Annotated in this window: 217 protein-coding genes, 2 tRNA genes, 1 other RNA gene and 3 pseudogenes (1 of these 223 cut by a window edge); 93 read left to right on the plus strand and 130 right to left on the minus strand. The window is 63.6% G+C overall.

Annotated elements, in window-relative coordinates; all coding sequences use genetic code 11:
- On the minus strand, positions 1–81 hold the beginning of the coding sequence (locus NKG98_RS17125) for a BsuPI-related putative proteinase inhibitor (RefSeq protein WP_254767345.1). The gene continues 252 nt to the left of window position 1, outside the view; only the first 81 of its 333 coding nucleotides appear in the window; the start codon lies at positions 79–81; its stop codon lies off the left edge, out of view.
- Positions 82–278: 197 nt separating this feature from the next.
- Positions 279–1,421 carry a S8 family peptidase gene (locus NKG98_RS17130; protein ID WP_425504357.1) on the minus strand — a complete coding sequence of 381 codons (1,143 nt, stop codon included), beginning with the start codon at positions 1,419–1,421 and terminating at the stop codon, positions 279–281.
- 235 nt (positions 1,422–1,656) lie between these two features.
- Between NKG98_RS17130 and NKG98_RS17135 the strand changes: the two genes are divergently transcribed.
- Both NKG98_RS17135 and NKG98_RS17140 read left to right on the plus strand, forming a co-directional pair.
- The gene (locus tag NKG98_RS17135) at positions 1,657–2,415 is read left to right on the plus strand and encodes a DUF2797 domain-containing protein (RefSeq protein WP_254767347.1); all 759 of its coding nucleotides are present in this window, start codon (positions 1,657–1,659) and stop codon (positions 2,413–2,415) included.
- 41 nt (positions 2,416–2,456) lie between these two features.
- Positions 2,457–2,837, plus strand: coding sequence for a hypothetical protein (locus tag NKG98_RS17140; RefSeq protein ID WP_254767348.1), 381 nt, complete (start codon positions 2,457–2,459; stop codon positions 2,835–2,837).
- Position 2,838: 1 nt separating this feature from the next.
- Here NKG98_RS17140 and NKG98_RS17145 read toward each other — a convergent pair whose 3' ends face one another.
- From NKG98_RS17145 to NKG98_RS17160, 4 genes are all read right to left on the minus strand, one after another.
- On the minus strand, positions 2,839–3,981 hold the full coding sequence (locus NKG98_RS17145) for a glycosyltransferase (RefSeq protein WP_254767349.1): 1,143 nt from the start codon (positions 3,979–3,981) through the stop codon (positions 2,839–2,841).
- A 43-nt stretch (positions 3,982–4,024) separates the two neighbouring features.
- Entirely contained in the window at positions 4,025–4,894 is an 870-nt protein-coding gene (locus NKG98_RS17150; RefSeq protein WP_254769493.1) for a phosphatase PAP2 family protein, read from the minus strand.
- A 5-nt stretch (positions 4,895–4,899) separates the two neighbouring features.
- Positions 4,900–6,663 (minus strand): ABC transporter substrate-binding protein, encoded by a 1,764-nt coding sequence (locus NKG98_RS17155; protein WP_254767350.1) that lies wholly within the window; start codon positions 6,661–6,663, stop codon positions 4,900–4,902.
- 90 nt (positions 6,664–6,753) lie between these two features.
- A complete protein-coding gene (locus NKG98_RS17160; RefSeq protein WP_254767351.1) occupies positions 6,754–7,824 on the minus strand; it encodes a glycosyltransferase family 4 protein in 1,071 nt (356 codons plus the stop codon).
- Between the two features lie 98 nt (positions 7,825–7,922).
- Here NKG98_RS17160 and NKG98_RS17165 point away from each other — a divergent pair, with 98 nt between their 5' ends.
- Together NKG98_RS17165 and NKG98_RS17170 are read left to right on the plus strand one after the other, a co-directional pair.
- On the plus strand, positions 7,923–8,201 hold the full coding sequence (locus NKG98_RS17165) for a ribonuclease P protein component 4 (RefSeq protein ID WP_254767352.1): 279 nt from the start codon (positions 7,923–7,925) through the stop codon (positions 8,199–8,201).
- A gap of 52 nt (positions 8,202–8,253) precedes the next feature.
- The gene (locus NKG98_RS17170) at positions 8,254–8,502 is read left to right on the plus strand and encodes a YhbY family RNA-binding protein (RefSeq protein ID WP_254767353.1); all 249 of its coding nucleotides are present in this window, start codon (positions 8,254–8,256) and stop codon (positions 8,500–8,502) included.
- A gap of 110 nt (positions 8,503–8,612) precedes the next feature.
- Here the strand turns inward: NKG98_RS17170 and ffs are convergent.
- An RNA gene (gene ffs / locus NKG98_RS17175) (signal recognition particle sRNA) lies at positions 8,613–8,924 on the minus strand.
- A gap of 118 nt (positions 8,925–9,042) precedes the next feature.
- On the opposite strand from ffs, the gene NKG98_RS17180 reads away from it, so the two are divergent.
- Positions 9,043–10,185: an AI-2E family transporter gene (locus tag NKG98_RS17180; RefSeq protein ID WP_254767354.1), complete on the plus strand. Its 1,143-nt coding sequence runs from the start codon at positions 9,043–9,045 to the stop codon at positions 10,183–10,185.
- Between the two features lie 115 nt (positions 10,186–10,300).
- Here NKG98_RS17180 and NKG98_RS17185 read toward each other — a convergent pair whose 3' ends face one another.
- Positions 10,301–10,672, minus strand: a complete 372-nt coding sequence (locus NKG98_RS17185; RefSeq protein WP_254767355.1) for an Hsp20/alpha crystallin family protein — start codon at positions 10,670–10,672, stop codon at positions 10,301–10,303.
- 104 nt (positions 10,673–10,776) lie between these two features.
- A complete protein-coding gene (locus NKG98_RS17190) occupies positions 10,777–11,196 on the minus strand; it encodes a DUF7548 family protein (RefSeq protein ID WP_254767356.1) in 420 nt (139 codons plus the stop codon).
- A gap of 138 nt (positions 11,197–11,334) precedes the next feature.
- On the opposite strand from NKG98_RS17190, the gene NKG98_RS17195 reads away from it, so the two are divergent.
- From NKG98_RS17195 to NKG98_RS17205, 3 genes are all read left to right on the plus strand, one after another.
- Positions 11,335–11,664, plus strand: a complete 330-nt coding sequence (locus NKG98_RS17195; protein ID WP_254767357.1) for a DUF5798 family protein — start codon at positions 11,335–11,337, stop codon at positions 11,662–11,664.
- Positions 11,665–11,763: 99 nt separating this feature from the next.
- The gene (locus NKG98_RS17200) at positions 11,764–12,744 is read left to right on the plus strand and encodes a PLP-dependent cysteine synthase family protein (RefSeq protein ID WP_254767358.1); all 981 of its coding nucleotides are present in this window, start codon (positions 11,764–11,766) and stop codon (positions 12,742–12,744) included.
- Between the two features lie 178 nt (positions 12,745–12,922).
- Positions 12,923–14,236: a dicarboxylate/amino acid:cation symporter gene (locus NKG98_RS17205; RefSeq protein WP_254767359.1), complete on the plus strand. Its 1,314-nt coding sequence runs from the start codon at positions 12,923–12,925 to the stop codon at positions 14,234–14,236.
- Positions 14,237–14,287: 51 nt separating this feature from the next.
- Here the strand turns inward: NKG98_RS17205 and NKG98_RS17210 are convergent, their stop codons facing one another.
- The 3 genes from NKG98_RS17210 to NKG98_RS17225 form a co-directional block, all read right to left on the minus strand.
- Positions 14,288–14,698: a CoA-binding protein gene (locus tag NKG98_RS17210; protein ID WP_254767360.1), complete on the minus strand. Its 411-nt coding sequence runs from the start codon at positions 14,696–14,698 to the stop codon at positions 14,288–14,290.
- Positions 14,699–15,145: 447 nt separating this feature from the next.
- A complete protein-coding gene (locus tag NKG98_RS17220) occupies positions 15,146–15,997 on the minus strand; it encodes a geranylgeranylglycerol-phosphate geranylgeranyltransferase (protein WP_254767361.1) in 852 nt (283 codons plus the stop codon).
- Positions 15,998–16,074: 77 nt separating this feature from the next.
- Entirely contained in the window at positions 16,075–16,260 is a 186-nt protein-coding gene (locus NKG98_RS17225; RefSeq protein ID WP_254767362.1) for a DUF7511 domain-containing protein, read from the minus strand.
- A gap of 132 nt (positions 16,261–16,392) precedes the next feature.
- Between NKG98_RS17225 and NKG98_RS17230 the strand changes: the two genes are divergently transcribed.
- The 3 genes from NKG98_RS17230 to NKG98_RS17240 all read left to right on the plus strand — a co-directional run bounded on the left by NKG98_RS17230 (position 16,393) and on the right by NKG98_RS17240 (position 18,574).
- Positions 16,393–16,467, plus strand: a tRNA-Arg gene (locus NKG98_RS17230).
- Positions 16,468–17,133: 666 nt separating this feature from the next.
- Positions 17,134–17,478, plus strand: coding sequence for a hypothetical protein (locus NKG98_RS17235; protein WP_254767363.1), 345 nt, complete (start codon positions 17,134–17,136; stop codon positions 17,476–17,478).
- Entirely contained in the window at positions 17,471–18,574 is a 1,104-nt protein-coding gene (locus NKG98_RS17240; protein ID WP_254767364.1) for a tyrosine-type recombinase/integrase, read from the plus strand. The genes NKG98_RS17235 and NKG98_RS17240 overlap by 8 nt, the downstream gene beginning before the upstream one ends.
- Positions 18,575–18,767: 193 nt before the next feature.
- Here the strand turns inward: NKG98_RS17240 and NKG98_RS17245 are convergent, their stop codons facing one another.
- Together NKG98_RS17245 and NKG98_RS17250 are read right to left on the minus strand one after the other, a co-directional pair.
- Positions 18,768–19,055, minus strand: a complete 288-nt coding sequence (locus tag NKG98_RS17245) for a hypothetical protein (protein WP_254767365.1) — start codon at positions 19,053–19,055, stop codon at positions 18,768–18,770.
- A gap of 92 nt (positions 19,056–19,147) precedes the next feature.
- Positions 19,148–19,816 carry a hypothetical protein gene (locus NKG98_RS17250; RefSeq protein WP_254767366.1) on the minus strand — a complete coding sequence of 223 codons (669 nt, stop codon included), beginning with the start codon at positions 19,814–19,816 and terminating at the stop codon, positions 19,148–19,150.
- Between the two features lie 1,792 nt (positions 19,817–21,608).
- Here NKG98_RS17250 and NKG98_RS19140 point away from each other — a divergent pair.
- Positions 21,609–21,917: a DUF7344 domain-containing protein gene (locus tag NKG98_RS19140; RefSeq protein WP_425504415.1), complete on the plus strand. Its 309-nt coding sequence runs from the start codon at positions 21,609–21,611 to the stop codon at positions 21,915–21,917.
- A 78-nt stretch (positions 21,918–21,995) separates the two neighbouring features.
- Here NKG98_RS19140 and NKG98_RS17260 read toward each other — a convergent pair whose 3' ends face one another.
- Complete coding sequence (locus NKG98_RS17260; protein WP_254767368.1) at positions 21,996–22,415, minus strand: hypothetical protein; 420 nt, start codon at positions 22,413–22,415, stop codon at positions 21,996–21,998.
- 234 nt (positions 22,416–22,649) lie between these two features.
- Between NKG98_RS17260 and NKG98_RS17265 the strand changes: the two genes are divergently transcribed.
- A complete protein-coding gene (locus NKG98_RS17265; protein WP_254767369.1) occupies positions 22,650–23,312 on the plus strand; it encodes a hypothetical protein in 663 nt (220 codons plus the stop codon).
- A 51-nt stretch (positions 23,313–23,363) separates the two neighbouring features.
- On the opposite strand, the gene NKG98_RS17270 is transcribed toward NKG98_RS17265, so the two are convergent.
- From NKG98_RS17270 to NKG98_RS17300, 7 genes are all read right to left on the minus strand, one after another.
- Positions 23,364–26,270 (minus strand): helicase-related protein, encoded by a 2,907-nt coding sequence (locus NKG98_RS17270; protein ID WP_254767370.1) that lies wholly within the window; start codon positions 26,268–26,270, stop codon positions 23,364–23,366.
- Positions 26,271–26,317: 47 nt separating this feature from the next.
- The gene (locus NKG98_RS17275; protein ID WP_254767371.1) at positions 26,318–26,743 is read right to left on the minus strand and encodes a group I intron-associated PD-(D/E)XK endonuclease; all 426 of its coding nucleotides are present in this window, start codon (positions 26,741–26,743) and stop codon (positions 26,318–26,320) included.
- 87 nt (positions 26,744–26,830) lie between these two features.
- Positions 26,831–29,011, minus strand: coding sequence for a BREX-5 system phosphatase PglZ (gene pglZ, locus NKG98_RS17280; RefSeq protein ID WP_254767372.1), 2,181 nt, complete (start codon positions 29,009–29,011; stop codon positions 26,831–26,833).
- Positions 29,012–29,013: 2 nt separating this feature from the next.
- The gene (pglX, locus tag NKG98_RS17285; RefSeq protein WP_254767373.1) at positions 29,014–33,213 is read right to left on the minus strand and encodes a BREX-5 system adenine-specific DNA-methyltransferase PglX; all 4,200 of its coding nucleotides are present in this window, start codon (positions 33,211–33,213) and stop codon (positions 29,014–29,016) included.
- Positions 33,214–33,295: 82 nt separating this feature from the next.
- Positions 33,296–33,940, minus strand: a complete 645-nt coding sequence (locus NKG98_RS17290) for an SLATT domain-containing protein (protein WP_254767374.1) — start codon at positions 33,938–33,940, stop codon at positions 33,296–33,298.
- A gap of 14 nt (positions 33,941–33,954) precedes the next feature.
- Positions 33,955–35,031: a CBASS oligonucleotide cyclase gene (locus NKG98_RS17295; protein WP_254767375.1), complete on the minus strand. Its 1,077-nt coding sequence runs from the start codon at positions 35,029–35,031 to the stop codon at positions 33,955–33,957.
- Entirely contained in the window at positions 35,024–35,740 is a 717-nt protein-coding gene (locus NKG98_RS17300) for a hypothetical protein (RefSeq protein WP_254767376.1), read from the minus strand. The genes NKG98_RS17295 and NKG98_RS17300 overlap by 8 nt, the downstream gene beginning before the upstream one ends.
- 240 nt (positions 35,741–35,980) lie before the next feature.
- Between NKG98_RS17300 and NKG98_RS17305 the strand changes: the two genes are divergently transcribed.
- Positions 35,981–36,925 (plus strand): HFX_2341 family transcriptional regulator domain-containing protein, encoded by a 945-nt coding sequence (locus NKG98_RS17305; RefSeq protein WP_254767377.1) that lies wholly within the window; start codon positions 35,981–35,983, stop codon positions 36,923–36,925.
- Positions 36,926–37,736: 811 nt separating this feature from the next.
- Here the strand turns inward: NKG98_RS17305 and NKG98_RS17310 are convergent.
- The 4 genes from NKG98_RS17310 to NKG98_RS17325 are packed head-to-tail and all read right to left on the minus strand — an operon-like array spanning position 37,737 to position 46,823.
- On the minus strand, positions 37,737–41,573 hold the full coding sequence (locus NKG98_RS17310; protein ID WP_254767378.1) for a hypothetical protein: 3,837 nt from the start codon (positions 41,571–41,573) through the stop codon (positions 37,737–37,739).
- The gene (locus tag NKG98_RS17315) at positions 41,570–42,190 is read right to left on the minus strand and encodes a BREX protein BrxB domain-containing protein (protein WP_254767379.1); all 621 of its coding nucleotides are present in this window, start codon (positions 42,188–42,190) and stop codon (positions 41,570–41,572) included. Before NKG98_RS17315 ends, NKG98_RS17310 begins: the two co-directional genes overlap by 4 nt.
- The gene (locus NKG98_RS17320) at positions 42,187–45,984 is read right to left on the minus strand and encodes a hypothetical protein (protein WP_254767380.1); all 3,798 of its coding nucleotides are present in this window, start codon (positions 45,982–45,984) and stop codon (positions 42,187–42,189) included. Before NKG98_RS17320 ends, NKG98_RS17315 begins: the two co-directional genes overlap by 4 nt.
- Positions 45,984–46,823, minus strand: a complete 840-nt coding sequence (locus tag NKG98_RS17325) for a DUF1819 family protein (protein ID WP_254767381.1) — start codon at positions 46,821–46,823, stop codon at positions 45,984–45,986. Before NKG98_RS17325 ends, NKG98_RS17320 begins: the two co-directional genes overlap by 1 nt.
- Positions 46,824–46,950: 127 nt before the next feature.
- Here NKG98_RS17325 and NKG98_RS17330 point away from each other — a divergent pair, with 127 nt between their 5' ends.
- The 4 genes from NKG98_RS17330 (at position 46,951) to NKG98_RS17345 (ending at position 51,497) form a co-directional block, all read left to right on the plus strand.
- Positions 46,951–47,436 carry a DUF8009 family protein gene (locus NKG98_RS17330; RefSeq protein ID WP_254767382.1) on the plus strand — a complete coding sequence of 162 codons (486 nt, stop codon included), beginning with the start codon at positions 46,951–46,953 and terminating at the stop codon, positions 47,434–47,436.
- 66 nt (positions 47,437–47,502) lie between these two features.
- Entirely contained in the window at positions 47,503–48,252 is a 750-nt protein-coding gene (locus tag NKG98_RS17335; RefSeq protein WP_254767383.1) for a hypothetical protein, read from the plus strand.
- Positions 48,249–50,507: a DEAD/DEAH box helicase gene (locus NKG98_RS17340; protein WP_254767384.1), complete on the plus strand. Its 2,259-nt coding sequence runs from the start codon at positions 48,249–48,251 to the stop codon at positions 50,505–50,507. The genes NKG98_RS17335 and NKG98_RS17340 overlap by 4 nt, the downstream gene beginning before the upstream one ends.
- Before the next feature lie 78 nt (positions 50,508–50,585).
- Positions 50,586–51,497 (plus strand): hypothetical protein, encoded by a 912-nt coding sequence (locus NKG98_RS17345; RefSeq protein ID WP_254767385.1) that lies wholly within the window; start codon positions 50,586–50,588, stop codon positions 51,495–51,497.
- Between the two features lie 986 nt (positions 51,498–52,483).
- Here the strand turns inward: NKG98_RS17345 and NKG98_RS17350 are convergent.
- Together NKG98_RS17350 and NKG98_RS17355 are read right to left on the minus strand one after the other, a co-directional pair.
- Complete coding sequence (locus tag NKG98_RS17350) at positions 52,484–55,363, minus strand: UvrD-helicase domain-containing protein (protein ID WP_254767386.1); 2,880 nt, start codon at positions 55,361–55,363, stop codon at positions 52,484–52,486.
- Positions 55,356–57,941 (minus strand): PD-(D/E)XK nuclease family protein, encoded by a 2,586-nt coding sequence (locus NKG98_RS17355; RefSeq protein WP_254767387.1) that lies wholly within the window; start codon positions 57,939–57,941, stop codon positions 55,356–55,358. The genes NKG98_RS17350 and NKG98_RS17355 overlap by 8 nt, the downstream gene beginning before the upstream one ends.
- Positions 57,942–58,057: 116 nt before the next feature.
- On the opposite strand from NKG98_RS17355, the gene NKG98_RS17360 reads away from it, so the two are divergent.
- From NKG98_RS17360 to NKG98_RS17370, 3 genes are all read left to right on the plus strand, one after another.
- Complete coding sequence (locus tag NKG98_RS17360; protein WP_254767388.1) at positions 58,058–64,030, plus strand: sacsin N-terminal ATP-binding-like domain-containing protein; 5,973 nt, start codon at positions 58,058–58,060, stop codon at positions 64,028–64,030.
- A gap of 450 nt (positions 64,031–64,480) precedes the next feature.
- On the plus strand, positions 64,481–64,729 hold the full coding sequence (locus tag NKG98_RS17365) for a hypothetical protein (protein ID WP_254767389.1): 249 nt from the start codon (positions 64,481–64,483) through the stop codon (positions 64,727–64,729).
- A 497-nt stretch (positions 64,730–65,226) separates the two neighbouring features.
- The gene (locus NKG98_RS17370; protein WP_254767390.1) at positions 65,227–65,703 is read left to right on the plus strand and encodes a hypothetical protein; all 477 of its coding nucleotides are present in this window, start codon (positions 65,227–65,229) and stop codon (positions 65,701–65,703) included.
- A 42-nt stretch (positions 65,704–65,745) separates the two neighbouring features.
- Here the strand turns inward: NKG98_RS17370 and NKG98_RS17375 are convergent, their stop codons facing one another.
- Together NKG98_RS17375 and NKG98_RS17380 are read right to left on the minus strand one after the other, a co-directional pair.
- On the minus strand, positions 65,746–66,045 hold the full coding sequence (locus NKG98_RS17375; protein WP_254767391.1) for a hypothetical protein: 300 nt from the start codon (positions 66,043–66,045) through the stop codon (positions 65,746–65,748).
- 58 nt (positions 66,046–66,103) lie between these two features.
- Positions 66,104–67,489 carry a hypothetical protein gene (locus NKG98_RS17380; RefSeq protein WP_254767392.1) on the minus strand — a complete coding sequence of 462 codons (1,386 nt, stop codon included), beginning with the start codon at positions 67,487–67,489 and terminating at the stop codon, positions 66,104–66,106.
- Positions 67,490–67,868: 379 nt separating this feature from the next.
- On the opposite strand from NKG98_RS17380, the gene NKG98_RS17385 reads away from it, so the two are divergent.
- Entirely contained in the window at positions 67,869–72,590 is a 4,722-nt protein-coding gene (locus NKG98_RS17385) for a homing endonuclease associated repeat-containing protein (protein ID WP_254767393.1), read from the plus strand.
- 77 nt (positions 72,591–72,667) lie between these two features.
- Here the strand turns inward: NKG98_RS17385 and NKG98_RS17390 are convergent, their stop codons facing one another.
- From NKG98_RS17390 to NKG98_RS17460, 15 genes are all read right to left on the minus strand, one after another.
- Complete coding sequence (locus NKG98_RS17390; protein WP_254767394.1) at positions 72,668–73,711, minus strand: HNH endonuclease; 1,044 nt, start codon at positions 73,709–73,711, stop codon at positions 72,668–72,670.
- A gap of 99 nt (positions 73,712–73,810) precedes the next feature.
- Positions 73,811–74,284 carry a hypothetical protein gene (locus NKG98_RS17395; protein WP_254767395.1) on the minus strand — a complete coding sequence of 158 codons (474 nt, stop codon included), beginning with the start codon at positions 74,282–74,284 and terminating at the stop codon, positions 73,811–73,813.
- A 717-nt stretch (positions 74,285–75,001) separates the two neighbouring features.
- Positions 75,002–76,015: a tyrosine-type recombinase/integrase gene (locus NKG98_RS17400; RefSeq protein WP_254767396.1), complete on the minus strand. Its 1,014-nt coding sequence runs from the start codon at positions 76,013–76,015 to the stop codon at positions 75,002–75,004.
- 118 nt (positions 76,016–76,133) lie between these two features.
- Entirely contained in the window at positions 76,134–76,361 is a 228-nt protein-coding gene (locus NKG98_RS17405; protein WP_254767397.1) for a hypothetical protein, read from the minus strand.
- Positions 76,362–76,661: 300 nt separating this feature from the next.
- Entirely contained in the window at positions 76,662–77,249 is a 588-nt protein-coding gene (locus NKG98_RS17410) for a DUF998 domain-containing protein (protein WP_425504416.1), read from the minus strand.
- Positions 77,250–77,503: 254 nt separating this feature from the next.
- Positions 77,504–78,352, minus strand: coding sequence for a HEAT repeat domain-containing protein (locus NKG98_RS17415; RefSeq protein ID WP_254767399.1), 849 nt, complete (start codon positions 78,350–78,352; stop codon positions 77,504–77,506).
- Complete coding sequence (locus NKG98_RS17420) at positions 78,349–79,221, minus strand: DUF8068 family protein (RefSeq protein ID WP_254767400.1); 873 nt, start codon at positions 79,219–79,221, stop codon at positions 78,349–78,351. The genes NKG98_RS17415 and NKG98_RS17420 overlap by 4 nt, the downstream gene beginning before the upstream one ends.
- A complete protein-coding gene (locus NKG98_RS17425; protein ID WP_254767401.1) occupies positions 79,218–79,883 on the minus strand; it encodes a molecular chaperone TorD family protein in 666 nt (221 codons plus the stop codon). Before NKG98_RS17425 ends, NKG98_RS17420 begins: the two co-directional genes overlap by 4 nt.
- A complete protein-coding gene (locus NKG98_RS17430) occupies positions 79,880–80,707 on the minus strand; it encodes an ethylbenzene dehydrogenase-related protein (protein WP_254767402.1) in 828 nt (275 codons plus the stop codon). The genes NKG98_RS17425 and NKG98_RS17430 overlap by 4 nt, the downstream gene beginning before the upstream one ends.
- Positions 80,700–81,740 (minus strand): 4Fe-4S dicluster domain-containing protein, encoded by a 1,041-nt coding sequence (locus NKG98_RS17435; protein ID WP_254767403.1) that lies wholly within the window; start codon positions 81,738–81,740, stop codon positions 80,700–80,702. The genes NKG98_RS17430 and NKG98_RS17435 overlap by 8 nt, the downstream gene beginning before the upstream one ends.
- A complete protein-coding gene (locus NKG98_RS17440) occupies positions 81,737–84,661 on the minus strand; it encodes a molybdopterin-dependent oxidoreductase (RefSeq protein WP_304612846.1) in 2,925 nt (974 codons plus the stop codon). Before NKG98_RS17440 ends, NKG98_RS17435 begins: the two co-directional genes overlap by 4 nt.
- The gene (locus tag NKG98_RS17445) at positions 84,658–84,891 is read right to left on the minus strand and encodes a DUF8120 family protein (protein WP_254767404.1); all 234 of its coding nucleotides are present in this window, start codon (positions 84,889–84,891) and stop codon (positions 84,658–84,660) included. Before NKG98_RS17445 ends, NKG98_RS17440 begins: the two co-directional genes overlap by 4 nt.
- On the minus strand, positions 84,884–86,344 hold the full coding sequence (locus NKG98_RS17450) for a cytochrome b (protein ID WP_254767405.1): 1,461 nt from the start codon (positions 86,342–86,344) through the stop codon (positions 84,884–84,886). Before NKG98_RS17450 ends, NKG98_RS17445 begins: the two co-directional genes overlap by 8 nt.
- Before the next feature lies 1 nt (position 86,345).
- Positions 86,346–86,972: a Rieske (2Fe-2S) protein gene (locus tag NKG98_RS17455; RefSeq protein WP_254767406.1), complete on the minus strand. Its 627-nt coding sequence runs from the start codon at positions 86,970–86,972 to the stop codon at positions 86,346–86,348.
- Complete coding sequence (locus NKG98_RS17460) at positions 86,969–87,556, minus strand: hypothetical protein (protein ID WP_254767407.1); 588 nt, start codon at positions 87,554–87,556, stop codon at positions 86,969–86,971. Before NKG98_RS17460 ends, NKG98_RS17455 begins: the two co-directional genes overlap by 4 nt.
- 324 nt (positions 87,557–87,880) lie before the next feature.
- Between NKG98_RS17460 and NKG98_RS17465 the strand changes: the two genes are divergently transcribed.
- On the plus strand, positions 87,881–88,546 hold the full coding sequence (locus tag NKG98_RS17465; RefSeq protein ID WP_254767408.1) for a helix-turn-helix domain-containing protein: 666 nt from the start codon (positions 87,881–87,883) through the stop codon (positions 88,544–88,546).
- On the opposite strand, the gene NKG98_RS17470 is transcribed toward NKG98_RS17465, so the two are convergent.
- Positions 88,543–91,218 carry a GAF domain-containing protein gene (locus NKG98_RS17470; RefSeq protein WP_254767409.1) on the minus strand — a complete coding sequence of 892 codons (2,676 nt, stop codon included), beginning with the start codon at positions 91,216–91,218 and terminating at the stop codon, positions 88,543–88,545. The genes NKG98_RS17465 and NKG98_RS17470 overlap by 4 nt on opposite strands.
- Positions 91,219–91,407: 189 nt before the next feature.
- Here NKG98_RS17470 and NKG98_RS17475 point away from each other — a divergent pair.
- The 3 genes and pseudogenes from NKG98_RS17475 to NKG98_RS17485 form a co-directional block, all read left to right on the plus strand.
- Positions 91,408–91,620: pseudogene (locus NKG98_RS17475) on the plus strand (biotin/lipoyl-containing protein); the annotation flags it as partial.
- 171 nt (positions 91,621–91,791) lie between these two features.
- Entirely contained in the window at positions 91,792–93,234 is a 1,443-nt protein-coding gene (lpdA, locus tag NKG98_RS17480) for a dihydrolipoyl dehydrogenase (protein WP_254769494.1), read from the plus strand.
- Positions 93,235–93,336: 102 nt separating this feature from the next.
- Positions 93,337–93,735 carry an OsmC family protein gene (locus tag NKG98_RS17485; protein WP_254767410.1) on the plus strand — a complete coding sequence of 133 codons (399 nt, stop codon included), beginning with the start codon at positions 93,337–93,339 and terminating at the stop codon, positions 93,733–93,735.
- A 119-nt stretch (positions 93,736–93,854) separates the two neighbouring features.
- Here NKG98_RS17485 and NKG98_RS17490 read toward each other — a convergent pair whose 3' ends face one another.
- Positions 93,855–94,556 (minus strand): ZIP family metal transporter, encoded by a 702-nt coding sequence (locus tag NKG98_RS17490; protein ID WP_425504417.1) that lies wholly within the window; start codon positions 94,554–94,556, stop codon positions 93,855–93,857.
- Between the two features lie 326 nt (positions 94,557–94,882).
- Between NKG98_RS17490 and NKG98_RS17495 the strand changes: the two genes are divergently transcribed.
- The 4 genes from NKG98_RS17495 (at position 94,883) to NKG98_RS17510 (ending at position 99,884) form a co-directional block, all read left to right on the plus strand.
- Positions 94,883–95,152 (plus strand): hypothetical protein, encoded by a 270-nt coding sequence (locus tag NKG98_RS17495; protein WP_254767412.1) that lies wholly within the window; start codon positions 94,883–94,885, stop codon positions 95,150–95,152.
- Positions 95,149–95,895, plus strand: a complete 747-nt coding sequence (locus tag NKG98_RS17500) for a lipoate--protein ligase family protein (RefSeq protein WP_254767413.1) — start codon at positions 95,149–95,151, stop codon at positions 95,893–95,895. The genes NKG98_RS17495 and NKG98_RS17500 overlap by 4 nt, the downstream gene beginning before the upstream one ends.
- Before the next feature lie 66 nt (positions 95,896–95,961).
- On the plus strand, positions 95,962–98,631 hold the full coding sequence (locus NKG98_RS17505) for a PAS domain-containing sensor histidine kinase (RefSeq protein ID WP_254767414.1): 2,670 nt from the start codon (positions 95,962–95,964) through the stop codon (positions 98,629–98,631).
- A 974-nt stretch (positions 98,632–99,605) separates the two neighbouring features.
- Positions 99,606–99,884 carry a hypothetical protein gene (locus tag NKG98_RS17510; RefSeq protein ID WP_254767415.1) on the plus strand — a complete coding sequence of 93 codons (279 nt, stop codon included), beginning with the start codon at positions 99,606–99,608 and terminating at the stop codon, positions 99,882–99,884.
- Positions 99,885–99,949: 65 nt separating this feature from the next.
- Here NKG98_RS17510 and NKG98_RS17515 read toward each other — a convergent pair whose 3' ends face one another.
- Positions 99,950–100,978: an LLM class flavin-dependent oxidoreductase gene (locus tag NKG98_RS17515; protein WP_254767416.1), complete on the minus strand. Its 1,029-nt coding sequence runs from the start codon at positions 100,976–100,978 to the stop codon at positions 99,950–99,952.
- 188 nt (positions 100,979–101,166) lie between these two features.
- On the opposite strand from NKG98_RS17515, the gene NKG98_RS17520 reads away from it, so the two are divergent.
- The gene (locus NKG98_RS17520; protein ID WP_254767417.1) at positions 101,167–101,763 is read left to right on the plus strand and encodes a hypothetical protein; all 597 of its coding nucleotides are present in this window, start codon (positions 101,167–101,169) and stop codon (positions 101,761–101,763) included.
- A 101-nt stretch (positions 101,764–101,864) separates the two neighbouring features.
- On the opposite strand, the gene NKG98_RS17525 is transcribed toward NKG98_RS17520, so the two are convergent.
- Entirely contained in the window at positions 101,865–103,022 is a 1,158-nt protein-coding gene (locus tag NKG98_RS17525; protein WP_254767418.1) for an MFS transporter, read from the minus strand.
- Positions 103,023–103,232: 210 nt separating this feature from the next.
- On the opposite strand from NKG98_RS17525, the gene NKG98_RS17530 reads away from it, so the two are divergent.
- On the plus strand, positions 103,233–103,727 hold the full coding sequence (locus NKG98_RS17530; RefSeq protein WP_254767419.1) for a hypothetical protein: 495 nt from the start codon (positions 103,233–103,235) through the stop codon (positions 103,725–103,727).
- 35 nt (positions 103,728–103,762) lie between these two features.
- Here the strand turns inward: NKG98_RS17530 and NKG98_RS17535 are convergent, their stop codons facing one another.
- Together NKG98_RS17535 and NKG98_RS17540 are read right to left on the minus strand one after the other, a co-directional pair.
- The gene (locus NKG98_RS17535) at positions 103,763–105,787 is read right to left on the minus strand and encodes a cation:proton antiporter (RefSeq protein ID WP_254767420.1); all 2,025 of its coding nucleotides are present in this window, start codon (positions 105,785–105,787) and stop codon (positions 103,763–103,765) included.
- 59 nt (positions 105,788–105,846) lie between these two features.
- Complete coding sequence (locus tag NKG98_RS17540; protein ID WP_254767421.1) at positions 105,847–106,893, minus strand: DMT family transporter; 1,047 nt, start codon at positions 106,891–106,893, stop codon at positions 105,847–105,849.
- Between the two features lie 271 nt (positions 106,894–107,164).
- On the opposite strand from NKG98_RS17540, the gene NKG98_RS17545 reads away from it, so the two are divergent.
- Both NKG98_RS17545 and NKG98_RS17550 read left to right on the plus strand, forming a co-directional pair.
- A complete protein-coding gene (locus NKG98_RS17545) occupies positions 107,165–108,559 on the plus strand; it encodes an FAD-binding oxidoreductase (protein WP_254767422.1) in 1,395 nt (464 codons plus the stop codon).
- 123 nt (positions 108,560–108,682) lie between these two features.
- Positions 108,683–110,086, plus strand: a complete 1,404-nt coding sequence (locus tag NKG98_RS17550; protein ID WP_254767423.1) for an FAD-dependent oxidoreductase — start codon at positions 108,683–108,685, stop codon at positions 110,084–110,086.
- A 48-nt stretch (positions 110,087–110,134) separates the two neighbouring features.
- On the opposite strand, the gene NKG98_RS17555 is transcribed toward NKG98_RS17550, so the two are convergent.
- The 4 genes from NKG98_RS17555 to tsaA all read right to left on the minus strand — a co-directional run bounded on the left by NKG98_RS17555 (position 110,135) and on the right by tsaA (position 113,690).
- Positions 110,135–110,461 carry a HalOD1 output domain-containing protein gene (locus tag NKG98_RS17555; RefSeq protein ID WP_254767424.1) on the minus strand — a complete coding sequence of 109 codons (327 nt, stop codon included), beginning with the start codon at positions 110,459–110,461 and terminating at the stop codon, positions 110,135–110,137.
- Between the two features lie 46 nt (positions 110,462–110,507).
- Complete coding sequence (locus tag NKG98_RS17560) at positions 110,508–111,632, minus strand: bacterio-opsin activator domain-containing protein (RefSeq protein ID WP_254769495.1); 1,125 nt, start codon at positions 111,630–111,632, stop codon at positions 110,508–110,510.
- A 256-nt stretch (positions 111,633–111,888) separates the two neighbouring features.
- Positions 111,889–112,854 carry an acetamidase/formamidase family protein gene (locus tag NKG98_RS17565; protein ID WP_254767425.1) on the minus strand — a complete coding sequence of 322 codons (966 nt, stop codon included), beginning with the start codon at positions 112,852–112,854 and terminating at the stop codon, positions 111,889–111,891.
- 347 nt (positions 112,855–113,201) lie between these two features.
- On the minus strand, positions 113,202–113,690 hold the full coding sequence (gene tsaA, locus NKG98_RS17570; protein WP_254767426.1) for a tRNA (N6-threonylcarbamoyladenosine(37)-N6)-methyltransferase TrmO: 489 nt from the start codon (positions 113,688–113,690) through the stop codon (positions 113,202–113,204).
- Between the two features lie 180 nt (positions 113,691–113,870).
- Here tsaA and NKG98_RS17575 point away from each other — a divergent pair, with 180 nt between their 5' ends.
- On the plus strand, positions 113,871–114,236 hold the full coding sequence (locus NKG98_RS17575) for a hypothetical protein (RefSeq protein WP_254767427.1): 366 nt from the start codon (positions 113,871–113,873) through the stop codon (positions 114,234–114,236).
- Between the two features lie 34 nt (positions 114,237–114,270).
- On the opposite strand, the gene NKG98_RS17580 is transcribed toward NKG98_RS17575, so the two are convergent.
- The 3 genes from NKG98_RS17580 to NKG98_RS17590 all read right to left on the minus strand — a co-directional run bounded on the left by NKG98_RS17580 (position 114,271) and on the right by NKG98_RS17590 (position 116,511).
- Positions 114,271–114,429 carry a hypothetical protein gene (locus NKG98_RS17580; RefSeq protein WP_254767428.1) on the minus strand — a complete coding sequence of 53 codons (159 nt, stop codon included), beginning with the start codon at positions 114,427–114,429 and terminating at the stop codon, positions 114,271–114,273.
- Between the two features lie 80 nt (positions 114,430–114,509).
- The gene (locus tag NKG98_RS17585; RefSeq protein ID WP_254767429.1) at positions 114,510–116,045 is read right to left on the minus strand and encodes a uracil-xanthine permease family protein; all 1,536 of its coding nucleotides are present in this window, start codon (positions 116,043–116,045) and stop codon (positions 114,510–114,512) included.
- 85 nt (positions 116,046–116,130) lie between these two features.
- Positions 116,131–116,511, minus strand: coding sequence for a universal stress protein (locus NKG98_RS17590; protein WP_254767430.1), 381 nt, complete (start codon positions 116,509–116,511; stop codon positions 116,131–116,133).
- Positions 116,512–116,745: 234 nt separating this feature from the next.
- On the opposite strand from NKG98_RS17590, the gene NKG98_RS17595 reads away from it, so the two are divergent.
- The 7 genes from NKG98_RS17595 to NKG98_RS17625 all read left to right on the plus strand — a co-directional run bounded on the left by NKG98_RS17595 (position 116,746) and on the right by NKG98_RS17625 (position 121,221).
- Positions 116,746–117,627, plus strand: coding sequence for a hypothetical protein (locus tag NKG98_RS17595; protein WP_254767431.1), 882 nt, complete (start codon positions 116,746–116,748; stop codon positions 117,625–117,627).
- Positions 117,624–118,091, plus strand: coding sequence for a hypothetical protein (locus NKG98_RS17600; RefSeq protein WP_254767432.1), 468 nt, complete (start codon positions 117,624–117,626; stop codon positions 118,089–118,091). The genes NKG98_RS17595 and NKG98_RS17600 overlap by 4 nt, the downstream gene beginning before the upstream one ends.
- 39 nt (positions 118,092–118,130) lie before the next feature.
- Positions 118,131–118,790: a hypothetical protein gene (locus NKG98_RS17605; protein ID WP_254767433.1), complete on the plus strand. Its 660-nt coding sequence runs from the start codon at positions 118,131–118,133 to the stop codon at positions 118,788–118,790.
- Positions 118,791–118,815: 25 nt separating this feature from the next.
- Positions 118,816–119,673, plus strand: a complete 858-nt coding sequence (locus NKG98_RS17610) for a hypothetical protein (protein ID WP_254767434.1) — start codon at positions 118,816–118,818, stop codon at positions 119,671–119,673.
- Positions 119,674–119,760: 87 nt separating this feature from the next.
- The gene (locus NKG98_RS17615) at positions 119,761–120,234 is read left to right on the plus strand and encodes a type III secretion system chaperone family protein (protein WP_254767435.1); all 474 of its coding nucleotides are present in this window, start codon (positions 119,761–119,763) and stop codon (positions 120,232–120,234) included.
- Between the two features lie 49 nt (positions 120,235–120,283).
- Positions 120,284–120,733, plus strand: a complete 450-nt coding sequence (locus NKG98_RS17620) for a universal stress protein (RefSeq protein WP_254767436.1) — start codon at positions 120,284–120,286, stop codon at positions 120,731–120,733.
- 41 nt (positions 120,734–120,774) lie between these two features.
- Positions 120,775–121,221 carry a universal stress protein gene (locus NKG98_RS17625; protein ID WP_254767437.1) on the plus strand — a complete coding sequence of 149 codons (447 nt, stop codon included), beginning with the start codon at positions 120,775–120,777 and terminating at the stop codon, positions 121,219–121,221.
- A 13-nt stretch (positions 121,222–121,234) separates the two neighbouring features.
- On the opposite strand, the gene NKG98_RS17630 is transcribed toward NKG98_RS17625, so the two are convergent.
- From NKG98_RS17630 to NKG98_RS17645, 4 genes are all read right to left on the minus strand, one after another.
- Positions 121,235–121,669 (minus strand): universal stress protein, encoded by a 435-nt coding sequence (locus tag NKG98_RS17630; RefSeq protein ID WP_254767438.1) that lies wholly within the window; start codon positions 121,667–121,669, stop codon positions 121,235–121,237.
- Between the two features lie 48 nt (positions 121,670–121,717).
- Complete coding sequence (locus NKG98_RS17635; protein WP_254767439.1) at positions 121,718–122,002, minus strand: hypothetical protein; 285 nt, start codon at positions 122,000–122,002, stop codon at positions 121,718–121,720.
- Positions 122,003–122,080: 78 nt separating this feature from the next.
- Entirely contained in the window at positions 122,081–122,731 is a 651-nt protein-coding gene (locus NKG98_RS17640) for a PH domain-containing protein (RefSeq protein ID WP_254767440.1), read from the minus strand.
- 1 nt (position 122,732) lies between these two features.
- A complete protein-coding gene (locus tag NKG98_RS17645) occupies positions 122,733–123,068 on the minus strand; it encodes a hypothetical protein (protein WP_254767441.1) in 336 nt (111 codons plus the stop codon).
- Between the two features lie 151 nt (positions 123,069–123,219).
- Here NKG98_RS17645 and NKG98_RS17650 point away from each other — a divergent pair, with 151 nt between their 5' ends.
- Both NKG98_RS17650 and NKG98_RS17655 read left to right on the plus strand, forming a co-directional pair.
- On the plus strand, positions 123,220–124,095 hold the full coding sequence (locus tag NKG98_RS17650; protein ID WP_254767442.1) for a CbiX/SirB N-terminal domain-containing protein: 876 nt from the start codon (positions 123,220–123,222) through the stop codon (positions 124,093–124,095).
- Between the two features lie 3 nt (positions 124,096–124,098).
- Positions 124,099–125,238, plus strand: a complete 1,140-nt coding sequence (locus NKG98_RS17655) for a DR2241 family protein (protein ID WP_254767443.1) — start codon at positions 124,099–124,101, stop codon at positions 125,236–125,238.
- Between the two features lie 66 nt (positions 125,239–125,304).
- Here the strand turns inward: NKG98_RS17655 and NKG98_RS17660 are convergent, their stop codons facing one another.
- The 4 genes from NKG98_RS17660 to NKG98_RS17675 form a co-directional block, all read right to left on the minus strand.
- On the minus strand, positions 125,305–125,547 hold the full coding sequence (locus NKG98_RS17660; protein WP_254767444.1) for a hypothetical protein: 243 nt from the start codon (positions 125,545–125,547) through the stop codon (positions 125,305–125,307).
- An 84-nt stretch (positions 125,548–125,631) separates the two neighbouring features.
- Positions 125,632–126,201 (minus strand): DUF7524 family protein, encoded by a 570-nt coding sequence (locus tag NKG98_RS17665; RefSeq protein WP_254767445.1) that lies wholly within the window; start codon positions 126,199–126,201, stop codon positions 125,632–125,634.
- A gap of 9 nt (positions 126,202–126,210) precedes the next feature.
- Complete coding sequence (locus NKG98_RS17670; RefSeq protein ID WP_254767446.1) at positions 126,211–126,405, minus strand: methytransferase partner Trm112; 195 nt, start codon at positions 126,403–126,405, stop codon at positions 126,211–126,213.
- A 54-nt stretch (positions 126,406–126,459) separates the two neighbouring features.
- On the minus strand, positions 126,460–127,821 hold the full coding sequence (locus NKG98_RS17675) for an adenylosuccinate synthase (RefSeq protein ID WP_254767447.1): 1,362 nt from the start codon (positions 127,819–127,821) through the stop codon (positions 126,460–126,462).
- Between the two features lie 356 nt (positions 127,822–128,177).
- On the opposite strand from NKG98_RS17675, the gene NKG98_RS17680 reads away from it, so the two are divergent.
- Positions 128,178–128,483 carry a hypothetical protein gene (locus NKG98_RS17680; RefSeq protein ID WP_254767448.1) on the plus strand — a complete coding sequence of 102 codons (306 nt, stop codon included), beginning with the start codon at positions 128,178–128,180 and terminating at the stop codon, positions 128,481–128,483.
- 11 nt (positions 128,484–128,494) lie between these two features.
- Here the strand turns inward: NKG98_RS17680 and NKG98_RS17685 are convergent, their stop codons facing one another.
- Both NKG98_RS17685 and NKG98_RS17690 read right to left on the minus strand, forming a co-directional pair.
- Positions 128,495–130,840 carry a DUF7527 domain-containing protein gene (locus tag NKG98_RS17685; protein WP_254767449.1) on the minus strand — a complete coding sequence of 782 codons (2,346 nt, stop codon included), beginning with the start codon at positions 130,838–130,840 and terminating at the stop codon, positions 128,495–128,497.
- 37 nt (positions 130,841–130,877) lie between these two features.
- Positions 130,878–131,156, minus strand: a complete 279-nt coding sequence (locus NKG98_RS17690; RefSeq protein ID WP_254767450.1) for a UPF0058 family protein — start codon at positions 131,154–131,156, stop codon at positions 130,878–130,880.
- A gap of 151 nt (positions 131,157–131,307) precedes the next feature.
- Between NKG98_RS17690 and NKG98_RS17695 the strand changes: the two genes are divergently transcribed.
- Complete coding sequence (locus NKG98_RS17695) at positions 131,308–131,658, plus strand: VOC family protein (RefSeq protein WP_254767451.1); 351 nt, start codon at positions 131,308–131,310, stop codon at positions 131,656–131,658.
- A gap of 2 nt (positions 131,659–131,660) precedes the next feature.
- On the opposite strand, the gene NKG98_RS17700 is transcribed toward NKG98_RS17695, so the two are convergent.
- Entirely contained in the window at positions 131,661–132,857 is a 1,197-nt protein-coding gene (locus tag NKG98_RS17700) for an ABC transporter ATP-binding protein (RefSeq protein ID WP_254767452.1), read from the minus strand.
- A 94-nt stretch (positions 132,858–132,951) separates the two neighbouring features.
- Positions 132,952–133,422, minus strand: coding sequence for a DUF5793 family protein (locus NKG98_RS17705; protein ID WP_254767453.1), 471 nt, complete (start codon positions 133,420–133,422; stop codon positions 132,952–132,954).
- A 149-nt stretch (positions 133,423–133,571) separates the two neighbouring features.
- On the opposite strand from NKG98_RS17705, the gene NKG98_RS17710 reads away from it, so the two are divergent.
- The 3 genes from NKG98_RS17710 to NKG98_RS17720 all read left to right on the plus strand — a co-directional run bounded on the left by NKG98_RS17710 (position 133,572) and on the right by NKG98_RS17720 (position 135,754).
- The gene (locus NKG98_RS17710) at positions 133,572–134,249 is read left to right on the plus strand and encodes a class I SAM-dependent methyltransferase (RefSeq protein ID WP_254767454.1); all 678 of its coding nucleotides are present in this window, start codon (positions 133,572–133,574) and stop codon (positions 134,247–134,249) included.
- Between the two features lie 28 nt (positions 134,250–134,277).
- Positions 134,278–135,075, plus strand: a complete 798-nt coding sequence (locus tag NKG98_RS17715; RefSeq protein WP_254767455.1) for a ZIP family metal transporter — start codon at positions 134,278–134,280, stop codon at positions 135,073–135,075.
- Between the two features lie 88 nt (positions 135,076–135,163).
- Positions 135,164–135,754, plus strand: coding sequence for a nitrous oxide reductase accessory protein NosL (locus tag NKG98_RS17720; protein ID WP_254767456.1), 591 nt, complete (start codon positions 135,164–135,166; stop codon positions 135,752–135,754).
- A gap of 11 nt (positions 135,755–135,765) precedes the next feature.
- Here the strand turns inward: NKG98_RS17720 and NKG98_RS17725 are convergent, their stop codons facing one another.
- The 4 genes from NKG98_RS17725 to NKG98_RS17740 form a co-directional block, all read right to left on the minus strand.
- The gene (locus NKG98_RS17725; protein WP_254767457.1) at positions 135,766–136,650 is read right to left on the minus strand and encodes an ABC transporter permease; all 885 of its coding nucleotides are present in this window, start codon (positions 136,648–136,650) and stop codon (positions 135,766–135,768) included.
- Positions 136,647–137,384 (minus strand): ABC transporter ATP-binding protein, encoded by a 738-nt coding sequence (locus NKG98_RS17730; RefSeq protein WP_254767458.1) that lies wholly within the window; start codon positions 137,382–137,384, stop codon positions 136,647–136,649. Before NKG98_RS17730 ends, NKG98_RS17725 begins: the two co-directional genes overlap by 4 nt.
- Positions 137,381–139,291, minus strand: coding sequence for a NosD domain-containing protein (locus tag NKG98_RS17735; protein ID WP_254769496.1), 1,911 nt, complete (start codon positions 139,289–139,291; stop codon positions 137,381–137,383). Before NKG98_RS17735 ends, NKG98_RS17730 begins: the two co-directional genes overlap by 4 nt.
- 124 nt (positions 139,292–139,415) lie before the next feature.
- Positions 139,416–139,943, minus strand: coding sequence for a winged helix-turn-helix transcriptional regulator (locus tag NKG98_RS17740; RefSeq protein WP_254767459.1), 528 nt, complete (start codon positions 139,941–139,943; stop codon positions 139,416–139,418).
- A 197-nt stretch (positions 139,944–140,140) separates the two neighbouring features.
- Here NKG98_RS17740 and NKG98_RS17745 point away from each other — a divergent pair, with 197 nt between their 5' ends.
- From NKG98_RS17745 to NKG98_RS17755, 3 genes are all read left to right on the plus strand, one after another.
- The gene (locus tag NKG98_RS17745) at positions 140,141–140,503 is read left to right on the plus strand and encodes a DUF7471 family protein (protein ID WP_254767460.1); all 363 of its coding nucleotides are present in this window, start codon (positions 140,141–140,143) and stop codon (positions 140,501–140,503) included.
- Between the two features lie 89 nt (positions 140,504–140,592).
- Positions 140,593–140,663 (plus strand) — tRNA-Gly (locus tag NKG98_RS17750).
- A gap of 185 nt (positions 140,664–140,848) precedes the next feature.
- Positions 140,849–141,970 (plus strand): tyrosine-type recombinase/integrase, encoded by a 1,122-nt coding sequence (locus tag NKG98_RS17755; protein WP_254767461.1) that lies wholly within the window; start codon positions 140,849–140,851, stop codon positions 141,968–141,970.
- 634 nt (positions 141,971–142,604) lie between these two features.
- Here the strand turns inward: NKG98_RS17755 and NKG98_RS17760 are convergent.
- Positions 142,605–143,141: a hypothetical protein gene (locus tag NKG98_RS17760; RefSeq protein ID WP_254767462.1), complete on the minus strand. Its 537-nt coding sequence runs from the start codon at positions 143,139–143,141 to the stop codon at positions 142,605–142,607.
- A gap of 302 nt (positions 143,142–143,443) precedes the next feature.
- A complete protein-coding gene (locus NKG98_RS17765) occupies positions 143,444–144,160 on the minus strand; it encodes a DUF2270 domain-containing protein (RefSeq protein ID WP_254767463.1) in 717 nt (238 codons plus the stop codon).
- A 425-nt stretch (positions 144,161–144,585) separates the two neighbouring features.
- On the opposite strand from NKG98_RS17765, the gene sp36 reads away from it, so the two are divergent.
- The gene (gene sp36 / locus NKG98_RS17770; protein ID WP_254767464.1) at positions 144,586–144,795 is read left to right on the plus strand and encodes a Sp36 family protein; all 210 of its coding nucleotides are present in this window, start codon (positions 144,586–144,588) and stop codon (positions 144,793–144,795) included.
- Complete coding sequence (locus NKG98_RS17775) at positions 144,788–145,804, plus strand: DUF7972 family membrane protein (RefSeq protein WP_254767465.1); 1,017 nt, start codon at positions 144,788–144,790, stop codon at positions 145,802–145,804. The genes sp36 and NKG98_RS17775 overlap by 8 nt, the downstream gene beginning before the upstream one ends.
- A gap of 413 nt (positions 145,805–146,217) precedes the next feature.
- On the opposite strand, the gene NKG98_RS19145 is transcribed toward NKG98_RS17775, so the two are convergent.
- The 7 genes from NKG98_RS19145 to NKG98_RS17800 form a co-directional block, all read right to left on the minus strand.
- The gene (locus NKG98_RS19145; RefSeq protein WP_425504360.1) at positions 146,218–146,595 is read right to left on the minus strand and encodes a DUF7344 domain-containing protein; all 378 of its coding nucleotides are present in this window, start codon (positions 146,593–146,595) and stop codon (positions 146,218–146,220) included.
- A gap of 337 nt (positions 146,596–146,932) precedes the next feature.
- Positions 146,933–147,139 (minus strand): hypothetical protein, encoded by a 207-nt coding sequence (locus tag NKG98_RS19150; RefSeq protein WP_425504361.1) that lies wholly within the window; start codon positions 147,137–147,139, stop codon positions 146,933–146,935.
- Positions 147,140–147,434: 295 nt separating this feature from the next.
- Positions 147,435–149,486 (minus strand): type IV secretory system conjugative DNA transfer family protein, encoded by a 2,052-nt coding sequence (locus tag NKG98_RS17780; RefSeq protein ID WP_254767466.1) that lies wholly within the window; start codon positions 149,484–149,486, stop codon positions 147,435–147,437.
- 126 nt (positions 149,487–149,612) lie between these two features.
- Entirely contained in the window at positions 149,613–150,593 is a 981-nt protein-coding gene (locus NKG98_RS17785; RefSeq protein WP_254767467.1) for a DUF8128 domain-containing protein, read from the minus strand.
- Positions 150,590–153,010: a type IV secretory system conjugative DNA transfer family protein gene (locus NKG98_RS17790; protein ID WP_254767468.1), complete on the minus strand. Its 2,421-nt coding sequence runs from the start codon at positions 153,008–153,010 to the stop codon at positions 150,590–150,592. Before NKG98_RS17790 ends, NKG98_RS17785 begins: the two co-directional genes overlap by 4 nt.
- The gene (locus NKG98_RS17795) at positions 153,007–154,128 is read right to left on the minus strand and encodes a hypothetical protein (protein WP_254767469.1); all 1,122 of its coding nucleotides are present in this window, start codon (positions 154,126–154,128) and stop codon (positions 153,007–153,009) included. Before NKG98_RS17795 ends, NKG98_RS17790 begins: the two co-directional genes overlap by 4 nt.
- Entirely contained in the window at positions 154,125–154,442 is a 318-nt protein-coding gene (locus tag NKG98_RS17800) for a hypothetical protein (protein ID WP_254767470.1), read from the minus strand. Before NKG98_RS17800 ends, NKG98_RS17795 begins: the two co-directional genes overlap by 4 nt.
- Positions 154,443–154,795: 353 nt before the next feature.
- Here NKG98_RS17800 and NKG98_RS17805 point away from each other — a divergent pair, with 353 nt between their 5' ends.
- The 3 genes from NKG98_RS17805 (at position 154,796) to NKG98_RS17815 (ending at position 158,977) form a co-directional block, all read left to right on the plus strand.
- A complete protein-coding gene (locus NKG98_RS17805; RefSeq protein ID WP_254767471.1) occupies positions 154,796–155,722 on the plus strand; it encodes a hypothetical protein in 927 nt (308 codons plus the stop codon).
- A 131-nt stretch (positions 155,723–155,853) separates the two neighbouring features.
- Entirely contained in the window at positions 155,854–156,822 is a 969-nt protein-coding gene (locus NKG98_RS17810; protein ID WP_254767472.1) for a DUF932 domain-containing protein, read from the plus strand.
- Positions 156,823–157,303: 481 nt separating this feature from the next.
- Positions 157,304–158,977, plus strand: a complete 1,674-nt coding sequence (locus NKG98_RS17815; RefSeq protein ID WP_254767473.1) for a hypothetical protein — start codon at positions 157,304–157,306, stop codon at positions 158,975–158,977.
- A 184-nt stretch (positions 158,978–159,161) separates the two neighbouring features.
- Here NKG98_RS17815 and NKG98_RS17820 read toward each other — a convergent pair.
- The 4 genes and pseudogenes from NKG98_RS17820 to NKG98_RS17835 all read right to left on the minus strand — a co-directional run.
- A pseudogene (locus NKG98_RS17820) lies at positions 159,162–159,553 on the minus strand (succinylglutamate desuccinylase/aspartoacylase family protein); the annotation flags it as partial.
- On the minus strand, positions 159,550–160,167 hold the full coding sequence (locus tag NKG98_RS17825) for a methyltransferase family protein (RefSeq protein WP_254767474.1): 618 nt from the start codon (positions 160,165–160,167) through the stop codon (positions 159,550–159,552). The pseudogene NKG98_RS17820 and the gene NKG98_RS17825, both read right to left, overlap by 4 nt.
- 15 nt (positions 160,168–160,182) lie before the next feature.
- Positions 160,183–162,498, minus strand: a complete 2,316-nt coding sequence (locus tag NKG98_RS17830; RefSeq protein ID WP_425504362.1) for a heavy metal translocating P-type ATPase — start codon at positions 162,496–162,498, stop codon at positions 160,183–160,185.
- Between the two features lie 123 nt (positions 162,499–162,621).
- Positions 162,622–162,819, minus strand: coding sequence for a heavy-metal-associated domain-containing protein (locus NKG98_RS17835; RefSeq protein ID WP_254767475.1), 198 nt, complete (start codon positions 162,817–162,819; stop codon positions 162,622–162,624).
- A gap of 133 nt (positions 162,820–162,952) precedes the next feature.
- On the opposite strand from NKG98_RS17835, the gene NKG98_RS17840 reads away from it, so the two are divergent.
- The 3 genes from NKG98_RS17840 to NKG98_RS17850 all read left to right on the plus strand — a co-directional run bounded on the left by NKG98_RS17840 (position 162,953) and on the right by NKG98_RS17850 (position 166,947).
- On the plus strand, positions 162,953–163,543 hold the full coding sequence (locus NKG98_RS17840; RefSeq protein ID WP_254767476.1) for an AsnC family transcriptional regulator: 591 nt from the start codon (positions 162,953–162,955) through the stop codon (positions 163,541–163,543).
- 96 nt (positions 163,544–163,639) lie between these two features.
- Complete coding sequence (locus NKG98_RS17845; protein WP_254767477.1) at positions 163,640–166,264, plus strand: heavy metal translocating P-type ATPase; 2,625 nt, start codon at positions 163,640–163,642, stop codon at positions 166,262–166,264.
- 257 nt (positions 166,265–166,521) lie between these two features.
- Entirely contained in the window at positions 166,522–166,947 is a 426-nt protein-coding gene (locus NKG98_RS17850; RefSeq protein ID WP_254767478.1) for a hypothetical protein, read from the plus strand.
- A 59-nt stretch (positions 166,948–167,006) separates the two neighbouring features.
- Here the strand turns inward: NKG98_RS17850 and NKG98_RS17855 are convergent, their stop codons facing one another.
- From NKG98_RS17855 to NKG98_RS17870, 4 genes and pseudogenes are all read right to left on the minus strand, one after another.
- Entirely contained in the window at positions 167,007–167,561 is a 555-nt protein-coding gene (locus NKG98_RS17855; protein WP_254767479.1) for a DoxX family protein, read from the minus strand.
- A 158-nt stretch (positions 167,562–167,719) separates the two neighbouring features.
- Positions 167,720–168,433 (minus strand): annotated as a pseudogene (locus NKG98_RS17860) (aconitate hydratase); the annotation flags it as partial.
- Positions 168,393–168,944 (minus strand): SRPBCC family protein, encoded by a 552-nt coding sequence (locus NKG98_RS17865; RefSeq protein WP_254767480.1) that lies wholly within the window; start codon positions 168,942–168,944, stop codon positions 168,393–168,395. The gene NKG98_RS17865 and the pseudogene NKG98_RS17860, both read right to left, overlap by 41 nt.
- 16 nt (positions 168,945–168,960) lie before the next feature.
- Positions 168,961–169,224: a hypothetical protein gene (locus NKG98_RS17870; RefSeq protein WP_254767481.1), complete on the minus strand. Its 264-nt coding sequence runs from the start codon at positions 169,222–169,224 to the stop codon at positions 168,961–168,963.
- A 344-nt stretch (positions 169,225–169,568) separates the two neighbouring features.
- Here NKG98_RS17870 and NKG98_RS17875 point away from each other — a divergent pair, with 344 nt between their 5' ends.
- The 12 genes from NKG98_RS17875 to NKG98_RS17930 all read left to right on the plus strand — a co-directional run bounded on the left by NKG98_RS17875 (position 169,569) and on the right by NKG98_RS17930 (position 176,897).
- Positions 169,569–170,972 (plus strand): permease, encoded by a 1,404-nt coding sequence (locus tag NKG98_RS17875; protein ID WP_254767482.1) that lies wholly within the window; start codon positions 169,569–169,571, stop codon positions 170,970–170,972.
- 132 nt (positions 170,973–171,104) lie between these two features.
- The gene (locus NKG98_RS17880) at positions 171,105–171,698 is read left to right on the plus strand and encodes a DUF7343 domain-containing protein (RefSeq protein WP_254767483.1); all 594 of its coding nucleotides are present in this window, start codon (positions 171,105–171,107) and stop codon (positions 171,696–171,698) included.
- 226 nt (positions 171,699–171,924) lie between these two features.
- A complete protein-coding gene (locus NKG98_RS17885) occupies positions 171,925–172,218 on the plus strand; it encodes a hypothetical protein (protein WP_254767484.1) in 294 nt (97 codons plus the stop codon).
- A 57-nt stretch (positions 172,219–172,275) separates the two neighbouring features.
- Positions 172,276–172,632, plus strand: coding sequence for an SHOCT domain-containing protein (locus NKG98_RS17890; RefSeq protein WP_254767485.1), 357 nt, complete (start codon positions 172,276–172,278; stop codon positions 172,630–172,632).
- Between the two features lie 95 nt (positions 172,633–172,727).
- The gene (locus NKG98_RS17895; protein WP_254767486.1) at positions 172,728–173,144 is read left to right on the plus strand and encodes a DUF302 domain-containing protein; all 417 of its coding nucleotides are present in this window, start codon (positions 172,728–172,730) and stop codon (positions 173,142–173,144) included.
- Positions 173,145–173,150: 6 nt separating this feature from the next.
- On the plus strand, positions 173,151–173,495 hold the full coding sequence (locus NKG98_RS17900; RefSeq protein ID WP_254767487.1) for an SHOCT domain-containing protein: 345 nt from the start codon (positions 173,151–173,153) through the stop codon (positions 173,493–173,495).
- A gap of 175 nt (positions 173,496–173,670) precedes the next feature.
- Positions 173,671–173,979, plus strand: coding sequence for a thioredoxin family protein (locus tag NKG98_RS17905; RefSeq protein WP_254767488.1), 309 nt, complete (start codon positions 173,671–173,673; stop codon positions 173,977–173,979).
- A 68-nt stretch (positions 173,980–174,047) separates the two neighbouring features.
- Positions 174,048–174,455, plus strand: coding sequence for a plastocyanin/azurin family copper-binding protein (locus tag NKG98_RS17910; protein ID WP_254767489.1), 408 nt, complete (start codon positions 174,048–174,050; stop codon positions 174,453–174,455).
- A gap of 288 nt (positions 174,456–174,743) precedes the next feature.
- Complete coding sequence (locus NKG98_RS17915; RefSeq protein WP_254767490.1) at positions 174,744–175,004, plus strand: hypothetical protein; 261 nt, start codon at positions 174,744–174,746, stop codon at positions 175,002–175,004.
- 580 nt (positions 175,005–175,584) lie between these two features.
- On the plus strand, positions 175,585–175,806 hold the full coding sequence (locus NKG98_RS17920; protein ID WP_254767491.1) for a hypothetical protein: 222 nt from the start codon (positions 175,585–175,587) through the stop codon (positions 175,804–175,806).
- A gap of 125 nt (positions 175,807–175,931) precedes the next feature.
- On the plus strand, positions 175,932–176,300 hold the full coding sequence (locus NKG98_RS17925) for an SHOCT domain-containing protein (RefSeq protein ID WP_254767492.1): 369 nt from the start codon (positions 175,932–175,934) through the stop codon (positions 176,298–176,300).
- Positions 176,301–176,309: 9 nt separating this feature from the next.
- Positions 176,310–176,897, plus strand: a complete 588-nt coding sequence (locus tag NKG98_RS17930; RefSeq protein WP_254767493.1) for a cupredoxin domain-containing protein — start codon at positions 176,310–176,312, stop codon at positions 176,895–176,897.
- Positions 176,898–176,925: 28 nt separating this feature from the next.
- Here NKG98_RS17930 and phaC read toward each other — a convergent pair whose 3' ends face one another.
- From phaC to NKG98_RS17965, 7 genes are all read right to left on the minus strand, one after another.
- On the minus strand, positions 176,926–178,275 hold the full coding sequence (phaC, locus tag NKG98_RS17935) for a class III poly(R)-hydroxyalkanoic acid synthase subunit PhaC (RefSeq protein ID WP_254767494.1): 1,350 nt from the start codon (positions 178,273–178,275) through the stop codon (positions 176,926–176,928).
- 26 nt (positions 178,276–178,301) lie between these two features.
- Positions 178,302–178,934: a MaoC family dehydratase gene (locus NKG98_RS17940; protein WP_254767495.1), complete on the minus strand. Its 633-nt coding sequence runs from the start codon at positions 178,932–178,934 to the stop codon at positions 178,302–178,304.
- Positions 178,935–179,202: 268 nt separating this feature from the next.
- Positions 179,203–179,496, minus strand: coding sequence for a DUF3006 family protein (locus NKG98_RS17945; protein ID WP_254767496.1), 294 nt, complete (start codon positions 179,494–179,496; stop codon positions 179,203–179,205).
- The gene (locus NKG98_RS17950; RefSeq protein WP_254767497.1) at positions 179,493–180,488 is read right to left on the minus strand and encodes a ComEC/Rec2 family competence protein; all 996 of its coding nucleotides are present in this window, start codon (positions 180,486–180,488) and stop codon (positions 179,493–179,495) included. The genes NKG98_RS17945 and NKG98_RS17950 overlap by 4 nt, the downstream gene beginning before the upstream one ends.
- A 51-nt stretch (positions 180,489–180,539) precedes the next feature.
- Complete coding sequence (locus NKG98_RS17955; protein ID WP_254767498.1) at positions 180,540–181,253, minus strand: DICT sensory domain-containing protein; 714 nt, start codon at positions 181,251–181,253, stop codon at positions 180,540–180,542.
- Positions 181,250–181,663 (minus strand): DUF7344 domain-containing protein, encoded by a 414-nt coding sequence (locus NKG98_RS17960; RefSeq protein WP_254767499.1) that lies wholly within the window; start codon positions 181,661–181,663, stop codon positions 181,250–181,252. The genes NKG98_RS17955 and NKG98_RS17960 overlap by 4 nt, the downstream gene beginning before the upstream one ends.
- A gap of 78 nt (positions 181,664–181,741) precedes the next feature.
- The gene (locus NKG98_RS17965) at positions 181,742–182,281 is read right to left on the minus strand and encodes a hypothetical protein (RefSeq protein WP_254767500.1); all 540 of its coding nucleotides are present in this window, start codon (positions 182,279–182,281) and stop codon (positions 181,742–181,744) included.
- A 93-nt stretch (positions 182,282–182,374) separates the two neighbouring features.
- Here NKG98_RS17965 and NKG98_RS17970 point away from each other — a divergent pair, with 93 nt between their 5' ends.
- Entirely contained in the window at positions 182,375–182,911 is a 537-nt protein-coding gene (locus NKG98_RS17970) for a GNAT family N-acetyltransferase (RefSeq protein WP_254767501.1), read from the plus strand.
- A 55-nt stretch (positions 182,912–182,966) separates the two neighbouring features.
- The gene (gene fen / locus NKG98_RS17975) at positions 182,967–183,944 is read left to right on the plus strand and encodes a flap endonuclease-1 (protein ID WP_254767502.1); all 978 of its coding nucleotides are present in this window, start codon (positions 182,967–182,969) and stop codon (positions 183,942–183,944) included.
- Positions 183,945–183,952: 8 nt separating this feature from the next.
- On the opposite strand, the gene NKG98_RS17980 is transcribed toward fen, so the two are convergent.
- Genes NKG98_RS17980 through NKG98_RS17990 form a run of 3 tightly spaced genes read right to left on the minus strand, consistent with a single transcriptional unit; the run spans position 183,953 to position 186,125 of the window.
- Positions 183,953–184,792: an ABC transporter permease gene (locus NKG98_RS17980; protein ID WP_254769498.1), complete on the minus strand. Its 840-nt coding sequence runs from the start codon at positions 184,790–184,792 to the stop codon at positions 183,953–183,955.
- A gap of 2 nt (positions 184,793–184,794) precedes the next feature.
- A complete protein-coding gene (locus NKG98_RS17985; RefSeq protein ID WP_254767503.1) occupies positions 184,795–185,874 on the minus strand; it encodes an ABC transporter ATP-binding protein in 1,080 nt (359 codons plus the stop codon).
- 38 nt (positions 185,875–185,912) lie between these two features.
- Positions 185,913–186,125 carry a winged helix-turn-helix transcriptional regulator gene (locus tag NKG98_RS17990; RefSeq protein ID WP_254767504.1) on the minus strand — a complete coding sequence of 71 codons (213 nt, stop codon included), beginning with the start codon at positions 186,123–186,125 and terminating at the stop codon, positions 185,913–185,915.
- Positions 186,126–186,317: 192 nt separating this feature from the next.
- Between NKG98_RS17990 and NKG98_RS17995 the strand changes: the two genes are divergently transcribed.
- Together NKG98_RS17995 and NKG98_RS18000 are read left to right on the plus strand one after the other, a co-directional pair.
- Positions 186,318–187,154 (plus strand): NmrA family NAD(P)-binding protein, encoded by an 837-nt coding sequence (locus NKG98_RS17995; protein ID WP_254767505.1) that lies wholly within the window; start codon positions 186,318–186,320, stop codon positions 187,152–187,154.
- A gap of 72 nt (positions 187,155–187,226) precedes the next feature.
- Positions 187,227–187,982 carry a zinc metalloprotease gene (locus NKG98_RS18000; RefSeq protein ID WP_254767506.1) on the plus strand — a complete coding sequence of 252 codons (756 nt, stop codon included), beginning with the start codon at positions 187,227–187,229 and terminating at the stop codon, positions 187,980–187,982.
- Positions 187,983–187,988: 6 nt separating this feature from the next.
- Here the strand turns inward: NKG98_RS18000 and NKG98_RS18005 are convergent, their stop codons facing one another.
- The 4 genes from NKG98_RS18005 to NKG98_RS18020 all read right to left on the minus strand — a co-directional run bounded on the left by NKG98_RS18005 (position 187,989) and on the right by NKG98_RS18020 (position 193,987).
- Positions 187,989–189,137, minus strand: a complete 1,149-nt coding sequence (locus NKG98_RS18005; RefSeq protein WP_254767507.1) for an NAD(P)/FAD-dependent oxidoreductase — start codon at positions 189,135–189,137, stop codon at positions 187,989–187,991.
- Between the two features lie 48 nt (positions 189,138–189,185).
- A complete protein-coding gene (locus NKG98_RS18010; RefSeq protein ID WP_254767508.1) occupies positions 189,186–192,530 on the minus strand; it encodes a PAS domain-containing protein in 3,345 nt (1,114 codons plus the stop codon).
- An 84-nt stretch (positions 192,531–192,614) separates the two neighbouring features.
- Entirely contained in the window at positions 192,615–193,592 is a 978-nt protein-coding gene (gene mvaD / locus NKG98_RS18015) for a phosphomevalonate decarboxylase MvaD (RefSeq protein WP_254767509.1), read from the minus strand.
- Between the two features lie 65 nt (positions 193,593–193,657).
- Positions 193,658–193,987, minus strand: a complete 330-nt coding sequence (locus tag NKG98_RS18020) for a hypothetical protein (protein ID WP_254767510.1) — start codon at positions 193,985–193,987, stop codon at positions 193,658–193,660.
- A gap of 172 nt (positions 193,988–194,159) precedes the next feature.
- Here NKG98_RS18020 and nth point away from each other — a divergent pair, with 172 nt between their 5' ends.
- Both nth and NKG98_RS18030 read left to right on the plus strand, forming a co-directional pair.
- On the plus strand, positions 194,160–194,843 hold the full coding sequence (gene nth, locus NKG98_RS18025; protein ID WP_254767511.1) for an endonuclease III: 684 nt from the start codon (positions 194,160–194,162) through the stop codon (positions 194,841–194,843).
- A 58-nt stretch (positions 194,844–194,901) separates the two neighbouring features.
- Positions 194,902–195,129, plus strand: coding sequence for a hypothetical protein (locus NKG98_RS18030; protein ID WP_254767512.1), 228 nt, complete (start codon positions 194,902–194,904; stop codon positions 195,127–195,129).
- Here NKG98_RS18030 and NKG98_RS18035 read toward each other — a convergent pair.
- A complete protein-coding gene (locus tag NKG98_RS18035; RefSeq protein WP_254767513.1) occupies positions 195,126–195,608 on the minus strand; it encodes a DUF7321 family protein in 483 nt (160 codons plus the stop codon). The genes NKG98_RS18030 and NKG98_RS18035 overlap by 4 nt on opposite strands.
- Before the next feature lie 151 nt (positions 195,609–195,759).
- On the opposite strand from NKG98_RS18035, the gene NKG98_RS18040 reads away from it, so the two are divergent.
- The 8 genes from NKG98_RS18040 (at position 195,760) to NKG98_RS18075 (ending at position 200,890) form a co-directional block, all read left to right on the plus strand.
- Positions 195,760–196,575 (plus strand): DUF7319 domain-containing protein, encoded by an 816-nt coding sequence (locus NKG98_RS18040; protein WP_254767514.1) that lies wholly within the window; start codon positions 195,760–195,762, stop codon positions 196,573–196,575.
- Between the two features lie 121 nt (positions 196,576–196,696).
- Positions 196,697–197,362 (plus strand): plastocyanin/azurin family copper-binding protein, encoded by a 666-nt coding sequence (locus NKG98_RS18045; RefSeq protein WP_304612847.1) that lies wholly within the window; start codon positions 196,697–196,699, stop codon positions 197,360–197,362.
- Position 197,363: 1 nt separating this feature from the next.
- Positions 197,364–197,774, plus strand: a complete 411-nt coding sequence (locus NKG98_RS18050) for a DUF7318 family protein (RefSeq protein ID WP_254767516.1) — start codon at positions 197,364–197,366, stop codon at positions 197,772–197,774.
- Entirely contained in the window at positions 197,774–198,628 is an 855-nt protein-coding gene (locus NKG98_RS18055; protein ID WP_254767517.1) for a Rieske 2Fe-2S domain-containing protein, read from the plus strand. Before NKG98_RS18050 ends, NKG98_RS18055 begins: the two co-directional genes overlap by 1 nt.
- 1 nt (position 198,629) lies before the next feature.
- Positions 198,630–199,424: a cytochrome b gene (locus tag NKG98_RS18060; protein ID WP_254767518.1), complete on the plus strand. Its 795-nt coding sequence runs from the start codon at positions 198,630–198,632 to the stop codon at positions 199,422–199,424.
- Positions 199,425–199,429: 5 nt separating this feature from the next.
- Entirely contained in the window at positions 199,430–200,236 is an 807-nt protein-coding gene (locus tag NKG98_RS18065; RefSeq protein ID WP_254767519.1) for a cytochrome b family protein, read from the plus strand.
- 2 nt (positions 200,237–200,238) lie between these two features.
- On the plus strand, positions 200,239–200,637 hold the full coding sequence (locus NKG98_RS18070) for a DUF7315 family membrane protein (protein ID WP_254767520.1): 399 nt from the start codon (positions 200,239–200,241) through the stop codon (positions 200,635–200,637).
- Positions 200,630–200,890: a DUF7314 family protein gene (locus NKG98_RS18075; RefSeq protein ID WP_254767521.1), complete on the plus strand. Its 261-nt coding sequence runs from the start codon at positions 200,630–200,632 to the stop codon at positions 200,888–200,890. The genes NKG98_RS18070 and NKG98_RS18075 overlap by 8 nt, the downstream gene beginning before the upstream one ends.
- Here NKG98_RS18075 and NKG98_RS18080 read toward each other — a convergent pair.
- From NKG98_RS18080 to NKG98_RS18090, 3 genes are read right to left on the minus strand one after another with little or no spacing between them, the layout of a single operon-like run.
- A complete protein-coding gene (locus NKG98_RS18080) occupies positions 200,887–201,342 on the minus strand; it encodes a DUF7313 family protein (protein WP_254767522.1) in 456 nt (151 codons plus the stop codon). The genes NKG98_RS18075 and NKG98_RS18080 overlap by 4 nt on opposite strands.
- A 60-nt stretch (positions 201,343–201,402) precedes the next feature.
- Complete coding sequence (locus tag NKG98_RS18085) at positions 201,403–202,194, minus strand: NAD(+)/NADH kinase (protein ID WP_254767523.1); 792 nt, start codon at positions 202,192–202,194, stop codon at positions 201,403–201,405.
- A gap of 50 nt (positions 202,195–202,244) precedes the next feature.
- Entirely contained in the window at positions 202,245–203,555 is a 1,311-nt protein-coding gene (locus NKG98_RS18090; protein ID WP_254767524.1) for a M28 family peptidase, read from the minus strand.
- A gap of 206 nt (positions 203,556–203,761) precedes the next feature.
- Between NKG98_RS18090 and pdhA the strand changes: the two genes are divergently transcribed.
- Positions 203,762–204,829: a pyruvate dehydrogenase (acetyl-transferring) E1 component subunit alpha gene (pdhA, locus tag NKG98_RS18095; protein ID WP_254767525.1), complete on the plus strand. Its 1,068-nt coding sequence runs from the start codon at positions 203,762–203,764 to the stop codon at positions 204,827–204,829.
- A gap of 81 nt (positions 204,830–204,910) precedes the next feature.
- Here the strand turns inward: pdhA and NKG98_RS18100 are convergent, their stop codons facing one another.
- Positions 204,911–205,165 (minus strand): MTH865 family protein, encoded by a 255-nt coding sequence (locus NKG98_RS18100; RefSeq protein ID WP_254767526.1) that lies wholly within the window; start codon positions 205,163–205,165, stop codon positions 204,911–204,913.
- A 112-nt stretch (positions 205,166–205,277) separates the two neighbouring features.
- Between NKG98_RS18100 and NKG98_RS18105 the strand changes: the two genes are divergently transcribed.
- The 4 genes from NKG98_RS18105 (at position 205,278) to NKG98_RS18120 (ending at position 207,481) form a co-directional block, all read left to right on the plus strand.
- Positions 205,278–206,342 (plus strand): polyprenyl synthetase family protein, encoded by a 1,065-nt coding sequence (locus NKG98_RS18105; protein ID WP_254767527.1) that lies wholly within the window; start codon positions 205,278–205,280, stop codon positions 206,340–206,342.
- Between the two features lie 61 nt (positions 206,343–206,403).
- Positions 206,404–206,769, plus strand: coding sequence for a DUF7541 family protein (locus tag NKG98_RS18110; RefSeq protein ID WP_254767528.1), 366 nt, complete (start codon positions 206,404–206,406; stop codon positions 206,767–206,769).
- Between the two features lie 42 nt (positions 206,770–206,811).
- Positions 206,812–207,063 carry a DUF6684 family protein gene (locus NKG98_RS18115; protein ID WP_254767529.1) on the plus strand — a complete coding sequence of 84 codons (252 nt, stop codon included), beginning with the start codon at positions 206,812–206,814 and terminating at the stop codon, positions 207,061–207,063.
- A 148-nt stretch (positions 207,064–207,211) separates the two neighbouring features.
- On the plus strand, positions 207,212–207,481 hold the full coding sequence (locus NKG98_RS18120; RefSeq protein WP_254767530.1) for a DUF7520 family protein: 270 nt from the start codon (positions 207,212–207,214) through the stop codon (positions 207,479–207,481).
- A gap of 15 nt (positions 207,482–207,496) precedes the next feature.
- Here the strand turns inward: NKG98_RS18120 and NKG98_RS18125 are convergent, their stop codons facing one another.
- The 19 genes from NKG98_RS18125 to NKG98_RS18215 form a co-directional block, all read right to left on the minus strand.
- The gene (locus NKG98_RS18125) at positions 207,497–207,703 is read right to left on the minus strand and encodes a DUF8149 family protein (RefSeq protein WP_254767531.1); all 207 of its coding nucleotides are present in this window, start codon (positions 207,701–207,703) and stop codon (positions 207,497–207,499) included.
- 70 nt (positions 207,704–207,773) lie between these two features.
- Complete coding sequence (locus NKG98_RS18130) at positions 207,774–209,474, minus strand: methylmalonyl-CoA mutase family protein (protein ID WP_254767532.1); 1,701 nt, start codon at positions 209,472–209,474, stop codon at positions 207,774–207,776.
- A 52-nt stretch (positions 209,475–209,526) separates the two neighbouring features.
- Positions 209,527–210,264, minus strand: coding sequence for an SDR family oxidoreductase (locus tag NKG98_RS18135; protein WP_254767533.1), 738 nt, complete (start codon positions 210,262–210,264; stop codon positions 209,527–209,529).
- A gap of 84 nt (positions 210,265–210,348) precedes the next feature.
- Positions 210,349–211,158 (minus strand): CBS domain-containing protein, encoded by an 810-nt coding sequence (locus NKG98_RS18140; protein WP_254767534.1) that lies wholly within the window; start codon positions 211,156–211,158, stop codon positions 210,349–210,351.
- Positions 211,159–211,204: 46 nt separating this feature from the next.
- Positions 211,205–212,713 (minus strand): DHH family phosphoesterase, encoded by a 1,509-nt coding sequence (locus NKG98_RS18145; protein WP_254767535.1) that lies wholly within the window; start codon positions 212,711–212,713, stop codon positions 211,205–211,207.
- Between the two features lie 38 nt (positions 212,714–212,751).
- Positions 212,752–214,266, minus strand: a complete 1,515-nt coding sequence (locus NKG98_RS18150) for an NADH-quinone oxidoreductase subunit N (protein WP_254767536.1) — start codon at positions 214,264–214,266, stop codon at positions 212,752–212,754.
- Positions 214,266–215,801 (minus strand): complex I subunit 4 family protein, encoded by a 1,536-nt coding sequence (locus NKG98_RS18155; protein ID WP_254767537.1) that lies wholly within the window; start codon positions 215,799–215,801, stop codon positions 214,266–214,268. Before NKG98_RS18155 ends, NKG98_RS18150 begins: the two co-directional genes overlap by 1 nt.
- Positions 215,798–217,834 (minus strand): NADH-quinone oxidoreductase subunit L, encoded by a 2,037-nt coding sequence (gene nuoL, locus NKG98_RS18160; protein WP_254767538.1) that lies wholly within the window; start codon positions 217,832–217,834, stop codon positions 215,798–215,800. Before nuoL ends, NKG98_RS18155 begins: the two co-directional genes overlap by 4 nt.
- A 1-nt stretch (position 217,835) precedes the next feature.
- Positions 217,836–218,144, minus strand: a complete 309-nt coding sequence (nuoK, locus tag NKG98_RS18165; protein WP_256558439.1) for an NADH-quinone oxidoreductase subunit NuoK — start codon at positions 218,142–218,144, stop codon at positions 217,836–217,838.
- The gene (locus NKG98_RS18170) at positions 218,141–218,554 is read right to left on the minus strand and encodes a hypothetical protein (protein ID WP_254767539.1); all 414 of its coding nucleotides are present in this window, start codon (positions 218,552–218,554) and stop codon (positions 218,141–218,143) included. The genes nuoK and NKG98_RS18170 overlap by 4 nt, the downstream gene beginning before the upstream one ends.
- Positions 218,551–218,814: an NADH-quinone oxidoreductase subunit J gene (locus tag NKG98_RS18175; RefSeq protein WP_254767540.1), complete on the minus strand. Its 264-nt coding sequence runs from the start codon at positions 218,812–218,814 to the stop codon at positions 218,551–218,553. Before NKG98_RS18175 ends, NKG98_RS18170 begins: the two co-directional genes overlap by 4 nt.
- A gap of 61 nt (positions 218,815–218,875) precedes the next feature.
- Positions 218,876–219,337 carry a NuoI/complex I 23 kDa subunit family protein gene (locus tag NKG98_RS18180; RefSeq protein WP_254767541.1) on the minus strand — a complete coding sequence of 154 codons (462 nt, stop codon included), beginning with the start codon at positions 219,335–219,337 and terminating at the stop codon, positions 218,876–218,878.
- Positions 219,334–220,434 carry a complex I subunit 1/NuoH family protein gene (locus tag NKG98_RS18185; RefSeq protein WP_254767542.1) on the minus strand — a complete coding sequence of 367 codons (1,101 nt, stop codon included), beginning with the start codon at positions 220,432–220,434 and terminating at the stop codon, positions 219,334–219,336. Before NKG98_RS18185 ends, NKG98_RS18180 begins: the two co-directional genes overlap by 4 nt.
- Positions 220,431–222,086, minus strand: coding sequence for an NADH-quinone oxidoreductase subunit D (locus NKG98_RS18190; protein ID WP_254767543.1), 1,656 nt, complete (start codon positions 222,084–222,086; stop codon positions 220,431–220,433). Before NKG98_RS18190 ends, NKG98_RS18185 begins: the two co-directional genes overlap by 4 nt.
- Complete coding sequence (locus tag NKG98_RS18195) at positions 222,083–222,790, minus strand: NADH-quinone oxidoreductase subunit B (RefSeq protein WP_254767544.1); 708 nt, start codon at positions 222,788–222,790, stop codon at positions 222,083–222,085. The genes NKG98_RS18190 and NKG98_RS18195 overlap by 4 nt, the downstream gene beginning before the upstream one ends.
- A complete protein-coding gene (locus NKG98_RS18200) occupies positions 222,787–223,200 on the minus strand; it encodes an NADH-quinone oxidoreductase subunit A (protein WP_254767545.1) in 414 nt (137 codons plus the stop codon). The genes NKG98_RS18195 and NKG98_RS18200 overlap by 4 nt, the downstream gene beginning before the upstream one ends.
- A 214-nt stretch (positions 223,201–223,414) precedes the next feature.
- A complete protein-coding gene (locus NKG98_RS18205; RefSeq protein ID WP_254767546.1) occupies positions 223,415–224,050 on the minus strand; it encodes an AIR carboxylase family protein in 636 nt (211 codons plus the stop codon).
- Positions 224,051–224,100: 50 nt separating this feature from the next.
- Positions 224,101–224,412 (minus strand): hypothetical protein, encoded by a 312-nt coding sequence (locus NKG98_RS18210; protein ID WP_254767547.1) that lies wholly within the window; start codon positions 224,410–224,412, stop codon positions 224,101–224,103.
- Between the two features lie 104 nt (positions 224,413–224,516).
- A complete protein-coding gene (locus NKG98_RS18215; protein WP_254767548.1) occupies positions 224,517–225,725 on the minus strand; it encodes a 5-(carboxyamino)imidazole ribonucleotide synthase in 1,209 nt (402 codons plus the stop codon).
- 265 nt (positions 225,726–225,990) lie between these two features.
- Here NKG98_RS18215 and ribH point away from each other — a divergent pair, with 265 nt between their 5' ends.
- A complete protein-coding gene (gene ribH / locus NKG98_RS18220) occupies positions 225,991–226,401 on the plus strand; it encodes a 6,7-dimethyl-8-ribityllumazine synthase (protein WP_254767549.1) in 411 nt (136 codons plus the stop codon).
- Between the two features lie 35 nt (positions 226,402–226,436).
- Entirely contained in the window at positions 226,437–227,585 is a 1,149-nt protein-coding gene (locus NKG98_RS18225; RefSeq protein WP_254767550.1) for a pyridoxal phosphate-dependent aminotransferase, read from the plus strand.
- A 28-nt stretch (positions 227,586–227,613) separates the two neighbouring features.
- Here the strand turns inward: NKG98_RS18225 and NKG98_RS18230 are convergent, their stop codons facing one another.
- Positions 227,614–228,045, minus strand: a complete 432-nt coding sequence (locus NKG98_RS18230; RefSeq protein WP_254767551.1) for an FAD synthase family protein — start codon at positions 228,043–228,045, stop codon at positions 227,614–227,616.
- Between the last annotated feature and the right edge of the window lie 23 nt (positions 228,046–228,068).

Consider the following 228,068-nt stretch of genomic DNA (forward strand, 5'->3'; position numbering starts at 1 on the left):
GTCGCCGACGTTGGTAACCGAAAACTGCAGTCGGGGGGCGTCGCCGTCGACAGTCGCGTCGAGCGTTCCCTCGAGGGGCATGGCCCGACGTTCGCGGTGCGGTCGTATATATCACCCGCCGCCGGGCCGCCGAAAACGTCACCACGGCGGGAGGCGGGTACGCGACCGGCGCGAGGGGGGTACCGCGCCGGTCGATGCCTCGCCGCAAACTACGGTTATTTCCAACGACAATTAAAGGTTGGGATCGCCTGCCCGTCGGACGGGTGACTCGCGGCGGATTAACTCGAGAGACCGAGCGCCGCGGCGACGTCGAGCAGGCCGCTGCCCTGTTCGTTGTCCGCGAGACCGATGTCTTCGGCCGTGTCCGTCAGTTGCTGGCGCGCTTCGGTGTTCGTGTAGCCGTTGGCCATCAGCTGACCGCCCGCACCGGAGACGTGCGGACACGCCATCGAGGTGCCCGAGAGCGTGTCGTAGCCGCCGGGGATCGTCGAGTAGACGTCCTCGCCCGGCGCGGCGATCTCGACTTCGGGGCCGGTCGAGGAGAAAGACGCCAGCGAGTCGTCCTCGCTCGTCGCGCTGACGGCGACGAACTCCTCGTAGGCCGCGGGATAGCCGACACAGTCCGTACACGGGCCGTCGTTACCCGCGGCGGCCACGAGCAACACGCCGTTGTTGTAGGCGTACTGGCCGGCGTCTTTGAGCGTCTGTGACCCGGAACTCGCGCCGAGGCTGAGGCTGGCGACGTCCCAGCCCTGGTCTGCGACGTACTCGATGCCCGCCGCGATGTCGGAGAACGACCCGCTGCCGCGCTTGTCGAGGACCTTGACCGCGTGCAGCGTCGCCTCGGTCGAGACGCCGACGACACCTTCGCTGTTGTCGACGGCGTCGGCGGTCCCCGCACAGTGGGTGCCGTGTTCGTTGTCGTCGTCCCAGGGCTCTCTGCAGATGCTCGGACCGCCCTTGCACTCCACGAACGCCGTGCCCGAACCCAGGTTGGCCTGCAGGTCCGGGTGGTCGGAGTCGATGCCCGTGTCGAGAATCGCGATGTCGGCGCCGGCCCCCGTCTCGCCGTTGCTGTGGGCCACGTCCGCGTCGACGCGGTCGATGCCCCACGGCGTCGTCTGCGCCAGTGCGTGCATCGTGCCGTTCTCCTCGACGTAGCGGACGTTCGGGTTCCGCCGGAGGCCGTCGATCGAGCGCTTCGCCGCCCGGATCGTCAGCGCGTCGAACGCGAACTCGCGGACGACCTCCGAGGCGGCCTCGATGGCCGCGGCCCGGCCGCTGTCGGCGGCGAACCCGACGTTCACCTCGACCGTCTCGTCCGGGTCGGCGGCCGCCAGACCGACGACCGCGTTCCCGGCGACGGCGCCGACGGTCGCTTTCAGCACGCTACGTCTGCTCGGTGTGGGGTTCTCTGACATCCCAGCCAACGGTGATAGCTAAAAACAATTAAACATTTTTGCTGTGTGTTGATATCATCGGATAGTCAAGATTTCGTGACTATCTACCGGATTTCGACCACGGATCGTGAGCGCTCGAATAACGTAGCTGACAATTGGGTTTTCGACCGGTCGCTCCCCGGCGAAAGCGCGCCCCGGCAGCCGACCCCTCGGCCGGAACGGTACGCCTATCCCGCCGCCCCGCGTACCCCGGCGCGTGCAGATCGTCGGCTACGAACCCAGCGGAACCGGCTCGTCGCTGCTGTTGAGCGACGGCGACGGCGGCGAGGTCGTCCGCCGCCGGCTCGACCCGGGCGAGGCGCTCTCCTACGCGCTGGGGACGCGCCGCTGTGCCGGCGCGCTCGACGGCGACGTCCATCACGCGTGCGACCGCTCGGCGGCGCCGTACTGCGAGTACCACGCGAGCACGTGGGTCTGCGCGCGGTGTACCGGCACCTGTCTGAAAGACGAGATGGACTGCTACGAGGACCACGCCGTCTACCTCGCCGCGTTCGCGCCGGAGACGTTCAAGGTGGGCGTCACCCGCGCCTGGCGGCTTGAGACCCGCCTGCGCGAGCAGGGCGCCGACCGCGCCGCACACGTCCACACCGTCTCGAACGGCCGGATCGCCCGCGAGATCGAGGCCGACGTCGCGACGCGGCTGGTCGACCGCGTCCGGACCGACGCGAAGGTTGGCGCGCTCGCGGCCGACGTCGACCGCGACGCCTGGGAGTCCGTGCTCGCGGAGTTCGACGTGATCGACCGCTACGCGTTCGACTACGGGCTGGACCTCGACTCGCGGCCGGTAGGCGAGACGCTCGCGACCGGCACCGTCGTCGGCGTCAAGGGCCGCCTGCTCGTCCTCGAACGCGGGGGGACCACCTACGCGGTCGACATGCGCGACCTCGTCGGCTACGAACTCGCGGCCGGATCGTCGAGCCGACGGCTGCAGTCGTCGCTGACCTCCTTCGAATAGTCATAACAACCCTTTTCCGGCACCGGGGTGAAGCCGGTGACATGGCAGACGAGAACGACCCCGACGCCGGCGAGAACGGCGAGGCGGGCGAGAACGGCGACGAGGCCGAGGAGAAGTCCTTCCGCGAGCGGGTCGAGGAGATCCGCGAGCGGCGCGCTGAGGAGGCCGAGGAGGGCGAGGCCCCCGAGAGCCCGTTCGGCGGCGGCGGTGGCGGCCCCGGCGGGATGGGCGGCAACCCGTTCGCCCAGATGATGGGCGGCATGATGGGCGGCGGTCCGGGCGGTCCGGGCGGTCCGGGCGGCGCCCGCGGCGAGAGCGTCGGCAACGAGGAACTCGTCCGCGAGGTCCGTCAACTCCGCGACGAACTGCGCGACCAGACCCGCGCGCTCAACCGCATCGCCGACGCGCTCGAAGACGAGTAACTCACGGTTCTTCGACGGCCGCGCGCTCGCGGTCACACACCGCCTCGTAGAGCCGCTGCGCCCGGTCGAGCGAGCGGTCGAGGCCGAGGCGTTCCCGGGCGGCGAGACAGCCCCGTTCGAGCGCGCCGCGTTCGGCGAGGGTCCGCCGGATCGCCGCCCGGAACGCGCCGACGTCGCCGGGCCGGTAGCGGTAGCCCGTCGCCCCCTCGTCGACGGTCTCGGCGAGCGCGCCGGCGTCGACGGCGACGACGGGAGTGCCACAGGCGATCGATTCGAGCGCCACGAGCCCCTGGGTCTCGACCGGACTCGGGTGGGCGAAGGCGTCGAGCGCGGCGTACAGTTCCGGCAGTTCGGATCGGTCGCGAAAGCCGAGAAAGCGGGCGTCGACCCCGAGGCCGGCCGCCCGCCGTTCGAGGCGGTCGCGGGCCGGCCCGTCGCCGCCGAGGACGAGCGTGACGTCGTCGAGGCCGGCGACCGCCTCCAGTAACTCCCCGAGGTTCTTCTCGTGGCCGTGTCGCCCCGTGTAGCCGACGACGGGCGCGTCGAGGCCGTAGCGCTCGCGGAACGCCGTCGCGTCGACGGGCCGGAAGCGTTCGAGGTCGACGCCGTTCGAGACGACGCGGACGGGTGCGTCGAGGGCGACCCGCTCGCGGAGGTGACGGCGGGTCGTCCGCGTCGGCGCGAGCACGAGGTCGGCGCGGCCGTAGAACCACCGCTCGTAGGCGTCGGTAGCCCGGCCCAGCGCGGCGGCGAGGCGGTCGGTCGGCGCGAGGTAGCGGACGTACGCCGGCGCGGGCGTGTGGTAGGTGGCGACCAGCGGCGCGCCCGCCCGCCGGGCGAGGCGCAGCGCCGCGAGGCCGACCGCGAAGGGGGTGTGAGCGTGGACGACGTCGACCGCGTCCGCGTCGGCCGCGACCGCGTCCGGGAGCCGCGGCCCGCCCAGCCGGTAGCCGTCGTAGAACGGCAGGGCGACGCTGCCGACGGGGTGTTCGAACCGGTCGGGGTCGTGGTCGCCGGCGGGGAAGACGACGTCCATCCGGCCGCCACGGCGGAGCCAGCGGTCGCGCCACGCCCTGACCGCGTAGGTCACGCCGTTGACCGTCGGGAGGTACGTGTCCGTGAACGCGACGACGCGCTCGACCATCGTCGTGGGCCACCCCGGCCGGTCAGTTAAGTAATCGGCCCGATCACTCTTCCCGCCGGCGGAACGGCGACCGCTCCGAGAGGCCGTCGGGGACGCTCACGCGGTCGTCGACGGCGTCCCAGACCGACCAGCGCCCCACCAGCCGGGTCGCGAGGGCGACGGAGACGTACGCGAGGCCGACGCCCGCGACCACGTCGATCGCCCAGTGGATGCCGAGGTACATCGTCGAGACGGCGACGCTGATCGCGAGGGCGGCGGCGACCGGCAGCCACGCCGGGTAGACCCGCCGCGTGCGGTAGGCGAGGGCGGCGACGGTAAACGAGAGCGAGGCGTGCAGCGACGGGAAGACGTTCGTGTTGCGGTTGACCTCGCGCGTGACGAGTTGGTACTCCGGGAAGGTGTCGTACAGCAAGGCGTCGACGAGTTCGGGCATCACGTTGCGCGGCCCGTAGGCGATCACGAAGACGTACAGCACGAGGCCGAGGGCGTAGTTGAGCGTGTACGCGGCCAGCAACTCGCGCAGCGGCCGGGTGTTCGACAGCGCGGCGTAGGCGACGACGGGGAAGACGAGCAGGAAGACGTAGCCGTAGATGTAGACGTACGAGAAGTACGCCGTCACCGCGGGCGTCGCCCGCGCCTGCAGCCAGACGACGAACGCGCCCTCGACCTCGTAGATCCACCACGTCAGGTTCCAGTCGAGCATCCAGGAGACCTCCGGGACGGCGGTGCGGGCGATGCCGTTGAACAGCAACACCGCGACGAGGACGGCCGTGATCGGGGCGGCGTCGCGGACGCGGGTGCGCCACTCGGCGGCCGTCCGGGCCAGCCGCTCGCGGCCGACGACGGCGGCGGTGGCGACGGCCAGTCCGAGGCCGATGACGACCGCGAGGCGGAGGAGCGTGCGTTCGAGCACCGACATCACTCCCTCACCACCAGTTCGTCGCCGTCGTAGACGAAGCCGGCGTTCTCGAAGGCGGCTCGCGCCGCCCCGACGTCGAGGTCGCCGTCGGTCCCGAAGAACGGCACTTCGGGGTCCCGGCCGTCCCACGCGAGGCCCTCGGGCACCCACTCGCCTCCGGCCGTCGCGTCCAGCGGCGTCGCGATCGGCGTCGCGTACCCCTCGAACACCGTCTCCGCGAGCCACGCCTTGTCGAGCAGGCGCGCGACCGCCCGCCGGAAGTAGGGGTTGCCCAGCGGGTCGACGCGGACGTTGAACCCGACGTGGTAGAACGTCGGCGACGGCGATTCGATCAGGGTCAGTTCGGGGGCCTCGGGGACGCTCTCGATCGTGTACGCTTCCAGCGGCGTGGCGGTGAAGTCGGCTTCCCCGCTCTCGATGCGCTCGATGGCGGAGGTGCTTCGCGGGTCGATCAGAAAGCGCAGTTCCTCGACGGTCGGTTCGGGGAGGTCGACGGCCGGCCGCAGGGTGAAGTGGTCGTCGTAGCGCCGGAGGGCGAGGTGGTCGCGCTCGGCCCGGCCGGCGAACCGGTAGGGGCCGCTGCCGACCGCGGGCACGTTGTCGACGACGACGGCTTCGGTCGTCCCCGCGGCGATTTCGACGCCGGGGACGGTCGCGGGGTCGGCCCGCTCCGCCCAGACGTGTTTCGGCAGGATCGGCACGGTAAACGCCCGCTCGCCGACCTCGTGGCTTGCGGTCACGTGGAGGGTACACGCCCGGTCGTCGTGGACCTCGACGCGCTCGACGGCTTCGGCCGCCCCGCGGTAGATGGGTGCGGGGGCGCCGACGTCGGCCCGGCCGAGCGAGGTGTCTTCGAGGAACCGGTAGGTGAACGCCACGTCGGCGGCCGTCAGCGGTTCGCCGTCGTGAAAGCGCAGATCCTCGCGCAGGGTCACCGTCGCCGACCGACCGTCCCACTCCCAGTCCGCGGCGAGCCACGGCACGAGGTCGCCGCCGTCGTCGGTCGCCAGCGAGTCGTACAGCAGGTCGACGATCGTTCCCCGGTTGCGGTACTCCGCCGCCAGCGGGTTGACGTTCTGGGACGGGCGGGGGTCCATCACCGTCGCGTGGAGGTCGGCCGCGGCGCCGTCGGCGGTCGGGTCGAGGCCGAGGTAGCCCAGCCGGCTCGCGGGGTGGTCCTCGCCCCAGCCGTCGTAGCGGTCGGCCCGGGCGAGGCGGACCTCGTCCGGCGCACAGAGCGGGACGAACGGCTGCTCGCGGGCGACCGTTTCGAGGACGTCCCCGACGGCCGCCCGGCGGTCGGCGCCCTCGGCGAGACGGGCGCGTTCGAGGCGCTCGTCGAGGTCCACGTCGGCGTAGCCGAACGGGTTCTGCCAGCCCGCCTCCGCGGCGTAGCGAGAGTGCAGGGTCTCGTAGAGGTACGCCGGGTCGGTCCCGCCGGGGTGGACGCCGACGTAGCAGTCGAAGTCGCCGTTTATCAGCACCGTCCGGAGGAACTCCTCGTTCGAGCGGAACTCGATGCTGGCGCCGATCCCGACCGCTTCGAGGGCCGCGGCGAGACGGCGCGCGATCCGGACCGCCTGCCGGTCGCCGTCGGCGGGGAGGGTCACGATCGACAGCGAGAGCTTCGACAGCCGGTCGCGGTTGGCCGCGCTGCGAACCCGCCGGAGACAGCCGGCGGTCGCCGCCAGCCCGGCGGTCGCGCCCGCCAGTACCGACCGCCTGCTGGTCCCGTCGTCCGGGTCGGCCGGGCGTCCGTTCATGAGTTCTCTCCCACAGTTCGCCGGTGGTGATATAACAGTATTACGCACCGCGACGGCCGACGCCGGCCGCTACCGGGCGATTCGCGACGGTCATCGCGATCGGTCGAGCAGGCGGCGGTACCGCTCGACTAGCCCCTCGCCGACGACTTCGAGACGGTGGCGCTCGGCGGTCTCGCGGGCTCGCTCGCCCAGCCGTCGCCGCAGGCCGGGGTCGGCGGCCAGCCGATCGAGCGCCTCGCGGAACTCGCGTTCGCTCGCGCAGGTGAGACAGTCGACGCCGTCGGTGAAGAACTCCTCGAACACCGGCAGGTCACGGAGGACGACCGGCTTCCGGCAGGCCATCGCTTCGAGGACGGCGATGCCCTGATTCTCCGCCCGCGTCGGGAAGAGGAAGACGTCGCCGGCGGCGAACGCGCCGCGGCGGTTCTCGACCCAGCCGGTGAAGGTGACGTTGGCGGGCGGATGTCGCGTCCAGCGACGGACCGTGGGGCTCGTCAGCGGTCCGTGGTCGAAGGGGCCGAACCAGACGAACTCGCGGTCGCCGTGCCGGGCGAGCCGACAGAACGTCGACAGCCCCTTGCGCTCGAAGACGTTCCCGACGGTGAAGACGACGACGCCCTCCAGATCGTACCGCTCCCGGTAGGGCTCGCGGAACCGCTCGTAGCCCGCGAGCGCGTCGAGGTCGACGCCGTTGGTCACCGTCTCGACGGGTGCCTCGACGGGGTAGCCGTCGAGCAGCCGCTTCGTGTGCTCGCTCGGACAGAGCACGAGGTCGGCCTGCGAGTAGAAGCGCCGCAGGTACCGGCCGAGCGGCCCCGCGAGCCGGTTCGAGCCCCGGAAGCTCCCGCGGAAATCCTCGCGCGTGACGTGGGCGTGTACCACCAGCGGCCGCCCCGTCAGTCGCGCGTGGCGGGCGACGACGAGCGATCCGGGGCCGACGGTGTTGCAGTGGGCCAGATCGTAGTCGACGACGGCCCCGTCGCCGCGGGCGAGGCGGGCGGGGACCCGTCGCGGCGGGCCGGCCAGCGGTCCGGTTGCTACCGAGACGTCGACCCCTCGCTCCCCGAGACGCGACAGCGCCGTCCGCTGGTGGTCGGCGGCCGTCCCGATGCCGCTGTGCCGGAGCAACCGGGGGCATTCGAGGTAGTGGAGGACGCGCACGTCCGCACCTCCACGGGCGCGGCCAAAGCCTCCGGGACGGCTCGCGCCGTGCGGGACGGAACGCAAGGCCAATAGGCCGGCCGGGGCAACGGTGAGGCATGGGAATCGCCGCCGAGCGGATCGAACGCCTCCACGCCCTCGCTCGCGCGGCCGCCGCCGACTGCGAGGACGACCGGGCGCGCTACTACGTCCGGCTTGCCCGCCGCGTCGCCGAGCGCAACCGCCTCGCGCTGCCCCGGGCGTTCAGGCGGTTCACCTGCGACGCCTGCGACGCCTACCTCCGCCCGGGGAAGAACGCCCGGGTGCGCCTGCGCGACGGCCACGTCGTCGTCACCTGCGACTGCGGCGCGCAGGCTCGTTATCCATACGAGGACTGATCGCGGGTTCCGATTCGAGAACATTCAAACGCCTCGCACGAGTACCCCGCCCATGGACAGACAGGAACTCAAGCGGCGCGCACACGACCTCGACGTCACCGTCTGGGTCGGCAAGAGCGGCGTCGAGGCCGTCGTGGACGAACTCGACGATCAGTTGTCGAACGCGGACCTCGTGAAGGTGAAGTTCCTCCGGGCGGCCCGGGCCGGCGGGTCGACCGAGGAGAAGGCCGCGGACCTCGCCGAGCGCGTGAACGCCGAGTTGATCGAGACGCGCGGACACACGGCAGTGCTGTACCGATGACGGCGGCGTCGGCTTCGAGAGCTTCCTCGTCTCGATGGCCGGCATCGGACCTTTTCCACGCGAGCGAGGCACACGGCGCCGCCGCTCGCGAGGGAAGAAATGCGGTATGAGTGTGGACGCCCGCGGTTGCCCGGCGTTCCGACCGGGGGAGTCCCGGTTGCCTCCTCCACCCCGCGACCCGTCGAGCGACAGGTGTCCGGCGGTCCACTGCTCGCTTCCGCGCCTGATGGGCTGTCGCCGGTTAACCGCGATGGGGCGTCCCTGCGGACGGCCACCGCGGACCGCTGTCCCCGACGGACGAGGCTTCTCCGTTGGCTCCCGGGGCCCCGGCCGGTCTGACCGGACGCCCGCGGGTTTCGGTCCCCGCTGAAGGCCATACTGCGGGTTTCGAGCAGGGCCTAACTGCCCGACCTAGTCCACTTCGGGGTAGTCGACCGCTACTTAAGGGCCTTTCGTCTCTCCCGCGATCCGCGACCCGGATCGGACCCGGTCGCCGCCGCGACCACAGAACCTTACCCGTCGTCGACGTAGTGGCGTGCGATGTCACAGGAGGCCCCACCCGGGCGGGCCACGAGCGCGACCGACCGCCGCTGGCTCGGCCTGCTCGCGCTCGTCGTCGGCCTGTTCGCGGCGCTCGTCGTGCTGCCGTACCTCCAGTACGTGCTGGCGGCGATCGTCCTCGCGTACGTCCTCTACCCGCTGCAGCGTCGGCTCGAACCGCGGTTCGGCCGCACCGTCACGGCCGTGATCGTGCTCGCGCTGGGGACCGTCGCGATCCTGATCCCGGTGGCGGTCATCCTCGCGGCCGCGATCGAACAGGGCCTCGAAATCGCGGACGCCGTCGCGGCCGGCGACCTCGGCGTCGAGGAGGTCGAGCGCCGACTCGGCGAGTTCGGCCTCGAGGTCGACCTCCAGGAACTGTACGGACAGCTTAGAGAGCCCATCGGCACCGTCCTCCAGGGTCTGACCAACGAGGCGGCGGGGATCGTCGGCGGCGTCCCCGAGTTCCTGATCGGGCTGACGGTGCTGTTGTTCGTGCTCTACTCGCTGTTGCGCGACGGCGACCGGTTCGTCGACTGGCTCGGCTCGGTGCTGCCGCTGCGGCCCGCGGTTCGCGCGGATCTGTTCCGCCGGGTCGACCGACTCATGTACGTCGCGATCGTCGCCAACGTCCTCGTCGCGGGCGTACAGGCGCTGCTGACGGTGATCGGGCTGGCGCTCGTCGGCGTCTCCGGGCTGGCCTTCTTCGGCATCCTCACGTTCGTCGTCTCGCTGCTACCGCTGGTCGGGGCCTCGCTCGTCTGGGCGCCGACGTCGCTGTACCTGCTGCTCGTCGGCCGGCCGGTCGCCGGCGCGTTGCTGTTCGCCTACGGCGCGGTCATCGTGAGCCTCTCGGACAACGTCCTCCGGCCGATCACCGTCGGCCGCGGCGCCAGCCTCAGCGTCGCGGTCGTCATCCTCGGCATCTTCGGCGGCGTCGCCGTCGCCGGCGTGATGGGGCTGTTCTTCGGCCCGATCGTCCTCGGGACGCTCAAGACGCTGCTCGAACTGTACGCCCGGGAGGCGCCGAACGCGGAAGCGCCGGCCGAAGCGGAGACGTCCGCGGCCGAGTCGCCGGACGGGCCGCGAATGGCGGAGTCGCCGGACGCCCCGGAGTCCGACGGGGAGCCGGAGGGACGCTGATCAGCTCTCGCCCTCGGCGCGTTCGAGGGCGGAGCCGACGCCGCCGACGTCCCCGCAGGTGACGCTGGGCGGTTCGGGTTCGGCGGCGCCCGGGAGCCCGTACGCGGCGGGGCGGTCAGCCCTCGATGGGGATCGTCTTGCCGCGGACGGTCGTCCCCTCGGCCGGGAGTCGGACCTCCAGAACGCCGTTCGTGTACGCCGCGGTGATCCCCTCGTCGTCGACGTCCCGGGGGAAGCGGAACCGACGGTGGTAGGTCTTCTTGCGCCCGCGGTCCTCGTCGACCTGCTCGGCGGCGACGTTCAGCACGCCGTCGTCCCAGGCGACCTCGATCTCGTCGCGCTCGAACCCGGGCACGTCGACGGTGAGGACGAACTCGCCGTCCTCCTCGTACAGTTCGTAGTCGTTACCACCGATGTCGCCGAACAGCTGGGAGGGCAGGTCGAGCCCCTGCATCCAGCCACTGGGTGAACTCGTGGGGAGCGCCATGGCTGTTCACCTCGCGTCCACGATAAACTATGTCGGCGGTTCGTATTGTATTTTTCGCTTGCATTTTCAGGGTCGAACCGGGCGATGGGCGGCGTGCGGCGCCGTCAGACGAGTCCCAGCGCCCGGACGTACCACGCCGCCGCCCCCGCGAGGGCGACCGCGGCGAGGGCGACGAGCCAGCGGTGGTAGGCGAACCACTCCTCCTCGCCGATGCTCAGGATCACGCTCTCGGGGACCGAGACCGCCCAGAGCAGGACGAGCGCGGCGAGGACGACCCCGAGGACGAGCGTGAGGCCGGCGACGAAGTCGGGGTCGCTGCGGCCCTGCCGGCCCGCGGCGAAGAGGACGACGGCGACGACCGCCAGCAGCGAGAGGAACTGCGGGCCGGCGACGCCGGCGTCGTAGTAGAGGGCGACCGTCCGGGCGTCGGCGTCCGAGAGGAGGACGTACGGGGCGAGGACGGCGAGCAGGTACGCGACCGCGGCGACGACGCCGGCGGTCGGCGGGCGCGTTCGAGCGCGCATACCCGGGGCGTCGCCGGCCGCTCGCATAAGCGCGGCGGCCGCTCGCTCGCGTCGACGGGCCGACCACCGGGGCGAGCGGCCGGCGTGTGCCCGCGACGGAGGAAAAGGCCCAATTGTCTGGACGCCCCATCGAGGGGTATGGGACTCGGCAGCACCGCGAAAAAGCTCCAGATGGTCTCCGAGCGGGCCGAACAGATGTACAAGCAGGTCCAGGACCTCACCGAGCGAATCGTCCGCCTCGAGGAGGCGGTCGACGACACCCACGAGACGGTGACGACGATGGACCACCGGCTGACCGAACAGCGCGCGCTGCTGGTCGCGCTGGCCGAGGAGCAGGGCCTCGACGGAGAGGCGATCCTCGCGGAGGCCGCCATCGACGAGGCCGAAGCCGACGACGGCGACGAGGCGGCGACGAGCGACGAGGAGACGCCGCCGGAGGAGTCGGCGGCGGCCGACGCGAGCGAGTAGTCGCGGATCTATTTCTCCCGCTCGGTACCTCTCACGGGTGATTTTCGCGGACGCTCGTGATGGCAAGAGCTAACAACGGGGGCAACATTTGCCCGTACGATGACGACCCACGAGCGACCGTTGGACTCCGTGCTCGAGGCCGTCGGCGAGACGCCGCTGGTCCGCGTGCACGACGCGCCGACGGGGGTGCCCGTCTACGCGAAACTCGAGTCGTTCAACCCCGGCGCGAGCGTGAAAGACCGCATCGGGAAGTTCATGCTCGAACGGATGCTCGAACGCGGCGAACTCCCCGCGGGCGGGACGGTGATCGAGCCGACCGCGGGCAACACGGGGATCGGGCTGGCCATCGCCGCCCGCCAGCTCGGCCTCGACGCGATCTTCGTCGTCCCCGAGCGGTTCAGCGTCGAGAAACAGCAGCTGATGGCCGCCCTCGGCGCCGAGATCGTCAACACGCCCACCGACGACGGGATGGGCGGAGCGATCGAGCGCGCCCACGAACTCGCCGACGAACTCGACGACGCCGTCGTCCCCCAGCAGTTCGCGAACCCGCTCAACACCGAGGCCCACTACGAGACCACCGGCCCGGAGATCTACGAGGCGCTCTCGGGCGAGGTCGGCGCCGTCGTCGCCGGCTGTGGCACCGCCGGGACGCTCATGGGCATCGCCCGTTACGCCCGCGAGCAGAACCCTGACACGTACGTCGCCGCCGTCGAACCCGAGGGGTCGCTGTTCGGCGACCTCGTCGGCGAGGATCGCGAGGAAGACGAGTACAAGATCGAGGGCATCGGCACCCACGACGTCGAGACGAACGAACTGTTCGAACCCGACCTCGTCGACGAGGTGTACGCCGTCCCCGACGAGGCCGCCCACGAGGAACTCGCCCGGCTGGCCCGCGACGAGGGCCACCTCGTCGGGTCGAGCGCGGGCGCCGCGAGCGTCGCCGCCAAGCACGTCGCCCGGGGGATCGCCGACGGCGAGATCGACGCCCCCTACGACGCGGTCGTCACCGTCTTCCCCGACTCCAGCGAGCGCTACCTCTCGAAGGGGATCTACCGCTCGTTCGAGGAGTGGACGTCGTAGCGCCGGACTGTACGACCGGTCGGAACCGCCGACTTCGACGCCGACCGACTCCCCCGCCGTCCGGGCCCGTCCTGTCGGTAAATCGACCGGAACGAGCCCGCTCGCGGCCGATCCGGTGCGCGGGTTTATATGTCTCAGCGCACAACCCGCATCGAGAGATGTCGAAAGGTGACGTGACGTGAGTGGGAGTCGGATTCACAGCGTGTGGCGCTCTTATCGGTCGATTCCGATCGTCTACCGGCTCGGGGCGGCGTTCGTCCTCGGCTCGATCGTCGGCCTCGCGGTCGGCCAGCCGGCGACGGCGCTCGAACCCCTCGGCGACCTGTTCGTCGACCTGCTGAGCATGATCGTGATCCCCATCGTGGTGTTCACGCTCGTGATGGGGATGCGCCGGCTGAGCCCGGGTCGCCTCGGGCGCGTGGGCGGACAGGTGGTCCTCGTCTACCTCGTGACCTCCGGGATCGCCGTGCTGTTCGGCCTCCTCGTGGCGAACCTCCTCCAGCCGGGGGCCCGCCTCTCGCTGAGCGGCGTCGAACAGCCGGACGTCGAGGAGCCGCCGGCGCTCGCCGACGTGGTACTCGGTATCGTTCCGGACAACCCGATCGCGGCGATGGCTGCGGGCGAGGTGCTGCCGACGATCTTCTTCACGATCGCCTTCGGGCTGGCGCTGGCGCTGGTCCAGGAGTCGGCCCGAAACGAGAACGTCCGCAACGGCGTCCAGACCATCTTCGACATCGTCGAGGCCGGCGCCGAGGCGATGTTCAAGATCGTCTGGGGCGTGATGGAGTACGGCGTCGTCGGCGTCTTCGCGCTGATGGCCGTCGCCTTCGGCGAGGCGGGGCTCGGCGCCGTCCGGACGTTCGGGCTCCTCGTCGCCACCCTCCTCGTCGCCGTCCTGTTGCACGTCGCGGTCGTGCAACTCGGCGGCATCGTCGTCCTCCTGCTGGGCCAGTCGCCGACCGCCTTCCTCACGGGCATCCGGGAGGCGCTCGTCACCGCGCTCGGCACCGCCTCGAGCGCCGGGACGCTGCCGGTCAGCATGGCCAACGCCGACGACAACCTCCACGTCGACGAGGGCATCTACGGCTTCTCGCTGCCGCTGGGCGCGACGATCAACATGGACGGGACGGCACTCTATCAGGGCGTCGCGGCCGTCTTCGCGGCCAACCTCGCGGGCGTCTCGCTGAGCTTCGGCGAGCAACTCGTCGTCGTCCTCGTCGCCGTCTTCGCGAGCATCGGCACCGCGGGCGTCCCCAGCGCGGGGCTGATCATGCTCACGCTCGTGCTGGAACAGCTCGGCCTGCCCCTCACGATCGTCGCGTTCGTCGCGGGCGTCGATCCCCTCCTCGACCGGCTCCGGACCCTGACCAACGTCAGCGGCGACCTCGCGGTGACGACGCTCGTCGCGAACTGGAACGACGCCGTCGACTTCGACCGCGGCTCGTGGGTCGGCGAGGCGCCGACGACGTCGGGGGCGCCGGCGGAGGACTGACGGGCCGGCGCGACTCCATTCCGACGCGCCACCCTGCTGGACCGTCGCCGATCAGCCAAGCAGCCGCCGGTGTTCGACTTTCATGCACCGATCCTGGACGACCCGTTTGCCCGCCTCCTCGGCGCGTTCGGCGGCCTCGTCGTCTTCGATCCCGAGTTGCGTCCAGACGGCGCCCGCGTCCTCGCGCTCGATCGCCTCGTCGACGATCCCGCTTACCTCCTCGCTCGGCCGGAAGACGTCGACGACGTCGACCTCCTCGTCGACCTCGGCGAGGGAGTCGTACGCCGGCCGATCGAAAATCTCGTCGGCGTAGGGGTTGACCGGGATCACCTCGTAACCCTGCTCGCGGAGGTACGCCGGAACGCCGTGGGCGGGCTTGCCGGGCGTGCTCGAACAGCCGACCACGGCGATCGTCTCCGCGTCGAGGATCTCGCGCAGTTCGTCGTCGCTCTCGACTGGCATACCCGGACGAACGGGAGCCAGCGGTAAACCTCCAGCGGCCGACGACCTCGACGCACCGTCGGCCCGCCGGCCCGTCGGCGGACGCGAGCGTGGAGTCCGAGGCGTCGGCGCTTTTCACGCGGCCGGTGAAGACGTGGAACCGGAAGACGGGCTGGCGGTCGGCGTACACGAGCAGCGTCGACGCGATCCGGCGCTTTCCCGACGGCGGCGGCCCCGAGACGAGGACGTTCGTTCCCGGTTCGAGTTCGGCGTCCGGGAGCACGTGTGCGAGGTCGTCCATTGCTCACTTCCGTACCAGCCCTGCCGGATGCGACGAGACGCGCCGACCACGCCGTGTACGGTACCAAAATACACCAGCTAGCTTGAATTATTTTTGAACACCCATGTCCGATCACCGTGGGACGGCGCCGACGGAAAGTACCGGTAGCGGCCGCCGTCGGCGACTGCTCACGGGACCCCCAGTTCGGCCGCCGCCCGGCCGACGACGAACGCGAGCGCGGCGAGGAACATTCCGTACTTCAGTCGCGTCTGGCCGGCCGTCGGGTTCTCGAAGCTCTCGTAGGCCGCGGAGAGCATGACCGCGTCCGCCGGGACGACCACGAGCAGGTACGCCTCCTCGAAGTACCCGAGCAGGTACGGCAGCGGACTCGCGAGCACGGCCAGCGCGAGCAGGACGGCCGCGACCTGCAGCGAGCGGCGCTCGCCGATCGCGATCGGCAGCGTGTGCAGGCCCTCCTCGCGGTCGCCCTCGACGTCCTCGACGTCCTTGACGATCTCGCGGGTGAGCGTCGACACCCCCGCGAGCACGAACAGGACGAGCGTCGGCCGGACGTCCCCGACGGCCGCCCCGCCGAAGAGGAACGTGCTCCCGACGAGGTAGGCGACCAGCGCGTTGCCAAGCCCCGGCAGGCCCTTGAAGAACTCGGTGTAGGCGACGAGCGCGAGCAGGTTGACCGCCGCGATGGCGAGCGCCAGCGCCGGGAGGACGAGCGCGAGCGCGACCGCCGCGGCGAAGAGGGCGCCGCTGAACGCGAGCGCGCCGCGGGGACTCACGGCACCCCGGGGGATGGGCCGGTCGGGCCGGTTGATCCGGTCGATCTCGCGGTCGAAGTAGTCGTTGATCGCGTTGCCCGCCCCGACCGCGAGGCCGGTCGCGGCGACCGCCGCGGCGACCGCGAGGCCGTGCTCGCCGAGGCCGCCGGCGACGAACGCGCCGGTGAACGTCAACACCGCCGCCGCGACCGCGTTCCCCGGCCGCGTCAACTCCAGCAACCCGCGCGCCGTCTCCCCGAGGGTCATCACTCGGGACTGTTCAGTCGCGGGGTATAAGCCGTGCGATGCGCCGGCGCGGTGAGAAGGACGATCGGATCGTCGGATCAGCGCCACTCCTCGAGGTCACAGAGGAGGTGGCACTCGACCGTGATCCAGCGGGTCATCCGCTCGTCGCCGGTGGCCTCGGCCGGGACGGCGGTCCAGTTCACCTCGTCGTCGGTGAGCAACTCGAGGGTACCATCCTGCCGACGGCCGTCGGCGTCGCCGACGGGGGCCTCGTTCACGGTCATGGCTCGCCTGACACTTGGCGTCGTTCGGGTATGACCTTCTCCGCTGATTTTCACTCCATGGGAACGACGTGACGGGCCGGCCGCGAAAAAATCGAGTGACTTATACGGGGTCGACGGAAACCAATCAGGTGAGGGCGCTTAGCTCAGTCTGGACAGAGTGCTTGGCTTCGGACCAAGTTGTCGCGGGTTCAAATCCTGCAGCGCCCATCCGTTTTCATGATGGTTAGGATTCCACAGACGGCGGAGGGTTGCTTATAAAGAACCCCCCCGTCGACCGAGGTAGATTCCATCATGTTCCGTGATGCGGGTCGACGCCGTCATGCGGTTCGCAGGATACCAAACGTGTAGAACCGTGTTAAATGTTCGCGAATCGACTCAGTTCTGCGCGCGAGTTAGTGGTGGAGCGCGCACCAACTCTAACTTGCTTGCTGTCGCACGCAGCGTGCGCCGTTCTCACTGTGCGTGCGACAAACCCCGTGTTCGTCTAACGCTCAGTGAGTCACGCTCACTGTGCGTGAGAACTGACACTTCTCAAACAAATATTGGCGCGTTTTATCATTCGAGCAAAATCCGGGGAGTAGAGACAGGTGAGAGCCATCTTATGTAGCCATCTCGGGTATATCCTATCATATATCTGAGGCTGACCCTTAAGTCAATGTGACTAACGAGGTTCAGGTGCAATGCGAGATCAGAAAGGAACGGCCTCAATACGCGCTATCTATGCCCGGTATCCCCGGGAACCAAAGATAGCGCTGATCGGCCAGCGCCACAGTCGGACCGAGCCCAACCACAGCTCGGGATCGTACAGCGGGTTGAACACCGCTACTGATCGTCAAGCCTCGACGACTTGGCAAGACGAAGAGGTGAGTTTCGATGAGTGAACAAGAGCGACTCGACGCCTTTGAACAAGGTAACCGCGACCACTCAACGATTGAAGAAGCTGTAGATAGCTACCTCGATCACCGGAAGAACGAGTCCGAGCTCATGGAAAGCACGGTGGAAGTCGAGAAGCGACGACTCGGGTACCTTGTCGATTATTGCGAACAGCAGGGTATCGAGACGCCGCGCGAGCTGCTATCCCACGACCTCGACAAGTATCGTACTTGGCGTCGATCTGAAGCGCCTCTGAAAGTCGAGGAGCTTGCTGAATCGACTATCATCGAGCACATGAAAACGGTCGACAGGTTTGTCGCCTACGTGGAGGTGAAAGATGAGTAAGTCGGACAAGCGACAGCCATCAAGTCCTCGAGAGCCAATCCAGATCACCGTCGATGAGGCCGTCGAAGCGTATCTCAGTCGGCGCAAAACCGAGAGTAAAACGACGCAAGGAACCGTCGAGACACATCGAAAGCGCCTGAACCACCTCGTGGAATACTGCGAACTCGAGGGAATCGAATACGTCTGCGATCTTCGCGGGAAAGACATCGAACAGTATCGCGAGTGGCGACGGACTGAGGCTACTGAAAAGGTCGATGTGTTGGCTCCTAAGACGCTCCAAGAGCATATGAAGACGATTCGTGTCTTCTTCCGCGCGATGGAGTCGATGGAGTACGTAACGCCAGGAATGGCCGATCGCGTGTATGTCCCGGACATCGAAGACGAAGACGAGACGAGTGATGAGATCCTCGAGTATGACCGTGCAGAGGAGATCCTGAGCCACATCGCGAAAGCCGAAAGTGGAAAAGCAGAGGAAGTCGTGTGGCGACTGTTCGTGGATAGCGGTCTGAGACTCGGCAGCGTTCACTCGATCGACGTACCTGACGTTCATCTCGATGCAGAAGTTCCTCACATCGAGCTTCGAAACCGACCTGAAGAAGGAACAAACTTGAAAAATCGCGACGACTCCGAACGGCGCGTCTTCATTACAGAAGAAACCGCTGAAGCCATCGAACAGTATCTCCAGTACAATCATCCCAAGGTCACCGACGACTATGGTCGCATGCCGCTCATAGGGACGTCCCATGGTCGAGCGAATCCTTCCACCATCCGCGGGATGGTCTACAAATGGACACGGCCCTGTGAACTCGGGGAAACGTGCCCTCACGGTAAGCAGCCCAGCACCTGTGAAACAGCGGAGAATCGGGACAAGCCATCGGATTGTCCATCGACTCGCTCGCCACACGACATCCGACGTGGGTACATCACTCACGTCAGTAGTGAGGGGGTCCCACCGCGAGTCCTGAGTGATCGCGTCGACGCCGAACCGGGGACGGTAAAAAAGTATTACAACAAGAACGACGACGAAGAAAAGATGCAAGCTCGTAAAGAGCTCATAGAGCGCATCATGCAGGACGAAGAAGAGGTTAACTACTAGGGATGAATTGGTCCACCTGGGATTGGGATACCTCTTCCTTCCTCCGCTGATTCCGACACAGTAGCCGACTGGCGTCTCTAAACTGATCGCCTGTTAGCGACTGCTAAATCCAGATTTCGTTACAGGGTAGTAGGACACTCGACTTCACAGACCATATCTGAAAGAGTAGATTCTGACCGAAACCAAATGTAGATTAGCTCCGGACCTCATTCCAGCCTTCCCTCGCAAGCGGGTAGGCTTGCTTCAAGATCAACTCAGCCGTGAGGTCTCGTAGATCATCAACAGTGGGATCGTAGTCGATCTCTTCGTAGAGACGCTCAGTTCTCTCGAGAGCAACGGTTGAGACCTCATCGAGGACTATAACCGTCCACTCGACGACCCCGATACGTCCTCCAGCGTGGGTAGGACGAATTTCGAGTTCACAGCGGACCAGAACAGGATCTTCCCAGTCACGGAAGCAGACTTCCCTCCTGACGCTCATCCCTAATGGAGTCGCACCTACGACATTGCTGACACTCGTTCGGGCCTTGTCAGCGGTCGGGAACCACTCAAGCAAGTCGTGTTGATCAGCACTCACAGATCGATTCCCTCCATTATGGATGGTTGACCCTCATCTGCGTCGCAGAATTTCGCAATGTCCTCTGGTTGAAGGTCTGGGCCCAGACAGTCCGGGTGGACCCAGACTGCGAATCCACTTTGGCCTTCGAGGGCTTCGTCGATCTGCACTCGACCTTCCGATCCAGGGCCACGCCATCGAACATATGCATCGTCTAGAGACTCGAGCGCACAGATCACCGCTGGGAGTAGCTGGTTATAGATCGTCCCCTCGTACTCGACATCAGCCTGCTCTGCGGCATCGAACTCGAGAGAGACACTATTCGAGATGAACGTAGCAGCAGCGTCAGGCGAATCCCACGACCCGTCGCTCATACTGCGATAATCCTTCTGAGTCGGGACCCCTAACCCAGCCTGTTGATTGACTTTGCGCAGCCGGTCGCTATTGTTCAAGTCCTGTTCTGAAACGAACAGGATGATCCCCGGTCTGTGGGCGTTGTCTCGACCAAACGAAATTCGGCCTAACGATTTCACGGCTAGGTGACCCGACGGAATGGGTGCCCGTGCAAGGTAGTGGAAAGCTGGCGAAAGAAGGTCGCTTGGTGGAGCATTGCCCATTGCTACCTTTTTAGCGATGTCTCGAAGCTCGGTCAGCGCCTCCTTGTCTAACTGCTCTTGGTTGCTCATTCGTTCCGTGACGCAGTCAAGGATGGTTCATTATAAGCCTGAGGACCCTCCAGATACTCGACTTTGAAGGAGTAATATGGGAAGATGACCCGATAGAAGGGTTATGTAGCACGGAAAGCCGTTGTTGCAACAAAGAACTGAGGAACTCAAAATCGGTCTATAATTAACAGAGCCAGCAGCTAACGAGCAGATTGCCCCCTTGAATGTACAATGGGATTCGGAAAGCAGTCAAGACGATCGTCGTCGACTGCACTCCCTGACAAACTTCCAGCCAACTTTCGAACCAAAAATGGGGTGATCGCAGTGGTCTGAGGATACTGTTTTGACGTGAACTCTACTAAGAAGCGGAAAGATGTCAATATACAGAGTTGGACACACACACCGTGCTTCATCTGCAAATGCCTCTGAGAGAGGGAGGGCCCCAGAAATAGTGCCCGGTCACAGTATTGGGCGTACTCTACAGTGAGACTTTGCCTTCGGAATAATCGATAGGATGGGTGCTTCTGTGAGTAGATGTGGGGGAACTAACAAGATGGCCGAGTGGAGAGTTTACACACAACTCTCGAAGACTTAGACTGAGATTCCAGACACACACCCCGTGTTTCATCTGCAAATGTATCTGAGAAGGCCCGTCGGGTAGCTTTTCGCCGGTCCCTGAAAAAGAGAACTGCCTGTAGAGCGCCTATATTGCTCGTTTCTCATGGATAGAGGTGGATATACGATCTGCTGAGTAGATTCTCTGATAGCAGTAATAATAACCTATACCAAAAGAGTTTTATTATAGTTAATAAGGAGTCTCTCAGCAAGAGGTGAGTAAAAGATCATATCTCGAGGTAATCCTGCTCTTGGGAACTTGCGATAGAATCAGGGTAGATGATTCTCTGTCCTACGCTAATTGGATGATTCCAAAGTCACTGATTTCGAAGGGGGCCTCCCTTCTCACGTGGACTTGCAGATGAAGTACGGTGTGTGTCTCCAAGCGCATCACCTTCTCAGCGAGTTCAGTGAATCGAAAGCAACATCGATCCACTAAGTTGATGATTTCAAGACCGCTGATTCGGAGGGGGTCCCCCCCTCTCAAGAGGACTTGCAGATGAAACACGGGGTGTGTGTGTCGAAGCTTGAGCCAGACCTAGGTCTTTCGACCTGGGACGAACAGTCTCACCAAAGTGGAGAAGCAACAGTAGTAGGATTGACTTCTGTAACCGGGACGTTGTCTCTCCGAGAAACGTATCTAGAACATCTTCGTTGAATCCAACAATTTTCTCTCTTCTTCGCATCTTGTAGTGGATCTCTTCGAGCGGGAACTCACCGTCCGTCTGATTGATAGTCTCCCTGCTGTCGTCGAAAACTCATCTCGTCGATGATTGAATGTCATGTATAGTAACGCTGTCGTCAGCCGATAGTGTATCCGATGCATCCCTAGACCAGTCGTGAGATCCAATCTAGAGAGGGATCGTGTCTATAGATGTAATAGCAACCAGGATGAGTACATATGACTCGTTAGACTCCGATCGTCAAGTCAGACCAACGATAAGCAAATCCCAGTACGGCAAGATGCAACTACTTATCCTAGTCCGGTCCGCAACATCTCATACACCGTACCGGTATGAGTAACGGCCCGCGTAGTGGCGCGGGCCAGGTGCGGTGTTGGAGCAACCGCGTATGCAATTACGAGCTATCAGACAAAAACGTCTCGCTCGGTTCCAGATGCACAGTCTTCCAAGCAGGCTACCTGAAGGAGGAAGCGATGACTGACGCTGGGAGCACCGACTACGAGCTGCCGTTCGGTATGATCCTCAGTAGTCAACGACGCGTCAATGTCGCCCGCTATCTGCTCGAGGAATCTCCCGAACCACCAGTAGATGTCGGTGATCTGGCCGAGGGAGTTGCAGCAATCGAGGTCAGCAAAGAACCGCGCCAGGTCACCGGGGTAGAGAAGCATCGAGTCTACGTCTCGCTCATCCAAAGCCATCTTGACCCTCTCCACCGACAAGATGTTGTCCGATTCGACCACGACCGCAATGTCGTCTATCCAGGAGCAAATCTACGGACGTTCTACGCTTTCGCGATCTTGTTACCTGGTTCCAACATTCAGTAGCTAAACTCCAGTCTCAGAACTGCAAGAGCGAGAATTCTCTCTTTGATGGCAAGTGAGTTTAATTAGTTGATGCTAGGTCTACACGTCCTTGAGGTGTTTGTATCGAATCGTATAGCCACCAGGAAACGTACGTCCCTCACAGTACGCTTCACGGTTGAACAGGAGTTCGAGTCGTCCGTGGGGCCAGTTGTACGCTTTCTGATTCCTGCGTAGATTGAACCCTGGGATGCACTCCCAGCCGTCGACTCGTCCGGTGAGCCGATGCATGTACTTCCGTCCGGTGTCGGGATTGGAGACTCCTGAACAGTTGCACATGATCTCCTGAGCCGTCGTAATTTTCCGAGGATCAGCGGGGCTCGTTCGCTCGATACACAAGGCCAGTATTTGACGAACTACTGCTTCTGTCTTTGCTTCCGCAGTCTTTGGAACGCATCCATCAACGCGATCAAATGCCGCCCAAATCTCTCTATCGGTTGGTCCCCGCTCTTTTCCTGTCATATTCTGCCATTCTCACCTTGGACTGAAGAACATTAGGCGCAAGCTCGGATGCACAAACCGATAATCAACCAACAACGTTGATCTGAGGGTGTATCGATCAGAGGTCTTAGACAATCTAAGTCGGTTCCTTAGTCCGAAACTCAATACAGGAGCAGACGGTCTTCTATCCCATTTCTAAACCTCCTGATCTAAGCCAACTAATAGCCAACTACTGATAGGCCATATCGTCGTTTGATGACACAGGAAGCAGATGTCGAGAACTCTGCACCGGATCTTCCACCGGTCGACGAGTTCTATTCAGGACTGGAGGCGCTTGACTCGACCCTGGTCGAGTTACCTCAAGACGTTCCAGAACCGACGGAAATCACTACGACTGAATCACCAACTGACGTGCGCGAAACGGAAACACCTGTAGGAGAGACTTGGTTCACAGTTTCAGAGATAGTTAGAGAGAATTTCTCGGGGCTCTCAGCTGCGAACCACGAATATGATCCTCAGGCGAATGAACCGCTGTATCTAAGAGCAGCGTATCCCGATCCATCGGAGCCGGCCACAACGATCAGAGTCACGTACAAACCTTCAGGGACCCTCTTTGTCGAAGCAAAATACTACATCGGTCTCGCATCGTGGCCATACTATCTCGGGACGAACGAGGGGCTCTCTATACCGGTCCTCTATGCAGCTGCGATCGCAGCAGGCCTCAACTACAGCTCTGTCGCAGTCGCGACAGGACAAACTCAGCTCAGCTATCACCAAGGTCTCGCAGTCAACTCGGCAGTCGGTGACGTCCACGAGCGCTTAGAAGACCTTCGAGATGATACGGCGGAATCAACCAGCGAGGACACACTTGACAAGTTCCTAGCTCTCGTCAAAGATCGACCCGAATGGACGATCTAGTCCAGAGGTAGTGGAGGACGGCAGTTAGCCTAGTTCGGAAGGACAGAATTGCTAAACTGGAAGAGCAAGGCAGAGATTCTCAACATCCGGAGCAAGCGAGATCACCTGCGCTTTTCGTTCCAATTCCTTGCGCCGATCTTCGATACGCTGCTCGAGCTTGTTGAGCCGCTCCCGTTGACCGCGAATGGCAATGTCCATGTTTGATCCGGCCTCAGCCTTGCGTTCATAGTCCTCGATGAACTCCTCAATTCGTTGGCGCTCAGCTTCTGCGTATTCCTCCAGATCATCCAGTTCTTGCTGAGTCTCCTCTCGCCGGCGTTGATGGAGCTCTTCTCGCAGCGATGCGACCCGCTGACTGATGTAGCGATCAGCTGCTGCTCGCAGTTGATCCTGGCTCTGAATCAGAGAGCGCACGCGGTCTGCATCGGGCGATCCTTTGACGCTGTCCCCCTGAACGACACGTTGGCCCAGTCGCTCTCGAGGATCCTGATGGTGAGCATCGACGTACACTGGAATCATATCTTCGCGAATGACCTCACCTGTCCCGTCCTCGAACTTCACACGGTAGTTGTAGCCGATCCCTGGCTCGTCGATGAACGGGAGAAGCTTCAGACCGACATCGCCCTGCTCACTATTCAGTACGTGTTGCATGAGTCGCTGGACCAACTCGTCGTCGGGAGACACGTAGTCGATACCGTCGTGGTCCATCGCGAAGTCACGGCTAAACGTGAACGGGCCGTACTCCTCATCGGTTCCTTGCCGGAGAGAGTCGGGTAGTTCGGCCCTGTAGAGATTGTTTCCGGCCTTTTCTACATCCCCGCCGAGCGCCTCGACCCCACGCTCGACGAACTCGTGAATGTCCGCCTCGGTTCCGTAGACGTCCTCCGACTCGTCCATGACTTCCTGAATCTTCTCACGGCTTTCCTGGTCGAACGTACTCGTGTCGATCAGGCTGCGCTCGTACCACTCCTCGAGCGTGCGCTGGCGCTCGTCGATGAGCTCTTCGAGTTCCTCTTTGGTCGCGCTCGGGGGCTCCTCGTTCTGGATGGAATCCATGATGAGCGAGTCGACGTCGATGTCGTCGAGCATTCCCAGTACGTCAGCGGTGTTCCCAAGTTTGCCCCGGATATTCTCGACCTTGTTCTGGAGCATCTCGAAAATCTCGCCCTCACGAGTATCCTCGAACGAGAAGTTCCAGACCTTGACCTCCTTGTCTTGGCCGTAGCGATGGATGCGACCGATGCGCTGCTCGAGGCGATTCGGGTTCCACGGCAGTTCGTAGTTCACCATGATGTGGCAGCTGTGCTGGAGGTCGATCCCCTCACTCGCTGCGTCAGTCGCGAAGAGCAGGCGGGACTGTCCGTGGTTGAATTCGTCCTCTATGCGGGCGCGTTCCTCCTTGTCGACGTCACCGTGGATGACGAGAATCTCGTCAGCCCAAGGTTCGTCCTTTACCAGGTCGAGCAGGTAGTCCAGCGTGTCGCGGTATTCGGTGAACAGCAGCAGTTTCTCGTCGGGTTGCTCCTCGAGCAATTGCTGGATGTAGCGCCGTACCTTCTGGGCCTTGGAGTCGACAGGAATGCCCTCAGCGAGCGAGACGAGGTCGCGGAGCGTCTCAATCTCTTCCTCGAGCTGCGCGTCGCTCTCGGTGACAGTTAGGGCGGCGAGTTCCTCTTCGGCCTCTTGCTTGTCGTCTTCGTCGAGGTCCTCTCCGTCCAGATACGCGGCGGCTTCGTCCGAGAGACTGGTGGTAGTCGACTGCTCGTCGACGAGGTCTCGCAGTCGTCGACTCAACGTCGACTGAATGGCCCCGATGCTGCTGACGAGGCGTTTCTGCATGAGTGCCATCGCGAATCCGACTGCCGGCTCGTTCAGCTTCTCAGAGCGGTTGTAAACGTTCTTGACGTAGTCGGTGACGGCGCGGTAGAACTGCCGCTCCTCGTGGGTCATCTCGACGGGAACCGTATTGACGTCGCGATCGGGGAAGATACGCTCGCCGTTCTCGTCGTAGATTGTCTGTTTCCCTCGACGGATCATCACGCGGTCGACGGCCTCCTTGGAGAGCTCTTGATCCTCGGCGACGAGGAAGGGGTCGATGTACTCGACAAGTGAACGAAATGCCTCGCCCTTGCCGTCGTGCGGTGTCGCGCTGAGTAGCAGGAGAGCGTCGGAATTGCCGGCGACCCGTTCGACCATCTTCGACGTCTTGCTCGGCGACTCCCCCCGTTTGGCGGCCTTGTGTGCCTCGTCGACCACAACGACGTCCCAGAAGGCTTCCTCGAGGGCGGGTTGGAACTCGTCCTGTCTGAGGAATGCCTGGCTCGTTACCATCTGCTGGTGGTCCTGATCCCAGATGTTCGCCTCCTCGCCAAGTCGGCGACGTTCTCCCTCGACCCACTGTCGGTCTGCCGGCGTGAGATCGATGTCGAAGAAGCGGTCCATGTCCCGAATCCACTTCTTCTGGAGATGCGCAGGAACGACGAACAGAACACGGTCAGCACGATTTCGAGCGGTGAGTTCCTTGAGGATGAGGCCGGCTTCGATAGTCTTCCCAAGGCCAACGTCGTCGGCGATGAGCGCACGCTGGCGCAGTTTCTGCATTACCCAGTTGACTGCGGCGAGCTGGTATGGTTCGAGGCGAACCAGCGAGTTCGAAATACTCAGTAACTGGCCTTGTTCATGGGCAATCTGAAGTTGGAGAGCCTGGGAGCGTAGATCGAACCAATCGGCTGAGACTGCCTCGTGGTCGGGATGGAGTTGATCGGCTGACGCTGGTTCTAACTCACCCATCTGCTCGTGTTTTGGCTCGATTTCGACGTCGTCGATACAGACGGTTTTCACGCCTTCGTCTTCGACGTACGCTCGGAGGTATTCGAGATCACCAACCGAGTAGGTCTTAATGACCTCGGCAGGGGTGCCGTTTAGGAGAATCGCGTCGCCGGCTTCGAGAGACATCATGGTTGCCATATTATTGCTTGGTTAGTGATCATTTCGCTAGTGGTAGCTCAATTGCAATTCTCATCTAATTTCGCAACCGCCCGTTCGAACGTGTGATCTTCGAGTAATTTCGCTCGTTCCGCATTCGACTCGATCATCTGCTTACGGCTTTTAGTATTGATTCGGAATTCTTTTGCGCCGACTTCTTCGAAAGTTGCATAGAACACCTCGTCTTTGTCAACAATGTATCCAGCAAACAGGTCGACTTGACCTGCCTCATACCGATCTGTGAAGATTCGATATTTCCATGGTTTGCGGTTGTTCTGATTCGCTTTCTTGACTTGGACTCGGAGCAGCTCGTCGTCCTTGTCTGCAACGAGGTCGTACTTATACTGGCCGTGCGTATATGAGACTCGACACCCGTTACGAATCAAGTCCGTCGCAACGGCGAATTCGGCTAATTCGCCATCGAGGTGGCCTTCATTCCGACTCATAATCCAGTTCGCGCCCACATTCCCAATTATGTATTGGTTGGGAAGATCACCTTCTGAAGAGCATTTGGAAGTCCGGTCGGATTCAGGTTATTCCTGTGTGATAGTGACGAAGTTCAGGACGAACTCCTGCGGAAGGACTCCACCATGGTAGAAGCGAGCGTCGGGCAGTCCCTGATTGCGGAAGCGCTGAATCGGGTCGGCGAGTGCACTGATCTTCGTATCTTCATCGAGATAGCCCAGGTGAGCATTCTCGTCGAGTAGGACGCCAGGTGCGTCTTCGTCGATGTTCTCGCCGGCGACCCAGCGCCGTGTGACTTTCTCAGCCTCGTCCGGCGGGTGGATGTCGTCGATGTCGACGGTCTTCGGGAGCGAGACGAAGCCATGGTCAGCGAGGATGTACGCGCGGTCCCACTCGCCCTGCTCGAGCTTCTCGCAGATGATGTCTGAGATTGTCTCGATACGATCGCTGAACAGCGCCTCGAAGTCAGTCAGTTCCTCCTCACCGGCCTTGTCGAGGTCGTTCCAGTAGTAGGCGACGCGGGTGTTGGACCAGCCTGATTCGTCGTCCTCGCTCTGCATGATGTAGCTCCAGCCGTCGTCCTTCAGCAACTTCTCGCGCTGGTAGTTGCTGATCGTGCGGCCGTTTCGCTCGGGCACGAGTTCGCCGTCGTCCAGTTCGATGTTGAAGCTGAACTTGCTGCCCGGCGTGAGTGCCGCCTTTCCGAACTCGGTGTCAGAGGGAAGCGTCCCGACCCAGGCGTTCTCGTCAACTTCGAGGCCCGGAAGCTCGTGCCGAACAGCTTCTGCCAGTTCGTGTGCGAGGTCGAAGCGCAACGCGTCGACGATGAAGAGCGCGACGCTCTGACCGCTCTGGAGGTGTTCCTTCTCCTGATCGAAGAACTGGTGGGCGTAGCTTTCACCGACGAACGGCGATCCCGCTTCGATCTGATCGATGACGAGATCGCCGAGGTCACTGAGGTACTCGAGGTAGCGTGACTCTGTTAGCGATATGCGCAGGTCGTCGAGTGTCGCCGTTGCGGGATGCTCTTCGGGGAGGTCACGTTCTGGTTCGCCAGAGATAATGAGGTTGAAGACGGCGTTGTCGATCTGCCAGGTTCCGTCCTCGACGTCGCCATAGAGATCGACGACGTCGGTCGTATCACCGCGTTCCTCCCACGTCTCAAGTTCCTGGGCGAGATTAGCAACTTCAACGGCCTGCTCCCAGACGTGCGTCCACGGAACGTCGCCATAGGTCATTTCGAGACGCTGGTGGCGCTTGGATGCACGACCCGCGCACGTCTCGTACTCGCCGGCGTGGAACGACTGCGCCCACTCGTCCCAGAGCTCGTGTTCGAGCGAGGCGTCAACGGGACAGTCGGCGAGTTCCCACGGGTCGTCGTAGGTACGCAGAATGTCGTGCCAGAAGCGGGCATCAGGGTCGAGATAGACGTGTGCCAGCTCTTCGGCACGCTCGGAATCGACCTTGCTCAGCAGCGACTGGAGTTCAGGCCGGGAAATACCGAGTCCTGAGCTTGGTTCGGGCTGGTACTCAGCGTCGAGGTGTGACTTCTCGAGGCCTTCTTCCACGAGCCACTCTGCAACTGCCCAGCGGCGGGTGCGCGTTACGAGTACGTTCTCATCGGTCACGCCTTCGACGGCGGTGATGCCCTCATCGACCAGCAGGTCACGAATCTCCAGAAAGTCGTCCCGTTCCTCGTCGTCATCGGGATTCGGGAGATTCTCGGCGCCGTGTTCGAGGACGAACTGGACGGGATCGTCGTGGCCGTCGAGGACAATTTTCGTCTTAAGTCCCTGAAGCGTTGGAAGGCCACCGTCGCCGTTGAGTTCTTGGAAGAGCGTCTTCGCGACTTGTTCCCGGTCTTCGCCGTCAGCTTCCTCGTAGGCCGTACGGATCGAGGCTGCCTGCAAACGATCCTTCTCGAAGCAGCGTGCCGCGAGTTTTCCGATATGTTGTTCGACAACTCCACCAGTGTTCTCGACGTCCTTGAACCAGTCTACATCGTCGCTGCGCGCCTGCGGTACGTACCAGACGGTTCGATCACGGGGTGCGTCGGCGCGTAGCTCGAGTGGCGTCTGTTCGGCCGCGTGGAACGCACACCCCAGCGATTGGCTCACGCTCTCGACGATGTCGCGCAGGTAGCCACCGTCGTCCCACCAGAGGATGACTGGGTCCTCGTCGGGCGCCTCGTTGATAGCGGTCTGGATAGCGTCTTCAGCGCACTGTGGGAGGGTCTTCGTCGCGGGCATGGTTACAGGACGTCGTCGTCAACAGTCTTCGGAACGATTTCGGCATCGGCAAGCGGCGTGATGTTGATTTCGACGCCGTACTTGTGATTCGGCTGGTAGCCAGCAGTGGTGATTTCCGATAGCGCGCGGTCGGCCCAGTCGGACGGGATTTCTGACGAGACCTCCTCACAGTCCTCAGAAATGGACTCACCGAGTTCGATATACTCATCTAAGTCACTCGCAAGCTGGGAGATCAGCCGCTGTCGCCGTGAGATGCCGGCATCATCGAGCCGGGCCTGATCGGCCTTTTCGAAGTTGTCGAAGTAGTATGTCATGTAGAGGATGCCATTACTCGCGAAGTGCGAACTCCCGAGGAGGTCGTCAGTGTAGTAGTCAAACAAATCGTACAGGTGTGCTTCCACGGGCTGATCTGAGTCTGCCGCGTACGCTTCGAATGCAGCCTCGAGGTCTTCCAGCGCGTCGAACCATTCCTCACGCTTGTTCTCGACCTTCTCGTAGAAATTCCCGGTGAACAGTTCACCCATATCCACATCCTCCATCGCAGCGAGTTCATCGACAATCTCGAGACGTTCTTCGGTTCGACGGCGGAACTCGGAAACACGCTCGGCAGCTGCGTCAGTGGCCTGTTGCTCGTCGGCCGACCACTGACGGGGCTCGGGCTGTGCCAACTCGGCGAGTCGTTCTTCGAACACCGCGATCTGTTCGAGCCCACTCTCACACCGGGCGTACTCCTCGGCAGCCTCAGCCTGCTCGCTCGCGGAGAGTGAATCATCGCTCCGGCGACGATTCGCGGCGCTTCGACGCTCGCGCAGGAGATTCTTCCGCGGTTCGAGATAGCGGTTCTGTAAGCGGTCGAATACGCTTTCATCCAGTTGGTGGTAGTCCACGAGACAGCCGAACCCTTCGCCTTCTGGGTCTGAGACGAGTCGCTCGGTCGTGAACCGCCAAAGGATGGGTGTGCGGTCGAACTTCTGAACGTGGTAGTCAAAGAGATCCTCCTCCAGCCACTTTCTAAGGTTGGGATAGGCTTCCTCAGTAGCGCTCTCGTTCCCAAGTACGTCGTCGACCTCGGCAATGCGGTCGTCGGCGTACTCGCCCCAGATACGCTCAAACTCTGCCTCGATGAGGGTCAGGAGATCGTCCTTGCCCTCGACGGCGGAGAGGGGGATAATGCCGTCGTCAGATTCCTGGACTGCACGAAGGGTGAAATGCAGTACAAGATTCTTCACTTGTTCAGGGAACCCATCGGGTCTATCCGGTACTGCTTCTGGATTCGGTACTTCGCGGTCGCTAGGTTTCTCGACAGTTCGGAGCCAAATTTCTTGTTGGATTTGATCCCGAGTTTCATCATCAATTCCCAACGTCTCACACACTCTTTGGTCGATTTCGTCTGCAAGTGCTTGGATACGCTGTCTACGAATGAGGTCGGTCTTTTCGGATTTCCGGCAGACTTCGATCAGGGTATCTTCCTTATTACCGGTCTCAAACAGGCTTTCCGCACTCTTCGATGTATCCCGCGTGTGCTGATGGTTCGGATAGAAGAATCCAGACACGGCAGATTCCGGGAGGAGTTTTGGGCCAACGTAGTAGGGACTCTGCATTTCATGCGTTCGTCTTTCCAAGAATAGAGCATGCTGTTGCTTGGCTTTCTCCGCTATCTGTTTGTTTTCCTCTAACTCTCGGAACCACGGGAGCATACCGATATACCCAGACTCCCACTTCCGTCCGGGAGTGAGACACAGAGCAAGGCTGTGGAAGAGGTCGGTATTCAATGCCCCTAATAACAACCAAGTAGAAAGGTCCTCATTCGGGAACAGCATATTACTCGCGTGACCGAAGTACCCGCCGCTGGGATAATGACCAAAGCGTCGCCCGGTGCGCTTGATATATGCCCAAGTTAGCCCTTCTCGGGTCTGATAGCTCATATTTCGAAGGACTGAGCTGGATGACCGAGCGACATGACTTCCCTCGTCTTCCCAGTTAATGACTTCATCAATCTGTGGCCGGACCCAAACATCTCCACCCGCGTTGGTGAACGGTCTAAAGTGTGGCTCGTTGACTTCCCAGTGCTTGCGGAGGAATCGTGCGTTGTTTCCAGTCTGCATTCCGACCTTTACATCACCGATTCCCTGGCCCTCAATATCCGGGACTGACGGGTCTATTTTCAGCTCTGTGTCATGGAGGCTTCTGATTTTCGAGGGCAACGAGTAGCAGATCGATGAACCCGGAACCGATTCGAATTCGCTCATTTCTATCGAGAAGTATCTCTTTATATCAGTGTCATCACTGCCGAAACTGGATCGAAGATACGTGAGCTCTTTCTCTGACTTATCAACATCATGAAGGCGGATGAAGGTCCCAGTATCATCCTGTTGGGCATTCTTACGGACAACCGTTCCTGCTGTTGCGACGGTTGCATTGTCCAATATCTCGTACCCATATTCCGCAAGGAAATCGAATCCCCCTCGGTCCCCGATGAAATCAGCACGGAACGGCTCGAATGTCTGACTGAAAAGGAACGAACGGGGGACCAACATACCTACACGTCCTGCGTCTTTAGCCAACCGTTCACAGGCTTCAAAGAAATTGATGTAGTATTGTGGTTTATACAAATAATGATCCTCTACATAGTCTCGAACAGCTTTCGGCATTCGACCCCGCGACCCATAAGGCGGGTTCATCAGGGCCGTATCGTACTCCTGTGTCAGCACCACTAATAGATGCAGGAAACTCCGGAGGTTCTGCTCACCAAACGAATCGCTCGTCTGATCCTCTACTGCCCGCCGAAGCGCTTTCAGGAAGGAATGCAGCGACTGGTGGGCCCCCCCGTTGTAGTCGCTGAGTTCCGCTTGCGTCTTACTGGAATCGAACGCTTCTTCCAGCGTCCCATTTACATCTAGCAGGCTCCCGAGCGCCTCGGTGTGCTGGAACGTCTCGATCACGTCGTCCAACGCCTCCCGAAGATCGCTCCCCTCACCGGTGATCTCGTCCAGCACGTCGGTAGCTTCCTCAACCTCGGCAACGCGAGCGTCTGCACAGACGATCCCGACGTTCGGCATCTCGAACTGCCCGTCTTCTGCTTCAGTACGAGTTCGAGCTTTGAGATAGAGATTGAATGCCGAGAGCTGGCAGGAGCGCAGGTCGATGTCGATACCGTAAAGGTTGTGCTCCAGAACCTTCGAGGGAATCTCTGCTCGATCAAGATCAGTTTCGGCCCACCAGATACGCTCCAAAATGTCGAAGGCGTATAGTAGGAAGTGTCCGCTGCCACACGCGGGATCAATGACACGCAGTTCTCGTGGATGGTCGAATTCCGGGGCGTCGCCGGATTCCTCGTCTGGGATGAGGTACGTGCAGAGTTCCGGAACGCTGGGAGCGTCCGCCGGCGTGGCCAGGCGTTCTTTTCGCTCCTCAGGAGAGAGGGCTTCAGGTTCCGGGATAGTATCCTCTTGGTCGGTTGCTTCAAGGTAGAGTTTCCCAAGTGAGTTATCTGCGAGCATGCGAACGACCCAGTGAGGCGTGTAGAACTGGTTCGCCGGACCGACGTCCTCCGGTTCAAGTTTGTTCTTGGCATCCAACGCCTCGACGACTGGACGGTTGTAATATTCGTAGACCCAGCCGAGGACATCGTCGGCCCGCCAGACCTCGTCGGGAATCTCGTCGAGCATTCCGCAAAGTTCCTCGAAGGTATCGTCGTCCGGGTCAATCTGGCTGTAGGCCGAGTCCCGGTTGAAGAGAATCTCTATCTCCTCAGCCAATCGGTCACAAGCGTCGTGATATGCTTGGATAATTGCTTCGTCCTCAAGCAGGAACTCCTCGTGAACGAGAGTCTCAGCAGCGGGTGTCAGACCGTTGTCTTTGAAGACGGTGACCTCCTCATCGATGAAGTCCCGTACCTCCATGCAGCGAAGCGCAGCAAGACGATTGACGATCGTGTAGCCGACGCCAGTTACGTACTGTTCGAACGCCTCGTCCCAGGTGTGACCATCGACTCCTTCGAGGTCAATAGCTTCAGCGAGTTTCTGAGTGTCCTCATCGAGATCGTCAAAGTCCTCTGGTTCGTCATCGAGTCCTTTCTGCGTGAGTTGAAATTCGACGTTATCCTCGACGCGCTCACGTAGGTCCTCGACGACATCCTCGAGATGTTCGCGTTCTTCTTTGTCCAGTTGGGCCTTCCGTTGGGAGAGAGAATCGCTTGCCATGGGAGGTAATTGTGTATACCATGTCCGAATCACACTACCCTCTTTAATGTTGTCGAGTGGTAATGAGCTCAGCCCGCTAAAACTAAGTCGACTTCTCGGAATGGTCCTCCAATTCGGCATCGTCTGCCAACCGATCTGCGACCTCTTCCTCAGAAAGACTGTGATCAGGGTCAGCAGGAGCCAGCCTAGCCTCACCAGTGAGACGTTCTTTGGCCTCCTCGGTGGTCTCTATCTCCTCGTAGATGGATTCATCCAGCTTTTCGTACCACTTGCTGGTTACCTCGGGCATATCCTCATTGAGGTTCCGTCGCCGCTTGGCCAGTTCCCGATAGCGCGACCGCATTTGTTCGAGACCGACCTCTTTCCTGGCCAATTCCAACTTGATGAAGTCGCGATAATCGTCGAAAAGCCGATGATACGCGTTTGCTGCACGGTAATAGTTCTCGGCTGTGTCACCAGGATCTGCCATCCTCCGATAACCGGAGATGATAGCCGTGGTGATCGCCAGACTAACTAGAATAATCTGGGGCGTCGAATCCCAGATGAGAGCGACCGTTAGCAACCCTGCGACGCCGAAAACGAACCAATCGAGACGGCGGTCTAACTTCGCATACCAATCTGCGCCAACGTAGTAGGCTTTGAACGTCCACAAGACGCTATCTGCTTCGTTAGCTACGCGTTCGCGCAGCCGTTCGTGTGCCTCGTAGTCGAAATCGTCGTCTGTCATAGAGAGATAACCGCCTACTTGAAGCCGTCGCCGTAGACTTCGCGATATTTCTCTTTGGCTTCCTGGGTTTTGCCTTCCTTTTTGAGCCATTCCGCTTCCTCGATCTTCTCGCTAGCCTGATACGCCTTTTTGGCGGCTTTCTTCTTTTCTTCCGTACTCATTCCCTTATCAATCTGCTCGCGATAGACTGGTTCTCGAGTCTCGTCGTTGACGTACCGTGGGAGGTTCCGGAAGAAGTTGCTCATGTGCTCGTGAGTAGAAGCACTAGCAGGAGCATCGTTTTGGAAGTATTTGTAGGCCATCATCACCATGTGGTAGGAACTCACCAGCTTACCGTTCTCCTCGTTCCACTTCTTCGCGGAGACTGCAACACGCTGGAGGTTGCCGCCGTTATTCTCGTCGACTGCGTCGTACATCGATTGGAACTTACGGGGGTTCGTTCCGACCCACGAGCTTCCTCCGTACGTATCGGGAATAGCGTAACCGTTGTTGGGATCATCTGCACCCATCGGTTGAATCGGGATCTCCATGCCCCCGATGGTAACGGGATCTGTGGGGTTCTCCGCGTTGTGAACGTCGCTATACCGGAACGCAGGGGCGACTTCGACAGTGAAATCACTGAACTTCACCGCTACCACGTTTCGATCGATATGGACGTCCTGGTTGGGATACTTCTTCTCCAGTCGCCGCTTCACAGCTCGTAGAGCATTCTGGGGCCCGTTCTGGCTAGTAGCCCATCGACCGTGCTCATCGGCGTCGAGGACGACCAAGACATCGACGTCGGAGTCCTCCTCTAGCGGACCGGTCATCGTACCCTGCATCACCGAGCCGTAGATGTGATCCTCCTCGATCGCCAGACCTTCGTCTTTCAGATTGTCAACGACGTTTTCACGCCGTTCCTGCATATCTTTGGCCTGCCTATCGGTTATCTGAGCGTCTTCGGCGTAGTCCTGATGGGACTCCTCGATCTTCTGCTCGGCCTCCCGTCGAGAATCTTCTCCGTCGGAGGACGCCTGATCATCACTAGGAGGTGATCGACTACCTCCACCAGAGCCACCCTGATACTCGCCGACAGTTCGAGTGTTACCCATGGGCCATCACCTCGCCGGGAGATGCCGCGAAAGATCCTAATGTCGATTGACCGGCACCGAGTACAGGTTCAGTCTCCTCTCGCCACTGGATATACTGTTTTTGCGCGGTATGGATCGGAACGTCTCGTAATTCTGCTTTCCTGATCCATCGTTGACCTGCCGCCGCGACAACTTCCGGTGGCATCCGGGCCAGACCGTCTTTCGCCTGAAGCCCGATGAGCAATAGCCCATCAACGCCGAGCTCGTTAACGACCTCTCGAACGTCCTCGTTGAGTTTGTTGATGCCATTGCCCATTTTGCCGCCGAAGTATTGGGCTCCATAGTATGCGCAGTACGGGAGGTCGAGATCGCGAAGTGTGTCGTAACAAATCGCTCTCTCTTCGGGCGTGAATCCCTTCACGAGCGGAAGAATCTGTATCGGTGTGGGTCGAAGCTTATCGTGCATCCATCGAGTCCCGTCCATCATCTTCTTGATGTTCGCTACGCGGTCGGACTTCTCCATATCTCCGTAGACCGGATAGTCGGTGGGAATGTGGAAGTCGGGACCGAAGGCCTGTACGGCGTTTCGTTCGCGACTCCAGCGGAGTTCCTCGAGGTCGTCATCGTGAATTACACCACTGGTGATGACGGAGAATTCTGCGGGAAAGTACGTAGTTCGGACTTCCCCACGATGGCGTAGAAGCGCCTCTACGTCTGTGATCTTCATCATCACAGTATCTTCGCTCGGAAAGGCTGTCATGAACTCTTCGTGAGCCTGCTGAGCCTGGATACGGCGAATAAGGCCTCGAGGCCAGTCTGTGCTGTCTCGGAATCCCTGGTGGTTTTCGTTGGGGATCATTTCGTGCTTGCACCTGAAAGCAGATGACGCTAGTTCATACAGGATACATGTCTATAAACGCTTCGCTGGTTAACCCGAGGATCGAACAAAATATGTTCTAAGACATCCGGGATGGATCCAATCGCTTTAGAAGAACCCCACCTAACTGAATACCAAGAGGCACAACAGCGTATGGGGAAAACAGTCCATCTAATTCCAGTGGGATTCGACTTTCAGCGGCTCGTTCAGCCGATCGCGCGAGGAACGCTCGAGGCGGATGAAGTCCACTTGCTTCATTCATCACGAGAAGCAAGTGCTGAAGAGGCTCAGCAACTCGCGGAACGAATGGTTGACCGTCTAGAGGAAACCTTTGGGACTCTACTCGGCAAGGAGGTCGAACGACACTCGATTGGAGATATTTTCGAATTCAAAGATGCATATCCGATGGCGTATGAAATGATTCAGTCACATATCGACGAAGGAAATGACGTCTGGGTAAATATCTCTTCGATGCCGCGTACGGTCGCTTTTGCCTTCGCTAGCGCTGCCAATTCCCTCGTCGTCGAGAAACCAGAACTCCGTGATAGAGTTCACACGTACTATGTTTCGCCCGAAGAATATCTCGTTACCCAGATGATCGAGGAATTACGAAAGGAGCGTGATTTCCTCGAAGACCTCAAAAGCGAAGATCCACAGGCGGAAGAGCGTTATGAGCGTATCAGTGATTTAGTCGAAGACATTGATCAAAGCGGTGTCACCAAAGGGGCGAAACAAATGAACGGGGGGCTCCATGTTGAATTCCCGACCGTACCTTCTGCCGATCTACACGATTTCGAAAAAACGATATTACACTTCCTATATGATGCCGGTGAAGTGGAGTCTACTTCGGAATTAGCTCGGGAACTAGCAGACCACTTGGACGAAGAGGTCGACGGTGACTCCTTCAAAAGCAAAGTTCAGTACAATGTTCAAAAGCTCGAAGAGAAGGGGCTAGTCAATCGAACACGAGTTGGTAATCGAACTAAGACAGAGCTCGGAACTATGGGTGAACTCTGGGTCGAAACGCATCCTCGTTGATTGAAGAACGTCGCCACTAGCCTCAACCCTTGAACATCACTTTAACATCCACTCAAAAATCATCTAAAGTATGGTTCTCTGTATTTTCTCGGTCACCATCAGAAAACTCGCTTAACGTGAGGTCGAAATCACTCGAATGTAGTCGCTCGTTGAGGTTGCTAGGCTGAAAAGAGGACTCGAAGACACTTGCAGATTTCTGTAGATCGACAGATCGTAGCTCTCCATTCTCCTGATAGCTCCCTACTGTCGAGTTCCACAGTACGTAATGACCCTCCAATTCCGGTGGTACCGTGCCCTGTCTTTTCCAGTATTCGAACATAGCAGGCCGGAATGTGTGATAGCTTACTATCTCTACGTTCCGTCGTAGATCACCTGGTTCTCGAATAAATAGCCAGTTCACTCCATCCGTAGCGATTCCAAATACGGACCGCGTAGCCCGGTGATTAAGGTATTCACGTAGATCACTGACTGCCTTCTTATAATGGTTGAACGACTTACATTCACCAAGAACTGGTTCCGACGTATTCTGAAGTAAGAAATCGGCCTGTCCGTTATGCCCTTGTAGATAGGCTTCTGTGATATAGTCATACTCGAGTGCATCGAGGAGTGGCCATACTAGATTCTCTGACACAAAACGTTCTGGAGACTGCCTCAAGTCGCGTTGCTTGATTTTGTCCTTGCGCCCTACTAGAAAGGGTTTCACTTGATCTGGAACTCGATTCGCCATCTCCTCACAAAATGTTTTAATAACTCTGGCAATTTGGTCGGCAGTCATGTATATTGTTTATAACGAAAGAGAAAGTAGGACTACTTAATTACGGTCTGATTCTATAAGCACGATTTGTCCGTCATCGATCTGGTCCAGTTTTTCATTCACCTTATCGAGGCGGTCCAAAACGGTGTTTGCCTCGGAAAGCAAGTTATTTGCTCTCTCTTCGGTTGGCCGTTCTTCGTTCTCTACCTCAGTAGTCACTTCATCCGTGATGTTCGCGTTCGGGAGTTCCTGACGTAAGCGCTCGGTGACACGCTGGAGTTCAGACCACGTCTCACCGCCAGTACCGGGACGCTTCGGATCTTCGGCTTCCTGAATCAACTGGCGTACGCGTCGTTTCGTGGGCGGTCGCGACGCGGAAAGCACCGTCTCGACTGCCTCAGTCGTTGGCGACTCAGGATGTTCTTCGCGCAACTGTTCGCCGGCATCCTGTAGCTGAGACCAGAGGCTCGAACCGCTACTGTCGTCGAACAACTCACGAACGCGTTCGTAGGTTTCGGCCTGCTGAACGACGGTCGAATCGACTATCTCTCGTTCAGTTACGTCGTCCCCATCCCAGATCGGCTCGAACGTCTCCTCGAGATCATTGAGATCGATCTCGTCGAATTCCGTTGTGGCTTCGTCGAGGACTCTCTGAACGGAGTCTTGGTTCGAGCGTATCCAAGTAGTGAGATCAGTACAGATCCCGTCAGGGTCAGATGCAGTGGTGGTATCTCCCGTCACCCGACGATACTGTGCCGAGAGTGCATCAATGCGGTGGCTCTCAGCGTCCTGAAGCCGAGATTCAACAGTCGTGACACTGGGAACCATCTCACTCTCCGCTGTCGCTCGCATGCTGGCGGTGATCGACGCGTTCGGGTAGAGCGACGCCATCGTATCCAACTCGTCGCTGAAGCGTTCCCAAAGCGTCGTACCGTCCTCTTCGACGCCGAAGAGTTCACGAGCGTCTGCGAAGGTTTGGGCCTCCTCGAGTACGAGGTCGTCCTCACTTCCTAGATCAGACGTGGAGAGTTCCTCACCGCTGAGAGCTGGTTTGATCGTCGACTCGAAGGTCTCGAGTGTCACGTCGAACTCTCTGTCAGCGCTCTTCAGCGTGCGCTTGACGGTCGCGCTGTTCTCGTCGACCCACTGGCCGAGTTCACTCAGCCACTCGTCCGGCCCATCGCCCTCTGGGTCCTCACCCAGTACAGTCTCGACGAGTTCTTTTACCGTCTTCGGGTCGATGATCTCGACGCCGAAGCGAACCTGAAGTGACGTCAATCCGCCCTTGGTTCGCACCTGCCGTCCGATGGCAGCAGGGTCGGTCACGTAGTCGGTATCCTGCTTGAGCGCGACTGATTCGTTGGAGGTAGCGAGCGTGATGAGAAGCGCCGCGATCGACTCCTGCGGGGTCCCGCGATAGTCGCCGTTCGCAGTCTGGGTCTGCTGGAGGAGCGTCTCGACGTCGACCGACTTCTGTGACTCGTACGTGTCAATGAACTCCCGACACCATCCCGTGTCGGCGATCTCGGCGCTGGTGGTGTTGACGCCGAGCATCGCGGCGTCCGCGTCCGACAGCGGCCACTCCCCGCTGCCGCGGAAGAACTTCGCCATCGATTTCGCGTCATCGACTTCGACGAGCGGACGCGAGAGCGTCTTTCGAGATGAACCGAACACGGTGTCCACCTGGTCATCGACGACATCGGCAAGCGCGCTGGAACGCGAGCCCCGATGTTCGTGGGCTGTGTACACCGACGCGTCCTCGAGGATCTCGGTCACTGACGTTTCGAGGCGTCGTTTGTCGGCGCGGTGTTCACGCTCGAGTTCCTCGTGGGACTCGGTCTCTTCATCCAAGACTTGTCCCATGCCGATGACGTTCCGAATCCGCTCGAGCATTGGCTCGGGGACGTCAATGGTGATCAGGACGTGTTCACCGCCATCGCGACCGTCATTCACCTCTTGCCACGTCTCGACCTGCTCAGAGACCGTGTCGGGATCGTCGGCCAACACACGAACCCGAAGCGCGTCGTACTCGGGGGACGGCGCCCGGTCGACGGGCTCAAGGATGGAGTAGTCGTATCGAAGCGGGACGAGCCGCTCGTCGCTGATGTCGACCTCGTGCCGGCTGCCGTCGCTCCGGAAGAAGTCGTCGTTCTCGCGCAGCCGCGTTTCTAACCACGCCGACAGCTGGTGCGGGGAAATCTTCGCGGCCTTGTCCTGGGCGCGACTGAGGATGCTCTCCTGCTCCTCAGAGACGAGCGTGTAGACCTCGTCGCCTTCGTCGTTCGTTTCGGTGAGGACTTTCTGCTTGTCGACGAGCGTCTCCAGGCCCGACTCGGTTTTCTCGATGACGTCGTCGACGGATGCTGTGACATCGTCGATCATCAACCGGCCGAGGTTCTCCGGTGTGGAGGGAACGGCCGGTGTCTGATTCAGCAGATAGAGTCCCTTCGCGAGGCGCACCTCCCAGGCGTCCTCGTCGCCGTTGAAGGTAGGAACCAGGGTGTTATCGATCATCTCCTGAACCCACAGCGGAAGATACGTCGTCTCCTCGACCAGCAGGTCGAACAGGACGTCCCACGTGACGAGTGAGCCCTCCTCTTTCGACGCCCAGCCGAACTTGGTGAATAGCGACCTGACCAAGACGAGCAGCGCCCGACCTTGGATGTAGTCTCGGTCAGTCGACCGTCCCTGCGTGATGAGTTCCTGCATCACGGCTCGCAGAAGCGAGAGGTCGTACTCGCGGAACGGATAGGACTCGATCGGATCAGGGTCCGCGCTCGTTACCGACGAGTACGTCTCGAGCGAGAGGTCCGGCATCGACGCCACCAGTGATTCGACACGCTCAGCCCCCTCAGGCTCAGACTTCTGGAGCCAGCGCTTTCGGACGATGATCTCGGTGTCGGCTCCTTCGAGCGGAACCTGTTGATGCGTCCAATGGTCCTCTGGTGGTTCACCGATGAGGTTCTCACGGGTATCCGGGAGCGAATACTGCCCGGTAGTAACGACGACCGGATTCGGGCCACGTTGGAGCGCCTCCATCGTTTCCTCAAACTCACGATAACGATGACTGCTATCACCGACGAAGAGCGCGACCTCGTCCAGCCCCAGTAGCAACTCGGTTCGCTTGCTCCCATCGTTCAGGTCTCCGGTCACTGTCTCGACACGCGAAACGAGCTCTTCCGGATCAAACGCTTCAGGTTCGACCTCCTCTTCTGCGGCCTCGATAGATGCTTTCACTTCCGAACGACTGTCGAGATCGGTCCCCGACGTCTCTGCCATCGCCGGTAACGCGTCGTAGAGCCAACTGCGGAGGGAGGCGCGTTCGTCGAGTACGTCGTCGAATGTTTTCCCGTCGTGTTCGAACTCCTGGAGCGCCTCCCAGACGCCGTCGTACTCCATGTCGAGCGTCCAGGCCCATTCAAGCAGCCAGTTCGGGTCGGTCGGATACCCGAGTTCTCGACCGATCGCCTCGAAGATGAGGAACGGCAACGGCGGCTCTTTCGACGCGTCGCGATCGAGCAGATTGAGGAAGACCGGTTTGAGGCGGTCGACGTGAGAGCCAGTGATGGAACGCTGGAGTTCGTCGAAGCCAGGCCATTTCTCGGCTAGCCGATCGCCCAGGTAAGCGAACTCGGACTCGTCGTCAGTGATGAGACCGACGAGTTTCAGGAGGTGGGTCTTCCCTGATCCGAACGTCGCGTGGATGTAGAGGAACCGCGCAGCTTCACTGGGATGCGTCTGAATGGTGTCGCCGAGTTCTTCAAGTACCCGTTCAGCACTGTCCGTTTCGTGAAACTCCCTGACATCGCTCTCGGCCTGTTCGCGGGCATTGACCTTCTGTACTTCTTCGAGCTGTCGCGTTGGATCGCTATGAAAGAGGTCGCCGATAGTCATTGCAGATGCACCTCCTGAATTTTGCCGTCAATCTGATGTGCCGGGTAGTAGTGTCGTGACTCGCCGCCGTAGAAGCTCAATTTCCCTCCCACAAGTTCTCCGGGGAAGGGAATTCCGATTGTAGACTTCACGTTGCGTCGGTCGAGTTCGTCGAGCAGTTCTGACGCGCGTGTGAACGGATACAGACTGCCGAGGTTGAGCAAGAGGACGACGTGGCTTTGGGTCTCCAGCTGTTCTTCGCTGAGCTCGCGCTCGATCATCTGTTGGACGAGTTCTTCGGCAAGCTGGTCCTGCATCGTCTCTTCGATACGCTCACCCGGCGAAGCGTCACCCTCGAGATTGGCCAGTGGTTCACCCAGATCGACAAGGAGTTTATACACGTCAGTCTGCGGGAGTAACTCGTCGAGCCAGATCGGCTGAACAGTAACGTCGTCGGGGATTTCTGGTGGTTCCATTCGACCACTCGCCCAGGTTTCGAGGCGGTCAGCCGTCCGGTGCTCGACCGCTGGATCGACGGCAGCGATGACGAACGGGTTGCGAATCCCGTGTTGGCCTTGTGCGAACGTACGCAACTTCTCTTTGAATTCACGGTACGGCGACGAACTTCCTTGGCTCATCGAATAATCACCCCTTCGTCTGTCTCCTCGATCTCAAGGTCTTGCTGTTCAACGAGTCGCTCCAAACGTCGATTGAGCTTCTGCCGGTCGTCAGGAACGATGCCGATCTGGTCAATGTCGTCGGGCGTTCGGTCGCCGACAATCGATGATAGTTCGTCGAGCCGAGCATCTAACTCAACCGGGTCGCACTCGACTGCGTCGGCGAGTGGCTCTAATTGAGCCACGTCGTCTGTCACGTCGACGATCTCGTCTGTGTCTGCATCATCCGATAGCGTCGTGATAGCGTTCTCGATCGTTTCGTACCACTGCTGGAGCTGGCGCATCGGCGTGATATACTCGCCCTCGAAGGCAATGTGGACGCCAGCCGGAAGGTCAGTTGCTGGGAGAACCCACGGATGCTCCTCGATACGGTCGACCAGTTCACGTAGGCCCCGTTCGTCGACGAATGATTCCCACGATTGCTCGAGTACGGGAGCGAGTTCGGGAACCAGTTCCCCAGAGAAGGTACTCCAACCGTCGGTCGTCCACCATTCGCTGTCGAAGGAAGACACTGCGGACGAACGAGCTTCAATCGAATTGTGGGCCTCTTCATCGATCCACTCGAACTGACCATCTCCGATCGTCAATACCGCGTCGAGACGCTGAAGGGTGGAGAGTCGTCGGTTCCAGACGTCGGCGACCTCCTCGATCCACTCCTGTGCCTCGTTTGTCTCCCCGATCACATCTTCGATACCGTCGTCTTGCGATTTGACGGTTGAGAGGCGTTCTGTCGCGGCTTCGATTCGTTCGGATAGTTCGTCGACGAACGCCTCGAGCAAGCTCGTAACTTCGTCAGTTCGAACGTCAGTATCGACGACTAAGGTAACGTCTTCTCGAAGGCCGGTGAGCTTCGAGCGAATCTTCCGATTGGCATCCTGAAGGTTGATGAGTCCATCTGCGACAGTCTCAGTCGTCTCTTTGAAGCCACCATCTTCCAGAAGCTTCCCTAATGGCTTCCGCGGAAGCAGTTTCAGTCGTGTCGTCGAACGACTGTCGAGGTCGAGTACGGTTTCGTCTGGCAGCGTAGTACCATCTTCGTCGATAGGCACCAGACGCCCTTCTCGACAGAATCCCCAGATGATGGCACGTAGGGCAGATCGAGCCTCGTCGTAGAACGGCTTCTGTTCAACGATACCATCGAGGACCGTATTCATGTTCAGCCCCTCATCACGGTCTTTCAGCTGCCGGCCGGTGAGTGAGAGGACGTTTCGCTGGATGGTCTGTTTGCCTTGACTCTCATTCTGGTTTGACGAGGGAACCTGAATCGTTCGCGCCCATGCGGGTAGCGGCGCGTCGCTGTCGAGTTCACGTAGCTCGCGCAGTCGACTCTCGTCGATCTGGAGCATCATCGGATGGAAGTCGTCAGGATATGCGACATCGACTGCAACTTGTACTGCTTTCGAGAGGCCACTGATGTCTGTCCGGTCTTTCACGGTGTACGAGCCGCTCGCCATCGCGCTGGTCAGCTTGCTGCGGACGGCGCTCGCACGCTGCTCCAGGTCGCGTTCTACTGCTGGTGGTACATCACGAGTTGCGATAGCGTCACGAAGCGCCCACCACTCGACCAGTCGTTTGCGTAGGTCTTGGAGACCATCCGTGTCGATCTCCCAGTAGAGCGTGTCTTCCTCGGTTTGATCAGAATTTGCGTCCGGACGAACGCCTTGGATCGCGACGTCAATATCCAGACCACTCTCGGACACGATACCGGTATCGAACGTCGTCCCGTCGAGTTCGAAGTGGTACGAGACCGGGTACTCGTCGCCGGACTCACCGTACGGTACTGACTCCGGGAGAGAGAGGTCTTGGGTGATGCGCTCCCAGAGATGCTCATCCAGAGTTTCGATGACGTCGTCCCAGTCAGGATCTGTTTCGTTCTTCTCGGTCTTGTCGTAGATGAGGCGTTCCTCTTGCGTCGCAAACCGATAACGGGGCCCACTCTCTTCCTGCGTTGGCCGGATGAATTTCTGAAGTCGATCCAGTGATTCCTCGACGCGATTGGTCGTGCTGATCCACGACTGGCCATTCAGATCAGACATGACGGCCACCGCGATGTTCCCCTCGTTCATTGGAACGATTTCGTGGACTTGCTGAAGCAGTAGCACCGCCTTTGCGACATCCAGGTCGAACTCTTGGATTTCACTCTCTTCGTCGTCTACCTCGTCCGCGATGCCGGCGAACTCTTGGATTTCACTGTCATCGTCGTCTCCCCTGTTCGCGATGCCCACCGTCTCTTCGGCACCATTGATAACGCGCATATCCTTAGGGAGGATTTCACGCAGTTCCGGCTCGATTAGCTCGAAGAAGTCGACTACCGAGATGATCTGATCCTCCTCGCTTTCGTCGACCCACTCGTCGAGCAGCCCGTGCATGAGCGCGAGAATGGCCCGTGCAGTCCCCGAGAAGATAGACTTCGCGGGATCGTTCGCCTCCCGACGAAGGTTGAACAGGATCTCGAGGAATAGTGGCGCGTGATACGGGAGAAACGGATAGAATTCAACGAGTTCCTCCTCGTCGATAGCGTCGAGTGGCGGTTTCGTGTTCTGTTTGATCTCGTTGTAGACCAGCGACTCTGACGGCTTCACGTCGGCGTTATCAAGGATTCGGCGGACCGCATCTTCACCTGAGTCGGATTTCTGAAAGAGTCGGCGCTTGGCGATGTCTCCGACGTGCTTGCTCGGAAGCTGATACCGGTGGGGGAATCGGTCTTTGACGATACTGAAATCAGCGCCGTGTGCGGCAAATTTCGGCTGTACGTCTTCGATTTTCGCCTGTGCGGTCGCGACAAGTTGGATGTCACCATCACCAATGTCGTTAACGTTCTCAGCGAGGGTCTGAAGCTCAGTGAGGCGTTCAAAGTCCGTGCCGATAAAGAGGCTCACTTCGTCCAGCAAGAGGACGAGCTTGACCGGTTCGCCGAGCTCCTCTTCGCGGGCTTCTCGAAGAGATTCCAGCCGACTGACGACTTCTTCGGGGTCAATATCCGACGGCTGGAGGTCAGTGTAGCCGTCGCGCGTGCCCGTAACTTCCTCAAACAGCTCTGGGAGTGTAACGTCGGACAGAGCGCTGTACTGTTGAATATCGGTCCAGAGTCGATCTGTCTCCCAATCGTATTGCGGCGAGGTCGGCGTCACCTCCTCAACGACGGATTCGGCTCGTTCTTGCCGTTCAGGCCATGCTTCGGTCGTTTGGTACCAGTCTTCGAAGTATGCGACGTCAAGCTGAGAAGATAGCCCGGTAGAGATGTCGTCATTGACGCCAGTGAGGGTCGGATTCTGATGAGCGTGCCGAAGAACGATCTCGCTGAAACTGCGTTGCTTCTGCCCCTGGTACTTCAGCAAGTTCACCGAGACAGGGATAACGTGGTATTCAGAATGAATTCGTTTCCATCGGTTCCGCAGTTCGTCGAAGTCACTTTCGGAAGTGGCTTCGGGCACGAGGTCTGTCCAGACATCGTCGTACTGATCCTCGAGCCAGTCGGTATCCATCAGCCCATCGAGAACGGTGAGCAGATGGCTCTTGCCACTCCCGTAGTAGCCATAGAGCCAGTAGTTCGATCCCGTGCGCATGTCCTCGGCTTCACCGAGCAGCCGGTTGACGAAGTCTTCGAGGAAGCGTTGAGAGTCGGCCGTCACATGGTACGATTCGATGGCTTGTTCTCGGTGCTGGTTTTCGTCCTCAGTCTGCTCTTCTCGATCGATACGTACCGATTCCTCGAAGTCCTCAGGGAGGTCTTCAAACCAGTTCGCGTCGGCCATTATTCAGCACCCTCCTGACTGACCCATGAGTACGGTTCGGTAACTGGCCGAAGTTGGAGGCTTCCATGTAGTTCAACGAACTCCCACTCATCTGTCTCAGCTGCCCTGTCGTAGAGTTCTTCCCAGCGATCACTCGGTTGGAACAGGTAGAGGAGACCAGTCGGTGACTCAAACCAGTCATCCGCACCCACCTCGTACGAATATCCCATCGCGACGAGGAGTGGGATGTCTCCCAGCGATGGTGGGTTCCCAACCACGTCTTGCTGATTTTCCAGCACGCCGATTTCACGCATGACCGAGCGGAACCCTTCGCACCACCGTTTCGTAGTAGATTCAGCGTAGTCGAACGATGTCCCGTCAGCGTACTCGAACTCGTTGAGGATAGTCATGAGCGTCTCATTGGAGAAATCGAGGGCATCAGGATGATCCGATGAAAGTCGCTGAATATATTCGTGGACGACGTAGCGAACAAGTGCGTCGTCAGCGATGAGATATGGATAGAGCACTTGCGCTTTATCTCTCGATGTCGCGCAAGCATCTAGCACGGCGGGAAGATCGCGCGGATTCGGAAGGTCTGCGGGGGCGTTCTTGAACCGGGATGTGAGTACACGGTATATTTTTTGAGCACTGCCTCTCGTGCTACGGTTTGCACGGCGTTCATCAAACCAGACTTCCTTGACTGTGTTCCAGTTACCGTGCTCTTCGTACAGGCTCGAAAGTTCCTCTGCTCGCTCAACGAGAAGACCACACATGGTTAGATCCATGTTCACGTCCGAACTCGAGAGCTGGCGGGAAAGTGAGGGTAATCGCGTGCCCCCGCCGTCCGAAAGGATCGTCATACGTCGAGGATGCCTGTCGACCTACTTTACTGTTCGTCATCCGGGAATCCAGATTCAATCGCTAAACGAGACGTGACCGATCGGTTTGGGCGAGGGTTTATGTCTGGCACATCATAGAGGCTAGTTTGTGCAGCGCAATGGACGAACAGCAGGCTCGGTTACATACCCTGCTGAAAACATCGAGACGGTTCGAATCGATCCAGAAGCAATCGTTGATGCTCATCAGATCAACCATGAGCGTCAGCATGCATCGTCTTCAAGAGTGATTCGGATCTCCCCTCCTTTTGACACTGAGGTTGAGGGAAAGCCGTTTACAGCGGAATCTGGCAACTCGTACCCGCTAGAGATGTCTCCGAAGCCGATCCACATTCAGCCGTCTGCTTTTCTTGAAGAGACCGGAACGAACCTGATCGAATTCCCCACTCATCAGAAGGAGCGGGAACTCCTTCAGGAAGAACCGAACGTATCCCTCACAGAAAAGAACGTGGAAGAGTGGTACCAGCAGCAACTGGAGGTTTGGAAAGAAGATGTGCGAGCCGCTATCAAAGATAGTATCTCGGTTGATTTAGAGGGAAGTAGTACCCTGGATGCAGACCTAACTATAGACGACTAAGGGAAATTGGAATCTTCGTATCGGTAGGACAATCTTTTATATGGATGCTACTTCCATTGAACGATAATGGGTCTACTAGCGATTGACATTGAAACCGCTAGCCCGTTTGAGGAACCCTCTCCGGGAGAAAACGATCCTCGATACTTCGAATGGGTCATCACCTCTGTTGCTTATCAGTCAGACAGGTCATCAGACCCGGAAACAGATATTCTGTTCCGAAAGGGCGGCTGGGATGGCGAATACACGGCTGAAATGCTTGATCAGTTATTTGCTTGGTGTGACGGAAAAGAGATCGATCAAGTGTTGACCTACAACGGTACTTGGTTTGATCTCAAACTCATCGGAACGTGGGCAAAACAGTTGGAGGAGAACGGCATTCGAGAAGGAGGATATTCAGACCTCTGTAGCTTGTTCAACCAACACATCGATCTGGCCAAAGCGGCAGCCGACCAGTATTCTGATGAGCTCTGGGACGATCAGCACATACTCCCTGACTGGAAGGCTTATCAGTTGGCTGGAATAGACAATGAGAGTACGTGGTACTCTGACTACGAATTCAACGATGCGTACTTCGATGGCTTAGGAATCGATAGTAAACACGTAAAGGGAAAACACGTAGGACAGGTACTCGGTGAGCGATACGTGGACGGTGTCGTTAACGGACTCGAAGAAACGAGTACCCACCAAGAGTTAGAACAGCTCCTCTCTGATTATGCGGAAAGCGACGTAGCCGACCTCTTCGAGCTATATGACGTTCTTGGTGGTGATTCACTACAGAATGACTATCACTACCCCTTAGAGGAGATCATCCAATGAGTGGAATCGATGACCTTCAGCCTGAAGACGCAGAGCTCGTCGAGTCGATTATGGAGTCCCATGGCTACGAATCGCTAAAGGAGACTCAACGGTTGGCATTCGAAGATGGGATCACAGAACCAGGAAATCACCTCCTCGTCGCTGAAACGGGAAACGGAAAAACGCTATGTGCAGAAGCGGTAGCGAAAAAGCGACTGGAAAACGGAAAACGGGTTGCGTATCTAGTTCCTTCTCGTCAGCTCGTTCGGGCGAAGAAGGAATCGATCCAAGAGTGGGCAGAAGATGAGTATAAGGTATGGTCTGGCCCACGGGCATACCAGTCGGCAGACGTTGTCGTTGCAACCTTCGATTCGTTCTACAGGGCTATTCTCCAGAATCGAGGGAATGCCAGAAGTCTGGATCTAGCCATCCTCGACGACTTCCACGAGATATACGGTGGCTTCCGAGGGCCTGAAATTGAGAAAGCGATTGCCGCATCGATGTACGAGGGGATCGAAATTTTCGCCCTCAGTGCCACCCTTGGCAACCCAGAGAACCTCGCTGAATGGATGGATGCTGATCTAACGGTAAGCCCTGAAGGCCGGCAGATACCAATCCGTGAGCAAATTGAACCTGTTCAGCGTCAAGACAAGGGCGAAGCAATCGTCGACCTACTTCGGCGGGAGCAGGACAAGGGCCCCTTCCTTGTATTCAATTACGCAAAGCCGTGGACCCAATCGCGAGCCGAAGCCGTCGCAGACACGAGGCTGTTCGCTGACCTTTCAGATAGGGATTTTCACAACGAATTGCGGAACAAAATCGACGGTGAGATGACCGAGACACTGCGTGACCTTGCGAGAATGATGTCACGCGGGGTTGCTTTCCACCACGCTGATCTTCCAAACGATGTCAAACACTGGATCGAGGATCTCTATGCTGACGGTGAACTGGGCTGTCTCTTTGCCACCACCACGATCGCGTATGGATTTGATGCACCAGTTCAATCGGTCGTCGTTGCGGACATCACAAGAGGGCCTCACTACGTCGGTGTTTACGAGTACGTTCAATGGATCGGTAGAGCGGCACGTCCTGGATACGGTTACGATGAAGGATACGCTTTCACTCTCACAGACACCCCGGAAGAAACCAAGGAACGTTTCTTTGAGCCGCATCGCGTTCTCGAAGACGTAACGACGCACATCGAGAACGACGTTGCCTTCCAATGGCTTTTGTTAGAGCTGATCGCAACTGGATGGGACACGCCACACGAGATCGAGGCCTTCGTCAAAGAGATGCTCTACTGGGAGCAAATGGAACAGATTGGCGCGTGGGGACGCCAACGAGATAATCGGGACCAGAGACTGAATGATAGACTGCGAGAAACTGCGAACTGGCTGGAGGAGTACGACTTCGTAATTGAGAAAGATACCGCCAGACAGTTCGAACCCACAGCCCTCGGACAGGGTTCGGTAGAATTCTCTTTCAATTCATTCGTTAGTGCCCCTCTCAGTAGCCTTCGGACGTTCTATGACTGGCTCGAAGAGACGCCCCACGAAGATGTGACTCCTCTTCATCTGATTGATAGAGTGGCTCGTCAATTCGATAGAACAATCAACGCGTCTGAGTCAGATGTCAACCCTGAATTACAGGGGCTTTTGCAAGAACACGATCTGCCAATTGATGATGCAGCGATCACTGCTGGGGTTATCTACTGGTATTGGATGTCGAACTTCGATAATACACAAATAGAAAACCGGGCAGGTATTGATCCAACCTATCTGCCGAGCACTACCAGAAAGCTGTCGGACACTATTGATGCTACAAAGTACCTCATGGATGCTTCGCCGGATGCACGGAAGCCCGACTGGTTTGATACCCTTGTATTCAAAGTAGAGCGTGGTGTCCGAAGTGAGGAAGTTCCCTTCGTTGAGAACATCCGTGGCTTGGGGCGGTATCGAGTTCGACAACTGCGACGCTATGTCGAAGGCAGCAATGTGATTGGCGCCGGCGAATTGGAGGGCGATAGTCTCTGGGGTTTACTCCAAGCGCTCTTCGAAAGAGTCGGCGATTCGAACCAGTTCGAAGACGTTCTCAAAGGGAATATTTCTGGCATTGGTCCATCCACTGCACAAGGAATACGGGAGTTTGTCGAAACGGCAGAAGTATCTGATGAGTACCACCAAGACGACAATGACTGGGAGGCAGTGCGTCCCTCTTCAGAACCGCCCGAGGACGATGGTGGGTTTAGTCGTGCCACCCGGCTTGACGAGTTTTAGTCTACAACTCTCGTATTGAGTTGATCGATTTTGAATATACCACACGCATTTATTATTGTGAGATAATATATTTGAACCATGTCTACGGTAGAACTCCTCTCCTTCACACTCGAGAATTATACACCGTATTTTGACGCCGGTATCGACCTCGAGCTTTACGATCAGGACGAAGAGGAATGGTTCTCTCTTCGGTCAACCGACTATTCGCCTCGTTCACTGGTGGATGCACTCGAAAACGGACACATCAAAGAAGAGCACGTTAGATTTACCGAGGAGGACGCATCAGCGTATCTCGTACACCTAAAAGAGACAGGGATCGAGGAGCAACTTCACCAAGAACGTCTCATGAACCGCTCACGATTGGTGGCACTTGCTGATAACGACTATACTACTACCCAGGATTTCCTCGGTACTGCTGACCCGATCGACATCTCAAAAGAAACTGGCGTAGAGCGCAGTATTGTAAGTGAAATAGCTACAAATCACGTTGGTGGCTTCTCTTCCGCGGGATCATTTGGTGATGGTGGACCCCTAGAAAGCCTCTCCCCATCAGATGACTTTCGAGGATGGAACCTCACTACAAATACGGATAATCGTATAAGATGGGTTACCAGCGGTGGCTTTCGTCTTACGATTACGCCGACACCCGATGATAGTGTAACTGTTACCGGTAATGCGCCGAACGATGAGCGCCACCCTTGGTACCGAAAAGGTTGGTCAGTCGAACCCGACCCCGATTCTATATTGACGCCTGAAGTGGCTCTAGATCGTGCTCATGAGTGGTTAGCTGATCACGAGCTGGTCTACTCAGATGATCTAGCCGCATTACCCCAGATCGGTCCTGCCACAAGGGATTACCTCGCACTCGACTATGAGATCACAACTATAGAAGGGCTTAGAGACTTCGCAACTACGAACCGAGACAAATTTGATGACATCTTTGGGGATCCTGGAAGGGAACTACTCACGGCTTTAGAAGTTGAGCAGTAGTTTACGGTTCCTAAGCATATCCACCACCAAGTTAGCCTGAAGACCGTTTATGAAACAGATTCCAGACATTTATCGGTCGTGAATTGAAACTGTGTTTATATAATTTGGAGAGATCAGATAGCCACAGATATTTTACCATTGCATCGGGATGACTGCACGGGGTTTCCTAGAGTATGTATGCAGTTTGCCCACATTTAAATATTCATTCTGATAATATCCTACTGAATGGCATCGCGATCTATGTACAGAACCAACATATCAAATTTCATATTCCAGAATATCCTTTTTCTGATGTCGAGAGTGCTTCGCCTTCTTTCGATCTCGGAACCGGTGTGGGCAGATTGCCCACACAACTACAACTTTGTTTATGAGTATGAAAAGAATACCCATGAGGATACATATATAAACATTCACTCATACAGAATATCACTAATCTGAGTTCGCTATCCGGCTTGCGTCTGTGGATTCTTGATGAGTTGTGTGCATCTTGCCCACATAATCATCATCCCGAGAGGATATAATTCTGGCATGGAATTATTGCCAGTAAACTAATGGTGAAATATCTGTTTGTGTTGGCATTTGGGGCCTAAAGAAGTCACAAAAAGCGTGAGAGAGATATTGGGGTTTTAGGCAGAATTCTCTCACGCTTTCTCCGAGGAGTTACCACAGATTCCACAGGGGAAGAGAAGAGATACCACGAATACCACAGGCGTGTACCGTCGATCTCAGTCCGTAAGTACATGGGGGTACACGCCATTCAGGCGCAGTGGTCGTTCTATTAGCCACTGGGACATCACCTCAAACGCCGATTGGGCTCAATCAGGAATCAGCATAATTCTCTACAACTCTATATTCTTATGTTTTATCCTGACTTGTTTACTCCAAGTGATCGTCTCCTATCGGCGACCACTCCTCATCGGTTCCGTCGTTCCGCCGTTCTGAATACACCTCTTGAAATCTGATGGCTTTTTACCACTGACTCTCGATCAGGGGTTGGAATTAGTGATTGCTGAAGAGGGTTGATGAGTCGAATCGATCTCCCGAATCAAGTTTTGAAGTTCCTCACGGGGAAGGGGATCGATTCTTTGCTGTGTCCCGTCATCAGTATAGAAGATAGACGCTGTAACCTCTCGATCGGGATATTGAGACGTAGCTACGTGGAAGTAGACGCTAAGCTGTTTTCGATACTCAGACTCTGCATGACGGCTGCGATCGGTCTTATAATCCACTATCTCGACCCGGCTAGGAGTGATATGGACGAGATCGACGATACCAGAGATAGTGACTTCATCACCATCTACCGTGAGTGGGAGATAGACGTCCTCTTCCACCAGTAATTCGCCCTCGAGATCATCGATCAACTGCTGAACGTGCCGCTCATCCTCGTTCGCCGGAGTGGCGTCAGTACCGAGGGCGTACGCTTCTGCGAAGTCGTGAACTCTCGTACCGAACTCACTTCCCATGCCTTCTTCGACATCCTCGAATACGTCATCGCGCATCAGCGTGTGTGGTGTATGTCCTTTCGGTCCCTCGGGAGCGGGGATGTCGACTTGGAATTGGGCTTGTTCTGTTGCGTCTATAGTAACCTCGTCTGGATCAGGAACCGCTGACCTGGCGTCTACAGGGAGTTCTTCGAGGAAGGTGTTCGGGTCCTCTCCTGCCGTGAAAACGACGTGGCTCTCAGCCCGCGTGATTGCGACGTATAGCAGACGACGTTCTTCGTCGTAATCGCGCGGAAGACATTTCTGAATCACGTCGGATCGCCAGTTGTCGTAGACGTGTGGCATACCGTGTGCATCCTCAGCATACTCCTTCTGCTGTCGGAGACCGACCGGTTCCTCGAAGCTGATCGTGTCACTGCTACCGCCAGACGGTGGGAACCGACCGCTATTCATGTTTGCGAGGATGACGATGGGATACTCCAGCCCTTTCGCGGAGTGAATCGTTTGGACCGTCACCGAATTCGCCCCAGCACTCGCGCTGACCTCGTGGGTACTTCCAGCTTCGATCCCGCGTTCGATGAACCGGATGAGGTCCCCCCGAGTCATGGTCGTCTCGTTACGTACTGACTGAATCGTGTGGAGGACCACATCGGCCGTCGCGCCGTCGTATCCATACTGTTCGAATACACGGCGTGCGACTCCGCCGAGCGTCTCCATCGCGGCCAATTTCTCCCGGAACTCGACCATGTTCTGTGGATAGCGTTCCTGCTCGAGGATGCGACCCACCTCGTCAATAGTATACTCTGCTTCTTCGAGGACGGCAGCCCAGCCGCGGTCGAGATCGTCTTCGAGGATTCTGAGCCACGCCAAGAGGAGCTTTGCTTGATCGGTCCGGAATAGTTCGATACCGCCTTCGTAGGCCATTGGCAACCCGTATTCCTCGGCAGTCTGAAGCAGTTCACGGCCGAAATCTCTCGTTCGAGTCAGCACTGCGATGTCGCGGTATTCTGCTGGACGAAGGTTTCCGTCTTCATCCTCTACCTGATAGGTGTCGTTTCCGACGATCTCCTGTGCCTTTTCGACGATCAGCTCGTGCTCTTGTTCGCTCTGTACCGCTTCGATAGTCGTGTTCTCGTGATCGGTGTTCGACTGGAGCTGTGTGATTCGGTCTCGGGTTTCTTCGACGTCGACCTCGTCACTGCTCGCTGCCGGGACCAGCAGCCCATATTCCGAGAAGTCCAGAATCTCTTGGGTTGACCGATAGTTCTCGACGAACTCGATGGTGTTTACGTCGTCGGTCTCGAACGAGACGCGTTCAGCGTCTTCGTTCAGTTGAGTGGCGAACTGATCGATTCGGTCCCCGAACTCAATGATGTTGTCGACGTCGGCATATTGGAACCCGTAGATGCTTTGCTTCCAGTCACCCACCGCGCAGAAGTTGTCCGTCTCGGCGAGGAGCAAAGCGAGTTTGAATTGGATTTCGCTCGAGTCCTGGAACTCGTCAACCATCACGTACTCGAAAGCGACCTTGTCCCGAAGTTCGTGGTTCTCACAGAGCAGAACGAATGCGAACAGCTGGAGAAATCCGAAATTCAAGTAGTTGCGTCGAAGCGCGAACGCGAGATACTCATAGTAGACGTCGTGAACGAACTGCTTCAGCTCAGTTCGATCCTCGTTGAATACCCTGGTAGCCAAAGATGGAGGTACCTGCTTACCGCTCCCCCGAATCTCGGCCTTGTCGGGTGCATCAGGGAGATAGCATTTATTCTTCCCATAGCGGCTGAGCTTCGATCGGAGTCGGGATTGCTTACTACCGCCGTTCCGCGGCTTGTTCACCTCGTCAAACAATTGCTCGAACGCTTCGAAGTCGCCATCCAGATGCTGTCCTCCGTCGCGGTACCAGCCGTTCTCGGTCGGGAACACGCCTTTCGCCGCCAACTGTTCGACAAGGTCGAGCAGCCCACTGGGATCGGAAATGGCTCGAAAGAGATCGTCGTACTCGGGGTGATCGTCGCTGAATCGGTCGATAAACTCTTGGAATAGCGCGCTTTCGACGAGTTCGTCCTCGACGATTCGAGTGGAGTTTGTGATCGTATCGTCGATCCCCAGGTACGTGGGCGCAGCGTGGCCGTGCTCCTGGAGGATGTCGTGACATAGTGAGTGGAACGTCTGAATGGGGGCATCGGCGAGTTCACGCATACCGTAGTCGCTTCGCCCGACGATGCGTTCTTTCATCTCAGTCGCCGCGTTGTTGGTAAACGTCACGAGCAGGACGTCGTCCGGTTCGACGTCGGGTTGCTCGACGATGGTAGCGTAGCGTCGAGTGATCGCGAACGTCTTGCCGGTCCCTGCCCCGGCGTCGACGAGATAGATGCCCTCAGTGCTGTCAATGAGTTCTCGTTGCTGATCGTTAGGTTCAGTCATCGGTTTCGAGAATCAGGTCGCGGTTGTCCACGTAGCGGTAGTTCGGCTCGCCAGCGAGTCCCTCGACAGGGAATCGCTCGTCGCCCCGTCGCCGCCGATTCAGTTCTTCGAGGCGGTCGTCGACGAACTGCTCGAACGCATCGAGATCCTCGCGGAAGTAATTGCGACTTCGAACTCGCATCAACTGCCGCATCAATTGCTTGCAGCCCGTCGAGACGTACTTGTAGTCGCCGACGCACTCTTTCATCCGCGACGTCAGTGCGTCACCGAACGTCGACTCAATGAGTTCCTCACTGTCGCGCGTGTCCGGTATCGATGCTTCCTCGAATACTGCCCGGTAGTCGTCGTATTCGATCTTTCCGAGCGTTTTCCGGCATTTCCCGGACCCGTCCTCCCGGAGTTCTTCGAACATTTCTCGCGACCGGGCGTGACGCTCGAACGAGGTAGGGTAGTATGTGATCGTCGTAAGCGTATCGTCGAGGTCGGCGTCACCAGTGACGACATCGTCGAGGGTTTCGAGGAAGTGGAAGAACGTGAACTCGAGTTGGTCGTCCGGTTGCTGGGTCCGCCAATGTGTGAGGTAGAGAAGCGCCTGGAAGTTCGGCGAGTCGTTCGGTGGGTCGATGGCCGAGTTCTTCACTACCTGCGAAGCACGCTTTCGGCTACCGCTCTTGTGGTCAACGAGCCGTGTCGGCTCGTGCACGAGATCGATCTTCCCCTTGAGCCCTAACGTCTCGTTCTCGAACCAGCGTTCGGTGATTGACGACTCGATTGGTCGGTTGAAGTGGTCAGCGAATACGTTTTCTCCTCGCCCTCCGTCCGGCGTAAGGAAGGTTCCATCTTGGGGCGCGTTCTCTGAGAGGAACGATGTGATAGTCTGGAGCCCGACCCTGTACTTCGTGCGGCGCGTCTTCTGGTCGACGGAGCGAACGAATGGCCTGGTCTTGTCGAGAATGATCTCAACGGCCTCCTCGATTACGTCTCCATCGACGGCATCAGGATGTGCGACGTAGAACTCGGCGAAGTCGTGGAATAGGTTTCCCTCCTTGAAGTAATCCTTGTCGGGACTATCGACGAGACGACTGAAGAAGTGGTCGCGCGGACAGTTAATGTACGTGCTGAGACTGGATTGACTGACCGTTTCGACTTCAGTTGGTAGAGCGTCGATAGGCTCCTTCTCGAACCCAGTACCTTGTGGTCGGGTCGCCTTTGCATGCGTTACTGACTCGAGATCGCTGAATCGTTCGAACTCTTCGTCGAGTAGTTCCTCGAAGTACAAACAGGGTGTGACGGGCGCGCCGCCGTTCGTGTCCTGTACGAGGTAATACTGTTCGACACCGCTCTGAAGGAGGAGCTGGAACTGCTGAATGTTCTTGACGTATTGATCCTCCTGGTCGACCCATGGGCGACGCGGTGAAGAGTGAGTCCATCCCTCGTCAAGGCCTAGACAGAATACAACTGGTCGGTCGACGTACGCGGCCGACTTAGCATCAGCGAGCAGTACACCCTCGTTCTCACGGTCGACTGGCACCTCGTATGACTGGAGATAGAACTCAAGCTGATTTACTGCTGCCTCCGTGACCGGGATATTATCGATCCTGAGTGCGTCTAGCTCGTCACGGAAATCATCCATCGAGCACTCAGTGCGTCGCTCGAACGCTGATAGCGACTGTTCGAACGTTCGCTCTTCGATGGAGCCGCAGAACTTGCGAAGCCACTCGACGTCAGGCGTATCGAAATCATGCAGGCGCTTTTCGAGGTGTTCAACATCAACTGTGACACCGAGTCTACTCAGGATAGATTTAACGTCGCGAACGCGAGTATCTGTTCCGCGATGCGCGATACGAAGTAATTGGCAGAACGCTCGGTGATCCGGATCGTCAATGAACCCTGGACCGCCATAGAACGGAATATCGGCCGATTCGAAGGCTGATTCCACTAGTGTAGAATACTCGCTCGCGCTGTCGAGGATGATAGCGACGTCCTCTGCGTTCTCAGCCGAGATGCTGTCTATCAGTGTATCGACAATGGCGGCAGTTGAGTCGAAGATGTGGAACAGTGGAAGGTCGAAACTCTCGTCGCTGAACGGGCTGAACGTATCATAGTCATCCGGAAGTATCGATCGCTCGAGCGTCGTCAGCTGATCTTCTCCAACGACAGCTACATTAGTGTCGTTTGAGACGCTGTATTCAGTTAATTGACTGGACGTCGTTTCGAGCTCGTTCAGGTATTTTACCGCTGCTTCAGTTGCCTCGTCAGCATACGCATTATATTCGAGGACAGAGTCAATGCGACCTTGGTGTTCCCAGCACTGAAGGATGTTACCGATCGCATAGGCACATAGTTTCCAGTCGAGATCAGTACGCTCGATGAGTTCTAAGAACGCGGTCCGGTCCTCGGCTTCCTCACGTCTCCCGGCGGCGAGACGTCGTGGGGTAGTCGCGAACGTCCCGAGATGCGGTCTGTCGAGGCGTCGATTTAGGGCACTGGCAAGCGGTGCATCGGGTGCGAGCACAAGGTCGTGGTCAGCGACTCGCTCATATAAGTCATCGAGAGGTGTTGCCCGGGTTATTGACACCTTCCGAAATGTTGATACAGGATAGAAAAACCTATCGTAATGCTCTCAGATCCCATCTTCCGTTAGCCTTAGCCCCTTCCCCGAAATTTATGAATACATTATTCTTTTAGGTAGTCATGACAAGACAGTCTACAGTCGTTAGCCGGCTTTCTGAAGAACAACTCTTCAAACGGTGGAGCAACCGATGGAGCCACTTTCTCGATGATTTCTCTGCATCGACGTCCTCAGAAACAGTCTCAGAACTGCTTCGTGACAAAGTAAAGAGCGGGAATGCCGAGCGAGCAATTGCTGGCGGTCACGAAGGAAGAGAGATTCTCGAACTCCTCCAAAATGCTCGGGACGCCATCCCCAACCAAACTGATGGTGGACGTGTCTACGTAGGAGTGTATGATGAGGGAGTTCTAGTAGCGAATACGGGCGATCCATTCGATCTGTTTGACCCCGATGTCGAAGACGCAGTCACGATGATCGGGGAATCTTCGAAGGGCAACTCCGATCAGGAAATCGGACACAAAGGGGTTGGCCTAAAATCAGTGCTCGCGACTGGAGACGCGTTCGAGATTTGGACGAGACACAACGCTGCGACAGACGGTACTCTTCGTGTCCGATTGAGTCGAGCGTATGTCACTGCGGCCCTCCTCTCGTCGCTTGGGTACGATACCTCCTCGTTCGGTCTTCAGGGCACAGTACCGAATGAAACGATTCAGTCACTGACATCGCAATCAAACCTCGAGCAACGGACTGAGACACTGGATCTGGACGCTCGAGAGGACATTGGCAAGCTTCCGCTATTCGATTTCCCAGTTCCACTCACAACGACGACTGATCAGAGCGACCCCGTGGCAAATCGAGCCTCGTCGCTCCTCGCTGGGGAGGGTGATGAGTGGTATGGAGACCCGTTCCGTACTGCGGTATTTATTGAGTACGAGGACGACGATTGGCGAAGCCTCCTCGATAGCTTTGACCTCCCATCACCGGAATCAAATGACCGTGACGCTGAGGAACGGGCGGATCGGCTCTGGTCATACCTCTCCAAAAATGCTGACGAGGAGGGACTTACTCCCGAAACGCTCGTCCAGTTCGGTGGAATTGACACGCTGCTCCTCGAACGAGTAGAGAAGACAGGTGATACAGACCGGGAGCGCTGGGATGTCAACCGTAGTTCCGGATCACTTGACAGCGAGAGGGTGCAACACGAGAGAGTAACAGTAACTATACAAGGGACAAAGGAGGCGCTTCCAGACAAGCGGTTCGACCAGTTCGAGTACGACGATCCAGATACTCACACCCAATTGCTTGTTCCGAGGACGACGGGGCAACGTGGCGGACAGCAGAAGTATCCACTCTATCTCTACTACCCCATCGAGAATACACGAGACGTCTCGCTCCCTTTCTGTCTTCACGGCCACTTCACAGTCGAAACGAATCGAAAAGACCTGAGCCTTAACAGCCTCGAAGAGAACCGAAAAGTGCTCGAACGCGGCGTCGAACTCATTGGCCGAGTCGCCGCCGTGGCGGCGGAGAGTGACTTCGGTGAACGGTATCCTTGGATTCTCCTTCCTCCATCGCCGGAACATCACCCGGACGAGCCTAGTTCACAGGCAAGTCTACTTACTTGGTTCCGTGCTGCAATATACGAGGAACTTCGTGAACGAGCATGCTTGCCTACCGTCGGAGATGCTGACAGTGAGAGGATAGCAGTCCTCCCGGAAGAGGCCCTCATTCACTGGAATGCAACGGTCCGTGATGGATTTCTCGCACTCTATGATGTACTCGATTCGATAGACACAACCGTTACTGACACTGCGATCGATCGCAACTTTCCGACTCGAGAGACGCTCCAAGGGTGCCGCTCTTTCTCGGACACGTGGGAAACCCGAATCGAATCACTGCTTTCCGTCGACAATACGGACACGTTCTCCGCCCAAGTGGCCCAGTCGTGGGCAGCGATACTTGGTGATCACCTCAACCAACAGGTGTTCGACGAAGAGGATACACATCTCGTCTGTAATGCTGAAACCGCCCAGTCGCTGTTTATCGGAACGATCGAAACAATACTTCGTTCGGGCACGGAAGACGACGAGCTATCGTCGACACTGGACGCAGTTTCGTCGCATCTCGAGGGAGTCTATCTCCTTCCCTGCCGACGGACCAATAGCGAAGAGACAGTAGGTGAAGACGGGGGAGAGACCGCTAATAGCGAGGGTCAACCAGAGAAGCTACTCTTGGTTCCTATCGAATCACGGTCGGGACCTACACCGAACGAACGCGGAACTTCTCGCTCGCGGTCTGTTCTCTGGGACGTTAACTCACCCGAGCGCGACATTGAGCCGCCAGAGGTCCCACGTGAGAAATCGAGTTTTCGGGTCTACTTCCTCGACCGAACAATAGAGCAGAACGAACGTGCTCGTCGGGTTCTCGAACTAGCTGGGCGACCGTGGGGAGTCCGCGTCTACGACGGTACGCCGAGCTATTTCCGCGAGCTTCTCGACACGTTCGCGACTGATCAACCGACGCGGGTAGAAGCATTGGACTTCTATTTCCTAGCGAAGCAAATAGACAAACTGGGGAGTGAATCGCCCGATCTCCAGACAGACGAGGGCTCATTCATCCCAATAAACTACGTAAAGACCGCCGTGGCCCGATCTGATGGTGATCAACGGCAGAACCTTCGTCGCCGCCTCAACCTCCGGAACAACTTCATCGCTCTTCCGAGAGAAGGAGGGTTACACGAAGTTGGCGAAACGATACTCGGCGACGAATGGCAGCGTGTCCGTGCACGGGCTCATGAAAACGACACGGTTGATGACTGGGACGCGTTTGATGGAAGTGCGAGTTCAAGATGGCCCGAACCGGACGAGGAAACGTGGGAACCTATTGTTGGCGCTTTACAGGATGACGCCGCGTACGAGCGAATAGCGCAGACACTCTCACTGTTCGGCGCTTCTGTCCTTCCAGGGATCCAGACCGTCTGGATGTACGGTTCCGGGCATCCTCGAACACGGGGTGATGCATCATGGGACCCCTCCAAGTGGTCCTCCGATGATTTCGCTGTTGGCAAGAGCCTCCCTGACAGTGCCGTCGCACTTCAACAGACGCTCGCCGAACTCGATGGTACCTATCAGCGATGGATTACCGCTCCGGGGAGACACCCACAGACGACTGCCGAACACTCGAGCAAATGTAACGTCAAGACCGATGGTATCCTCGAGGATGTCTTCCTGGCGACGTGGGTCTGGATGGAGGACCTCGACGCGCTGAGCCAGCTCGGCGAGGATGATCTCCTCGAACTGCTCGGCCGGTACGAGAACAAGTTCAGCGAGTCAATCCTCGAGACAGGATGGACTTGTTCACACGGCCACCAGCGAGATGGGTACGAGTGGTCGAAGACAGTCCCGACACTTCTGAACTGGCAACTTCGTCATCTATCAGTTTGGGATTCGACCGTATCGGTCGATCCTGATCTCCAGGAGCGCTGGGGGGACGACGCTAACCGGCTTGCCTACACGGTCGTGAAAACCGGCTCACGTGGGGCTCAGGCTTCACGGCTATTCCCGAACGTCGAGGTGGACGATCTCGACCTCTCCGAAGAGTTACTCCGAACGCTCGGGGTTAAACCGGTCGAGTCTTTCGATGCGGTCGAAGCTGCTCACCATCTCCAGCGACTTCTCAAAGTGCTCGCGGTAGATTCGCTTGGCGAGGAACCGGTTCCCCTCAACGTTCCGGATGAACGAGACAACGACTGGAACGCGGCATATACGGCGCTCTTGGACCCTATCCTGCGACACATACCAGCAGAGGACGCAGATGTGGCTGACATCGATCTGCCGTTCTTGTCTCATCTTCCGATTCAGCGCGATGGAAAGTGGCAAGTCGCATCTCTGGATTGGATGGCAGAGAATGCTGAGACGGGCCGATACTATGAGGACCAATCCCCAAAGCCCTGGGAACGTCGGGCTGTTGAGGAGGGAGATCACTGGCTACTCGCCCGAACTGCGTCGGGCCCGTTTACACGGCTTGCAGCTGCTCTTGGAGTCGAACGGGTTGACGCATCGAAACCTGTTTTCGATGCCGATGATCTGACATTCACGGATACCTCTCTTTCCGAATTCCGTTCGGAACTCCGTGAGCGGACGGTCCTTCTGGTTGCATCACTGGAACAAACAAGTGAAGATCGGATTCGCGAATTCGCTGACGATCTTGAAGCCGCAATTTCGGAACTACGCGTTGCTGAACGCTTCCCGGAAAACGTCGAGAGTGGTCTCGAAAACCCCAAATCTGGGCTTTATGCTCCTCGAGAGGGTGAGGAAGCCTTCGTTTTTAACGCGTCAGCTTACGATGAGGAACTTTCCCTTGATGGTTTGGCAAACGCGGTTTCACTACTCGCTGAACGGCCGACGACAATTGCAACGTTCCGAGAGGCGCTTGATAATGAGTTATCGACGGTAGAACTCACCAAGCGCTGGCGACGACGAACATTCCCTGTTGACGAAGTCACTCGAATTCTCGGAGCAAAACGTCGCCGAAATCTTCGCCAGCGACTCGACGCACTTGTCTCCTTAGTCGAAAGATTCGACGGTGAAGTCAGACCTGCGGTTGATGAAATAGTCGAGACAGTCGAACGTGACGACGATAGCACTGTGGAGGATTTTGAGCAGGCGTTAATTGGTAACGAAGAAATAGATGTAGAGCTCGACAAGGCATCGATTCAGTCAGCCTTCATTAGTGATATACGAGATAATCTTCCCTCAGACGTCCAATTCGTTCTCGGGTGCCTGTTTGGTGAGGATCGCAGATCGTGGTCTGAGGCGATTGCAGAGTCTAACATCGCCGAGGAGAAGGAGCAGATTGTAATCACCTGGTTGGCGGAAAACGCGACTGCGACTGACGCAACATCGTGTTTTCCGCAATCTGTTCCGTCGGCTTACGTTCGACTCCTCGCCGTGAGGGACGTCTGGGACCAAACGGAAACTGAAGAGCTCCAAGACCCTGACGAGTGGCGATCTCGAATTCAAGAGCTCTCGACGAACAGAAGTGTTGAATGGACGAACCAACTTTCTGATCGTCTACGTGCGGACGATACAAGGGGTGACCGCTTGTTCTTCTATACTCCTATAGAGAAACTCCAGTCAGCGGTGATCGAACCGTTCCTTGAGGAAATCTGCGAGACCGTGGCTGAGGACGCCCTTGATCTGAAGACCGTACTTCGACAGTACGTTCTCGAAGGGGAATTCCCTATGGACGAAACAGCTGTCTCCGCCGCAGATCATCAAGACAACGCGCTAGCAGAGCTGCAATCTGCTGCGGAAAGAGGGCAGGAATTCTCGACCGAAAACCTACTGGACGAAGATTTTGGCGTACAAAGTGCCTCAACACGCGTAACTGGGAGTGGACGCGGTGGTGGCAGCACTCAGTACCGTGGTCGGGGTCAGCAGGGTGAAGCCGCGACACTTGTAGCAATTCTGGACGATGCTGCGTCTTGGCTCGAGGATCAACCCATTGGAACGATGCGATCTATTCGATCGACGTTCCGACGTCTGTCTGATGACCAGCAACGCGAAGACTACGACTGGCACCTTAATCGAGTCTGGGAACAGAATCTTCTGCCACTCCTTTCGAGTGGCGAATTAACGCGGGAATCGATCGTCGACTGGCGCGAATATCTTGAAGACGGACACGAACTCAGCGATCACCCGTTGGTCCAGCTCTGTAACGTCACCCTCGAACAGGGTCCTGGATTCGACATCATCGACCCATTTGGTCCACTATCTAGCCGTCGGGGAGACTTTGATCTCGACCAGTTCGTGCCCGTTGAGGTGAAGGCTGTCGACGGCCGGTCGCCCCCATTCCACTTCCGTCTCACGACGAATGAATATCGCCGCTGTAAAGCATTCCTCCGTGGTGGCCGCTCGTATGTGATTCGCCTCGTTTACGTCCCAGATCCCGGTACACCAAACTGGGCATCAGAAACCCAGTTCGTTTCTGAGATAGTGCTGGAAGATGTCGAAGATGCTGAATCAGTGGTTCGAGGTGATCCGTTTGAGGAGGTCGTCAAGGGTGGCTATATGAACATGAGCATAGATAGCTAACTCCGAACTTCGGACCGACTCCAGCTAATCGGTATTACTGTAATTCAATTGTCCACCGTAGACAAGTGAACACAGATTCCAGTCAGATGTCGCATCTAGTTCACCCAGGGACACCCCTTTGGTTCCGGTGTTCTTGATCACCCCGGGACACCCCTTCAGTTCCATCGTAAATCGCAAGACTGGAGCTACTTTGATAGACTATAGCCCCAATCGGAACCGATGGTGCCGTCGTTCATATGTGTCTGTGCTACTAACACCGGAACCAAAGGGGTGTGGCAGTAATTGTGGATCCAACTTGGAGAAACTGTACCCTCCCTTTCTTTAACATCTCGTATAGAACATGGATACAATGGACGACGCGGAAAGCGATTCACTCGAGGAACGTCTTCAACGCGTACGAACAGTTCTGGCTGAGACAAGAGAACCTCTTAAACGACTAATCTAAACGCTATGGGTGAAAATAGCGGCCCACGGGCAGATATTCCTCTTCAGGATTTAGACCCAAAAATGACAGTATTTGTTGAAATCATAGGCGAAGATATTGAATCAGGGCATTCAATGATCCACGACCCAGACTACGCTGAACCGACAGGCCGCTACATCGAAATGACATTAGAGAGGTCAATCGCGACTGCTGATGAGTTTTGTTGTGACTGCTTCACCCGAGTGATGTTTGATGTTTCCAAGAAATTAGATTAGACTACTGGAACTATTATCATTCTCAGCTTAAACTCTTGCCAGATGGTATTTTCTTGACATGGCATGGTTGGCAAAACAGAAAAGAATCTATGTTAAAATAATTAAGTTACTGATTGTAGTGTAGTTCTATTAAGACCAGGCAAACAGCTGCCTCAGGGATTTCCTGTGGTCTCAATCGCTCATCAATTAGTGATCTAGTAGACAGCATAGTGAGAATCCATGTCCACCTACGGCTAGTACAACATTTTTGCCACTCCACGCGTCTTTCTCGAAACACTCATTAGATCCCCTAAGACGATTTATAATAAGCATCCATATTTATGAATGGGACTGCAATGAACGAGACTGCGAAGAGTGGTGAGTTCCTTGGCATCAGTATTGACAGTGCCATCATTGGAGCACTTATCGGGGTTGTTGGTTCATTCTTAGTTCTCGCTGTGAGGCATCAGCTTCGGAAGCGACGTCTACGGAAAGCGTTACGGGAAGAAATCAGAACTATGTCAGAGGACCTCTATCGATATGCAGAAACTATCGCAGGAAAGGAACCGGACGCGATTATCGTACCGCCCGATCCGATACTACGTACGGTATTTGAGAATAATGCCTCTTTGTTAGGGCTGCTCTCTGAAGAGGAAGTCCAGGAACTGACGCAGTTTTATGGATTAACAGAAAACGTCAGAAAACGCATCTCGACACTGTCATCCCAGTCAGATCCACCAACTCATGAGCTAAAAGTGCTACAACGAGACTTGATCCAGCTCAATAACCAGAAGAATTCCGTACTAAAAACGCTTGAGGGACACATTCTGTGTGCAAAATCATCTGTGGATGAGGACAACCGTATTTACTCAGATATAGATTCACCAGACTATGATGTAGTAGATTATTTAGAACAACAAACAGAAGGGAACGGTCATGATACTCAAGCTGAGCAGGGAGTCAGTAGTGATGAAGATTGTGAGGGGACACGGTAGAGTCTGGAGGTGATGGCATAGACTGGCCGTAGTCTACTGTAGTCACTCAAGTAGATTGCTTTTCTTCCCAATTCGCAATACCCGCAATGTGTCTTTGCCGTCGGGATTTTCTTCAATTTCAAATACAACTACGTATTCTTCGGTGGCTGTTGTTGACACGATATTGTACTCAGGACGCCCAGGGATCCTCTCCAAGAAATCAAGATTGGTGTTTTTGACGTCTGATACGGAGGCAGCTTGCAAGTCTTTGAAAGCATCTCGAAAATCACGCTGGACGGCATCAGGACAGCGTTCGAGTTGTGGAAAATGTAGTTCTTCTCTAATATCTATCTCAAACGCCATTATTCGATTACCTACACAGGTGTTTCTCTCTTGAACCTATCAAGTTTAGGTTTGGGAATCAGGCAGGAGAAGCTGAACCCATTGACTGAGTCTGCGGCGTCGCATCTCTTCGTTGGGCTTCTTCCGCTGTATTGTCTCGTTTCACGACAAGCCCGCCCTCCTCCTTGGTTGCCGGAGTTTCTTCTGACTCACTAATAATGTCATCAAGCGAAAGATCCAGGCCAGTGACAATACTTGTCAGCCGCAATGCGGCATCCATCTCATTGTCCTGTACGATATTGATACTCACCTTATTTGGTGTAAGATCCTTAGGTTCACCTGACAGTGTCTGTATGAGTGCAGCGGTATCTGCTTCCGCGATCTTATTCATGTTCACACGGACAAGATGCAATAGGTTTCCCGTTGTATCTGATGCTTGGTCTACAAGCGACCGTTGGAAGAGTTGATCCCGAGCTTCCGTAAACTCCCCAACCTCGCTTGTCGACAGTGTCGAGAAAGTCGCATACCCACCTCCTCTGAAGAACGATGCCAACCCAGTCTGTTCGTCCCCATCCGCTATCTCACCAATGTACTTTCGATGCTGCACCATCTGTTGAAGTGCCTCCTCAAGATATTCATTAATAGTTTCGAACACTTGGCCTGGTGATAGCTCTGGTGTAAAACTCGCAAACCTAGCGGCGTCAATCAAGACGAAGGTATCGGAATTGGCTTGGAATTTCTGAATGTCACTGCGGGCACGCTGCCGACGCTCTTGTTCCAACGTATGTGGCAAGGTTGAGATAGTTGTTACGACGGCCCCTGCATTACGGGCAGCGCGACTAATAATTGGTGTCATTGCTGTTCCTGCATACCCGCCAATGCCACTAACTATGAAAACGAGGTCTGTGGAACTGAAGATTTGATCAGCAAGCATTTCTTGGGAGTTTTCTAGGATGTGCTCGATTTGTTCAGTTTCCGAGGTATGAGTGTCAGAGTCGGTAGGCAATTCTAAATACAGACGTGTATTTGCCATCGTCTCATCTAAGGTGTCTTCGTCACTATCGATGACAACGGTATCTGCTGCGGTTAAATCTTCAGAATGAAGCCGAGTAACAATACGCGCTCCGGCACCTCCAAGTCCAACAATAGTCACATCTGTTTCATCAGTCCAAGTATCTTGGCCTTCTTCATAGAGTTCCGGCGTTAGAGATGCCTCTTGTTGTGCTTCCTCCTCGACATCTGGTAGTGGGTCCAATCCAAGCTGTTCTAAGACTGGGTCGAGGTCATCTGCATCCTCTTCTTTGTACTGCTGGCGAGCCTCCTCAATCCCCTGTCGGGCCTCTTCTGTAAAGGGGTCTTCTGCTTGGATGGCATCCCGAACAGCAGACCGGATGAATTCAGAGCGGTTGCTGAATCCCCGGTCCTCATAGCAGGCATCAATTTGTTGGACCAGTTCCTCAGCCATCCGCACGTTTACTGTCCGATCTGCCTGTGACATAGGTGTGTATTACAAGCGCAACACAATAAAAGCTTGCCTTCTTCTCCTACCAATATCAGACCCAATCGATATGATCGATCCGCAAGAACGCTATTCTGCTAATTGAATAAGGGACAGTATCGGGTTCTGAATGCAGAGGACTGGGAAACTGTCATAGCCATCTCAACTTAGTCGGGGCAAGTATGCTATCAGAGATAACTACCACAGTCCACTCCTAGCCATAGCAGGGACGCAGATCAGATCGAACGGTTATCGGTACTCTGCAGTACCGTTGTTATTTACCTCAGTGTAGTCTATATATCATCCAGCGATAGTTTTTTGCCATCGAGAAGAAATTAGGTAACAGATGGCAGGACTGGTCGAGTACGATTACGACTTCTTCGAAGATTATCAGTCCAAAGTTCTCTCCGATCTACCAGCTATCGAACAGCTAATTCGCCTTGATGACGAGGTTGCGAACAAGGTCACGATGGCCCGATACGAAGGGCCAGTTGATCCGATCGAATGGAATGACCTCGAACAATACTACAGCAGCCTCTTTGCGGATTTCATTACGGAACGTATCCAAGGGGTAGTTGACACTGAGCCTATCGAGACGAACCGGGATCGGTTTCACACGTTTCGCCGCCATGTCGCCTCACTGAATAAGAATCTACCTGCTCAACGGACAGCACAAACGAGTGTCATCTCAAAGCCCGCAGAAACCGTCTTGCTCAAGCGATTACGACAGCTGGGATTTGACCCAAGCGCACTCGACATCACTCATATCGGCCGTGGTGGTGGCCTCTATCTCTTGGAACTCTTCGTGACAGCTGCTCAGCAGCAGGCACTCTCGGATACAGAGTTACTCACCGCATTATTGGAGGAGGCCTCGTCGTTGGGTAGCTTGGGACGGGAGGAAGCGATGGCCCGCCTTCACAACCCTGTCCTGATGGTTTCTCTCTGGGATAATCAGCAGGCAGGGCTAGACAACTGGCTCACAAACGGACGTCACGGCATTCTCGAGATGGCGACAGCAACCGGGAAGACTGTCGCTGGAATTGCAGCTATCGCCGAGTGCTGTGGAGTTCTTCCTGACGACCCTAACCACTCTCCACGAACAACAGATGCGAATATCATGGTAGTGGCGCACTCAAACGCCATTCTGAAGCAGTGGGAGCGAGAGATTCAGGAGAAGCTCGGTCTTCCGATGCCCGCAGGAAAGACGGGTGACAAAGCCGACCGACTCTCGTTCAATGGTGGAGAAGTCGAGTTTTACACCGCTCAGTCGCTCCTACCGAGGTACGACCGCGATCTCGAAAATAAATACGATCTCGTCATTTACGACGAAGTCCACCACTACTCGAATATCGACGGTTACGGAGCCGCAATCGACAGACCGAACTACGAATCCGCGATGGGTCTTTCTGCCACCATCGGCGACGAGGGGGGACTGAAGCGGGAACAGCTTACCGAACTCTTAGGGGACGTCGTGTACACCTACGGGGTCGAAGACGCCCGCCGTGATGGCATCATTCCCGACTTCGACTGGACTGTCCATCCAACACCACTCGACCCGTACGAGCGTGAGGAGTGGGAAGAGACCACTGAGTCGATCTCTGATCAATTCAAACACATTCGTCGGTCCCCGGAAACCGAGCGAATCCTAAAGCGAATACCTGTTCCATTCACCGAACTCGAAGACTTAGGCGACTTCATTCGTGCCCACGAAGCCGCCTCGATGGCTCTCGACGACGACCAGATTCCGGACGACTGGTCGAACCTCCAGGCAACGATTCACTCGCGTACGTGGATTCGCCATCGCTCACAGCCGAAGATCGAGGGAGCCATCGAACTGGCAGAGGAGTATCTCTCGGATCCAGACCAGCCTGTCAAGGTCGTCATCTTCGCGATGGACATCGACACGGCTGACCGAATCGCCGACACTCTGAGTGACGTCACAGATAACGTCTACCGGGCACACAGCCAGCTTGAGAGCTCCTCCCGGAAGAACAACGAGCGAGTTCAGCAAAACATCGACGCGTTCGCAAACTGCGACAACGGTGTGTTGGTGTCACCGAAGATGCTCGACGAAGGTATTGACGTTCCCGACGCTGAGGTCGGGATCAACGTCGCTGGTACCAAGACGAAACTCCAACTCGTCCAGCGGATGGGACGGGTTCTGCGGAAGCACGGCGACCAGCGACCCCATTTCCACCACTTCATCGCGGTCCCTGACGAGAACTACATCGCAGGACTCGACTCCAAAGAGTATGTTCAGGAGCTTAACTGGGTTCGTGAACTCGGCGAAACGATCGGGATCCAGCCTGTTATCGAGGAAGCAGGAGTGGACGCCGACCTCCTCGAGCGCGCAAAGCAGCGGGGACACGAACTGTGGGCTCGTGACCTTCTTGACGACCTTGAAATCGAAACAGTCCAGGGGAACGTTCATCTTGACCAGCTGCTCGAAGAGCTGACCGCCGAGGCAATCGAAATCCTCCTCGACGAACTCTGGCTTGGTGGAGAGCGTGTTGCACAGGACGACTGGGAGACTGCGATGGACCGGCTTCGGGACGACGAAGCACTCACTGTGGAAGGTCTCCAGCGCGTCTGGTGGCTCTTCCCGCTTTACCGGGAACGTCCGGAGGAATTGGAGAAGCTGTTAACCGCATCACTTGAGGCTCTTTCAGAAGAAGACGTTCCCACGACTAGTAAAGGAAGAGACTCTGACAACTCAGAAAAGGAGTCGACTAGTGCTGATAGTGGTCCCCCAGAGACGCCCGCTACTAGAAGAGACAGTCAGTCGGGCAGTTTTGAGGACGAAGACCAACCGCAGGTATCGGGAGAATCCACAACAGCAGAAGGATCAAAATCGTCTGAGGAGAAGCCGACGCCGGCCACGAATACTGCTGAGATCCAGGTACCGGCCCCCCATAGTGTGGACATCTTCGAAGAGTTCGATGTGCAAAAATCGGCCGTTGAGTTAGACGGGACCCGAATCACTCAGAATGCTCAACAGCCAGTTGACGATGAACTGCTTTCTAGGACCGGAAGTGGAGGACTGTTCTCTTCCGGATACCTCTACCAGCGCTCGCTTGCGACCTATCTGCATGAGGATGAACAACCACAGTATTTGCTCGCATCTGAGGATCGTTCACCTGCCCTCTATATCTCGACCGATCTCGAACGATCGTTACCTAATTTAGACGGGTATCAGGCCATCACGGCGATTACACCAACACGTGCGCTCTGTGTCGTTGGGAGTGAACCAGAGAATGTCCCTGTACAGCTCCGCTATGAGAACCTCACGAAAGTCGAGATCGAGCAGAGTGGCCAGCTGTTCTGGAAGAAGTCCTCTCTCGTGCTTCGGACAGATGATCAGCGGCTCACCATCCCGGACGAGACCGGAACTGATCTCAAGGCGGTCGCAGAGTACATTCGCGCAGCGGCCTATCAACAGAAGCACGCTGCTGGGCTCCGACTCTTGGATGCATGTAACTCGGTCCTCGCGACTGGTGAAGTCGATCGGCTCGGTTCGGTGCTGGAGATGGCTCGAGAGCAGTTGCAGTACGCGATTCACTGGGGGAATTCACACGACCTTGACACAGAGAGCTCACGCCGAGCACTCGAGTTGGTAGATACTTGTGTCGGGCAGTTCGACGTTAAGCGTGACGTCCTCCGGTTATGGGGTGAGGTTCAACGAATACTGGTCGATGCTCGCCTGACGCCCCTCGACAACGATGATCGCCTCGAGGAACTGTGTACAACCGCGCAGACGAAACTCGACGAACTGCTTTCGGGCAGTGTTCGGGGGAGCCAGCACCTTCAGACAGAAGCAACGCGCTTGCAGAATAGTCTCGAGGTGGCACTCTCGAGTGATGAGGATTCGAACACCGATACGGCAGAGGACGAGACGTCAGAACCGCCAGAGGGCTCGTCTAAGAGTAGTGAACGCAAATCGAAGCGACAACGGTTGCTCGACGAACTTCAGGCGCTTACAGAGGAACTTGGTGCGGTACCGAAGGCGCCCGAAATGGACGAACAGGGAACGTACTCGACCCATGAGTATTATCAGACATTTGGTTCGTGGGATGACGCGCTCGATGCAGCTGGACTAGACAAGAAAACGGCTCTCATCGACGAACTAGAACGAGTAGCGAAAGAACTCGGTGAAATCCCCTCGACGACGCAAATCGATGAGCACGGTCGATACAGTTCCGGTATGTACTCGAACGAGTTCGGGACCTTCACTGAAGCCCGGGATGTCGCTAACTTCGAATTTCTTGAGGAAGAGCCGTCGAGCAAGGATAAAAGCCAAAGCAAAACGGAACAAGATGAAAACGAGGCAACCGGAGATCAAGACGCTGAACCGTCACGTGATGCATTAATCGCAGAGATTCAGCGCCTAGACCGATCGACAGAGAAGTTGCTACCATACGCTTCTGAAATGGATTCTCGAGGGGGGTTCACTGCGTACGACTGTCAGCGCGAATTCGGTTCGTGGGATGATGCACTCAACGCTGCCGGTATCGATAAGCGGGAACGACTGCTTGAGGAGCTTCGACGTGTGCGTGATAAAGTAGAACGAATCCCGAAAACCACAGATATGGATAGTCACGGCCGAGTTTCAGCGTCCATGTATTCGAATTTCTTCGGTTCTTGGACTGAAGCGACCTCACTCATTGAAGACACTACACCACCGGGTTCTGGAGATGGAGATAAAACCTCAGAAGAAGACACACTGAGTGAGAATGATGAAGATGTTCTGATCTGGGAAGACATTCCCGGGAACAGTCGACTTCCGGGACCGATTCCGATTCAGATTGTAGAAAAGCGTACCGCGCGGTCCGACCGCGTTGATGGTCGCTACTTAGTTCGAGACATAACCGGCACAGAGTTCGAACTCAAGGTCTGGGCTAAACACGGAATCACGGTCGACTGGGAGCCGGGATGCTGGTACGTGCTCTCTGAGGCACGGGGAACAGTCTGGGAAAGCGATGGGGAAGTCCACCGAATGCTCGACAGCACCCGAGACTTAGAGACTGTCAAATGTGTGGACCGACCAACCAAACAGGATCTATCGCAGTAGAGCCTCCGATCTAACGGAAATCGTGCCCTCAAATAGGGTATGTGAGATGCTCTCCATCCTGAAGGACGGGGGGAATATTACAACCATGATAGGCCAGTATTGAGTTCTTCGAGGAACGACGACCGTATTTGCACGTTGGATGGGAACGTAATCTGTTCTCCTTGCCGATCAAGGATAGTCTCGCGAAGAAAAGGGTGGGCAGGATCGAACGAAGGGCTTGTTTGGATGCGATAGTCGCTGTCGATGGTAAACAGTGCAGCGTCGAATGCGCGGTGGTGCAGCGAGTTCAGCACGAGGACGTTCTCAGGATGTTCAGCGAGGTCAGGATGTTGACTTCGCGGGAGGATATGCGCGAGGTCCAAAAGATCCTTCTCTCGAATGCCGGTTATCGTGCATGCATTGCCATACCGATCGAACATTTCATCACGGAAAGCGCCGCTAACGACGGTTTCGGACGTTTCGTAGCGTCGAACTCGTCCGCTCTGATCGAGAGTCTCGCCAGTCGGCCACTGGGCGACTTCACCGGTCTCAATCCATTGCGTCCAGACATCCGGGGCATAGCCGTCATCGTTCATTCGGGCGCGGTCGTGCAACCATGAAACGGGAACAGACTGTGTGTTGAGGATCGAGAAGTGGAAGAGGTAGTTCGGGATCTGTGTGCCAGTATCGTCCTGGTAGGATCGAACCTCGAAATATTCGGGGATACATAGCCCACAGAACTCGACAACACCAGACTCTGGTTTCCGAAAGACGAGAACGGGTGGGACATCCTCCCGTCGACCAGACGCTGTTCGGTCGAACGCTGTCTTGATCTTCTGGTTCTTCGGAGACTCATCGTACGGATTAGTAGCTTTTGCGTCGCCCCAGTAACTGATGTACCCGGCGTTGACTGCGAGCGTATCTTCCCATGGATCGTCATGCTGAGAGACCCCACTATCATTCGATACAAGAATGAGAGCCGCCGGCGTATCAGAGCGATTTGCGCTGAGGTCACGAATGCCGCCAGTGTTCTTAATACCACTATCAAGCGAGCCACGAATCCATCGCAAGAACTCATCATCACTGTTCCGATAGCTACCGGTGTCTCGGTATCTTTCGCCAATCCGGAACCTGCGATCCATGATAACTCCCTGTTACATTTCACACTTTATAATAGCCACGTGCTGCTGTCTTCCTCCAAAAGAACCGACTCGCAAAGGAGGGCGTCTTGTATTGCTGAATTATCGATATTCCTGCTCCCAACAATCTCGACAGAAATATTCATTGACTTCTTCTCGGTCCCCAGTTGTGACAACCTCGTTGACACCGATAACACTCCCGCACTGGGTACACTCAATCGTTTGATTCAACTCGTAGTCTTCGGGTACCCACCATGGCACCTCGTCATAGCCCTCACCGAGTGAGAGTATCCAGTAGGGGACTTCAACGTCGGAATCAAGTAGGGAGTTTCCGAGTTCCCTAAGACCGTCCCGGGTAACCAATAGAGATCCCAACAGATAGCCACTATAGTCTACTCGATACTGTTCCTTGCCTTCATCTGATTCGTCGATTATTCTGATACCGTCAACACCATCGCGAATCAGACGCGCATGTGTCTGGTTGTAGCTCAGAGTAGCAATAACGTCCACATCGTCACTGCGAACCACCGGTTCGTCAGCTGATTCAAGGATGTTCTGATCAGAGATACCGAACATAGTGTATGACTCCAAAGCATCTATCAAGATTGTTCGGTTCGCAGCCCGACCCATTTCGTTGCTAATCACATTGAAATCTATTCCGTATAATATTCAGCTGCTGTCAACTACATGTGCGTTTCTCGCACACCAATGAGAGTGTTAGTATCGTTCGAAATAGAGGAGGTCTAGCGCTAGGACGATAGACAGCTAGCAGCCCCTAGTATTGTTAAGAATATAAAATAGCTTATGATTCTATGCAGACAAAATCGAAGATACCCGTGATGTCAACTGAGCCAATCCACGGCGACCGTGCAACGTTCCCCAGTCCCAGCCAGACAGCTGCTGCCCCACTTTACAAGACCGGTGGCGAAATCCTCGAATACTGTCGAGATTGGGGCGAACCGGTTTACGTCAACCCGTCGGGCCAAGGGTTTACGTTTTACACCGGTGATGGCAGAAAAGGCACGGCCTTCACGGGGCTGCAACCAGGCCGACTCCTAATAGATCCGTCCGTCAAGCGTCGAGGAGACACACCGGCTATCATCCGGGAAGGGTTAGAGGACGGATGGTTGACCGAACTCAACGGTGACAGCTGGAAAGGATCGTTCCGGGTACAGGCCCCATTGGGTTCAACATTGACCCCGCCACAGGTGGAGGCAATCCGTACCTCACTGAGGATAGTTCAGCGCTCATCAGCTATATTATAGAAAATAGAAGTCGTGAGTCAGACTAGGTTCAGAGTCGATCCAGATAGTCGCGCCGCTGTTCCATCTTTTCTTTCTCAGTACGCCGGTCGTAGTGCTGCTCAATGACCGCAGGGCTCACGTTCGCTCGATCACTCACCACGTTGTCTGGGAGATCGCTGTTGAGCGAGTGTGTGATACTCCCCCGCCGGATGGCGTGGGGATTGACGTTCGCAGGACACCTGAACGCCTCTTGGTCGTTGACAGCTGCCTCACACTCTTCTGGATCCCGATCTTCAGGACACTCTGCTCCACGGAAACACGGCCGGGTCGCCTGGTAGACGTACTTCCGAAGCGTAGTCTTATTCGCGCGGCCCTCCCTCGTCGCGACGAGCGGTTCACGGCCGAAATCGTCAGTCACGTTCGGTCGCTTCTCTTCGATCCAGTCGTCGAGCAGCATGCAGATGTCATCCGACAGCGCGACCAGGCGCTCGCCGTCTTTCTTGTTCTTGATTGGCGTGTCAGTATCCGGGCGGTGGTGAACCTCGATGTACTGCTCGCCGGGATTGTAGTCGTCGACGTCGAGAGCGTTGACGCTGCTGACACGCATCATCGTGTGCCACATCAGCGCGACGGTGACGTGTTCACGGGATGCGTAGTCGTACTTGGCGAGGTACGAGAGAACCGCTTCGGCTTCCTCGGTCTCCAGCATCTCGTCGCGGGTGTTTTGCTCTGGCGTCATCGACGGCGAACGGACCTTCGTCGAGAGGTCCTGTTCGACGGCGTCGATCGACTCGGCCCAGCGGATGAACACGCGCAGCGTGTCCATTTGGGTCTTCTCGCTGGCGACGGAGAGGTCACCGTCGTCGCGCCGCCAGAGGCGGTACTGTTGGATTTTGCGCCCGGTGAGGTCGTTGAGGTTGTCGATGTCCTCCATCTCACACCAGCGCAGGAAGTGCTTGAGGCGGTACCTGTGCGACTGAATCGAACTCTCGGCGAGTTCGGCTTCCTTGTCCGTGAGGTACAGCTCGAGTGCTGTCTCCGGATCGATTGGCTCGAGACTCATAGTCGTGAGTCGCGAACCGATAACGGGTCGATCTGAACTCCGGGATTTCCCTCCGTTCGTCAGACTGAACGAGAGGAATCCTGAGGGCGTCTGAGGCCCTGTGAGCCTGCAGCGCCCATCATTCTGCGTGACGTCCAACATCCAGCAGATCCCGGAGGACGAGAGCATCCGGCAGGGCAGGAACGGGCCCGTCACCCGGACGTGACCGCCGGACCGCCCGTGGCCTATCGTCGTCGGGGAGCGGGTCGAGCGAGCCGTGTGCGTACGAGCGGGGGAACAGGCCGTGTTCCTCGCGGAAGTACTCGACGAGCGGGTCGTGGCCGTCTTGGCTCCTCTCGGAGTCCACCGCGGCGTAGCCGGCACCCGTCCACTCGTACAGCCAGCCGGTGAACGCGTTCGCGTCGTCGACGTTCGCGTGGACGAGCAGGACGCGCCCGTCGCAGGCGTTTGATTCGGGTAGACGTCCCGCAGGGCGTCGACCGCCCAGTAGGAGACGTACCGACCGTACATGTAGACGCGACCGCCCTCGCGCTCGACCGCCGTGTGTTCGAGGGGTTCGTGGTAGCCATCGAAGACGTCGTCGTCCTCGTTGAGGGCGTACGTGCCGTCCATCTCGATCGGGGTTCTCCGGTGTCGGTGCTGCCGGTCACTCGACCGCCCGATCACCGGCCGCGTCGCCCAAGAGATAGCCGCCGAAGGCGAGGATCCAGACGAGGAGCGGATACACCACCCACCGTTCGATGCCGCCCGAACCGAGGAACTGTAACGGGTGTACCGATCCAGCGAGTCCGAAGACCAGCACGCTCGTCAGGACCAGCAGCGAGGTCCCGCCGAACAGGACACAGAGATACGAGAACGGTCGGGCGACGACCTTCGAGGAGAGGACGACGGTGACACCGCCGCTGATGAACGTCACCATCGCGAAGAGCCCGTGCCACGGCGTGACGTTGCCCGGGAAGACGCCGACGCCGAAAATCCCCACTCCGAAGACTGCCAGCGGGATCGTGAGAACGCGACGGCCCAGTCCGCGATGAACCAGATACGTCGCGACCAACACGAGCGCGCCCGTCAGCAACATCGTGCTGTTGAAGATGGTAGCCGACGGTTCGTGGATGATCGGATTCGGTGGCATCGTCGAACCGAGGTCGCTGATGTCCTGTCGCGTCGAATAGCCGGGATAGAGCACTTCGGCGGTGATGATCCCCATAAACGCGGTCGCCCCCGCGAGGACCAGACTCGCGCCAGCTATCCTCGTTGCCGACGCGTCACCGAGTTCCTCGTCGACCACCCGTTCACTTCCTCTTTCGGTCCGCTCTTCCGGGTGACTGTCGGCCATACTTCTCCCGGACCGTATACGCCGCCTCGCCGTATGAACGTTCGTTCGATCTCCGTGCTCTATCGATACGACTAAAAGCCGACAACCCGGCTCCGGGGGGCGCCGTGGGGAACTACTTTCGGCGCTCGCGGTCGGAAGTGTGAGTACCGGCGCTACAGGTCCGGTGACCGGTTCAGGTCGTCGCCGTCGACGTCGTCGCCGGGCGGGACGGACGTTCGGTCGCGGTTCGTGCCGGGCGACCGCCCGCCGTGGCCCCCGGGAGCGGGCGTTCCCGCGCCGCCCAGCGCCCGGTCGGCCGTCGCCCGGACCAGCGCGCTCTCGTCTTCGGCAGCGACCGTCGCGAGCGCCCGCCGTGCCCGGTCGTCGTCGAGGCCGCCGAGCAGTTCGGCCGCGTACTCGCGGACGCGCTCGGCCGGATCGTCGAGCCCCGAAAGCAGCGTGTCGATCGCGTCTTCCGGCCGGGCCCTGTACACCGAGATCATCGCGTTTCGCCGTACCGCCGGGTGGTCGTCGTCCAGTTTCGCCTCGATGACGTCGCGGGCGCCGTCCCGATCGATCGCGTCGAGCGTGACGACCGCCTCCGCCCGGACCCAGGGGTCCTCGTCCGAGGCGGCCGCTTCGACGGCCGTCAGGGCCGTCTCGTCTGCGTGGGTCGCGAGCGCCTCGACCGCGAACTGCCTGACCTCGGCGTCCGGATCCTCAAGCGCCGCCGTCGCGATCGGTTCGACCGCCTCGTCGGTCGGCGGATGCTTCGAGAGCGCCACGGCCGCGCGACGACGTTCGATCCGGTCGGCAGAGCGAAGCGCGGCACGGAGTTCCGCGACGGTCGCTCCCGCGACCGGTTCCGTGTCGGTCGCCGTGAACGCCGCCGGGTCGGCGGTCCCGAGGGTCACCTCGCGGCTCACCTCGATCTCCGAGAGGTCGACGGCGTCGGCTCCGAACCCCGGGCTCCGCGTGGGTGCGAGTTCCGCGTCGGGCGGCCCCTCCGGGTCGTCGCTCACGCGGTCTCACCTCCCCGGAGCGCGAGCGTCGACACGCCGAGCATGGCCGCCGCCGCGGCGGGAAGCGATGTCGGGACGCCCGCCGCGAGGACGAGCGCGACCCCGAGCGCGACGACGGATTCGCGCCGGCGGATCGCGTGTGAGATCGCGGCCGCGGCGCCGCCGCTCCCGACCGCGACCAGCAGCAACGGGGTGCCGACGACCGAGAGCCCGCTCAACAGCACGGCGCCGGTGATGACGGGTGCCTGCGCGCCCACGCCGGCAACCAGCGCGGCGACGAACGCCCCGACGGCGGCGTCGACCGGTCCGGCCCCGGTCCAGAGCGGCAGGGCGAGAAGGCCCAGGAACAGCAGCGTCGCGCCGAACGGACGGAGGGTCGCGGGCTCGACGCCCAGCGCGCCCGCGAGCGACGCCGCCGTCGCACTCAGGAGCGCGATCGCGACGCCCCACGCGATCCCCGTTTCGAGGGGCCGACCGCGGGGGAGCGACCGCGCCGTCGCGACCGCGCCGCCGAGGAGAACCGCACAGAGCGCGGGGAGGAGCGCGTCCCCGACGACCGCCCCGAGGAGGGCGAACGTCCCGAGACCGACGAGACCGACGGTCGCCGTGTCGTCGTCGACGGTTCGTGCCACGAGCAACGCGACGGCCCCGAGGGCGACGGGGGTGCCGACCCGCCAGTCGACCGCGGTGGCTATCCCCGGCAGGGACTCGGCGAACTGGCTCTGTCCGATCGCTCCGACGGCGGCGTGCAGGGCCGCGACGGCGGCGGCGGCGACCAGCGCGAGGGTCCTGTAGCGTCGCAGCCGATCCCGAGACGGCTGGAGCGTCCCTCCTCCGCCGGCGCCGGGTTCGTGCGTGGGTTCGATCATGTCGAGTGGTGTCCCACCGTTCGGTGGTCCGCCCGGACGAACGCGTCGAGAAACGCCGCGAGGTCCCCGTACACGTCGGTGTTGGCCTCCGCCTCGATCGAGTCCGACAGGCGGTCGGCGAACACGCTGAGGTGTCGGTCGAGGAAGTCGCCGCGGGCGTCGCGTGCGTCCCGGTCGCCGAGGGCCTCGCGTCGCGCGAGGTAGCTCGCGAACTCCAGCTGGAGCCGGAGGTGATCGTGGTCCTCGCGGTTCGACTCGTCGACGGCCAGCCCGAAGTAGTCGTACGCGCGTGCCAGGTCGAGGTTGATCTCCTGCCACGAGGCGTCGTCCCGGTGGGACGATTCGTACAGCGGGACCGGCGGCTTCGGGACGCCGACCTCGAAGAGGTCGTTGAACCTGGCCCGGAGCGTCCGCGGATCGTCCCCCGTTTCCAGCCGCGGGGGGTCGACGTCGAGGCCGGACCGCTCGCACAGCGCGGCGAGTTCGTCGGCGAGGCTCCCGTCTTCGATCGCCGCGTGGACCGTCTCGTCCGGTTCGTCGAACAGTCGGACCAGCACGCCGTACACCGTAGCCCGCGCCGCGAGCGCCGGATCGGCGTCGTCGACCGCGAGCGACCCCTCCGTCGGCGCGTCCGACCGGGTCGGTCGTGCGTTCCCCGTCATCGTTCCACGTTCTTGATTCCGTACACGGTCACCACGAGCACGCCAACGATCGCCAGTCCGCCGACGGTCCACAACACCAGTTCGAAGGCGGTCGGACCCGGATCCGGGTCGAGCGGGTAGTGGTGCCACTCGCTGGCCGCCTTCACGCCCCCGCGTTCGTCGCTTTCGCCGTCGAAGACGGCGAACGCGACGTTCAGGCGCTGGTCGGTGTCGATGTCGGTCCGGTACCGATCGTCCGTCGACAGCTCGCGGCTGAAGACCACGTGCCACTCGCCGTCGGCGTATTCCGCTTCGGTGGTAACCGCGGTGTCGTTCAGCTGCGTGGTCGATCCCAGCCCGCCGGCGTGTAGCTCTTCGGTCTCGCCGTCGGCGGTCCAGAACCAGACGTTGACCGGCTGCTTCTCGCTTCCCATCTCGATCGGCGGTTCGTCGGCCTGCTCGAACGGGATCTGGACGGCGACGCCGTCGACGAACGCCGTCGGATCGTCGATCTCCTGGTTCGCGGCCGGGTCGTCCCACGACAGGCGGACGTACAGCCGCTCGTCGGTGTAGGCGGTCTCGACGTCGGCCCTCGAGACCGACGTGTCCTGTGCGCCGGGGAGGCCGCTTTCGGCGCTCGACAGCACGACGGTCTCGCCCTCGACGTCGGCCCACGCCTCGGCGCCGGGATCCTGGAGGCCGTCGTCGGCCGTCATCTCGGTGACCGGGAGCTGGTTGACCCCGGTGGCCTGGCCCAGTCCGGGGCCGGACGGCGCCGCGAGCACCACCGCGAGGACGCCGACCACCAGCAGGGCCCCCGCCAGCAGGACGTTCCGATTAGTCATCGGCGAACCCCCCGATTTTGTACTGGGCGTGTTCGTCGGTCGTCGTGAGCAACTCCATCAGCTCGCTCTCCTGCCCCGACCTGACGCGTTCCCGCTCGCGTTCGAGCGTCGCGAGCGCGTCGTGTACGTCCTCGCCGAACAGCTCCTCGAGGTACGCGGGCGGAATCCGATCCGCGTCAGTGCTCTCGCCCTCCGGCGTGTGCCGTCCCGGCGACGACGGCGGGATGTAGAACACGTTGGGATCGGTGTGGTACTCGGGGTGAAGCGGGAGCGCGACCTCCCACTCCTCGACGAGCTTGTAGATCGGCCCGTCGGGGTCGTCGAGTCGACCGATGTACCGGAGCTGTGTGACACACGCGTCGGCACACGCCGTGGCGTGTTGCTCGCCGTCGGGCCCGTTCCCCTCGATGCGGGGGTAACAGAAGATGCACTTCTCGGCCGTCTTCTCGAGCATGTTGAAGTAGATCTTGTCGTAGGGACAGCCCTCGACGCAGTAGCGGTAGCCGCGACAGCGCTCCTGGTCGACCAGCACGATGCCGTCTTCGGATCGCTTGTAGACCGCCTTCCGCGGGCAGGCCTCGACGCAGGCGGGATGCGTACAGTGGTTGCAGATCCGGGGCAGGTAGAAGTAGTAGGAGTTGGGGTACTGACCGTCCCCCTCGTCCTCGTCCCAGTTGGGCCCCCACTCGGGATCGCTCGCCGGCGCCACGTGGTCGTCGCTCCCCTCGTAGAACACCTCCCCGTGGTTGAACTCCCACGACCGGCCGTAGTCGTCCAGTTCGGGAATCTCGCCGTGATCGACCTCGGTTCGGTCCTCGGAGGTCCAGCCGTCGCCGCCGTCCTCCCAGCCGCGGGGATATCCCTCCCCGGGCTTGGTCTCGACGTTGTTCCAGTACATGTACTCCCGGCCGGGTTCGTCCGTCCAGTTGGTCTTGCACGCGATCGTACACGTCTGGCAGCCGATACACTTGTTCAGATCGAGCACCATCGCGATCTGGCTGTCGATCCCCTCCGCGGTTTCCGTGTTGCTCATTGGGAATCACCGTCCTTCGGCCGCACCTCGACGAACGTGTCGTTGTTCACGCCCGTCGGGCCCCAGAAGTTCGGGAAGAAGTGCAGGTGTTCGCCCGTCTCCTCCGGGTACTGGACCAGTTGCGTGGGTTTCAGCCGCATCGGCAGCAGGTGGTTGAAGTTCTTCCGGTTCGGATACTGGAACTTCTCCCACGCGAAGTACTGCATCGCGGTCCCCTCCGGCAGGCTGGGGTAGTACTTGGCTACCCCCTCGATCTCCGCCAGTTCGTTGTACATCACGACGGTGTCGCCGTCTTCGATGCCGCGCTCCCGCGCGTCCTCGGGGTTGAGCCACACCGTCGGCTCCCCGCGCTCCAGCCGCATCGACCGGGGGTTGTCACGCCACGTCGAGTGCTTCGCGTGCCGTCCGTGGGGCTGGATGTACTCGAGGGGATACTCGCTCGTGTCCTGCTCTACGAGCGGTTCCCTGTACGTCGGGAGTTCCTCGCCGAACTCGAGGAACCAGTCGTGATCGATGTAGTACTGCTGGCGTCCGGTGAGCGTCCGCCACGGCACCTTCTCTTTCACGTGGTCCTCCCACGGGACGTACGCCCGATCCTGATCGAGTTCGCCGGACGAGGTCCAGTGGGAGTCGACCCCGAGGAACCGACGGGGCTGCTCGACGATGTCGTCGAAGGTGATCCGGTCGTCGACGTAGTCGGGATTCGTCTCCTCGGAGTGTTCCAGGATGAACTCCGCGGCCGAGAGGCCGTCGGCGAGCGCCCCCTCCTCGTCGGCGATCCAGTCGCGGACGTAGTCGTCGTGGACCGACTGGAGGTCGATCTCGCGGTCGAACTTCCGGTCCGGTACCGGATCGACGTCGCGGTCGGTTGCGACCTCCTGGATCCGCTCCGCGAGCAGGCGGAAGATCTCCCAGTCGGGCTTGGACTCGCCCAGCGGCTCGACCGCCGGCGTGAACGGGTGGACGTACGTGTGCATGTCCGTCACGCTCAGGTCGTACTTCTCGTACCAGGTCGCGGCCGGCAACACGATGTCGCTGTACAGCGCGGTCGCGTCCATCCGGAAGTTGACGTCGACCACCAGGTCGATATCCGGCCAGAGGTTCTGCTCGACGAACTCGCCGCCTTTCGCCTGCCCGAAGTAGTTCGCCCGCCAGATGAACATCGTGTTCGGATGCGGGCGGGTGCCGTCGTCGCGTTCTTCGGGGTACATCGGCATCCAGCCCTTGTCGATCGCCTCGCGGATCTTGGCCGCGGTGTCGTACTCGTCTTCGACCCAGCTCTGGTCGGATTCCAGCAGGTCGAGGATGCCGGCGTGGTAGTAGGTCCACAGCGTCGACGGGACGCCGCGGACGGCGCCGGTCGGGAACGACAGCTGTTTCCACCCGTTGAACACCCAGATCTTCTCCTGCCCGACGTAGTGGTCGAAGCCGGTGCCGTTGCGACCGATGTTGCCGGTCAGCGTCACCAGCAACAGCAGCGCCCGGTTGCCCAGATCGTTGTGGTACCAGGCGTTGACGCCCTTGCCGTGGATGATCTTCGCCCGGTCGGCGGCGGCGAACTCCCGGGCGATGCGCTGGTGGGTCTCGCGGCCGACGCCGGTCTCCTCGTAGACCCGGTCGGGCGTGTACGCCGCGAGCCGTTCGCGCAGGGAGTTCCAGACCGTGTGGACCCGGACGGAGCCGTCGTCGGTGGCGACGGTGGTCTCGACGTCGAGTCGCGGTTCGAAGTCGAGTTCGATCGAGGCGTCGAGATCGAGCTTCCCGTCTCTGGTGCCGAGAGAGCCCGGCGCGACCCGCAGGTCGCCGTCCTCGTCGACCATCACCGGCGCGTACTCGGGGTCGTCGGCGTCGAGGCCGACGTCGGCGGCCCGGAGGAACTTCCCGGTGTCCTCCCGGATCAAAATCGGCATGTCGGTCTGCTCTTTGAGGTGCGCCTCGTCGTACAGCCCCTCGTCGACGATGGTCCGGGCCATCCCGAGCGCGAGGGCGGCGTCGGTGCCGTACTCCGGGCTGAGCCACTCGTCGCTGTGGATCGCGGTGGCAGAGTAGTCCGAGAACACCCCGACCGTCTTCGCGCCGTCGTACTTCGCTTCGAGGAAGTACTTGGCGTCGGGGATGCGGGTCATGTTGACGTTCGACCCCCAGGCGACGATGTAGTCGGCGTTGTACCAGTCGGCGCTCTCGGCGTTGTCGGTCTGGTGGCCGAACGTCAGGGGCTGTCCCGGCGGCAGGTCGCAGTACCAGTCGTAAAACGAGTGGCTGACGCCCCCGAGCAGGTTCACCAGCCGCGACCCGGAGGCAAAGGAGACCGGGCTCATCGCCGGGATCGGGGTGTAGCTGTCGATCCCGTCGTACTCGCCGTCCCGTACCTTCTCGACGACGTGTTCGGCTATCTCGTCGAGCGCCTCGTCCCAGGAGATCCGTTCCCACTTCCCCTCGCCGCGTTCGCCGACCCGGCGGAGGGGGTACTTCACGCGGTGGTCGGCGTTGACGTAGTCGGTGAAACACGCGCCGTTTTGACACCCCCGCGGGTTGCTCGAGGGGAGGTCGTCGTTGATGTCCGGGTAGTCGGCGGCTTGCTCCTCGCGCCACACCTGTCCGTTCTTGACGTAGACGTTCCACGAGCAGCTACCCGTGCAGTTGACGCCGTGGGTGGACCGTGCGACGCTGTCCCAGTCCCACTCCTCCCGGTAGAGGTCCTCCCACTCGCGGTAGGGGTAGTTGCCGATCGGATCGTCGACCGTCCGGAGCCCCGAGAAGTCAAGCAGTTGCGAGGTCACTCCGAGGCCGCTCCCGCCCGCGACGGCGGCCAGACCCGCCCCCTGCAGGAAGCTCCGGCGGTCGACGTCGCCGGGTCGTTCGGAACGCGTTCGCTCTTCGGTACCGTCGCCCGTCGTCTCGTGTGGTTCTGAGTCGCTCATGTGGTCTCACCTTCGCGTGCCGCGGGAGTGCCGTCGGTCGTCGGCTCCCGCGCGTCTATCGGAACGGTACACAGCGCCAGAACGACGCCCGCGAGCACGAGCGCGATCCCGACGCCGGAAGCGATCCCGGCTTCGAGGGCGACCGCGACCGCTACGACCGCGATCAGTTTCGTGATCCGGTCGGTCCAGCGGTAGGTCCGCCGGTCGAGGACCGGACGGCGGCTACGCATGCCCGCCACCCCCGCTATCCGCGGTAGCCTCGTCGTCGAACCCGCCGAGCGTGGCGTACACGATCAGCCAGGCGGCGACGGGGAACGTGAGCACCAGCGCCAGCAGGATCGGATTGAGGGTGCTCGTCGGAACGCCCGTCAGGTCCGACACCACCGTGTTCATCCCGCCCAGCGAGAGCATCGACACGAAGACGATGGCCGCGATCCCGGTCGCCGTCTGCCAGTCGCGTTCGAACGGGCTCTCGACGAAGTGACCCGGCTGCTCGCGGCGGTCGATGAACGGCCACGCGATGACCACGAGGATGACGAGCCCCGTGATCAGCACGCCGCCGACGAACTCGACCGACAGCGGGCCGACCCCGACCCAGTCCGGCAGTAGCTTCAGGATCCCGAACATCCACATCAGGTACCAGTCGGGCAGGACGAACTTCGGCGTCGTCGTCGGATCGTACGGGCCGTACGCGGCGACGTTGTGGACCGAGAAGAACCCGGCCAGAAGCGACAGCGTCCCCAGAGTGAGGAAGAACACGACCGCGCTGAGCGCCGCCTGCTGGGGGAAAAGCGGTAGCCCGACGACGACGCTGTCGTCGTCACGGTCGACGTCGGGAGCGCTCGCTGTGGCCGCGGCCGTCCCGCCGTCGGCCGACGCGGGAACGTCCGACGCCGGCGGGTCGGCCCGTCCTTCCGGCTCGCCGGCCGGCGTTTCGACCGGCGAAACCGGCGTCCCCGAGAACGACTCGTCGCGGGGTCCCTCGGTGTGCTTTTGCCGGTAGAGGACGATCATGTGGACGCCCAGTAACACGCCGATGAGCAGCGGAATCACGAGCACGTGCAGGAAGTACATCCGGGGGATCGACAGCGCGGTCGGGTACTCCCCGCCGAAGAGGACCCACGCGATGGTGTCGCCGATCACCGGCGTCGAACTGGCGACGACGTAGCCGATGTTCGCCGCCTCCGCCGCGAAGTTGTCGTACGGGAGAACGTACCCGGTGAAACCGGCACCCATCCCGAGGACGACCAGCAGGACGCCGATCACCCAGTTTGGCTCTCGCGGGTTCCGGTAGGCACCCTGGAAGAACACCCGGAGCATGTGCAGGGCGGCCGAGGCGATAAACAGGTGTGCCGCCCAGTGGTGCAGTCGGCGGATGAACATCCCGTAGGAGATGTCGTACGTGAACGCGAGCACGCTCGCGAACGCCTGTGGCACCTCTTCGCCGTGGTACTGTGCGATGCTTCCCTGGTACTCGACCGCGGCGGTGTTCGGCTGGTAGAAGAACCCGAGGAAGATCCCGGTCAGCCCCAGCACGAGGAAGCTGAAAAGCGTCACCTCCCCGAGGAGGAACGAGTCCTCCGCCGGGAAGGCCTTGCCGAGTACCCCCCGTTCGGACCCGAGGCCCAGTCGCTCGTCGAGCCACGCGTACCCCCGCTCGTAGTAGCGTTCGGTCCGGCTCATCTCACTTCACCCCCACCGTGCCGAGGAAGTCGCCCGTCGCGATGAGGTAGCCGTCCGAACTGAGCGTGATCGGCAACTGTGGCAACGGCCGGGGTGGCGGTCCCCCGACGACTGCCGCCCCGTCCCGGGGGTCGAACTCCCCGATGTGGCACGGGCAGACGAGTCTCGCGCCGTTTACCTCGCTCACCATACATCCCATGTGTGTACAGACCTTGGAGAACGCGGCGTAGCCGCTGACGGTGTGTTCGAGCGCCGTTTCGTCCGCGTACGCGTCCTCCGAGTGACGGACCAGCAGCGTCGGCGCGTCCGCGATGTCCGGACGCGGCTCCGGAAAGACCGTCAGCACCTCGCCGTGATCGAGGCGGTCTTCCGCTATCCGCTCGCCGTCCGCGTCGACGAGGTAGATCTCCTCCTCGTAGACCGGACCGTCGTAACTCGGATCGAGGACGTCGACGTCGCGAAGCGCCGACAGCGGGGCGGCGAGGCTCAGCGCGGACGCGACGCCGCCGGCCGTGACGACCCCCTTCGCGAGGCTTCGGCGCCGCACCGCCGCCCGGTCGTCCCGGAAGATACTCGGGCGGTCGCCGTCGGCGTGTTCGTGGCGCCCCTCGTCCGGATCGGCGGTCACGGGTGATCACCTCCGGCCCCGTGGCCGCGTAACTCCGCGACCTCCACGTGGGGCATGAACCACGCGTAGAACGCCGCCGTCATCGCCGCGAGCGAGACGAACATCCCGGTGGCGTACACGCCGATGTACTGCACCCGGACGAGCGTCGCGAACTCGGCGGCGAACAGCGTCGCACAGACGATCGCGAACACCGAGAGTGCCCCGACGACGAGCAACCCCTCTGTCGATTCGCTCGCGGATCGGTACTCGACGACCCAGCGGTTTTCGGTCACGAACCAGTCAGGGACGACGACGCGGCCGCCGTCGGTCGCCCCCTCCGGCGGTCGGACGGCGGTCTCCATGAACCGGTGGAGCCCGGCGAGCAGCCCCACCAGCCCGAGCAACGCGATCCAGGTGATGACCCCGATCTGGCTCGGGGTGAGCTTCCCGGGTACGCTCACGAAGCCTTCGAGGGGCCTGATGTCCGCGATCGCGTAGTCGACCACCAGCGGTTCCGTCGGGTGGCCACTGGACAGGGCGGTGATCCACATCGGAACGATCGCCGCCGCGAGGACGAGTCCGACGATCGTCGATCGGCGCTTCACGGTGGGTCACCCCGGGGGTCCGGCCGGCCGGCATCCGACCCGTCGTGTCGCGGTTCACTGGCTCCGGACGTGTTCCTGATAGTCATCGTCGACAGGCGTACCGACGAACGACGTCCCGGAATACGCCACTCCGGACCGGTCCGGGCTTTTATGAGGCGGGGCCGATCGCCGCGCCGGAGTCCCCGCGGGCGCCGGGCGGCCCGCGATCGTATATTGATAACCGGCCCGCGCGAAATCCGCAAATTATTATCCCTCCTTCGCTCGCGCGGTGATTAGAATAGCTGGCTATCTTATGCGGGTACGGTTCGACGGTTTCAGTATCGGATGAGCACGAAGAATCCGCGGGCCAGTGAGAGCGAACCGGTCGACCACCGGCGGACGTGCGCGCGGCTGGAGGTCCGGATCCGTCCGGGAGACGACTACTCGTGTCCGCTCACGCTCCCCCTCACTTCGTGTCACTGCGGCGCGGAACCGGGTCCCGTCCTCGCCGACGAACCGGTCGACGGCATCGAGTTCACCAGAGGGACCGAGGAGTGTCTCATCGATTTCGTCCTGGCCGACGGGGAGGTCGTCTCGAAGAGCGGCCCGTCGAGGCGGTCGCCCTGCCTCTGTGACGCCTTCCAGCGGCGTCGCTGTGTCCCCAAGTACGGTCGGATCGAGGACGGCTGGTTACACGCGACCACCCACGTCAAGAGCCACGAACAGATCAGGCCGCTGGTGGCGGACCTGCGGGCGCTCGCCGACAGGGTGGTCGTCGACCGCCTCGTCGTCGCCGAACCGGACGGGCACCACGACCCCGTCCTGTTCGATCGGGCGACGCTCACCGAAAAGCAACGCGAGGCGGTCGAAGCGGCCGTCGAACGTGGATACTACTCGACCGAGTCGGACGTGAGACTCGCTGAGATCGCCGACGACCTCGGGATCAGCCAGTCGGCGCTCTCGGAGCGTCTCCGGACGGCACAGTCGAAGCTCATCACGGACCTGTTCTAGCGTCGCTCGTCGCGGTGTATCGATTCGACGAGTTTCCGCTGTATCGCCCGGAGCTGCGTCGAGAACGCGGGCTGGGAGATGCCGAGCGACTCGGCGATCTCCTCGCCCGTGCTCTTGCGCGGCTGGTCGAAGTAGCCGCCGCGGTACGCCGCCTCGAGGATCTCGTGTTGTCGGTCGGTCAACCGCTCGTCGGACGGCGGGGCCGACGACGATCCGGAACGCGGCGGCGTGGCGTACGCCCGCAGCCGGACGTCCGGATACAGCTCCCGCAGCCGACTCGTAAACTCCTGTTTGTTCCACTGGCGAGGGATCGAGAGGTCGATCCTGATCCCCCGCGTCGAGACCGTCACCTCGCAGACGGCTGCACCCAGACCGGCGACGCTGGTCACGATGCAGTCCCCGACGACGGCTTCGAGTCGGGGCGAGGAACTGTCACACACCACGCGGCTGTGGCGGACGCTCGCTTCCTCCCCGAGGGTGGTCGCGACCTCGTCGGCGTCGCCGTCGTCGACGACGAAGTGAACCAGATAGCCGCCGTCGGATCGACGGGTGACGTTTTCGATGACGACCTCCGCGTCGAACCGGGACGCGAGGCGCGCGAACGGATCCCGCGCGCCGGTGACCTCGACCGTCAGCGTCGTGGTCTCGTCGGCGAGGAGCGCGTCCTGCCGGTCCGCCGCGGCGAACGCGTGCCCGACGAGCGACCCGAGTTCGACGAGGGAGTCACGCACGGTGGCGTCGAACCCCTCGGGTTCGGTGCTGATCGCGGTGAGGACCCCGTAGAGGACGCCCCCGTGGTAGATCGGGACGCTGGCCAGCGACCTGAACTCGTACAGGAGGGCCGTCCGTCGCCACCCCGCCTCCCCCGGCCGGCCGGCGGTGTCGGCTTCGACGACGGCTTCGCGTTCGGCCGCGGCCCGGGCTGCCGGGAGCGTGTTGTCCTCCGAGAGCGCGAGCGGAACGCCCTCCAGATACGCCTCGGGCGTCCCGACGTGGTGGGCGACCCGCAGTTCGTTTCGCTCCGGGTCGGGGACCCCTATCCAGGCGCCGTCCACCGGCCGGAGCGAGAGGAGGGACGTACAGATCGCCCGCGAGATCGCCGGCCGCGAGTCGGCCTCGCAGACGGCCGCCACCGCGTTCTGGACGCCCTCGACGACCCGCCGGGAGCGTTCGAGTCGGTCTTCGAGCGTTTCGAGTTCGCGGCTCCGTCGGCCGAGTTCGGCCTCGCTCAGGTGGCGGGCGAGCGCTGCCCCGGCGAGGTCACACGCCGCTTTCACGGTCTCGACGCGGAACCCGTCTCCCACCTCGGGGTCGGGATCGCCGACGACGAGCGCGCCGCGGTCGTCGAGCGGCACGATCAGTTGTCGGCGGACGGTCGCCCCGGAGGCCGCGAGTTCGTCGGCGACGTCGTCCCCCTCCAGCCGTGTCGCCGTCCCGTCGACGAAACTCCGCCAGACGGCGTTCTCCCCCGGCGAGACGCGCGGGAACTCCTCGAGGCGAACGTCGAGCGCCTCGGGAACGGCCGCCGGAACGAGTTCCGCGCCGCGGTCGTCGTACAGGTACGCCACGCAGTGGGCGGCGTTCAGCGTCTCCGCCGCCAGATCGACGACCGGTCGGGCGACGTCGCTGGCCGTGCTGGCGGTCCGTATCCCCGTCCTCGCCGCCTTCAGTCTGCGCACCGGCGCTTCGTATCGCTCCGTCAGCCGTTCGTTCGTCGGCCGGCGGACCAGTTCGGTGGCGATCAGGCTCCCGAAGGTCGCCGCGAGCGTTTCGACGACGGCGGCGATGTCGTCGTCGAACGCCCGGGGGCGCGTCAGGTAGTACGCGAGCACCGCCTCGACGCGACCCGCCGATTTCACCGGGATCCCGAAGGCCGCTTTGAGGTTCGACGACGCCGCGATCTCCGTTCTGATGTACTTGTCCGGCGAGAGCGAGGACACGTCGCGGATCCACTCGGTGTCCTCGGTCGCCCAGACCCTGCCGGGCAACCCCTCGCCCTTCCGAAACCCGGTCGTTCTCGTCACTTCGACGAACTCGCGAAACGAGTCGTTCAGGGCGTACGACTTCGCGTGTTCGAGTTCGTCCCGCCTCGAGTTCGGGACCCATATCTCGCTGTACTCCCACGCCGTCAGCTCACACACGTCCGTCAGGACGACGTGTAGCCCTTCCTCGATCGTGTCGGCGCGTGCGAGCCGCTGGTTCAGATCCGAGACGGTGTTGAGGTTCCGACGGTTCGGGTCCCGCTCGGCCGTCCCGGAGTCGACGGCGCGGCGGATGCGGTTCGCGAGCGACTCGAACTCGGTCGGTGGCCTCTCGTCGCGGGTGACGTAATCGGGCGCGTCCACGACGCGGACGTCGCTCGCGGCCGCCCCGTCGCCGTCCGCGGTCCACGGGACGACCGGCAACGACGGGTACCGGTCGCGGATCCGTTCGAGGAACGCGCGGCCGTCACCGTCGTCGAGGTCCGACTCGCTCACGACGCAGTCGACGCTCGACTCCTCGAGCGCGACGACGGCGTCGTCGGTCGAAGAGACGGAGACGACGCGTCCGACCTCGCGCCGAAGCCCCGCTTCGAGGGCTTCTGCGGCCGACGAGCGCGCCACGAGGAGCACGGTTAGTTCGTCATCCGACCGCCGGTCGCCGACTCCCCCCTCGAGAGTCTGTTCTGCCATCTGGGCTCCCGTCTCCCCTTGGCTCGACGTTCCTTTAACGACCACAACGGTTACTGTCGAGTGAGAATCGTGGCAACAGGTGCCACGCCGTCCGAACTCGCCGGCCCCGCCCGACTCGCAGACGTGCCACTGCGCCGTCAGTCTTGCAGATCAAAGGCAATATTAAGCAAGACTACTGAGCCACAGTCGATGACATACGAGTTCGAGTTGCCGGAGCTTGGAGACGATGCGACCGACGGGACTCTCGTGGCGAGCCACGTCGAGCCGGGAGACGCCGTCAGCGAGGGGGACCCCGTCGTCGAGGTCGAGACGGACAAGTCCGTCGTCGAGGTGCCGGCGCCGGTCGACGGCACCGTCCTCGACCTCGCCGCGGACGTCGGCGACACCGTCGCCGTCGGCGACGTCGTCGCCCGCTTCGAGGTCGAGGACGGAGCCGCTGACGACGCCGCCGACGCGGACGAACCGGACGACGGTCCGACGCCGGCCGTAACGCGGGTCGGGTCGGACGACGGCGACGAACCGGACGCCGACGCGGACGAACCGGACGACGGCCCGACGCCGGCGGTCACCCGAATAGACGACGCGGCGACGACCGACGCCCCCGCGGGCGCCGTCGACGGCGTCCCCGAGTCGACCGAGGTACTCGTCGTCGGGGCCGGCCCCGGCGGCTACGTCGCGGCGATCCGCGCCGCCCAGCTCGGCCTCGACGTCACCCTCGTCGAAAAGGACGCCTACGGCGGCACCTGCCTCAACGAGGGCTGCATCCCGTCGAAGGCGCTCGTCCACGGCGCCGACGTCGCCCACGAGGCGACCCACGCCGAGCACCTGGGCGTCACCGCCGAGGTCGACGTCGACGTCGGCCGCCTGACGGCGTGGAAAGACGACGTGGTCGATCGGCTGACCGGCGGCGTCGAGGGGCTGTGTCGCGCCGCCGGCGTCACGCTCGTGGACGGCCGCGCGACGTTCGTCGACGACCACCGCGCCCGGATCTCGACCGACGAGGGTGACGCGACCCTGACGTTCGAGTACGCGATCGTCGCCACGGGCAGCCGCCCCGTCGAGATTCCGGGCTTCGAACCCGACGGCGAGCGGATCCTCGACTCGACCGACGCGCTCGACCTGTCGTCGGCCCCCGACCGGCTGGTCGTCGTCGGCGCGGGCTACATCGGGATGGAACTGTCGACGGTCTTCGCGAAACTCGGGACGGACGTCACCGTCGTCGAGATGTTGGACGACGTCCTGCCGATGTACGACGACGAGATCTCGCGTGTCGTACGCGAGCGGGCCGTCGAGTTCGGCGTCGAGTTCCGGTTCGGCGAGCGCGCCGCCGACTGGGAGCCGACCGACGACGGCGTCGTCGTCACGGTGGAAGACGAGGACGGCGCGACGACCGACCTCGCCGCCGACGCCGCGTTGGTCGTCGCCGGCCGCGAACCGGTCTCGGAGACGGTCGGCTTCGAAGCGCTCGGGATCGAACCCGACGACCGCGGGTTCGTGCCGACGGACGCGCAGGGGCGGACGGCCCGCGACCACGTCTTCGCCGTCGGCGACGTCGCCGGCGAGCCGATGCTGGCGCACAAGGCCAGCCACGAGGGTGAAGTCGCCGCGGCCGCGATCGCCGGCGAACCGGCCGCGCTCGACCACGAGGCGATGCCCGCGGCCGTCTTCACCGACCCCGAGGTCGCGACGGTCGGGCTGACCCGCGAGGAGGCCGCCGAGGCGGGCTACGATCCGGTCGTCGGCCGGATGCCCCTGCAGGCGAACGGCCGGGCGCTGACCCTCGGATCGACCGACGGCTTCGTCCGGATCGTCGCGGACGCGGCCACCGAGCGCGTCCTCGGCGCGGGGATCGTCGCCCCGAACGCCTCCGAACTGATCGGCGAGGTCGCCCTCGCGCTGGAGGTCGGCGCCGACCTCGAGACGCTCGCCGGCACCGTCCACACGCACCCGACGCTGTCGGAGGCGGTGATGGAGGCCGCCGCGGCCGCCCGCGGCGAGGCCATCCACACGCGCTGAGGTCGCCCGCGGACCGGCGCCGACCCGCGAATAAACGGCTTTTTTGTTGACGGAGGATTCGAAGGGTACTTCACAATATGGCCAAAACTACACAATACAGACATGGCCGACATCTCCCTGACGACGACTAACGAAGACGGCTTCGACACGCAGAGCGTCATCGGCGACTTCGCGCTCGCCATCGACCCGATGGACGAGACGGGTCCGAACCCGAACGCGGTCCTGGTCGCCGACTACGCGTCGTGTTTCCTGCCCGCCGTCCGCCTCGGCGCGCAGAAGGCCGGCTACGACGACCTCGGCCGGATGGAGATCGAGGCGACGGCCGAGATGGACGACGAGGACGACCTCGAAGCGATCGCGTTCACGCTGAAGGTCGAAGCCGACGTCGACGACCCCGCGGAACTGGTCGCCCTCGGCGAGGACATGTGTCACGTCCACGCGGCGCTCCGCGAGGACCTGACCGCCGACGTCACCGTCGAGACCGACGCGTTCGACGACTAGGACGGTCGCAGCACGCTTCGGCCCGGCGTCTTCTTCTGGAACCGTCGCCGTCCGACGGCCGCTTCCGGTCTTCCGTGCCGGACACGGAACTACGGGCGTACCGAAACGCGCTCGCCGCGTCAGACGACCAGCAGCCACGCGAGGACGACCGCGGCGCCCCCGACGACGGCGCTGACTGCGGCGTGCGTTCGCAGCCGATCCCGGAACCGGTGGCCGTCGACCGCGGCGTCCGCGGGACACGTCTCGCTTCCGGCGGTACACTCCGGCAGGAGGTCGACGGCGACGTGGAGGAACACGCCGGCAGCGACGCCGAACAGCAGCCCGCGAACGACGCTCGATGGATCGAAGCCGACGATGCCGACGGGAAGCGCGATCAGCCCGACGGCGGCCGCCGGGAGCGCGAGGGCGAGGACGGACCGTCCCTGACCCGCGAGTCGACGCGCCGCGGCGTAGCCGGCGGGCGCTTTGTGCGAGACGAGCGCGACCCCGAGGACCGACGTCAGCGACGGCATCGCGGTGTAGATCGCGCCGATGATCGCCCCGGCCGCGAGGGCGTGGACCGTCAGTTCCGCCGCCGTGTGATCGACCGGCAGGTCGAGGTGCGTGAGCCGGTGGCCGAGGGTGTGGCCGACGTACCCCGCGAGGAAGCCGACGGCGATGCCGAGGCTACCGAACTGACCGTGCTGGCCGATCGCCTGCGGGACCAGAAAGAGCGCGGCGCTGGTCACCATCGCACCGCTCGCGAGCCCGTACCCCCACACCGACTCGAGCGGGTGGTCGGCGGTCGCCGCGCGCCTGCCCAGCGGCGCGCCGATCGCCATCGCGCCGAACGCGACCCAGGAGATCGCCAGCAGTTTCCAGGTGACGTCCGCGGCGAGGGCGGCCACGGAGAGCACGACGAGCGCGAGCAACACCCCGACGCCGACCGCTCGCTCGTGTGAACTCCCCCGGTCCCGTTCCGTCTCCGTCCGCGAAGTGGTGGATTCCCCGATCACTATCGCTCGTTAATAACTACGGGATTGGAGTTATTAACAACTTTCGCCCGTGTTCCACGGCGCGGGCGCCGGGAGCGGACGGACGGACGCGGAGCCGAACGCGCGGGCACGTTTCGCACAGTATTACCGTCTCCGGCCCCTTCCTCGTACCGATGCACGACAGCGCGACGGTCAAGGTTCCCGACGGAAAACTCGTCGAGGTCGCAGTCACCTACGACGACCGGCTGACGGACGTCCGCGTCACCGGCGACTTCTTCCTCGAACCGCCCGAGAGCCACGCGGCGCTCGAAGCCGCGCTCGAAGGCCACCCGACCGACGTCTCCCGGGAGACGCTCGTCGAGGCGGTCGAGGCGGTCGACGCGCGGCTCATCGGCTTCGACGCGGGCCACCTCGCGGACGCGACGCTGGAGGCGATCCGATGACCTACCGCGTTATCGACGAGGGGGTCTACAGCGAACCCGTCCAGCAGGCGCTCGAAGGCGTCCTGATCGAGCGTCTCGACGCTGGCGACCTCGAACCCACGCTGCGCTTTTGGTACCGCGAGTCGCCCGCCGTCGCGCTCGGGCGCTTCCAGGCGTACGCCGACGAGGTCGCGGTCGACTACGTCGAGGAGCACGACATCGACGTCGTCCGGCGGCTCACCGGCGGCGGCGCGATGTACGTCGAACCGGGCGCGGTGATCACCTACTCGCTGTACCTCCCCCGCGAGGCCGTCGCCGACGACATCGAGGCCAGCTACGCCGAACTCGACCGGTGGGCCATCGACGCCCTCCGCGAGGTCGGCCTCGACGTCTCCCACGAGCCGCTGAACGACATCTCCCACCCCGACGGGAAGATCGGCGGCGCGGCACAGCTTCGGAAGGGCGACGCCGTCCTCCACCACACGACGATGAGCTACGACCTCGACACCAGCGAGATGCTCCGGGTGCTCCGCATCGGCGAGGAGAAGGTCTCCGACAAGGCCATCGAGTCCGCCGAGAAGCGCGTCGCGGTCATGAGCGACTACGTCGACGCGAGCCGCGAGGAGGTTATCGACGCGCTGACGGAGACGTTCGCCGACCGCTTCGAGGCCGAACCCGGCCGGCTCCCCGACGACGTCCTCGACGAGGCGCGTCGACGCGCCGTCGAGACGTTCGCCACCGACGAGTGGAACCGACAGCTGTAAGCCGCGACGGTCCGGACCGCCCGCCGCTGCGGAGAACTTATCCGAATCACCGTCCACTTCAGGGCTATGACCGACCGAGACGACCCGCGGGAGACGGCCCGCGACGACGCCGGCGCCGAGGCATCCCGGTCCTACCGACGGCTCGTGAATTCGGTCGACGACGGCGTCTACCGGCTGGACGCTGACGGGCGGTTCGTCGCGGTCAACGACGCGATCGTCCGGAAGACGGGCGTTGCGCGGGAGGACCTCCTCGGCGAGCACGTCTCGACGGTCCTCGAAGAGGGCGACGCCGAGCGACTCGAACGCGAGATCCGCACCCGGATCGAGACCGACGCGGACCCGGAGGCGACGTTCGACCTCGCGATCGAAACCGCCGACGGCGAGCGCGTTCCCTGCGAGTTGCGGTTCAGCGTCCTCGCGAGCGACGGCGAGTTCGAGGGGACCGCCGGCGTCGTCCGCGACGCCGACGCCCGCGATCGGCGGCCCGCCGACCCCGCCTCCCGCTGGGAGACCTACGAGTCGATCACCTCGGTCATCGACGAAGCCGACGTCGGCGTCTTCGTCCTCGACGAACACCTCGACGTCGCGTGGATCGACGAGACCATCGAGGAGTACTTCGGCGTGGATCGGGCCGACGTCGTCGGTCGCAGCAAGCGCGAGGTCGTCGAAGACACGCTCCGGGACCGACTCGCCGATCCCGACGCGTTCGCCGAGACCGTCCTCGAGACGTACGCGGAGAACTCCTACGTCGAACGGTTCGAGTGTCGGGTCACCCCCGGTCCCGACCGCGAGGGACGCTGGCTCGGCCACCAGAGCAAGCCGATCGAGTCCGGCCGGTACGCCGGCGGCCGCGTCGAACTGTACTACGACGTCACCGACCGGAAGACCTCGGAGCAGGCCCACGAGGAGAGCGAGCGACGGTTCCAGTCGCTGGTCGACGCGGTCGACGAGTACGCGATCTTCATGCTCGATCCGCGGGGCCGCGTCGTCAGCTGGAACGCGGGCGCACGGCAGATCAAGGGCTATCGGCGGGCGGACATCATCGGCGAGCACTTCTCGCGTTTTTACACCGACGCCGACAGACGCGACGGCGTTCCCGAACGCAACCTCGCGGAAGCGCGGGAGACCGGGAGCGTCGAGGACGAGGGCTGGCGGGTCCGGGCGGACGGCTCGCGGTTCTGGGCGAACGTGACGATCACGGCCATCCGGGACGACGGCGAGTTGCGCGGGTACGCGAAGGTCACCCGCGACATGACCGACCGGCGGGAACGGGAGCAACAGCTCCAGCGAGAACGCGACCTGACCAACCAGATTCTGGAGACCAGTCCGGTCGGCATCGCGGTCGTGAACCCGGATGGATCGACCAGCCGGGCCAACGATCGGATGGCCGACCTGCTCGCGCTGTCGGCGGACGATATGGGACAGTACACCCTGGGACGGCGGGACATGTACGACGCGGACGGCGAGTTCCTCCCGGTCGACGAACGGCCCGCGGCGCGCGCGTTCGCGACCGGCGAGCACCTGTACGAGCGGGAGGTTCTGGTGGAGCTTCCGGGGGGACGACAGCGGTGGCTGTCGATGAACGTCGCGCCGATCGCCGACGAGGATGGGCGGCCGGAGCGAGTCGTCGCGACGGCGACGGACGTCACCGACCTGAAGGAGCTGGCGGAACGGCGCAAGCACGAACTCGCCGCCGTCAAACTGGCGACGGCCCTGCTCGAACCGAGCGACAAACCGGTCGACGAGCTGGTACGGGAGTTCGTGATCAACCTCCCCCGGTCGTTCAGACACCCGGAGCGGACCGCCGCGCGCGTCTCGGTCGGCGACTACGAGGCGACGACCGACGGGTACGAGCCGCTCGACCGGGCCGCCAGCGCTCGCACGCGGACGGCCACGGGGACGCCGATTACGATCGACGTCGTCCTCGAAGGGCCGCCCGACGAGGGGACCGACCCCTTCCTCGACGAGGAGCGGGAACTGATCGAGACGCTCGCGACGCTGCTACGATTCTACATGGAGCGTCGCGAGTACATCGACGAACTGCGGGCGGAGACCAGACGCCTCGAACAGTTCGCCTACGCCGCCAGCCACGACCTGCAGGAACCCCTGCGGATGGTGTCGAGTTACCTGCAGTTGCTCGACCGACGGTACGGGGACGAACTGGACGCCGACGGCCGGGAGTTTCTCGGGTACGCCGTCGACGGCGCCGACCGCATGCGCGAGATGATCGACGGTCTGCTGGAGTACTCCCGGGTCAAGACGCGGAGCGATCCGTTCGAACCGGTCGACCTCGACGTCGTCCTCGACGAGGCGCTGTCGAACCTCGAAGTCCGAATCGCCGAGAGCGGCGCCGAGATTACCGCCGACGACCTCCCCACCGTCGAGGGCGACGCCGACCAGTTGCGACGGCTGTTCCAGAACCTCGTCGACAACGCCATCGAGTACAGCGACGGGACGCCGCGGGTCCACGTCGGGAGCGAGCGGGCCGGCGCCGAGTGGGTCGTCTCGGTGCGCGACGAGGGGGTCGGTATCGCCCCCGACGAGCAAGAGCGCATCTTCGAGGTCTTCCAGCGTCTCCACGGCCGCGACGAGCACCCGGGCACCGGGATCGGGCTGGCGCTCTGTCGGCGGATCGTCGAGCGCCACGGCGGCGAGATCCGCGTCGACTCCGACCCCGGCGAGGGGTCGACGTTCTCGTTTACCCTGCCGGCGGCGGAGACGGACGTCGACGTCTGATTCCGGTGCGGGAGGCGTCGTCGAATCTCTCGGCGACCGACAGGACCGGCCCGCCGAATAGACGCGCTATACCACCACGACGGTCCCAGCAGATCAGTACACCCAGTACACCCCTGCGAGGAGTACCGTAGCGAGGGTGGTATTCCGGACGAACGAGTTCCACCGCGTATGCATCCGTCAAATCCCCACCTATTACATCATGGGTATTTTGCCTGTGCTTACACTACCGTCGCGAACCGAGGTGAATCGCGTGACACGTTCGCGCTCCCCGTTCAGCACGGTTCCTGAACCCTGTCACCGTTCGAGAGTTCCGACGAGGCCGGTGGGGACGGCCCGCCGCTCGCGGACTCGGAACGCGTCGCCCGGAAGTGGGGGAGTATCGAGCGGAGGGAACTGGCTGACTGGGGGGTGGGGCCTCTCATGTCCGGGTCGGGAGTCGTCCCTCCGCTGTCTCGCGTTACGGCGGGTGCGGTAATACCACTATACCCAAACATTTTAGGCATTAGTGATTACGGGACGCGACCGGCAGGATTCAAAACGTGAGACATCCTACAGTTATTTATCTGAATTGCAGGCGCTAAAACCCCGTCCTTCAGGACGGGATACAGCGCCGCCATCGTCTGCCTTCCGTCTGAATCGGCAGTTTTACAGTCCAACACGGCGTATTGTGGACTGTGCGCGGAAAACTGGCAGTTGACTCGGTGTTTGCCACGGCGAGAGCCGGTGTCAAACAAGTGAGCCGACCGCGCCGACCGACACAAAACAGGATACCTCGAAGCCCCACACGGGGTACGAGTACCGGCTTCGTGGCAGAGCCAGCGCCGTCGGTCGCAAACCTTAGATTCCCAACCTTCCGAATTGACGGGAACCGCCACTTGTGCGGTTCGGGAAGCCCCGCCCTTTAGGGCGGGGAGGATGTCACTAGCGAGAGTGTTGGTCGGTCAACTGTCAGTGCGTCACACTGGTGAGAGACCATGACTGACCAACGCAGACGGACGTTCCTGAAGCAGGCGGGCATCGCGAGCGTCGGCGCTGTGGCACTCGCCAGCGGTACCGCGACGACGGACGGCGTCGAGGGCGTCGCGCCGTTTACGTGGGCCGCGTTCCACGACGACGAACGTGACTTCGCGTTCGTCACCGACAGCGACACCGGCGTGTACACGTTCGACGTCTCCGGGAAAACGGCCCGCGGCGAGGACGGCGGCGGCCCCGGCCACTACTACGACGTCGAGGCGGTGATCGGCAGGGACTGAGCGGCCGTCCGGCTCCCGCCTCGCGGACGCCCGCGACGGTTCCCGGCGAACGGCCCGTGAGGCCGTCAGCGAGGCGTGAGGCCGACGCCGTCCGCCAGCAGTTCGTGCGAGCGGAGCGCGTCCCCGTGATCGGCCACGACGTGCTGGATCATCACCTCCTCGACGCCGACGCGGCCCGCGAGCTGGGAGAGCAGGCCGTCGAGGGTCTCGGGACTCCCGGAGATCGCTCTCGGCCACTCGCCGGCGTCGAGCGTGGCGGGCGTCGGCTCGGGGACCGCACCCAGTTCGTCGATCGCCTCGTCGACGGACGGGACCGTGCCGACGATTCCCCGCTGCATCCGCTCGTAGGACGCCTCGGCGACGGCTCGGAGTCGTGCCGCCTCCTCGTCGGTCCCGGCACACACGGCGTTTACCGCGACCATCCCCCGAGGCGCGTCGATTCCGCCGGCCAGCCGCGACGGCTGGAACCGCTCGCGGTACGTCTCGAAGGCGGGTTCGGCGAATCCCGGTCGGATGAACGCCGCGAAACAGTAGGGCAACCCGAGTTCCCCCGCGACGGCCGCGCTCGACGGGCTCGATCCGAGCACCCACGGCACGGGCGCCGCGGCACCCGAGCGCGGGATCTTCAGGTCACCGTACGCGTGTTCGTCGGGGTAGTCGTCGGAGAGGTGGCTGACGACGGCCTCGATCTTCTCGGCGTGGTCCTCGTCCGGATTCCGGACGTGTCGCTCCGTGCCGAGGGCGTCGTCGACGGCCGGCGAGCCGTTCGCGCGCCCCAGTCCCGCGTCGATACGACCCGGCGCGAGGGCGTCCAGCGCGCCGAACACCTCCGCGACCTTGAACGGGCTGTAGTGGTTGAGCAGCACCGCCCCCGACCCGAGGCGAATCGAGTCGGTCTCGGCGGCGAGGTGGCCGAGCAACACTTCGGGGGTCGTCCCCGCGAGGGTGTCGGCCGTGCCGTGGTGTTCGGCGACCCAGAACCGCTCGTAGCCCAGCGTTTCGGCCTGTCGTGCGGATTCGACCGTGTTGGCGTACGCGTCGGTCGCGGTGCCGTCGTCGGGGACCGGGGAGAGATCGACGATAGAGAGGTCCACGTCCGCGTTCGGGGACTCCGGCACATAACGGTTCGGCTAGCAGAACGCACCTCCCGGTGCCCGAGTGTCACGCGGTGTACCCGACGCCCGTCGACCTGACGGATCGATCCGGGCGGTGTCGTCGACGATTTCGACCGCCTATCGAGCGGGCCAACACTTATTAGCCGGTGCTCTCCCCCCAAGGGGATATGGCGCGTCGTGCACCAGAGAACACGCCGATCGACGCACTCGGATCGTCGACCGAAGGCCCGGAAGCGCCCGCCGGCGGACCCCGGTCGCGAGGGGCCGGAACGGCGAGCGGATTCAACCTCCTCGACGAACCGTACCGCGACGACCTGCAATCGGCCGCGGAGCACCTGGAGGAACTCTCGTTCGAGGAATTCGCCGAGGAGTTCCACGACGTCGTGTCCGACCGACGCGACGCGTTCGAACCGGGCGACGCGGTACTGTTCACGTTCCACGTCGCAGACGGCGGGATCGACGACTGGCGCTACCAGCACCTGGACCTGCGTCCGGACGGCGGCGAGACCGTGATCGATCGGCAGAAGCAGGCCCGACAGTACGATCACGCGGATCGCCTCGCGGTCGGCGACCTCCGCTTGCTGGTCCGGTCCCGGGAGACGCTCGAACCGGCCCGACTCATGCAGCGCCTCTACGACGCGTTCGTTCACCTCCTCACGACCGACCGACCCGGGCGGTGGTTCGACAGGCGCGAGGGGATTTTCGTGGTGGAGGAGGCGCCGGAACAGGCCTTCGACGTCGTCGATCGCGGTCGTCGTGGATAACTGGTGGGGCGTCGGGTCCGCGTCACTCGGCTGGAACCGATCGTCTTTGTCGGATATCCGACGCTACGGCACCTCCGCTCGCTAGTATCGAACGTCGTAGCTCAGCCCGGTAGCCGCCCCGTCCGATCGAGGAGGGCGAGGACGACGACCGAGGCGCCGAGGAAGAGCGCGGCGGTCCCGAACACCTGGTCGTAGGCGTAGCCGCCCTCGATGAACACGCCGAGGACGTACGAGCCGAGCGCCTGCGCGAGCATCCACGAGGAACTGAACACGGCGTAGGCGCTGCCCCGCGTCGAGTCCGGCAGCGTGTCGAGGAGGTACGTGTCCGTCGCCGGGAACAGGGCGTGGATGACGAACCCGACGACCGCGGACATCGCGATCAGCGCGACCAGCCCCTCGATCGCCGTCAGCGCGAGCAGGCTCGCGGCGAACGCGCCGACGACGCCGAGCAGGTACGGGACGGGCCGCAGCCTGTCGGCCAGATCCCCGCCGAAGTAGAACGCGGGAATGCCGGCGGCGAAGACGACCGTGAGCATCATCCCCGAGGCCCCCTTCGAGAGCCCCTTCGACTGCATGTACAGTTCGTAGAAGTTGAAGACGCCCTGCCAGACGAACGACGTCGCGCCGACGATCGCCAGCGCCGTCACGATGAGCCGCCACTCCGAGAGCGCGCCGGCGACGAAGTTCCGGTCCTCCCGGCCGGCGTTTGGCAGGTCGGTCCGCCTCGCGGCGATCCACGTGTGGATCGTCACCAGCGCCGCCCCGGCGGCGATCGCCCACAGCGAGAGCCGCCAGTCGACCAGCAGCGTGAGCACGACGAACGGCGCCGCGACGACCGCGGCGACCTGACTCGCGGCCCCGTGGATGCCCATGACGCGGCCGACGCGATCCGGGTACAGTTCGCTCAAAAACGGGTTCGCCGAGACGAAGTAGACGCCGGAGGCGATGCCCATGAGGAACGCCCCGACCATGAGATGTCGGACCGTCGTCGCGGTCGCGGCGAACGCGCTGGCGACCGTGAGGATCGTCCCGGAGACGAGGACGACGTGGTGTCTCGGCACCCTCGTGAGCAGCAATCCGGTCGGCAGCCGCGGGGTCGCGCTCCCGACCCACGCAAGTGTCACGATGAGTCCGACGGTCGCCTCGCCGACCGAGAACCGCGCGATGAACACGTCCACCAGCGGCGCGAAGATGATTCTGGCGAGGTTGACGAGAAAGACGAGTCCACAGAGAGACGCGAAGAGACGACGACGGGTCACGGCTACTATTTCGATTCGGAGGTATCAAACGTTGCGAAACCGGGACGGTTCGACGTCGATCGGGAGCGTACTCGGATCCGATACCCGGCGCGGCCGGCGTCGCACCGACCGCGACGTGTCCGTCGACGGCGCCGCCGAGCCGTGTACCGGAAAACTTCCACGGACGAATATCCGTGTACTTATTTACCCCGCTAATTGAAATAGGTGGCCATGACAGTCGATCGTTGGCGGCCACGCGCGACACTCGGCGTCGAACTGTTCCTCAACGTGATCCCCGGGTTGCTCTTCGGGACGGTCCTGTTCGGGATCGTCCTCGACAGGACCGGGCGCCTCGCGGCGGTGGCGAGCGTGTACGGCCTCGAGGGCGCTACCGCGGGCTGGCTGGTGTTGATCGCGCACTGTTTCGCCCTCGGGGGGCTGTACGCCGCGGTCCTCGTCTTCCTCGGGCGGGCCGACGACGGCCTCCGCGCCGCGCTCAACGTCGACTTCCACGACCCGATCGCCGGCGCGATCTGGACCGGCCTCATCTGTCTGGGCGGGTGGGCCGTCGTCGTCGGCCTCGTGGTCCCGATCTGGCTGAGCGTCGTCTACGGGAAGCCGTGGACGCTCCCGGCCGTCGGGTGGAGCGACCCGGCGGGGGCGGTCGTCTTCGGGTTCGTCCTCGGCGGCGGCTACCCGTTCGTCCGCGAACTCGTCGCCGGGTAAGGTGGCCGCGTCTCGCGACGGCTCGATTCGATTCCTCAGCGTCCTTCGACGAGGTCGCCGCTCGCCGGGTACACGACGACGAAGTCCCCCTCGACGATCGTCGGGAGGCGGTCGTCCAGCGTTCGGAGTTCCGGCTGCCACCCGACGGTGTTCGGCCGGGCGCTCGCGCATACTACCAGGTCGTCGACCGACGCCCGTTCGGCGAGGACCGCGAACAGGCGGTCCCAGTCGTCGACGCGTTCGACCGAGACGTCGGCGACGGATTCGAGGGCCGAAAACATCTGCCGGTAGCGCTCCGCGGCGTCCCCGACGGCGATGCCCCGAACCGGCGCCCCGGTGCCCGCCGCGATCCGGTCGACCGTTCGCACGACCTCGTGAACGCCCGGGTCGTGCGCCACCTGCGGCGGGAGCACGACGGCGATCCGGGACACGGTGTTGAGGGGCTCTCTGATGCGGGAGACGAGGACGAGTCGGTCGCTCCACCGGAGAACCTGCCTCGTCGCGTGGCTGAACAGCGGCTGTCTGGGGAGGCGGATTCCGTCTCGGTCGAGGAGGATGGTCGTAGCCTGGGTTTCTATCGCCGCGCGGACGATGCCGGAGGCGACGTTGTGGTCGACGCGCGTGTGAAACGACACCGGCACTTCAGCGCCGGCGGCGTACTCCTCGGTGTGCGCGATCGCCGACCGGGCGGCGGCGATCTCCCGCTCGGTCTCCGGTCCCGGCGGGACGACCGTCAACGTGTGCAATGGCTCGTCGGAGTCCTCCTCGCGGAGGAGAAACGCCAGGTCGAGCAGCGACTCGTGGTACTGCAACAGCGTCTCGTGGTGCTCCGGAATCGGCGTGAACGGAACGAGGATCCGCTGTCGGGCGCCGGTCGACGGGCGCTGCCGACGCTCGGCGATGGCGAGCGCCCGCCCGTACTTCTCGACGACGATCGGACTGACGAGGCTCACGACGAGGATCATCGCCACCGCGCCGTTGATCATGTCCACGTCGAACCCGGGGACGCCCGCCTCGAACGCGATGAGAACGATCGACAGCGCTTCGGCCTGTCCGATAGAGAGCCCGAACACGCTGAGCACCTGTTCGCGGCCGTACGCGTACAGCCGCCCCGTCGTCCAGGCCGCCGCGAACTTCGTCGCGACGGTGAGTCCGACGAGCGAGCCGGCGAGCACGAGCGACTCGCGGCTACCGACGAGCGCGGCCGGGTCGACGAGCAGGCCGATCGAGAGGAGGAAGAACGGGACGAACAGCGCGTCGCCGACGAACTGGATCCGGTTCATCAGCGGCCCTCGATCGGGGATGAGACGGTTGAGCGCCAGCCCGGCCACGAGCGCGCCGATGATCGGTTCCGCCCCGACGACCGCCGCGAACCCCGCCGAGACGAAGAGTGCAGCCATGACGAACAGGTACTCGAAGTAACTCTCCTCGGCGAGGCTGCGGAAGAACCGCCGGCCGAACCACGGGACGACGTACCAGACGCCGACGAACAGGAGGACGAGTCCGGCGCCGAGTCGCGCCCAGAACAGCCAGTCGAGGGCCGCCTCCGTCGACGCGACGACGACGACGAGCACGAGCAGCGCCAGCACATTCGTCAGGACGGTCCCGCCTACGGTCGCCGTGACGGCGTCGTTTCCGACGATTCCGAGCCGGTGGGCGACGGGATAGGCGACCAGCGTGTGCGAGGCGAAGATCGCGGCGAACAACAGCGCCGTCGAGGCCGAGAACCCGAGTACCCACCCCCCGAAGGCGGTCCCGATCGCCTGCGGCACGAGGAACGTGAGAACGCCGAAGACGACGCTCTGGTCGATGTTGTCGAAGAACCTGTGCAGGTCGATCTCGACCCCGGCGAGGAACATCAGGTAGATCAGCCCGACGTCCCCGAGGAGGACGATCGCGGGGCTTCGATCGAGGATTCCGGCCGCGTTCGGCCCGATCGCGGCGCCGACGAGGACGATGCCGACGATGCCGGGCAACCGATGGCGCTCCAGGAGCAGCGGGGCGACGAGAAAGACGACCATCGCCACCGCGAAGATCGACACGGGGTCCTCGACTGGCATCGGATCGACTGGCGTCAACGGTGAATCCTCGTCCCGCGACGTCTACGTGCTCGCGTCACCTATCGTTCGTCCGTCGTTCGACGGACTGTACGCCGAGACGACACGAACGGCCGACGCCTGCGGAGCCCGCGGGCCGCCCTCGAATCCGCCGCCGCGAGAGCGCGGCCGAGCGTCGACCAGTTCAGCGCGACGAACCCCCCGACGACCACGAGGAACCCCGCCAGCGTGACCGCCGTGACGCCCTCGCCGAGCACCAGCCAGCCCGCGACGATCGCGACGAGCGGGCTCGCGAACGAGGTGAGACTCGTCCGGGTGGGGCCGACCGCCGCGAGGAGGACGAGGAAGGCGGCGTAGCCGCCGATACCGACGACCGTCGCCAGGTAGACGGTGGCCGCGATCGCCGCCGGCGTCCACTCGGCCGTTCCGATCGACCCGCCGGTTCCGACGCCGACGAGGTGCAGCGTGACGCCGCCGACCAGCGCGCCCCACCCGGTCAGCGACGTCAGGGGCAGGGTCGTCTCGAGGCGGCCGAGCAGGACGGCCCCGAGACTCGAACTGATCGCCGCACAGAGTACGAGCGCGATTCCCACCGTCTCCCCCGCGGCGACCGCCGTCGGGGAGGGGCTGGCGACGATGGCGACGCCGACGAACCCGAGGACGACGCCGACGAGGTCCGTCCGGGAGAGCCGTTCGCCGGGGACGAGCAGGTACGCGATCGGGACGGTGACGACCGGACCGAGGCCCATCACGACGGCGGCGACCGCCGGCGTGGTGTACTGCTGGCCGACGAAGAGGAGGCCGACGGTTCCCGCGAGGACGAGTTCCCCGAGGACGAGGATCGCGACCGCGTCGGCCGTCGTCCGCGGGCGCCACCGGCCGGAGGCGAACGCGTACGCCAGCAGTATCGCCGCGGACGCGTCGAAGCGAACCGCCGCGAGGACGGTCGGCGGGACGGTTTCGGTGCCGATCCGGATCGCGACGTAGCCGGTCCCCATCACGAGGGCCACGGCGACGAACAGGATGCCGCCGCGGTGCCGCTGGCCGCGGACGCGGGCCGCCGCGACCCGCCGCCCCGCCCTCGCGCGTCGTACTCGATTCGCCACCATCGTCTCTACGTGGGACGGGACGGCCCCTATAATTCGCGCACGAGAGCGGTGACGAGAAGTGAGACGGCGAGCGGCGAGCGACCGGCGTGTCACCGCTCGATACGCGTCTCACGACGTGTTGGGTCTCGGCGGTGGAGTCGGGATTCGTCGACGGCCGCAGGTGGGGGCGTGTGGGTCGTCGACGCCGGCGGTGTTCCGGACGCGGACCTATCTTAATTATTGATTATGATATCTATATCCCGGTAGGCGACCTACGCTGACTAGGGAACTAATGTCAGTGACTACCACAACGGCGGACGACGCCGGACGAGACCTGGAGGCGCGGCTTCACGGCGAACTGATACGGCCCGGCGAACCGGGCTACGACGAGGCGCGGTCGGTCTGGAACGGGATGATCGACCGGTCGCCGGCGCTCGTCGTCCGGGCGCGGGGCGTCTCGGACGTGATCGCCGCGGTGGACGTCGCCCGCGAGCACGACCTGCTGCTCGCGGTGCGCGGCGGCGGGCACAACATCGCCGGGAACGCGGTCTGTGACGACGGCCTGATGCTCGACCTCTCGCCGATGCGGTCGGTCCGGGTCGACCCGGAGCGCAAGCGGGCCCGGGTCGAACCGGGCGCGACGCTCGCCGACGTCGACCACGAGACGCAGGCGTTCGGACTCGCGACCCCGTTCGGCATCAACTCGACGACCGGCGTCGCGGGGCTCACGCTGGGCGGCGGGTTCGGCTGGCTCACCCGCAAGTACGGGATGACCGTGGACAACCTGCGCTCGGTCGACGTCGTCACCGCGGACGGCGAACTGCGGCGCGCGAGCGAGGCGGAACGGTCGGACCTCTTCTGGGGGGTCCGCGGCGGGGGCGGCAACTTCGGCGTCGTCACCTCCTTCGAGTTCGACCTCCACGAGGTCGGCCCCGAGGTCCTCGCCGGACCGATCGTCCACCCCGGAGAGGACGCGCCGGACGTGCTCAGGCACGTCCGGGACTTCAACGAGGACGCGCCCGACGAGGCGTCGGTCTGGGTCATCCTCCGGAAGGCCCCGCCGCTCCCGTTCCTGCCCGAGGACGTTCACGGCGTCGGCGTCGTCATCGTGGTCGCGTTCTACGCCGGCGACGTGGCGGAGGGCGAAGACGTGCTGGCCCCGATCCGGGAGTTCGGCGACCCCATCGCCGACGCCGTCGGCCCGAATCCGTACGCGGGGTTCCAGCAGGCGTTCGACCCGCTGCTCACCGAGGGCGCGCGAAACTACTGGAAGTCCCACAACTTCCGCGAACTCTCCGACGACGCCATCGACACCGCGGTCGAGTTCGCCGCGAGGCTGCCGTCGCCGCTGTCCGAAATTTTCTTCGGGCAGGTCGGCGGCGCGATGGCGCGCGTGCCGGCGGACGCGACGGCGTACCCCCACCGCGACGCGGCGTACGTGATGAACGTCCACACGCGCTGGGAGGACCCCGAGATGGACGACCGGTGTGTCGCCTGGTCCCGGGAGTTCTACGACGAGATGGCCCGGTACGCGACCGGCGGCGTCTACGTGAACTTCGTCAGCGAGCGCGAGGGCGAGGAGGACGTCGCCTACGGCGAGAACCACGAGCGGCTGGTCGAACTCAAGACCAGGTACGACCCGACGAACCTGTTCCGGGTGAACCAGAACGTCGAACCGACGGCCTGAGCCGGTACGCCGTTCCGACCGGGTTCGACGCGCCGCCGACCCCGGTCGTTCCCCGGCGTCGCGCCGGACGGTGTGGCATCCATTGACGTACTTCGACGTGGAGTCTGCGGAGGGGGGTGCCACATGACCTTAGCAACCGTTCCGCGGTACGACGGCGACCGGGAGGTGGAGGGAGGCGAGCGCGCGGTCGTGATCGGGGCGAGTATGGCCGGCCTGCTCGCGGCCCGCGTCCTCGCCGACGCGTTCGACGAGGTCACGGTCGTCGACCGGGATCCGCTGCCCGACGAACCGATCGCCCGGCGCGGCGTTCCGCAGGCCGAGCACATCCACGTCCTGCTGGAGGGCGGGCGCGCCACGCTGGAGGACCTGTTCCCGGGCTACGGCGAGGAACTGCTCGCGGCCGGCGGGCTGGTGATCGACAACGCCCGCGACGTCGGCTTCTACTCCGAAGGGGACTTCCTCGCCGAGGGGCCGCGACGGATCCCGCTGTACTGTGCGACCCGGCCGCTCTACGAGCGGCTGGTTCGCCGTCGCGTCGCCGCCCTCGACGGCGTTCACCTGCGACAGGGCTGTCGGTTCAGGACCTACCGCGTCGACGACGCGGGGACGACCGTCGAGGGCGCGGCGGTCACCGACGAGGAGGGCGGGACCGAGGACCTCGCGGCCGATCTGGTCGTCGACGCCACCGGCCGGGCGAGTCGAACGCCGGCCCGGCTCGAAAAACGCGGCTACCCGTCGCCCGCCGTCGACGAGGTGTCCATCGACCTCGCGTACGGCACGACGCTCGTCGAGCGGCCCGCCGACGACCGCCGCGCGTTCCTCGTGACGGCGTTCCCGCCGCACACTCGTGGCGGCGCGGCGCTCCCCGTCGAGGGCGATCGGTGGATGGTGACGCTGTTCGGGCTGCACGGCGACCACCCGCCGCGGGATCCGGCGGGGTTCCGGGAGTTCGCCGCGGGGCTGCCAACGCCGGAACTGTCCCACCTCCTCGACGAGCAGCCGCGAGCCACCGAGGAGATCACCGGCTACCGATTCCCGGCCAGCAGACGGTATCGCTACGAGGACCTCGAACGGTTCCCCGAGGGGCTGGTCGTCGTCGGCGACGCGATCGCCAGCTTCAATCCGATCTACGGTCAGGGAATGTCGGTCGCCGCGTTCGAGGCGCTGGAACTCCACCACGCGCTGGCGGCGGGCGGACGCGACGCGCTCGCGCGTCGCTTCTTCGAGCGGGCCGCGGAGACGGTCGACGCGGCGTGGAACATGGCCGTCGGCGGCGACCACCGGTTCCCGCGGACGGTCGGGCCGAAGCCGCGCGGAACCGACCTCGCGAACCGGTACTTCTCCCGGCTGCTCCGCACGGCACACGCCGACGGCGTGCTGGCGGACGCTTTCTTCCGGGTCCTGCTGATGGAACGTCCCGCCAGCTCGCTGCTGCGCCCCCGGATCGCCTGGCGCGTGTTCGCTCCGGCCCGCCCGACTCGGGAGATCGCGCTCCGCCGGCGGTTCGCGTCGACGCGCGTCAGGTAAGCAGCGACGGCCGGCGGCCGGCGGCCGTCGCCCCGCGCTGGCTCACTCTCAGGTCGGGTCGGCGACGACGGTCCCGCAACTGGAGACCGTCACCCGACAGCCCTCGTAGGTGAACGTCACCTCGGCGGGCGGGTCGCGGGCCGACGTCACGAGGTTGGTGAGCGCGTCGGGGTCGACGGTCGCGTACAGCGGCGACATGGAGATGGCGTCGCGCTTCGTGGCGGTCGCTACGGCCTCGACGATCGCGACCACCGGCGTGCTGGAGTTCGCGTCGAACCGGGTGTGGAACGTCTCCGTGGCGGGGTCGTATCTCACACCACCGTCGGCGCTGGAACCCGAAGGGGCGGCGTCGGAGTGGGTCGTACTGTCGGTCATTGATCACGCTACGGCGGGCGCGGTGGTAAGGGTGGACGCTGACTGGTCAGCGTGCGTCCGCGCCGGACTTCTCGAAGAGGTGCTTGAAGACGGTCCGCTGGGCCTTGCGGAGGTGCTGGTTGAACGTCTGGCGGGTGACGCCGAACCGGTCCGCGAGTTCGTCGCCGGTGCTGGTCCGGGGCGTCTCGAAGTAGCCGCCGAAGTACGCCGAGTCGAGGGCGGCGATCTGGTGGTCGGTGAGCGCGTCGGAGACGACGTCGTACAGCAGGTGCGGCGAGTAGACGAGTTCCTCGGAGACCAGTTCGACCTCGGGGTGAAACTCCCGGATGCCGTCGGCGGCCAGCCGGGGCTCTACGTCACCCGGGAGGTCGCCGAGGAACCGCACCTCCTCCGGCGTGATGATGATGGCGCGGGCGCGCCCGCCCAGCGAGGGGAAGACACGCGAGACCGTCGTCGACTCCGCGTGGGCCTCGATGCGGTTGTGGCCCTCGACCGAACGCAGCAACCGCGCGTCGAGGTAGTGGGGCACCTCCTCGACGGCGGTGACGAAGTCGCTCGCGGGGAGGTCCGACGTCCCCATGTACTGGACGGTGCTCCCGTCCGGCATCGAGACGACGGAGTCGACTTCGATCCGCGTCTCGCCGTCGGTGACCCGCAGCGACGGGGGCACCGCCGACCGGTCCGTGCGGAACTCGAGGCGGCGGACGTGGTCGCTGGTCAGTCGCTCCTCGCGGCGCTTCAGCCCCGTCACGTCCTCGAACGAGACGACGACGTACTCCACGTCGCCGTCGTCCAGCACGGGCGCCGAGTTGCTCGACAGCCACCGCTCGGTCCCGTCGGGCAGTTCGATCCAGTGTTCGAAGCCGTAGACGGGGTCGCCCGTGTCGAAGACCTGCGTGACGGGGTTCTCCGCGACCGGCACGGGCGTCCCGTCGTCGTAGTAGATGTTCCAGTCGGGCTGGTCGTACGTCCGGCCGGTGATCTCCTCCTCGGTGAGGTCGAGCGTCTCCGCGGCGCGCTCGTTGGCGTAGACGAACGCGCCCGTCGAGTCGACCACGACCGTACTGACGGGGTTCACGTCGAACACGCGCCGGGCGAGGTCCTCGGGCGGCGTCTGCCGGCCCCCTTCCGCCCGGCACTCGGCCGAATCGTCGCCGCGGAGTTCGCCCATCGAGGAATCGGTCATCGACTCACCGTCCGGCGGAGCCGTCGGCGGGTCGCTCCGGGACGGGCGAGCGACGGCACGGAGAATCCGCTCGCGTCCATGGCACCGGTACGGTGCCGGCGAATAAAGCTGTTACACCGGCATCAAACCGACACCGTCCCCGGAGGACGAGTGTCACCGGTCCCGGGCCCCGCCGCGGGAGCCGGATCGAACGGCCCGGGTTCGCGCGCCCACGACGGCCCCGCCGGGTACGACGAGACGCCTACGTCTCCGGGAAGATGCTCTCGGGCAGGTACGCGGCGACGGTCCAGTTCGGGACGTTGACCGCCTGACTGATCTTCAGGTCGACGGCCGCCGAGCACAGGACGTACGCCTCGCTCCGCGAGAGGCCGCGGTCCTCGTGGAGGTGGTCGATCATGTGCCGGATCGCCGCCCGGGTGGCCTCCAGCGGGTCGGCGGCGATTCCCGTCGTCCCGTAGGTCGGTTCGTCCCGCCCGGTCGGGGTGAACGGCCCCGTCGTCTCGAACCGGGGCTGTTCGATCGACTTCCCCGACTGCAGGTCGAACCGGCACGTGACCGTCATCGGGGCCTCGACCCCCGAGACGCAGACCTCGCCGTCCCCCTGGGCGGCGTGGCAGTCGCCGACGCTGAACAGGGCGTCCTCGACCGCGACGGGCAGGTACAGCGTCGACCCCGCCCTCAGGTGTTTGACGTCGAGGTTGCCGCCCACCGACCGCGGCGGGTTCGTGTCGTGGGCGCCGTCCGCCGCGGGCGCGACGCCGATGGTGCCGGGGAACGGGGCCAGCGCCACCTCGATCCCGTTCGCGAAGCGGCCCACGTCGCCGTCGAGGTCCCAGACGTACAGTTCGGGCTCCGGGAACGCCTCGGGCAGGAGGCCCAGTCCCAGTTCCCCGGGGAGGACCAGCGTGTAGCCCCAGCCCTCGTGTTCGAGATCGAGCAGGTCGACGCGGAGGACGTCGCCGGGGCGGGCGCCGTCGACCGCGACCGGCCCGGTCAGCGGGTGGACCGGGTCGACGTCGAGGGCGGCCACGTCCGCGGCCGTCGAGTCCGGGTCGAGTTGGCCGTCCGTGGCGTCCCGACACTCGAACTGGACGACGTCGCCCGGTTCGACCGTCAGCACCGGTTCGAGACCGTTGTCCCACGCGCTGTGGACGGCGTCGTCGGTTGCGTTCACCCGGTGGTCGACCGCGTAGTCCTCGTTCGACATTCGGGGGAGCAGACGCCGCCGCGGGGGATAAAACACCCGCCGGTGGCGCCGGTGGGGATCAGCCGGCGGCCGCCCGGACGGCCGGAGCGGTCGGCGGTGCCGTCGCTCTTCGACCGGGGCGTTCGGACGAAGTCGAAACGAAAACCGAGAGACACCGCCGACGTGACCACCCGCACGTCGGCCGTGGAGAGACCGGCAGAGGGGGAGGCCACCCTCGGGACATCTCACGCCCAGGAACGAAGATATCCCCTCTGCCGAGTCGAACGTGGGCCGGAACGAACGTAGTCGTGGCGGTCAATAATTCAGGCGGTTAAAGCGGCGGCCGGCCGAGGGCCGCGCCGGCACCGTCAGAGAAAGCGGTCGTCGGCCCGCTTCGTCCGGACCGACTCCTCGGACGCCGCGATCCAGCCCGCCTCGGCGTCGTCCGGCACGTCGAAGCCGGGGACGAACGGCTTGACGTCCAGCAGCGGGGTCCCGTCGACGACGTCCACGCCGCTGACGGTCAGCGTCGGCCCGTCGACGCCGTCGACCGCGACGACCGAGAGGCCGATGGAGTTCGGCCGCTGGGGCGCCCGCGTCGCGAACAGTCCCCGCTCGTCGTCGTCGAGGAACGGTTCGACCCGCAACGAGACGTCGTCGTCGGACGCGTGGAAGTGGTACAACAGGATGCAGTGGGAGAAGCCGTCGAGGTCCTGTAACCCCGCGGCGTACCGTTCTTCGAGTTCGACCGTTCCGACCGCCGCCTCGTCGCCGGCCGGCTGGATCGGCATCCCCTCCGGGTCGTCGAAGGGGGTCCGGATCACGCCGATCGGCTCGTACGCTATCTCGTCGCTCACACCCGCGGATCGGTCGCGAAACGACAAAGCTCTACCCCTCGCCGCCGGCGTCGTCGCGGCGAGGTGCCGCGCCCGCGACCGCCGGATTCCGCGAGAGCTGACCGTCTTCGTCCCGTGGCCGTCCCCAAAATGGTTGGCACAACCGTTACCGCCGCGAGCTTTCTACCGCACCCGTTCACGATGGCGCTCGCTTCCTTCCCCCGGGCGACGCCGAACGGACCGGGAACCTCGCGGCTGCGGGCCGCATTCGGACTCGCGTGGCTCGCCGACCTGATCGCGACGGTCTTCCTGTTCGTCGTCCCGTACGCCCACGAGTTGAACCCCGTCACCGTCCTGCTCCACGAGGCGCTCGGACTGCCGGGCGTCGTGCTCGCGGCTGCCTCCTACGCCGCGGTCGTCGTCGCGGTCGGAGGCCTCCTGCGAGAGCCCCTCGACGGGCAGTTCGTCGCCGTCGCGGCGTCGCTGTACGCCCTGTTCGCGACGAACAACGTCGTCCTGCTGGCGGTCCGCGAGCCGCTCCCCGAGGCGCTCGTCCCGTTGCTGTGACCGTCCGACCGCCGCTCGCCGTCGCTGGCGAGTCTCAGGAGACGTCCTCCTCCTCGAACGCCTCGACCTCGGCGGCGACGAACTTCGCTAGCTTGCGCTTCGTGTGGTCGTCGACGAGGTGGTCTTCGAGGCGCCGGCCGGGGCTCACCTCGTCGTGGCAGATGGGACACTCGATCCGCGACCGAGTCGCCATACGTAGGACGTAATTCCCGCGATCAAAAGCGTGTAGCCGGAACGTGCAACGCACGTAGCCGGAACGTGAAACGCGCGGCGTCAGTCGCTGGGCTCGGCGCCGATCCACCGATCCCAGAACGTCCTGAACTCCGCGTCGTCCTCGGTGATGCGGTCCCACTCGGCGAGACCGCGCTCCTCGCGGGTGCCGGGGATCGTGTTGTCGAGGACGAGCGCGGCGAGGCCGCCGACGGCCATCCCGGTCGAGCCGATGACGTAGATCGTGTCCGCGAACACCTGTTCGCTCAGGACCGGGCCGAGCAGCGCGACGCCCTCCATGGCCGCCCGGAACTCGCCGACGGTCCCGTAGTTGCCCATGTACGCCGGAATCGCGAGGCCGACGAACAGCGCGAAGCCGACGATGAAGACGTTGCGCGAGGAGTCGAGGTCGACGTGCCGGAGCGTGCGCAGCCCGACGGCCACGATCTGGGCGAACATGGCGATGAAGAGCCCGCCGACGATCGGGTTGGGCAGCGTGGCGATGAGTTGGCCGAAGTAGCCGACGAAGCCGGCGACGATCATCACGACCGCGCCGATCTTGACGACGTACCGGGAGGCGACGCCGGTCAGCCCGATGGCGCCGATGTTCTCGGAGTACGACGTCGACCCGCCGGTACCCATGATGCCCGCGAAGACGTTCATCAGCCCCTCCATCCCGATGCCGTGGTTGATGCGCTTCTCGCTCGGCGCCGCGGAGCCGGTGAGGTTCGCGACGGCGTAGTAGTCACCGATGCTCTCGACGATCGAGGCGAGCACGCCCGCGACCATACCGACGACGAACGCGGTCGTGAACTCGGGGACGCCCCACTGGAACGGGTAGATCGGCAGCAGGAACGAGGCGTCGGCGATCTCCCCGAGGGGGACGTAGCCCGGGTGGTCGGCCCCGTAGACGCCCTGGACGGACAGCACCGCGGCCACGATCCAGGCGATGACGATCGCGAGGATCACCGGGTAGAGCCGGAACGCCTTGTGCTTGACGTCGAGGTACTGCGAGAACAGGAGGATCAGCCCGAGCGTGAACGCGAGCAGACCCCAGCTGGTTTCCGACGGCACGGTGATCTGGTCGACGCCGAACAGCGACAGCCCGATCAGCGCGATCGTCGGCGCGATGACCACCGGCGAGAGGAACCGCCGGAGTTTGCCCACGAGGCCGAAGTAGCCGAGCACGACCTGCACCGTCGCGGCGGCGATGATCGCCCCCTGTAACTGCAACAGCGCCGTCTGCCAGTCCCCGCCGCCCGCCCCTCCCGCGGTGACCGCGAGGATGATCGCGATCGCCGGCGCGAGCATCGAGAACGGCGCCCCCTGGACGATCGGATACCGGTTGCCGAACGTGGTCTGTGCGAGCGTCGCGATGCCGGAGACCACGAAGAACGTGCCGATGAACTGCGCCCGCACCTCGCCCGGCATTCCCATCACGTCGGCGAGAATCAGCGGCACCGCGATGTTCGCCCCGACCATCGTCAGGTAGTGCTGGATGCCGAGCACCGTCGATTCCCCCAACGGCGGTCGTTCGTCGATTCCGTACTCGAGCGCGTCGTCTGCGGACCTTACGTCCGCTGGGTCCTCCCCCGTCATTCGCTCGTCGTCGGATAGCTGGTGAGGGGGTTGAAAGAGCCGTCGATCCGTCCCGGGGACGCCCGGTCGCCGGGCGACGGGACGCTCAGCGGTCGGGAGCCGGCGCGACGACGACCGGCCGGTCGGCCTCGGCGACGACCGCGGCCGCGAGCGCGCCGTCGGCGCCCGCTTCGTCCGGTCCGCCGGGGCCCGGGACGACGACCTCGTCGGGGTCGCGCTCCGCGGCCGCTTCGAGTACCGCGGCGGCCGGATCGCCCGTCCGAACGTCGGTCGCGAGGTCGCCGACGCCCCCGAGGCGACCCCTCGCGACGTTCAGTGCGTCCTCGGCGTCCCGCCGCGGCCCGGGGTCGTCCGGGGGGGCGAGGCCGACGACCGTCACGGCGTCGGCCGCCGTCGCCCGCTCCGCGAGGTAGTCACAGACCGCCGCCGTCGCGTGGACCGAGTCGGTGCCGACGAGGTAGTGCACGCCGACGGCTACGAACGCCCGGACCAAAGCGTCACCGGCCCGACGGTGGCCCTCGCCGCGCTCGTGGCCCGCTATAGCACATGCAAGGCCAACCACCACACGCCTGTCTCACGTCTCTCTTTCCGGATAATGACCACGGACACGACAGGCGACGGGCGCGAGGAGCGTCCGGCTCGCACACCGGTCGCAGCCGGCGCCGACGAGGGTGCCGGTCGCGGCCGGCGGGCGAGGGTTGTGACGGACGGGGGCGTAACCGACGTGACGGGCGACGAGGCGGCCGCCGACGAGGGCGAGGGGTCCGAGGAAACGCAAGCGGAAGCCGAGTCCGCGGGCGCGGAAGGCGAGGACGACGCGGAGTCGGAAGCGGAGACCGAGGAAGAGCAGCCGGAGGACGAAGCCGAGGAGGCCGAAGAGGCCGAGGAGGCCGAGTCAGAGGAAGGTGAGGAAGGCAAAGAGGCCGAGTCAGAGGAAGGTGAGGAGGCCGAAGAGGCCGAGGAGGGAGAAGAAGCCGGCGAGGGCGAAGCCGAAGCGGCCGAAGAAGGCGACGAGGGCGCACACGGCGGCGACGCCGAGGACGTCTACGAGAGCGACGAGGCCTCGGGCGTCCTCCACCTCGACCTCGACGGCCTGTTCCTCGACCTGCTCGGACTGGAGGTCAACCTCAACGAGGTGACCCTCGACGTGTCGGCCCGCCCGGGCGGGAACAACCTGCTCGGCAACCTGCTGTCGGCGGTGACGGGCCTTCTCGACGGCGTCGGGTCGCCGCTGAGCGCGCTGACGAACAAGCTCGGCGGGGCGGTGAACCGCGTCCTCGGCATCCTGCCGGGCGTCGGTGGCGAAGACGGCGAGGAAGGCGAAGCGGGCGACGAGGGAGACGGCGACCCCGGCCTCCTCTCGCGGCTCGGCGGCTGGCTCCGCGGCCTGCCGGGGGCCGTCGCGGGCTGGTTCCGCCGGCGGCTAGCGGGCCTCGTCGGGCGGCTTCCGCTCGAAGACGTGATCGCGACGATCGTTCGGACGGCGATCCAGCAGTTGATCGAGGCCGCGGAGTCGCGAACGGCCGAGGAAGAAGCGCCGGAGGAGGCGGAAGCGCCGTCCGGCGCGGAGGCCGAAGCATGAGCGGGGAGAGCGAGAGCGCCCAGTCGGGGTCGGAGTCGCTCGTCCAGCGCATCGACTACGAACGCATCGCCGAGAACGTCGACTTCGAGGACCTGCTCGAGGGGACCCGATGGGAGGGCGAACTCGACGGCGACGAGCCGACGGGGACGGCCCTCGGCGGGTTGATCGGCGCGATCATCGGCCGGCGGGTCGGCGAGATCCTCGGGCGGACGATCGGCGAGACGGTGATCGAGGAGATACTCGGGCGCGAGGACGAGGAAGAAGCGGACGAGGAAGAGGGCGAGGAAGAAGAGGCCGAGGAAGAAGCCGAAGAGAGCGAGACCGAGGAAGAAGAAGGCGAGCAAGCGGAAGGCGAGGAAGAAGAAGGGGACGACGCGGAAGCGGAAGCGAGCGACGAGGAAGCGGAAGCCGAAGCGGCCGAGGACGGAGAGCGCGAAGAGGGGGAGGACGACGGTGACTCCTGACCCCGTTCCGGCGGCGCGGCCCGCGGGGGGTGAGACGCCGTGAGCGACGAGTCCGGACTTCGGGAGGTCGTCGTCGAGGAGGTGACCGAGCAGGTCGACGTCGGGAGGCTCGTCGACGGCGAGAGCCTGCAAGACCAGTTCGACGGCGCGACCGTCGGCGAGTCCGTCTTCGGGCGACTCGGCGAGCGCCTCGGCCGCGAGATCGGCGCGTCCGTCGGCGCGAGCGTCCACGAGGCCCTCGAACGCGGCCTCGAAGAGGGCGAGAGCCTCCGGGACCTGCTCGACCACCTCGTCGAGGCGGTCCGCGAGGGGCTTCGAGCCGTGTTCGGGGGCGAGGGCCCCGGGGACGTTCGCTCGCTCGTCGACGAGACCGCCGAGGCGGCCGGCATCGACGGTCTCGTTCCGGAACCGGAAGCGGACGAGGTGCCGGAGGCCGAGGCCGAGGAAGCCGCGGAACCCGGAGCCGAGGCGGCCGACGAGGCCCCGGCGGAAGCCGCGGAGATGGCCGAGACCGAGGACGGCCCCTCGGTGGAGGACCTAGAGGAGTTGCGGACGGAGACGCTCCGGGACTTCCTGTCGATGCTGTCCTACACCGACCTCCAGTCGATCGCGAAGGACCTCGACGTGCGGGCGAACCTGAGCCGCGAGGAGATGACCGACCGGATCGTCGAGACCGTCGCGGACGGCGGCGAGCAGTGAGACCCCCACGAGGTGCCTACACGACATGAGCGACCCACCGGACGAGCGCGCGAGCGAGATTCTGGACGACGCGGCGGCGACCGTCGCGGACCTCCCGCCGGAGGCGGACCCGGAGGGGCTCCGCGACGAACTGGACGACGCGGACGAGGACGCCCTGCGCGACTTCGCGGCGGCCGCCCGGGAAGTCGTCGAGGAGAGCGAGCCGGCCGACGTACTCGCGGCGGTCGGACTCTCGGAACTGCCCGACGGGAGCGAGCCGTCCTCGCTCCCGGAGGCCATCGCCGCGGGCGACCCCGGGAAGGTCGCCGACCTGCGGTCGCTGCTGATCCTCTCGAAACTGGCCGGCGAGTGGCGCGACGACGAGGCGGTCGGGCAGCGCCTGTCGGAACTCCGGGAGACGCTCGGCGAGCGGGCCGGGCCGTCGGCGCCCGACGAGGGGGAGGCCGACGCGGAGGGCGACGAGGCCGAGGCCGAACGCGCGGCGGACGAACGCGACGCCGAGGGCGGCGACCTCGAATCGACGCTCCAGTCGGCGATGGACGACGCCCTCGGCGGGTTCGGCGACGAGGTCGCGGCCGTCCGGGAGCGTCTGGAGGGGATGCGCTCGGACGAGGGGGAGGGAGCGACCGCGGACGACGGATCTGCTGACGGGGTGGAGGCCGGAGCCGAGGCGGCGGACGAAGCGCCGACGGCGAAAGCGGAAGCCGAGACGGCCGAGGAGGGCGAGGGCCTCCTCGGCGGGCTGGGCGACTCGTCGGGGCAGTCCTCGGGCGTCGCCACCATGCACTCGACGGTCGCGCCGTCGCCCTCGAAGCGGGCGGACATGCGCGCGGTCAGGCGCTTCTCGACGATGCCGAAGCGACACCGGTCGGACGAGGAGTGAAACGGCACGTGGGTCCCGACGCGGCGGGGAAGTACTGCAGGCGGGTCACCGCTGAAGCCTTATCCCCGGACGTGCCGTCTCCCGCCCATGACGAGACACGTGAGCGCCGAACAGGTCCGGCGGTGGCTCGACGAGACCGCCGTCCGCGGCGTGACCCACCACGACGAGGCGGACGCGGAATTCAACTTTCAGGTCGAACTCTCGCGGCTGCCGATCCACGTCGTCAAGGAGGAGCCGTGGGGGCCGGTCCGGATCGTCGGCCGGACGGGGTTCGACTCGGACCGGGCGAAGGAACTGCTGTGCGACGACGAGCGCCGCGGCGAGTTGCTCCGCGCGGTCGGGCCGATGCTGGCGGCGACGCCGGGATTCTACACGTTCCTCGACGAGGAGGGCGCGCCCTGCGAGTTGCGCCACGCGGAGACGATCCAGCTCGAGTACCGCGTCTACCCTGACGGGGCGAGCCAGCAGACGCTGATGAACGGGGTGATGGCGGTCGGGAAGGGAATGCGGTACGTTCGGTCGGTGATCGTCTCGATGGGGACGGTCGACGACGGCCCGTGACTGCCCGACGGCCGGAACGGAAATTTACGTCGGGGGCCCTACGTGACGTATGATGGACTCCATCCTCGTCGCGACCGACGGCAGCGACACCGCCGGGGAGGCGGCCGGCTACGCGATCGACCTCGCGGACCGACTCGGGGCGTCGCTGCACGGCATCTCGGTCGTCGAGACCCGGACGGCCTACGACAACGCCATCGTCGACCCCGAGGAGGCGGAGGCCGCCCTCCGCGAGCGGGCACGCGAGGCGCTGGCTGCCCTCGAGGACGCGGCCGCGGCCGCCGGCGTGTCCGTCGAGACGACGGTCGAGCGGGGCGTCCCGCACGAGGAGATCATCGCGTACGCCGAGGCCCACGACGTCTCGACGATCGTGGTCGGATCGAGCGGGCGGTCGTCGTTCAGGCGGGCGCTGCTGGGGAGTACGGCCGACGCGCTCGTGCGGCTGTCGCCGGTACCGGTGCTGGTGGTCGGGGACCCGGTCGAGCGGGCGCCCGACCCGTAGCGGGCCGAACTTTTACCTCCGCCGTCCGCACACAGTGGGGCATGACGTTACTCGCCCCGTTCGACGGCACGGCCCTCTCGCGGGCCGCGCTCGAACGCGCCGCGGAGTTCGCCGACCTGACCGACGACGACGTACTCGCGCTGACGGTCGTCCCCGACGACCGCGACTACGCGGTCGAGCGCGGCTGGATCCCCGAGGACGTGTCGTTCGACCCGGAGCGGGTCGCGGCCGCGATGGAGTCGCAGGTCCACGACATCGCCCCCGAGGCGGCGTTTCGCAGCGAGATCGTCGATTCGGACGAGCCGACGGCGACGGCGACGACGAACGTCGTCAGGGAGATCCGCCGGGTCGCCGCCGCGGTCGACGCCGCGGTCGTCTTCGTCGGGACGGAGAACGCGGGCGGGGTAACCGCGCCGCTGTCGAGCGTCGGCGCCCCGGTCGTACACGACCCGAGCTACGACGTCTACATCGTCCGCCACGCCGACTGAACCGCGGCGACGCTCACCTGACGATCGTGACGGGGACCGTCGACCGGCGGGCGACCCGCTCGGCGACGCTCCCGAGCAGTAGCCGACGTACCCCGTCGCGGCCGTGGCTGCCGATCACGACGTGGTCCACGTCGCCGCCCCGGACGCGCTCGACGATCGCTCGCGCGACGTTGCCCGCCAGCGCCTCGGCCCCTATCTCGCGGTCGTGGTCGGCGGCGATCGAGCGCGCCTCCTCGAACACCGTCTCGGCGGCCTGTCGGCCCCGTTCGATGTGGGCCTCGAACTCGTCGGCGTCCACGTCGGTCGCCGTCGTGTGGGTACCCATCTCCGCCGGATCGACGACGTAGACGACGGTGAGCGTCGCGTCGGGGTACGTCTCGCAGGCGAACTCGAGGGCCGCTCGCGCGGGGTCGGAGCGATCCATCGGGACGAGGACGTGTTTGCCCATAGCCGAAGGTTAGCCGACTGGATAGTAAACCCCCGGTCCTGAGTCCGGTTACTGGGAGGCGGCGACGCTGCGCCAGCCCCAGACGCCGAGCGCGAGGACGACGAGCGCGAGGGCGGCGAACGCGGCCCACTGGCCGCCTTCGGTGTCCGCGACCGGCGCGAACACGTCGACGAGGCCGCTCCACTGCATCATCCCGACGACGAGTACGACGAGTCCCAGTATCGAGACGACCGCGATCCCGACCCAGTTTTGCGCCAGCCAGGCGGTCTCCTCCTCGGCCTCTCTGGCCGTGTTGGTCGGCTTCTCGGTCGGTTCCTCGTCGGGTCGATCCATGCCGCGGCCTAGCGGGGCGGCGTGGGAAACGGTTGTACCTGCAGGCTCCGGGTGAGCGATCTCGGGGTCTCAGGGCCGCTAGGTCCGGCCTTCGAACCCCGAGGCCAGCAGCTTTCGGATCGTGTCGGCGAACTTCCCGGACCGGCCCACGTTCTGCATGACGAAACTGCCGTCGCCGCCGGAGACGCGGACGTTTCCGAGGCCGACGAGCGCCTCGACGAGCGACTTTCGCTCCTGTACGCCGCGAACCTTCTGGAGCGGGACCTCCCGGCGGACCAGCGAGCGGAACCGGAACTCCTTGACGACCCGCTTGTTGGTGACGTAGTAGTTCGTCAGCGTGTTCGTCCAGTAGGTGTACAGCCCGACCGAGTACAGGTAGAGGCCGACGAGGAGTGTCGCGGCCGAATAGAGGGGCGGGGCCCGCGCGAAAACCAGCAGGTAGCCCGTCGCCGCGAGCAGCGGCAGCCCGCTCGCGACCTTGACCAGGGCGACCCGCTGGGTCGGGTGCCGGCGGGCGATCATCCGCTCGCCTTCCTGCAGGCGGAGTTCCTCGGGGGTCCCGATCGTGTGGACGTACGCACCGATCGCCACGACGAACGCGCCGAACAACGCGAACGGGACGCCGACGGTCGGCGGGTACTGCGACTGGCCGTAGTACAGCCACGCGCCCGCGGCAACGAACGGCAGGCCGAGGACCGCGCTCCAGAGTCCGGGCTTTCCGCGCGCCATCTCAGGCCCCCCGAACCGGCTGGTAGGCGATGCCGGCCGCCGACGGGACGACCCCGCCTGCGGTCGGGGCGAACGGATCGCCGAGCGCCTCGCGGGCGCCGTCGTCGTTCGCGTCGCCCAGCCGTGCCGTGATCTCAAGCGGTTCGTCGACCCGGAACTCCTCGGTGTATCCGACGGCGGCACCGTCTTCGACGGCGGCCGTCGCCTGCCGGTTCGCGGTCGGGTCGCCCCCGTGACCGACGACTCGCCCCCGAAAGGTCGCCTCCTCGGCTCCGAGTCCGGCGACCGCGCCCGGTCCCGTCGCGGCGAAGAACGCCCGTTTCCCGATATCGCTCATTCGAACAGTCCTTGTCATATATGAACAAAAGCCTTTCCCGTCGGACGCCCGTTCGACGACGCGCCGCGGCCGTCGACCCGGCCGAGCGCGAGAGACGGCGACCCACGCCGACAGCGAAGTCGATAAACCGCGCCCGTCCCAAGCGACGGTCATGCAAGCGCTGGTCATCGCGGCACACGGGTCGCACCTGAACCCGGACGCGTCGGCCCCCACCCACGCGCACGCGGACGCCATCCGCGAGACGGGGACGTTCGACGAGGTCCGCGAGGCGTTCTGGAAGGAAGAACCCCACTTCCGCGAGGTGATCCGCACCCTCGAGTCCGAGGAGGTGTTCGTCGTCCCGCTGTTTATCAGCGAGGGTTACTTCACCGAGGAGGTGATCCCGCGGGAACTCCGCCTCGACGACTGGGACCCCGACCTCTGGGACTCCGACGGCACGGAGGCCTCGCAGGCGACCCTCGAAGCCGGCGACGTCGAGAAGACGATCCACTACTGCGGGCCGGTCGGCACCCACGACGCGATGACCGACGTGATCGTCCGCCGGGCCGAGAGCGTCACCGGCGACCCCGACGTCGGCGAGGGGGTCGGCCTCGCGGTCGTCGGCCACGGCACCGGGCGCAACGAGAACAGCGCGAAGGCGATCGAGTACCACGCCGGGCGCGTCCGCGAGATGGACCGCTTCGACGAGGTGCGCGCGCTGTTCATGGACGAGGAGCCGGAGGTCGACGACGTCACCGACTACTTCGAGAGCGAGGACGTCGTCGTCGTCCCGCTCTTTATCGCCGACGGCTACCACACCCAGGAGGACATCCCCGAGGACATGGGCCTGACCGACGACTACCGGACGGGGTGGGAGGTCCCCGCCGAGGTCGACGGCCATCGCATCTGGTACGCCGGCGCCGTCGGCACCGAGTCGCTGCTGGCCGACGTCGTCCTCGAACGCGCGGCCGACGCGGGCGCCGACGTCGGCGCCGCGCTCGACCGGACGAGAGACCGAACGGACGGCGCGTCCGCGGCGGGGGACTGACCCGTGTCGGGCAGCGAGGACGCCGTCGACGCCCTGCTCGCGGCCGTCGACGAGGAGGGTGACGTCGACTTCGACGGCCTCCGTCTCGCCCGGGCGGCGGACGGCTACGCCCTCGAAACGCCGACGCTCGACCGGACCGGCCTCTCGGAGGACGAGGCGCGCGCGGCGCTCGCCGACGTGCCGGCGTTCGTCGCCAACTGGTGCTTCTGGGACCGCGTCGGCGGCGAGGGCACCGCCCGTCGCGCCTTCCTCCGGTGGTGCGAGCGCGCGCCGACCGAGGACGCGGCCGCGGGCGGCGACGAGGGCGACGCGCTCCCCGTCCCCGAGCGACACGCGGCCCTCCGCGACGGGATCGAGCGGACGTGGGGCCAGTTGCACGTGACGGCGCGACTCGCGGACGGCGACGCCCCCGCGGGCGAGCGCGTCTACGACCTCCGGCACGTCGACGACGCCGGGACGCCGCTCGACGACCTCGACCGCCACGAGGAACCCCGCGAGGCCCGCGAGATCGCCACCGACGACGAGCGGGGGCGGTACCGGCCCCTGAAGACCGCGCCGACGCTGGTCTCCGGGTGGGCGTTCGCCGGTCTCTCCGGGAACGACCTCGTCGCGACCGTCGAGCGGTTCTATCCCGCGACGGTCGCGAACTGGCACCGCGAGCGCCGCGGCGACCTCGACGTCGACCACTGGATCGAGACCGCCGAGCGCCAGACCGGCATCTACGACGTCGTCGACGACCTCCCGCGGGAGGCCGTCGACTGGATGGCAGAGGCCTGCTGTGTCGACTCGCAGTGTCTCCGCCGGCGCGAGTGGGAGTACGAGGAGGGCGACGACCTCCCGGTCGACGGCGGCGACGGCGCCTTCCCCTGTCGCGAGCCGTGCTCGCTCGTGATCGCCGCCGCGCGCAAGTGGGCCGTCCTCGAACACGAGGAGACCCACACCTGGGAGTTCGAACTGACCCGCAGCGAGAAGAACCAACTGGAGGCCCTCGTCGACGCCGTCGCCGAGGGCCGGGTCGACGAAATCCGCGAGGCGGACGTCAACGACGGCGCGAACCGCTACCGGGCGCGGTACCTCCGGGCGAAGCGCGTCGACGAGGACGGGAACCTCTGTGGCGTCGAGGAGCCGGTCGAGACGGACTGACCTGCCCGGAACCGGTCGCCCCCCGGGGTCGCGAGGCGGCCGCAGTGTGTCGGCGGACGGGGTCGATCAGGTCGGGGGCATCGCTCCCAGCGTGGCGAGGACCAACATCGGAATCACCATCGCAAGAAACGCCCACCGGTGTTCGTCCGTCCACGCTCGAACCCCCGGCGAAGCGATGCGCAATGCGGCCGTGAGACTGAACAGGAGGAGTCCGACCGTGCTCAGCGGACGCCCGGTGAGAGCCATCCAGGCCGCGTACGGGAGGGTCCCGACGATCACGCTCCCGTCCAGAACCGTCTCGCCGTCCATGTGCCCGTGAGTATATGCGGCGAAAGTAACGGTTCCGGAACGGGGCGGAGCGAAACCACCGCTCGGCGGCGAGCGGTCGGGCCGTCAGCCCAGCAGGAGCGCGACGGCGACGGCGACCCCGACGACGACGATCAGGAAGCCGACGAACGCGGCGGCTCCGCCGACGACCGCCGCGGTCAGGGCCGCGACGCCGACGGCGAGCAGCGCCAGCACGAGGACGGCGACCGTCCCCGGTTTGACGCCGGCGGCGACGGGTAGCCGGCCTCCGGCCCCGTCTTCCGGCTCGGGTTCGGGCGGGTCCGCGAGCGTCTCGTCGACGTCGACCCGCGGACCCGACTCGACGGTGACGTCGATCGAGACGACGGTCGCCCCGTAGCCGGTCGACACTTCGAGGGTGCCCTCGACCGGGCCGGCGACGTCGTCGACGTCGACGGGGACGACCGTCTGCTCGCCCGGTTCGACGTAGTAGTTCGGCTGGGCGATTCGGGCGACCGTCGCGAGGTCGCCCGCGAGCTTGCAGTGGACGTGTGCCGGCCCGTCGTGGCCCCGCAGGAGGAGGTCGAACGAGCCGCGCGTTTCGAGCGCCGTGGTCGCCGCTTGCAGCGTCCCGCTCTCGCCGCGGTTGACGTGGACGGTGACCGACGCTCCCGGCACGCTACCACCTTACGCCGGGGTCTCCTCGCGCATGTCCGGCGGGAGCAGGTTCGGGATGCCGTCCTCGACGGGGTAGCGCTCGCCGCACTCGGTGCAGACGAGCACCCCGCCGACGACCTCCTCGTCGCCGTACTCGGGGTCTTCGAGTTCGAGGTCGTGTTTGTCCAGCGGACAGCAGAGAATCTCGAGCAGCGACTCCTTCATACTACTGGGGCTGTCCGCATCTGGCAAAAGGTTTCGGGAACGGTACCGACCGCGTCACTCGAACGGGTCTTCGAGGACGACCGTCTGCTCGCGGCCGGGGCCGACCCCGACGCAGTAGATCGGAACGTCCAGTTCGTCGGCGAGGTACTCGAGGTACGCGCGGGCGTTCTCGGGGATCGCCTCGTACCCCTCGTCGGCGACTTCGGTCCAGTCGACGTCGGGCCAGCCGTCGAACGTCTCGAAGGTCGCCTCGCAGCGGCCCCACTTCTCGGTGGTCGGCGGCGGCGTCAGGATCTCTTCGCCGTCGAACTCGTAGCTGTGGCCGACCTTCACCTCGTCGAGGCCGGCGAGCACGTCGACGTGGTTGACGGCGAGCCCCGTGAAACTGCTCGCGCGGGCGGCGTGGCGCAGCATCGGCACGTCGAGCCACCCGACGCGGCGGGGTCGACCGGTGACGGTGCCGTACTCCCCGCCCTCGTCGCGGATGTACGTCGCGAGTTCCTCTTCCTCGTCGTCGGCGTCGGCGGGGTCGTAGTCGGGAGTCTGGCCCTCGACGCCGCCGAGTTCGGTCGGGAGCGGGCCGGTGCCGACCCGCGAGAGGTAGGCCTTGACGATGCCGACGATCTCGCCGCCGCCGATCACGCCGGGGCCCAGCCCGGAGCCGACGGACGCGCCGCCGGCGGTCGGGTTCGAGGAGGTGACGTACGGGTAGACGCCGTGGTCGATGTCGAGGGAGGTCCCCTGGGCGCCTTCGAGCATGACGGCGTCGCCCTCGTCGACGCGCCGCTGGAGGTAGGTGCCGGCGTCGACGGTCATGTTCTCGTCGGCGAGGCGCTCGCCGTACTCGCGGCAGGTCTCGAAGAGGTGGTCGACGTCGAACGCCTCGTCGGTCTCGATCCCGAAGACGTCCTCCGCGAGGGCCTTCTTCTGGGGGACGACGTACTCGAGGCGCTCGCGCAGCGCCTCGGGGTCGAGCAGGTCGCCGACGCGGACGCCGCGCCGGCCGACCTTGTCCTCGTAGGTCGGGCCGATGCCGCGCTTGGTGGTGCCGGCGGCGAGGTCCTCCTTCTCGTCTTCCTCGATCCCGTCGAGGACGCGGTGGTACGGGAGGATGACGTGCGCGCGCTCGGCGACCCGGACGTCGGGGTCGAGGCCGCGCTCGCGGAGGACGTCTAGCTCGTCGAACAGCGTCTCGGGATTGACGACACAGCCGTTGCCGAGTACGCCGACCTTGCCCCGGACGGCCCCCGACGGCACGAGCGATAGCTTGTACGTCTCGCCGTCGTGGACGACGGTGTGGCCGGCGTTGTCGCCGCCCTGATAGCGGACGACGACATCGGCGGCGTCGCCGTAGAGGTCGACGACGCGCCCCTTGCCTTCGTCGCCGAGTTGGGACCCGACGATGGTGACGGTCATAACAGCGGCGGGTTCTTCCCGGGTTGATAAACCGGTTACGGTCTGGGCGGCCCCGGTTCCGTCCCCCACATTGATGGTCACTCCCGCGGGACTGTCGTCCGCCGCCGACCGACACTGCAGACGAGCGGCGGTCGTCGCCGGCGTGGCTCGCGCCGGTGGCGCCCGCGGCCGCCGGCGAACGCTGGTTCCGGGGCGTCGCGAGACGGTCCGAACCGGGTTCGTCTCCGACGGACTGACGTTTCACGCGAGAACCAGAATCGTTAACTACTGGCACGACAAACCTCCGGATTAGCTCCGTTTCACTGCACTCTCGAGGAGTAATCTTTAAAGGGTGCAAAGACAAGTTAACAAATGCCATGATAGACCGGCTTGAGAAGGAAGTGGATATGCTGGAACGACATCTTCAAGTGCTGAAGATGGTCATCGAGAACGAACCCATCGGCATCGTGAAGATGTCCAACGAGACCGGCTACCCCCACCACAAGGTTCGCTACTCGCTTCGCGTTCTCGAGGAGGAGAACCTCATCGAGCCCTCCAGCCAGGGTGCGATCAAGACCGACCGCACCGCGGAGTTCGTCGACGAACTCGACGGCAAACTCGACGAGATCATCGACAAGCTCGAGGGGATGAAGATCGAAGACGTCGCCGAAATCGAAGGCTGATCGACGACTACCTAGAGCTCGGGTACTGTCATGTGGAAGCCGCCCGTGCGCGACTCCATCAGACAGAGGTGGTACCCCTGTTTTCGCGTGAGGTTGACGTAGCTCAGCCGCGAGCCCCGGCTGAGAAAGCCCCCGCTGGTCGCCTGCTCGGCCACCTCGAGTGCGCCCGGCTGGAAGAAACTCGACGTGATGACCAGCGACGCCCCCATGTCGGGGTAGTTGGCGCTGACCGCCGACGACGCCTCCTCGACGGCTTCGAGCATCTCCTGTGAGGCCGGCTCGCGCGAGTCGTTCAGCGTCGCGACCAGCAGCGGCGTCCCCATCTTGTCGAAGGCGACGACGTCGAAGCTCACCTCGTCCGGGACGTCCTCGGTGTCGTCGTCCTCCAGCGAGATCGACGCCCCCAGCTCCGCGCGGTCGATCCGCGGGATCACGTCGTAGAGGTCGCCCAGCGCGTCGGCGTTGCCGGTGTCGCGGATCTCGTAGGGCAGGGTGTGGGTGAGCCACTCGACGAAGCGGTACTCCATCGAGTCGGCGAGGAACTCCTCGTAGGGCCGGCCGGCGACGAGGGCGTCCGCGGCGTCGAAGCTAGTGTGGTGTTCGATGCGGAGGTTCGTGGCGACCTCCTCGCGGCTCGCCTCGCCGTCGTGAGCGGCCGCGAGCGTCGGCTCGCTCTTCGAAGCGTACCGGACGAAGAGGTTCGTCTCCGAGAGCGCCCGCTGGGGCGACAGCTCCGTCCCGCGGGTGCTGGTCGCGGCGGCGTCCCCGGAATCGAGGTTCTCGATCCGCGAGCGCAACTGCTCGATCGTCGACGACAGCTCCCGGTTTTTCTTCCGGAGGCGGTCGCGCTCGCCTTCGAGTTCTTCGTTGCGCTCTTCGAGCGCCGACCGGCGCTTCTCGAGTTTCTCGACGCGCCGCTGGAGGCGCTGGAGTCTGGCCTCCCCGTCGGCCTCCGAGCCGCTCTCGCCGCCGGAGCCGGCAGAGCGCCCGGCGCTCCCGGCGCTCGACCGACCCGACGAGCGCTCGCGGTTCGACGTCGACGCCGACGACGCGGTCGACTGGCCCCGCCGCTGGCCCCGGTCGTCGTCCGCGTCGTCGTCGGTCGACCGGTCCGGGTCGATCGAGGGGATGCGCCGCGTCTCGCGCCACTGCTCCTCGCGTTTGAACGGCTCTTCGAGTTGCGATTCGTCCTCGACCTCGCCGTCGGCGCCGGTTCCGGCGCCGTTCGCGTCGGCGACCGCCGCGCCGTCGTCCGCCTCCTCCCCGTCGATCTCCCAGGGGACGCCCCCCTGTGCGAGTTCCTCGGCGGCGGCCTCGAGTTCGTCGGGGTCGAGGCTCGACCGGTCGCCCGCGGGCGGGGCCGACGAGTCGGGCGTCTCGTCGGCCGGCGCGGCGTTCGCGTCGCCCGCCCCGCCCGACGCCGCCGGGTCGTCCGTGATCCCCGGCCCGTTCGATTCGGCGTCGTGGCCGTCGTCCACGGTGATCCCTCGACGGTCGGAGTCGGGGTCGGGGTCGTCGCCGCCCTCGGCCTCGGTGACGAGGTCGTTCGACTCCTCGGCCGAGTCGTCGGTCGACGCGGACGCGCCGGCCGGCTCGTCGGCGGTCGGGCCGTCGTCATCGCCGGGGATCAGCGATCCGCTGCGGAGGTCGTCGGCGCCCGGGCCGCCGCCGGCACCGCCGGCGGCGCCGCCCGCCGCGTCGGTCGCGCCGGCGCCGCCCATCCCCGCGTCGGTCGCGTCGTTCGTTCCGGCGTCGGTCGTGGCGCTCGCACCGCTCGCACCGGTCGATCCGGGGCCGGCGGCGCCGGTGTCGCCCTCGTGGCCGGGGATGTCGGTGACCTCGATCTCGACGTCGATCACCCGGTAGATGCCGACCTCGTCGGCGGCGCGCTCGAACGCCTCGTCGCCGGTGAGCAGGCGCTCGGCGTTGCCGATGTACGCCGCGGCCATCCGCCGGCCACCGTAGTAGACGACGTAGTAGTCGCCGCTGAGGACGTTCTCGCTCAACTCGATGTAACCGGTAAACGACCCTTCCCGGAGCGTCCGGTCGGCCTCTTCCAGCGGCGTGTCGTTCGTGTAGTACTTCGCTCGCGTCTCGCCGCCGCGTTCCTCCATCGAACAGAGCAACGGCAGCGACGGATCCGGCGCGACGTAGACGGTGCCGGACGCGTCGCGAAAGTTCTCGAGCGAGCCGTCGACGACGCCGACGACGCGGCCGTTGAGCATGAACAGCCACGCGCCGCCGGCGGTGACGGCGCCCGAGAAGTCGCGGTCGGCGAGATCCGAAAGTTCGTCGTAGCCGCCCGCGAACGGGCGGGAATCCCACCGCTCGACGCGCTCCTGCGTGCGCGGGTCCATAATCCAACAAGCCGGATTCGCACTAAATACGTTTCGCCTAGATCTTCGACTCCGCGTCGTCGGCCAGCTCCTCCATGCGCTTGCCGATCCGGCCGGCGCTGGAGAACTCGTCTTCGCTCATCGCCGACGCGAGCGCGTTTCCGAGGACGAACACGGCGTGTTTGTGTTCGCTCTTCGACTTGTGGACGTCCGAGGGGTCGACGTCGAGCCCGCGGTACGGTTCGAAGAGTTCCTCGTCGACCTCCTCGCGATCGGCGAAGTACTCCATGATGATCACGAGCTCTTCGTGAAGGTCGAGGAGTTCGTCTTTGTGCATGGGGCCGTCTACGAACGGTGCCGATTTAACGTTTGTGTGGCCCAGCGTCGCAAAATCGCCGCTCTCGGGCGACTGGGGCAGGAATTCGGACCGCCGACGACCGGTCCGGGGACGCGGAACGCCTTTGTCGCCGCCCGTTCCACCTCCGGACATGTCGGGAATCGCGTTCTTCGCGACGGAATCGCTCGAACGGGTCGTCGACTTCTACGTCGAGGAGGTGGGTGCGTCGGTCTGGCTCGAACAGCCCGACTGTACGATCCTGCAGTACGACAACCTGCTGTTTGGCTTCTGCGAGCGCGAGGCGGCCGACACCGACGGGGTCCTCACGTTCGTCTTCGAGACCCGCGAGGCGGTGGACGCGGCCCACGAGCGCCTGCGCGAGCGGGCGACCGACGAGCCACACGAGAACGAGCGCTACCGGATCTACCAGTTCTTCGCCGAGGACCCGGAGGGGCGAACGATCGAGTTCCAGACGTTCCTGCACGAGACGGAGCCGGTGTGAGGTCAGTCCGCGACGACGTCCTCGTCGCCCTCGCGGTGGTCCGCCGGGAACCACGCGAGTTCGTGGTCGGCGGTGACGCGGACGGCGACGCGCTCGTCCAGTTCGAGCCGGTCGGAGTGGTTGTGCATGCACTCGATCGTCTCGCCGTCGTCGAGTTCGACCCGGTAGAGGACGGTCGGCCCGAGGTACCGGCGGTAGACGACCGTGCCGTCGGCCTCCGCGTCGCCGGCGGGGAAGGCGGTCACGTCGTCGGGGCGGACGAGCAGGTCGATGACCGTCCGGTCGTACTCCTCGGCGAGGCCGTGGACGTCCTCGCGGAGGACCCGCCCGAGCGCGGTGTCGACGTGGTCGCCGTGGACGCGTCCGGAGAGAAAGCTCGCGTGGCCGAGGAAGCCGGCGACGAACCGGGACTCGGGCTGCTGGAAGACCCGCTCGGGCGCGTCGACCTGCTCGACGGCGCCGTCGTTCATCACGGCGACGCGGTCGGAGATCGACAGCGCCTCCTCCTGATCGTGGGTGACCGAGACGGCCGTCACGCCGGCCGCCTTGACGATCCGGCGGACCTCCTCGCGCATCTCGACCCGGAGGTCGACGTCGAGGTTCGAGAACGGCTCGTCCAGCAGCAAGATCCGGGGCTCGGGCGCGAGCGACCGGGCGAGGGCGACCCGCTGTTGCTGGCCGCCGGAGAGTTCGTCGGGGTAGTCCTCGCCGTGGTCGGCCAGTCCGACGAGGTCGAGCAGGTCCTCGACGCGGGCGTCGCGTTCCTCCCCGGGCACGTCCCGGAGGCCGAAGGCGACGTTCTCGCGGGCGGTGAGGTGCGGGAACAGCGCGAACTCCTGGAAGACGACGCCGACGTCGCGCTCCTCGGGCGGGACGAACGTCCCGTCGCCCGCGACGGCGTCGTCGCCGAGGCGGACGACGCCGGCGTTGGGCCGTTCGAGGCCGGCGATCAGCCGCAGCGTCGTGGTCTTCCCACAGCCCGAGGGCCCGAGCAGGGTGAGGATCTCCCCGTCGCGGACCGAGATCGAGAGGTCGGAGATGACGTCCTCGTCGCCGTAGCGCTTCGCGATGCCGTCGAGTTCGAGCACCACCTCCGCCGCCGCGTCGGCGGCCGCCGACGCCGAATCGGCGGGTACGGGCTCGTCGACGCCGAGAACGCGCTTTTCCGTCGCCGTCGACCGTCCGGTGCCTGCGCGCATTCGTTCAGATTAGGCTCGCCTAAAACACTTATAGGTGCCGGTCCGTCCCGGGCGGGCGGAACTCGCGGTTCGAGGTCCCGGCGTCGCTCGGCGCTCAGAGTTCGACGCCGCTGGGGATCAGGCTGTGCTGGCGCAGCAGGTTCCCCTCGTCGTCGTAGACGAGGAAGGTACCCTTGTCGTACTCGACGAACGGGTCGCCGTCGAGGGTGATCGCGACCTCGTACCGGCCGTCGTCGTCGGCGTCGCGCTCGCCGTAGCCGCGGGCCGCGCGGATGAACCGCAGGACGTTCTCGGCCTCCTCGTTGAGTTCGAGCACGAAGTCGCCGGTGATGCGGTTCGTGACGCTCACGACGCCCGTGGCGTCGGCGCCGAGCGGACCCTGGAGTCGGAGGGCGACGTCCGTCTCTGCGGCGTCGAGGATCTCGCCGTCGGGACCAGTGAGGCGCTCGCGGAGCATCGACGCCGGACCGGTGAAGTCGATCGATACCGAGGGTTTCTCTGGTTCGCCGTCGGTCTCGACCCAGTCGACGTTGCTGACGTCCAGCGTGAAGTGCTCGCGCCTCATCACGTACTACTCGGTTGGGACTCGCGGGGCATGAACGTAACGCCGACGAAACCGGCGACCGACGGTCACTCTCACGGACGGGTCGGTTCCGTGACGCGTTCGCGACGCCGTTGCGAACGCTTTTGTCCGCCCCGGCGCGAGCCACCGGCATGGACCGCCGGGCCGACGTCCGCGACACGTACGACCGGATCGCCCCCCACTTCGCGTCGACCCGCGAGTACGCCTGGCCCGAGGTCGAGTCGTTCGTCGCCGACCGACCGCCCGCGGACGTCGGCCTCGACCTCGGCTGTGGCAACTGCCGCCACGCCGAGGTCCTCGCCGGGCGCGTCGACCGCGTGGTCGGCCTCGACGTCAGCCGCGGCCTGCTCGAAACCGGCCGCGAGCGCGCCGCCGAGCGGGGTTTCGCCGTCGACCTCCTGCAGGGCGACGCCGCTCGCCTCCCGCTGTGTGACGGGTGCGTCGACGTCGCCGTCTACGTCGCGACGCTGCACCACCTCCCGACCCGCGCGGGCCGCCTCGCCAGCCTCGACGAACTCGCGCGCGTCCTCGCCCCGGGCGGCCGGGCGCTCGTCAGCGCCTGGAGCACGGCCCACGACCGCTTCGACGGTGCCGAGGAGGGGTTCGACACGACCGTCGAATGGACCCTCCCCGGCGGCGAGACGGTCGACCGCTTCTACCACATCTACGACCCCGAGGAGTTCGTCGCCGACCTCGAGGCGAGCGCGCTGACACGCCGCGAGTGGGAACTCTCCAGCGGGAACTGTTACGCGGTCGTCGGCCCGAAACCGGCAGACGGCGCGAACGCCTCGCCGGGATCGATGGATTGAGGGCGCCCCCCTGAGAAGGTCCGAACGAATGGCTCTCCTCGAGAACCTGGTGTTCGTGTTCGTCGCCGGGTTTATCACCGCCCTGGCGACCGGCGTCGGGGCGCTCCCGTTTTTCTTCTTCGAGGAGATCAGCGACCGATGGAACGTCTTCCTCTGGGGGCTCGCCTCCGGGATCATGGTCTCGGCGTCGGTGTTCGGGCTGCTGTCCGAGGGGCTCGCCGAGGGGACGCTCCGCGACGTCGTCCCCGGCGCCGTCGCCGGCGTCTTGCTGGTGGTCGTCAGCCACCACCTCATCTCGGGCGCGGAGGTCAACCCCCGCGAGTACGAGGCCGCCGACTTCAAGAAACTCGTGCTCATCCTCGGCATCCTGACCGTCCACAGCTTTCCCGAGGGGGTCGCCGTCGGCGTCTCCTTCGCCGACCTCGGCCTCGAAGGCGGGACGCAGGTCCTCGGCTTTACCGTCCCGCTGCTGGCGGTGTTCATGACGGTCGCCATCTCGATCCACAACGTTCCCGAGGGGACCGCCATCGCCATCCCGCTGCGCGCGATGGGCGTCTCGAACTGGAAGATGGTCTGGTGGGCGGTCTTCTCGAGTCTCCCCCAGCCGATCGGCGCCGTCCTCGCGTTCTACTTCGTCCGGATCGCCCGCGAGTTCCTCCCGTTCGGCTTCGGCTTCGCCGCCGGGGCGATGATCTTCCTCGTGGTGTCGGAGTTCGTCCCGGAGGCCCTCGAAACGGGGTCGAAACTGCCCGGCAAGGGCCGCCGCGAACTGACCTCCGGGCTGCTCGTCGGCGTGCTCCTTATGGTGCCGCTGGCGGCCGTCTGACCGGCGGTCGGACCGCGACCGCGGCCCCGTCGCCGGATTTCGGCGATCGGACCAGACGGGCTATGAACGCGAGCGTGAAATGTGTCCCATGGACGAACGACCGATCGACGCGACCTCGACCGTGGACCGACGGACCGTCCTCGCCGGCGCCGCGATCGCCGGCGTCGGTGCCCTCGCCGGTTGTCTCGGCGAGGACGACGTCCCGGACCCGGTCTCGATCGAAGACGGCCGCGAGTGCGACAACTGCGGCATGATGATCGCGAAACACCCCGGCCCCGTCGGGGAGTCGTTCTACGAGGCGGACGCCGGGGTCACCGACGACCCCGAGGCACCGGCGCAGTTCTGCAGCGGCACCTGCACGTACGCGTTCGGCTTCGATCAGGCCGACGCCGGCCACGAGTCGATCGTCACCTACGCGACGGACTACTCGTCGGTCGACTGGGACCTCGAGACCAGCGACGGGGAGACCGCCATCAGCGCCCACCTCGACGCCGAGGCGTTCGCGCCCGTCACGGACCTGACGTTCGTCGGGGACAGCGATGTCGAGGGCGCGATGGGGGCGTCGCTGATCGGCTTCTCCGACGCCGACGACGCCGACGCGTTCGTCGACGAGCACGGCGGCGACCGCTACGAGGACGAGGACGTCACGCGCGAGTTGATCAGCAGCCTGATGATGTAACCCGGCTCCTTTTACGACCGCCGCACCGCGAGCGTCGCGACGGCGAGCGACGCCGCGGTCCACAGCAGGAGGCCGAGCGCGCTGGCGGCCGGCGAGGCGGCCCGCGGCCCGGTACCGGAGGCGACGACGACCGCGGTTTCGAGGACGAGTCCGCGGTAGGCGCTGAGCGGACTCAGCGCCAGCGAGTAGACCAGACTCGACTCGCCGACGACGCCGGCGCCGAAGCCGTAGACGAGCGCGAGGTCGAGGCCGACGAGCAGGCCCACGAGGGCGATGGCCGCGAGCGCGATCGCGCCCCGCGTGGCGGTCGCGAGCGCCGAGACGGCGACGGCGACCGCGAGCGACGCCAGCGCGAACCCGACCGTCAGGGCGGCAAACCGGGCGAACAGCAGCGGCGAGTCGACGCCCTCGTGGGTCGCGTAGATCGGCGTGACGTCCGTTCCCGAGAGCGCGACCGCCGCCGCGACGACCGCAAGCGGGAGGCCGACGGCGACGACGAGGCCGACCGCCCGCCCGAGGTAGACGCCGAGGACGAACTCCCGGGGCGAGACGGGGTAGGTCTCGAGGACGTCCAGTTCGCCCCGCCGGTCGGCGGCGAGGATCGCCCGGTAGCCGAACGCGAAGGCGACCGCCGGGACGAGCAACTCCAGCGGCGTGAGGAGGTCGACCGCCGTCGGCACGTAGCCGGCGCCGATCCCCCCGCCGGTCCAGGCGATTCCGAGGAGGACCGCCGCCAGCGCCGCCGCCAGCAGCGAGAACGCGGGCGTCCGGACGACCGTCCGGACCTCCCGGTCGAGGACCGTCCCGACGAGTCGGGCCGATCCCGGCGCGGCGCCGTCGCCGGTCTCCTCGCGGGCGCCCTCGGCGGTCGACTCGGCGTACTCGGCGGCGCTCACGCCGACTCACCCCGCACGCGGACGGTGCCGGCGTCGCCGGCGACGGACCGCTCGTAGGCCTCGAGCAGCGTCGCGGCGCCGAGGTCGTCGCGGACCGCCGCCGGCGACCCCGACCGGACGATCCGCCCCTCGTCGAGCAGCGCGACCCGGTCGGCGGTCCGCTCGACGAGGTCGAGCGAGTGCGAACTGAGGAGGACGGCGGCCCCCTCGTCGGCCAGTTCGGCCGCGATCTCGAAGACGTGGACCCGCATCCCCGGGTCGAGGCCGCTCCCGGGTTCGTCGAGGATCACGACCGGCGGGGAGCCGACCGTCGCCTGCGCGATCCCGAGCAGCCGGGTCATCCCCCCGGAGAGCGCCTCGACGGGGCGGTCGGCCGCGGCCGCGAGGCCGACGAGTTCGAGTCGTGCCGTCGCGTCGGCCGCGCCCTCGCCGAGCAACTCGGCGTAGAACGCGAGCGTCTCGCGGGCGGTAAACCCCGGGCGGAACTCGGGTCGCTGGGGCAGGTAGCCGATCTCGCGGGCCGTCTCCGGCCCGCGGTAGCGGACCGTCCCCCCGGTCGGTTCGTGCAGGCCCGCGAGCGCGCGGATCAGCGTCGTCTTGCCCGAGCCGTTCGGGCCGATCAGCGCGGTGACCGTCCCCGCCGGCAGCGCCAGCGTGACGTCTTCGAGGACGGGGACGTCGCCGTAGGAGTGTTTCAGGGCCGTCGCTTCGAGCGTCGGTGTCTCGTCTGTCATGGCTCGGTATCGGTCGGTGTGACGGTGCAGTCGGCGGCCGCGTCGGCCGCGTCGGTCGTCGCGAGCAGGTCGGGGTTGTTCGGCCCGCAGGTCGGGCCCGTGTCGACGATGCTGCCGTCCCGCATCCCCGGAACGGCGTCCCGGAAGCCGGCGAGCGCGTCGACGGCGGGCGCCTGCGCGAGCGTCGGCGTGCCGTCGACGCGGTGGAGGCCCGCGTCGACCGGGTCGGTCGGCGCGTACGGCCGGTCGAGGACGCCGCCTTCGGCGTCGGGAGTGCCGACGGCCCCCTGCCAGTAGTTACCGTGGCCGTCGTGGGTCCAGATGCGCAGCGGGCCGGGGCCGGCGACCGCGTGCTCGTCGTTGCCGACGAAGTCGTTGCCGACGACGCGGTTGGTCGGCAGGAGCGACCGGGCCTGCATCCCCTGCTCGTTGTCCGCGAGCACGTTGTGCTCGTAGATCGTTCCGCTCGCGTCGGTCCGCAGGCCGACCGCGTTCCCTTCGAGGACGTTCCGGGCGACGTAGGAGTCGGTGCCGCCGGGGCGAATGCCGGTTTCGGTCTCCCGGACCGTGTTGCCCACGATCGCGTTCCCCTCGGGGCCGGTCATGACGTAGATGCCGGTCTGTGCCTGCTCGCGGAACTCGTTGCCGGCGAGCAGGGCGTCCGAGGTGAACATCGAGTGGACGCCGAACCGCCCGTCGGTCATCTCGTTGTCCCTGACGACGATGCCGTGTGAGCGGTGGAGGTAGACGGCGTCGCGCCCGCCGGCGAACGTCGAGTCCTCGATCACGCCGGGCGACCGGATCGCCAGCACGCCCATGTAGCCGTCGCGCCACGAGTCGGTCCCATCGACGCTCACGTTCCGCACGACGGTGCCCGGGCTATCCCGGAGCAACACCCCGTTCGCCGGCGTCTCGATCGCGACGCCCTCGATCACCGTCCCGGGCGCCGACTCGACCGCGACGCCGGCGTCGCCGCTGCCGTAGAACCGGTCGATGCTCTCGTCCCAGTCGCCGTCCTCGTCCCCGGCGTCGGTTTCCTCGTCGGCGATGTTGGTGTCGCCGACGCCGACGACGTCGAGGCCGGTCACCGCGGCCCGCTCCGCGCGCACCTCGACGACCGTGCCGGTCCCGCCCCCGTCGATCGTCGCGTTCTCGCCGGCGAGCGTGATCGACTCGTCGATCACGACCGTCTCCTCGTAGGTCCCCGGCGGGACGACGACGGTCGTGTTCGGCGGCGCGGCGTCGACGGCCGCCTGCACGGTGTCGGCGTCCTCGCCGACGACGACCGACGTCGGCCGGTCGAGGAGAGCGTCGGCCGCCGCTGAGCGCTCGTCGGCCGCGGCCGCCTGCTCCTCGACGCGTTCGCGGACGACGGCGGCGTTGTCGACGTCGAACTCCGTCCCGAGGATCTCGGTCCACGGCAGGACGTCCCCGCCGTGGGTCTCGGCGAACGCCTCGGCGTCGGCGCGTTCGGAGAACGGGACGACCGTCTCCCCGCCGGGTGCGGTCGCCTCGCTGCCGACGACGAACCACGCGCGTTCGGCGTCGGTCCACCCGACCGCGACGTCGGTCGCCGGGTACCCCTCGTCGGTCAGTTCGACGTCGGTACCGCTGTAGTCGGTGACGTACACCGCGAGGGGGTAGCCGAACCGCTGTTGGTGTCCCTCCTGCTGGAACGTGTCGACGAACGTCTCGACCCCGTAGTAGCCGACGACGTACTCGTACTGCGAGTAGAACACCTGCGCGCGGGGCAACGCGACCTCGTCGTCGAGGCCGACCTGGTTTTCGAGGGCGAGGCCGACCGACACCGTGTCGTCGAACGCGACGGGCGACGGCGACGTCGAGCCGACGTCGACGGCGAACGGCACGGCGCTCGTGACGAGGAGGGCCACGACCGCGATCGTCATCCAGCGACGCGCGCGTCGATTCACGGTCGCACTTGCCCGACGACGGCTATATGCGGTCTGGTTCGCCTCTCGAACGGCGGGGGTCGAGTCCGCTCCCCCGTCCCGGTTTCGACCGTCGACGACGTCAGCGACCCCCTTCGGCGTCCTCGAGCAGGCGGTCGACCAGCCGGCCGAAGCGGTCGACCAGCCGGTCGGGGACCGTCGGGGTCACCCGCGCCAGCAACTCGCCCGTCCGGTGGGGGTCGACGAGGTGGAGGGTGACGCGGTTCCGGTCGTCGTAGCGCTTCTCGACGAGGTTCTGCTCTTCGAGGTGGGAGACGTGCCACTCGATCGTGCTCCGGGCGACGCCGAGGTCGTCCGCGACCGCCGCGGGCGACGACGGGCCGCACTCGGAGAGGTAGGCGACGACGTCGCGGCTCGTCTCGCGGCGCAACAGGGCGAGCGCGCCCCGGTCCCACTCGCCGTACTCCTCGGGGTAGTAGTGAGTGCGCCCGTACAGGTGCTCGGCGACCAGTTCTCCCGACCGCTGCAGCCGGTGGACGTGATACTGGGTCTGCCCGGCCGCGAGGTCGAGTTCCCGAACAAGTTCGTTGAAGTGGATCCCGGGATCGGCCCGGACGCGGTGTCTGATTCGGTCGCGAACCTCGCTCACTGCGGCTCACCTCCGGCAGCGCTCATCGGTCTCCCGAAGTCGGTCCGTACGCAAACGCCGCACGACGATTCCCGACGAGTGAAAACCGTCGGAGGAACCGTGTTCCTCGCCCTCGACGGTCCGGCAGGTTCGGCGGCGACCGGTCGTCGGTACGTACTTTACGACGAGCCGCCCTACCGGCACGTGAGGACCGATCGATGTTCGCGTTCGATCCAGACGTCGCCGTCGCGTTCGCGAGCTGGCCCGAGATGCGCTTTTCCCCCCTTCTGCTCGTCATCCTCCTCCTCGCGGGCGTCGGGACGACCGCACTCTTCCTGATCGGGCTGGCTGCCTACCGCCGACGGCGGTCGCGGACGTACCTGCTCATCACGCTCGCGCTCGGGACGCTCGTCGTCCGGACCGTCGTCGGCCTCGGGACGGTCTTCGGCGTCGTCCCGATGGGCGTCCACCACCTCGTCGAGCACACCTTCGACTTCCTCATCGCGGCGGTGTTGCTGGCGGCGATCTACTACCAGCGACGCGGGCCGTCACGGACGCCGGCCGACAGTTTCGGCGACTGACGTGGCCGCCGGCGTGGTGTTTCGCCGTCACGGACGCCGGCGGCCGAAAAAGTAAGGCCCTTAACCGGGGGCCGAGAAGGGGAGGGTGCGCGCGGATGGTCTAGTGGCAGGACCTGAGCCTTCCAAGCTCATGGCCCGGGTTCAAATCCCGGTCCGCGCACTCCACAAGACTTCTCTCGTTGGTTTTCCGGGTTTCCAGCAATGACCCGACCATGCCATTCGAAGCTTACAACGTGGGTTGGCGTACCGCACCCCGGAGCCGTCTCCGGGTTTTAAGAAGTTTCAAGCTTACTAGAGGTATAGTCAGTGGTTCCCCTGTTTTCGCGGAGCCGGAGGTGAGGGCTTATGCAGGATGAGCGTGACAAGGTCGATGGAATCGTTGTGGTTCCGGAGCAGTCGGAGAAATACTTGAATCAGCGGCAGCTCGAGGACTACCACAGCTTCCGGAGCCAGTTACTCAAATGGCTTCTCAACTTGGGGAAGGATCCGGAGATGGCTGAGGGCTACGCATTCGACACCGTGCGGCAGAGAGGATACAAAATCGACCAGTTCTACCGGTGGATCTGGAGGCAGGAAGACGGGTATACGCTCCGTGTCACGACCGGTCATGCGGACGAGTACTGCAAGGAGTTGGTGTACGAGGAGACATCGAAAACTCACAAGGCCGCCGTCCAGAAAGCGATCAAATCGCTATTCAAGTATCTGAACCACGAGAGAGGACGAAGTATCGACTGGGAACCCGAGATCAAGTTCTCCAGCGGCGGCGCCACACACCAGATACGAGATTTCCTGACAGGAGACGAACGGAGAAAGATCAAACAGGCTAGTCTCGAATACGGGTCGATACCTCATTATAACTCCTTGGACCCGCGTGAGAGAGATAAGTGGAAGGCTCATCTGGCGCAACGGTTCGAAAAACCGAAGACCGAGGTGACCAGGAATGACTGGGAACGAGCGAACGGGTGGAAGTATCCCTCGATCGTCTACACATCGATGGATGCAGGTCTGAGGCCCAAGGAGGTTGGGCGCGCCAAAACGAGTTGGCTCGACCTCGAGAACGGGATGCTCCGTATCCCCAAAGATGAGTCGACGAAGAACACGGACAACTGGCACGTCGCACTCAGCGACCGCACATCGAATATTCTACGGAAATGGGTGAGTGAGCGGGAGAACTACGAAAAGTACCGGGGGACAGAAGCACTGTGGCTTACCAAGTACGGAAACCCGTACGGTAGCTCCTCGCTCAATCGGTTACTCGGAAAGCTGTGTGAAGAAGCCAGAATCCCGGTGAAAAACAGAGACATGTCCTGGTACTCGATCAGACACTCAGTGGGTACGCAGATGAGCCGGGACCAGGGACCTGCTGCAGTCCAACAACAGCTACGTCAGAAGTCGTATGAGATGGCTGTCCGGTACGACCAAGCACCTGTAGACGACCGTCAGGAAACAGTCAATAACTGGGACTAATACTCACTCCTCTCCAAGGGATCCGGTCTCTCCTTTCCTCTAATCACTGTACAGTATACAGTCGCTCGATTTCAAACCTGGATTCAAACCTGATTCGTCCGGTATTGGCTTCCGATTCTAACCTGTCTTCTAACCTGGTTCCGCCTATGGCCGTGGAAAAGAAGAGGGCTCTTACCGGACTCAGTGAAGCAGTAGCATCTAAGTTGTGTCACAGTCTCTCGTGATGAACACACAGCGCGAATGTGGCACGGATTGAGGAGCGATCAACACGGAAGGGCGAACGCTCAGTACAGTGTGCGCACTGAACACGAGTATTGGGCCTTGTTTAGACGCTAGTGAGAGCGGTGCTGTGGCTTGATGCTGATCCTCTGGACGAGACTTCGTCGAGAGTTTTGCCCCACGGTCGAGATGATGGTGTCCCTCCAACCTCGATAAAACGGCTGTAGAACCGAAATTGTAGAGACCAGTTTCTCGTTGACGATTCTATTTCCAACCTCTGTGTGTCTATTCTCGGTCTGTGGACCTCGTTACCCTCGAATTTTCGCGTCTAAACACGGCCCGAGTATTGTATCGATAGCAAGACAGGAAACGTGGAAAAAGAGCGACCGGAGTCAAGACGACACAGCCAAGTAATTCAATCAGAACACGTTTTGATCTTCCCGTCAGTTTCGTCCACCATTTCAACCTTGATTACTGTGCGCGTCGGCGGATTAGAGCCATTTCGACGCCACCTGTTTAACCGAACCCAATCTTCATCTGGATCTTCGAGTACGGGCGGCCATTCGGCGAGCGGAAGGTGGAAGATGAAGCGGTCACCATCGACTTCATTTCGCGGACACCACCCCTTATACACGCCGTCTGGAATCACCTTCAGTTTCGACGCAAAAATCGCAGCAAATTCCTGGTCTGGATCGAACTCTGTGTAGTGATCATACCCGTGTTGAGAGAGAATCTCTTCATCCAATATAGCTGTTAACTCGTCCGGCGTTGCAAACACTTCTGCCCGAAAAGGTTTGCCTCTCCAGTCAGTCGGATCATTAGTGAAGATCGGGCTTCGTGTCGTGAGGTGGGTTGCTTCCTGAAAGGAGGGTCCTGTGAGTTGATCAAGGCAACCCGCACCTGTGAGTGGAACGCTTGTTGCGGCAGCGAGGACCGTCCGTCTAGAGGGCATCTTATGATAAGTAAGTGTAGTGTGTAATATAGTCCTTGATTCAGACGTGGGTGTTTCTTTGGCACTTAACAGATGGGTTTTCGCTGGCCTGTTATCTGATTCGACTGTACTGAGCGGTTGGTACGTCTGTTTCGGTGTGAAACAAACGATGCCGTCGTGCTGTACTAATCCTCTGAATTCAGCAGGCATCTCCTGACATAATTCGAACAGAACGTTCAGCTTCTGCTGAATAGATAGCGCGAATGTGTCACTCGGTAGGCGCGATCTGCGAAGGCAGTGATCGCTCAGTACAGAGAACGGATTTATTGGTTCTCTTTCCAGTCGTCCGGGTCCCCTTCACGGAATTCTCCCTTGGCATGGCGCTCGTGGGGCCAGAAGGTGACGCCCAGCAGTACGACGTAGAACACACCCACAATGGCAACCACAGCAATCCCGGGGATACGGGCGATTCCAGCGGTTGTCAGCCAGTCTTGGCGCGGCGCGAACGCTGTAATCCTGGAGACCCACGCGACCAATAGAACACTGAGCAGAGCAAGGTACACACGCCGGAGCCGGTTTGCGAGTGCTTCGTGGAACGAGACTTTCAGCGTCGGCCTGCGATAGTCCCTGCTCAGTTCCGCTCGCCAGTCGTGACTTTCAGTGCCTTGGGACGGATCGAGGGCGTTTGCGAACAGGTTCTCTTGGATGACTCGAGCACGAGAGCGAAAGACATCGTAGTCCCGGTACCGCCGTGCTTCGATGCCCAGAAAGATGGTGACGACAACGATCCCGATCAGCAAGATATAGTGTGGGTTATCGGTACTCGAAAACGCCCACGTCAAGATTGCTGCCATCAGCGTCACCCCCCACTTCGTCGTCTCGTCGAGGCGCTGCCGCCACGTCCCCACTCGGTCTATCTCTCCGCGATAGGCGTGGGCCATCACCGAACCGAGTCCCGTACTGTCGTCAACCATTTTGCGGCCGATCTCCCGGTGATCTGGTGCTGTTGGGTCGAACTCGTCGCTACCCGAATCGGTCATAAAGGAGAGACACCTCCTCGCTCCATAAGCAGTGATGGTGACGGCGTAATCTGAGTGTTAGTACTGGAGAACATCGAATAGTACGCAGGTCTACTGAACGGCTGGTTCATTGGCTTCGGAGTGAAACAAACGAACCCGTCGTGCTGAATTCATGTTCTGAACCTTGTTTAGACGCTCCCGGATGAGCGGGTCAGGAGTCATTTTGACTGAACAGAATCCGGTGGTAAGCACCTCACAGTACGGTTCCATACTTTGAGAACGAAGCGTTAGCGCCGATCTCGGTCGCGTCTAAACAAGGCCCATGCTCTGTATTCAGCACGACCCCTTAAACCTATCACCGATTGAGGATTTCATCAAGGCCGAAATATTCCCTCCATTTCGGTGGTGGAGCGGGGTATAGAGGGCTACAGTACCTACTAGGAGTGATGTCCGAATCAGAAGCAAATCGCTGGGAGTACGAGACGCTTCGCCCACCGCGCGATGAGTCCCAAAAAGAAGCAGAGGATCCGAAAGCAGAGTTGAATCAACTCGGTGCAGAGGGCTGGGAGTTTGTAGAGACGATCGACTACGAGGGAGGCGGCACCAAGTACCTCGTTTTCAAGCGACCTGCCAATCGAGTGAGCCAGTATGACTGACGAGACCGACATCAGTACGGCCAACACGATGCGTGAGCGCTCGGGCGAGAGTCGGATAAAACTCTGGTTGCTGCTGCGCGCGAACCGCCTTCTCGTCTCCAGTGTCCTGACCAGTGCCGTGTTCGTTGCATTCGTGATCGCCGTCGCTGTCCTCGATCCACCATTTTCACGGCAAATCGAGTCCGGCGACATGATCGACACGATGTTCTCGACGATGATCACGGTCATCGTGACTGGGACGACACTCGTCGTCACGATCGGTCAGCTCGTCCTCTCCCAGGAGAACGGCCCGCTCGGCGATCAACGCGAGCGTATGGCCAGTTCGATGGATTTCCGGGATTTTACTGAAGAATTAATCGGGTCTCCGAGTCCTGCCGACCCATCCGAATTCCTCCGCCAGATCATCGGAATCACGGCACAACGGACGACGGCTCTTCGAGAGTCTATTGGTAAGAATGATGACGAGAACCTCCGAGAAGAGGTCGATGAATTCGCTGAAAGCGTCACTGGGAACGCTGACACGGTGTGTGATCAACTTGAGGATGCGCAGTTCGGCTCGTTCGATGTGTTATTCGCTGCACTAAATTTCAATTATAGCTGGAAAATCTTCCAAGTTGAACGTCTCGCGAACGAATACGAAGAGAGCCTCAATGAGGAAGAACGCGGCTTGCTTGACGACCTCAAAACAGCACTGTCTCTGTTTGGTCCGGCGCGCGAACACATCAAGACGTTGTACTTCCAGTGGGCACTCATTGACTTGTCTCAGATGATTCTCTATGCTGCAGTCCCGGCATTGGCCGTTGCGGGTATCATGGTCGGAATCGTCGATGCGGGGACGTTCCCAGGAAGCACACTCGGTCTCGATCACATCATCCTCGTCGTGGGTGGTGCGTTTGCGGTGACGCTCGTTCCATTCATGCTGTTCGTCTCGTACGTCCTTCGCATCGTCACCATAGCAAAACGGACACTTGCCATCGAGCCGCTGATCCTCCGCGAATCACAACGCTAAGATCCGACGCAGAACTCAAACCTCAGACACGGTTGGATGTGGACGCTTCGTGAGGCACTGAGGTTAGTCACTCTCAAAACGGGCGTCGATTGCTCGCGTCCCGCCACAGTTCCAATACCGTCCTCCGCGAGGAGATCGACACAGGCGCTGTTGAATGCCTTTGGAAATTTCCCAACCCCATTGCAGCCTCTAACATCGAAAATATAGCCCCGAAACGATTCGTCGTCCTTAATCCACTGGAATGACCGATGGATACTCTATATTCAGCACGCCGCTCGTGATAGCGACTCGGGATTTCGGTCAGGAGTTGCCGAATACAGAGTGCGAATGTCGCACGAGATTCGGGTCGATTTGCGAAGGGTAGTGATCGTTCAGTCTAGGAGAAATGTTGAACACTGTCTTCTGTCCAACCCTCATCTACGAAGGGTTGCAACGGGACTTTTTGTACGGTGTCTCTCCTGATTTTCGGCCAACAGTTTGAGATGAGGTCGTATCTCGTCAAAATGGGGGCCTTGCATTACAAGATCGTCATTTCGATCCCACTCGATGAACCCGTACTCCGCTAATTTAGGCAGATGGATGTGGTGCATACTAACCGAGTACTCATCGGCTTCTGCAATCGTTCGAGAACTGGATAGATGTCTGTGAAGTAGGTTCTCGTCTGCTTCTGCAACCTCTCGGGAAATGCCGGACGGTTTTGAGACGCGTTGGGGGCTGGAGAGTAATTTGACTAGTAACTGTCGTCGGTGGCTGTCCGCCAATGCGTCAAAGACATCATCATAATTGACCATTCCATATCCCTCGGCCTCAACTATGGTCTCTCATAATCTTAAATACGCATCATTTTTACGGTTCACTGTTGTTTTGATTAACTGAGTGATTAAGTGTGCCCAGTTCAGTTCGCATATTCACTGAACAGCTGATTCATTGACTTCAGGATGAAACAAACGAAGCCGTCGTGCTAAACTCATCCTCTATATTCAGCACGCGACTCCTGTCAGTTGAAGGATTCAAAGACGCTGAATAGAGAGCACAAATGTGGCATAAATTGAGGGCCGATCTGCAAAGGGAAGTGATCGGCGGGACAGGTAGAGGAAGTTTCGAAGACAGTCGATCGCCACTGGAATGTTAGTCTCTGGCTGTCTGATCTTCGCGGGTGAAGTGGAAATATACGGGATGGTCATTGGGGCAGCGAACGAGTCGGGTCGTGGTACCTCCGTCTTCGGGCCTCGTGGAATCTGGCTCGGAACTAACCTCAACCTGTGAAATCCCCTGCGGCAGCCCTACTGGCACGGATTCTGAGCAAATCGGACACGTTACTTCCCGAATGCCCATAGTAGGTTAGAGTCAACAGAATACTAAAATACCACTAGCTAAGTCCTTTGATTCTCAGCGGTTGCGGTCCCGACGATCGATCTAAGGTACAGTCGGTACGCACGCGTGGTGAGCGGACGGTTCACTTACGGTATAACGTCGTTGTCGTGCTAAACCCACTCTCTATTCAGCACGCCATCTGTATTAACCAGTGAGGATTTCAACAGAGCCTGTGGAGGTCGAAAACGGAGAAGTCCCTGACATCCATTTCCGGAGAAGAGACCTCAAATTAGTGGGAGACGGATAGACCACAGTTCTAATCGACCCCCTCGAAGTACTCGTCTGCTTTTGGCGTGAGAGAGACCGGCTTCACATCGAATACGCGGTTCTGGCTGCTTGTAACTCGCTCTACGGTCACGGGTTCACCGACGTTGATCAACCCCAGTTTTTCGAGGTTGTCGAAGCTGTAGTTGACCCTGTGATTCGTATAACCAGTGGACGAGGTGATCAGATTGGTGTCATCCTTTCCTTCCTTAATACAGTTGAGAACGGCGCGGTCGATCTCCCGAAGATCTTCGACCCACTCTGCATCACGGCTGGCTCTCTCAGAACCTTCGTAGAGGTTGAGTCCGTTTCCGGTAATTTCCAGAATTCGGTATTCTGCGTCTTCCAGCGAATCTATCTCGGTAAATGGCTCTCCCTGATCGGAATAATAGATGCCGTCCCCACCGTATTCTGTGTTGAGAGGGTCTGCAACGATGGTTTCCAGTTTTGAACCATTACCTTCTTCCACGATGAAGATGCATTCACGGCCTCTCTTAACAGCCCTCTGCAGGTTTTTCAGGACTTTCGCCGGTTTGGAGAGCGTTGAGTGTTCGGCTTCGAGATGCTCGATTTCGTCGTCCGGGAGGTGGACGTGACCGTCCGGTTTCTCAGCACCCACATCCTGATAGAGCAGATCGACACGGAGACCGCGCTCCTCGAGCCGCTGTTTCGCGGTCGTAAGGAGCGCCCGGTGCTTTTCTCCGCCACTGTTTGTTCCTGGACCGAGAGATGGACTGAGGCTAGTTCCCTGTGTGGGTGGCGTAGCACTCTGGTGTTTGATGTCGTCGACGTGGTCCCTGTTTCCGTCCCACGGTGGGTAGGTGTCGATGATTCTGGCGTTGTCTCGGTTTCCTTTGCCGGGTGTCTGAACGGCCGCCCTGAACCGTCCTAACTCGGCCAGGTTGCCTTTCTCGATTCCCTGGAGCATTCCCGCAATCCGGGTCAGGTCCTCTGAACTGCCCGGGTTGAACGCGATCTTGGTATTGGTGTTGTTGATGACCGCTTTCTGCATTGGTCGCTCTAGCTGGTGGAGGTACTGGGTGGCGAGCCAGCAGCCTAACCGGTACTCTCGGGCTTCGGACAGGATTTTCGCAAAGTTGCTTCCTTCGCCGCTGTAGTTCTGTAACTCGTCGACGAACAGGTAGAACGGTGTCCGCTCATCTATAGGCTGTGTGACACGGCTCTGTGCAGCTGCCCATACCTTGGTGATGACGATCGAGCCGACGAGTTCCGAGACCGTGGCCCCGACCTCTCCCTTCTGGACATCCACCAGGATGAGTTTCTGGCTGTCTATCGCCTCCTGGAAGTCGATGCCTGAACCGTCGGCGTCGATCACCCGTCGGATCGCCGAGTTCATCATGAAGTCGTTGAGCCGGCGCTGTAACGGCTCCATCTCGTACGATGTCATGTCCTCTTTGACCCGGACCAGTTGCTCCCGAACGACCGGGTCCTGGATCTGGTCGATCAGGTCGGTGAGCGTCTCGTGGTTGATGACGCTGCGGTAGACGTCGACCAGTGTGTGCGAGTCGCCGTTTTTGATGTTGAGCTCGAGGTATGCGTGGAGGAGGGTTTCGAGGACCCGCCCGAACTGGTCACCCCAATTTTCGCTCTGTCGCCGGAACAGATCGATCAGGTCGGAGACGATGATCTCCTTCTGGTTTTCCTGCTGTGCCAGGGTCATCCGCCCGTTCGTATAGGGCTCGAGGACGTTGACCGAGGGAACGGTTGGATGTGCTGGATTGATATAGATGATGTCGTCCCACCGCTCCTCAGAAAGCTTCGCGATGAACTCGTCGATAAGATCGCCTTTCGGGTTGATGATACAGCAACCGTAGCCCTTGTAGGCGTCTTGTAACGCGACGTGAACCAGTTCCTGACTCTTCCCGTACCCCGTTGGGCCTGTCGTCAGGACATGGGTCAATCGATCGGTATCGCGGAGCGTGACGTCTTCTTCGACGCCAAGGATCGAGGTTCGGGTCCCGAGGTACGTGGTGCTGCGGTTCTCCGCATCTTGGATGACTGCTCTGGTTGTTTTCGAATTCACGTCAGGGCACCTCCTACGCGATCGCCAGGTGTTCTACAACGCAGGGGTACTCTATTTTGGCCCGGGAATAGCCCACCTGTTTTCAAGCCGGATTCCACACTGACGTCGGATACAATAGGAGCATGGTCAGGGGTGTGCCGTCCTGAGGTTCTCTTGCTCTCTGTCTGGGATCGATACCAGCCCAGCGAGCTCCTCGGCAGAGGTCTGGAACGGAAGCATCCAGCCGCGAAACTCTTGGTCCGCTACGGCGGCCGCAAAGCCCCGTATGCGGGAGGCTCGAAGCGTCCGAAGATAGTGTGTTTCGAGAAACTGGCCGGTGGTCAAGTTCTCGAATACATTGAATCCGCCCGAGAGTTCTTTCACCCGGCTCAACGTGGCATCACCTGCCCCGATCACCAGGATGCGAATTCCCGTGTTGAATCGCGATCCGTCGACTTTCGCCTCGATCAGGTTAGCCTGTTCTCGTTCACGTGCAGTCACATTGCGCTCGGGCAGCAAGATGCCCGACCGATCGCCTCCGAGGTACTGTGCCTCTTTCTGGGCCTTCCGGGCCCATCGACGATCCCTGATCGACTTCCGCGCAGCCGGTTGGAACAGGACCTGGATAACGAGTCGCGAATCCCGCATGGCATGGCGATGGAGTGAACTCACCACCGAATTGATCGGTGGAGACTCGAAATCAGTCCGGAGTGGATACCAGTCTGTCTTTCCCATGGTGAGGACGCCGCCACCAATGGAGTTCCCCTTCTCGATGGGAAGGCCAGCTTCCCCCGACTCGAATCCGACCCCCGGGACGGTCTCCGCTAACTGGGTTCGGACTTTCCGCTCTAATCGCTTCGTAGGGACCGAGAACTGGAGCTGGAGCCGCTCCGGAGATGATCGACGGATCTCGTAGACAGAGACCGGTGACTTGTTCTGCAAGCCGAACCATGTCGTCTGGTACTCGGTGATACCTTTCACGAACCGGTAGACTGTCTCTGGAACGTCGTCGTTTGACGGTGGCTTAACCCTGACCGTGAACCTCCCGTCCGGCGCCTGAGAGAGGGCGTCCGCTGTCTCTTGATTTATTGTGATGTGGTTGCGGAGGAGTCGGTCTTTCGCGCTCATGACTGAGGCACCCCTGTCAATCGGACGGCAATCCCGAGGACCAGCACCCAGAGCACCTCGATGGCCACGAAGGCCACCGCCAGGGTAATCAGAACCCCCAGGTTGGTCGGCTCAGTGGGAATGATACCGACTGGGTCGAGGATCTGAATGAGCGTCCGCGACTCGACCACCCCCAATACGGAGAGGAGGAGGCCGCCGATGACCCCAGTGAACAGTCCTAGTTCGAACCGCTTGATGGAGGCTTTGGACGCCAGATTGAGGCTTGCGAGGAGGGTGAGCATCTTTCGGTTTGAGTCGGGGCTGTTATCTGAGTCCTGCTGATGCTTGTCTGCGTTCGGCTGCCCACCATCCGATTCCACCACCCGCCGTGGACGATCCGAGATTGCCTCGAGACCGCTATCCTCGTCTGCATGACCGGTTTCGAGGATGTCGTGTTCACGATCAGTGGCTTTGATCCTGAGCGTAGTGTTCACCGGCCCACGGAGCAGCGCCGTACTGAACGGGAGGTCCGACCCTGTCCGGAGCCGATGGAGTTCTCCGGACTCAGTCCCGATCAGGTTGAAGAACGGTTCGATCTCCGTGTCGACGTCTTCCTGCTTGAAGAACAGGTTGCAGTCCACGTTTCGCAGAATGTTCTTCCCTTCCCGCGAGCGGGTGAACTCGTCGGCATTCTGTGTGATCAGCGTGACGGCGATGTTCCGGTCCCGACTCTCTCTGATGAGCCGCGACACCGTGTTGAGCCCGTCGTGATTAATCCGGTCTCCGATCGTGATGGGGCGATGCGCCTCGTCAACAACGACGAGCACTTTCGAATCGGTCTTGGATGCTTCCCGGTAGATGTGGCCGAGTGCCTCAACGAGCAGTTCGGTGTTGTCTTGTGACGGATCCTCGACTGTGTATCGCGTCACCCCATCAGGTTCGACGGCTGTGAGGTTGACGTGATCGAGGACAACGGTCTGACCGCCGAGTGAGTCGGTGACGGCTCCGTAGTCCCGTCGCTTCGGATCAAGGATGTAGATGTCGAGGTTATCGTAGGTCTGGGCCGACCGGAGGAGCATCAGCCCGGTCCAGTACGATTTTCCGGAGCCAGTCTTCCCCATCACCGTCATGTGGCCTGCATCCCAGGAGAACCGATCCAGGATCACGGATGTCCCCTCCGAGGCATCCTGCCCGACCACGACGCCGTCTTCCTCGATCGTGTCCCCCGACGCGAAGGGGAACCCGGATGCGGCCGACCGGCCCGGCACGATCACTGTCTCGTGCAATGCGTCTGCGTGGTACGCCGAAGCAGCTCTGACCGCCTTGTGCGTCTTCAGGGCCGGCTCCTCCGTCTGGATCTGCTTTTTGCTCAGAACGGTCTCGACTGCTTTCCACGTCTCGTCAACCTCCTCGGGCGTCGACCCGGCGACCGTAATGTACACGCCGTAGTTCAGCAGGACTTCGCTCCGCCCTTCGATATCGAGCAGATCCTCGGCATCTCGTAATCTCCGTCTGAGGTCCACCTCGCGGGCCGGGCTCCGCGTTTCCTGCAGTTCAATTTTCAGCCGGCTGATCATCCGACTGATCCACGTGCGCTGATACGTGCTGATCGGCTTCGCAACCTGAACGACGCTGACTAACCCTGGCGCCTCAACGCTCAAGAGATCAGCCAACCAGGCCAGCTCCAGCTCGGCGGGATACTCCGTCACGTAGCGCAATTGCCGAACCTGCTTCTCCCCGTACTCCGTCTCGTATCGTCGCCGGTCGAGTTTCGTCTTCCCGAAGTAGAGCCGCTTCAAATGGGTTTTGAACGCGTCTCCTGTGATCCGCTCTGCGTACAGATCAGCCGCGGTTAACGCGTTTCGAATCTCTGTGCAGCGCTTATCTATCGCCTGCAATCGCTCCTGCACCGATGTGTGGGTTGACTCGTCAACCCGGACCACAACAACGTGGTCAGTGACGACCTCAGAGTCGGCGGCACCTGAATACTGGGAGAGGTCAACAGTCCGCTGTCTGGAGTGGAGTTCAACTTGATATCCGAGCGTCTTCATCAGCTCATGGACGGTGGCCAAGTTCGCCGTTTTCTCCAGATCTGAGAGGGTCTGGATGTCGCAAGACGACACCTTCACGAGGCCGAGGACCGTCCCGTTATCGAGGACAACTGCATCGTTGTGAAGCTGTTCAAATGACGGCGACGATACCTGAACAACCGATCCAAAGCCGATGAGGGTAGCGATGTGCTCGTCGAGATGACGATCTCCCTGTTTGAACGCGACGAAGCCGAGTCCGATGATCGTCCCCGCCACCGCACCAAGATCGCCAGCCAGGCCCCAGCCGATGAGCGCCGGGATACCGATCCGGCCGAAATCGCCCACCGTGAACCGGTCCATGAACTTGACCTTGGTATCGATCGGGACTGGGAACGGGACGCGGATCATCGCCGGTCCCTCCATTCGAATCGGTTATCACTGTCATCACGGTCTGACCGATCTCTATCTGGCCGGCTGTCCTCGCCTGATCGTCGACCCCCTTGGCTTGGACCTCCTCTCCTAGGACCAGTGCTCGGTGGTCGACCTCCTCTTCTAGGGCCAGTACCCGGTGGCTGGCCCTGCCTGCCATTTGAACCAGATTTGAACCGGTCATACTGTCGCCGAATCGTATTCGGGGCACTCCGCATCAGACTGAGTCCGGGCCCCACCAGAACTGCCCCGGCACTGAGCACAGTCAACGGAAGCCCCAGGAGCATCGTCGTCCCAGCAAGTGCCCACAACCACTCTGGAATGAAGCCATTGGCCTCTATCATTTGGAGAATTAGGCTGAGAAGCCCGGCGTTAAGTGGGCCAATGAGGAGAAATCCCACCCAGATCTGGGCGAGCATCCGACCATATCTGGTGAGCCCCGGTGTGATAGCCATGAGTGCGATAAGGGGGGCAAGCCCCACTCCGAGGAGGATATATACGTTCCGTGCCAGGAACAGGAGGAGAATCCCGAGGACGATGACCACATCCAGGATGGCGATTACCGCCATTTGAAGGGTGAACTGGATAGACGTACGGAACTCTGGATCCGCCGGCAGTAGTGCCTCGGTCGTCTGTGCCGACAGTTCCACAGGGTACCACAGCAGATCCGGGGCAATCGCCCCGAAACCGACTGCCATCAAGACGTATACCGCCGTCCGCACGCCATCAGTCTGGTTGAGCATGTGAGTGATTCCGATCCAGACGATGGCCGCGACCGCGAGTACTAGGGCGACGGTGAACACCATTGCATGGAATTCCTGAACCCATGGCTGTCTTACGTCGGGGTAGTCAGCGAAGAGCGCCGCCATCACGCCTGCTGCTCCCTCGGACACCCACTCGAACGGTGTCAAGATTACGTCGGTCAGTGCCTCCCGGATGGTTTCCCCCAACCCGTCACCTTCTCCTCCATCGGGGGCAGGGGCCGGAGTTGCAGTGTCATTAGACGTTTTCCCGACAGGCGTAGGTTCCGGGGTTGCTCTTGCTAGCCTTGTTGGGACAACCAACGTGAGCAGCGCGAGGGCTACCCAGCGGCTCATTGTGGCACCCCACAAAGTGGTGTCGTGACGATCTCTACCAGCGCGCCGCTAAGGATGATAATCGCCAGTCCAATCGTTGTATTGATGAATATCCGCTTCGCACGTTCCTGTGCCTCGATCGTCCCCAACGACCAGTAGTACCCGGCCACAAGGTAGAGCAGCCCAGCTAGCGGGAACGCGATCCTCACCCCGAGCGCGTGGAGGTGGTCGATCAACGCTGTCAGTCGGACAACAGATGCTTCTTCGTGTTCAACGATATCCTCGCCTTCGTAGGGACTCCTGTTGGAACAGGCTGAGCTCGCCTCGTGTGCCACGGCTTCCCCCGCGAACAGAGATGTCGCGACGAGTACCAGGATAACTACTCGCCCAATGGTTGCTACAGTGGCAGGTCCATCTCTATACAGGCTGTTCTTCCAGCGTGAAATGCAAGTTGTACGTACCGATTCTTTGAATCGGATATTGTGGTTCACCCTCATTTTCAGGTAATCCAACGAGAAGGGACGGCCTACTTCAGATTGAACACCCTCTACAGAACTATGGAGAACTCGCGAAATCGGTTTTGTAGCACCTAAAGCTGGTAAATATTTGTTATTCAATTAATTTAACCTCAGAGCTGGGGTTTCTTATTCAGTATATAGTAATACGGGTGCAAACCCTCCTTCCCCATATGACTTCGAAACAGGTCGAGAGGCACGGGATCACGTATCACCCCGAGGACATTCAGAATCGAGGTACGAACAAGGTTCCAGATGTCCGGGCATACCTTCCGGATGAAATCGGGGACCTCGGCTTAGAAGAGGGTGACTCCATTGAGATAGAGAAAAACGAAGCAAGTGGAGATCCCTATCCGAGGACAGTACCGTATCTCGTCGGGAGAGAGTCGGACGATGAATCCGAGGGTGAGTATAAAATATTCACAGATGGCTCCCAGCGACTCCGCATGACGATTACTCCTTGGAAGGATCTGTTCAACGAAGACAAGAATGTCCCACTCGTTGTTGAGGTGAATCAGCGAGAAAAGACGTTCCGGATTTACAGGAACGAGGACTACCATTACAGGCTGCAAGACCTGTACGATCGCGATATTCACCCACAGCTGAAACAGAAGGGGGTTGTACCCCTCGTAGCCTATCCAAGAAAGGAAGGCACGCAGAAGTTTCGAATTATTCCTTTTAATTGTGAGCACAATATTTTCTCAAAAGTTGCTGCCGAATTTGATAAGGAGAAACGTCCTTCGAATCCAGCGGTGTTCCATGAAGTGCTTGAGAAGGGGGAGCTACCACGATGCACATGCCCGAAGCTGACGGTCTACTGGGACCCAGACGGGAATAGGGCTAGCAATAAAGACAACCTTGAGGCAATCTACACTGCAACGAATGTGGAGGAAGAAGATATCCTTCTACCTACCGAGGGCTATTTCAGGGTTTTAGCAGACCACCACGAAAAAGCAACATGGTTCAGCCACGATGAGCCCTGGGGTCATTCGAAACAGTGGGAGATGCCAGTCGTTGGAAAGTGGGAAGGGCCGAATATAAAAGCAGACGAAAACGATGAGTATATCGCCGTGTATGTCCCCTGTGCATCACCAAAATAGGACTTCTCCCGGGTAACTCGGTTTCGACAACTCATCAGAAATCAGGTGTCTCGTTGAGTACTACCCACTAGTCTTCCCCTGATTGGGTAGGGTGGTACAAAATTCAAGTAGAAACATACCAATTCCACGACTTGGACGGACTCTATCAAACCGCTGAAGATCTTCCTAACGTCGAACGGCACGAGGTCTACGCCAACCATGGAGAGCGAGACGAGTGGGAGCCAGTTCCATGGCGTGATAGCCTCTGGACTAATGAAAGCGATCCACAACTCGCGGGTGAGGTCTCCAACAACGACGAGTTCTACAACGTGATTCAGTACGGCGACATCCTCGAGGCGATCGGCCACGGCGTCGAACAACACGACCTCGATCCAGAGGGGCACGTTTCACTTTCCGAGACACGGCACAAGATGAGCGCCAAAATTGGCCTGGAGCAATCGATCGAGCCCGCGGAAGGAGATCAGATCGAGTTACAGCTCCACGCGCGGTCCGGCCACTCGGGGTACCACGGCGTAAAGTACGACATCGGAGCCGAACGCCTCGTCTGCAGCAACGGAATGACCGCATTCGTCGCCGACCACAGCTACGAGCAGACCCACGGCGAACCGTTCCAACCACAGCTGGCGTACCACGCCGTTGATTCGATGGTAGACGGTGTCGACACGGTCGAACAACGCCTGGAAGATGCCCAGGAACGCGAACTCATGAACCTGGACGAGGCGTTGCTCGTGCTCTACGATTTCGGGATCGACGAGCCACTCGAGAACCCAACCCCGGATCTCCTGACCGCACTCCACGAGGAAGTCGAAGACACTGATGCGCCAACCCTGTACGAGACGTACAACGCCGCGAGCTACGCACTCACCCATCTGATCGAGGAGGACATTCCGGAGTATGCCCTCGACGACGCCTACGAACGGGCGGCCGGCCTCCTCGAGTACGGAGACGGCATCCCACACCCAGAGATCCTTGGGGAGAATGCGGTCACGAACCGTGCAACCCAGTTGCTCGAATCCGACGATCCCCAGGCGGAGGAATACTGGGAAGGTGAAACCGAGTCCATCCGTGAGCTTCTGGACGTCCACGAGGTCGACGCCTGACCGATCCACACAAGCCGGTTACAGCGTGCGAGACGCCTAGCCAGCTACTGCCAACAGCGGTGGGGAGGAAACGGGTAGCCCACTTGGGCTACTTCATCCGAACCACCCCCTTCCCACAGATACCCGAGTCTCGGCATCGGAACAGCCCCTTGTGCGACGAACACAGGACCATCAACGGGTAGAACGCCTACTACGACTCGCCGACGATCTCGAGACTACGGACCCCCAGATCGACCAGTTGCTCAAGGCAGCAACGGTCTCCAATAGTCGATCGCTCACAGACGATGCGCTCACGCTTTTCGCAGCGAAAGCGGCGGAACAGCAACACTATCCATTTCCTGACGATGCTCACAGTGGATCGCTTCAATTTGGTGAAACACCACGGAACCGGCCCGTTGGCCTCGGTCCCAATGACCTCACCAAGCACCTCCTCACAGTCGGACAGTCGGGATCAGGAAAGACCACACTGTTCTACAATCTGATGAGCCAACTCGAGGTCCCGTTCTGGAGTTTCGACCTGAAACAGGACTATCGCCACCTTATCCACGAGTACGACGATCTCCTGGTGTTGCCGTGGTCGGAATTGAAGTTCAACCCGTTGAAGCCACCAGAGGACGTCCCGCTGTTACGTTGGGCACAGGTCTTCGCCGAGATCTTCGGCCACGCGACGGCACTACTGTCCGGTTCCAAGAACTACCTGCTGAAGCACGTAGTCAAACTCTACAAGCTCTACGACCTGTTCAACGACCGATCGCCACCGTATCCAAGCCTCCACGAACTCGAACTCCTGATCTGGGACGAGAACATCAATTACGTCCGGAAGACGTCGAACTATCGCGACACCGTCCTCAACCGGTTGGACGCGATGAACCTCGTTGCCGGAACTGTCTTCGACTGTAGCCACGGTCCAGCCCTGAACACGCTGCTCGATCGGAACATCGTGTTCGAGTTCGACGGCCTCAGCCGAGACCTCCAGAATTTCTTGATGGAAATCCTCTTCGCGTCCGTCTACGAGTACCGGTTGGCGCAGAACCAGCGAGACACTGGCCTCGAGCACGTCTTCTTCCTCGACGAGGGAAAGCAGGTGTTCTCCGTCTACAAGGAACGCCAGGACGCCGCGGGTATCCCTGAGATCGATCAACTGACCGCAAAGATGCGGGAATTCGGTGAAGGGCTCGTCGTCGCGGATCAGGAAGCGTCGAAACTCACCGACTCGATCAAGGCCAACACCGATACCAAGGTGTTGCTGCCGACTGGCGACCAGAAACAGTTTCGTGCGATTGCGGACTCGATGTCGCTGTCCGACCGCCAGCAAGCGTTCGCACAACGGCTCGAGGTTGGAAAGGCGATCGTTCAGGTCGGGAATAAAGATCCAGTGCCAGTACACCTCCGGAATTACAGTGTGCAAAAGACGATCTCCGATCAGGAATTAGAGGAGCATCAGCGCGAAGCGTGGCAGCAACTCTCTCACGAACCACGTGAAATTGCACCTCGGTTAGATTACATGCTCAGTGGTGGACGGACAGGCGATCGAACCAGATCGGAGTCCAGTGACGATCACGGTGATGAAGGGGTGTCGAGGGATGCTGACCGGCTCCTCAAAGACGTGGTCGAACACCCGTTCAAGCCGTTGCTCGACCGATACCAGCAGTTCCCGAGTCGGTACAAGGGAAACAAGTTGAAGAACGAACTCGTCGACCACGGCCTCGTCATCGAGAGAAAGGTAAAAGGTGGGGATCAGCGGAAGTTACTGGAACTTACCCAACACGGACGGGAGTACGTCGAGGACAATCTCGATTTCAATCCGAGATTCGAGGGACGAGGCGGTATCGTTCATCGGTACTGGCAACACCGAATCAAAGAGCGATTCGAAGAGGCAGGCTGGACAGCCGACCTCGAAGGTGATGATGCGGATGTCTACGTTAGCATGGGAAACACAGATCTGGCAGTCGAAGTCGCGATGGGAAACAAGCCACGGGAACTGGAACATGTGGAAACGCACCTTGAGAACGATATCGCTGTCTGGATCGTCTGTCGAACCGAGATCGTCAAAAAAGGACTACGACAACGGATAGCGGAACGCGATATCCAGAGTGAGCAGATCACACTTCACCTGTTTCAGGACTTCAGCGAAACTAAGACACTCCCCGAATAGCCGCTCACCGAGGGTGTCATAGAACTAATCACAGCGGTTTGATTTGCCCGCGATTCGAGGAATGCTATAGTAGACTGAGCGTGCTTGTTGATCGCCGCGTTCCTACCAGTTGGTGTGAGTGTTCGTAACCTCATGCAAGATACAAGGCGTATACTGCGAATGATTTGATCGTAGAATATTTTCGGCGCAGGTAGCTCTCGTTCGCGAGCCGTTTCGCTGTCGTACTCCGTGGAGTGCCGGGGAATGAGCGATTGAGGTCCTCGTGGTAGATCGGGATGTAGCGCTGCTGGGCGAGAAAACCGGGCACGTTCAGCACGTGCAAACAGACGAGCGCTCCGTGGATGTCTTCGGGTTCGTAGTGGTCCGCGACCTCCTGAATGATTTTGATGCCGTTGAGTTCGTCGCCGTGTACCGCAGCAGTCAGAAAAATTGTCGGTCCCGCTTGCTCACCGTTGATGACTGTGACCGGAATCTCGATCGGATCGTCGTTCCGACGGCGTACCTGAACTGTGTCTTCTCGCCCGGAGAGACCGTCTGGTCCCCAACTTCGAGCGATTGGTGGGTGTCGTCAGTCATGGGTCATCTCTCCGTGAGGCGTTGGTGTGTTCATGTTGTACGGGCCGCTGGCTCGGACGACCGATGAATCGAGGAACCGACTCGCGGTACGCCTCGTACGCCTCTCCGTACTGGTCTCGGAGCCACGGTTCCTCCGCAAGCGGCGCCATCAGGAACCAGACGATCCCGAGTAAGACCAGAACCACTGTCATCCAAGATCCAGCGATAACCGCTCCACCGATGAGCATCGTGACGTAGCTGACGTACTGCGGATTCCGAGAATACCGATACGGTCCATCAGTGTGTAATTGCCCTTCGAGACCGGCACTCTCGCGGAATCCGAGACGCCACACCGCCCAGAGAGAGACCAGCGCGCCAGCCAAGAGCAACAGTAGACTGGCAATCTGGAGGAGCGTCGAGGGACGGTACCAGCTCCACCAGTCGAGGTACGCCACTCCGAACAGACTTCCAACGTAGACGATCCATGCTGTCCAGCCGAGCCAAAACGTCCAGTTGCGGGTTCCGTGGGGCCAGAACCGGACTGACTGGCTCCGGATACTCACGAGAAGCCCACCGAGCAGTATCCCTCCGGACAGGAGTCCAAGGCCAAACAGCGATGTCTTGATGACGGGCATGGGTGAGATTGTGGGTTACGCAGGCAGGGAGAGATCTACATTCCCTAGTCTGCGGGCGTTAATCGCGACGATGACCGTCGACAGCGACATAAACACGGCGCCGATCGCCGGCGACAGGAGGATACCGATGGGCGCGAGAATCCCCGCCGCAAGCGGGAGCGCAAACACGTTGTAGCCGGTCGCCCAGACAAGATTTTCTTGCATCTTCCGGTAGCTCGCCTTCGACAGTCGGATGAGCCGCACCACGTCCACCGGGTTGTTGTCGACGAGGATGATATCGCCCGATTCGATGGCGACGTCGGTCCCCGATCCGATGGCGATACCGACGTCAGCTCGCGTGAGCGCCGGCGCGTCGTTGACACCGTCGCCGACCATCGCGACGAATTTCCCTTCCGACTGGAGTTGTTCGACCTTCGTGTCCTTCGCCTCGGGCAGCACCTCCGCGAAGTACTGGTCAATACCGAGTTCCTCGGACACAGCCCTCGCGACATCCTCGCTGTCGCCGGTGAGCATTGCCACTTCGATGCCCATCCCGTGCAGCGCCTCGATAGCCTGCCGGCTTGCTTCCCGAATGACGTCCGCCAGCGCGAACGCTGCGGCGATCTCGGATTCATCGTGGACCAGGTAGATGACCGTCTGTGCGTTCGAGCCGGCTTCCTCAGCGAAGGCAGCGATATCGTCGGGTCGTTCGATGCCGAGTTTCTCGATCAGGTTGGGGCCACCCAGATGAACTGTCTCGCCGTCGACGGTGGCTCTGACACCGAGACCGCGGAGGTTTTCGAAGTTCGAGACGCTCGCTCGCTGGACCTCCCGTTCCTCGGCAGCATCCCGGATGGCGCGAGCGATCATGTGTTCGGAGTCGCCCTCGACACCAGCGGCGATTTCGAACACGCGCTCTTCACTCCAGTCGCCTGCCGTCTCGACGCCGACGACGCCCTGTTCGCCCTTCGTGAGCGTGCCCGTCTTGTCGAACATCACCGTATCGAGGTTCCGGGATTCCTCCATAGCTATGCGGTCGCGGATGAGCATCCCGTTCTGGGCAGCGGTCGAGGTGTTGATTGCGACAACGAGCGGGACGGCTAGGCCGAGTGCGTGGGGACATGCGATGACGAGAACCGTGACCACGCGTTCGAGAACACCGATGTTGAACCCGACTGCGACGATCCACGCGACGGCCGTAATGCCCGCAACGGCGAGTGCGATGTAGAACAGCCACCCTGCTGCGCGGTCCGCCAGGAGCTGCGTGCGGGATTTGGACTGCTGGGCTTCATCAACGAGCCGCATGATGCCCGCTAACGTCGTCTCCTCGCCCGTCTTCGTGATTCTGATGCGGAGGCTCCCGTCCTGGTTGACCGTCCCGGCGACCACTTCCGAGCCGGGTTCCTTGCCCACGGACCTGGACTCGCCAGTGATCATCGATTCGTCGACGGATGACTCGCCCTCGGCGACCTCGCCGTCGGCGGGAACCGAAGTACCGGGACGAACGAGTACGACGTCGTCCTCGGAGAGTTCGGAGACTGGCACTTCCTCGGTATCCCCACCCTCGGTGACGCGCTCGGCGGTGTCGGGCATGAGCTTCGCCAGTTCGTCGAGCGCACCGGAGGCCTGTCGAACCGAGCGCATCTCCATCCAGTGGCCCAGCAGCATGATGTCGATCAGCGTGACCAGTTCCCAGAAGAACGGCGTCGTCCCCTCGAGAAACAGGCTCGCGATCGAGTAGACGAACGCGACGGTGATCGCCAGCGAGATCAGCATCATCATCCCTGGCTCACGGTTCTCGAGTTCCGTCCGGGCCATCGAGAGGAACGGCACGCCACCATACGCGAAGATCACAACTGAGAGGACGGGTGTGATCCAGACGCTTCCAGGGAACGACGGCGCCGTGTAGCCGAAGACAGCCTGAATGAACTCGCTGAAGAAGATGACCGGCACTGAGAGCACGAGCGACACCCAGAACCGCCGCCGGAACATCTGCTCGTGGCCCGTGTGATCCGTGTGAGCGGCGTGATCTTCGTGGACGTCCGCGCTGTGGTCGTGTGCGTCGTGATCGTGTTCGCCCTCTCCAGTATGGGCGTGGCTGTGTCCGGGCTCGGCTTCGGGATCGTGGTGTGCGTGTTCGTCGGTGCTTCCGGGTTCCGTGGTAATCTCGCCCGTCCGGTCGTGGTTCGTGTGCTCGGAGGAGTGGGGAGGCTCCGTGGTGGATGAGGAATCCGTCGCTCGCCTCCCTCCATCTGCTTCTAACTGGCAGATACGGCAGCAGTAGACGGGTCTCTCGGAATCAGTTTCCGACGAAGCGTCCCGGATACGCTCGTGGTCTGGATGGTTGCTCATGGGTTGGGTGTTGGTACCGCCCCCCATTATTCTGTCCGGGGCCTGATACTGCGCGGGACGATCAGGGCAAGCGGACTCGGAAGAAAACGACGGGGCGGTCGTCCGCGAACGTTCTGGGTGCTCTCAGGCGTGGGCTGTGTATCCAGCGTCTTCGACGGCTTGCACGAGGGCCGTGACGTCGGCGTCACCATCGACGCTCGCCTGTTCGGTCTCACGATCAGCGGTGGCGTCAGTCACACCAGACACGTCTTGAAGTGCCTCTTCGACTGTCTGTTCGCAATGGCCGCAGGTCATTCCCTCGACGGTGATCGTTTGACTCATTCCAGTGAGAGATACGGACGGCTCCTCTTTGTCGTTTGCTGCTTCGATACTGCGGTTCGAACGGTCGTGAAACGACGTATTCAAAAGTATCTGCTGGGGAATAGTATTGTATCCTAGGTCCCTATCGCCTCGTATGCGGGACTTGGACGAAACCGACATGGAGATTCTCTCGCTGTTAGCCGAGAACGCCCGTCGCCCGTTCAGCGCGATCGGCGAGGAAGTTGGCCTCTCGGGACCAGCCGTCTCAGATCGCGTCACACGACTCCAAGAGACCGGGGTCATCGACCACTTCACTATCGATGTCGACCGTAGCCAACTCAGAGCTGGTGTGCCGGTACTTGTCCAGTTAGATATCTCATCTGAGTCGTTCGACGCGGTTCGTGAGCGGGTCAGAAACGACGACGCCGTCGAACACGTGTTCATTACGTCGGAGGGTGACCTCTGGTTCTATGGACGTGCAGAAGCACAGAACGTCCGGGCGTGGGTGAACACGCTTCTCGATGGTGCTGACTCGGTTGATTACACAGTCACGTTAGTCGACGAAGTCGAGTGGACGCCATCGATCGACGGCGTCGAGTTCGCACTCACGTGTGCCGAGTGCAGTAATACTGTGGATTCTGAGGGGGAGACGAGTCGTATTGGCGGAGAACTCTATCATTTCTGTTGTCCATCGTGTCAGAGTCGATTCGAAGATCGACACCAGCGTCTCGAAGAGGGCGTGTAGCGCTGACTTCGGTTTGGAACCGAAAGTAAACGCCGTTGATTACCCTCACTATCCAAGCAGAAACTCACCTAACGGAGTAGCCCCTAAGATACGACAATGGAAACGCGAACAGCACATCTTGACATAACGGGGATGACCTGTGCCAACTGCTCGGGGACAGTTAGCGACGCCCTGGAGTCACTCGACGGCGTCGTCGAGGCGAACGCCAATTTCGCCACGGACGAGGGCTCCGTCGAGTACGACCCTGACGAGGTATCGCTTGCAGAGATCTACGAGACGATCGAGGACGCCGGCTACGGTGCGGTGTCTGACACGGTGACCATAGGAATCTCCGATATGACCTGTGCCAACTGTGTGCAGACGAACGAGACCGCACTCGAGAACACGCCGGGTGTTATCGCGGCCGAGGCGAACTTCGCCACCGACGAAGCGCAGGTCAGGTACAACCCTGCGGACACGTCACTCGACGCGCTCTACGACGCTATCGAGGATGCTGGGTACTCGCCGGTCCGTGAAGACAGCGACAGCGGTGAATCGGGTGAAGATGCTCGTGACGCTGCACGACAGGGTGAGATTCGAAAACAGCTTCGACTGACGCTGTTCGGAGCCGCGCTGTCTGCCCCGATGCTGTTTTTCCTCGCAGAGAAGTTTCTGCTCGGCGGGGGAATTCTCCCGGAGACGGTCTTCGGCGTCGAATTCGGGTGGGTCGAGTTCCTGCTAGCGACACCCGTTCAGGCTGTGCTCGGCTGGCCGTTCTACAAGAACTCGTACAACGCGCTGGTCAACAACAGACGCGCCAACATGGACGTTCTCATCGCACTGGGTTCGTCAACTGCGTATTTCTACTCCGTTGCAGTACTTGCCGGATTGATCGCGGGGAGCTTGTACTTCGACACTGCCGCGTTGATCCTGGTGTTCATCACCCTTGGGAACTACCTCGAAGCCCGCTCGAAAGGGCAGGCAGGTGACGCCCTTCGGAAGCTCCTCGAAATGGAGGCCGAGACAGCCACCCTCGTCGACGAGGACGGTACCGAAGTGGAAGTGCCACTCGAAGATGTCACCGTCGGCGATCGCATGAAGGTCCGTCCCGGCGAGCAGATTCCGACCGACGGCGTCGTCATCGATGGGCAGAGTGCTGTTGACGAGTCGATGGTCACCGGCGAGTCGGTCCCCGTCGAGAAAGGCGAGGGCGACGAGGTCGTCGGGTCCACCATCAACGAGAACGGTATGCTCGTCGTCGAGGCGACGAAGGTCGGAAAGGACACCGCCCTCCAGCAGATCGTTCAGACGGTCAAGGAGGCCCAGTCCCGCCAGCCAGACATCCAGAACCTCGCCGACCGCATCTCGGCGTACTTCGTCCCAGCGGTCATCGCGAACGCGTTACTATGGGGCACTGTGTGGTTCCTCTTCCCCGAAGCACTCGCCGGATTCGTCGACTGGCTCCCGCTCTGGGGTGCGGTCGCTGGCGGACCTGCCGTGGCTGGGGGCACTGTCTCAGTCTTCGAATTCGCGCTCATCGTCTTCGCGTCGTCCGTGTTGATCGCCTGTCCCTGTGCGCTGGGGTTAGCAACGCCTGCTGCAACGATGGTTGGGACGACGATCGGTGCCCAGAACGGCGTCCTGTTCAAGGGCGGTGACATCCTCGAACGGGCGAAAGACGTCGACACAGTCGTCTTTGACAAGACCGGGACGCTCACCAAAGGTGAAATGGAGCTGACTGACGTCGTCGTCTTCGATGGCGACGGACAGCCTCTCACAGACGGCGGCGACACAGCTACCGATGGCGGCCAACTAACCGCACGCGATCGTCTTAGTGAGGACGACGTTCTCCGGTTCGCAGCGACGGCCGAAAGTGGAAGCGAGCACCCGCTCGCGCGGGCCATCGTCGATGGAGCTGAATCCCGCGGTATCGACGTGACTGAACCAGACGACTTCGAGAACGTTCCCGGCCATGGCATCCGCGCAACTGTCGGCGACAGTGAGGTGCTGGTCGGTAACCGAAAGCTCCTCCGCGACAACGGGATCAATCCTGCACCCGCCCAGGAGACGATGGAGCGTCTCGAGAACGAGGGGAAGACGGCGATGCTCGTCGCCCGCGTGCCCGCTGGCACGGACGAGGGCGAACTCGTCGGTGTGGTCGCTGATGCTGACACGATCAAAGAAAGTGCGACCGAGGCCGTGAGCCAACTGCAGGAGCGCGGTGTCGACGTGATGATGATCACCGGTGACAACGAACGGACCGCCCGCGCCGTCGGCGAGCAGGTCGGCATCGACCCCGAGAACGTCCGCGCGGAGGTGCTCCCCGAGGACAAATCCGACGCCGTCGAGGCCATTCAGGACGAAGGTCGCAAGGCGATGATGGTTGGCGACGGCGTCAACGACGCACCCGCGCTGGCTGTCGCCTACGTCGGGACTGCCATCGGGAGCGGGACGGACGTCGCCATCGAGGCGGCGGACGTGACGCTGATGCGCGACGACCCGCTCGACGTGGTGAAGGCCATCCGCATCTCGGACGCGACACTCCAGAAGATCAAGCAGAACCTCGTGTGGGCGCTTGGTTACAACACGGCGATGATCCCGTTGGCTTCACTCGGGTTACTCCAGCCCGTGCTCGCGGCCGGCGCGATGGCCTTCTCGAGTGTGTCGGTGCTGTCGAACAGTCTGCTGTTCCGTCGGTACACACCGGATCACGATTACGAGTTGCTCGGCCGACTCCGCTAATCGACTCACCCAGAATCACCATGTCCACCGCATCCCGCCAACTGGTTCGGTCGTATCTCGTCGAGACAGTCGGTGCCGAACTCACGTATCTCCGAGCTAGTGAAATCACCAGCGACCTTGACGACTCACCCCAGTTCGTCGCACAACACCTCAGCCTTCTACAGGAAGACATCGTCGGCATGTCACTCGAACAATCGAGGCCGGTCGAAGAGCATGACATGGCGGGTCGAGGCGATTGACTTATGAATGCAACGATTATGATAACGCGGCAGTACGGTGCAGCGATCGCGCTCACCTCCGGTCTGTACTCGCTGATCTCCGCGACGGGTGGCAATGGGATGATGGGATCGACCAGCGGTCTCCTCATGACCGTTCTCGGCTTTGTCGTTGTAATTCACGGCGTCGTCCTGCTGACGCCATACGCCAGCCGCCTCGGAAACGCGAGTGGCCCGCTGATGATCGGATACTCGCTGGTGATGCTCCTCAATCAGGCGCTCGTGGCCACCACTGGAAGCATGAACTGGGGGATGGGTGGCGGGATGGAGACCGGAATGAACGGCGGGATGGGGTCGGGGATGACTGCCGGGATGGCGTGGGACTTGGGAATGGTCGCGCTTGCCGTGTTGATGCTGATAAGCGGTGTCATCATGACGAACCGCTCTGGTTCGGAGACGGGAATGTGACCCGCCCCTCGTGTGCATAATACGTTGGTTCTCCCCGGTGAGACTCGAAATACGGGAAATTAACCGAGAAGATATCGCGCCCAAGGATACCGTTCGATCAGCGGAACGCCACCAATCTCGTACTGTTCGATGTACGCATCGAGACCAAGTATCCGCCCTGCCCCGAACGCGGCGACAGAGAGGAACACGAGCATGTACGCGAAATCGCCGTTGATATAGCCGTGTGCGACGTCCCAGTTCCCGAAGTAGAACAAGAGCATCATGAACGCCCCCCAGAACGCGGCGAGGCGAGTGAGTGCGCCGAATAGGAGGCCAAGTCCGATGAGCACTTCGCCCCACGGAACGGTGATGTTCACGAACTCAACGAACCACGGCGTGTTTCCCATCGCCACGAACAGATCTGCGAGTGGACTTCCGTTGTTTGGGACTGCCCCCGTTAGATAGCCGCCAGCACTAAAATCTCCAGAGAGAACCTTGTCGAGGCCACTCTGGAAGAACGCCAGCCCCATCATCAACCGAAGCGCGAAGATGAACCAGACACTCAGCGTGTGTAGGCGACCGCTTGCAGTGAACCCCCCAATCGTACTTTCTAACTGGACTTCGTGAGATGCCATACCGTGTGCTGACTCTCGGACAACAAATAAACCCAGCCAGTACTTTACCTCCTCAGTATCTCTGAATAGAGGACAGCAGTCAGACACGTCACAAAATCAGTATCACCAGTAGCGTTCTTCGTCGTGTCCGGAGAAGACGACTCTCTGGAGAGAGGTGGCTATTCCTCAGTGAGTAACCGACGGAGCACCAGATGAAGAATTCCACTATTTTCGACGTATCGAACGGCTGCAGGCGTCCCACCCTGTGCCGTGACCGGGAATTCGACGGTTGGGCCATGGGCATGTTCTGCGACGACGGTGAGATCGTCGTTCACGTCTAGGTTGTCAAGTCCGTGAATCGCGACCCGTTCCGAGCCGTCGAGGCCGAGCGACTCCCACGAGTCACCGTCGACGAACTGGAGCGGCAAGACACCCATACCGACAAGGTTGTCGCGGAAGGTGCGCTCGTAGCTCTCGGCGATCGTCGCACGGACACCTAGCAGATCCGTTCCCTTTGCCGCCCCAGTCACGACTCGATCCTGTTCCGAGTTCTTCACCCGCAAACACGACCAGTAGCGTGTCGTTCTCGCGATAGCGACGGCTGGCTTCGAAGACCGTCGTCTGGTCATCGGTTGGGTGATAGATCGTGTAGCCGCCTTCGACGTCGTCGAGCATCTGGTTCTCGACGCGGACGTTCGCGAACGTCCCACGCATCATTGCCTCGTGGTTCCCGCGTCGGGCGCCGTAGGTGTTGAATTCGTGGGTTCGACGCCGTGGTCGACGAGCCACTCTCCGGCCGGTTGCTCGCGAGTAAACGGCCCGGCGGGACTGATATGATCGGTCGTGACCGTCTCACCGAGCAGCATCAGCGTGCGGGCGTCTTCGATGCGGCTTCGGTTTCTCAGGTGCCGCCGATTCGATGCGGTCCTTGAAGAAGACGAGTTCCTTGTTCGTATGGTCGTAGAGTTTCGCCTTCCCGGCAAGAGCGGTCGTGAACACCCATTTCAGCGCTCGGCCCCGTCGGTTATTCGGGAAGTCCATCCAGACGGCGTGTGACATCCGAGTCCCGTCTTCAGTCTCTTCGAGTCGAATGGTACCTCCTTCGGGAATCCGAACGGTGACGAGTCCGCGAAGGAGCGGATAATACGCCGTCCCCGTCCAGACCGCCACGTTGGGATGGTCGATATACTGGAATCGGCCATGCAGGTCGGCGTACATCCCGGCGACCTCTTCGGCCTGGTGGAACGTCCCGCCCTCGCGCGGGCGGTTGTCGGGCGTGTCGTATTCGAGCCCGTAGTGTTCCTCGGGGTTCGACGCCGTCCAATGGACTGGGTCGGTCACGTACTCCCAGATCTCCTCGGACGATGCGTCGATGACGATTTCGGCTTTGGCGGTGGCGTACATGGATTGACTCCCCGATTTATGATGCGAAGGCGTTGTACAGCCACGCGAAGGCGTACATCAAGACGAAGCTGATCACCGCTGCCTCGACCATGCCCGCCACAGTCCCGACGACGGTCGGTTCGAAGAACAGGTGCCACTGCTCCATCGCTTCGACTGCGCCCTCGTAGACGCCGATTGCTCCGAACACACCGAGCAGGAGCATCGCGACGGCAGAGACAACTGCTGCTGCGCCCGCCAGTGCCAACGAATCGAGATGCATTACGTTGGTCGTGGAGTCCATTTCGTACGCGTCTTGGTTTGTGGTAGTAGTACTCATGACTAGAGATACGCTCTACTCCTTCATTCGGGTTGCTCTTACAATTCGAAAGGAAGAGTCTCCCTGGTAACACGGCGCAAGAATATCGTGGGGGAAACAGCGGTACAACCCCCATATCTGTGTGACCGGTCCGTCGGAAGATCAAGCAGCAACTACCGACCGGAATCGGTGACACGCAGAAACTGATGTGCTCGAACGGTTGACCACAGCTGATAGCAAGCATCACCTTTGAATACAAGATTTACTCCGCCCACAGCCCCAGTTTCTTAAGAACAAATACCAAAACAGATGACTGCGATAGTCTAGATATGCAAGCCGCCCTCGTTGACGGAATCCTCGAGTCCTTACGAATAGGTGTCGGCTTCCTCTGGACCGCTGCGTGGGCGATCATCATGGGGCTCGTCATCACGAGTCTCGTTCAGGTTTACGTCTCGAAAGAGCGGATGGCCAAAGTACTCGGAGAGGGGAATCTGAGTGGCCTCACGAAAGCAACAGTGTTCGGCGCCGCGAGTAGTGGTTGTAGCTTCGGCGCGGTCGCCATTGGGAAGGGGCTGTTCAAAAAGGGAGCGCACACGGTGAACTTCTTCGCGTTCATGTTCGCCTCGACGAACCTCATCGTCGAGCTCGGGCTGATGATACTCATCCTCCTCGGGTGGGAGTTTCTGGTTGCAGAACTCCTTGGCGGCGTCATTCTCATTGCCGTGATGGCGATCCTCGTCCATCTGACGCTCCCCGAGAACCTGTTCGAGCAAGTCCGGAAGGAACTGAATCAACGCGACGACGAGCAGGGAACCACCGAGGACCCGACCTGCGGGATGGAAGGCAAAGACGAGTACTCACTGGTGACCGACGGCGGCGAGACGCTGAAGTTCTGTTCGGAAGGGTGCATGGAAACCTACCAGCAGGAGACCGCTAGCAACGGCGGGTGGCGCGACGAACTCCTTTCGTGGGGTGGCTGGTACAAAGTCGGGAATCAGTATCGTAAAGAGTGGTCGATGATCTGGAAAGACGTCATCGCGGGCTTTCTCATCTCGGGATTCGTTATCGTGTTCGTCCCCCAGCGGGTGTGGAACACGCTTTTCCTCCAAGGCGACGGGCTGCTCGTCAGCGCCGAGAACGCTATCATGGGTGTGGCGATCGCCGTCATCAGCTTCGTCGGGAGCATCGGCAACGTCCCGTTCGCCGTCGCGCTCTGGGGTGGCGGTGTCAGCTTCGCCGGGGTCATCGCGTTCGTCTACGCCGACCTCATCACGATTCCCGTGTTGAACGTCTACCGGAAGTACTACGGCTGGAAGGTGATGCTGTACATCCTCGGCGTCTTCTTCGTGACGATGGCGTTCACGGGCTTTCTCATGGAGCAACTGTTCGCGGCGCTCGACATAATCCCGAACCTCGCTGGCGGGCAGACGGCGTCCGAACAGACGTACTTTGAGCTCAACTACACGTTCTACCTCAACATCATCGCGTTCGCACTCTCCGGGTTTCTTCTCTACGTCTACCGCCGGGGATTAGGTGCGCCCGGGCAGTACCGCGACCCCGTCTGTGGGATGCGGACCGACGACAGCGGGCCGAGTCTCACCCACAACGGCGAGACGTACCACTTCTGTTCGAATCGGTGTAAGCGCTCGTTCGAGAAGCACCCATCCGAGTTCGCACATCAACATCCGCAGGTCTCAGGGACAGGAGATTCCCAGAGCCATGACCATCACTGAACGCCGCATCGCGATATCGAGTTTCGCGGCCAAGCAGTCCCGTGTATTGCTTTGACCAATCAAAACTGGTACACCGATGCCTCACAAACACTCATACATGAGCAGGTACACCGGCGGATCGAGGTGGATGAAATGAATCGACAGCGAGCCGACACAGTAGTCGGTAGCTTGGTCGCTGCTGTCATCATAGTCGGCGGTGCCCTTAGCTGGGAAGCGTACCAACAACAGCAGGCCTTCGAGCAAATGGGATCGATGATGGGTACGTCAATGGGGACGGTTCACGGAACGAATCCACTCTGGTACGTCCTCGGGACCTTCCTCGTCTCGGCTGTCATCGGTGGGGGATATCTCACGGTTCGGGACGAGGCCACCAGCACAGACGTAAACGACCGTTCACAGAATGAGATGGCGGATCCGACCGACCGTGAGAGCACCGAATCACCAGAGGGAACTATCCAATCGAATGGAGCCATCAATCCAGAGTCTCAGCCACAGGCTCGCGTATTAGACCTCCTGCCAGAAGATGAACGCCGTATCCTCGAACCAGTCATCTCCTCGCCCGGCATTACGCAGATCGAATTACGGGACCGTTCTGACTTCTCGAAAAGCAAGGTGAGCCAGACAGTTAGTGCCCTCGAGAAGCGCGGACTGTTGTACCGCGAGCGCCAGGGGCGAACGTATCGTATCTATCCGAGTGACGATTTGCAGCAGAATCAGGCGCATTAGCGATCGCTACTGCAGAGCCAGAACAGTATGGAACCGTGGTCGTGGGTGCTGCACTCAGGAGAGGAAGGGTTGGGTGCCAACCCGGCGAATTCGAGCCGGATGAACGATCACATCCCTGAAAAACGGTTAAATAGCCCTATACACGCTCTCGAACGTTCTCCTGTGCGGATTTACACCCACGTCGATAACTCGCGAGCAGTCCTACGAGTAACCGAGGAGAAAGACAATGACCAACTTCAAACTCGGCCGCTGGCTGCTCGTGGCACTCGCGATCGTCGGACTCGCGTTCGCCGCCCCCGTGGTCAGCGCACACGGCAACGAAACGACCGCTGACGACGCGCCCCCGTCCGATGGGGCCGCCGACTGGGCAGCCTGGATGGAGGCGCAGATGACCGAGCACATGGGCCCTGGTAGCGTCGAGTGGATGGAGTCGCACATGGGTGTGACCGTCGACGAGATGGCCCAGGACATGGCTGACGACGACTACAACGGCGGGATGGACGGGCAGGGCCACTGCTGACGCCCCTGACCGTTTCGATCGCTTCAACCGAACACCGCGACTCACCAACTCAAGAGAATGACGCAATTCACCACTCACATCGGACGCACTGCTCGTCGACTCGCGATATTCGCCGTCCCACTGCTGGTCGCGACGACTGGAACGGCTGCTGCCCACGGTAGCGGGAACTACGGCGGCGGTATGATGGGCGGGAGCGGCTGGGGCCTCTTCGGCGGAGCGATGGGGCTCTGGGGACTCCTTTGGATGGGGCTCCTCATCGCCGTCCCGCTCTACATCGTCTATGCGCTCCTCAACCGAGGTTCCGGCGGGAACGATGAGCAGTCGCTATCGGTTCTCCGCGAGCGCTACGCCCGCGGGGAACTCTCGGATGACGAATTCGATCGGCGGCGAAAACAGCTCGAACGCACCGGATGACTGGAACAGTTGCTGTTCCAACCGGTGCACCACACCCCCAACGCCCGCCGTTGCGGCACCCAACCGTTAACCCCGTGGACGGGGTATGACATTTCATGGAATACACAATACAGACTTCAGTCACCGGCAAGTTCGACGACGTCGTCGACATCACGATCGCAGCGCTCGAAGACGAAGGATTCGGCGTCCTCTGTGACATTGACATTCAGGCGACACTCAAGGAGAAACTCGGCGAAGAGTTCCGCCAGTACCGCATTCTCGGTGCATGCAATCCCCCTCTGGCATACGAGGGACTGACCGAAGAAATCGAACTCGGCGCACTCCTCCCGTGTAACGTCATCGTCTACGAAACCGATGACGGCGATATCGTTGTGAGTGCCGTCGATCCGCAGCAATTGGTCGGCATCGCAGACAACGATGCGCTCGACTCCATCGCGACCGAGGTCAACGAGCGTTTCGAGCGTGTTCTCTCGGCCGTCCCCGACAAACTAGGCTCCACGTCGGAGGCCTGATCTTCGATGTCTTCATCGAACCAACTCGACACCACGACCATCGTTCTCCTGACACTCGGAGCGATCATCCTGCTCCCGTTGCTCACAATGGGGATGGGATTCGGCGGGATGATGGGGTACGGTGGGATGATGGGTCAGTATGGCGGAACTGGTGGATGGTGGCCGTTCATCGGGATGCTCGTCCCGCTCCTCATCCTCCTCGGCGGTGGCTACCTCGTCTTCCGGCGCATGAGCGAAACGCAGACATCTCGAAATCCCGCAATGGAGGAACTCCGCGCGGCATACGCTCGCGGCGACCTCACTGACGAAGAGTTCGAAGCCCGCCGCGACAGGCTCGAACGGTCGGAGTAAACCAACGAGTACGCACTAAGGTGGGTATTTCCCACGCTTGTGTGATCGAATGCATTCGTGATGCTACTCCCGATCACCACTGTGTGAGCGCGCCTTCGAATCGAAGAGATGGAATTCTCTCAGCTTACGATTCTGAATAGCAATGTGGTTAAGTCCCAATACCGTAGTATACTATGTGACCGAAGTCATCCTCTTCACCCAAGAGACGTGCGGAGCATGCGCAACACAGCGAGAGAAAAACGAGGGCATCGAGGACGAATACCCCGACGTCGAGTTTCGAGAGGTCGACATCCAGAAAGATCTGGAAACGGCCGAGAAATACGGCGTCCGGAAGACGCCGACGACACTCGTCTACGCGAACGGTGAACAGACCGCCGAATTCATCGGCATCGTCGACCGGGAAGATCTGGAGTCAGCTATCGAGAGCGCGACCCAGCAGTCATCTGGATTCGCCCAGCGCCTCGTCGATGTCGTGCGCGGATAACGAACCAGCGACCGATTGAACTCATATGACGAACTATAGTCGACGATAGTCGACGTCAGTTCCTGAGAGTGTTCGGTGCAGGCGCAGTCGCCAGCGCAGCCCTCTCTCAGCCAGCGAGCGCACAGGAGACGCTCATCGTGAAGATGGGCAACAACTATTTCGACCCGATCGGGCTCCACGTCGAACCCGGCACGACCGTCCGCTTCGAGATAGCAGCCGGTGCACACTCGGCAACGGCCTACGAGAACCGGATTCCATCCGCCGCCAGCGGATTCGATCGTGGGATCATCTCGTCGGGAGGGTTCGAGTACACGTTCGAAGAACCAGGCACGTACGACTACTACTGCATCCTGCACAAGTCGGTCGGGATGGCCGGTCGCATCGTCGTCGGCAGCCCTGGCGGTCCAGCCGAAGCAAATCCAATTCCAACGGTGACGTGCCCGAGAGCGACGCGATCGTCGAACAGGGCGCGATAGCGTATGGATCCAACATCGGAAGTGGCGGGCTGCCGTTCGTCGGCGGGGCACTCGGAATGCTGGGGCTGGTCGGCGGACTCCTCTACTGGGCACTGGGTCGAGGTGCTGCACCTCCAGAAAGTGACGATTCTGCGATGGAACTCCTCCAACGCCGTTACACACGAGGCGGGATCAACGAAGCGGAGTTCCAGCGACGCCGTGAGCGATTGGTGAAGAATCAAGAGAACGACTCTGTTGAAACACTCATTCTTCAGATGTGCTTTTGGCTGAAACAACTGTTACGGAGATATGCGAACTGACCGAGGAGAAGAACAGGCGGGAAAGAGAACTCAATTATTCGATCGACTGGAGAAATTCGTCCAACGTATCCGTGAGCTCACCAACCTCCTCTCCGTTGATTTCAGCCGAGTACCGGACGATGACCACATCCTTCTCATCGGTATGACGGGCTTTATCAATTTTCTCAACACCTTTCCAAATCCCCGTGACTTCAACTTGGTCGTGTTCGGCGTGGTTGTACGTTTCACCACGATTTACGACTATATCTGAGTCAGAACCCGGCAACTCATCAGAATCACCCATACGAACCTGTGATAGCCGCTGGTCCTTGTCTCTGTTGCTGGATGCAGTATATCGTTCGCCTATACGTAACACGGCCACCGGGAACCGATCATGGCTGGAGGGTTTCAACAGAGCCCAGAGAACTGGAGCCCCTCGAATGCTGTGCGTGTGGAGGGCCTCACGCTCGCTGATCACGAGCCAGTAGTCGATCTTGATGCCGGACGATCCGTACCGAAACCAGGTATCACCAGCGGAGAATTGGGAGCACAGCGATTTATGCCGATAGCTACTGTACGTTCGAGGAACCAATGGCTCGATGCTACATCTGTGATTCACGGTGCGCCAGCGATGACGAGGTGTTCATCTGCGAGCACTGCGGGTGCTGCTGTCACCGGCACTGTATGGAAGAATACGACACCGATGACTGCCCGAAGTGTGTGGGAGAGCCAATGATCGGGGCAATCGAATTTTAGTAGTTCAGCCACACTACCGCCGGTGACAGCCCGGGGTCGAAGTATGGATGTTTAGCTGGCGAAATACTTTCTTGACTCTTCCCCGTAGCACGGGTATGTCTACGACCGTCGAACTCCCCGATGTCGATGAGACGTGCGCCTACTGCAGATCGCGTATCTTCGACCACGACCCGATCTGTGTGCGCGACTGTACCGACGACTGTGGGTCGCCGACGTACTTCTGCAACTACGCGTGTCTCTCGACCTACGTGGACGAAACCAACTTGACGAGTGGCGACGCGTGTGAGTGGGCGCCTGACGACTCCGACTGCTGCTGAGTGGACTCACCTCAGTCAGAACACAGAGCAACGTATCGGCTATCCCCAAGTGAGGAGCCATCGCTGGAGCAGTACTGGTCGTCTAACTTTATGGACGCAGTCGACGAAGTCCGTAGTGGTTCACCATGTCCACCGAGCGCACCTCCGACGGCCTGCTCCGCATCGTCCTGATCGTCCTCGCAGTGATCGTCCTGTTCCCACTGCTAATGATGGTATTCGCGGTGCCGATGATGGGGATGATGGGGTGGTGGTGGGGCGGCGGGATGGCTGGCGGCCTCTCACCTCTGTGGGGCATCGGGATGATGCTCGTCTGGCTCGTCGTCCTCGTCGGTATCGGGTACCTCCTCTATCGCGGCCTCGTCGGCCGCGTTGGACCGTCGATGAGCTCAGACCGCGCCCTCGAGGAACTCCGAGTGGCGTACGCTCGCGGTGATCTCTCCGACGAGGAGTTCGAGGAACGTCGTGCGAAGCTCCGCCGCGAGGAGTCGCAGTAATCCACCATCATGTCCCCGACAGTACAGCGGCGGAAATTCCTGACGGCGCTCGGAGCTGGCATCACAAGTCTCGCGGGCTGTGTCAGGAACCTTCCAGGCAGTGGTGGCGGTGTCGACAGAACGATCTACATCGGAGCCTACCACTGGGGCTTCGTCATCTTTGACGAATCTGGCGAGGAACTGGAGCGTGTCAGCCTGCAACGTAACGATGTTCTTCGAGTCGTTTCGTTCAACACGCTCTCGAGTCAAGCCATTCAATCTCTTCCATCATCGATCCGCGAGGCCATCCCCGACCACGAAGCGCTCGAAGAGCGAAACGAAGAGCGCATCCCGCCCCCTGCTGACGGCGACTTCCACGAACTGCTGGAAGAAGCAAACGAGCAGTATCCCGACCACAGCATCGCGATCATGCCATCTGGACAGGTTCACATGGCTGGTGGTATGATGCACCCAGTCGCGCTCCCTCAGAGTGCCACCAGACCTGCCGTTCGTCAACTCAGTGCGACGCGACGTGGCGATTACACGCTGAGCTGCCTGACCTACTGCGGCTACGGCCATCCCTACATGGAGATCGACGGCGGCATCATCGTCACGTAAGCATTCGTCGCTTACCACGAACCGACGGTCAACTGCTTCCAGTACTATCGTCTGACGAGCCCGTGAACTGCCTCGCTTGCTCGATCCAGGACGTCACTCGTGATTCACTGAGACCGAGTCGGTCAGCGAGCGAGACTGGTTCTGCGGCTGCGAGTTTCGTCACCGTCGTGATCCCGACGTCGTGGAGACGCGCCTCGTACGTCGGACCGATTCCGTCAAGCGTCTGTAACGATCGATCCTGGTCAGTCTCTGCTTCAGCTTCACCCTGATCGACTGTGGCCGACTCCTCAGATTGTGTTGCCGACCGCTCACGGAACCACGTCGCAACGCGGGGCCACAACTCCGCATGAGCCTTTCCCGAGACGGCCATCCCGACGTGACCGGTCGGAAACTCGTAGATGTCGGTGTCCGCACTCGGAATAACGTCAGTAAAGGGCTTGCTCGCCTCCGGAGGGATGAGATGGTCGAACGAGCCGATGATCTGTAACATAGGCATCGTGAGATTCTCGATGTCGACAGGGCCGCCGTCTAGTACCAGTTCGTTCTGGTAGAGTGCGTTCTCTTGGTAAATGTCCTCGATGAACTGGCGGTAGGCTTCCCCCGCGACGTCAACCCCATCGCGGACCCAGCGTTCCATCCGGCCGAAGTTCTCCACGGCGGTCCTGTCGTCGAGGTTGTCGAGGAGGATTGTGTATTTGCCGAGATACGTATCGACGGGGTTCATCTGGGCGAACCCCGCAGCGAGAAACTCCGCTGGAACGTTCCCGTACGTCCCGGTGATCGCTCCCGGATCGAAGTACTCCTCGCTCCCCCATTGTTCGAGGATGCCACCGGTGTCGTCGAAACAGAGGCCCGTCGCCATGAGCCCGAGATTGTTGACCTTCTCCGGATGGAGCGCCGCATACATTGTACTCAGCGTCCCGCCCATGCAGTAGCCGAGGATGTTGATGGCGTCAGTTCCAGTTCGCTCAAGGACAACGTCGGCGCAGTTGTCGATGTATCGATTCACGTAGTCGCCGAGCGTCAGCGACGCGTCGAGCCGGGACGGTTCACCCCAGTCGATGAGATAGACGTCGAAGCCGTCCTCGAGGAATCGGCGAACTACACTCTTGTCGGGCTGCAGATCGAGAATGTAGGGCCGATTGATCAGCGCATAGACGACGAGGAGCGGTGTGTCGTGCGGGTCGTCTGTGAGTGGTTCATAGTGGAGGAGATCGAGTTTGTTCTCGGAGTAGATAGCCTCACTCGGGGTCTGTCCTACCTCGACGGAAGCGATGTCACCGAGTCGCTCTGGAAGAAGGCGCATAGTCTCAGCGGCTTCCGTTCCCTGGGTTTGTATTCTGCGTTGAATCTTCAGTGGGGCCGTGAACGGATTCATGGTCTTGACTAGGCTGTACAGACGAGTCACTCCGGAAGCGGATCGATCAGCACCGTTGCCGTCCCGTCGAGGACGATCTCGTCAGCGTCGTTTTCGATGCGCGTCGTGAGTCGATACCGGTCGTCTTCGAGTTCGTCGACGATCTTGCACTGGGTCGTCAGCGACTCGCCGATGTCGACCGGCCGCCGGAAGTCCAGATTTTGCGAGATGTAGATCGTGAGGCCAGGGAAACACGCGAGGGCAGCGCTAATCAGTCCCGAGACAAGCGTCCCGTGGACGATCCGGTGGTCGAACCGGGTCTTCTCGGCGAACGCGTCGTTGAGGTGGAGGGCATTCGTGTCGCTGGTCGCTTCGGCGAATTTCCGGACGTCGTCGTCGGTGATAACTTTCGAGAAGCTAACGCGGTCGCCCTCCTGGAGTGACGCGGGATCTTCGATGTCGATGTCGAACTCGCCTTTTGCACGGCCATATGGTAGTCGTGGGAGAACGGCTCCACTCGCCTCGACAAGGTGCGGGTGTGGGGTTTCGACGTACTTCTTGGGGCCGCTTTCGAACAGTTCGAGGCAGTCCGTAGAACAGAAGCGGCGAGAGTTCGTGACCGACTGAAAACAGCGGTAGATCGGATGGTACGTGTTATCGATGTAAGCCCCGAAGCTCACGACACCGGCCTTTATAATATCCTAGATAGTATTACGAGTCGAGGAAACCAGGAACGCTGACGAGGGAAAATGCAATACGGAGATGGGGTGACTGTCGACACGGTCGTTGGGTCTGTGTCGTTCAACGTCGATTTGACCCCTGTTTGATGGGTGAAATCACACGGATTGTGAGAGAAGCCTTCCAAGCTCATGGCCCGGGTTCAAATCCCGGTCCGCGCATGTTTTCACGCGAGCAACCCCGCGAGCGTGGAATATCGTCCTCGAACCCTCACTCCTCGCCCAGCCGCTCCGAGAGCCGGTCGAACCGGTCCCGGGCGGACTCGCGGCGCTCGCGGGTCGTCTCGGGCAGGTACGTCGCCTCGACCACCTCGCCGTCCTCGACGACCACCTCGAACACCGCGCCCTCGCGGCGCCCGTCGGCCGGGAGGTCCGCGGCGGGGAGGGTCCGTTCGTCGACGACCCGCCCCTCCGCTTCGAGCAGCAGGACGGCCGTCTCGCCGTCGACGATGCGGTCGAGGACGGCGGTGACGGGGCCGTCGGCGTCGGGATCGAACTCGCTCATGGGGTCGCCGTAGGCGCTCCGTGACCGTCAATGGAGGGGCCGACGGCCGCCTCGCCGTCGTCCGGCTTCTCGTCGAGCAACGCCCCGGGGTCGGTCGGGCCCTCGCGTTCGGTCTCGACCGCGACCGACTCGCCGTCGGTCCGGACGACGACGTCGCCGTGGACGGCCGTCCAGTAGGTCTCGACGCCGCGGTCGGCGAACGTCGCCAGCACCTCGTCGTGTGGGTGGCCGTACTGGCTGTCCTCGGCGCTCGAGACGACCGCCACCGCGGGGTCGACGGCGTCGAGGAACGGCTCGCTCGAACTGGTCGACGAGCCGTGGTGGCCGGCCTGGTAGACGTCGGCGTCGAGCGCCTCGCCGTGGGCCTCGACCAGCCGCCGCTCGACGTCGGCCTCCGCGTCGCCGGTCGTCAGGTACCGCACCTCGCCGAACTCGACGACGAGGGCGACGCTGTTCTCGTGGAACCCCTCGCCTACGTCCCCCTCCGGCGGGTTGTAGAACTCGACGGTCGCGTTCCCGAACCCGGCGGCGTCGCCCGCCCGGACCTCGTACAGCGTCACGTCGTGGTCCTCGACCGCGTCGAGGTAGCGGTCGTAGGTCGCGGAGGTGTGGACCACGCCGGAGTCGTAGGCGGTGCCGACGCCGTCCCCCTCGGTCTCGACGTGTTCGATCACCGCGGCGTGGCCCCCGATGTGGTCGGCGTGGGCGTGGGTCGCGACGAGGTGGTCGATTCGGTCGACGTCGTGGGCGTCGAGGGCGTCGATCACCGCCGCGCCGTCGGCCTGCCAGCCGCCGGAGTCGATCAGCATCGTCTCGCCGGAGGGCTCGATCAGCAGCGTCGCGTCGGCCTGTCCGACGTCGAGGTGGTGGATTTCGAGGTCGCCCTCGGGTTCGTCGGCGGCTGCCGGGTCGTCGCCCGTCCCGGTGTCGCCCGCACAGCCGGCGAGGACGACGAACAGGGCGACGAGGACGACGAGCAGAGCACGTCTCATAGGAGGCGATCGGACGCCGGTCGGAAGGCGGTTCCGGTCGGCCGCCGACGGTCAGCCGTAGGTCTCCCGCACGTACGCCGCGAGTTCCGCGACCGTGTCGACGTCGTACGTCCAGAAGCCCACGAACTGGCCGGGCTCGCGCTCCTCGGCGAGCAGGGCGCAGGCCTGCAGTTCGTCGTCGCCGCCGTCGAAGGTGAGAAACCAGTAGTCGCCGATCTCGCCGTCGGTCACCGGGTGGAGGGTCACGTGCTCCGCGTCGGACGGCTCCCGGTCGGGCCGGCCGTAGACGTGGATCTCGAGGTCGGTCTCCGCGCCCAGTCGCTCGTAGACGGGAAGCTGGGTCCGGAAGGTCGACAGCCGCTGGAAGCCGGCCCGCAGGCGGCCCCAGCCGACCCGCCACGCCCGGTTCTCGATCTCGCGGGTCGTCGCCAGCAGTTGCTGCCGGTCCAGCGAGCGCCAGAGCGTGTTGTCGAGGACGCCGAGGATCGTCCGGTACTCGGCGTCGACGAGTTCGTCGGTCCAGGGACGGTAGACGGGCGGTTCGAGGAACTCGCGGACCTCGGCGAGGCCGACCGAGGCGACGAACTCCCCGTCGCGACGGAGCACGAGAAACCCCTGTGAGCTGTACGCCGGCAGCGAGCGGTGGTCGACCGAGACGTTCCGCGAGTCGAACTGTTCGACGACGTCGTAGTCGTGTTCGGGAGCGTAGACGGTGAGGTCGAGGCGCCGGCGCTCGACGCGGTCGAGGAACTCGCGGAAGCTCACGGCCGTCCCTCCGGCCCGGTCTCGGCCTCGCAGGCCAGGCGGACGAACTCCCGGACCGTCCCGGAACACGACAGCGACACCTCGCCCGACTCGTGGTCGTACCGGACTACGCCCACGTCGGCCATCGCGGGCAGGTGTCTGTGGGTCAGGTCGACGTAGACGCCGTCCCGGAGGCGCTTGCTCGCGGTGCCGTAGGTCGTCGCGTTCGTCCACCCGACGACGACGTCGGCCAGTTCGTCGAGCGCCACCGTCCCGTGTTCGAGGAGGAAGTAGAGGGCGTACCGCCGGTCCCGGTTGCGGAGGACGCGGAACACGTCGTCGTCGAGGCCGTCCTCGTCCTCGCTCTCGTCCCCGTTTCCGTCTTCACCGGGGCCCGCGTTCGTGCGGCGTCGTCGTCGGTCGTCGGGCATCAGCCTCCGTGAAGGTATGCTAAAGCGGAGAGTGGTCCTTTGCCTTGCACACGCAACCGGCGGGTCGAGGCCGGCGCGTTAGTCCGAGCGGTCGTGGAGGTCGACGGTCGCGGCGAAGACGACCCCGAGGACGATCCCGAAGACGACGTGTCCGAGGAGGCTCTCGGCGGCGGCGATCGGGAACTCGCCCCCGGGCGACGCCCCGATCGTCTGGGACCACACGGGCAGGACGATCACGGGGAGGATCGCCCAGACTGCCAGCCCGAAGGCGAAGCCGGCGGCGACGATCCGCAGCGAGACACCGGTCTCCGAGAGGGCGTCCGTCTCGACGTCCGACCGGAGTACCCCGAGGATCGCCGGCCGCGTGACGAGGAAGCCGAAGACGACCCCGAGGACGATCCCGTGGGCGACGTGGACGGCCCACCCGGTGAGCGTGCCCGGTTCGAGGCCGTAGATCGCCGGGATCGTCGCCTCGACGACCTCGGGATCGAACAGCCACACGAGGACCCCGAACGCGAGCGCACCGACCGCACCGCCGAGCGCGCCCCCGATCGGCCACCCGAGGCCGCTGCTGCTGCCGAACTCGGTCGCAGCGTCGGTGTCGGACTCGGCGCTCATGGCGGGGATCGTACCACGATGGGGGGCAAAAGGGTTCGCGCGGCACACCGCGGCGTCCGTCAGGGTTACGACGCAGGGCGTCGAACCGCGGGCGTGGAGTTCGAGATACTGGGCTGGCCGCCCGACGGGCCGAAACTCCCCCTCGACCACGAGCGGTTCGCCTACGCCGGGAAGTTCGTGATGACCAACACCGGCAAGGCGGTCGCCCGCGAGGACGGCGGGATCGTCGCGGCGGTCGCGTTCAACGAGGACCGGACCGACGACGCGACGCTGTGGCTGCGGTACGTCACCGTCGCCGCCGACCGCCGCGGCGAGGGGATCGGCCCGCGCCTGCTCGCGCTCGTACGCGACCGCGCGCTCGACCGCGGCTACGACCGCCTGCGCATCGCGGTCAACAACCCCTTCGCCTACGAGGCGCTCTATCGCGTCGGCTTCTCCTTCACCGGCGAGACGACCGGCATCGCCGAACTGGCGCTCGCGTATCCCGGTCCCGCCGACGACCCCGACGCGCGGGCGGCCGCCTACCGCGACGGCCTCGACCGGTTCCGCGAGCGGGACCTCTCGGCGGCCGAGCGGGAGTTTCTCGACTCCCGGGGCGAGCGGCCGCCGGCGCCGACGGCGGACGAGTAGAGCCGAGCGGGCGGGAAGCCAACTATCAAATCCCTCTCGTGCCAACGAGTGGGTAATGGGAAACGCAGCACTCCGGGACATCGCGGTCATCGAGGAGATTCCCTTCTCGGCGGTCGAGGGCGTCGTCGCCGTCGACGCCCACAACTGGCTCTACCGGTACCTGACGACGACCGTCAAGTGGACCGCGAGCGAGACGTACACGACCCCCGACGGGACCGAGGTGGCGAACCTGATCGGCATCGTTCAGGGGCTGCCGAAGTTCTTCGAGAACGACGTCGTTCCGGTGATGGTCTTCGACGGCGGCCCCTCCGAACTCAAGGAAGAGGAGATCGAGTCCCGCCGCGAACAGCGCCGGAGCTACGAGGAGCAACTGGAGGTCGCCCGCGAGGAGGGCGACGAGGTCGCCGTCGCTCGACTGGAGTCGCGCACCCAGCGGCTGACGCCGACGATCCAGGAGACCAGCCGCGAACTCCTGCGGTTGCTCGACGTGCCGGTCGTCGAGGCCCCGGCGGAGGGCGAGGCGCAGGCGGCACACATGGTCCGGCGCGGCGACGCCGACTACGTCGGCTCCGAGGACTACGACGCGCTGCTGTTCGGCGCGCCGCTGACGCTGCGCCAGTTGACGAGCAAGGGCGACCCCGAACTGATGGACCTCGACGCGACGCTCGCGAAACACGACCTGACGCTCGAACAGTTGATCGACGCGGCGATCCTGATCGGGACGGATTTCAACCCCGGCGTGAACGGCATCGGCCCGAAGACGGCCCTCTCGGCGATCGAGGAACACGGCGACATCTGGGGCGTCCTCGAAGCGCGCGGCGAGCACGTCGAGTACGCCGACCGCGTCCGGCAACTCTTCCGCGACCCGAACGTGACCGACGACTACGCGTTCGACACCGACCTCGATCCCGACCTGTCGGCGGCCCGCGAGTACGTCGTCGACGAGTGGGGCGTCGACGCGGGCGAGGTCGAACGCGGCTTCGAGCGCATCGAGGAGAGCGTCGCGCAGACGGGGCTGGACCGCTGGACCTGACCGGCGGACTACCGCACGTCCGCGCTCGCCGCCCGCCCGATCGCGTACACCGCGACGCTCCCGAACGCGACCGCGAGGCCGACCAGCACCGCGAGCGCGGGGACGAGCGTGTCCCACATCCCGCCGAAGCGAGTCACCTCGATCACGGTCATCGTGTCCTCGCCGAGCATGGCCGCGCGGGCGGCGTCGGCGCCGTAGGTTACGGGATTGAACGCCGCGACCGTCCGGATCCACCCCGGGAGCGCCGACAGCGGGAGGAAGGCGCTGGAGACGAACAGCAACGGTAGCTGGACGAGGTTCGCGCCGATGATCGTCGACTCCTCGTCGCGGGTGAGCACGGCGAGAACGTTCGAGAGCGCGGTGAACCACAGCGAGAAGACGACGGCGATGGCGGCGATGCCGACGGCGCCGAGGAAGCCGGTGGCGACCTCCGCGCCGAGGGCGACGCCGAGGCCGAGTACGATCACGACCTGTGCGACGATGCGGACGAGTTCGGCGAGGGTCTTCCCGACGAACACCGCGGTGCGGTTCATCGGGCTGACGAGCGTCTTCTCGAACATCCCGTTCTCGATGTCGTTGACCAGCCCGATGCCCGAACTCGCCGCGGCCACCAGCGCGACCTGAACGACGATGGCGGGCACGAGGTACGTCTCGTAGCTGATCCCCTCGAGGGCGGCGGTCGCGACGCCGCCGAACACCTGCGTGAAGAGGACGAGGAAGATGATCGGCTGGACGAGCGAGACGACGAGCACGAACGGGTTGCGGATCGACTTGCGCGTCCACCGGACGAACGTGATCCGGACGTCGCTGGCGAAGCCGCCGCCGTGGCCGCCCGCGGGGGCGGGCACGCTCACTGGCGGTCACCCCCGTCGGCCGAATCGCCGGCCGGCGTTCCGTTCCCGTCCTCACTCCCGTCCCCGTCCACCCCGCCGTCGCCGACCGCGCCCGCCGTCGCGTCCGCGGCGGGCCGGGCCGTCGACTCGCTCCCGTCGCCGGTGACCGCGAGGAAGACGTCGTCCAGCGTCGGCGCGCGGACGTCGAAGCCCGTCACGCCGATTCCGGCGTCCCGGAGGGCGACCAGCAGGTCGGGCCCCTTCGAGCGGGCGTCCCGGGCGGTCACCGACAGACCCGACTCGGTCGACTCGACGGTCGCGCCGGCGGCGAAGACCTCGCCCTCGCGGGCGACGGCGGCGGCCCGCTCGCGGTCGGCGGGGTCGGCGAGTTCGACGTCGAGGATCTCGCCGCCGACGCGCCGCTTCAGTTCGGCGGGTGACCCCTCGGCGACGACGCTCCCGCGCTGGATCACCGAGAGCCGCTCGCACAACTGGTCTGCCTCTTCGAGGTACTGGGTCGTCAGGAAGACGGTCGTCCCCGCGTCGTTGATCCGCCGGAAGTACTCCCACAGGCGGTTGCGCGCGGCGGGGTCGAGCCCGGTCGTCGGTTCGTCGAGGAAGACCAGCGGCGGCCGGTGGACGAGCGCCGTCGCGGCGTCGAGGCGCTTTTTCATCCCGCCGGAGAAGTCGTCGGCCACCTTGTCCGCGACGGCCGCCAGCTCGACCAGTTCGAGCAACTCGTCGATGCGGTCGGCCCGCTCGCCCCGGGGGACGCCGTAGGCGGCGCAGGCGTACCGGAGGTTCTCGCGGGCCGTGAGTTCGGGGTCGACGCTCGTCTCCTGGGCCATGTAGCCGATCGACGAGCGCACCCGCCGGGGGTCGGCGAGCGCGTCGACCCCCTCGATCCGGACGGTCCCCGCGGTCGGGCGCAGCAGCGTCACCAGCGTCTTGATCGTCGTCGTCTTCCCCGCGCCGTTCGGCCCCAGGAACCCGAAGAACTCGCCGCGTTCGACCAGCAGGTCCACCCCGCGGACGGCCTCGGTGCCGTCGGCGTAGGTCACCTCGACGTCGCGGGCTTCGATCGCGTACTCCGTCACACGAGCGGTAAGGCCCGCCGGGAGGAAATACCCCTCGCTCACCCCTCGGCCGGTCCGAGGTCGTACCCCATCGCCTGCGCGTGCAGGTGCGCGAACGCCAGGAACGGCCCGCGAACCTTCTCGGTCGGCTCGAACTCCACCCGCGGGGGGACCTCGTCGTACGACTTCCGGGAGAGCAGCCCCGCGGCCGTCAGTTCGCGCAACCGCACCGAGAGGGCGTTCGCCGGGGCCTCGACTTCCGAGAAGCGCACGGTTCGATTCCGTCGTCGCGCCGGTCCCGTCGTCCATGCGAGACGCGACGACCTCCGGGGACGCGTGCTTCGCTTTTCGAACCGTCGAGCGAGCGCCGTCGAGGCGCCCACTACTTCGATCCTCCGAAGTCGGGCGCTTAAGTCCGCGGCGCTCCTTTCGGGTGACATGCGAACCACAGCGGGGATGTGGCGATGAGGCGGGTCCTCGTCACCGGCGCGACCAGCACGGTGGGCGGCCACGTCGTCGACGGCCTCCGCGACCGCGAGGGGGTGGCCGTCCGGGCGGCCAGCCGCGACCCGGCGGCCGTCGGCGCGGGCGTCGAGCGCGTCCGCTTCGACTTCACCGACCCCGCGACCTACCGCGCCGCGTTCGCCGACGTCGACGCGGTCTTCCTCGTCCGGCCGCCGGCCATCTCCCGGGTCCGCCGGGACCTCGTCCCCGCGCTGTCGGCCGCCGTCGGCGCGGGCGTCGAGCGCGTCGTCTTCCTCTCGGTGCTCGGCGCGGAGCGCAACCCCGTCGTCCCCCACACCCGGATCGAGTCGTGGCTCGCGGAGGCGCCACTGGAGACGACGTTCCTGCGCGCTTCCTTCTTCCTGCAGAACCTCGCGACGGTCCACCGCGAGGAGATCCGCCGCGGCGAACTGTTCGTCCCCGCCGGGGACGGCGAGACGAGTTTCGTCGACGTCCGCGACGTCGCCGCCGTCGGCGTCGAGTGCCTCGACGGCGGCCCGACCGGCGCCCTCGACCTCACCGGGCCGGAGGCCCTCGACTACGGGACGGTCTGCCGGCGCCTCTCGGCGGTCCTCGGCCGGGAGGTCGAGTACGCGAACCCGTCGCTGGCGCGCTTTCTCGTCCGCCGGTTGCGGACGGACCGCGACCCGGCGCGGGTCGCCGTGATGGCCGGCATCTACACCACGGCCCGCCTCGGCCTCGCGGGCCGGGTGACCGACGACGTCCGGCGGGTGCTGGGGCGCGATCCTCTCGACGTCGAGACGTTCGCCCGCGACTACCGCGAGGTCTGGGCCTGACCGGTCACGTCGCCGAACGGTGACGCGCGCCGGGAACGCCCTATATGGATCGGCGGGCCGTATCGCCTCCCGGTGAACCGACGACGGGTGCTCGCGGCTGTCGGCGGGGGATGTGCCCTCCCCGCGCTCTGGTACGCCGGCCGCTCCCCCCGGCGGTCGATCGACGTCCGATTCTGGCTCAGCGAGCGCGCCGCCCGCCACGACGGCGTCGGCCGCCGGATCGAGTCGTACGTCGGCGACGCGCTCGGCGAGGCCTTCGACGACGTGACCGTCTCCGCGGGCGGCGTCGTCGGCGTCGACACCGAGCACGGCTTCCGGGTGACCCGCTCCGGGGAGTGGCCCCGCCTCGTCGGGACGGAACTCGCCGCCGCCCGCGGCCTCGACCCGGTCGACGACGTCAACCTGCTCGTGACCGACGGGCCGGTCGACCGCACGCCCGCCGGCGCGGCGGTGCCCCACGTGGCCTCCGCCGGCGGGGCCCGCCACCTCGGGTCGGTCCCGGCCCGCGAGGCCGTCGACGACGTGGTCCCGTACACGACGCGCTGGCGCGTCGTCCAGTTGCTGCTCCACGAGGTCGGCCACGCCCTCGGCCTCGACCACGACCACGGGTCGATCGTCGGCGATGCGGAGGCGACCGTCGCCTCGCCGATGATCAGCGCGTACGCGTGGCTCGACGAGCGCGCCGGCCACGACCGGTTCGACGCCGACCGGAGCGCCTGCGGCCGGACGTACCCGGCGGACCGCGGCGGCGAGCGACGCCTCTCGCTGTCGTTCTCGGAGTGTGCCGTCGCCCGCCTGCGCTCGTACGACGGCGGACTGCTCCCCTGACGGCCGTCACCGGCCGCGCCGGCGCGTCCCGGGGTCGAGTTCGGACTGGACGAGGTCGACCGCGTTGCGGACCGCGCCGACCGACGAGAGGTAGCCGGCGCCGACGGTCGCCTTCAGCGCCGTCGCGGCCCGACCCGTCACGACCGCCGGCCCGACCTGCGCGACGGCGTCGTCGCCGACGCTGACCAGCCAGCCGGGGGACTCGAACGAGAACTGTTCGAGACGCGGCTCGAAGAGCCCGCCGCGTCGCTCGTGGTCGACGATCCGGGCGACGTTCTCGGCGACCGTCCGCGCCTCGCGCACCGCCGACTGGGCGCTCGCGGGCACCGCCTCGCCGTCGGCGTCGACGACGCGGGCGACGTCCCCGAGGGCGAACGTCCGCCGGTCGAGTCGGAGGTCGCCGCGGACGGTCGACCGCTCGCCGTCGAGCGCGCCCGGCCCGGCGATGCCGCCGGTCCAGACGAAGACGTCGTACGGCACCGGCCCGTCGTCGGTGTGGATCGTCGCCTCGTCGGCGCGTGCGACCGCCGTCCCCGTCCGCACGTCGACGCCCTGTGCTTCGAGCGCGTCGCGGACCGCCCGTCGGAAGTTCGACGGGAAGGCCGGCGCCACCTCGTCGAGGCGTTCGAGTAGCGTGATCGTCGCCTCGCGACCGTCCTCGTCGACGAGCGCCGCGAGTTCGCCGGCGACCTGGACGCCCGAGAGGCCGGCGCCGCCGACGACGAGGCGGGGGTCGTCGCCCTCCAGCGCGTCGAGGACGTCCCGACGGATCGCCCGGGCGTGGTGGAGCCGCTTCAGCGGCGTCGCGCGCTCGCGGACCCCTTCGAGGCCGTAGTGGGCGGTCTCGGCGCCCAGACAGACCGCACAGACGTCGTAGGAGAGCGTGCCGTCGGTGCAGGTGACGGTCCGGGCCTCGCGGTCGACGTCCTCGACGCGGGCGACGCGGACCGTCGCGCGGTCGACGACGTCGGGCAGCGGGATCGAAATCTCGGCGGCGAGCGACGGCCGGCGGATCACCCGGTGGAGTTCGTGCTGGACGAGGTGGTCGGGCGACTCGTCGACCAGCGTGAGGTCGACGTCCGCGGGGAGTTTTCGTTCGAGCAGGCGGGTGAGCGTCAGGCCGGCGTAGCCCGCGCCGAGCACGACGACGTGCATGGTCGACCTAGGGGGTCGAAGACTAAAGGTGTGCCCGGGGCCGGACGCTCACCGATCGGCCGCCGGCAGCGTGACGGTGAACACCGACCCCTCGCCGGGGTCGGAGTCGACGCGGATCTCGCCGCCGTGGCGCTCGACGATCCGCCGACAGAGCGCCAGCCCGATCCCGGTGCCCGGGTGCTCGTCGCGGCCGTGGAGACGCTGGAAGACCTCGAAGATGCGCTCTTGCTCGTCGGGGGCGATACCGACCCCCTCGTCGCGCACCGCGATCCGCCAGCGCCCTCCGGCGCGCTCGGCGTCGATCTCGACTCGCGGCGGTTCGTCGCCGCTGTACGCGATGGCGTTGCTCAGCAGGTTCTGGAACACCTCGCGAAGCTGGCTGGCGTCGCCGTCGACGCGCGGGAGGTCGCCGACCGCGATTTCGGCCCCGCTCTCCTCGATCCGGATCCGGAGGTCCTCGCGGACGTCCTCGACGACGTCGGTCAGGTCGACCGCTTCGAACGGATCGCCCCGCGTCTCGACCCGGGAGTACGCGAGCAGGCCGTCGATCATCTCGCGCATGCGGTCGGCGCCGTCGACGGCGTACCCGAGAAACTCCCGGCCGTCGGCGTCCAGTTCGTCCCCGTACCGTCGGTCGATAAGCTGGAGGTAGCTCGACACCATCCGCAGGGGCTCTTGCAGGTCGTGGGAGGCGCTGTAGGCGAACTGTTCGAGGCGCTCGTTCGACTCCTCGAGTTTCCGCTGGTACTCCTTGCGCTCGGTGATGTCGGTGAGGGCGCCGGGGAACGTCACGGGTTCGCCGTCCGCGTCGCACTCGACGTGGCCGCGGGCGACCACCCAGCGGAGGTCGCCGTCGGCGTCGCGGACGCGGTACTCCGACTCGTACTCGCCACAGGCCTCGACGGCCGCTTCGATCTCCCGCTCGACGCGCTCGCGGTCGGCCTCGTGGATGGCGGAGACGAACCGGTCGAGCGAGACGCCCTCGCGGGCGGCTGCGGGGTCGACGCCGAACGTCCGGGCGAACGAACCGCCCGCGGCGAACCGATCCTCGGGGATCCGGTACTCCCACGTGCCGACCGCGCCGGCCTCCGTCGCCGCCTCCAGTTGCGCCTTGGCCTCCTCGAGGTAGCGTTCGTACTCCTTGCGCTCGGTGACGTCCTGTGACATCGCCATCCCGGCGAACACCGCCCCGCTCTCGTCGGTCACGGGGACCGTCCAGAACCGGAGGCTCAGACCGGCGTACTCGACCTCGAAGGTGTGTGACTCCCCGGCCAACGCGGCCCGGTAGTGCGGTTCGAGGAGTTCGATCTCCTCGTCGTTGCTGCGCTCGTAGAGCGTCTTCCCCATCGTCTCCTCCGGGGTCATGTCGAACGTCTCGTACAGTTCCCCGCCCGCGACCAGATACCGGAGCTCCTCGTCGAACAGCGTGACGATGCCGTTCGGGAAGTTGTCGACGAGCGTCCGGTACCGTTGTCTGGACTCCTCGAGTTGGCGCATGCGCTCCTTCCGTTCGGTGACGTCCTGTGACATCGCCGTGACGGCGAAGACCTCGCCGGCGGCGTCGCGCACCGGGAGGAAGTGGAACTGGTAGGTCCTGCCCTCCATCACGTCCTCGAACTCCGTGGCCTCGCCGTCGAGGGCCGCCTCGTAGGCGGGGACGACGACGTCCGCGACATGCGACGGGAGCGCGTCGCGAACGAGTTCGCCTTCGAGGTCCTCCCGGTTCAGGTTCGCGTCGGCCTCGACCGTGCCGCCGAAGGTGACGTAACGGAGGTCCTCGTCGACGAGGGCGACGGCGCCGCTGGGGTAGTGTTCGACGAACGTCTCGCTCCAGCGCCGGTACTCTTCGAGTTGGCGCTCGTACTCGACCCGGTCGGTGACGTCCTGGGACATTCCCAGCCCTGCCACTACGGTGCCGTCCTCGTCGTACACGGGGACGACCCGGAAGTGGCGAACCTCCCCGCCGAACTCCACCTCGAATTCGCTGCGTTCGCCGTCGAAGACCGCCCGGTACCGCGGCTCGATTTCGTCGGCCATCGCGTCCGGGAGCATCTCGCGGACCGTCCTGCCTTCGAACTCGTCGACCGAACTCGCGAGTCCGTCGAAGATCTCGCCGCCAAGGAACCGGTACCTGAGGTCCTCGTCGAACATGCCCACGGCCCCGTTCGGGAAGTTGTCGACGAGCGTCTGGTAGCGTCGCTCGCTCTCGGCGAGGGCGCGCTCGCGTTCTTTCCGGCCGGTGATGTCACGGAAGTAGACCGAAAGCCCCGTCTCGGAGGGGTAGGCCCGGACGTCGAACCACTTCCCGAGGGAGGGAAGCCGCTCCTCGTAGGACGTCGGCTCCTGGGTTTCGAGGGCGCGGTGGAACGCCTCGTAGCCGCGGGTGCCCCGCGCGTCCGGGAAGACGTCCCAGACGACCTCGCCGAGTAGCTCTTCGGCCGGCCGACCGAGCAGGTCCTCGGCGCGCTCGTTGACGTGGGTGAACCGCCACTCCTCGTCGACCGCGTAGACGGCGTCGGAGACGCGCTCGAAGACCTCCGCGAGTTCGGTCGAGAGCCTGTCGCTCCGGCGTTCGAGTTCGCGCGTGCGCTCTTTGAGGGCGGTGACGTCCTCGCCGGTGGTGACGACGCGGTCGACCGCGCCGTCCTCGTCGAACAGCGGGACGGCGCTGACCGAGAGCCAGCGCGATTCGCCCCCGGGGCGTTCGACTTCGAGGAGCCGGTCGGAGACCGCCTCGCCGGTCTCCAGGGCCGTCGCGAAGGGGTGTTCGTCGATCGATAGTTCCCGGCCCGCCTCGTCGTAGGTCGGCCGGACGCTCGAGAACGCCGTGCGTTCGCGCGCGGAGACGTCGAGCAGTTCCCTGGCGCGCTCGTTTACCCGCGTAACCTCGCCGTCGGCCTCGAGGACCACGACGCCGACGGGACTGGTCTCGAGGACGCGCTCGAGCAGGTCGCGCTCGCGCCGGAGTTCCCGCTCGGCGCGCTCGCGCTCGCTGACGTCCCGTGCGACGCCGATGGTGCCGCGGAAGTCGCCGTCCTCGACGAGCGGGCGCAGGCGGAGTTCGAGGGGGAGCGTCCGGCCGTCGGCGGTGTGCGCCGCGAGTTCGAGCGTGTCGTTCGGGCCCTCCCCGCTCGCGAACTGCCGGCGGACGGCGCGGTCGATCCGGGCGGCGTCCGCCGGGAAGACGAGCGAGACGTGCTCGCCGAGCAGGTCCTCCCTGTCGTGGCCCGTCATCTCGACGAACGCGTCGTCGACGGCCTCGAACCGGCCGGCGGCGTCGAGCTGGTAGATACCGTCGTCGACCGCGTTCACGAGCGTTTCGTACCGTCGGAGCGCCGCGTCGTCGCTCGCCGAGTCCCAGAACGTTTCGGTGGCCCCCGCCCGGTCGGTCATCGCCTACTAGTGACGGCGCGAGCGGATAAACTCGGTGCCGAGTCGGAACGCCGACGGACGCGTCGAGCGGGTCCGGTCGCGACGTTAGAACAGGTGGTCGTCCTGTAGCTGCGCCGGGCCGCCGACGCCCCACGTGGTCGTCGAGACGCCGGTGTCGGCGATCTGTTCCTCGACGTACTCGGCGTGGTCCTCGGTGGTGTTGACGTAGACGCTGGCCCCGGTGTCGGTCGAGAAGTAAGCGGGGACGTCTTCCTCCTCGCGGAGTTCCCGCACGCGGTTGAAGACGGCGAGGGTGGCCGGCTGCCAGTAGACCCACCCCTTCGGCCCGGTCATCGTCGTCGCCGCGAGCGAGAGCGAGTCGTGCTCGGCCAGTTCGAACGCGCGGTCGAAGTCGTCCTCGCGGAGCGCGTCGCGCATCTCGGCGATCTGGCCGTGGACGTGGGCCATCCGCGCGTCGAACATGTGGCTGTCGACGGCCTCGTCGTGGGCGTCCTCGGTCTCCTTGTGGTAGGGGACGAGCGCGACGACGACCTTCAGCTCCTCGTGGAGGTTCGTGGGGATCCGCCGGGAGCGGCAGTCCTCGTCGTTGAGGCCGGTGTACAGCTGAGAGAACGCGCCGGTCACCGCCCGGGCGGCCGAGGCGGAGCCGACGCGGGCGATCGTCGAGATCTCCTGGAGCGAGGCGTCGAGTTCGGCGGCCTCCGCGAGCGCGCGGGCGGCCGCGGCGAAGCCGGACGAGGACGAGCCGAGTCCGACGTTCGAGGGGAAACTGTTCTCGCTCTCGATGCGGACGGGGTAGACGGTGTGGGCGGCGTCGGACATCGACCGGGCCTTCTCGACGACGGCTTCGAGGCGGTCGAACGCGCGCCCGTCGAGTTCCTCGCCGTCGACGACGTAGGTGTCCTCCTCGTAGTCCATCGAGAACTCGACGGTGGTGCGGGTGTGACTCGGTGCCGTGCAGACGCTGATGCTGTCGTGGTACGGCAGTCGCTCGACGTCGTCGCGCATCCCGTGGTACTTGACCAGCCCCTGGATCGGGTGGGCCGTGGCCGTCGCCTTCATACCCTGACACGGGCAGGACGCCCGCTTAAAGGTCACGGCATCCGACCGGTGCGGACGTGCCGGGGCTACTGGAGCGCCCGCTGGAGCGACTCGCGCCACTCCGCGGCCGCCTCGGCGTCCTCTTCGAGGTCGAGGACGCGACCTTCGAGCGAGTCGAGGCGCGCGTCCACGTCCGTTTCGAGGTCGTCGAGTCGATCCTCGATCGAGTCGAGGCGGGCCTCGACGTCGGCGCTGGCGTTCGAGCCGGCGGCGTTGTCGACGTCGAGCGCGCGCCGGAGCGCAGTCTTTCTCGCGCCGCCCTGGTCGTCTTTGAGTTCGGTGAGCAGGCCGTCGATGAGGTCGTCCCGCCGTCCCGCTCCATCCGATGGCGTCAGTGCGTCGTTGCGTGTCGTCATGGTCTCGATGGGGGGTTCGGCCGGTCGAGCCGCCCCGGCCTTTCCCGTATCATACACCTCTTCGATAATAATTGTATCTCTCGAACGGACGCATCAAATTGTCGTGACGTCCGCTCGACGGCCGCCGCCGGGAACCGAACGCCTGAAATGGTCGCTCTCGCAAGGCGAGTGCATGGGAACCCCCCGCGAGAGCCGCGCGGAGCAGGCCGCCGAGGTCGTCGACCGCCTCGAACGCGAGTACCCCGACTCGACCATCTCGCTGCGGTACTCGAACCGGCTCGAACTGCTGATCGCGGTGATCCTCTCGGCGCAGTGTACGGACGAACGGGTCAACGCGGAAACTGAGCACCTCTTCGAGACGTACGACGGACCCGAAGACTACGCGAACGCGCCCCAGGAGGAACTCGCCGAGGACCTGAACTCGATCACCTACTACAACAGCAAGGCCGAGTATATCCGCGAGTCCTGCCGGATGATCGTCGAGGAACACGACGGCGAGGTCCCCGACACCATGGACGAGTTGACCGACCTCCCGGGGGTCGGCCGCAAGACCGCGAACGTGGTGCTCCAGCACGGCCACGACGTCGTCGAGGGGATCGTCGTCGACACGCACGTCCGTCGGCTCTCCCGCCGACTCGGGCTGACCGAGGAGGAGTACCCCGAGCGAATCGAGGCGGACCTCGTGGAGGTCGTCCCCGAGGACTACTGGCAGCAGTTCACCCACCTCTGTATCGACCACGGCCGGGCGGTCTGCACGGCGCGCAACCCCGACTGTTCCGACTGCGTCCTCGCGGACGTCTGTCCCTCCGAGAAGGGCGACGGCGAGGTCGACCTCGCCTCCGGCGAGCCCTGGTGAGCGGACGCCGACCCTCGCAAGCCCAACCCCTTTTCGCGCGACGGCGGTACCCCCGCCCATGCCCGAGGACGACGAACACGGCCGCGACGTCGAACTGGCCCGGGAGAACTCCGAGGCAGACGACGAGGACGAGGAACTCACCGAGGAGCAACGGGAGGCCCGGCGCCGTCAGGAGGAGGAACAGCGCCGACAGGACGTCGAACACCGGTCCGACGAGCGCGAGAACGACGCGCTCGACAACGCGAACCCGGACCACCACCGCGACGAGGAGCCGTACAACGGCTAGCCGACCCGGTACCGGAGGACGTAGCGGACGACCCCCAGCAGGTAGGCGACGATCCAGAAGACGACGTAGCCGAAGACGCCGAGCCGGAGCCGGCGGCGCCACGCGCTCGCGTGCTCGTGGAGGTCGTCGAGCGGCACGTCCGGGTCGGGGTCGGCGTAGCGGTCGTGGGCGCGTTTCACCTGCAGGATGCGGACGATACCCGTGAGTCCCACGAGCAGCATCGCGTACGCCTGCAGGCCGAAGAAGGCGTGGACCGCGAGCAGGCCGCCGATCTGGTCGGCCGCCCGCGGGAGCATCCAGACGACGACCGGGCCGGTGGTAAGCGCCAGCCCGGTGAAGACGACCGCGAGGTGGCGGCGCAACACGGCCCACGTGACCACCTCGGCGTCGAGCACGATCCACGCGCCGTACACGTAGAACGGGAAGCTGACGGTCACGAGGGCGAGTACGGCCGTCGCGAGCGCCAGTTCCGAGGGCATACGCGAGGGTCGGTCGGGCGGGGAATAAGCGGACCGGTGGTTCGTACCGCCTGCGAGACGGCCGCTCGTGTGGAACCGATCACCGGAACCGACGGTCACGGCGTGTGACACACCGTCACGCTAACGGCCGTCGCCGCCGTACCCGGACGGGATGAGCGACGCCCCCGGCGACCGGCCGGACGACTCCCCTGCGGACGCCGACGCCGCGGTGGATCGGGACCTCGAGGAACTCCGCCGGCGCGTCGAGGAGAAGTACGACTTCGAGGAGTTCGGCCCGGCGCAGATGGCCGAGATGACCGGCGAGGAGTGGGAGGCGGCCTTCGACCCCGACGTCTGGATCACCGGCGACGAACTCCTCAAGCGCGTCGAGCGAGAACTCAAAGCCCGCATCGCCGACCGGGACGTGTTCGCGACCCTCGAATACGCCGCCGTCGACGGCGAGCGGCGTCTGGTCGCGTACTCGGACGCCGACTACGCCGTCGTCTACCCCGACGGGAGCGTCGAGGGCCGCGGGACCGTGGTCCGCGACGTCGAGTCGACGGTCGCGCTCTGTTCGATGACCGACTACGAGGTCGACGACCCGCCCGAGCGCTGGGCGCTACCGGGACCGGGCGAGGTCTCGACGTCGGGGAGCGAACTCGGTAACTGGATGTTACAGCTACTCGCCGCCGCCCAGATCCTGCTCGGACTCGTCGCGCTCGCGGCCTGGCTGACCGGCGGCGTCCGCTCGCAACTCGTACTCGGGGTCACCGGCCTCGCGCTGGTCGTCGTCGGCGTCTTCCTGTTCGCGCTGGTCGCGAACGCCCGTCTGGCCGGCCGGTTCCGCGCCGAACAGTACCGCCGGCGCCTGCGATCGATCGGCCGCGGGGCCGACGAGCGCCCGTCGTTCCTGCCGTTCGACGACGAGGCGTTCGAGCGCGCCGACCGCGAGGCGACCGGCGACGACCGGCGACGCTTCGAGTCGTGATCGACGACCGTCACCGCGAGACGAAATCCCGACAGAGAAGCTCGTAAACAGCTATTAATGGCGGAACGAGCCGCTTATCGGCGCGGGATTTAAGGAACGCGCTCCCGTGGTTCGCCCACCCATGGAGCGACGGGCGTTCGTCGTGGCGGCTGGCGGTCTGACGGCGAGCGCCGCGGCCGCCGCGGTCGCGGGTCCCGTCGCGGGACAGGACGAGGGAGGCGGCGACGGCGAGAACGGCGGCGGACAGGACGGCGACGGCGGAGCGGGCAACGAGAGTCAGGACGGCGGAGACGAGACCGCCGGCGGCCAGCAAGGCGGCGACGGCGGTGGCGGCGCCACCGAGGAGGTGATCGTCGGCCCCGGCGGCGAGAACGTCTTCGAACCCGAGACGCTGACGATCGAACCCGGGACCACCGTCGTCTTCAGGTGGGACTCGGACAACCACAACGTCCACCCGACGTCGGTGCCCGACGGCGCCGAGTGGGAGGGCCACCTCGACATCGAGAACGAGGGGTTCGAGTACGAGCACACCTTCGAGACCGAAGGTACCTACGAGTACCAGTGTGACCCCCACGTCAGCGTCGGCATGGTCGGCACCGTCGAGGTCGGCACCCAGGAGGCGGCGGCCGCCGGCGGCGAGGTCGACATCCACGACGTCGGCGTGCCGATCCAGAAGCACTTCGTCGGTCTGGCGACGTTCCTCGCCATCTTCGTCTCGCTGGTCTTCACGTTCTACCTGCTGAAGTACGGCGAATCGGCCCACACGAGCAGCCCCGGGAGGAAGTAACATGTCATCGTCAGGAAGCACCTACGGCGACGTCCACCGGTACGAACCGCCGCGGGAGAGCACGGCCGCAGCGATCGCGATCGTCCTGCTGACGCTCGTCCAGATCGTCTTCGTCGCGCTGTTCGTCTACGGGCTGGCGTCGAACTGGGCGCTGTCCAGCGTCGACGGCGGTACGGGCAACATGTTCCTCGGGTTCCTGCTCGCGGCGATCTTCCTCAACCTCGGGTTCATCCTGTTGCTGTACCGCAAGGAGTTCCTCCCGGACGTGATGATCGTCAAGAAGCGTCGGCGCAAGTGGGAGGACATCTACGTCCGCGAGGAGGACGTCGAGGGCCGACGTCTCGCCGACGAGGCCGGCGCCGGCGCGTTGGACGTCCTCAAGCGCGCGATCTACCCCTACTACAAGCGATAATGGCAGACGACAAGTACCCGACCGACTCGGATCGACGCCGGTTCGTCAAGGGCGTCGTCGGCGGCGCAGCCCTCTCGGGGGTGCTCACCGTCGGCGCGGCGGCCGTGAGCTCCGCGACCGACCCGACGGAGGCCGGCGGCGGGATCATGGAGTACCGCAGCGCCGTCAGGGACCTCGGCCCCGCGCCCCGGGGGCTCCCGCAGATCCCGATCGAGATCGACGACGACGGCTACCTCCAGGGGCTCTGGCCCGAACCGGAGACGGTGACCGCGGGCGGTCAGGAGGTCGTGGTCTCCGAGACCGAGATCGCGGGCACGGAGTACACGACCGAGTGGTACCAGTACTGTGGCGTCCAGACCTTCGAGGGGATCGCCCCCGACGCCGACGGTCAGGACGCGTACTTCCGGTACCCCGAGGCGCTGCCGACCAGCGAGTACCCGTGGATGGAGGAGGTCGAGGGTCGCGAGCAGATCAACGTCGAGCAGTTCGCCGACTACGAGCAGTGGGGCAACGAGGTCGGCGACACCGGGGTCGGCAAGCCCGCCGTGGCGACCTGGCGCTCGCAGGACGTCCCGCCGGAGGAGACGGTGCCGGTCATCATCATCCGGAGCACGCAGGTCGAGGAGGCCGCCCAGGAGGACGAGTGGCTCGCCGAGACCTGTCCACAGGGTTTCATCGCCTACCTCAACAAGTGTACGCACTTCTGTTGCGTGCCGGGCTACAAGCGCCTCGACGAGGCCGCGGAGTACAACGCCGAGAACAAGATCTACTGCAACTGCCACCAGTCGGTCTACGACCCGTTCAACAACGAACCGGACACGTTCGTCTCCTTACCGCGACCGGAGGGCGAGTGAGATGAGCCTGAAACCGCGAGACGAGTACGACCACCGGGGCTGGATCGAGGAGAAGGACCTCACGCCGGTCGAGCGGACGTACCTCGCGACGCTGATCTGGCTCGACCGTCGGCTCCGGCTGGTCGACTACCTCGAACTGCTGGAGGACGCCTACTACAAGGTCAACCTCCAGATGCCCAAGAGCCACACCGAGCAGTACAACCTCGACAACAAGTTCTGGTACTGGTACCCCCTGTACGCGCTCGGGTTCTTCTCGATACTCGCCTACGTCGTGGCGTCGGTGACCGGCGCGCTGCTGGGCTTTTACTACGCGCCGTCGACGGCCGGCGAGACGCCGGTGGCCTACGAGACGCTGACCGCGATCATGATGGACCTCAACTTCGGGTTCATGCTCCGGAGCATCCACCGCTGGTCGGCGCAGGTGATGACCGCGGCGGTGTTCCTGCACATGCTGCGGGTCTACTTCGTCGGCGGCTACAAGGAGCCCCGCGAACTCAACTGGCTGATCGGCGTCGCCCTGCTCGGGCTGACGGTGCTGTTTGGCTACACCGGCTACCTGCTGCCGTGGAACCAGCTTGCGTTCTGGGCCGGCCAGATCGGCGTCGAGATGGCGCTGTCGGTCCCGATCGTCGGCGAGTGGTCCGCCCAGCTACTGTTCGGCGGCTTCAGCCTCGGACAGCCCACCCTCCAGCGGATGTACATCCTGCACGTGTTCGTCCTGCCGTTCGTGGTGACGGCGCTGATCGCCATCCATGTCGGCCTCGTCTGGATGCAGGGCATCGCGGAACCGCACTGATCGACATGACCGACACGAACCACGACCCCCGATCCGACGGCGGCACCGACACCGACTCCGAGAGCGACGGCGCACAGGCCGACGGCCGCGGCCCGGGCATCGTCCCCCCGGACGACGAGGTGCCGACGTGGCGCGAGCGCAAGGAGCGTACGACGGCGCTCTCGCGGCTCACCTACGAGTACTTCGAGCGCGCCCGCCGCGAGGACCAGAACCTGCGCAACGAGTCGACGTACATCGAGCGGGACGTGCTCGCCTTCCCGGCGTGGCCCCACGAGACGATCCGCAACCTCGCCATCGCGAGTTTCTTCACCGGGATGCTCGTCTTTCTGGCGGCGACGCTGCCGCCGCACCTCGGCGACCCGGCGAACCCGGCGGAGACGCCGGAGGTCATCCTGCCGGACTGGTACCTCTACTGGTCGTTCGGGCTGTTGCACCTCAACCCGATCAACCCCGAACTGTCGATCCTGGGCGGCGAGAAGTTGCTCTCCGACGAGTTCTACGGCATCCTCGCGCACGTCGTCGTCCTCGGGACGATCGCGCTCGTCCCCTTCCTCAACAAGGGGAACGCGCGACGGCCGGTCGAACAGCCGTTCTGGGGGGCCGTCGGCGTCTTCGGCGTCGTCTTCGCGTTCACGATCAGCCTGCTCCCGCTACAGGACACGATGCCGTTCCCCGTCGCGGTCGCGTTCGACCTGACGTTCATCGTCCCGGTCGTGGCCGGGGCCATCGCCTACGCCGTCCTGAAGACCATGCGAGAGGGGTACATGTACGAACTCAACCGCCGGTACTACCGGCTCAGACCGCCACGATAGCCATGTCGAGATCGACACGCTTCACGTCCACGGACGCGAACGCCGACGCCTCGGCGCCCGACCGCCCGAACGCGAACGCGAACGCGAACGCGGACGACGCGACCGACGGCCCGCGGTCCGGAGCGGCCGGCCGCCGCGAGGTCGTCGTCCCCCTGCGGCTGTACAAGACCGTCACCGTCTTCTCGACGCTCGTCGCCGTCGGGGCCGTCCTGAGCGGGTTCGTCGTCCTCGACCGCGCGACCGAGAGCGCCGGCGCCGCACCCTCGGACGTGAACGTCGCGCTGGCGCTGCTCGGCGTCGCCGCCATCGCCCTCGGCGCGGCGACTTACGCCTTCTCGACGCGGTTCAGGACCGACGGGATGGCACCCGAGGGCGCGGACGGAGGTGATCGCGGTGGCTGACGAGTTCGTCAAGGGCTTTGCCATCCTCACCGGCGGCCTGCTGATCTGGCTGATGTTCGCAAGCTGGTTCAACACGCCGGACTTCTACGGCGAGCAACTCATCGGCCCCGACCCGGAGAACCCCGACACGTACACGCAACTCGCGCTCGTGGTGCGGGACGTCGCGCTCTACTTCGCGATTCTGGGGGCGCTGACGTTCTGGGTGATCATCCCCGCCGGCCGCCGCGCCCGCGGCTACTACGCGGACCGCTAGACGACGGTCTCCCAGAGCGGCCGGACGAGGAAGAACAGCGACTGGTAGGCGATATAGAGGAAAGCGAGCATCGAGAGGGTAATCGCCCCCTTCGGGCGCTCGAAGGGCTTGTCGGTGCGTGCCTCGACGAGACGGGCCTCGAACTCGAAGAAGTCCGCGACGAACACCCCCAGCGCCAGCGTCGTGAAGACGACGCCGCCGTGGAGGTGGACCGTGATGTAGTAAAAGCCCCCGAGGACGATCAGGAACGTCGTCGCTTCGAGCGGGAGGCTCCGGCTGACGGCGTCGGCGCCCTCCTCGCGGGCCGTGGCGACGTAGCCGCGGTAGGCGACCGCCCGGACGAGGAGGTTGGCGACCACGAGAACCAGCAGAATCACCTCGATGAGCACCACGTCCCCCACGAGTTCGGTGCCGAGGACGTCGACCGGGCCGAACAGCGCTGGCTCGACCATGTCCGTCCCACGCCCGCGCGCTCATTAGTGCTTTCCCCGGCGGCCGGCGGTAGGATCGGCTTACTCGCGGTCGAGCAACGCGAGCGTCGACAGCGATCCGGACGCGGCGATCGAGACCCGCGTCTTCGGCGCGAGGGTCTCCAGTACGCGGCCGTCGGCCGCGAGCGCGACGTCGCCCTCGTCGCGTTCGACCGACAGCGCGAGGTCGTCGTCGGGGAGGACCCACCGGCGCGTCCGGGTGACGAACGGCGCGACGGGGACGACGGCGACGGCCTCGACCGTCGGGGCGACCTGCGGCGCGTTGGCGGCGCCCGCGTAGCCGTGGGTGCCGGCCGGCGTCGCCACGACGACGCCGTCGGCGCGAAACTGCGCGACGCGCTCGCCGCGGCTGTAGACGGCGTACTCGGAGATGCGCGCGGGCTCGTCGGTGAAAAGCGAGACGTCGAACAGTGCGCGCCCACCGGCGTCGCGACCGTCGCTCGCCTCGACCCCGAGCACCGGCCGCCGGCGTTCGACCGCCTCGCCCGCGAGGGCGGCGTCGACCGCCGTGGCCGCGCGCTCGGGGGGTACCGATCCGAGGCCCGCCCCCGCGTCGACCGGGAGGACGGGCGCGTCGGGATCCGCGTCCGCGAGCGCAGAGAGTGCCGACTCGCCGACGGCGACGATCGCCGTCGGGTCGGCCGCGAGCACCTCGGGGACGCCGCCGACGACGCTCTCGCCGCCGCGGTCGGCGACTACCGACTCGACGTTCGCGAGGCCCGCCTCGCCGTGGGCGGGTTCGTCGGCCGACCGTGCGGGATCGACGACGCCGACCAGCGGCGCGTCGCCCGCCGTCCACGCGGCGCGCTCCATGTCGCGTCCTTCCGCCGGGGTGACCAAAAACGTGCGGATGTCCCTCCGCCTCACCCGTCGTAGGGCCAGTCGCCGGTGATCTTCATCCCCTCGGCGAGGTCCTCGTCCTCGAGGGCCGCGGCGATCTCCTCGGGGTCGCGGTGCTCGGGACGCACCTCGTCGCCTGCGAGCAGGACCGCGAGGTCGGTCAGCAGGATCGCCTGCTCGCGGAGGTCGCGTTTCTCGAGTTTGTCGAGCGTGTCGGCGGCGGTGTGGCCCCAGCCACGGCCGACCTCGTCGGAGGTGCTCGTCGCGTGGTAGCCGGGGACGCCCCACTGGACGAACGGCCAGTGGTCGCTGTGAGGTCCCATCCGGGGGATCGTCTCGATCGGGTGGCCGTGGCGCTCGGCGACGTCGTTCGCGGCCTCTTCGAGGGCGTCGAAGCCGTGGGTCGTCAGCGAGAGCGTCCGCCCGCGGACGACGCCGTCGCTGTTGAGGATCGCTTCAATCGTATCGTGGTCGGTCGTCTCGGCGTGGTAGCCGGAGCCGACGAGGCCGACCTCCTCGGCGCCGTAGGCGACGAACTCGACGCGGGTGTCGAGTTCGTCCTCCCGGGTCGCGAGCGCGTTCGCGATCTCGACGACCATCGCGGTGCCGGCGCCGTTGTCCAGCGCCCCCTCGGCGATGTCGTGGGCGTCGACGTGGCTCGTCACGAGCACGCGCTCGTCGGTGTCGGGGCCGAGTTCCGCGTGGACGTTCTGACTCTCCGCCCCGTGAATCTCGGCGTCGACGGAGACCTCGACCGCCTCGCCCTCGAACCGCCGGACGAGGCGCGCGCCGACCTCCGCGGAGACGCCGACAGCGGGGATCTCGCCGATGGGGTCCTCGTCGGTGCCGACGCTACCCGTCGGCGGGAGACAGCCCTCGACGTGGTTGCGGTAGACGAACGCGGCCGCGCCGCCCTCGACGGCGTGGTAGTACTTCTCCCGGCGGTGGACGTAGCGGTCGTAGTACGACGGGATGTCGCTGCGGACGACGACGACCTTCCCCTCGACGTCGGTCTCCGCGAACGTCTCCGGCAGCCCGTAGCCGAGGTCGACCAACTCGCCTTCGACGGCCCCCGCGGGGCTTCGCGGCAGCGCGATGCAGTCGAGGTCGAGGCCGTCGGCGACGACGGCGCTGTCGCCGCGTGCCCACCCCTGTATCGGGAACGTCTCGAGGCGTGCGTCCCGCGCGCCGACCTCGTGCAGGGCGTCGCGGGTCAGTTCCGCGGCCTCGCGTTCGCCCTCGTTTCCTGCCATCCGATCGCCGACGTCGACGAGTCGTTCGAGGTGGTCCCATCCGACGTCGCTGGTGAAGGTCTCGCCGATCCACGTAACCATACGCCGGCATGGGACCGGGGGCGCCCTAACTGTTCGGGAACCGGTCGTCTCGACGGATCGTCACTTCGCCGCCCGTCCTCGCGTTCCGTGCCGACGATTCTACTATCGGATACTTAAATGCGGCAACGATCGGACGGCGAAACTCCCTCATGCCTATTCTTTATTATCGATAACGACGTTTGACCGATGGACCCTCGGTGACACAGATGTCGAGCCCGGCAGACGATATCGTGCGGGTGGTACCGTCCGACGGCGATCCGGACGCGCGGTCGACCGACGTTCCGGAGGCGGACCTGCTCCGGTGTTACGAGACGCAGGTCCTCGCGCGGACGTTCGACGAGAAGGCGATCAGCCTCCACCGGCAGGGCCGGATCGGCACGTACGCGCCGATGCGGGGCCAGGAGGGCGCACAGGTGGGCGCGGCGCTCGCGCTGTGCGAGACCGACTACCTCTTTCCCACCTACCGCGACCACGCGATGTACCTCGCGCGGGGGCTTCCACCGGCCGCTGTCGTCCGCCACCTGCTGGGGCGGGGCAACTACGTCGACCGGTGGGAGGCGGACGTCGCGGAGCGTACGTTCCCGATCACGATTCCGATCGCGACCCAGCTCCCCCACGCCGTCGGCGTCGGGATGGCCGCCGACTACGCCGGCGACGACTGCGTGGCCCTCGCCAGCCTCGGCGACGGCGCCACCTCGGAGGGCGACTTCCACGAGGCGTTGAACGTCGCGGGCGTCTTCGAGGCGCCCGCGGTGTTCTTCTGTCAGAACAACGGCTGGGCCATCTCGGTGCCCCGGGAGCGCCAGACCGCGAGCGCGACCATCGCCGGGAAGGCCGAGGCCTACGGCATCGAGGGCGTCCGCGTCGACGGCAACGACCCCGTCGCGGTCTACGACGTCGTCCGCGAGGCGATCGAACGCGCCCGCGACGGCGGCGGGCCGACGTTGATCGAGGCCGTCACCTACCGGAAGGGGCCACACACGACGACCGACGACCCCTCCCGGTACCGCGACGAGGACGAACCCGAGGAGTGGCCGGACCCGATCGAACGGACGCGGACGTACCTCGAACGGACCGTCGGCTGGACGGACGCGGACGACGAGGCGCTGCGCGAGCGGGCCCGGACCGCCGTCGAGGAGGCCGTCGAGGCGGCGGAGGCCGAGGCCGATCCCGACCCGGCGACGCTGTTCGACCACGTCCACTCGGACGGCCACCCGCGCTACGAACGCCAGCGCGAGCGCCTGCCCGAGGCGCCGCGGTCGCTCGACGGGTGAACGAACCCCGAGTCCGGCCGGCCCCGCCGGCCGCGGCGCCCGGGGGTGGGAAAAACGAGGTGGGTAACCGCGAGCGCGTACTTACAGTTCGCCTTCCTCTTTCAGGCCCTCGATGACGTCGTCGGCGAGGTCCTCGGCGTTGTCGTAGGGGAACTCCTGATAGCTCGAAAGCTTCGTGCCGAGTTCCATCGCGGTGAGGCTGAGGTCGCCGGACTCGAACGTCGTCGACGGGCCGTTCGGCAGCGCCGGCACGAGTTCCATCTGGTTCGACACGGGGAAGTCGGCGCCACCGAAGGCGTCGACGAACTGCTCTCTGAGTTCGGCTTCGTCTGCCATACCTCCCTCTGGTGGTGCCGCCCGGTTAAACGTTCTGGAACAACGATAAATTCGTTGTGGGTTTCGACAGTCGAACTGAAAGCTTTTGCTTCCGCTCTGTGACCGAACGAGTATGCGGGAGACGCTTGCCGAGTGGCGGCCGGTGATAGACGAGGCCATCGCCGACCTCCTCCCACGTGACGTCGACGCCGAGTACCTCGAGTCGTTCTTCGGCGAGCCCACCTACGAGTACGATCCCGACGGCATCCAGCGCGCGCTCTCGGACCCGATCTGGGACCTCCTCGACCGCGGCGGGAAGCGCTGGCGCGCGGTGCTCTTTCTGGTCTTCGTCGAGGCGTTCGGCGAGGACCCCGCCGACTACCTCCCGTACGCCTGCATCCCGGAGATCCTCCACAACGGGACGATCATCGTCGACGACGTCGAGGACGAGGCGACGATGCGACGGGGCGAACCGGCGTTACACCACCTCTACGGTCGGGACGTCGCGCTCAACGCCGGCAACGCGATGTACTTCCTGCCGCTGAAGGTGCTCACCCACGACCCCGCCGACCTCCCGGCGGAGCGACGGCTGGCCGCCTACGAGATGCTGATGGACGAACTGAACCGCACCCACCTCGGACAGGGGATGGACATCTGCTGGCACAACGAGCGCGACGTCCGCGTCTCCCGCGAACAGTACCTCGAGATGTGCGCGTGCAAGACCGGCTGTCTCGCCCGGATCGTCGCCCGCCTCGCGGCGATCATCACCGACCAGCCCCCCGAGGTCGAGGACGCAGTCGCCCGCTACGCCGAGCACACCGCCGTCGCCTTCCAGATCGGCGACGACATCCTCGACGTCGAGAACTCCCTCGGGCGGGCCGGCGAGTTCGGCAAGGAGTTCGGCAACGACGTCCGCGAGGGCAAGAAGACCCTGCTGGTCATCCACGCCATCGAGGAGGCCGATCCCGCCGCCGCCCACCGCCTCCAGGAGATCCTCGCCGCCGACGAGAACACGGACGAGGAGATCCTCGAGGCGCTGTCGATCATCGAGGGGGCCGGCAGCATCGAGTACGCCCGCGAGCGCGCGCTCGACCTCGCCGCCGAGGCACGCGCCGAGGTCGAGGACCTCGACCTCGAACCCGGCCCGACCGAGGAACTGCTGGAGTTCACCGAGTTCGTCGTCGAGCGCGACATCTGAGCCGGCGCGACGCGCGTCGCGCCGCCGGGAACTATTGTCCCGCGCGTCGAACCACACGGGTATGAGCGATCGCTCCGCACGGGCCGCGAGCCCGTGGCCGCTCCTCGTCGCGCTCGGCCTCGTCCTCTCGGAGGTCGGCATCGTCGTCGACCTCTTCCCGGTCGCCGTCGGGGGACTCGTGCTGTTCGCCTGGAGCGTCGCGGGCATCCTCGCCGAGTCGGGCCACGTCGCCAGCCCGCGGGCGCTCGTGGCGGGCTTCGGCGGCCTGTTCGTCCTCGCCGGGGCCGCGATGGTGGGCGTCGACGCCGGCGCGGTCCCCGCGGGGCCGGCCGAGGGGCTGGTCGGCCTGTCGAGTCGCGGCCTCGCGGTGGCCGTCGCCGGCGCCGTCGCGGTCGTCGTCGGCGTCGGCGGCCGGCTGCGCGACTGAGCCCACCCGAACCGACTTACGCCCGGCGGCCGTACGATCGGTATGAGTCGGAGCGCGTTCGACGCGGAGGTCAGGCTCGACCTCGCGGTCAACTTCATCCCGTTCGCGATCCTCTGTTTCTTCGTCGCGCTGTTCGCCGCGTTCAACCCGTGGGGGTTCGACCTCCTGCGCTCGGGGCTGCAGTTCGCCATCGTGGTCGTGACGGCCACCCTCCTCATGCTGATCACGTACGTCGGGGCCCGTGCCATCGAGGGCGACGCGCGCCGGGACGAACCGGAGACCGACTGGCGGTGAGGTCAGTTCGTCACGAGGACGACGCCCGTCAGCGCCATCGCGAGCGCGACCCCGACGAGCAACAGGAGGAACAGTTCCTTCTCGGACATGGTCGCGGGTTCGACGGCGAGGCGCAAAAGGCTACTCGCGCCGCGCCGTGGGGTCGGCCGTGAGCGACGCCCCGCCGACCGCGACGGGCCGGCGCGCCGTCCTCGCGCTCGCGTGCGGGCTGGTGACCGCGGGGGCCGCCTTCGGCGGCGTCCTCGGCCGGTTCGTCCCCGCCCAGACCGGCGTCGAGGAGGTCACGGTGCTCGCGGTCACGGTCGCGATTTCGCCGGCGACGCTCGCCCTCTACGGCGCCGCGGCCGTCGGCGCGCTCGTCGGACTCGGCCTCCTCGCCGTCGAGGTCGCCTCGCGGTTCGACGACGGGGCCGCGTAACCGCCGGTCTCGCGCTCACCCGTCGAGCAGCCCCAGTTCCCGGCCGACCAGATCGGCGAGGTGGTCCGCGACTTCGGGGTCGACCTCGGCGATCTGCTCCCCGTCGTGGAGCCGGTCGTTGTGGCGCTCGATCGCGTCGGCCACCGTCGACAGCGGCACGCGCGAGGTGGTCTCGCAGTCGGTACACCTGATCGTGACTCGCGGCTCGTCGTCCCCGTCCATCGTTCCGAGAATCTTCCTACGACGGTAATAAGGTCGCGGGTCGTCGCCGCGACCTGCGAACCGCGGCCGATCAGGCCAGCCCGATCTGCTCGCTGAACGCGCCGTGGTGGTCCTCGAAGACGCCCATGATCTCGCCCATCGTCGCGTACGTCTTGACGGCGTCGACGATGTACGGCATCGTGTTCTCGCCCGCCTCGATCGCCTCCGAGAGCGCTTCGAGGGACGCCTCGACGGCCGCGTCGTCGCGCTCGGCTTTGACCTCCTCCAGCCGGGCGAGCTGTGTCTCCTGGGCGGTCTCGTCGACCTGGAGGATGTCGGGGCTGGTGTCCTCCTCGATGGTGTACTCGTTGACGCCGACGACGACCTCCTCGCCGGCCTCGACGCGCTCCTGGTACTCGTAGGAGGCCTCCTGGATCTCCCGGAGGAAGTAGCCGTCGTCGATCCCCTGCAGGATGCCGTCGCGGACCGACCCCTCGCCCATCTCGCGGATCTCCTCGATGTAGCGCATCGCCCGCTGTTCGATCTCGTCGGTGAGCGCCTCGACGGCGAACGAGCCGCCGAGCGGGTCGACGATGTCGGCGACGCCCGACTCCTCGGCGATGATCTGCTGGGTCCGCAAGGCGACGCGCACCGCCTTCTCGCCTGGCAGGGCGAGCGCCTCGTCGAAGCTGTTGGTGTGCAGGCTCTGGGTGCCGCCGAGGACGCCCGCGAGCGCCTGGATCGTCACCCGGACGACGTTGTTCAGCGGCTGCTGGGCGGTCAGCGACTGGCCCGCCGTCTGGGTGTGGAACTTGAGTCGTTTCGATTCGGGCGTTTCGGCGTCGTACCAGTCGTCCATCACCCGCGCGTAGATGCGCCGGGCGGCGCGGAACTTCGCGACCTCCTCGAAGAAGGAGTTGTGGCAGTTGAAGAAGAAAGACAGTCGGGGCGCGAAGTCGTCGACGTCCAGCCCGCGCTCTATCCCGTCTTCGACGTAGCCGAAGCCGTCCGCGAGGGTGAAGGCGAGTTCCTGGACGGCGGTCGAACCGGCCTCGCGGATGTGGTAGCCCGACACCGAGATGGGGTGGAACTTCGGCGTCTCGGCGGCGCTGAACTCGACGACGTCGGTGACGAGGTCCAGCGAGGGCTCCGGCGGGATGACCCACTCCTTCTGGGCGATGAACTCCTTGAACATGTCGTTCTGGAGGGTGCCGCGGATCTGCTCGCGCGGGACGCCCTGCTGGTCGGCCAGCGCGACGTACATCGCGTAGATGACCGGCGCGGAGGGGTTGATCGTAAAGGAGGTCGAGACCTCCCCGAGGTCGATCCCGTCGAAGAGGATCTCCACGTCACGGAGGGTGTCGACCGCGACGCCCTCCTTGCCCACTTCGCCGTCTGCCATCGAGTCGTCGGAGTCGATGCCCATCAGCGTCGGCATGTCGAACGCCGTCGACAGCCCCGTCTGGCCCTGCTCGATCAGGTAGTGAAAGCGGTCGTTGGTCTCCTCGGCGGTGCCGAAGCCGGCGAACTGGCGCATCGTCCACGTCCGCCCGCGGTACATCGTCGGGTACGGGCCGCGCGTGTACGGCGGCCGGCCGGGGAAGCCGAGGTCTTCGAGGTAGTCGAGGTCCGCGACGTCGTCGGGGGTGTAGAGCCGGTCGACCCCGAGGTTCGAGACGGTGGCGAACCGGTCCTGGCGTTCGCCGAAGCGCTCGAGGGTGGGATCGAGCGTCTCGGCTTCCCACTCCGATTCGGCCTCGCGGATCGCCGCGAGATCCTCATCGTCGTACATGATCGTAATTTTTGCCGGACGGTCGGTTAAGGATTCCGGGTGTCGACGGCCGTCAGCGTCGCACTTCCCGCTCGTGTTCGACGCCGACGCGCTCGAACTCCCAGGGTACCTCGACGACGTTCGTCGGCGTCCCGGCCAGTCCGTCGCGGCTGACGATCTCGAACGTCCGGTTGCGGGCCTCGGGCGTGAACGGCGCGGCGGCCATCACCCGCGCGACGTCCGCCCGCGGGATCGACCCGGACACCGAGTCGCCGCCCTCGCCGACGACGACCTCGCCGGTCGGCGTCGCGTTCGTCAGTCTCCCCGGTCGGAAGATCGTGTAGCCGAGCCCCGACCGCCGCAGCGCCGTCTCGGCGTCGCGTTTCGCCCGCAGGGTCGCACGGAGCAACAGCCTGCCGGCGAGGGACATTCCCGCCTTCGAGGTGCCGACGCCGATCGCGCTCAGCAACACGAAGTGGTCGACGCTCTCGCCGACGGCGGCGGTCGCGAGGTTGATCGCGCCCGTCCGGTCGACGAGTCGGCCCCCGAGGACGTGGCGCGGCCCCGGCGACGTCCCGAGCGCGCAGTAGACGACGTCACAGCCCTCGACTGCCCGGACGGCGTCGGCGGACTCGAAGAAGTCGGCGACCACCACCTCGTCGGCGCCCAGCCGTTTCAGGGCGTCCGCCGTCGCGTACGAGCGGGTGGTCGCCCGCACGGTGAGGTCGGTCGGTCGGAGGACCGAGAGCAGTTCCCGGCCGGTGTCGCCGCTCGCTCCCGCGATCAGCACGCGTTCGCCCGTCGAAGCCATACCGCGTCTAGCCCGCCGACGGTCATAACGCTCACCAGCGGTCGGACCGCGTGACTGCCACCGGGGCGGACACGAGTTGGCCCCTCACCGTCGGTCGGACTGGAGGCGCTCGGTCGTCTCGACCAGCGGGTGGGCCGCGTAGTCGACCACCTCGATGTCCTCGAGGTCGGACAGGCCCTCGCGCTCGGCGGTCCGTTCCATCCCGAGGTCGATCCGGTGGTCGACGACGATGACGTAGGCGTCCATCTCGTCGATGCCGAGGCGGTTGGCCGCGAGCACGCGGTGGTGGCCGTCGGCGAGCAGCAACGTCCCCTCGTTGTCGATGACGACCAGCGGCTCCGCGAGGCCGTGTTCGAGTTCGTACCGCCGGCCTTCGAGTTCGTCGGCGTAGACCCGTCCCTGCGTCGGGGTGAGTTCCGCCAGCGGGACGGTCCGGCGCTCCTCGCGCAACTCGACCGCGTGGATGTTCTCCAGCGTGCGCATCAGCTTCCCCACCTTCTCGGGGGTGGCACGCTCGATCTGGCTGCGGACGACGTCGGAGTTCGAGATGATGCCGACGAGGTTGCCCGCGTCGTCGACGACCGGTAGCTTCTGGATGCCCGACCGGAGGATGACGCGGGCGGCGTCGGTCACCTTCATCTTCGGGTGGGCGACGATGAGGTCCGTCGCCATCACCTTGAAGATCGGCTCCTCGTCGTCGGCCAGCAACAGGTCGCGCGCGCTGACGAACCCCTCGACGCGGCGGCGCTCGCAGACCGGGAAGCCGCTGTGCTCGTCGCTCTCGGCGATGCGGACCGCGACGTCGCGGACCGTGGCGTCCGGCGAGACCGTCGCGACGTCCCGGGTCATGTACTCGTCGACCCGCGGTTTGCTCCCGTCCGGCGCGAGGTCCATGGGCGAAGCCAACGGTTCGATCGCGGAAAAGTCCTCCCTTCGGTCCTCACGCCGACTCGACGTCCTCACGGTCTCCCTCCGCCTCCTCGTCGGGCGCGAACAGCCACTCGCTGGTCTGACTGTACGCCCCCGCCGGCGTCCCCGGCCGCGTCCGGATCGCCTCGAAGAACCGGTCGACGATCACCTCCTCGACGATGCTGACGATCGACTCCACCTCGTCCTCGTCGTCGGTCCCGGCGAGGATGCCGATTTCGAGTTGCGCGCCGGCCATGTCGGCGTGGCCGCCGGCGCTGCCGATCTGGCCGAACGCGTCCCGCAGCGTCTCCCCGAGGTCGACGTCGTTCGCCCGCGAGCGCGCGGAGACGTACACCTCCTCGTCGCGGAAGCCGAAGACGAGCGTCGTGTCGATGCCCGTCATCGACAGCAACTGGTCGGCCGCCTGTGGGATCGCGTCGCGGCTGGCGATTCGGCCGGCGCTGGCCGCGACGACCGACCCCCGCTGGGTCCGGTTCTTGATCGCCCGTGCGATCGTGTCGAACGTCTCGCCCTCGACGGTGGGCTGTTCGATCCGTTCCAGCAGGCGCTCGTCGACCAGCGGACGCAGCGTCGCCGCGGCCTCGAAGTCGCTGGCCGCCACCTCGCGGGTGAAGTCGTCGGTGTCGATCTGGATGCCGTACAGCAACGCCGTCGCCGTCCGCCGGTCGACGTCGAGGCCGAACCGGTCGAGGTAGTCGACGAGCATCGTGCTCGTCGCGCCGACGTCCTCGCGGAGGTCGACGAACGCCCCCGGGACCGGCCCGCGGGGCGGGTGGTGGTCGATGACGACGTCGGCCTCGAGGTCCTCGGGCAGGCCGTCGTTGACCCCCGGTCGGGAGTGGTCGACCAGCGCGAACGACGCGAACTCCGCGAGCGAGTCCTCGGGGGCGAGGTTGCGCAACTCGAGGTCGAGCAGGTTGACCATCGCCCGGTTCTCCTGGTGGGAGATCTCGCCGTAGTAGCAGGCCTCCGCTTCGACGCCGACGGCCGCCGCGATGTTCCGGAGCGCGACCGCGCTCGCGATGGCGTCGGGGTCGGGGTTGTCGTGGGCGACGACCGCCAGCGGGCCGTCGAGCCGCGAGAGGTGTCGGCGCAACGCGGCGGCTTTCTCGGCGTCGGGGGTCGTCGTCCGGTCGAGCACCGCCTCGGCGACCGTCGCCTCCCGGTCGACCACCCTGTCGGCGAGGGCGGTGATCGCGTCACGGTCGTCGTCGGTCGGGTCGGCGCCGACGTCGGCGACGAACGTGGCCGCCGGGAACGCCTCGCGGGCGCGTTCGAGCGCGGCCCGGTTCGTCGCGGGACGGTCGCTCGCGACGAAGACGATATCCGGCGTTTCGATGGCGGCGAGGACCGACGGGTCAGTCGGGTCCGCACACTCGGCGGGGACGTTGCCCTCGCGGAGGGTCTCGGCGAGGTCCGGGTCCTCGGTGACGACCAGCAGGCGGCCGTCGTGCTCGGGGGATCGGTCGATGACGCGTCGACCGACGGTCCCGCACCCGAGCACGAGCCGAAAAACCATACCGCGCGTTGCCACCCCGGACGGTAAAAGCTACCGGCTCAGGGGACGACCGCCGCCGCGGCGTCGATCGCGAACTCGGCGACGGGCCCGAAGCCCGGCAGCAGCGCGACGGTCACGACGGCGGCGACGACGATCGCCGCGTACAGCCCGGTCGGCTGCGAGAGCGAGTCGCGTCCGGCGACGGGGTCTTCGATCCACAGCGCCTTCACCAGCCGCGAGTAGTAGTACAGCGACAGCGCGCTGTTGACGACGAGCGCGGCGGCGACGACGAGCAGGCCGGCCTCGATGGCGCCGACGTACAGGAAGTACTTGCTCCAGAAGCCACCCAGCGGCGGCACGCCGGCGAGACTGAACAGGAAGACGGCCATCGCGGCGCAGGCGATCGGCGCCTGCTTCGAGAGGCCGTTGTAGTCGGCGAAGGTGCGGCCGACGCCCCAGTGCTCGGCCAGACCCACGAACAGGAACGCGCCCGTGTTCATGAAGCCGTAGACGAGCAGGTGCATCATCGCCGCCCCGAGGACGAGGTCGTTCGCCCCCGCGCCGAGGCCGGCCAGACCGATCAGCGCGTAGCCGGCGTGGCCGACCGAGGAGTACGCCAGCATCCGCTTGACGTTCTCCTGGGTCGCGGCCGCGAAGTTGCCGAGCGTCATCGTCACCAGCGCGAGGACGACGAACGCGAGCGTCCAGTCGATGCCGATGACCGCCGTCGCCTCTTCGAGCGGGAACGCCGTCGTGAACACGCGGATCGTGATCACGAAGCCGGCGGCCTTCGAGGCCGACGAGAGAAACGCCGAGATGGGTGCGGGCGCGCCCTCGTACGCCTCGGGCGCCCAGAAGTGAAACGGGACGCTGGCGGTCTTGAACGCGAAGCCACCCAGCAGCATCACGATGCCCAGCCCGAGCAGGCCGCCGAACTCCGCGGCGCCGCCGAGGTTGTTGGCGATGGCCTCGAGCTGGAGGTGGCCGGTGGCGCCGTAGACGAGGCTGACGCCGTAGACGAACACCGCCGAGGAGAGCGCGCCGATCAGGAAGTACTTCAGGCCGGCTTCGACGCTCCCGCGGTTGGTCTTGAGGATCGAGACGAGCGCGTACGACGGCAGGCTGCTCAGTTCGAGGGCGATGAACACCGTCACGAGGCTGTTGGCCGCCGCCATCGTCGTCATCCCCGTCGCGGCGAGCATGACAAGCGAGTAGTACTCGGCCTGGTAGGCGTGGCCCTCCATGTAGTCGTAGCTGGCGATCGAGACCAGCGTGGCGACGACCGCGACGACGATGCTGAAGAACAGCGTCAGCTGATCGACGACGAACTGGCCGCCGAAGAGATCGACGACGCCGTTGCCGCCGTCGACACCCGGCGTCCCCACGCCGGCGAGGACGAACCAGACGGCGACCGTCAGCGAGGCGAGCGAGCCGACCGTCGCGGTGCCCGCGAGGACGGTCCGGTTCGTCGAGCGCGGTTCGATGCTGTCGTAGACGAACAGCGCCAGCGCGGTCAGCGCGAACAGCAACGCGGGCGCGAGCGCCGTCCACTCGGGCAACTGGATCGGTTCCATCAGAACTCACCTCCGTTCAGGATCGGGTCGACCGCGTCCGTGATCATCTCGAACAGCAGGTCGTCGGGGGCCACGCCGAGCGCGACGATCAGCGCCAGCAGGACGATCATCGGCGCGACGTCGTGCAGCGGGGCGCGGCCGATCTCGTAGTCGGTTTCGAGCCGGTACGGGCCGAAGGCGGTCCGCTGGAGCGCGAACAGCAGGTAGCCCGCGACGATGACGATGCCGAACATCGCAAGTGCCGTGAACGCGGGCGCGTACGCCAGCAGTTCGGACTGGAAGGCGCCGAAGAAGATCGTGAACTCGCCGTAGAACCCGCTCATCAGCGGCAGGCCCATGTACGCGAACGAGCCCGCGACGAGGATGCCGATCGCGACCGGCATCCGGTCGGCCAGCCCGGACATATCCGTGACCATCCGGGTGTGGGTCGCGTTGTAGACGACGCCGACGGCCATGAACATCAGCCCCGAGATGAGCCCGTGGCTGACCATCTGGAACGTCGCGCCGCCGACGCCGAACGTGGTGTACGCGACCAGCCCGAGGATGACGTAGCCCATCGACGACACCGACGAGTAGGCGACGATCCGCTTCAGGTCGGTCTGGGCCAGCGCCAGCATCGCGCCGTAGATGACGCTGATCACGGCCACCGCGGCGATCGGGATCGCGTACGCCTCGACCTGCTCGGGGAACATCGTGAAGTTGAACCGGAGCATGGCGTACGTGCCCATCTTCAGCAGGACGCCCGCCAGCAGCACCGACGCCGGGGTGGGCGCCTCGACGTGAGCGTCCGGCAGCCACGTGTGGAAGGGGACCACCGGCACCTTCACGGCGAAGCCGAGGAACATCGCGACGAACGCGAGCGACGCCAGCGTCCCCGGCGCGATGCCAAGCACCGTCCGCTGGACGCCGTCGCCGTTGACCATCGCGTCGGCGATTTCGGGCAGCCCGAAGCTGGTGACCGGGTCGCCGAGCCCGAACACGAGCGCGATGACGGCACCGAACATCACCAGCGACGCCACGTTCGTGTAGACGAAGAACTTGATCGCGGCGTACTTCCGGCGCGGGCCGCCCCAGACCCCGATCATGAGGTACATCGGGATGAGCACGGCCTCCCAGAAGACGAACCAGAGGAAGAAGTCAAGCGCCGCGAAGACGCCGATCAGGTTCGCCTCGATGAACAGCAACAGGCCGTAAAACTGCGACTCGCGCTCGTCGATCGGCGTCCACGAACTGACGATGGCCAGCGTGACGAGCACCGTCGTCAGCACCACGAGCGGCATCGAGATGCCGTCGAGGCCGACGAACCAGGTGATCGCGTACTCGCCCAGCGAGATCCACTCCGCGCGGGACTCGAAGGCGAGGTCGCCCCCGAGCAAGGCGTTGCCGCTGCCGTCGAACGCCGTGAACATCCACAGCGAGAGCGCCGCGGGCACGAGGCTGACGGCGAAGGCGAGTTTGCCCGCGACTCGGTTCGGCGCGAGGAACGTCACCAGTGCGCCGGTCAGTGCGACCGCGATCAACGCTTCGATCATCATACGAACCACCCTCCGAGGACGCCGAGCAGTAGCAGTAACGCGATGAACCCGGCGGTCAACAGCGCCGCGTAGTTGGTCACGATACCCGTCTGGACGCGTTTCACCCAGCTACTGCCGAACAGGCTGACGCTCGAAACGCCGTTGACGACGCCGTCGACGACGCTGCCGTCGAAGCGGTCGGCCGCCCGCGCCAGCGGGAGCGTGACGCCCCGTGCGAGCCACACCTGGTACTCGTCCTGATAGTAGTTGCTGTACAGGACGTCGTAGACCGCGCCGAGGCGCGCGGTGTGGCGTTCGGGTTCGGGCACGTTGTAGAGGACGTGTGCGAGCGCCGCGCCGCCGACCGCGAGGCCGAGCGACAGCCCCGCGCTGAGCAGGACGGTCGTAGCCTCGGAGCCGACGTAGCCCTCCGCGAACGGCACCGTCTCGTGGTAGGCGTGGTAGGTCAGCCCCTCGACGGCGCCGTACTCGCCGTCGAGCCACGATTCGAGGAACGTCAGGTCGACGCCGGCCAGCTTGTACACCGGCGCGAGGTTGGCGAACCCGGCGACGAGCGCGAGGACGCCCAGCACCACCAGCGGGGCCTTGATCGACCAGCCGACGGGATGGGGGTCCTCGGCGGCCTCGGTGCGGGGTTCGCCGTGGAAGGTCAGGAAGACCATCCGGAACGTGTAGAAGCCGGTGAAGAACACGGCCACGAGTCCCATCGCGAACGCCGCGAGGATGACCGGCTGTTCGAGGCCGACGATCAGCGCGTCGAACAGCACCTCGTCTTTCGACCAGAAGCCCGAGAACGGGACGATACCCGCGAGCGCGAGCGCGCCCGCGAGGAACGTCCAGTAGGTGACCGGCGCCTTGTCCTTCAGCCCGCCCATCTTCCACATGTCCTGTTCGTGGTGCATGAGGACGATGACGGACCCGGCGCCGAGGAACAGCAGCGCCTTGAAGAACGCGTGGTTCATGAGGTGGAAGACCCCGGCGACGTAGCCGCCGACGCCGAGGCCCAGCATCATGTAGCCGTACTGGCTGATCGTCGAGTACGCCAGCACCTGCTTGACGTCGTCTTTGACGACGCCCATCGTCGCGGCAAAGAGCGCCGTGAAGCCGCCGACGAACGCGATGATCGCGAGCGCGGTCGGGCTGAGCGCGTAGTAGCCGAACATCCGCGCGACGAGGTAGACGCCGGCGGCGACCATCGTCGCCGCGTGGATGAGCGCGGAGACGGTGGTCGGACCCTCCATCGCGTCCGGCAGCCACGTGTGCAGCGGGAACTGCGCGGACTTGCCGACCACGCCGCCGAGCACGAGCAGGCCGGTCAGCGTCACCCAGCTTTCGGCGCCGAAGCCGAACAGGGTGTCGCCGGCGTCGATGGCCTCCTCGGCGGCGACGACGAACGAGCCGTCGCCGGCGAACCCGACCGTGCCGAACGTCGCCGCGATGGCGACGACGCCGACCAGGAAGAAGTAGTCGCCAAAGCGGGTGACGAGGAACGCCTTCTTCGCGGCCGAGGGGGCGCTACGGGTGCGGAACCAGAAGCCGATCAGCAGGTACGAGCACAGCCCCACCAGTTCGAAGAACATGAACGCCATCAGCAGGTTGTCCGCGAAGACGAACGCGAGCATGCTGAAGGTAAAGAGGCCGAGTTCGGCGTAGTACCGCGGCAGGCCGGTCTCGCCCTCGGCGTTCATGTACCCGAGGCTGAAGACGTGTACGAGGAACGCGATCAGCGAGACGATCACGAGCATCAGCGTCGACAGCGGATCGAGCAGGATGCCGAACGTGAACTCGATCGTGCCGGCGCCGGTCTCGGCGACGACGTCGCCGACCGCCCACTCGTAGAGCGTCTCGTGGTAGGTCTCGCCGCCCGCGACGGTCGCCAGCGCCCACAGCGACAGCAGCAGCGAGGCCGCCGTCGCGAGGATGCCCGCGAGCGCGCCCCGCTTCGGCATCCGGGCGCCGAAGACGAGCGCGATGACAAACGCCGCGAGGGGGAACAGCGCGATCGCCGGAGCGAAGTCGAATGCGCCTGCCATGTTACCACCTCATCGCCGACGGGACGGTGACGTCGACGTCCCGGAAGTTGCGGTACAGCACCATGATGATCCCGAGTCCGACGGCGACCTCGGCGGCGGCCAGCGCCATCGTAAACAGCGCGAACACCTGGCCGGTGAGGTTGCCGTGGTAGAACGCGAACGCGATCAGGTTGACGTTGGCCGCGTTCAGCATGATCTCGACGGACATCAGGAACAACAGCGCGTTGCGACGCGTCAGGATGCCGAACAGCCCCACGCAGAACAGGGCCATCGACAGGAGGACGTAGTACTCGATCGGGACGGCGCTCACGCGTCCTCACCTCCGTCCGTCCGGGCGCCGCCGTCGGCCGCGGCCGCCCCGGCGGGGGCACCCTCCGCGGCGGAGTCCGACGGCGTGCTCGAAAGCGCGGTCACGGGCTCGCCCGCCTCCTCGCGTTTCGCCAGCACGAGCGCGGCGTCGAGCGCGGCGTCGAGCAGGATCGCGACCAGCAACAGCGCGGCGAGGAACGGCTCGGTGCCGGCGACCGCCTCGCTTTGCAGCGCCGACAGGTCCAGCAGGGCGTAGCCGATCTCGGCGGTGATCACGAGGTCCCCCGGGAAGCCCTGCGGGCTGCCGAACGGCGTGTTGAGGACGACCAGCGCCATCACGGCGAACAGGCCGACCGCGAGGAGACCCGGCGCGAGGGCGCTGCCGAGCCTGAGTTTCGGTCTCGTCGTCATGTCTGTACCACCTCGTCTCGTTCGGCCCGCGTCAGCATCACGGCGAACGTGATGAGTACCAGGACCCCGCCCACGTAGACGAGGACCTGCATCACGGCGACGAACTCCGCCGCCAGCATCACGTAGTAGACCGCGACGCTCAACAGCGTCACGCCGAGCAGGAGCGCGGAGTGCCACGGGTCCTGCACGAGCACGACGCCGATCGCGCTGGCGAGCGTGACGAACGCGAACAGCGCGAACGCGATCAGCTCGTATGTCATTGGTTCGATGTGGTTTGGTGTGCCCTTTGTAGATTTCGGGACGGACGGGCCGTCCGCTCGGTTACTGGTAGTCTACGTCTCCTTCGCCCTCGCCGATCCACGCGCCCCGGTCGGGTTCGCGCGACTCCAGCGGGTCGATGTCCTTGTACCACGGCACTGCCTTCAACTGCTCTTTGTTGTAGACGAAGTCGTGTTTCGTGTCGGCGGTGAACTCGAAGTTCTGGGTGAGCAGGATGGCGTCGACCGGACAGACCTCCTCGCACAGCCGGCAGTAGACACACTGACCGATGTGGAGGTTGTACTGCTCGCCGTTTCGCTTGTCGTCCGTGACGATCTGGATCGTGTCGTTCGGACAGACGTTCTCGCACTGGCGACACCAGATACACCGCTCCTGGCTGAACTTGTGGACCCCCCGGAACCGCGGGGAGACGTCCGGCGCATCGTCCGGGTACTCGACGGTGAACGTGTTGCCGTCCAGCGCGTGTTTCATCGTCGTCGCCATCGATTTGAGCAGTCCGATCATGCGCTGATCACCCCCACGATGACCGCGGTGAGCACGAGGTTCGCGAACGACAGCACGAGCATCCCCTTCCAGCCGATCTCGATCAGTTGGTCGATCCGGACGCGCGGTATCGCCGAGCGCATCCACTGGGTCAGCAGGAACACCGCCCAGATCTTCACGGTGAACCAGACGATGCCCAGTTCGGCCGGGCCGGGGCCGGCGGGCCCGCCGAGGAAGATCGTCGCGATGATCGCGCCCCCGAGGAAGATGTGCAGGAACTCCCCGAGGTAGACCAGCACGAAGTAGACCGAGGAGTACTCGGTCTGGTAGCCGGCGACGATCTCGGTCGGCGCCTCCGGGATGTCGAACGGGTTGCGCCCGACCTCCGCGAGGTTGGCCGCGAGGAACAGCGCGAACGCGAACGGGTTGACGATCGCGAACCACGCCGGGATCGTCCACTCGAGGCCCGGGATCGTGAACAGCGCCGTCTCGTTCTGGACGGCGACGATCTCGCTCATCCGCAACGACCCGGCGAAGATCACCACCGACATCCCCGTCACGACGAGCGGGATCTCGTAGGCGATGTTCTGGGCGACCGCACGCAGGCCGCCGAGCAGCGAGTACTTGTTCGCCGACGAGTAGCCGGCCATCACCAGCCCGATGCTCACGATGCCGGCGACGGCGAAGACGTAGGCGAGGCCGACCTCGGGGTCGGCGAGGTGGATGCCGCTTCCCATCGGGATGACGGCGAAGCCGAGGATCGCCGACCCGGCGACGACGATCGGCGCGAGGTCGAACGCCGGGCGGTCGGCGTTCTCCGGCACGATCAGTTCCTTCGAGAGCAGGCGCACCGAGTCAGCGACGATGATGAGAAGTCCCCACGGGCCGACGCGGTTGACCGCGATCCGGTCGGTGAACGCCGCGGTGATCTTCCGCTTCGCCCACGGGCCGGCGACGCCGGTCATCGCGAGCATCAGGCTCCCGACGATGAGCGCCGCGACGAACGCCGCGACCGCCTCGCCGAGGACGCCGAACTCGCCGAGGCCGGTGAGGTCGGCGATCCGCTCGGGCAGCAAGACCGTGTCGTCGGCCTGCAAGACCGGCGCGCTCGCCGTCATCGGTCCACCTCCCCGAGGACGATGTCGAGGCTCCCCAGCGACGCGACGAGGTCCGGGACGTAGCCGCCCTCGACCATCTCCGGCAGCGACGAGAGGTTGTGGAACGACGGGCTACGGATCTTGAAGCGTGCGGGTTTGTCCGTGCCGTCGGAGCGGACGTAGATGCCGAGTTCGCCCTTCGCGGCCTCGACGGCCCGGTAGATCTCGGCGTCGGCGTCCGGCTTCAGGGTGCGGGGCACGTTGCTCTGTACCTCGCGTTCGTCCTCGGGCCAGTCTTCGAGCAGGTCCAGACACTGCTCGATGATCTTCGCCGACTCCTCGACCTCGCGCATCCGCACGAGCACGCGCGAGTAGTTGTCACAGCCGTCCTCGGTGACGACGTTCCAGTCGAGGTTCGGGTAGTAGCCGTAGGGGTCGTCACGCCGCAGGTCGTAGTCGACGCCCGACGCGCGGGCGACCGGCCCCGTACAGCCGTACTGCTTTGCGACCTCGGGTTCCAGCACGCCGGTGTCGACGCAGCGTAGCTGGAAGATCTCGTTGTGGGTGATGAGGTCGTGGTACTCGTCGACCTTCGCGGGCAGTTCGTCGACGAAGTCGCGGGCCTTCTCGATGAACTCCTCGCGGGGCTCCGGCAGGTCCCAGGCGACCCCGCCCAGCCGGAAGTAGTTGTACATCAGCCGCTGGCCGGTGAGGTCTTCGAGGATGTCCTGGACGACCTCGCGGTCGCGGAAGGCGTACTGGAAGACGGCGGTGAAGTCGCCGAAGACGTCCAGCCCGAACGTCCCCAGCGCGATCATGTGCGAGGCGATCCGGCAGAGTTCGGCGCCCATCGTCCGCAGCACCTGCGCGTACTCGGGCACCTCGATGTCGGCCAGATCCTCCGCCGCCCGGGCGTAGGCCCACTCGTTGAGCAGGCCGGCCGAGACGTAGTCCCAGCGGTCGGGGTAGGGCATGATCTGGTGGCGGTAGGTGCCCTGCTGGCACATCTGCTCCTCGCAGCGGTGGAGGTAGCCGATGTCCGGGTCGACGTCGACGACCGTCTCGCCGTCGAGCACCGTCTTCACGTGGAGCACGCCGTGGGTCGCCGGGTGGTGCGGGCCGATGTTGAGGAACATCGTGTCCGACTCGGCGTCGTGGCGGTCGGGTGCCAGCGGGTTCGCGTACTCGCTCAGGGTGACGATCTGGGGCTTGTTGCCGTCGTAGTCGTCCGAGAGCGGGTGGCCCTGCCACGTCTCGGGCAGGAGTATCCGCCGGGGGTCCGGGTGGCCCTCGTAGTCGATGCCTACGAGGTCGAAGTTCTCGCGTTCGGCCCAGTCGGCCGACCGGAACACCGGTTCGGCGGTCTGGCTGACCGGGTCGTCGAGCGTGGTCGGGACGACGACGCTCACCTCCTGTGTCGGGTCGTCGTACTTCCTGAGGTGGTAGATCGTCTCGTAGCGGTCGGCGTACTGCTGGGCGGTGGCACAGGCGAGGTGATCGAAGCCCGCCTCGTCGCGCAGGCGCGTCAGCACCGTCTGGACGTCGTCGGGTCGGATCACGAACCCCGGCGCGTTCAGGTGGTCGTCGCGCGCGCGGGCGACGTCGCCGAGCAGCGCCTCGAGTTCGTCCTCGGTGACCTCCTCCGCGACCGGCAGTTCGACTCCCTTGCTCATGGCGAATCAGCCCAGTTGTAGCGCATGACGAGGTCGTCCTCGTCGATCTGGTCGGCGAGCTTTTCGACGACTTCGTCGCGGGGCAGGTCGCCGAACTGCTCGAGTTCGTACGGCTTGACCACCACGGGCGAGGACTCGCCGTTGGCGATGCGCTCTTGCAGTTTGGCGACGCCGTAGATCAGCGCCTCCGGCCGGGGCGGACAGCCGGGGACGTGGATGTCGATCGGGATGATCTCCTCGGCGCCCTTGACGACGTTGTACCCCTCCTGGAACGGCCCGCCGGAGATCGTACACGACCCCATCCCGACGACGAACTTCGGTTCGGGCATCTGGTCGTAGACGCGTTTCATCCGCGGGCCGAACTTCGAGACGATCGTCCCCGGGACGATCATCACGTCGGCCTGCCGCGGCGACGCCCGCGGGACCCCGGCCCCGAACCGGTCGAGGTCGTGTTTGATCGCGTACGTGTGGATCATCTCGATGCTGCAGCAGGCGATCCCGAACTGCAGCATGAACATCGAGGAGCCCCGGACCCAGTTCATGAACTTGTCGAACTTCGTGAGGATGAACGGCGTCGAGCCGAACGCCTCGCGGAGCTTCGAGTTGAAGCGGGCGTCGGGGCCGGCGCCCATGCGCGCCTCGCGCGTGTCCGTCCCGGGTGCAGTGCTCTCGTAGATCGACGGGTGTGGTTCGTCGTTACTCATGGTCGGTCTGCCTCCGGCTCGACCTGACTGGGGCTTTTGGCCCACTCGACCGCGTCGTTGCGCCACGCCCACGCGAGTCCGACGAGGAGGATCCCGACGAACAGCAACATCGGTCCGAGCGCCTCGACCATCCCGTACTCCGGCGACGCGACGGCGTCGCCGTAGACGACCGCCCACGGAAACAGCAGGACGGTCTCGATGTCGAAGACGACGAAAAGAAGTGCGACCATGTAGTACTGGATGTTGAACCGGATGTGCGTCCCACCGGTCGGCACCTCGCCGCTCTCGTAGGTGGCGCGTTTACTCGTTTCGGGTACACTCGGCCGCAGGAGGTACGACACCGCCATCATCCCGAGGGGTATCAGTAATCCCACGACGGCGAGCGCCCCGATGGCTATCCATTCATTCATCTCCGTAACGTTCGCACGTTGTAAACGCACCCATATAAGGGTTGATTCTTCGCTTACCGCCGAAATCCGGCGTATCGCAGTCTTTACGGCGCTAATCCGACACCACCGACTCGGGGCCCGACGCCGCTACTGGCAAGAATCGCCGCCGAGACCGTTCGACGGCCGTAAATGCACTGTTACCGGCCGCCGTCGCGGGCGACGCGAGCGCCCGCGTTCACTCGCCGCGGTACGCGCGGACGCCGCCGTCGTGGAGGTCGCGCGAGACGGTCCCGACGTCCTCGCGAAGCCGGTCGTGGTAGTCGACGAGTCGGTCGCGCAGTTTCTCGTGCTCGCGGGCGAGGATCTGGGCCGCCGAGAGCGCGGCGTTGAACGACTTGCCGGCGTCGACCGCGAGGATCGGCGCGCCCGCGGGCATCCCGATCACGCTGTCGACTGACTTCTCCTGGACCGGGACGCCGATGACGGGCAAGGGGTAAGCGATCGACGCCGTCATGTTCGGCAGGTCCGCGGACTTCCCGCCCGCGCCCGCGATGATCACCTCGATCCCGCGGTCTTCGGCCGTCTCCGCGTACGCGGTCATCAGGTCCGGCGTCCGGTGGGCCGAGGTGACGTACGTCTCGAAGGTAAAGCGCGCCGCCGGCGGGTCGTCGTAGTCGGTCTGCTCTTCGAACCCGAGTTCCTCGACGAGCGCGTCGTACGCGCCGGGGCGGCGACCGCCGGTCAGCATCGTCTCGAGGTCCGAGTCGCTGCCCATCACGATGCCCACGTCGGGGGTCTCCGCGGCCGGGCGGTCCCGGGCGGCCTCCTCGCGGAGTCGGTCGATCAGGTCGTCGACTGCCGGTGCGGTCATACCCGCGGCTTCCGCCCCGGAGGCAATGAAAGGCGGTGGTTCACGCCGCGTCAGCGCGAGCCCTTGCAGCCGCCGCGCAGTCGGCTGCACTCGGATCGGCGCGTGCGGAGACAGCGATCGGTTCCCTCGTACTCCTCGGCCAGCACCTCCTCGAGGAGGTCGATCTCGCGCTGGCCGTAGCCCTCGGTCGCGACGAAGTACGGGACGAGTCGGTGTTCGCCGACCCGCCGGCTGCACAGCCCCTCCGCCTTGAGCCGCCGCACGACGTCTCGGAGCTCCGCTTTCGTCGGTTCGGGGCCGATGTCGATCCCCGAGCCGCGACCGTCGGAGAGCCGTTCGAATACCTGACCGGTATCGATCATGTCTCTCCACGTCCACGTGCCACGGGTAAAACGTTTTCCACGGTGGGGGCCACGAGACGGCCGTTTCGGTCGAACACGTTCGATTCCGGCCCGGTCGACGGTCGCTACGCGAAGGTGACGGCGTCGCGGAGCGCGGTCGCCCGGTCGAGCAGTTCCGCGACGCCCTCGCCGTCCCGCGCGGTCACGGTCACGTGGCCCATCTTCCGCAGGGGGCGGGCCTCGCGCTTGCCGTACCAGTGGAGGTGCGCGCCGGGGGTGTCGAGGATCTCCGCGACGCCCGACAGCGCCGCCTCCCGCGGCGCCTCGACGTCGCCCAGCAGGTTCGTCGACACCGTCTCGCAGCGCAGATCGGTCGACCCGAGCGGCCAGCCGAGCACCGCCCGGACGTGCTGTTCGAACTGCGAGGTCGTCGCCCCCTCGATGGTCCAGTGGCCCGAGTTGTGCGGTCGCGGGGCGATCTCGTTGAGCAGGATCTCCCCCTCGCCGTTTCGCGGGCGACGCCCGCTCGACCCGTCCGAGGCGCCACGCGCCTCGCTCGTCTCGAACAGTTCGATCCCGTAGACCCCGCGGCCGTCCATCACGTCGAGGACGTCCGCGGCGACCTCGCGGGCGCGCTCGGCGACCGCGTCGTCCGACCGGGCGGGGACGACCGTCTCCCGCAGGATCTCCTCGCGGTGGACGTTCTCCCCGACGGGGAACGCGGCGATCTCGCCGTCGCCTTTCGCCGCGATCACCGACACCTCGCGCTCGAAGTCGACGAACGCCTCGACCATCGCGGGACCGGCGACCGCGTCGAGCGCGTCCGCGGCCTCGTCCTTTGCCTCGACGGGGACGTTCCCCCGGCCGTCGTAGCCGCCGGTGCGCGCTTTGAGCATCACCGGCGCGCCGTACTCGTCGATCGCCTCGCGCACGTCGTCGACGTCCTCGACCGCCCGGAACGGCGACACCGGAATCCCGGCGTCGCGGAGCCGGCGCTTCTGGACGAGTTTGTCGTGGATCGTCCGCAGCGTCGCCGGCTTCGGGTGGACCGGCGTCCCCGTCTCCTCGCCGACGCGGTCCAGCACGTCCTGATCGGCGAGTTCGATCTCGAAGGTGAGGACGTCCGCGCGCGCGGCGAGTTCCCGGATGCCCGCCTCGTCGTCGAACTCCGCGACGATCTGATCGCGCGCGACCGGCGCGGCCGGACAGTCCGGCGTCGGGTCGAGGACGAGTAGCTCGACCCCCAGCGGCGCGGCCGCCTCGGCCAGCATCCGTCCGAGCTGTCCGCCGCCGACCACGCCGAGGGTCGGTCCCGGCGTCCGTAGCGTCGTCATCGGACGGTCGTTGTCCGCGCCCGCGCTTAAATATTCTCAATCCTGCCGATTTCGTCCCCGGACGGCGCCGTCGATACGCACGTTCGTGCCCAACCTGCGGTCGCTCGACTCGCGGCGGCCGCTCGCAGGGGCCGGTTTTCGCGACCCGGCGGACCGAGAGGTCTCGGCACCGTTCGCCCGGACCGACGACGCGCTCGCGCGTTTCGGCCTCGCTACACTCGCACGGAACGGTACCTCTTTTACTCCCCCTCACTACCGCTCGCGTATGACCGCGCTCGGACTGGTGATCGCGCAGTTCAATCGCCCGATCACCGAGCAGATGGAGGAGGCCGCCCGCGAGGCCGCCGCCGACGCCGGCGCCGAGGTCCGCGAGACGGTCCGCGTGCCGGGGGCGTACGACGCGCCGCTGGCGGCCGACCGCCTCGCGCGCCGCGAGGACGTCGACGCCGTCGCCGTGATCGGCGCGATCATCACCGGCGACACCGACCACGATCAGGTGATCGCCGAGTCGACCGCCGGACGGCTCTCCGACGTCAGCCTCGAGCGCGACACGCCGGTCACCCTCGGCGTCACGGGGCCGGGGATGTCGGCCGCCGAGGCCCGCGAGCGGGTCGAGAACGCCGCGAAGGCCGTCGACGGCGCGATCGACCTCGTCGACGAGTTGCCGGACCCCTGAAGACATCCCGCGTGACCACCTACCCACTTCCGACCATGACCATGGAATTCACGGACCGCGTCACCAGCGTCGAACCGTCAGCAACGCTCGCCATCTCCGCGCTCGCCACCGAACTCGAGGCCGACGGCGCCGACGTCGTCGACCTCTCGGTCGGCGAACCCGACTTCCCGACGCCCGGGAACGTCGTTCAGGCCGCGAAGGACGCGATGGACGCCGGCCACACCGGCTACACCACCTCGAAGGGGATCCTCGAACTCCGCGAGGCCATCGCCGACAAACTCGCCGCCGACGGCCTCGAACACACCAGCGACGAGGTCGTCGTCACCCCCGGCGCGAAGCAGGCGCTGTACGAGGTCGTCAGCGCGCTGATCGAGGACGGCGACGAGGTCGTCCTGCTCGACCCCGCGTGGGTCTCCTACGAGGCGATGGTGACGATGGCCGGCGGCTCCCTGTCGCGGGTGGACCTCTCGCCGTACGACTTCCGGCTCGAACCCGCCCTCGACGACCTCGCCGACGCCGTCTCCGACGAGACCGACCTGCTGATCGTCAACTCGCCGTCGAACCCCACGGGCGCCGTCTACTCCGACGCCGCCCTCGACGGCGTCGCCGAACTCGCCGTCTCCCACGACGTCACCGTCGTCTCCGACGAGATCTACAAGGAGATCACCTACGGCGTCGAGCCCACGAGTCTGGGCACGTTCGACGGGATGGCAGCCCGCACCGTCACCGTCAACGGCTTCTCGAAGGCCTACTCGATGACCGGCTGGCGGCTGGGCTACTTCGCCGGCCCCGAGGAACTGGTCTCGCAGGCCGGCAAACTCCACAGCCACTCGGTCTCCTCGGCGGTGAACTTCGTCCAGCACGCCGGCATCGAGGCGCTCGAGAACACCGACGAGGCGGTCGAGGAGATGGTCGCCGCGTTCGCGGAGCGCCGCGACCTCGTCGTCGACCTGCTCGACGACCGCGGCGTCGACGTCGCCGTCCCTGACGGGGCGTTCTACATGATGCTCCCCGTCGACGGGGACGATCAAGCGTGGTGCGAGGGCGCCATCGAGGACGCCCACGTCGCGACGGTGCCGGGCAGCGCGTTCGGCACGCCCGGCTACGCGCGCATCTCCTACGCGGCGAGCGAGGAGCGCCTGAAAGACGGCATCGAGCGACTGGCCGCGGAAGGCTACCTCTGAGGTCCGTCCCCTTTCGCAGAAACCGCCGTCAGCCCCGCCGCTCTACGATCTCGTCGACGATCAGCCGCGTCGACAGCAACTCGCCGTCGTAGCGCGGTTCGCGGCCGCTGGCGCGGCGGACCTCGCAGTCGATCCCGCGGCGGTCGAGTTCCGCCTCGATCGCCGCGTCGTCGTGGTGCTGGTCGTGACCCAGCGCGATGACGTCGGGGTCGCGCTCCTCGATCGGAACGAAGATGTCCTCCTCGTGGCCGAGGATCGCCTCGTCGACGACTTCGAGCGCGTCCACGACGTCCCGGCGCTGTCGCGCCGGACAGACGGGCGCTTCCTTGTGGTCGACGTTCGAGCGCCGGGCAACGATGACGACGAGTTCGTCGCCCATCGCCTTCGCCTCCTCCAGGTAGTGGACGTGACCGGGGTGGAGGATGTCGAAGGTCCCCTGCGCGATCACCGTGCGGGTCACGCGACCCCCTCCGGACGTCCGAG

It is taken from the genome of Salinilacihabitans rarus, assembly GCF_024296665.1.
GTDB lineage: Archaea > Halobacteriota > Halobacteria > Halobacteriales > Natrialbaceae > Salinilacihabitans > Salinilacihabitans rarus.

Coding starts and splice junctions, on each gene's coding strand:
- NKG98_RS18010 (WP_254767508.1), bottom strand. CDS start 192,530: ATGACCGACCGGGCGGGGGCCACCGAAACGTTCTGGGACTCGGCGAGC.
- NKG98_RS17360 (WP_254767388.1), top strand. CDS start 58,058: ATGACAAGACAGTCTACAGTCGTTAGCCGGCTTTCTGAAGAACAACTC.
- NKG98_RS17645 (WP_254767441.1), bottom strand. CDS start 123,068: ATGAGCGATATCGGGAAACGGGCGTTCTTCGCCGCGACGGGACCGGGC.
- NKG98_RS18150 (WP_254767536.1), bottom strand. CDS start 214,266: ATGGAACCGATCCAGTTGCCCGAGTGGACGGCGCTCGCGCCCGCGTTG.
- NKG98_RS17550 (WP_254767423.1), top strand. CDS start 108,683: ATGACCTTAGCAACCGTTCCGCGGTACGACGGCGACCGGGAGGTGGAG.
- NKG98_RS17310 (WP_254767378.1), bottom strand. CDS start 41,573: ATGACTATCGGCGACCTCTTTCATAGCGATCCAACGCGACAGCTCGAA.
- NKG98_RS17470 (WP_254767409.1), bottom strand. CDS start 91,218: ATGGCAGAACAGACTCTCGAGGGGGGAGTCGGCGACCGGCGGTCGGAT.
- NKG98_RS18200 (WP_254767545.1), bottom strand. CDS start 223,200: ATGAATGAATGGATAGCCATCGGGGCGCTCGCCGTCGTGGGATTACTG.
- NKG98_RS17140 (WP_254767348.1), top strand. CDS start 2,457: ATGGCAGACGAGAACGACCCCGACGCCGGCGAGAACGGCGAGGCGGGC.
- NKG98_RS17250 (WP_254767366.1), bottom strand. CDS start 19,816: ATGAGCAACCAAGAGCAGTTAGACAAGGAGGCGCTGACCGAGCTTCGA.
- NKG98_RS17565 (WP_254767425.1), bottom strand. CDS start 112,854: ATGTCGAACGAGGACTACGCGGTCGACCACCGGGTGAACGCAACCGAC.
- NKG98_RS17625 (WP_254767437.1), top strand. CDS start 120,775: ATGACGTTACTCGCCCCGTTCGACGGCACGGCCCTCTCGCGGGCCGCG.
- NKG98_RS17465 (WP_254767408.1), top strand. CDS start 87,881: ATGAGCACGAAGAATCCGCGGGCCAGTGAGAGCGAACCGGTCGACCAC.
- NKG98_RS17870 (WP_254767481.1), bottom strand. CDS start 169,224: ATGGACTCCACGACCAACGTAATGCATCTCGATTCGTTGGCACTGGCG.
- NKG98_RS17420 (WP_254767400.1), bottom strand. CDS start 79,221: ATGATCGAACCCACGCACGAACCCGGCGCCGGCGGAGGAGGGACGCTC.
- NKG98_RS17630 (WP_254767438.1), bottom strand. CDS start 121,669: ATGGGCAAACACGTCCTCGTCCCGATGGATCGCTCCGACCCCGCGCGA.
- NKG98_RS18110 (WP_254767528.1), top strand. CDS start 206,404: ATGAGCGATCGCTCCGCACGGGCCGCGAGCCCGTGGCCGCTCCTCGTC.
- NKG98_RS17575 (WP_254767427.1), top strand. CDS start 113,871: ATGGCGCTCGCTTCCTTCCCCCGGGCGACGCCGAACGGACCGGGAACC.
- NKG98_RS17510 (WP_254767415.1), top strand. CDS start 99,606: ATGACTGACCAACGCAGACGGACGTTCCTGAAGCAGGCGGGCATCGCG.
- NKG98_RS17190 (WP_254767356.1), bottom strand. CDS start 11,196: ATGCGCGCTCGAACGCGCCCGCCGACCGCCGGCGTCGTCGCCGCGGTC.
- NKG98_RS18005 (WP_254767507.1), bottom strand. CDS start 189,137: ATGCACGTCGTCGTGCTCGGCGCGGGCTACGCCGGCCTGACGCTCACC.
- NKG98_RS17875 (WP_254767482.1), top strand. CDS start 169,569: ATGCAAGCCGCCCTCGTTGACGGAATCCTCGAGTCCTTACGAATAGGT.
- NKG98_RS17880 (WP_254767483.1), top strand. CDS start 171,105: ATGAATCGACAGCGAGCCGACACAGTAGTCGGTAGCTTGGTCGCTGCT.
- NKG98_RS17270 (WP_254767370.1), bottom strand. CDS start 26,270: ATGATGTCTCTCGAAGCCGGCGACGCGATTCTCCTAAACGGCACCCCT.
- NKG98_RS17865 (WP_254767480.1), bottom strand. CDS start 168,944: ATGTACGCCACCGCCAAAGCCGAAATCGTCATCGACGCATCGTCCGAG.
- NKG98_RS18215 (WP_254767548.1), bottom strand. CDS start 225,725: ATGACGACGCTACGGACGCCGGGACCGACCCTCGGCGTGGTCGGCGGC.
- NKG98_RS18055 (WP_254767517.1), top strand. CDS start 197,774: ATGGCAGACGACAAGTACCCGACCGACTCGGATCGACGCCGGTTCGTC.
- NKG98_RS17850 (WP_254767478.1), top strand. CDS start 166,522: ATGATAACGCGGCAGTACGGTGCAGCGATCGCGCTCACCTCCGGTCTG.
- NKG98_RS17200 (WP_254767358.1), top strand. CDS start 11,764: ATGACGACCCACGAGCGACCGTTGGACTCCGTGCTCGAGGCCGTCGGC.
- NKG98_RS17705 (WP_254767453.1), bottom strand. CDS start 133,422: ATGAGGCGCGAGCACTTCACGCTGGACGTCAGCAACGTCGACTGGGTC.
- NKG98_RS17675 (WP_254767447.1), bottom strand. CDS start 127,821: ATGACCGTCACCATCGTCGGGTCCCAACTCGGCGACGAAGGCAAGGGG.
- NKG98_RS17350 (WP_254767386.1), bottom strand. CDS start 55,363: ATGACTGAACCTAACGATCAGCAACGAGAACTCATTGACAGCACTGAG.
- NKG98_RS17155 (WP_254767350.1), bottom strand. CDS start 6,663: ATGAACGGACGCCCGGCCGACCCGGACGACGGGACCAGCAGGCGGTCG.
- NKG98_RS17325 (WP_254767381.1), bottom strand. CDS start 46,823: ATGACGATCCTTTCGGACGGCGGGGGCACGCGATTACCCTCACTTTCC.
- NKG98_RS17835 (WP_254767475.1), bottom strand. CDS start 162,819: ATGAGTCAAACGATCACCGTCGAGGGAATGACCTGCGGCCATTGCGAA.
- NKG98_RS19140 (WP_425504415.1), top strand. CDS start 21,609: ATGATCCTCAGTAGTCAACGACGCGTCAATGTCGCCCGCTATCTGCTC.
- NKG98_RS17345 (WP_254767385.1), top strand. CDS start 50,586: ATGTCTACGGTAGAACTCCTCTCCTTCACACTCGAGAATTATACACCG.
- NKG98_RS17615 (WP_254767435.1), top strand. CDS start 119,761: ATGACGAGACACGTGAGCGCCGAACAGGTCCGGCGGTGGCTCGACGAG.
- NKG98_RS17240 (WP_254767364.1), top strand. CDS start 17,471: ATGAGTAAGTCGGACAAGCGACAGCCATCAAGTCCTCGAGAGCCAATC.
- NKG98_RS17425 (WP_254767401.1), bottom strand. CDS start 79,883: ATGACGGGGAACGCACGACCGACCCGGTCGGACGCGCCGACGGAGGGG.
- NKG98_RS18040 (WP_254767514.1), top strand. CDS start 195,760: ATGAGCGACGCCCCCGGCGACCGGCCGGACGACTCCCCTGCGGACGCC.
- NKG98_RS17700 (WP_254767452.1), bottom strand. CDS start 132,857: ATGCGCGCAGGCACCGGACGGTCGACGGCGACGGAAAAGCGCGTTCTC.
- NKG98_RS18085 (WP_254767523.1), bottom strand. CDS start 202,194: ATGGAGCGCGCCGCGTGGACGGCGGGCGACGCGCCGCTGGTCGGCGTC.
- NKG98_RS18195 (WP_254767544.1), bottom strand. CDS start 222,790: ATGAGTAACGACGAACCACACCCGTCGATCTACGAGAGCACTGCACCC.
- NKG98_RS17560 (WP_254769495.1), bottom strand. CDS start 111,632: ATGGGCGAACTCCGCGGCGACGATTCGGCCGAGTGCCGGGCGGAAGGG.
- NKG98_RS17530 (WP_254767419.1), top strand. CDS start 103,233: ATGACAGTCGATCGTTGGCGGCCACGCGCGACACTCGGCGTCGAACTG.
- NKG98_RS17695 (WP_254767451.1), top strand. CDS start 131,308: ATGTCGGGAATCGCGTTCTTCGCGACGGAATCGCTCGAACGGGTCGTC.
- pglX (WP_254767373.1), bottom strand. CDS start 33,213: ATGGCAAGCGATTCTCTCTCCCAACGGAAGGCCCAACTGGACAAAGAA.
- NKG98_RS18050 (WP_254767516.1), top strand. CDS start 197,364: ATGTCATCGTCAGGAAGCACCTACGGCGACGTCCACCGGTACGAACCG.
- NKG98_RS17930 (WP_254767493.1), top strand. CDS start 176,310: ATGTCCCCGACAGTACAGCGGCGGAAATTCCTGACGGCGCTCGGAGCT.
- NKG98_RS17715 (WP_254767455.1), top strand. CDS start 134,278: ATGGCTCTCCTCGAGAACCTGGTGTTCGTGTTCGTCGCCGGGTTTATC.
- pdhA (WP_254767525.1), top strand. CDS start 203,762: ATGTCGAGCCCGGCAGACGATATCGTGCGGGTGGTACCGTCCGACGGC.
- NKG98_RS17790 (WP_254767468.1), bottom strand. CDS start 153,010: ATGATCCGCGTCCCGTTCCCAGTCCCGATCGATACCAAGGTCAAGTTC.
- NKG98_RS17165 (WP_254767352.1), top strand. CDS start 7,923: ATGGGAATCGCCGCCGAGCGGATCGAACGCCTCCACGCCCTCGCTCGC.
- pglZ (WP_254767372.1), bottom strand. CDS start 29,011: ATGCCCGCGACGAAGACCCTCCCACAGTGCGCTGAAGACGCTATCCAG.
- NKG98_RS17170 (WP_254767353.1), top strand. CDS start 8,254: ATGGACAGACAGGAACTCAAGCGGCGCGCACACGACCTCGACGTCACC.
- NKG98_RS17900 (WP_254767487.1), top strand. CDS start 173,151: ATGTCTTCATCGAACCAACTCGACACCACGACCATCGTTCTCCTGACA.
- sp36 (WP_254767464.1), top strand. CDS start 144,586: ATGTCCGAATCAGAAGCAAATCGCTGGGAGTACGAGACGCTTCGCCCA.
- NKG98_RS18060 (WP_254767518.1), top strand. CDS start 198,630: ATGAGCCTGAAACCGCGAGACGAGTACGACCACCGGGGCTGGATCGAG.
- NKG98_RS17620 (WP_254767436.1), top strand. CDS start 120,284: ATGATGGACTCCATCCTCGTCGCGACCGACGGCAGCGACACCGCCGGG.
- NKG98_RS17290 (WP_254767374.1), bottom strand. CDS start 33,940: ATGACAGACGACGATTTCGACTACGAGGCACACGAACGGCTGCGCGAA.
- NKG98_RS17775 (WP_254767465.1), top strand. CDS start 144,788: ATGACTGACGAGACCGACATCAGTACGGCCAACACGATGCGTGAGCGC.
- NKG98_RS18020 (WP_254767510.1), bottom strand. CDS start 193,987: ATGACGACACGCAACGACGCACTGACGCCATCGGATGGAGCGGGACGG.
- NKG98_RS17265 (WP_254767369.1), top strand. CDS start 22,650: ATGACACAGGAAGCAGATGTCGAGAACTCTGCACCGGATCTTCCACCG.
- NKG98_RS18065 (WP_254767519.1), top strand. CDS start 199,430: ATGACCGACACGAACCACGACCCCCGATCCGACGGCGGCACCGACACC.
- NKG98_RS17965 (WP_254767500.1), bottom strand. CDS start 182,281: ATGAGCGCCGAGTCCGACACCGACGCTGCGACCGAGTTCGGCAGCAGC.
- NKG98_RS17275 (WP_254767371.1), bottom strand. CDS start 26,743: ATGAGTCGGAATGAAGGCCACCTCGATGGCGAATTAGCCGAATTCGCC.
- NKG98_RS17690 (WP_254767450.1), bottom strand. CDS start 131,156: ATGCACAAAGACGAACTCCTCGACCTTCACGAAGAGCTCGTGATCATC.
- phaC (WP_254767494.1), bottom strand. CDS start 178,275: ATGAATCCGTTCACGGCCCCACTGAAGATTCAACGCAGAATACAAACC.
- NKG98_RS17815 (WP_254767473.1), top strand. CDS start 157,304: ATGAGCCAACTCGAGGTCCCGTTCTGGAGTTTCGACCTGAAACAGGAC.
- NKG98_RS18140 (WP_254767534.1), bottom strand. CDS start 211,158: ATGGACCTCGCGCCGGACGGGAGCAAACCGCGGGTCGACGAGTACATG.
- NKG98_RS17495 (WP_254767412.1), top strand. CDS start 94,883: ATGCACGACAGCGCGACGGTCAAGGTTCCCGACGGAAAACTCGTCGAG.
- NKG98_RS18190 (WP_254767543.1), bottom strand. CDS start 222,086: ATGAGCAAGGGAGTCGAACTGCCGGTCGCGGAGGAGGTCACCGAGGAC.
- NKG98_RS17650 (WP_254767442.1), top strand. CDS start 123,220: ATGCAAGCGCTGGTCATCGCGGCACACGGGTCGCACCTGAACCCGGAC.
- NKG98_RS17370 (WP_254767390.1), top strand. CDS start 65,227: ATGTCAGAGGACCTCTATCGATATGCAGAAACTATCGCAGGAAAGGAA.
- NKG98_RS17380 (WP_254767392.1), bottom strand. CDS start 67,489: ATGGCTGAGGAACTGGTCCAACAAATTGATGCCTGCTATGAGGACCGG.
- NKG98_RS17235 (WP_254767363.1), top strand. CDS start 17,134: ATGAGTGAACAAGAGCGACTCGACGCCTTTGAACAAGGTAACCGCGAC.
- NKG98_RS17300 (WP_254767376.1), bottom strand. CDS start 35,740: ATGATGAAGATCACAGACGTAGAGGCGCTTCTACGCCATCGTGGGGAA.
- NKG98_RS17745 (WP_254767460.1), top strand. CDS start 140,141: ATGTTCGCGTTCGATCCAGACGTCGCCGTCGCGTTCGCGAGCTGGCCC.
- NKG98_RS17320 (WP_254767380.1), bottom strand. CDS start 45,984: ATGGCCGACGCGAACTGGTTTGAAGACCTCCCTGAGGACTTCGAGGAA.
- NKG98_RS17710 (WP_254767454.1), top strand. CDS start 133,572: ATGGACCGCCGGGCCGACGTCCGCGACACGTACGACCGGATCGCCCCC.
- NKG98_RS18090 (WP_254767524.1), bottom strand. CDS start 203,555: ATGGTTACGTGGATCGGCGAGACCTTCACCAGCGACGTCGGATGGGAC.
- NKG98_RS17185 (WP_254767355.1), bottom strand. CDS start 10,672: ATGGCGCTCCCCACGAGTTCACCCAGTGGCTGGATGCAGGGGCTCGAC.
- NKG98_RS17915 (WP_254767490.1), top strand. CDS start 174,744: ATGCGAACTGACCGAGGAGAAGAACAGGCGGGAAAGAGAACTCAATTA.
- NKG98_RS17505 (WP_254767414.1), top strand. CDS start 95,962: ATGACCGACCGAGACGACCCGCGGGAGACGGCCCGCGACGACGCCGGC.
- NKG98_RS17720 (WP_254767456.1), top strand. CDS start 135,164: ATGGACGAACGACCGATCGACGCGACCTCGACCGTGGACCGACGGACC.
- NKG98_RS17585 (WP_254767429.1), bottom strand. CDS start 116,045: ATGACGGGGGAGGACCCAGCGGACGTAAGGTCCGCAGACGACGCGCTC.
- NKG98_RS18210 (WP_254767547.1), bottom strand. CDS start 224,412: ATGATCGATACCGGTCAGGTATTCGAACGGCTCTCCGACGGTCGCGGC.
- NKG98_RS17830 (WP_425504362.1), bottom strand. CDS start 162,498: ATGAGCAACCATCCAGACCACGAGCGTATCCGGGACGCTTCGTCGGAA.
- fen (WP_254767502.1), top strand. CDS start 182,967: ATGGGAAACGCAGCACTCCGGGACATCGCGGTCATCGAGGAGATTCCC.
- NKG98_RS17500 (WP_254767413.1), top strand. CDS start 95,149: ATGACCTACCGCGTTATCGACGAGGGGGTCTACAGCGAACCCGTCCAG.
- NKG98_RS18045 (WP_304612847.1), top strand. CDS start 196,697: ATGGAGCGACGGGCGTTCGTCGTGGCGGCTGGCGGTCTGACGGCGAGC.
- NKG98_RS17375 (WP_254767391.1), bottom strand. CDS start 66,045: ATGGCGTTTGAGATAGATATTAGAGAAGAACTACATTTTCCACAACTC.
- NKG98_RS17540 (WP_254767421.1), bottom strand. CDS start 106,893: ATGGTGGCGAATCGAGTACGACGCGCGAGGGCGGGGCGGCGGGTCGCG.
- NKG98_RS17400 (WP_254767396.1), bottom strand. CDS start 76,015: ATGAGTCTCGAGCCAATCGATCCGGAGACAGCACTCGAGCTGTACCTC.
- NKG98_RS17680 (WP_254767448.1), top strand. CDS start 128,178: ATGATAGACCGGCTTGAGAAGGAAGTGGATATGCTGGAACGACATCTT.
- NKG98_RS17220 (WP_254767361.1), bottom strand. CDS start 15,997: ATGACCCTCGGGGAGACGGCGCGCGGGTTGCTGGAGTTGACGCGGCCG.
- NKG98_RS17600 (WP_254767432.1), top strand. CDS start 117,624: ATGAGCGGGGAGAGCGAGAGCGCCCAGTCGGGGTCGGAGTCGCTCGTC.
- NKG98_RS18185 (WP_254767542.1), bottom strand. CDS start 220,434: ATGACGGCGAGCGCGCCGGTCTTGCAGGCCGACGACACGGTCTTGCTG.
- NKG98_RS17825 (WP_254767474.1), bottom strand. CDS start 160,167: ATGCCCGTCATCAAGACATCGCTGTTTGGCCTTGGACTCCTGTCCGGA.
- NKG98_RS17130 (WP_425504357.1), bottom strand. CDS start 1,421: ATGTCAGAGAACCCCACACCGAGCAGACGTAGCGTGCTGAAAGCGACC.
- NKG98_RS17685 (WP_254767449.1), bottom strand. CDS start 130,840: ATGGACCCGCGCACGCAGGAGCGCGTCGAGCGGTGGGATTCCCGCCCG.
- NKG98_RS18170 (WP_254767539.1), bottom strand. CDS start 218,554: ATGACGACGAGACCGAAACTCAGGCTCGGCAGCGCCCTCGCGCCGGGT.
- NKG98_RS17195 (WP_254767357.1), top strand. CDS start 11,335: ATGGGACTCGGCAGCACCGCGAAAAAGCTCCAGATGGTCTCCGAGCGG.
- NKG98_RS17925 (WP_254767492.1), top strand. CDS start 175,932: ATGTCCACCGAGCGCACCTCCGACGGCCTGCTCCGCATCGTCCTGATC.
- NKG98_RS17730 (WP_254767458.1), bottom strand. CDS start 137,384: ATGACAGACGAGACACCGACGCTCGAAGCGACGGCCCTGAAACACTCC.
- NKG98_RS17840 (WP_254767476.1), top strand. CDS start 162,953: ATGCGGGACTTGGACGAAACCGACATGGAGATTCTCTCGCTGTTAGCC.
- NKG98_RS17945 (WP_254767496.1), bottom strand. CDS start 179,496: ATGAGCGAGTTCGATCCCGACGCCGACGGCCCCGTCACCGCCGTCCTC.
- NKG98_RS17440 (WP_304612846.1), bottom strand. CDS start 84,661: ATGAGCGACTCAGAACCACACGAGACGACGGGCGACGGTACCGAAGAG.
- NKG98_RS18155 (WP_254767537.1), bottom strand. CDS start 215,801: ATGATGATCGAAGCGTTGATCGCGGTCGCACTGACCGGCGCACTGGTG.
- mvaD (WP_254767509.1), bottom strand. CDS start 193,592: ATGAAGGCGACGGCCACGGCCCACCCGATCCAGGGGCTGGTCAAGTAC.
- NKG98_RS17490 (WP_425504417.1), bottom strand. CDS start 94,556: ATGGCGATCGGCGCGCCGCTGGGCAGGCGCGCGGCGACCGCCGACCAC.
- NKG98_RS18135 (WP_254767533.1), bottom strand. CDS start 210,264: ATGGCTTCGACGGGCGAACGCGTGCTGATCGCGGGAGCGAGCGGCGAC.
- NKG98_RS17295 (WP_254767375.1), bottom strand. CDS start 35,031: ATGGGTAACACTCGAACTGTCGGCGAGTATCAGGGTGGCTCTGGTGGA.
- NKG98_RS17885 (WP_254767484.1), top strand. CDS start 171,925: ATGACCAACTTCAAACTCGGCCGCTGGCTGCTCGTGGCACTCGCGATC.
- NKG98_RS17805 (WP_254767471.1), top strand. CDS start 154,796: ATGACTTCGAAACAGGTCGAGAGGCACGGGATCACGTATCACCCCGAG.
- NKG98_RS17385 (WP_254767393.1), top strand. CDS start 67,869: ATGGCAGGACTGGTCGAGTACGATTACGACTTCTTCGAAGATTATCAG.
- NKG98_RS17545 (WP_254767422.1), top strand. CDS start 107,165: ATGTCAGTGACTACCACAACGGCGGACGACGCCGGACGAGACCTGGAG.
- NKG98_RS17445 (WP_254767404.1), bottom strand. CDS start 84,891: ATGCGTAGCCGCCGTCCGGTCCTCGACCGGCGGACCTACCGCTGGACC.
- NKG98_RS17435 (WP_254767403.1), bottom strand. CDS start 81,740: ATGAGCAACACGGAAACCGCGGAGGGGATCGACAGCCAGATCGCGATG.
- NKG98_RS17145 (WP_254767349.1), bottom strand. CDS start 3,981: ATGGTCGAGCGCGTCGTCGCGTTCACGGACACGTACCTCCCGACGGTC.
- NKG98_RS17245 (WP_254767365.1), bottom strand. CDS start 19,055: ATGAGCGTCAGGAGGGAAGTCTGCTTCCGTGACTGGGAAGATCCTGTT.
- NKG98_RS18130 (WP_254767532.1), bottom strand. CDS start 209,474: ATGTACGACGATGAGGATCTCGCGGCGATCCGCGAGGCCGAATCGGAG.
- nuoL (WP_254767538.1), bottom strand. CDS start 217,834: ATGGCAGGCGCATTCGACTTCGCTCCGGCGATCGCGCTGTTCCCCCTC.
- NKG98_RS17535 (WP_254767420.1), bottom strand. CDS start 105,787: ATGCCAGTCGAGGACCCCGTGTCGATCTTCGCGGTGGCGATGGTCGTC.
- NKG98_RS17580 (WP_254767428.1), bottom strand. CDS start 114,429: ATGGCGACTCGGTCGCGGATCGAGTGTCCCATCTGCCACGACGAGGTG.
- NKG98_RS17640 (WP_254767440.1), bottom strand. CDS start 122,731: ATGGCGCGCGGAAAGCCCGGACTCTGGAGCGCGGTCCTCGGCCTGCCG.
- NKG98_RS18030 (WP_254767512.1), top strand. CDS start 194,902: ATGCCCGAGGACGACGAACACGGCCGCGACGTCGAACTGGCCCGGGAG.
- NKG98_RS18125 (WP_254767531.1), bottom strand. CDS start 207,703: ATGGACGGGGACGACGAGCCGCGAGTCACGATCAGGTGTACCGACTGC.
- nth (WP_254767511.1), top strand. CDS start 194,160: ATGGGAACCCCCCGCGAGAGCCGCGCGGAGCAGGCCGCCGAGGTCGTC.
- NKG98_RS17450 (WP_254767405.1), bottom strand. CDS start 86,344: ATGAGCCGGACCGAACGCTACTACGAGCGGGGGTACGCGTGGCTCGAC.
- NKG98_RS17670 (WP_254767446.1), bottom strand. CDS start 126,405: ATGAAGGAGTCGCTGCTCGAGATTCTCTGCTGTCCGCTGGACAAACAC.
- NKG98_RS17610 (WP_254767434.1), top strand. CDS start 118,816: ATGAGCGACCCACCGGACGAGCGCGCGAGCGAGATTCTGGACGACGCG.
- NKG98_RS18100 (WP_254767526.1), bottom strand. CDS start 205,165: ATGGCAGACGAAGCCGAACTCAGAGAGCAGTTCGTCGACGCCTTCGGT.
- NKG98_RS18180 (WP_254767541.1), bottom strand. CDS start 219,337: ATGATCGGACTGCTCAAATCGATGGCGACGACGATGAAACACGCGCTG.
- NKG98_RS19145 (WP_425504360.1), bottom strand. CDS start 146,595: ATGGTCAATTATGATGATGTCTTTGACGCATTGGCGGACAGCCACCGA.
- NKG98_RS17635 (WP_254767439.1), bottom strand. CDS start 122,002: ATGGATCGACCCGACGAGGAACCGACCGAGAAGCCGACCAACACGGCC.
- NKG98_RS17960 (WP_254767499.1), bottom strand. CDS start 181,663: ATGCCCGACGACCGACGACGACGCCGCACGAACGCGGGCCCCGGTGAA.
- NKG98_RS17795 (WP_254767469.1), bottom strand. CDS start 154,128: ATGAGCCGCTGGGTAGCCCTCGCGCTGCTCACGTTGGTTGTCCCAACA.
- NKG98_RS17765 (WP_254767463.1), bottom strand. CDS start 144,160: ATGACCGATTCGGGTAGCGACGAGTTCGACCCAACAGCACCAGATCAC.
- NKG98_RS18035 (WP_254767513.1), bottom strand. CDS start 195,608: ATGCCCTCGGAACTGGCGCTCGCGACGGCCGTACTCGCCCTCGTGACC.
- NKG98_RS17335 (WP_254767383.1), top strand. CDS start 47,503: ATGGGTCTACTAGCGATTGACATTGAAACCGCTAGCCCGTTTGAGGAA.
- NKG98_RS17180 (WP_254767354.1), top strand. CDS start 9,043: ATGTCACAGGAGGCCCCACCCGGGCGGGCCACGAGCGCGACCGACCGC.
- NKG98_RS17735 (WP_254769496.1), bottom strand. CDS start 139,291: ATGACGATCGCGGTCGTGGCCCTCCTCGTCACGAGCGCCGTGCCGTTC.
- NKG98_RS18175 (WP_254767540.1), bottom strand. CDS start 218,814: ATGACATACGAGCTGATCGCGTTCGCGCTGTTCGCGTTCGTCACGCTC.
- NKG98_RS18070 (WP_254767520.1), top strand. CDS start 200,239: ATGTCGAGATCGACACGCTTCACGTCCACGGACGCGAACGCCGACGCC.
- NKG98_RS17995 (WP_254767505.1), top strand. CDS start 186,318: ATGAGGCGGGTCCTCGTCACCGGCGCGACCAGCACGGTGGGCGGCCAC.
- NKG98_RS17305 (WP_254767377.1), top strand. CDS start 35,981: ATGGATCCAATCGCTTTAGAAGAACCCCACCTAACTGAATACCAAGAG.
- NKG98_RS18145 (WP_254767535.1), bottom strand. CDS start 212,713: ATGGTTTTTCGGCTCGTGCTCGGGTGCGGGACCGTCGGTCGACGCGTC.
- NKG98_RS17890 (WP_254767485.1), top strand. CDS start 172,276: ATGACGCAATTCACCACTCACATCGGACGCACTGCTCGTCGACTCGCG.
- NKG98_RS17395 (WP_254767395.1), bottom strand. CDS start 74,284: ATGTTCGGTATCTCTGATCAGAACATCCTTGAATCAGCTGACGAACCG.
- NKG98_RS17225 (WP_254767362.1), bottom strand. CDS start 16,260: ATGACCGTGAACGAGGCCCCCGTCGGCGACGCCGACGGCCGTCGGCAG.
- NKG98_RS18115 (WP_254767529.1), top strand. CDS start 206,812: ATGAGTCGGAGCGCGTTCGACGCGGAGGTCAGGCTCGACCTCGCGGTC.
- NKG98_RS18080 (WP_254767522.1), bottom strand. CDS start 201,342: ATGGTCGAGCCAGCGCTGTTCGGCCCGGTCGACGTCCTCGGCACCGAA.
- NKG98_RS17785 (WP_254767467.1), bottom strand. CDS start 150,593: ATGAGCGCGAAAGACCGACTCCTCCGCAACCACATCACAATAAATCAA.
- NKG98_RS19150 (WP_425504361.1), bottom strand. CDS start 147,139: ATGGGCATTCGGGAAGTAACGTGTCCGATTTGCTCAGAATCCGTGCCA.
- NKG98_RS17520 (WP_254767417.1), top strand. CDS start 101,167: ATGGCGCGTCGTGCACCAGAGAACACGCCGATCGACGCACTCGGATCG.
- NKG98_RS17660 (WP_254767444.1), bottom strand. CDS start 125,547: ATGGACGGCGAGACGGTTCTGGACGGGAGCGTGATCGTCGGGACCCTC.
- NKG98_RS17555 (WP_254767424.1), bottom strand. CDS start 110,461: ATGACCGACAGTACGACCCACTCCGACGCCGCCCCTTCGGGTTCCAGC.
- NKG98_RS17485 (WP_254767410.1), top strand. CDS start 93,337: ATGGCCGACATCTCCCTGACGACGACTAACGAAGACGGCTTCGACACG.
- NKG98_RS17845 (WP_254767477.1), top strand. CDS start 163,640: ATGGAAACGCGAACAGCACATCTTGACATAACGGGGATGACCTGTGCC.
- NKG98_RS18105 (WP_254767527.1), top strand. CDS start 205,278: ATGCGGGAGACGCTTGCCGAGTGGCGGCCGGTGATAGACGAGGCCATC.
- NKG98_RS17365 (WP_254767389.1), top strand. CDS start 64,481: ATGGGTGAAAATAGCGGCCCACGGGCAGATATTCCTCTTCAGGATTTA.
- ribH (WP_254767549.1), top strand. CDS start 225,991: ATGACCGCGCTCGGACTGGTGATCGCGCAGTTCAATCGCCCGATCACC.
- NKG98_RS17340 (WP_254767384.1), top strand. CDS start 48,249: ATGAGTGGAATCGATGACCTTCAGCCTGAAGACGCAGAGCTCGTCGAG.
- NKG98_RS17760 (WP_254767462.1), bottom strand. CDS start 143,141: ATGCCCTCTAGACGGACGGTCCTCGCTGCCGCAACAAGCGTTCCACTC.
- NKG98_RS17210 (WP_254767360.1), bottom strand. CDS start 14,698: ATGCCAGTCGAGAGCGACGACGAACTGCGCGAGATCCTCGACGCGGAG.
- NKG98_RS17315 (WP_254767379.1), bottom strand. CDS start 42,190: ATGAGCCAAGGAAGTTCGTCGCCGTACCGTGAATTCAAAGAGAAGTTG.
- NKG98_RS17855 (WP_254767479.1), bottom strand. CDS start 167,561: ATGGCATCTCACGAAGTCCAGTTAGAAAGTACGATTGGGGGGTTCACT.
- NKG98_RS17755 (WP_254767461.1), top strand. CDS start 140,849: ATGCAGGATGAGCGTGACAAGGTCGATGGAATCGTTGTGGTTCCGGAG.
- NKG98_RS17950 (WP_254767497.1), bottom strand. CDS start 180,488: ATGAGACGTGCTCTGCTCGTCGTCCTCGTCGCCCTGTTCGTCGTCCTC.
- NKG98_RS17895 (WP_254767486.1), top strand. CDS start 172,728: ATGGAATACACAATACAGACTTCAGTCACCGGCAAGTTCGACGACGTC.
- NKG98_RS17390 (WP_254767394.1), bottom strand. CDS start 73,711: ATGGATCGCAGGTTCCGGATTGGCGAAAGATACCGAGACACCGGTAGC.
- NKG98_RS17920 (WP_254767491.1), top strand. CDS start 175,585: ATGTCTACGACCGTCGAACTCCCCGATGTCGATGAGACGTGCGCCTAC.
- NKG98_RS18205 (WP_254767546.1), bottom strand. CDS start 224,050: ATGACCGCACCGGCAGTCGACGACCTGATCGACCGACTCCGCGAGGAG.
- NKG98_RS18225 (WP_254767550.1), top strand. CDS start 226,437: ATGACCATGGAATTCACGGACCGCGTCACCAGCGTCGAACCGTCAGCA.
- NKG98_RS17430 (WP_254767402.1), bottom strand. CDS start 80,707: ATGACTAATCGGAACGTCCTGCTGGCGGGGGCCCTGCTGGTGGTCGGC.
- NKG98_RS17260 (WP_254767368.1), bottom strand. CDS start 22,415: ATGACAGGAAAAGAGCGGGGACCAACCGATAGAGAGATTTGGGCGGCA.